The 205,821-nt window shown below is 63.0% G+C and carries 170 protein-coding genes and 13 pseudogenes (1 of these 183 only partly in view); 76 read left to right on the top strand and 107 right to left on the bottom strand.

Annotation, left to right across the window (positions count from 1 at the left end):
• Nucleotides 1–728 precede the first annotated feature (728 nt).
• The 5 genes and pseudogenes from K307_RS50675 (at nucleotide 729) to K307_RS24110 (ending at nucleotide 6,060) form a co-directional block, all read left to right on the top strand.
• On the top strand, nucleotides 729–806 hold the full coding sequence (locus tag K307_RS50675; protein ID WP_329955924.1) for a biotin/lipoyl-binding protein: 78 nt from the start codon (nucleotides 729–731) through the stop codon (nucleotides 804–806).
• A gap of 52 nt (nucleotides 807–858) precedes the next feature.
• Nucleotides 859–1,182 (top strand): annotated as a pseudogene (locus tag K307_RS49785) (efflux RND transporter periplasmic adaptor subunit); the annotation flags it as partial.
• 8 nt (nucleotides 1,183–1,190) lie between these two features.
• Nucleotides 1,191–1,616, top strand: coding sequence for an efflux RND transporter periplasmic adaptor subunit (locus K307_RS49780; RefSeq protein WP_230626085.1), 426 nt, complete (start codon nucleotides 1,191–1,193; stop codon nucleotides 1,614–1,616).
• Entirely contained in the window at nucleotides 1,613–4,666 is a 3,054-nt protein-coding gene (locus tag K307_RS24115; protein WP_042883319.1) for an efflux RND transporter permease subunit, read from the top strand. Before K307_RS49780 ends, K307_RS24115 begins: the two co-directional genes overlap by 4 nt.
• 29 nt (nucleotides 4,667–4,695) lie before the next feature.
• Nucleotides 4,696–6,060 carry a TolC family outer membrane protein gene (locus K307_RS24110; protein WP_230626058.1) on the top strand — a complete coding sequence of 455 codons (1,365 nt, stop codon included), beginning with the start codon at nucleotides 4,696–4,698 and terminating at the stop codon, nucleotides 6,058–6,060.
• A 189-nt stretch (nucleotides 6,061–6,249) separates the two neighbouring features.
• Here the strand turns inward: K307_RS24110 and K307_RS24105 are convergent, their stop codons facing one another.
• The 7 genes and pseudogenes from K307_RS24105 to K307_RS24075 form a co-directional block, all read right to left on the bottom strand.
• Nucleotides 6,250–7,269 carry a hypothetical protein gene (locus tag K307_RS24105; protein WP_042883315.1) on the bottom strand — a complete coding sequence of 340 codons (1,020 nt, stop codon included), beginning with the start codon at nucleotides 7,267–7,269 and terminating at the stop codon, nucleotides 6,250–6,252.
• Nucleotides 7,270–7,310: 41 nt separating this feature from the next.
• Nucleotides 7,311–7,565 (bottom strand): hypothetical protein, encoded by a 255-nt coding sequence (locus K307_RS24100; protein ID WP_042883313.1) that lies wholly within the window; start codon nucleotides 7,563–7,565, stop codon nucleotides 7,311–7,313.
• A gap of 32 nt (nucleotides 7,566–7,597) precedes the next feature.
• Nucleotides 7,598–8,380: an enoyl-ACP reductase FabI gene (gene fabI / locus K307_RS24095; RefSeq protein ID WP_042883311.1), complete on the bottom strand. Its 783-nt coding sequence runs from the start codon at nucleotides 8,378–8,380 to the stop codon at nucleotides 7,598–7,600.
• The gene (locus tag K307_RS24090) at nucleotides 8,377–9,042 is read right to left on the bottom strand and encodes a 3-oxoacid CoA-transferase subunit B (protein WP_042883309.1); all 666 of its coding nucleotides are present in this window, start codon (nucleotides 9,040–9,042) and stop codon (nucleotides 8,377–8,379) included. Before K307_RS24090 ends, fabI begins: the two co-directional genes overlap by 4 nt.
• Before the next feature lie 29 nt (nucleotides 9,043–9,071).
• On the bottom strand, nucleotides 9,072–9,719 hold the full coding sequence (locus K307_RS24085) for a 3-oxoacid CoA-transferase subunit A (RefSeq protein ID WP_042883306.1): 648 nt from the start codon (nucleotides 9,717–9,719) through the stop codon (nucleotides 9,072–9,074).
• Nucleotides 9,716–10,015 (bottom strand): annotated as a pseudogene (locus K307_RS24080) (acetate kinase); the annotation flags it as partial. The pseudogene K307_RS24080 and the gene K307_RS24085, both read right to left, overlap by 4 nt.
• 147 nt (nucleotides 10,016–10,162) lie before the next feature.
• A complete protein-coding gene (locus tag K307_RS24075; RefSeq protein WP_042877276.1) occupies nucleotides 10,163–12,448 on the bottom strand; it encodes a DUF3141 domain-containing protein in 2,286 nt (761 codons plus the stop codon).
• A gap of 184 nt (nucleotides 12,449–12,632) precedes the next feature.
• Between K307_RS24075 and K307_RS24070 the strand changes: the two genes are divergently transcribed.
• Entirely contained in the window at nucleotides 12,633–12,845 is a 213-nt protein-coding gene (locus K307_RS24070; protein ID WP_051975157.1) for an IS110 family transposase, read from the top strand.
• 301 nt (nucleotides 12,846–13,146) lie between these two features.
• Nucleotides 13,147–13,923, top strand: a complete 777-nt coding sequence (locus tag K307_RS48025) for a DUF4239 domain-containing protein (RefSeq protein WP_155301267.1) — start codon at nucleotides 13,147–13,149, stop codon at nucleotides 13,921–13,923.
• Between the two features lie 1,014 nt (nucleotides 13,924–14,937).
• On the opposite strand, the gene K307_RS24060 is transcribed toward K307_RS48025, so the two are convergent.
• The 3 genes and pseudogenes from K307_RS24060 to K307_RS24050 all read right to left on the bottom strand — a co-directional run bounded on the left by K307_RS24060 (nucleotide 14,938) and on the right by K307_RS24050 (nucleotide 18,278).
• Nucleotides 14,938–16,566, bottom strand: a complete 1,629-nt coding sequence (locus tag K307_RS24060) for an EAL domain-containing protein (protein ID WP_196251615.1) — start codon at nucleotides 16,564–16,566, stop codon at nucleotides 14,938–14,940.
• A 567-nt stretch (nucleotides 16,567–17,133) separates the two neighbouring features.
• Nucleotides 17,134–17,289: pseudogene (locus K307_RS48015) on the bottom strand (IS481 family transposase); the annotation flags it as partial.
• A 23-nt stretch (nucleotides 17,290–17,312) separates the two neighbouring features.
• Entirely contained in the window at nucleotides 17,313–18,278 is a 966-nt protein-coding gene (locus K307_RS24050; protein ID WP_080745209.1) for a Bug family tripartite tricarboxylate transporter substrate binding protein, read from the bottom strand.
• Nucleotides 18,279–18,929: 651 nt separating this feature from the next.
• Here K307_RS24050 and K307_RS24045 point away from each other — a divergent pair.
• The 4 genes and pseudogenes from K307_RS24045 to K307_RS24030 all read left to right on the top strand — a co-directional run bounded on the left by K307_RS24045 (nucleotide 18,930) and on the right by K307_RS24030 (nucleotide 23,922).
• A complete protein-coding gene (locus K307_RS24045) occupies nucleotides 18,930–20,024 on the top strand; it encodes a porin (RefSeq protein ID WP_042883301.1) in 1,095 nt (364 codons plus the stop codon).
• Between the two features lie 331 nt (nucleotides 20,025–20,355).
• Nucleotides 20,356–21,612 carry a CaiB/BaiF CoA transferase family protein gene (locus K307_RS24040; RefSeq protein WP_080745208.1) on the top strand — a complete coding sequence of 419 codons (1,257 nt, stop codon included), beginning with the start codon at nucleotides 20,356–20,358 and terminating at the stop codon, nucleotides 21,610–21,612.
• A 51-nt stretch (nucleotides 21,613–21,663) separates the two neighbouring features.
• Nucleotides 21,664–22,452: an SDR family NAD(P)-dependent oxidoreductase gene (locus tag K307_RS24035; RefSeq protein ID WP_042883297.1), complete on the top strand. Its 789-nt coding sequence runs from the start codon at nucleotides 21,664–21,666 to the stop codon at nucleotides 22,450–22,452.
• 445 nt (nucleotides 22,453–22,897) lie between these two features.
• Nucleotides 22,898–23,922 (top strand): annotated as a pseudogene (locus K307_RS24030) (IS110 family transposase).
• 368 nt (nucleotides 23,923–24,290) lie between these two features.
• On the opposite strand, the gene K307_RS24025 reads toward K307_RS24030, so the two are convergent.
• The 8 genes from K307_RS24025 to K307_RS23990 form a co-directional block, all read right to left on the bottom strand.
• Nucleotides 24,291–25,172, bottom strand: coding sequence for an alpha/beta fold hydrolase (locus K307_RS24025; protein WP_230626054.1), 882 nt, complete (start codon nucleotides 25,170–25,172; stop codon nucleotides 24,291–24,293).
• 182 nt (nucleotides 25,173–25,354) lie between these two features.
• Nucleotides 25,355–25,825 carry a MaoC/PaaZ C-terminal domain-containing protein gene (locus tag K307_RS24020; RefSeq protein WP_042883293.1) on the bottom strand — a complete coding sequence of 157 codons (471 nt, stop codon included), beginning with the start codon at nucleotides 25,823–25,825 and terminating at the stop codon, nucleotides 25,355–25,357.
• Nucleotides 25,826–25,858: 33 nt separating this feature from the next.
• A complete protein-coding gene (locus K307_RS24015) occupies nucleotides 25,859–27,037 on the bottom strand; it encodes a thiolase C-terminal domain-containing protein (RefSeq protein WP_051975154.1) in 1,179 nt (392 codons plus the stop codon).
• Between the two features lies 1 nt (nucleotide 27,038).
• Nucleotides 27,039–27,458: a Zn-ribbon domain-containing OB-fold protein gene (locus K307_RS24010; RefSeq protein WP_042883292.1), complete on the bottom strand. Its 420-nt coding sequence runs from the start codon at nucleotides 27,456–27,458 to the stop codon at nucleotides 27,039–27,041.
• Between the two features lie 23 nt (nucleotides 27,459–27,481).
• The gene (locus tag K307_RS24005; RefSeq protein ID WP_042883290.1) at nucleotides 27,482–27,958 is read right to left on the bottom strand and encodes a MaoC family dehydratase; all 477 of its coding nucleotides are present in this window, start codon (nucleotides 27,956–27,958) and stop codon (nucleotides 27,482–27,484) included.
• A gap of 14 nt (nucleotides 27,959–27,972) precedes the next feature.
• Entirely contained in the window at nucleotides 27,973–29,163 is a 1,191-nt protein-coding gene (locus tag K307_RS24000; protein ID WP_051975153.1) for an acyl-CoA dehydrogenase family protein, read from the bottom strand.
• Between the two features lie 457 nt (nucleotides 29,164–29,620).
• On the bottom strand, nucleotides 29,621–30,979 hold the full coding sequence (locus K307_RS23995; RefSeq protein WP_042883289.1) for an MmgE/PrpD family protein: 1,359 nt from the start codon (nucleotides 30,977–30,979) through the stop codon (nucleotides 29,621–29,623).
• A gap of 2 nt (nucleotides 30,980–30,981) precedes the next feature.
• Nucleotides 30,982–32,364 carry an MmgE/PrpD family protein gene (locus K307_RS23990; RefSeq protein WP_042883287.1) on the bottom strand — a complete coding sequence of 461 codons (1,383 nt, stop codon included), beginning with the start codon at nucleotides 32,362–32,364 and terminating at the stop codon, nucleotides 30,982–30,984.
• A gap of 225 nt (nucleotides 32,365–32,589) precedes the next feature.
• Here K307_RS23990 and K307_RS23985 point away from each other — a divergent pair, with 225 nt between their 5' ends.
• Complete coding sequence (locus K307_RS23985; RefSeq protein WP_042883285.1) at nucleotides 32,590–33,948, top strand: MmgE/PrpD family protein; 1,359 nt, start codon at nucleotides 32,590–32,592, stop codon at nucleotides 33,946–33,948.
• A 171-nt stretch (nucleotides 33,949–34,119) separates the two neighbouring features.
• On the opposite strand, the gene K307_RS23980 is transcribed toward K307_RS23985, so the two are convergent.
• The 4 genes from K307_RS23980 to K307_RS23965 form a co-directional block, all read right to left on the bottom strand.
• Nucleotides 34,120–35,799 (bottom strand): sigma-54 interaction domain-containing protein, encoded by a 1,680-nt coding sequence (locus K307_RS23980; protein ID WP_042883283.1) that lies wholly within the window; start codon nucleotides 35,797–35,799, stop codon nucleotides 34,120–34,122.
• 43 nt (nucleotides 35,800–35,842) lie between these two features.
• Nucleotides 35,843–36,823: a Bug family tripartite tricarboxylate transporter substrate binding protein gene (locus tag K307_RS23975; RefSeq protein ID WP_042883282.1), complete on the bottom strand. Its 981-nt coding sequence runs from the start codon at nucleotides 36,821–36,823 to the stop codon at nucleotides 35,843–35,845.
• Between the two features lie 108 nt (nucleotides 36,824–36,931).
• A complete protein-coding gene (locus K307_RS23970) occupies nucleotides 36,932–37,633 on the bottom strand; it encodes a hypothetical protein (protein ID WP_042883279.1) in 702 nt (233 codons plus the stop codon).
• Nucleotides 37,634–37,691: 58 nt separating this feature from the next.
• The gene (locus K307_RS23965) at nucleotides 37,692–38,654 is read right to left on the bottom strand and encodes a Bug family tripartite tricarboxylate transporter substrate binding protein (RefSeq protein ID WP_042883278.1); all 963 of its coding nucleotides are present in this window, start codon (nucleotides 38,652–38,654) and stop codon (nucleotides 37,692–37,694) included.
• Between the two features lie 386 nt (nucleotides 38,655–39,040).
• On the opposite strand from K307_RS23965, the gene K307_RS23960 reads away from it, so the two are divergent.
• The gene (locus K307_RS23960; protein ID WP_051975152.1) at nucleotides 39,041–40,021 is read left to right on the top strand and encodes a LysR substrate-binding domain-containing protein; all 981 of its coding nucleotides are present in this window, start codon (nucleotides 39,041–39,043) and stop codon (nucleotides 40,019–40,021) included.
• 17 nt (nucleotides 40,022–40,038) lie between these two features.
• Here the strand turns inward: K307_RS23960 and K307_RS23955 are convergent, their stop codons facing one another.
• Nucleotides 40,039–40,446, bottom strand: coding sequence for a LysR substrate-binding domain-containing protein (locus K307_RS23955; protein ID WP_196251614.1), 408 nt, complete (start codon nucleotides 40,444–40,446; stop codon nucleotides 40,039–40,041).
• 693 nt (nucleotides 40,447–41,139) lie between these two features.
• Between K307_RS23955 and K307_RS23950 the strand changes: the two are divergent.
• From K307_RS23950 to K307_RS23905, 10 genes and pseudogenes are all read left to right on the top strand, one after another.
• Nucleotides 41,140–42,139, top strand: a pseudogene (locus K307_RS23950) (NAD(P)(+) transhydrogenase (Re/Si-specific) subunit beta); the annotation flags it as partial.
• Nucleotides 42,140–42,831: 692 nt separating this feature from the next.
• On the top strand, nucleotides 42,832–44,031 hold the full coding sequence (locus tag K307_RS23945; RefSeq protein ID WP_230626050.1) for a CaiB/BaiF CoA transferase family protein: 1,200 nt from the start codon (nucleotides 42,832–42,834) through the stop codon (nucleotides 44,029–44,031).
• A gap of 12 nt (nucleotides 44,032–44,043) precedes the next feature.
• Nucleotides 44,044–44,823: an enoyl-CoA hydratase-related protein gene (locus tag K307_RS23940; RefSeq protein ID WP_042883275.1), complete on the top strand. Its 780-nt coding sequence runs from the start codon at nucleotides 44,044–44,046 to the stop codon at nucleotides 44,821–44,823.
• 16 nt (nucleotides 44,824–44,839) lie between these two features.
• Entirely contained in the window at nucleotides 44,840–46,522 is a 1,683-nt protein-coding gene (locus K307_RS23935) for a class I adenylate-forming enzyme family protein (RefSeq protein ID WP_042883429.1), read from the top strand.
• 2 nt (nucleotides 46,523–46,524) lie between these two features.
• A complete protein-coding gene (locus K307_RS23930; protein WP_042883274.1) occupies nucleotides 46,525–47,295 on the top strand; it encodes an enoyl-CoA hydratase/isomerase family protein in 771 nt (256 codons plus the stop codon).
• Nucleotides 47,288–48,034: an SDR family NAD(P)-dependent oxidoreductase gene (locus K307_RS23925; protein WP_042883272.1), complete on the top strand. Its 747-nt coding sequence runs from the start codon at nucleotides 47,288–47,290 to the stop codon at nucleotides 48,032–48,034. The genes K307_RS23930 and K307_RS23925 overlap by 8 nt, the downstream gene beginning before the upstream one ends.
• Nucleotides 48,035–48,048: 14 nt before the next feature.
• Nucleotides 48,049–49,215, top strand: a complete 1,167-nt coding sequence (locus K307_RS23920; protein WP_042883271.1) for an acyl-CoA dehydrogenase family protein — start codon at nucleotides 48,049–48,051, stop codon at nucleotides 49,213–49,215.
• 9 nt (nucleotides 49,216–49,224) lie between these two features.
• Complete coding sequence (locus K307_RS23915; RefSeq protein ID WP_042883270.1) at nucleotides 49,225–50,100, top strand: 3-hydroxyacyl-CoA dehydrogenase family protein; 876 nt, start codon at nucleotides 49,225–49,227, stop codon at nucleotides 50,098–50,100.
• 1 nt (nucleotide 50,101) lies between these two features.
• Entirely contained in the window at nucleotides 50,102–50,758 is a 657-nt protein-coding gene (locus K307_RS23910) for a 3-hydroxyacyl-CoA dehydrogenase family protein (protein WP_042883268.1), read from the top strand.
• Between the two features lie 134 nt (nucleotides 50,759–50,892).
• Nucleotides 50,893–52,431: a 3-hydroxyacyl-CoA dehydrogenase gene (locus tag K307_RS23905; protein ID WP_042883266.1), complete on the top strand. Its 1,539-nt coding sequence runs from the start codon at nucleotides 50,893–50,895 to the stop codon at nucleotides 52,429–52,431.
• A 67-nt stretch (nucleotides 52,432–52,498) separates the two neighbouring features.
• Here the strand turns inward: K307_RS23905 and K307_RS23900 are convergent, their stop codons facing one another.
• Nucleotides 52,499–53,413: a LysR substrate-binding domain-containing protein gene (locus K307_RS23900; protein WP_230626048.1), complete on the bottom strand. Its 915-nt coding sequence runs from the start codon at nucleotides 53,411–53,413 to the stop codon at nucleotides 52,499–52,501.
• Between the two features lie 407 nt (nucleotides 53,414–53,820).
• Entirely contained in the window at nucleotides 53,821–54,903 is a 1,083-nt protein-coding gene (locus tag K307_RS23895) for a transposase (RefSeq protein ID WP_042883261.1), read from the bottom strand.
• Nucleotides 54,904–55,642: 739 nt separating this feature from the next.
• On the opposite strand from K307_RS23895, the pseudogene K307_RS23890 reads away from it, so the two are divergent.
• Nucleotides 55,643–56,649, top strand: a pseudogene (locus K307_RS23890) (tyrosine-type recombinase/integrase); the annotation flags it as partial.
• 646 nt (nucleotides 56,650–57,295) lie between these two features.
• Here K307_RS23890 and K307_RS46515 read toward each other — a convergent pair.
• The 5 genes from K307_RS46515 to K307_RS23860 all read right to left on the bottom strand — a co-directional run bounded on the left by K307_RS46515 (nucleotide 57,296) and on the right by K307_RS23860 (nucleotide 65,029).
• Nucleotides 57,296–58,900 carry a carboxylesterase/lipase family protein gene (locus K307_RS46515; RefSeq protein ID WP_230626081.1) on the bottom strand — a complete coding sequence of 535 codons (1,605 nt, stop codon included), beginning with the start codon at nucleotides 58,898–58,900 and terminating at the stop codon, nucleotides 57,296–57,298.
• Between the two features lie 435 nt (nucleotides 58,901–59,335).
• Nucleotides 59,336–60,685, bottom strand: a complete 1,350-nt coding sequence (locus K307_RS23880; protein WP_042883259.1) for an MmgE/PrpD family protein — start codon at nucleotides 60,683–60,685, stop codon at nucleotides 59,336–59,338.
• Nucleotides 60,686–60,693: 8 nt separating this feature from the next.
• Entirely contained in the window at nucleotides 60,694–61,674 is a 981-nt protein-coding gene (locus tag K307_RS23875) for a Bug family tripartite tricarboxylate transporter substrate binding protein (RefSeq protein ID WP_042883258.1), read from the bottom strand.
• 1,307 nt (nucleotides 61,675–62,981) lie between these two features.
• Nucleotides 62,982–63,659: an HpcH/HpaI aldolase/citrate lyase family protein gene (locus tag K307_RS23865; protein WP_051975148.1), complete on the bottom strand. Its 678-nt coding sequence runs from the start codon at nucleotides 63,657–63,659 to the stop codon at nucleotides 62,982–62,984.
• Nucleotides 63,660–63,763: 104 nt separating this feature from the next.
• Nucleotides 63,764–65,029 carry an IS256 family transposase gene (locus tag K307_RS23860; RefSeq protein WP_042883256.1) on the bottom strand — a complete coding sequence of 422 codons (1,266 nt, stop codon included), beginning with the start codon at nucleotides 65,027–65,029 and terminating at the stop codon, nucleotides 63,764–63,766.
• On the opposite strand from K307_RS23860, the gene K307_RS51165 reads away from it, so the two are divergent.
• Entirely contained in the window at nucleotides 64,938–65,777 is an 840-nt protein-coding gene (locus K307_RS51165; RefSeq protein WP_080745201.1) for an IclR family transcriptional regulator domain-containing protein, read from the top strand. The genes K307_RS23860 and K307_RS51165 overlap by 92 nt on opposite strands.
• A 66-nt stretch (nucleotides 65,778–65,843) precedes the next feature.
• On the opposite strand, the gene K307_RS23850 is transcribed toward K307_RS51165, so the two are convergent.
• The 5 genes from K307_RS23850 to K307_RS23830 all read right to left on the bottom strand — a co-directional run bounded on the left by K307_RS23850 (nucleotide 65,844) and on the right by K307_RS23830 (nucleotide 72,039).
• On the bottom strand, nucleotides 65,844–66,365 hold the full coding sequence (locus tag K307_RS23850) for a hypothetical protein (RefSeq protein ID WP_042883254.1): 522 nt from the start codon (nucleotides 66,363–66,365) through the stop codon (nucleotides 65,844–65,846).
• 12 nt (nucleotides 66,366–66,377) lie between these two features.
• Nucleotides 66,378–66,965, bottom strand: coding sequence for a carboxymuconolactone decarboxylase family protein (locus K307_RS23845; RefSeq protein ID WP_051975147.1), 588 nt, complete (start codon nucleotides 66,963–66,965; stop codon nucleotides 66,378–66,380).
• Between the two features lie 99 nt (nucleotides 66,966–67,064).
• Nucleotides 67,065–68,123: a porin gene (locus K307_RS23840; protein ID WP_042883252.1), complete on the bottom strand. Its 1,059-nt coding sequence runs from the start codon at nucleotides 68,121–68,123 to the stop codon at nucleotides 67,065–67,067.
• Between the two features lie 531 nt (nucleotides 68,124–68,654).
• Complete coding sequence (locus K307_RS23835; RefSeq protein WP_042883251.1) at nucleotides 68,655–71,039, bottom strand: xanthine dehydrogenase family protein molybdopterin-binding subunit; 2,385 nt, start codon at nucleotides 71,037–71,039, stop codon at nucleotides 68,655–68,657.
• A 202-nt stretch (nucleotides 71,040–71,241) separates the two neighbouring features.
• On the bottom strand, nucleotides 71,242–72,039 hold the full coding sequence (locus tag K307_RS23830; RefSeq protein ID WP_042883250.1) for an alpha/beta fold hydrolase: 798 nt from the start codon (nucleotides 72,037–72,039) through the stop codon (nucleotides 71,242–71,244).
• A 141-nt stretch (nucleotides 72,040–72,180) separates the two neighbouring features.
• Between K307_RS23830 and K307_RS23825 the strand changes: the two genes are divergently transcribed.
• Nucleotides 72,181–72,798, top strand: a complete 618-nt coding sequence (locus tag K307_RS23825; RefSeq protein WP_042883248.1) for a MarR family winged helix-turn-helix transcriptional regulator — start codon at nucleotides 72,181–72,183, stop codon at nucleotides 72,796–72,798.
• 28 nt (nucleotides 72,799–72,826) lie between these two features.
• Here the strand turns inward: K307_RS23825 and leuD are convergent, their stop codons facing one another.
• From leuD to K307_RS23800, 5 genes are all read right to left on the bottom strand, one after another.
• Nucleotides 72,827–73,456: a 3-isopropylmalate dehydratase small subunit gene (gene leuD, locus K307_RS23820; RefSeq protein ID WP_042883426.1), complete on the bottom strand. Its 630-nt coding sequence runs from the start codon at nucleotides 73,454–73,456 to the stop codon at nucleotides 72,827–72,829.
• 2 nt (nucleotides 73,457–73,458) lie between these two features.
• On the bottom strand, nucleotides 73,459–74,901 hold the full coding sequence (gene leuC / locus K307_RS23815) for a 3-isopropylmalate dehydratase large subunit (RefSeq protein WP_155301264.1): 1,443 nt from the start codon (nucleotides 74,899–74,901) through the stop codon (nucleotides 73,459–73,461).
• Between the two features lie 87 nt (nucleotides 74,902–74,988).
• A complete protein-coding gene (locus K307_RS23810) occupies nucleotides 74,989–75,888 on the bottom strand; it encodes an isocitrate lyase/PEP mutase family protein (protein WP_080745199.1) in 900 nt (299 codons plus the stop codon).
• 123 nt (nucleotides 75,889–76,011) lie between these two features.
• Nucleotides 76,012–77,034, bottom strand: coding sequence for a hypothetical protein (locus K307_RS23805; protein ID WP_042883247.1), 1,023 nt, complete (start codon nucleotides 77,032–77,034; stop codon nucleotides 76,012–76,014).
• A gap of 52 nt (nucleotides 77,035–77,086) precedes the next feature.
• Nucleotides 77,087–77,731: an isochorismatase family protein gene (locus K307_RS23800; protein ID WP_042883245.1), complete on the bottom strand. Its 645-nt coding sequence runs from the start codon at nucleotides 77,729–77,731 to the stop codon at nucleotides 77,087–77,089.
• Nucleotides 77,732–77,942: 211 nt separating this feature from the next.
• Between K307_RS23800 and K307_RS23795 the strand changes: the two genes are divergently transcribed.
• The 9 genes from K307_RS23795 (at nucleotide 77,943) to K307_RS23755 (ending at nucleotide 86,405) form a co-directional block, all read left to right on the top strand.
• Nucleotides 77,943–79,124 (top strand): FAD-dependent oxidoreductase, encoded by a 1,182-nt coding sequence (locus K307_RS23795; RefSeq protein WP_042883244.1) that lies wholly within the window; start codon nucleotides 77,943–77,945, stop codon nucleotides 79,122–79,124.
• A gap of 28 nt (nucleotides 79,125–79,152) precedes the next feature.
• Nucleotides 79,153–80,028, top strand: a complete 876-nt coding sequence (locus K307_RS23790) for an FAD binding domain-containing protein (protein WP_042883242.1) — start codon at nucleotides 79,153–79,155, stop codon at nucleotides 80,026–80,028.
• On the top strand, nucleotides 80,018–80,500 hold the full coding sequence (locus tag K307_RS23785; RefSeq protein ID WP_042883241.1) for a (2Fe-2S)-binding protein: 483 nt from the start codon (nucleotides 80,018–80,020) through the stop codon (nucleotides 80,498–80,500). Before K307_RS23790 ends, K307_RS23785 begins: the two co-directional genes overlap by 11 nt.
• A 33-nt stretch (nucleotides 80,501–80,533) precedes the next feature.
• The gene (locus K307_RS23780; protein WP_042883239.1) at nucleotides 80,534–81,097 is read left to right on the top strand and encodes a CoxG family protein; all 564 of its coding nucleotides are present in this window, start codon (nucleotides 80,534–80,536) and stop codon (nucleotides 81,095–81,097) included.
• A 15-nt stretch (nucleotides 81,098–81,112) separates the two neighbouring features.
• Complete coding sequence (locus K307_RS23775; protein ID WP_051975146.1) at nucleotides 81,113–82,072, top strand: 3-hydroxyacyl-CoA dehydrogenase; 960 nt, start codon at nucleotides 81,113–81,115, stop codon at nucleotides 82,070–82,072.
• 124 nt (nucleotides 82,073–82,196) lie between these two features.
• Nucleotides 82,197–83,225 (top strand): XdhC family protein, encoded by a 1,029-nt coding sequence (locus K307_RS23770; protein WP_042883237.1) that lies wholly within the window; start codon nucleotides 82,197–82,199, stop codon nucleotides 83,223–83,225.
• 134 nt (nucleotides 83,226–83,359) lie between these two features.
• Nucleotides 83,360–84,958 (top strand): MFS transporter, encoded by a 1,599-nt coding sequence (locus tag K307_RS23765; protein WP_042883234.1) that lies wholly within the window; start codon nucleotides 83,360–83,362, stop codon nucleotides 84,956–84,958.
• A gap of 18 nt (nucleotides 84,959–84,976) precedes the next feature.
• Nucleotides 84,977–85,438 carry a MarR family winged helix-turn-helix transcriptional regulator gene (locus tag K307_RS23760; RefSeq protein WP_042883232.1) on the top strand — a complete coding sequence of 154 codons (462 nt, stop codon included), beginning with the start codon at nucleotides 84,977–84,979 and terminating at the stop codon, nucleotides 85,436–85,438.
• A gap of 97 nt (nucleotides 85,439–85,535) precedes the next feature.
• Nucleotides 85,536–86,405, top strand: coding sequence for a 3-hydroxybutyryl-CoA dehydrogenase (locus tag K307_RS23755; protein ID WP_268989223.1), 870 nt, complete (start codon nucleotides 85,536–85,538; stop codon nucleotides 86,403–86,405).
• Nucleotides 86,406–86,545: 140 nt separating this feature from the next.
• On the opposite strand, the pseudogene K307_RS23750 reads toward K307_RS23755, so the two are convergent.
• From K307_RS23750 to K307_RS23740, 3 genes and pseudogenes are all read right to left on the bottom strand, one after another.
• Nucleotides 86,546–89,971, bottom strand: a pseudogene (locus K307_RS23750) (adenylate/guanylate cyclase domain-containing protein).
• Nucleotides 89,972–90,055: 84 nt separating this feature from the next.
• A complete protein-coding gene (locus tag K307_RS23745; RefSeq protein ID WP_230626046.1) occupies nucleotides 90,056–90,766 on the bottom strand; it encodes a hypothetical protein in 711 nt (236 codons plus the stop codon).
• Nucleotides 90,767–91,103: 337 nt separating this feature from the next.
• Nucleotides 91,104–92,081, bottom strand: coding sequence for a Bug family tripartite tricarboxylate transporter substrate binding protein (locus K307_RS23740; protein ID WP_042883226.1), 978 nt, complete (start codon nucleotides 92,079–92,081; stop codon nucleotides 91,104–91,106).
• 424 nt (nucleotides 92,082–92,505) lie between these two features.
• On the opposite strand from K307_RS23740, the gene K307_RS23735 reads away from it, so the two are divergent.
• A complete protein-coding gene (locus K307_RS23735; RefSeq protein ID WP_042883224.1) occupies nucleotides 92,506–93,480 on the top strand; it encodes a Bug family tripartite tricarboxylate transporter substrate binding protein in 975 nt (324 codons plus the stop codon).
• A gap of 188 nt (nucleotides 93,481–93,668) precedes the next feature.
• On the opposite strand, the gene K307_RS23730 is transcribed toward K307_RS23735, so the two are convergent.
• Entirely contained in the window at nucleotides 93,669–94,592 is a 924-nt protein-coding gene (locus tag K307_RS23730) for a LysR substrate-binding domain-containing protein (protein ID WP_042883222.1), read from the bottom strand.
• A gap of 114 nt (nucleotides 94,593–94,706) precedes the next feature.
• Here K307_RS23730 and K307_RS23725 point away from each other — a divergent pair, with 114 nt between their 5' ends.
• Nucleotides 94,707–95,813 (top strand): TauD/TfdA family dioxygenase, encoded by a 1,107-nt coding sequence (locus K307_RS23725; protein ID WP_042883220.1) that lies wholly within the window; start codon nucleotides 94,707–94,709, stop codon nucleotides 95,811–95,813.
• 61 nt (nucleotides 95,814–95,874) lie between these two features.
• A complete protein-coding gene (locus K307_RS23720) occupies nucleotides 95,875–96,849 on the top strand; it encodes a tripartite tricarboxylate transporter substrate binding protein (RefSeq protein ID WP_042883218.1) in 975 nt (324 codons plus the stop codon).
• 61 nt (nucleotides 96,850–96,910) lie between these two features.
• Here K307_RS23720 and K307_RS23715 read toward each other — a convergent pair whose 3' ends face one another.
• From K307_RS23715 to K307_RS23670, 10 genes are all read right to left on the bottom strand, one after another.
• Nucleotides 96,911–97,198 carry a hypothetical protein gene (locus K307_RS23715; RefSeq protein ID WP_042883216.1) on the bottom strand — a complete coding sequence of 96 codons (288 nt, stop codon included), beginning with the start codon at nucleotides 97,196–97,198 and terminating at the stop codon, nucleotides 96,911–96,913.
• A gap of 437 nt (nucleotides 97,199–97,635) precedes the next feature.
• Entirely contained in the window at nucleotides 97,636–99,843 is a 2,208-nt protein-coding gene (locus tag K307_RS23710) for a xanthine dehydrogenase family protein molybdopterin-binding subunit (protein ID WP_042883421.1), read from the bottom strand.
• Between the two features lie 15 nt (nucleotides 99,844–99,858).
• Nucleotides 99,859–100,317, bottom strand: coding sequence for a (2Fe-2S)-binding protein (locus tag K307_RS23705; RefSeq protein ID WP_042883214.1), 459 nt, complete (start codon nucleotides 100,315–100,317; stop codon nucleotides 99,859–99,861).
• A 66-nt stretch (nucleotides 100,318–100,383) separates the two neighbouring features.
• Nucleotides 100,384–100,695: a c-type cytochrome gene (locus K307_RS23700; protein WP_042883213.1), complete on the bottom strand. Its 312-nt coding sequence runs from the start codon at nucleotides 100,693–100,695 to the stop codon at nucleotides 100,384–100,386.
• 33 nt (nucleotides 100,696–100,728) lie between these two features.
• Nucleotides 100,729–101,205: a cupin domain-containing protein gene (locus K307_RS23695; protein ID WP_042883420.1), complete on the bottom strand. Its 477-nt coding sequence runs from the start codon at nucleotides 101,203–101,205 to the stop codon at nucleotides 100,729–100,731.
• Nucleotides 101,206–101,233: 28 nt separating this feature from the next.
• Nucleotides 101,234–101,659, bottom strand: a complete 426-nt coding sequence (locus tag K307_RS23690) for a carboxymuconolactone decarboxylase family protein (protein WP_042883211.1) — start codon at nucleotides 101,657–101,659, stop codon at nucleotides 101,234–101,236.
• A gap of 87 nt (nucleotides 101,660–101,746) precedes the next feature.
• Nucleotides 101,747–102,844, bottom strand: coding sequence for an alpha/beta hydrolase (locus tag K307_RS23685; RefSeq protein WP_042883209.1), 1,098 nt, complete (start codon nucleotides 102,842–102,844; stop codon nucleotides 101,747–101,749).
• 73 nt (nucleotides 102,845–102,917) lie between these two features.
• Nucleotides 102,918–103,874, bottom strand: coding sequence for an alpha/beta hydrolase (locus K307_RS23680; RefSeq protein WP_419187170.1), 957 nt, complete (start codon nucleotides 103,872–103,874; stop codon nucleotides 102,918–102,920).
• Nucleotides 103,875–104,200: 326 nt separating this feature from the next.
• The gene (locus tag K307_RS23675) at nucleotides 104,201–105,271 is read right to left on the bottom strand and encodes an SMP-30/gluconolactonase/LRE family protein (RefSeq protein WP_080745198.1); all 1,071 of its coding nucleotides are present in this window, start codon (nucleotides 105,269–105,271) and stop codon (nucleotides 104,201–104,203) included.
• Between the two features lie 349 nt (nucleotides 105,272–105,620).
• A complete protein-coding gene (locus K307_RS23670) occupies nucleotides 105,621–106,517 on the bottom strand; it encodes a LysR family transcriptional regulator (RefSeq protein WP_042883208.1) in 897 nt (298 codons plus the stop codon).
• 131 nt (nucleotides 106,518–106,648) lie between these two features.
• On the opposite strand from K307_RS23670, the gene K307_RS23665 reads away from it, so the two are divergent.
• From K307_RS23665 to K307_RS23655, 3 genes and pseudogenes are all read left to right on the top strand, one after another.
• Complete coding sequence (locus K307_RS23665) at nucleotides 106,649–108,124, top strand: MFS transporter (RefSeq protein WP_051975143.1); 1,476 nt, start codon at nucleotides 106,649–106,651, stop codon at nucleotides 108,122–108,124.
• Between the two features lie 26 nt (nucleotides 108,125–108,150).
• Nucleotides 108,151–109,146 carry an aldo/keto reductase gene (locus K307_RS23660; protein ID WP_042883207.1) on the top strand — a complete coding sequence of 332 codons (996 nt, stop codon included), beginning with the start codon at nucleotides 108,151–108,153 and terminating at the stop codon, nucleotides 109,144–109,146.
• 194 nt (nucleotides 109,147–109,340) lie between these two features.
• Nucleotides 109,341–110,172: pseudogene (locus K307_RS23655) on the top strand (SDR family oxidoreductase).
• A gap of 742 nt (nucleotides 110,173–110,914) precedes the next feature.
• On the opposite strand, the gene K307_RS23650 reads toward K307_RS23655, so the two are convergent.
• The 6 genes from K307_RS23650 to K307_RS23625 all read right to left on the bottom strand — a co-directional run bounded on the left by K307_RS23650 (nucleotide 110,915) and on the right by K307_RS23625 (nucleotide 116,847).
• Nucleotides 110,915–111,736 carry an IclR family transcriptional regulator gene (locus K307_RS23650; protein WP_080745196.1) on the bottom strand — a complete coding sequence of 274 codons (822 nt, stop codon included), beginning with the start codon at nucleotides 111,734–111,736 and terminating at the stop codon, nucleotides 110,915–110,917.
• A gap of 206 nt (nucleotides 111,737–111,942) precedes the next feature.
• Nucleotides 111,943–112,512 carry a DUF2889 domain-containing protein gene (locus tag K307_RS23645; protein WP_042883204.1) on the bottom strand — a complete coding sequence of 190 codons (570 nt, stop codon included), beginning with the start codon at nucleotides 112,510–112,512 and terminating at the stop codon, nucleotides 111,943–111,945.
• A gap of 13 nt (nucleotides 112,513–112,525) precedes the next feature.
• Nucleotides 112,526–113,317 (bottom strand): crotonase/enoyl-CoA hydratase family protein, encoded by a 792-nt coding sequence (locus K307_RS23640; RefSeq protein WP_042883203.1) that lies wholly within the window; start codon nucleotides 113,315–113,317, stop codon nucleotides 112,526–112,528.
• A gap of 9 nt (nucleotides 113,318–113,326) precedes the next feature.
• Entirely contained in the window at nucleotides 113,327–114,367 is a 1,041-nt protein-coding gene (locus tag K307_RS23635; RefSeq protein ID WP_042883202.1) for an NAD(P)-dependent alcohol dehydrogenase, read from the bottom strand.
• Nucleotides 114,368–114,370: 3 nt separating this feature from the next.
• A complete protein-coding gene (locus tag K307_RS23630) occupies nucleotides 114,371–115,390 on the bottom strand; it encodes a Bug family tripartite tricarboxylate transporter substrate binding protein (protein WP_155301263.1) in 1,020 nt (339 codons plus the stop codon).
• Nucleotides 115,387–116,847 (bottom strand): aldehyde dehydrogenase family protein, encoded by a 1,461-nt coding sequence (locus K307_RS23625; RefSeq protein WP_230626044.1) that lies wholly within the window; start codon nucleotides 116,845–116,847, stop codon nucleotides 115,387–115,389. Before K307_RS23625 ends, K307_RS23630 begins: the two co-directional genes overlap by 4 nt.
• 645 nt (nucleotides 116,848–117,492) lie before the next feature.
• Between K307_RS23625 and K307_RS23620 the strand changes: the two genes are divergently transcribed.
• From K307_RS23620 to K307_RS23600, 6 genes are all read left to right on the top strand, one after another.
• The gene (locus K307_RS23620) at nucleotides 117,493–118,479 is read left to right on the top strand and encodes a Bug family tripartite tricarboxylate transporter substrate binding protein (protein ID WP_051975141.1); all 987 of its coding nucleotides are present in this window, start codon (nucleotides 117,493–117,495) and stop codon (nucleotides 118,477–118,479) included.
• Nucleotides 118,476–119,231 (top strand): SDR family NAD(P)-dependent oxidoreductase, encoded by a 756-nt coding sequence (locus K307_RS23615; RefSeq protein ID WP_051975140.1) that lies wholly within the window; start codon nucleotides 118,476–118,478, stop codon nucleotides 119,229–119,231. The genes K307_RS23620 and K307_RS23615 overlap by 4 nt, the downstream gene beginning before the upstream one ends.
• The gene (locus K307_RS51160; protein WP_155301262.1) at nucleotides 119,209–119,430 is read left to right on the top strand and encodes a glutathione S-transferase N-terminal domain-containing protein; all 222 of its coding nucleotides are present in this window, start codon (nucleotides 119,209–119,211) and stop codon (nucleotides 119,428–119,430) included. Before K307_RS23615 ends, K307_RS51160 begins: the two co-directional genes overlap by 23 nt.
• Before the next feature lie 100 nt (nucleotides 119,431–119,530).
• Nucleotides 119,531–119,863, top strand: a complete 333-nt coding sequence (locus K307_RS48005) for a hypothetical protein (RefSeq protein WP_155301261.1) — start codon at nucleotides 119,531–119,533, stop codon at nucleotides 119,861–119,863.
• Nucleotides 119,864–119,922: 59 nt separating this feature from the next.
• Entirely contained in the window at nucleotides 119,923–121,299 is a 1,377-nt protein-coding gene (locus tag K307_RS44555) for an MmgE/PrpD family protein (protein WP_080745195.1), read from the top strand.
• Nucleotides 121,296–122,273, top strand: coding sequence for a Bug family tripartite tricarboxylate transporter substrate binding protein (locus K307_RS23600; protein WP_051975137.1), 978 nt, complete (start codon nucleotides 121,296–121,298; stop codon nucleotides 122,271–122,273). Before K307_RS44555 ends, K307_RS23600 begins: the two co-directional genes overlap by 4 nt.
• Here the strand turns inward: K307_RS23600 and K307_RS51155 are convergent.
• The 7 genes from K307_RS51155 to K307_RS44885 form a co-directional block, all read right to left on the bottom strand.
• Nucleotides 122,245–122,820 carry a 2,3-bisphosphoglycerate-dependent phosphoglycerate mutase gene (locus K307_RS51155; RefSeq protein WP_419187174.1) on the bottom strand — a complete coding sequence of 192 codons (576 nt, stop codon included), beginning with the start codon at nucleotides 122,818–122,820 and terminating at the stop codon, nucleotides 122,245–122,247. The two genes, K307_RS23600 and K307_RS51155, sit on opposite strands and share 29 nt — an antisense overlap.
• Nucleotides 122,821–122,947: 127 nt before the next feature.
• Complete coding sequence (locus K307_RS23595) at nucleotides 122,948–123,352, bottom strand: cupin domain-containing protein (RefSeq protein WP_042883199.1); 405 nt, start codon at nucleotides 123,350–123,352, stop codon at nucleotides 122,948–122,950.
• Nucleotides 123,353–123,549: 197 nt separating this feature from the next.
• On the bottom strand, nucleotides 123,550–123,927 hold the full coding sequence (locus K307_RS23590; protein ID WP_042883197.1) for a carboxymuconolactone decarboxylase family protein: 378 nt from the start codon (nucleotides 123,925–123,927) through the stop codon (nucleotides 123,550–123,552).
• 112 nt (nucleotides 123,928–124,039) lie between these two features.
• Entirely contained in the window at nucleotides 124,040–124,966 is a 927-nt protein-coding gene (locus tag K307_RS23585) for an NAD(P)-dependent oxidoreductase (protein ID WP_042883195.1), read from the bottom strand.
• 13 nt (nucleotides 124,967–124,979) lie between these two features.
• On the bottom strand, nucleotides 124,980–125,825 hold the full coding sequence (locus K307_RS23580; protein ID WP_042883193.1) for an SDR family NAD(P)-dependent oxidoreductase: 846 nt from the start codon (nucleotides 125,823–125,825) through the stop codon (nucleotides 124,980–124,982).
• A gap of 113 nt (nucleotides 125,826–125,938) precedes the next feature.
• Nucleotides 125,939–126,856, bottom strand: coding sequence for a Bug family tripartite tricarboxylate transporter substrate binding protein (locus K307_RS23575; protein WP_196251612.1), 918 nt, complete (start codon nucleotides 126,854–126,856; stop codon nucleotides 125,939–125,941).
• A gap of 217 nt (nucleotides 126,857–127,073) precedes the next feature.
• Complete coding sequence (locus K307_RS44885; protein WP_080745193.1) at nucleotides 127,074–128,147, bottom strand: amidohydrolase family protein; 1,074 nt, start codon at nucleotides 128,145–128,147, stop codon at nucleotides 127,074–127,076.
• A gap of 498 nt (nucleotides 128,148–128,645) precedes the next feature.
• Between K307_RS44885 and K307_RS23565 the strand changes: the two genes are divergently transcribed.
• The 5 genes from K307_RS23565 to K307_RS23545 are packed head-to-tail and all read left to right on the top strand — an operon-like array spanning nucleotide 128,646 to nucleotide 133,330.
• Nucleotides 128,646–129,920 carry an ABC transporter substrate-binding protein gene (locus K307_RS23565; RefSeq protein ID WP_080745192.1) on the top strand — a complete coding sequence of 425 codons (1,275 nt, stop codon included), beginning with the start codon at nucleotides 128,646–128,648 and terminating at the stop codon, nucleotides 129,918–129,920.
• Between the two features lie 11 nt (nucleotides 129,921–129,931).
• Nucleotides 129,932–130,693: an ABC transporter ATP-binding protein gene (locus tag K307_RS23560; RefSeq protein WP_155301271.1), complete on the top strand. Its 762-nt coding sequence runs from the start codon at nucleotides 129,932–129,934 to the stop codon at nucleotides 130,691–130,693.
• The gene (locus K307_RS23555) at nucleotides 130,690–131,403 is read left to right on the top strand and encodes an ABC transporter ATP-binding protein (protein WP_080745191.1); all 714 of its coding nucleotides are present in this window, start codon (nucleotides 130,690–130,692) and stop codon (nucleotides 131,401–131,403) included. Before K307_RS23560 ends, K307_RS23555 begins: the two co-directional genes overlap by 4 nt.
• A gap of 15 nt (nucleotides 131,404–131,418) precedes the next feature.
• A complete protein-coding gene (locus K307_RS23550; RefSeq protein WP_042883189.1) occupies nucleotides 131,419–132,300 on the top strand; it encodes a branched-chain amino acid ABC transporter permease in 882 nt (293 codons plus the stop codon).
• Between the two features lie 25 nt (nucleotides 132,301–132,325).
• On the top strand, nucleotides 132,326–133,330 hold the full coding sequence (locus K307_RS23545; RefSeq protein WP_063771715.1) for a branched-chain amino acid ABC transporter permease: 1,005 nt from the start codon (nucleotides 132,326–132,328) through the stop codon (nucleotides 133,328–133,330).
• Nucleotides 133,331–133,798: 468 nt separating this feature from the next.
• Here the strand turns inward: K307_RS23545 and K307_RS23540 are convergent, their stop codons facing one another.
• Nucleotides 133,799–134,965, bottom strand: a complete 1,167-nt coding sequence (locus K307_RS23540; RefSeq protein WP_042883188.1) for a porin — start codon at nucleotides 134,963–134,965, stop codon at nucleotides 133,799–133,801.
• A gap of 394 nt (nucleotides 134,966–135,359) precedes the next feature.
• Between K307_RS23540 and K307_RS23535 the strand changes: the two genes are divergently transcribed.
• The 8 genes and pseudogenes from K307_RS23535 to K307_RS49770 all read left to right on the top strand — a co-directional run.
• Nucleotides 135,360–136,121 carry an IclR family transcriptional regulator gene (locus K307_RS23535; RefSeq protein ID WP_051975163.1) on the top strand — a complete coding sequence of 254 codons (762 nt, stop codon included), beginning with the start codon at nucleotides 135,360–135,362 and terminating at the stop codon, nucleotides 136,119–136,121.
• Nucleotides 136,122–136,315: 194 nt separating this feature from the next.
• Complete coding sequence (locus K307_RS23530) at nucleotides 136,316–138,100, top strand: acyl-CoA dehydrogenase (RefSeq protein WP_042883187.1); 1,785 nt, start codon at nucleotides 136,316–136,318, stop codon at nucleotides 138,098–138,100.
• Between the two features lie 391 nt (nucleotides 138,101–138,491).
• Complete coding sequence (locus K307_RS23525; protein WP_042883185.1) at nucleotides 138,492–139,658, top strand: FAS1-like dehydratase domain-containing protein; 1,167 nt, start codon at nucleotides 138,492–138,494, stop codon at nucleotides 139,656–139,658.
• Entirely contained in the window at nucleotides 139,658–140,905 is a 1,248-nt protein-coding gene (locus K307_RS23520) for a CaiB/BaiF CoA transferase family protein (RefSeq protein ID WP_051975133.1), read from the top strand. The genes K307_RS23525 and K307_RS23520 overlap by 1 nt, the downstream gene beginning before the upstream one ends.
• Nucleotides 140,906–140,922: 17 nt before the next feature.
• Nucleotides 140,923–142,518, top strand: a complete 1,596-nt coding sequence (locus K307_RS23515) for a class I adenylate-forming enzyme family protein (RefSeq protein WP_042883184.1) — start codon at nucleotides 140,923–140,925, stop codon at nucleotides 142,516–142,518.
• Between the two features lie 23 nt (nucleotides 142,519–142,541).
• The gene (locus K307_RS23510; RefSeq protein ID WP_042883182.1) at nucleotides 142,542–143,705 is read left to right on the top strand and encodes an iron-containing alcohol dehydrogenase family protein; all 1,164 of its coding nucleotides are present in this window, start codon (nucleotides 142,542–142,544) and stop codon (nucleotides 143,703–143,705) included.
• A 76-nt stretch (nucleotides 143,706–143,781) separates the two neighbouring features.
• Nucleotides 143,782–144,765 carry a Bug family tripartite tricarboxylate transporter substrate binding protein gene (locus K307_RS23505; protein ID WP_080745190.1) on the top strand — a complete coding sequence of 328 codons (984 nt, stop codon included), beginning with the start codon at nucleotides 143,782–143,784 and terminating at the stop codon, nucleotides 144,763–144,765.
• An 863-nt stretch (nucleotides 144,766–145,628) separates the two neighbouring features.
• Nucleotides 145,629–145,742, top strand: a pseudogene (locus tag K307_RS49770) (integrase); the annotation flags it as partial.
• Between the two features lie 113 nt (nucleotides 145,743–145,855).
• Here the strand turns inward: K307_RS49770 and K307_RS49765 are convergent.
• The 5 genes and pseudogenes from K307_RS49765 to K307_RS49760 form a co-directional block, all read right to left on the bottom strand.
• Nucleotides 145,856–146,104, bottom strand: a pseudogene (locus tag K307_RS49765) (transposase); the annotation flags it as partial.
• Nucleotides 146,043–146,591 (bottom strand): transposase family protein, encoded by a 549-nt coding sequence (locus K307_RS46495; RefSeq protein ID WP_230626072.1) that lies wholly within the window; start codon nucleotides 146,589–146,591, stop codon nucleotides 146,043–146,045. The gene K307_RS46495 and the pseudogene K307_RS49765, both read right to left, overlap by 62 nt.
• 337 nt (nucleotides 146,592–146,928) lie before the next feature.
• Nucleotides 146,929–148,254: a patatin-like phospholipase family protein gene (locus tag K307_RS23495; protein ID WP_230626040.1), complete on the bottom strand. Its 1,326-nt coding sequence runs from the start codon at nucleotides 148,252–148,254 to the stop codon at nucleotides 146,929–146,931.
• 235 nt (nucleotides 148,255–148,489) lie between these two features.
• Nucleotides 148,490–149,168: pseudogene (locus K307_RS23490) on the bottom strand (transposase); the annotation flags it as partial.
• 66 nt (nucleotides 149,169–149,234) lie between these two features.
• Nucleotides 149,235–149,546 (bottom strand): annotated as a pseudogene (locus K307_RS49760) (DUF3141 domain-containing protein); the annotation flags it as partial.
• Here K307_RS49760 and K307_RS23480 point away from each other — a divergent pair.
• The 6 genes from K307_RS23480 (at nucleotide 149,526) to K307_RS49745 (ending at nucleotide 157,885) form a co-directional block, all read left to right on the top strand.
• A complete protein-coding gene (locus tag K307_RS23480; protein ID WP_230626070.1) occupies nucleotides 149,526–150,887 on the top strand; it encodes a DUF2252 domain-containing protein in 1,362 nt (453 codons plus the stop codon). The pseudogene K307_RS49760 and the gene K307_RS23480 sit on opposite strands and share 21 nt — an antisense overlap.
• A 635-nt stretch (nucleotides 150,888–151,522) precedes the next feature.
• Nucleotides 151,523–151,945 (top strand): DoxX family protein, encoded by a 423-nt coding sequence (locus K307_RS23475; RefSeq protein WP_051975130.1) that lies wholly within the window; start codon nucleotides 151,523–151,525, stop codon nucleotides 151,943–151,945.
• Between the two features lie 656 nt (nucleotides 151,946–152,601).
• Nucleotides 152,602–155,403: an MGH1-like glycoside hydrolase domain-containing protein gene (locus tag K307_RS23470; protein ID WP_230626038.1), complete on the top strand. Its 2,802-nt coding sequence runs from the start codon at nucleotides 152,602–152,604 to the stop codon at nucleotides 155,401–155,403.
• A gap of 467 nt (nucleotides 155,404–155,870) precedes the next feature.
• Nucleotides 155,871–156,350 (top strand): SDR family oxidoreductase, encoded by a 480-nt coding sequence (locus K307_RS23465; protein WP_051975129.1) that lies wholly within the window; start codon nucleotides 155,871–155,873, stop codon nucleotides 156,348–156,350.
• Nucleotides 156,351–156,519: 169 nt separating this feature from the next.
• Nucleotides 156,520–157,128 (top strand): alpha-amylase family glycosyl hydrolase, encoded by a 609-nt coding sequence (locus K307_RS49750; protein ID WP_063771714.1) that lies wholly within the window; start codon nucleotides 156,520–156,522, stop codon nucleotides 157,126–157,128.
• A complete protein-coding gene (locus K307_RS49745) occupies nucleotides 157,121–157,885 on the top strand; it encodes an alpha-amylase (RefSeq protein WP_230626037.1) in 765 nt (254 codons plus the stop codon). The genes K307_RS49750 and K307_RS49745 overlap by 8 nt, the downstream gene beginning before the upstream one ends.
• Nucleotides 157,886–158,000: 115 nt before the next feature.
• Here the strand turns inward: K307_RS49745 and K307_RS23455 are convergent, their stop codons facing one another.
• Nucleotides 158,001–159,077 (bottom strand): MBL fold metallo-hydrolase, encoded by a 1,077-nt coding sequence (locus tag K307_RS23455; RefSeq protein WP_042883178.1) that lies wholly within the window; start codon nucleotides 159,075–159,077, stop codon nucleotides 158,001–158,003.
• A gap of 134 nt (nucleotides 159,078–159,211) precedes the next feature.
• Nucleotides 159,212–159,655 (bottom strand): universal stress protein, encoded by a 444-nt coding sequence (locus K307_RS23450; protein WP_042883176.1) that lies wholly within the window; start codon nucleotides 159,653–159,655, stop codon nucleotides 159,212–159,214.
• Nucleotides 159,656–160,653: 998 nt separating this feature from the next.
• Between K307_RS23450 and K307_RS49740 the strand changes: the two genes are divergently transcribed.
• Together K307_RS49740 and K307_RS48590 are read left to right on the top strand one after the other, a co-directional pair.
• Entirely contained in the window at nucleotides 160,654–161,160 is a 507-nt protein-coding gene (locus K307_RS49740) for a hypothetical protein (RefSeq protein ID WP_230626036.1), read from the top strand.
• A gap of 259 nt (nucleotides 161,161–161,419) precedes the next feature.
• Complete coding sequence (locus K307_RS48590) at nucleotides 161,420–161,605, top strand: hypothetical protein (protein WP_196251611.1); 186 nt, start codon at nucleotides 161,420–161,422, stop codon at nucleotides 161,603–161,605.
• A 473-nt stretch (nucleotides 161,606–162,078) separates the two neighbouring features.
• On the opposite strand, the pseudogene K307_RS51150 reads toward K307_RS48590, so the two are convergent.
• Nucleotides 162,079–162,213: pseudogene (locus tag K307_RS51150) on the bottom strand (H-NS family nucleoid-associated regulatory protein); the annotation flags it as partial.
• Between the two features lie 110 nt (nucleotides 162,214–162,323).
• Between K307_RS51150 and K307_RS49730 the strand changes: the two are divergent.
• Nucleotides 162,324–163,130 (top strand): ISL3 family transposase, encoded by an 807-nt coding sequence (locus K307_RS49730; RefSeq protein ID WP_080745215.1) that lies wholly within the window; start codon nucleotides 162,324–162,326, stop codon nucleotides 163,128–163,130.
• On the top strand, nucleotides 163,127–163,966 hold the full coding sequence (locus tag K307_RS49725; protein ID WP_042883173.1) for a transposase: 840 nt from the start codon (nucleotides 163,127–163,129) through the stop codon (nucleotides 163,964–163,966). Before K307_RS49730 ends, K307_RS49725 begins: the two co-directional genes overlap by 4 nt.
• A gap of 224 nt (nucleotides 163,967–164,190) precedes the next feature.
• Here K307_RS49725 and K307_RS50410 read toward each other — a convergent pair whose 3' ends face one another.
• The gene (locus K307_RS50410) at nucleotides 164,191–164,316 is read right to left on the bottom strand and encodes a hypothetical protein (protein WP_268989222.1); all 126 of its coding nucleotides are present in this window, start codon (nucleotides 164,314–164,316) and stop codon (nucleotides 164,191–164,193) included.
• Nucleotides 164,317–164,655: 339 nt separating this feature from the next.
• On the opposite strand from K307_RS50410, the gene K307_RS23425 reads away from it, so the two are divergent.
• Nucleotides 164,656–166,035, top strand: coding sequence for a DUF1329 domain-containing protein (locus K307_RS23425; RefSeq protein ID WP_042883172.1), 1,380 nt, complete (start codon nucleotides 164,656–164,658; stop codon nucleotides 166,033–166,035).
• A gap of 130 nt (nucleotides 166,036–166,165) precedes the next feature.
• Nucleotides 166,166–167,374 carry an anaerobic sulfatase maturase gene (locus K307_RS23420; RefSeq protein WP_230626034.1) on the top strand — a complete coding sequence of 403 codons (1,209 nt, stop codon included), beginning with the start codon at nucleotides 166,166–166,168 and terminating at the stop codon, nucleotides 167,372–167,374.
• 113 nt (nucleotides 167,375–167,487) lie between these two features.
• Here K307_RS23420 and K307_RS23415 read toward each other — a convergent pair whose 3' ends face one another.
• From K307_RS23415 to K307_RS23405, 3 genes are all read right to left on the bottom strand, one after another.
• On the bottom strand, nucleotides 167,488–168,729 hold the full coding sequence (locus K307_RS23415; protein ID WP_042883170.1) for a DUF1254 domain-containing protein: 1,242 nt from the start codon (nucleotides 168,727–168,729) through the stop codon (nucleotides 167,488–167,490).
• A 272-nt stretch (nucleotides 168,730–169,001) separates the two neighbouring features.
• Complete coding sequence (locus tag K307_RS23410; RefSeq protein ID WP_042883169.1) at nucleotides 169,002–170,504, bottom strand: DUF1254 domain-containing protein; 1,503 nt, start codon at nucleotides 170,502–170,504, stop codon at nucleotides 169,002–169,004.
• 147 nt (nucleotides 170,505–170,651) lie between these two features.
• Nucleotides 170,652–171,845 (bottom strand): helix-turn-helix transcriptional regulator, encoded by a 1,194-nt coding sequence (locus K307_RS23405; RefSeq protein ID WP_042883167.1) that lies wholly within the window; start codon nucleotides 171,843–171,845, stop codon nucleotides 170,652–170,654.
• A gap of 212 nt (nucleotides 171,846–172,057) precedes the next feature.
• Between K307_RS23405 and K307_RS23400 the strand changes: the two genes are divergently transcribed.
• Nucleotides 172,058–174,448: an arylsulfatase gene (locus K307_RS23400; protein ID WP_042883165.1), complete on the top strand. Its 2,391-nt coding sequence runs from the start codon at nucleotides 172,058–172,060 to the stop codon at nucleotides 174,446–174,448.
• A gap of 202 nt (nucleotides 174,449–174,650) precedes the next feature.
• Here the strand turns inward: K307_RS23400 and K307_RS23395 are convergent, their stop codons facing one another.
• The 22 genes from K307_RS23395 to K307_RS23290 all read right to left on the bottom strand — a co-directional run bounded on the left by K307_RS23395 (nucleotide 174,651) and on the right by K307_RS23290 (nucleotide 198,643).
• On the bottom strand, nucleotides 174,651–175,442 hold the full coding sequence (locus tag K307_RS23395) for an SDR family oxidoreductase (protein ID WP_042883164.1): 792 nt from the start codon (nucleotides 175,440–175,442) through the stop codon (nucleotides 174,651–174,653).
• Between the two features lie 2 nt (nucleotides 175,443–175,444).
• On the bottom strand, nucleotides 175,445–176,530 hold the full coding sequence (locus K307_RS23390; RefSeq protein WP_042883162.1) for a Rieske 2Fe-2S domain-containing protein: 1,086 nt from the start codon (nucleotides 176,528–176,530) through the stop codon (nucleotides 175,445–175,447).
• Between the two features lie 71 nt (nucleotides 176,531–176,601).
• On the bottom strand, nucleotides 176,602–177,843 hold the full coding sequence (locus K307_RS23385; RefSeq protein ID WP_042883160.1) for an NADH:flavin oxidoreductase: 1,242 nt from the start codon (nucleotides 177,841–177,843) through the stop codon (nucleotides 176,602–176,604).
• A gap of 28 nt (nucleotides 177,844–177,871) precedes the next feature.
• Complete coding sequence (locus K307_RS23380; RefSeq protein WP_042883158.1) at nucleotides 177,872–180,313, bottom strand: efflux RND transporter permease subunit; 2,442 nt, start codon at nucleotides 180,311–180,313, stop codon at nucleotides 177,872–177,874.
• 30 nt (nucleotides 180,314–180,343) lie between these two features.
• On the bottom strand, nucleotides 180,344–181,306 hold the full coding sequence (locus K307_RS23375; protein WP_042883156.1) for a WD40/YVTN/BNR-like repeat-containing protein: 963 nt from the start codon (nucleotides 181,304–181,306) through the stop codon (nucleotides 180,344–180,346).
• Nucleotides 181,307–181,550: 244 nt separating this feature from the next.
• Nucleotides 181,551–182,756, bottom strand: a complete 1,206-nt coding sequence (locus K307_RS23370; RefSeq protein ID WP_042883154.1) for an acetyl-CoA C-acyltransferase — start codon at nucleotides 182,754–182,756, stop codon at nucleotides 181,551–181,553.
• Nucleotides 182,757–182,769: 13 nt separating this feature from the next.
• Nucleotides 182,770–183,225 carry a MaoC family dehydratase gene (locus K307_RS23365; RefSeq protein WP_042883152.1) on the bottom strand — a complete coding sequence of 152 codons (456 nt, stop codon included), beginning with the start codon at nucleotides 183,223–183,225 and terminating at the stop codon, nucleotides 182,770–182,772.
• 242 nt (nucleotides 183,226–183,467) lie between these two features.
• Nucleotides 183,468–184,271 (bottom strand): SDR family oxidoreductase, encoded by an 804-nt coding sequence (locus K307_RS23360; protein ID WP_042883150.1) that lies wholly within the window; start codon nucleotides 184,269–184,271, stop codon nucleotides 183,468–183,470.
• Entirely contained in the window at nucleotides 184,268–185,479 is a 1,212-nt protein-coding gene (locus tag K307_RS23355) for an acyl-CoA dehydrogenase family protein (RefSeq protein ID WP_042883148.1), read from the bottom strand. Before K307_RS23355 ends, K307_RS23360 begins: the two co-directional genes overlap by 4 nt.
• Nucleotides 185,476–186,630 (bottom strand): acyl-CoA dehydrogenase family protein, encoded by a 1,155-nt coding sequence (locus tag K307_RS23350; RefSeq protein ID WP_042883147.1) that lies wholly within the window; start codon nucleotides 186,628–186,630, stop codon nucleotides 185,476–185,478. Before K307_RS23350 ends, K307_RS23355 begins: the two co-directional genes overlap by 4 nt.
• Nucleotides 186,631–186,641: 11 nt before the next feature.
• Nucleotides 186,642–187,526: an SDR family oxidoreductase gene (locus K307_RS23345; RefSeq protein WP_042883145.1), complete on the bottom strand. Its 885-nt coding sequence runs from the start codon at nucleotides 187,524–187,526 to the stop codon at nucleotides 186,642–186,644.
• Nucleotides 187,527–187,536: 10 nt separating this feature from the next.
• A complete protein-coding gene (locus K307_RS23340; protein WP_042883143.1) occupies nucleotides 187,537–188,688 on the bottom strand; it encodes an acetyl-CoA C-acetyltransferase in 1,152 nt (383 codons plus the stop codon).
• 20 nt (nucleotides 188,689–188,708) lie between these two features.
• On the bottom strand, nucleotides 188,709–189,776 hold the full coding sequence (locus K307_RS23335) for an acyl-CoA dehydrogenase family protein (RefSeq protein ID WP_042883141.1): 1,068 nt from the start codon (nucleotides 189,774–189,776) through the stop codon (nucleotides 188,709–188,711).
• Between the two features lie 20 nt (nucleotides 189,777–189,796).
• Complete coding sequence (locus K307_RS23330; RefSeq protein WP_042883139.1) at nucleotides 189,797–190,963, bottom strand: acyl-CoA dehydrogenase family protein; 1,167 nt, start codon at nucleotides 190,961–190,963, stop codon at nucleotides 189,797–189,799.
• Entirely contained in the window at nucleotides 190,953–191,744 is a 792-nt protein-coding gene (locus K307_RS23325; protein ID WP_042883388.1) for an enoyl-CoA hydratase family protein, read from the bottom strand. Before K307_RS23325 ends, K307_RS23330 begins: the two co-directional genes overlap by 11 nt.
• A gap of 34 nt (nucleotides 191,745–191,778) precedes the next feature.
• Entirely contained in the window at nucleotides 191,779–192,861 is a 1,083-nt protein-coding gene (locus tag K307_RS23320) for an NAD(P)H-dependent flavin oxidoreductase (RefSeq protein ID WP_042883137.1), read from the bottom strand.
• Entirely contained in the window at nucleotides 192,858–193,757 is a 900-nt protein-coding gene (locus K307_RS23315) for an enoyl-CoA hydratase (protein ID WP_042883135.1), read from the bottom strand. The genes K307_RS23320 and K307_RS23315 overlap by 4 nt, the downstream gene beginning before the upstream one ends.
• A 7-nt stretch (nucleotides 193,758–193,764) precedes the next feature.
• Complete coding sequence (locus tag K307_RS23310; protein WP_042883134.1) at nucleotides 193,765–194,565, bottom strand: CoA-transferase subunit beta; 801 nt, start codon at nucleotides 194,563–194,565, stop codon at nucleotides 193,765–193,767.
• 23 nt (nucleotides 194,566–194,588) lie between these two features.
• Entirely contained in the window at nucleotides 194,589–195,479 is an 891-nt protein-coding gene (locus K307_RS23305) for a CoA transferase subunit A (protein WP_042883133.1), read from the bottom strand.
• An 8-nt stretch (nucleotides 195,480–195,487) separates the two neighbouring features.
• Entirely contained in the window at nucleotides 195,488–196,384 is an 897-nt protein-coding gene (locus tag K307_RS23300; RefSeq protein ID WP_042883131.1) for a VOC family protein, read from the bottom strand.
• Nucleotides 196,385–196,482: 98 nt separating this feature from the next.
• Nucleotides 196,483–197,199, bottom strand: a complete 717-nt coding sequence (locus K307_RS23295; protein WP_042883129.1) for an EthD domain-containing protein — start codon at nucleotides 197,197–197,199, stop codon at nucleotides 196,483–196,485.
• Between the two features lie 256 nt (nucleotides 197,200–197,455).
• Complete coding sequence (locus K307_RS23290; RefSeq protein WP_042883128.1) at nucleotides 197,456–198,643, bottom strand: helix-turn-helix transcriptional regulator; 1,188 nt, start codon at nucleotides 198,641–198,643, stop codon at nucleotides 197,456–197,458.
• A gap of 277 nt (nucleotides 198,644–198,920) precedes the next feature.
• Here K307_RS23290 and K307_RS23285 point away from each other — a divergent pair, with 277 nt between their 5' ends.
• Together K307_RS23285 and K307_RS23280 are read left to right on the top strand one after the other, a co-directional pair.
• Nucleotides 198,921–199,751 carry an SDR family NAD(P)-dependent oxidoreductase gene (locus tag K307_RS23285; RefSeq protein WP_080745184.1) on the top strand — a complete coding sequence of 277 codons (831 nt, stop codon included), beginning with the start codon at nucleotides 198,921–198,923 and terminating at the stop codon, nucleotides 199,749–199,751.
• A gap of 43 nt (nucleotides 199,752–199,794) precedes the next feature.
• Entirely contained in the window at nucleotides 199,795–200,697 is a 903-nt protein-coding gene (locus K307_RS23280) for an NAD-dependent epimerase/dehydratase family protein (RefSeq protein WP_042883126.1), read from the top strand.
• 39 nt (nucleotides 200,698–200,736) lie between these two features.
• Here the strand turns inward: K307_RS23280 and K307_RS23275 are convergent, their stop codons facing one another.
• Genes K307_RS23275 through K307_RS23265 form a run of 3 tightly spaced genes read right to left on the bottom strand, consistent with a single transcriptional unit; the run spans nucleotide 200,737 to nucleotide 202,802 of the window.
• Nucleotides 200,737–201,495: an SDR family oxidoreductase gene (locus K307_RS23275; protein ID WP_042883125.1), complete on the bottom strand. Its 759-nt coding sequence runs from the start codon at nucleotides 201,493–201,495 to the stop codon at nucleotides 200,737–200,739.
• A gap of 33 nt (nucleotides 201,496–201,528) precedes the next feature.
• On the bottom strand, nucleotides 201,529–202,386 hold the full coding sequence (locus K307_RS23270) for an SDR family NAD(P)-dependent oxidoreductase (protein ID WP_080745183.1): 858 nt from the start codon (nucleotides 202,384–202,386) through the stop codon (nucleotides 201,529–201,531).
• Nucleotides 202,383–202,802 (bottom strand): nuclear transport factor 2 family protein, encoded by a 420-nt coding sequence (locus K307_RS23265; protein ID WP_042883123.1) that lies wholly within the window; start codon nucleotides 202,800–202,802, stop codon nucleotides 202,383–202,385. Before K307_RS23265 ends, K307_RS23270 begins: the two co-directional genes overlap by 4 nt.
• Before the next feature lie 197 nt (nucleotides 202,803–202,999).
• Here K307_RS23265 and K307_RS23260 point away from each other — a divergent pair, with 197 nt between their 5' ends.
• A complete protein-coding gene (locus tag K307_RS23260; protein ID WP_042883121.1) occupies nucleotides 203,000–203,866 on the top strand; it encodes an SDR family NAD(P)-dependent oxidoreductase in 867 nt (288 codons plus the stop codon).
• Between the two features lie 243 nt (nucleotides 203,867–204,109).
• On the opposite strand, the gene K307_RS23255 is transcribed toward K307_RS23260, so the two are convergent.
• Both K307_RS23255 and K307_RS23250 read right to left on the bottom strand, forming a co-directional pair.
• On the bottom strand, nucleotides 204,110–204,556 hold the full coding sequence (locus tag K307_RS23255) for a nuclear transport factor 2 family protein (protein ID WP_042883119.1): 447 nt from the start codon (nucleotides 204,554–204,556) through the stop codon (nucleotides 204,110–204,112).
• 17 nt (nucleotides 204,557–204,573) lie between these two features.
• Nucleotides 204,574–205,821 carry the 3' portion of a FadD3 family acyl-CoA ligase gene (locus K307_RS23250; protein ID WP_042883118.1) on the bottom strand. 384 nt of this gene lie beyond the right edge of the window, so only the last 1,248 of its 1,632 coding nucleotides appear in the window; its start codon lies beyond the right edge, outside the window; it ends in the stop codon at nucleotides 204,574–204,576.

Here is a 205,821-nt window from a genome sequence, read left to right as displayed (position 1 = left end):
CAGCATCAAGCGCATCGCACTGTTCAGCAACAGCGAGCGCATACGCTGCCGCCGCTTTGCCGCAACTCGCGGACGGTGGTCGCGAGTTTCCCGCGGTTCGGTTTCAGCCGCGAATCTCGTCTGCATCCGGGTCATTGATCTGTTCTCTCCTAATGGTCAATGCGTTGACAACGCCGCGCGCGGAGCCTCCCGCGTCTACAGCCTAGGTCCGCCGCATCACTTCGCGCATAGCAATTGTCGTTGCGCACCACATCCATCCGGGTGCGCGCGCTTTCTTCGTCTCATGCGGTCCGGGGCGTCAAAGTAGTCCCGGCAACCCATAAAATAAATTATACGTCATCATGACGCATAGGTCATTATGAGGTATATTTTGGGCTGTCGGGAGGGCGAAAGCCCGAACAGACCTGCCGTCAATGACGCCAGCACGAGTCCGACTGGAGCGGCTCGGTGGCGTGGATCGCTGAAGACTCGCAGGCGAGCGACGGACCTTACTGGGAGGGTAGAAATTGAACGGGAACCTTCGAGCGGCAGCTCTTACTATCATTGCGGCGCACCTGCTGGCCGCGTGTACACCGGGTCCAGAACCCGAACGCAAGGACGTGAGGCCGGTGCGGACAGTGGTCGCCGGACGCACCGCCGGGTCGGTCGGTGCGACCTACTCAGGCGAGATTCGTGCGCGTTACGAAAGTCAGTTGGGCTTCCGCACGGCCGGCAAGATCGTCGCGCGCATGGTGGAAGTCGGGAGCCATGTCAAGCGCGGCCAGCCGTTGTTCCAACTCGATCCACGCAGGAAACGTTGCAGGTAGCCGCAGCGGGTGCGGAGGCTGATGCGGCAAGAGGCCGGGTAGCCAGGCGCGGGTGGACGTTAAGCGTACCGAGCAACTGCTCGCCCAGAACTTTGCCTCGCAAGCCGAGCTGGACCAGCAGCGGCTGGCGCTTAACCAGGCGGAAGCACAACTGCGTTCGGCACTGGCGCGCCAGCAGCTGAATGCCAACATGCGCGGATTTACCACGCTCGTATCCGACCGCGATGGCGTGGTCAGCGCAATCAACGCGGAAGCTGGCCAAGTGGTTGCAGCCGGGCAGACGGTCGCCACCGTCGCGGCTGACGGCGAACGCGAGGTCTCGATCAGTATTCCGGAGTCGCGAGTCGACGAACTACGTAAGGCGCCGACGCTGACGATCACGGTATGGGCGCATCCGGACAGGGCATGGACGGCAAGCTCCGGGAGCTTGCGCCGGACGCGGACAGCGTCACGCGGACGTACTCGGCGCGCATCTCCATTCAGGAGTCGGATCCGGAATTGCTGCGGTTAGGCATGACGGCGTCGGTCATCGCCCCCGACGTGGATGGCACTGGCGTAGTCCGCGTGCCGCTGACCGCCATCGTCGATCATGAACGTGGCCGCCACGTATGGGTGGTCGACCCGAAGACGTCGCGGGTGATCGCGCGTGAAGTCAAGCTGGGCGCCGCGCAGAACGACAGCGTGATCGTGGTTGGGGGACTGGCGGGCGGAGAGACCGTGGTGAGTGCCGGCGTGCACATGCTGCAGGCTGGCCAGCAGGTGAAGGTGGCCGAGGCGGTAACTGTTGCCAAGGCGGGAGGGGTGAAGTGAAAGGTATCAACCTGTCCGAATGGGCGCTGAAGCACCAGCAGATGATCGCGTTCCTGCTGTTGTTGTTGTCCGTGGCCGGCGTGCTGGCCTACAGCAGCCTGGGCCAGAAGGAAGACCCCGAGTTCACGATCAAGACCATGGTTGTGCAGGCGTACTGGCCGGGAAGCTCCGCGCAGCAGATGGCCGACCAGGTCACCGACAAGATCGAGCGCAAGCTGCAAGAGGTCGCGGAGATCGACTATACGTCCACCTATGTGAAGCCGGGCGAAACGCAGGTCAAGGTCAACCTGCGCGAGGACGTACCACCGGGCGCCGTGCCGGATGTGTGGTACCAGGTCCGCAAGAAGATGGGCGACATCCAGCATACCTTGCCACAGGGCACGCAGGGCCCATTCTTCAATGACGAGTTTGGGGACACCTTCGGTAACCTCTATGCCATCACGGGCGACGGCTTCGACTATGACGACCTGAGACGGATTGCGGACGCCGCGCGTAATGAGTTCCTTCGTGTCGGCGACGTCAACAAGGTCGACCTCGTAGGCAAGCAGGAACAGAAGATCTATGTGGAAGTCTCCACCGCCAAGCTCGCCTCGCTGGGGATCGACCCGGCACTGATCGCGTCGACGCTCGCACAAACCAATGCCGTGACATCGGGCGGGACGGTGCAAACCACCGCGGAACAAGTACGGTTGGCTGTCAGTGGCGAGTTTGACTCGGTCGAGAAAATTCGCGCCATCGGCATCCGTGCCGGCCAGCGTACCTTTCGCCTTGGCGATATCGCAGACGTCCGTCGCGGCTTTGTGGAGCCTGCCACCTCGAGGATGCGCTTCAACGGCAACGAGGCGATTGGACTTGCGGTGAGCATGCGCAAGGGCGGTGATGTGATCCGGCTTGGCACAAAGCTTGACGAAGCGGTAAAGCGCGTCGAGTCCAATCTGCCGGTGGGCGTGCAGATCCATGCGGTCAGCGACCAGCCACGTATCGTCGAGCATTCCGTTTTCGAGTTCAAGAAGAGTCTGGCCGAGGCGGTGGTCATTGTGCTCGTTGTGAGCTTCCTCTCGCTGGGCTTGCGGACCGGGCTGGTCGTCGCGCTCAGCATCCCGCTCGTGCTGGCCATGACATTCCTGGCGATGTACGTGATAGGCATCGACTTGCAACGCATCTCGCTGGGCGCGCTGATCATTGCGCTCGGACTGTTGGTGGACGACGCCATCATTGCCGTCGAAATGATGGCGCTGAAACTCGAGCAGGGCTGGGACAAGTTCCGCGCCGCCACATACGCCTACACGGCCACCGCATTCCCGATGCTCACCGGGACGCTGATTACTGCGGCAGGCTTTCTTCCGGTCGGCTTTGCGAAGTCGGGAACGGGCGAATATGTGTACTCCCTGTTCCAGGTGGTGGGCATTTCGCTGGTGTTGTCCTGGATCGTGGCCGTCCTCTTTACACCTTACATCGGCTTCAAGCTGTTGAAGGAGCATGCGCACGCATCGCATGACGAGGATGCGGTCTACCAGCGCGGCTTCTATGTCAAGTTCCGACACTTCATCGACTTCTGCCTGAAGCAGCGCGTGTGGGTGATCGGCATCACGCTCGCTGCGTTCATGGGCTCACTGTTGCTGTTCAAGGCAATACCCCAGCAATTCTTTCCGGCATCTGACCGGCCTGAACTCATTGTGGACCTGTGGATGCCGAAGGCGTCGACCTTCGAGGCGAGTCAGCGCGAGGTCCAGAACCTGGAAGGTCTGCTCAAGGGCGATCCGGACATTGCGGCGGTGACCAGCTTTGTTGGCAACGGTGCGCCGCGATTCTACCTGCCTCTTGATGTGCAGACGCCCAATCTGAATCTGGGCGAGATGCTGGTGATGACCAAGGGCGGTGAGGCGCGGGAGCGGGTAAAGGAAAAGCTCGAGAAGCTGTTCGACGGAAGATTCCCGAATGTGCGGGGCCGCGTCAATCACCTGGAGAACGGTCCGCCTGTCGGTTACCCGGTGCAGTTCCGCGTGTACGGGCAGGACAACGCAAAGGTTCGTGCAATCGGGCAGCAGGTGGCGAACATCATGCGTGAACAGCCGCACGTTCGCCAGGTCAACCAGGATTGGGGTGAACGCATCAAGCGTGTGCAGGTCGACGTCGACCAAGACAAGGCGCGTGCACTGGGTGTCAGCTCAGGCCAGATCAAAGAGGCCCTTGAGGCCTCGCTGTCGGGCACGCCGATCACGCAGTACCGCGAGGAAGACCAGGGCATCGACGTGGTCTCGCGCCTTGTCGCGGCGGAACGCACGGACTTGAACAACCTGAAGGACGCAAAGATCTATGTGCGCGACGGCAAGTTTGTACCGGTTTCGCAAGTAGCCCGACTCACGCTTGACAGCGAGGACAGCGAACTGTGGCGGCGTAACCGTGTACCCACGCTGACGGTTCGCGCCGATATCGCGGGGGCGCAGGCACCCGACGTCACGCGTGCACTGCAGCCGAAGCTCGACGCACTGGAAAAGGATCTTCCGCTCGGCTATGGCATCGAGATTGGCGGCGCTTACGAATCGAGTGCAAAGGCCCAGCGTTCTGTTTTCGCGGTGATGCCTGTGACGATCATCGCGGTGCTCCTGCTGCTGATGATTCAACTGCAGGACATGAGAAAGATGGCGATGGTCCTGCTGACAGCGCCGCTCGGGCTGATCGGGGTCAGCATCATCATGGCTGCGTTCCGGATTCCATTTGGTTTTGTCGCCATGTTGGGCGTGATCGCCCTCGCTGGAATGATCATCCGCAACTCGGTGATCCTGGTCGTGCAGATCGATCAGGACGTGGCCGCGGGTGTCGCATTGTGGACGGCCATCGTCGAGGCCGCGGTGCGACGGCTGCGTCCCATCGTACTGACTGCCCTGGCGGCGATTCTGGCGATGGTGCCGCTTACCCACTCCGTGTTCTGGGGCCCCATGGCGTGGGCAATCATGGGAGGGCTCGCCGTTGCCACGGTACTGACCCTCGTCTTCCTTCCCGCCCTGTATGCGACCTGGTACCGGGCCAAGCGTCCTGCGACCGTCTGATCGCAAATGTGACGATGAGAGTTATTTCGATGAAAAGATTGAGTATGGCCCTGCGGGCCGGGCAGGTGGCTTTGGGCTGCATGCTTTTCCTGAACGCTGGCGAGTCGGGCGCTATCGATCTCGTGGCGGCCTATCAGCAGGCATTGGCGCATGATCCGACGAGCCTCGCTGCAAATGATGCGCTCACGGCGGGGCGGGAGAAGGCAGTGCAGGGCGACGCCTTGCTGCGTCCCCGCGTAAGCCTCCAGGCGACACTGGACCGGATCAACAATCGTTCGTCCGGCAACCCGCCGGCCGACGTCGCGCCGTTGGTATCCAGCGATAGTTCGGGAACTGCGCGGCAGGCCGGCGTGGTGCTGGTTCAGCCGCTGTACGACAGGACCGCGGTAGCCACGAGAAAGCAGTTCCGCGAGCAATCAAACCTGGCGCAGACGCAGTTCGACCAGTCTCGCCAGGATCTGGCGTTGCGGGTGGCCGAGGCATACTTCGGCGTGGTGTTGGGCGAGGAAACGCTCCGTGTGGTGCAGGCCGAGAAGGCGGCCCTGCGGCAGCAACGAAACCGCGCGAAGGCGCGCTTCGACATCGGCCAGGGCAAGATCACCGATCTTCATGAAGCCCAGGCGCGCCTGGATGGGGTGGAGAGTCGCGAAGTCACGGCGCAGTCTGCGCTGGAGCAACGACGCACGCGATTCCTGGAAACGGTCGGCATGCCGCCCGAACAGCTCAGCGGGCTGGCACCCAGTTTCGCGCCGCGGCCGCCGGAACCGGACAATCTGACGGCGTGGCAGGCAAGTGGCGAAGAACAGAGCTACCTCGTCAAGACCAGGCAGTCGGAGCTCGACATTGCCGGCGCGGAGATCGACAAGTACCGCGTCAGCAGTCGCCCGACTGTCGCGCTCGTGGCACGTTATGGCGCACAAGGGCAAACCGGCAACCTGGCTCCCTGGATTGCAGCCAGCAACACCCGAACCGCGACGATCGGCTTGCAACTCAACATTCCGCTGTACGCGGGCGGCGGACTGGATTCGCGCGAGCGGGAATCCGTTGCGAGGAAGAGCCAGGCGGAGCAGGAGGTTGCCGCCGCCCGGCGAGACGTGCGCCTGAAGGTGCAGGACGGATTCCTCTCGGTGAAAACAGGCGTGTCGCGCGTCGCCGCACTCGAGCAGTCATTGACTTCGGCGCGCAGCGCGCTCGCGGCGACGACGCTTGGCCGGGACGTTGGCACCCGCACGGAACCCGACGTGCTGGACGCGCAGCAGCGCGTGTTCGCCGCTGAGCTTGACCTGGTCCAGGCACGCCTGGACTACCTGCTTGGCCGTCTGCGGCTTGCCGCCGCGGCGGGGGAACTGAGCGAGGAAACCTTGCGCTCGCTGAATGCCTGGCTCGCCGCCTGATCGCGAAATCCTATGCTCGGAGATCTGCAGCACTATTGGTGCGGCGCCTTTCTCGCCGCCAACGCGTTCATCGGGCTGAACCTGGTGGGCGCGCTGCTGCTCGGCAACCACGTTTTCCGTAGGAGTCACTGACCACCTGCGAAGGCGAGCTGAGCAGTGGCACGAAGGGGGGCTCGGGCAGGCTCGCCGCTACAGCAAGCGCTCGGCCTCGTCGAGCAGGCTCATGCGCGACAACATCGCTGCACGTGCGAAGCGCACCAGCGCGAACGTACGGACCAGCGGCGGATCGCCGGGAACGCGCGCCGTCAGCAACTCCAGCTCATGCCCGGGCACCGTGCTGGCTTCCGGCAAAAGCACATTCATCAGGCTTAGCCGCCTACGCCGGCTTTCAATGGAGAAGCACGACCTTGCATCCTTGAACACCGCCGCCATGCCTTCCAACTGGCGGTCAAGCGCGCCGGACTTGTCACCAAGTTCGCCCAGTTCCCTGTCGTTCTGTTCGATCTGCTCGCGCAGCCGGGCGCGTTCCCGGTTGTCCACCTGCTCGTCGCCACCCATCACCGAACGCATACCGGTGCTCTGCCGTTCCAGCAGGCGCAGGCGCGCCTTCAGCAGACCATGCTCGCGCTCCAGCACATCGCGCTGCGATGTGTCGGCAGCAATATTGGCAAGGCTCTGAAGGGCCATCTGATCCAGCATCCGCCGGGCGATCTCCTCGCGCAGCGTCGCATCGGTCGAGCCGCAAATCCGGACCTCATGGCCACTGAAGCTGACCGTGGTCTGCGGCACCTCGGCACGCATCAAATCCCCTTCGAGGGCCATGCCCAGTGTGCGGCGCTCCGTCATCGTCATGCCCAGCACGGCGTAGGCTTGGTCCGCGCCCGCCGACGCCTCGAAAAACTCGCGCAGGTCCGATGAGCGGCTGAAGGCGAGCTCCACGTCATGCGCGGTGCCGAAGAAAGCGTGAATATAGGGGTCGGATCCCCACGCCGCCATGCTGGCTTCCCGCGGCACGGGAAGGCCGGCTACGAGGCCCCGTACATAATCGAGCGCCATGCCGATCGCGGGGCCGAGCCGTTGCTCATAGCGCGGCACCAGCCGCAGGCGCGGACTGAGCCCGAGCACGCGCTCCGTCAACGCGGCGATCTCTTGCTCGTCATGCGGGTGCGCGCCGGCCTCACGCCGGCGCAGCCAGTTCAGAATACTCATGCAGCGGCTCCCTTCACCACGCTTCGCCCCGCTCTGCGAGGTCAGCTATAGCGCTCCGCCATGACCAGCGCGCTGAGGTCGTGGCCTTTCCGGAACATATGGTGGATGCGCGGCTGAAGCTTGCGCAAGGCATCCGGATCGAGGGAATGGAAGGTCAGCATCACGGCTGGCCGCGACCCGTCCCCCGGCACATGCTCGATTTCGTCGAACGATGGGAAGCCGTACTTGACCAGGAATGCCTTGATCTCGTCATCGGTGGTGCCGCTGCCGATATTGTCCAGTAGTAGCAAGGACATGATTCACTCTCCTAAGTTGCTGCCGCAGCGCGCTACGCCATGATGTTGACGCCGCCATCCACATACAGCGTTTCTCCCGACAGCCGCCGCGCAAAGGGCGTCGCGAGAAACGCGCAGGTAAAACCGACATCGAGGATGTCGACCAGTTCTCCCACTGGCGCGCGCTGCGCCGCGTCGTTGAGCATCAGGTCGAAGTCCTTCAGTCCGGAGGCGGCGCGGGTCTTGAGCGGTCCCGGCGATATCGCATGCACCCGGATGCCCTTGGAGCCGAGCTCGTAAGCCAGGTAGCGCGAAACGGCCTCCAGGGCGGCTTTCACCGGACCCATGACGTTATAGTTCGGCACCACTCTTTTTGCGCCGTAATAACTCATCGTAAACATCGTGCCACCGTCTGGCATCAGAGGCACCGCCAGCCGCGCCATGCGGATAAAGGAGTGACAGGAAATGTCCATGGCCTTGCCGAAGCCCTCCGCGGAACAATTCAGCAAGCCGCCCTGCAGATCGTCCTTTGGCGCCCAGGCAATCGAATGCACGAGCATATCGAGCTTGCCCCACGTCTTTTCGATTTCCGCGAACACGGCCTCAAGCTCCCCTTCGCGCGACACATCGAGCGGCATGAAGATCGGGGCTTCCAGTTCCTTCGCTAGCGGCTCCACATACTGCCTGGACTTCTCGTTCACATAGGTGATCGCGAGGTCGGCGCCCAGCTCCCGAAAGGCCTTTGCGCAGCCATAGCCGATTGACTGGTCGTTGGCGATCCCGCAGACCAGCGCCTTCTTGCCCGCCAGGATCGGCCACAGTGTTTCCGCTGTCATATTGCTGCTCCATCGAAGGACATCTCCGGCACCCGCGCGGGCACCACAAGCCTGGCCTGTGTCGCCTCTTGTACCTGCTCGACCGACACGCCGGGCGCCGTCTCCATCAACACCGCCTTGCCCGTGGCGAACGAAATCACTGCCAGTTCGGTAACGACAAGGTCCACTGGCCGCAGCCCGGTCAGCGGCAAAGTGCATTGGCTGACCAGCTTGGACTTGCCCTTTGCGCAATGCTGCATGGCTACCACAACGCGCCTGGCGCCAGCCAGCAGGTCCATGGCACCGCCCATTCCCGGCACAAGCTTGCCGGGAATGGTCCAGTTTGCAAGGTGCCCGGCCTCATCGACCTCCAGTGCGCCCAGCACCGTCATGTCGAGGTGATGCCCGCGGATCAGGCCAAAGGACATGGCGCTGTCGAACGTACAGGCCCCGGGCAACGCGGTGACCGGCTGGCCCGCCGCATCGGTCAGGAAGCCTTCGGCCATGCCGGCCTCCGGGATTGGTCCGGTGCCAATCAGGCCGTTCTCGGACTGGAAAAAGATGTGCATGCCTTGCGGCACATAGTTGGCCACCAGCGTGGGGATGCCTACGCCGAGGTTGACCAACATGCCGTCGCGCAGTTCTTGCGCCACGCGCCTGGCTATCACCGTTTGTGCGTCCATGGTTTTTCCTGTTCCTGCGCCTGCCGGCGTCATTGATGCGCGATGAGGTAATCCACCAGGACCGATGGCGTCATCACATGGTCGGGCGAAATCATGCCGACCGGCACGATGTGTGCAGCATCCACGATGACCGTCGCAGCCGCCATGGCGATGACAGGGTTGAAATTGCGCGCGGTCAGCGCATACACCAGATTGCCCTGGTAGTCCGACAGGAATGCCTCCACCAGCGCAAAGTCGGCGCGCAGCGGTGTCTCCAGCAGATACTCGACGCCCTCCACCTCCAGCTTACGCTTGCCTGCCTCGACCAGCGTCCCGACCCCGGTCTGCGTCAGGATGCCGCCCAGCCCGCAACCGGCCGCGCGGATGCGTTCGATCAGGGTCCCCTGCGGCACCAGGTCGACCTCCAGCGCGCCCACGATCATCTGGCGCTGGGTTTCGGGATTGAGGCCGATGTGACTGACGATCGCCTTGCGCAAGACGCCCGCCGCAACCAGCTTGCCTATGCCCCTGCCTGGCAACGCGGTATCGTTGGCGATCAACGTGAGGTCCCGCTTGCCCTGGCGCAAGAGTTCGTTCACCAGCCGCTCCGGCGTGCCGACGCCCATGAAGCCGCCGACCATGACTGTTGCGCCGTCAGGGATCAAGGCGACCGCACCTTCGAGGGAGATGATCTTCATAGCGCCTCCGTTCCGATCACAGACCTGGTGTGCCTTGCGATCATCAGTTCCTCGTTGGTCGGGATGACCCACACCGGCACCTTGCTAGATGGCGCGCTGATTCTCGGCTCGCCCCTGGCGTTTGCCCCGGCATCAAGCGCAATGCCAAGCCGGTCCGCTTGCCGGCAAACCTGCTCGCGAATCGGCGCGGCATGCTCGCCGACGCCAGCGGTAAATACCAGCACATCCAGCCCTTCTGCCGCTGCCGCCAGCGAGCCAAGCTCACGCCCGATCCGATCGCATGGGTGCGCAACAGCGGTCGGCAATGGCGGCAGCGTTGTCGCGAAAGCGATCAGCCGCCCATATTTTTCGCGTTTGTGTTCCATGTCGTGTGCCCTCGATTGGCTAAACTTCCTGGGGCCCGACAGCGATCAACCACCGGGCACGCGCGCTCACACGCGCTGTTACTTGACCTGCTGGCGGGCGTTGGCACGCGGCGCCGAATTCGTCTTCGCTGCCGACTCAAAAATGGTCAGAACGCGCGCCAGATCGGCGCGTTCTTGTTCGTCGAGCGGCAGCGTGGTGCTGAGCTTTTCGATGTCGCGTGCGGCGTTACGGACCTCCGCGGGCGGCGCGCCGGACAGCATGCCGGGTAGTGCATCGATTGCGGCATCGGCGTCAAGGCGCAGCAACGTGGCTTGCTCGCGAACAACCTGCTTGAACGAAAGAATGCCGCGATCGGACAGCGTGCCGAGCATGGCGCGCGCGAGATTGAAGCCGCGTTCATCAGCTTCGCGGTGCGTACGACGCACAAAGAGCAGCGCGCGCGCACTCGCTTCGATGAGGCCGCCCGTTGTCATGCTATGGCGCAACCGTTCGTGTTCTGCGGCGATCGCTGCGTGACGATCGTCGACCTCGCCGGAGTCTTCCGATACGGCAGATCGGCCGTCGTCGCTTTGGGGGGGAAGCCCGGCGAGGGCCTGCAGCCAGGGGGCGCCGTAGATGGCTTCGAAGAGCTGTTCGACCGCCGCGTCACGTATGTCGCGATAGCAATTCAGCGACGCCTCGATCGAGTCCGATACCACGCTTTGCATTTGCCAGAATGGATTATCGGCAGGGGCGGCTTTGCGCGACTCTCGCACGCTTTGCGCAGCCTGGGCGACGCTCGATGCCAGCGGATGGCGGTCCGACCAAGCCTCGTAGGGGATCCGCAGTGGATGAAACTTGCTCGCGAGATCTGCGCTCCACGGCGTTACGCACAGGCGTAGCCACGGTTGCACAAAGCTGCGATAGAGGCCGAGATTGAAATTGGACACATAGGCTGCTGTTGCGAAACGACGGTCGCTTTCCGGGTCTGGCTGCACGATCGCCCGCACATCATCGATGCTGCGCGGCGAGATCGACAGCACGTGATCGCCTTCGACGAGGTCAGCATGCGGCGTTGCTTCGGTCCTCGCCCCCATGTGCGCTTCATACAGGCCGGACGGCAACAGGTCGATGAGATCGATGTTGCTCACGAATTCGCGATGCTCCTTGCGGCCCGTACTGCTCGACACGAAGATGCCGAGATGGCCGATGTTGTCATGGGTTGCGTAGACGATGGTCTGGTCGTGCCCGAACAGGTCGGCGTCGTCGCGATACAGGTCGGTAATCCAGCCGAGCGCCTGGGGTGGCGGCGTGATGTTGTCACCGTATGAGCAGAACACGACAATCGGCGAGCGGATATTGCGCAGGTCGAGACGCACGCCATCCGACATAACGATATCGCCGCGCGCGAGCCGGTTGCCGACGAATAGGTTGTCGACGATGTATTGCATTTCTGCCGCGTTGAGGAACACGTGGCCGCCCCAGTATTTTTCGAAGCCTAAATACCGTGGCGCTTCGGTATCGATATTCGCATACAGGTTGTTGTACTTTTGCCAGAGTGTGTTGGCCGGGTTGAGGTTCTCGAAGTTCTGCACGAGCCACGCGCCGTCGAAGCGGCCGTCGCCGAGATCGCCCGTGAGCGCGGTCAGCCAGGAACCGCCGAGCAAACCTCCGGAATAGCGCATCGGATTCTTGCCGCGCCAGCCTGCCCAATACGAAACGGGCGCGCCCGCGACGATGATCGGCCCGAACAGCTCAGGTCGCATCGCGGCTGTCATCAGTACCTGCCAGCCTGCCTGGCAATTGCCGACTACGGCGGGCTTTCCAGGGCTATCTGGATGCAGTTCGATGACTTTCTCGAGGAACGTCGCTTCGGCATGCATGACATCTTCGACTGTCTGACCGGGTACGGGGTCAGGAAGGAAGCCTACGAAATAGCACGGATGTCCCGCTCGCAACGCAGCGCCGATTTCGCTGTCGCGCTTGAAGCCGCCAATGCCCGGCCCGTGCCCCGCGCGCGGGTCGAACACGATGAACGGACGAAGACGGCCCGCGTCGTGCGCTTCGGTCGCATTGCGATCGGGTTGCAGATCGTCAGGCGAAATGATGCGCACGAGGCCGTAGCTGACCGGTCGCGGCATGGTGCGCCCATCCAGGATCAACTCGGCAGCGAAATCGAGCACATTGGGTGTGCGCTCATGCAAGTGCGCCTGGTATTGGTTGCCGCGCTCGCGCATCACGTCGGCGAACAGCACATTGCGCTGCCACGCGTCGATTGCGTACTCGGCGCCCGCGTTTGGCAACGTCGTTCCCGGCGCAAATGCGTAGGGCAAGGCCGTAGCGGGATCATCTTGCGGATCGGATGACAGGTTCAAGTGATGCATGCCGCATTAACCTCCTCAAAGAGTCCGCGCCAGTGCCTGGCGTCTCGTGGCCGAGTTCGCGGAACGTTTACGACTTGGTCATCACCATACTCCTTGTCATGATGACAATCAAGTCAATATGGGGAGAAATCCGGAGATCTTGAAGGGTTCCGGCGTGCAACCACCTTAGCGGGAGGTGTCCCAAATGAAGCTCACCGCGATCGGCATGGATATTGTCAAGCACATCTTCCAACTGCATGCGGTCAATGCGAACTCTGGCGAGATCGAGCGCAAGCTCAAGCGAGGCCAGGTGACAGAGTTCTTCACAAAGCGGGAGCGCGCACTCGTTGCTATGGAAGCATGCGGCAGTGCTCACCATTGGGCGCGGCAGTTGCAGCCACTCTCGGCCACGAAGTAAAGCTGATCTCTGCGCGATCGGTTCGCCCCGGCGCTCTCCCGCCCTCATACCGTCCGTATCGCATGAATTCCAGATCACAGCGGGACCTTTGTCTTCAAACTCGATTTATGCAACAAGGCCGCTCAGATGTATGATCTTGAACCCGATGCGTGCGTTCTGGAGTGTCAAGAACGGTCACGCACGTCAGGATAGGCGTGGCTTGGCTTGGCTTGGCTTGGCTTGGCTTGGCTTGGCTTGGGAATTCAATCAGTACTTGGATTGTGCGACGAATTAAAGAAAATAACGTTTGTGGACGGTTTTAATGAGTATACTTTGTCGCTGCATTGCAATTGCCATTGCTGCTTTTGCGTGTGCAATTGTCGGGATTTATGTGCATACACTATTCCCTTCCGATATTAATTTATCGGGGGATGTAATCCGATCTGTTTCCGGATTGATTGGCACTCTTTTTGCCATTGTTTTGGGTCTGCTGGTGTCTTCCTCTTATACCACCTTCAATAGCCAACAGGCTGATTTTAATTCGCTCGTAAATGCGGTAGCCAATATCGATCTTTTACTGAAGCAATTCCCTGTAGTGTCTGATAGTCCACGAATTATGTTGCGGCGGATGGCTGCTCGCTTACTGAGAAGATATTGGCCGGATGAGAGTGGAAAGCATGGCGGAGAGGTAAATTATGATCACCTTTCCGAAGATGTTGAGACGGTGCTGGAGATAAATAAGATCTCCGAAGAGTTTGAAAATATTACTCGTGACGATCTGAACTCAATTCGCCAGTTTTCCAGCAATTTTATTGCCATTCAATCCAATATTGTCCGGAGTCTATCGAGTCAGGTACCAACCTTGCTTCTTGATATTGTATTCGGCTGGGCCTGTTTGTTGTTTTTCCTTTATGGCAGCCTCAATGGCGGCAATGTAATTGCAATATTTTTTCTGCTGTTGGGGGCTATCGCCATCACGAGTGCCAATTTTCTCATACTGGAATTAACCCACCCATACCAGGGCATATTCAAGGTCTCCAGTGCTCCACTCGATTTGCTTCTGAAATCCATGATCCAGGAAAAAGATTCGTCAGGCTAAGGATGGTGTCCAAAACCAGGTCAGCGACGCTGAACTGACCATACGAGTGCCGCCAGATGAAATCGAGGAGCCAATTCGATGCCAATTTCGGCATGAACGCGGACGATTTCTCCCCCTGTTTCGGGACTGCTTCCCGATTCCGTCCATCTCGTCAAGAAACACGCGCTTGCGCGTGCGGCGGTTGCTCGGGTCCAAGCGAAGGTCGATTTGCTTCAGGCACCTATTGTCGCTGGAAACTTTCTTTATGCGTACCCGCAGACGCATGACTTTTGGGTCTTCCGCACTTTGTGTGACGAGGGCGCACTGGCGTGGAGGATGTTGTAGCGTGGAACGGCCGTCGTCTCCACCGCCCACCACCGCCATTCTTCTTCTTGTTGACGAACGTGGGCGAGCCCGCCAGCCGTAGAACAAAGGCAAGTTGTCACCGACTCCGAAGCAATGTCGTCAATTCGCGTGACAACGGCAGCGAAACCGAGCGCAACATCAATGAAATCAACGATTTACTTTCAGCGAAGGAAAGCTGTCACCGCGGAAAGATCGCTAACGTGTCAATCCGGCGTGTGTGAAGCGCCTACGCGGCCCCCCAAAGTCCGTGCCGCCGTCCATCTAGCGACCGCGATCGGAGGCTAGAACAAGACACGAGGAAACCTGGCCAACCTCTTGCACTAGCTGTCTTGTGATCGCGGAGTGCAGATATAGTCGGCGCCCTTCGTAGACCAGACCGGGAGGCCATTCTCGCGATGCCTGATCTGGTCGGCCGGCGGCACGGGTTGTTGCGCCGCAGCCTGCGCCCAGGCGGCGACCGCTCGGGATGTGGATGACTTCATGCAGGCGTCTGGACTTCGTGCGACGGTACATCCCATTGCGCAGCGGCAGCCAGCTCAAGCATCTGCCGGGCCGCGGCGCCGGCGCGGCGCATCGGCACCAGCCTGATTCGGCGGCTGCCTGCCATCCTGCTTATCGCCACTGCCACAATTGTTGCTCATGGGTGCTGTACCGGGAACCGAGCCAAGGTCATTTACCTTTGCTGCCAGTCAATGTATACGACGACGAGTTTCCACTGCCCGCGGTGCAACAAAAGCCACTGCCTCCGGTCGACCCGTTGCATTGTTCGACAAAAGACTTGAAATCCTCTGCTCGCATTGGTTTTGCATACCACCATCCCTGACCCCACTCCACACCCCACTCGCGCAAGTAACTGGCCTGGTCGGCGCTTTCCACGCCCTCAGCTACGATTCGCAACCCCAGAGCCTTGGCCATACTAATGATATGAGTCGTCACAGTACCTGTCGCCGCCGCTGTGCCTATCAATTGCACGAAGGACTTGTCTATTTTCAGCACGTCGAGCGGCAATTCCTGCAATGCCAGCAGGCTCGAATAGCCTGTGCCGAAGTCGTCGATCGCTACTACATGCCCACGTTTCCGAGCTTCGGCCACGAACGTGTACGCGGATTCAAGCTCCAGGAAGCTGCCTTCAGTTATCTCGAGCCAGATCTGACCTGCGCGAATATCTCGGTTCTTAACAATATCCGCCAAAGCTTGCAACGTCTTGCCGTCCTTCATGTCATCCGTGCTGAGGTTCACCGAGACATGCATGTCCCGGTTCGTTGCCAGCGTCGCCGCCATCTCATGTGCAACAAGTTCAAGCACCTGCAGAGTAAGACGGCCAATAAAGCCATGCTTTTCGGCCAGCGGAATAAACAAGTTGGGAGGAATCATCCCACTGTCCAAACTATCCCAGCGCATCAGGGCTTCAGCGCCAACACAGCGCCCTGTTGCCAAATCGACCATCGGCTGATAACAAATGAAGAGCTCGCGACGCTCGATCGCCGCCCGCAACTGGCCATGTACGGAGAGCCGTCTTTGCAGGAGCCGGCGCACGAAGTAGACAAACAGGACGGAGCCGATGGCGCCCGGCGGAATCCAATACCATAACAATTGGTAGGCCAGCATCCGTGCATCGGAGCACTGCATGTAGGCAACTATAACGACATCGTCGCTTTTTGCCAGTGCTACTAGGAGGTCTGGACGGTCCGCGGCCGCCGCGCCTTTGACCAAGGCCGACGCCAAAGCTACGTCCATATCCCGTTGGGCAGCAATCAACGCACCCGCCGCGGAAAATACGGCCACTCGTGCCGTACCATTGGCATTCATCGGAAGGAAGCGGCTGGGCGCAATCAACACCGCATGATCTGAGGACGAGATCTGAATCATGCTCATACTCGTAATCCCAGGCGGATTCGCCGCCAGCCGCATACCCATGCCATTTGCCAACTGCAGCTCTGGCGGCAGATGGGATTCGCTACCGCTAACGATTCCCCAGGAGGTACACCTGGAGAAGCCATGCGAAAAGTGGATGATTTGGTCGACCGCGCGTGTACTCAACGTGGCGACTCGCATCAGCCGAATGTGTTCATGCGTACATGGCGCGACGGGACGGAAAGCGAAGTCGGTCAGCGTGTCCGATGCCTGTGCCAGCATCGCTGTCGCATTCCTGAGCCCGCGGTCCGCCAGCTCATCGAGCTTGCGCTGCTCTTGGGCGATCGCCCCCTTGTACGACAGCCGCAAAGCCAGCATCAACGGCAGGATGGCAACGATGATGCCCGCTGCTATGGCACTTGCTACCAGGTGTCTTCGTCGCATGTACGGAATCTCTTGGCGAGAGCGGCCGACAGCGAAATTTTGCTTCCTATTCTCTATTGGCACGCCGCCTGCAAATGCGCATTTTGGCATTTATGCGCGCGTCGCGGTTATACATATTCAGACAATGGCGGGCACGCGACAAAAAAGAACCGGACCTCGGCGGGTATCGAGATCCGGTTACAGCGCAAGCAGGCGCCAAACCAATGTAGCAATGCCGCAACAAGGCTTGGCAGCGCATAGCTATATCGACCCGCGCTTGAGGCCCACCGCCCCCACCCTGTTCGCTCCTCCAACTGCCATGATGCGGCGGCTGACCTGGGCCTCGACACATCGCAGGCGTGCGGGGTGCGCGTGTCCGGCACACCACAGCCTACGGAATTGACATCGTCTGCGCCAGACTTATCGATGCCGTGCCAATGCGCCGAAATCGATCAACTCCGTCAGAACTTATGCCTAATATTCATCATGACGCCGGTCTGGTTCTGTCGCCTGGCATTGGCGTCTGCAGAACGGGGGCACTAGCTGTGAAGCATTGAGCTGCGGCAGCGGCGGCGGCTGCAAAGGCAGATCGCGCGCAGAGCTGTTCGCGCTTTCCTGCTTTTCATCCGGCTGCATAGCAGTGAAGGCGATGGGAGCGTGGTCGTCCACGGCCACAATGAGCATTTCCCAGCCGGCACCGTCCACCGAATCGCGGCGATTGCCGGCCACGCGGCGGCAGGGCCGCTCATACCACACTCCTACTGGCATTACATAGAAATCTTGGCTGTACGGGCAACGCCGCCCCAATGCTGCATATCCTGCTTAACAAGCTGCGTCAGTTCTTCCGGCGTACTGGCTCTGGCCTCGGCGTAATGGTCCGCAAGATACTTTCGGAACTCCGGACTCTCTACTGCCTTGACCAATGCGTCACGAAGCCGTTTCGCCTCAGCGTCGCGAGTCCCCTTTGGCGCGAACGCCGCAAACCACAACACACTTTCAAATCCTGGCAATTCTTCGGCAATAGCGGGGACATCCGGTAGCGAAGGCATGCGCTGCCGTGCCGCTACGCCAATGAATCGCATCTTTCCTGATTGCACCAGAGCTCCAGCTTCGATAGCGGTAACGAAGCTGCACCGGATGTCGCCCTGAAGCAGGCCTGCCGCGGCCAGCGATCCGCCTTGGTAGGGAACGTGCAGCATGTCCAGCTTGCCGCGACGGGAAAACTCGAACCCCGTCAAATGAGCAAGCGAACCGATACCTGATGAGCCGTAGTTAACCCTCCCATCCGGCTGACGCGCCTGCTCCATCAAAGCCTGTAACGTTCTTGGGCCCTTCTCTGCCGATACCGTCAAGACCAATGGCATGAAAGCGATTGTCGTCAAAGGTCGAAGATCCTTCAGCGCATCGTAAGGTGTCTTTCTAATGGACGGGACAAGCGCGTTCGGCCCCTGGTTGCCGAACAAGATGGTATTTCCATCAGGGGACGCCTTTGCTACATAGTCGGTGCCCATCGTTCCGGCCGCGCCTGGCTTGTTCTCTACAATCACAGGCTGCTTCAGGAGTTCACCGAGTGGCTTCTGCAGAAGCCGGGCAACATGGTCGGTCGATCCGCCGGCCGCGTATGGCACGACAAGCTTTAGTGGAGGGCGTTCTCCGGCCTGCGCCTTCGCTTGTGCAAATGTCAGGGCAACCGGCATGGCCAGCAGAATCATGCGGGAAATGGATAGTGGCATCGGATCATTCACCTTTAACGAGAGACAGCACCGTTCTTCGAAAAAAAAGCGATGTGATACTCAGGCCGACGGTACCTGCAATTCACACCAGGTTCTCACCTTTCACATCGCGGCGGTTCTGTTGCCTGCGGTGGCCTCTCGCCAGCGCCCCGCGTACATTGTGCGCCATTGATTCTTGGCGTCTGGACGATCCCTTGTCGAGTCGTCTTTTCTAGCCCGACCTGTAAGTTGCGCTGACCGCCACAGCAATCGGACATGGCTGTATTAGCTGTTTTCTTCACGCACATCCGTCTTTCATGAGTACAGGAAAGACACCGCGTCGACACCACCCCAATGGGCCGCGTTCCCGTATTTCCGACGGAGACAGCGCGCGCGTAGTTGAAACGCACCGTTCCACCCTGCTTTGATCCCCCTCAGGCATGGGGCTTGCTCTTCGTGCCACAGCGCCACAAAAAGACCTCGGCCTATGGAGGCGCCCCAACGCCAAGCGAACAACCGGACGGGTCCCAAACATTCAATGCCGTGGCGCATGCCGAGGAGAACGAGGGGGGGAAGGATCCTTCGATCCTCTGGGCAGAACACATATGCCGCATCAGATCGAGGTGAGGTTCCTCCCCCGACCCAATAAACAACATGGAGACAGGAGAAAGAATGAAGTCGCAATTGAAACTGTTGGCCGCATCCACCGTGGTGATTTGTTCGTCCGCTGCCTATGGTCAAGGCAGTGTTACGCTATACGGGGTGGTAGATGCGGGCATCGAGTACGCCAACCATCAGCCCAACGGTGGTCACGATGTCGTTCGCATGACACCCGGCAATCTCTCTGGCTCACGCTGGGGGCTGCGTGGTGTCGAGGATTTGGGGAGCGGCTTGAAGGGCCTCTTCGTACTCGAAAGCGGATTCGACTCCGATAGTGCGCAATCTGGTCAGGGAGGGCGACTCTTTGGGCGGAGCGCATATGTTGGCCTGCAGGGACGATGGGGGTCATTCCTTCTCGGCAGGCAGATCAATTCTCTATTCGAAATCGCAGGGGATATCGATCCCGTCGGTCTCGCTCCAAGGTACTCGGTGCTTGTGCAGGATGTCGTCTTGGCATCCCGAGCCGATAACACTGTCAAGTATGTTGGAAAGTTTGGCGGCCTTAAGGCCTCGGCGATGTACAGCTTTGGCTCCGATAGCGGGAAGGCCAATGGGAGCGAAGTTCCGGGCAATGCGAAGATAGGGCGCGAATTTGGCGGAAGCCTGGCATATTCGTCCGGAAACTTCAGCATCGCCACGGCGTATGACGAGATTAACACCGGCACCCTCAGCACCACGCCGGACGCGACCGCGCGCCGGGCCGTGCTTGCGGGGACCTATTCCTTCGGAAACACAACGGTCTATGCGGGCTACCGTTGGGCCAAGGCATATGACGGCGCCCTGTTGACGGGAGCACCGGCTCGTCAGGCGACCCAACGCTCCAACCTCTGGTGGGCCGGGGCGCGTTGGCAGGCTGCAACCCCGCTCACGCTTTCCGCGGGGGCTTACTACCAGGACTTTGCAGGTACCAACGCCGATCCCTGGCTGTTCGTGGCGTCGGCTGACTATGCGTTTTCGAAGCGCACCGACGCTTACATGACGATTGGCTATACAAAGAACCATAACGGGTCGTCTCTCGGCCTCGGCTCGGGCGGCGTTGGCTTCGGGACAGTCATTGCCGGTGCGAACCAGTTCGGCACGGTTATCGGCTTGCGTCACAAGTTCTGATCGCGCAACGGCGTGAAGCCGTGATCGCCCCTTGGCAGTCGGCCCCTTGCCGCTGACTGCAAGCGTCTGGGGTCGGGGCAGCTAACTCATCGAGGCCAGTCTGCCCTGGCCCGCGCGACATCCGCGCCATTCAAGCAACGATCGGCTGCTGCCATTCGCGCCTGCGCGCTACGCGGGACGCATTGCGCGAGCCCGATTCCGAGCCTTCCGATTCCCGCCTCTGCGCCCACCGCGGTTAGCACCGCTTACCGCTCCCCCCAAGATTTCCAACTCGACACCGTGCAGTGCAGCCACGAAACTGGCTTTACCCGTTTCTTTCCAGGTTATTGACATGAACGACGATAAAACCACGCCACCGCCGTTAAAAGGCATCAAAGTCATCGAGCTCACTCACCTCATTGCCGGACCGTACTGCGGCCAGCTTCTTGCCGAGGAAGGAGCACAGGTGATCAAGATCGAGCCGCCCAGCGGCGAACTGGCCCGGTCCCGCGCCCCGCTGCGTGAGGATGCCCAGGGTCATACCGTCTCGGCGCATTACGGCGCGCTCAACCGTGGCAAACAAAGCATTGCGCTCGATCTGAAGAACCCCGAAGGCATGAACGTCATGCACGGGCTGCTGGAATCCGCAGACGTGCTCATCACCAACATGCGCGCCGCGGCCCTGGAGCGCCTGGGAATCCATCCGGAAACGCTGCAGAAGCGCTATCCGCGACTCGTGATTGCCTGCATCTCGGGGTTCGGCATGGAGGATGCCGGCGAGTATGCCGACCGGGCCGGACTCGCCCTCGTGGCCGAAGCCATGACGGGCGCCACCGGCCTGACACGCGACCATGCCGGCAATCCCGTATGGTGCGGGTTCGCGCTCGGCGATATCCTCGCCGGCATGACCGCGCACGCGGCGATTCTGCTGGCCCTGCGCAATCAGGAGCGCTACGGCATCGGCCGGATCCTGGACCTGGGCCTGATCGAATGCACGCTTCCTATGGTTTCCGTGGCATTGGCCCGGGTGCAGATTGCCGATGCCTCCCTGTCCGCCTTCGCCGGCTCGAACGACTTTCACGGCGTGCCGTACGGCGCATTTCCCGCGTCGGACGGCTTCATCAACATCGGCGTCAATCGAGACGATTTCTGGCGCCGCCTTTGCGTCGCCATGGGGCGTCCGGAGCTCGGGACCGACGAGCGTTACGCAACCTACGTTGAGCGCGCGAAGCGCCAGGACGAGGTGATTGCCATCACGGAAACCTTCACCCGTGCCCACACGCGCGCGGAGATCACGACGAAGCTGAACGAGGCCGATGTCCCGGTCGCAGGCGTCCTCAGCATGAGCGAAGTGCTCAATGACGCGTATCTGCGGCAACGTGGCGCGCTGCAGGAAGTCGAGGACGGCCTGGGCGGAACCCTTCGACTGCCGGCTGATCCGTCCCGCTTCCGCACCGCGCAGGGTGTACTCAGCCTGCCGCGCCTTGGCGAGCATCGCGTCGCGGTGCTGGAAAAGGAACTCGGCCTCCCCCCCGCCGAGATTGCCCGACTGGAAGCGGCTGGCGCCTTCGGCGCTGCGAAGCCATCGCCTGCGTCCACCGCATCCTGAAGAACGATGCTCGTTGGCACGCACGCATACACAGATCAACAGGCGGTCGATATGAAAGAACAATCGGATAAGCAGCAGCGAAAGGTCGCCATCGTCACAGGAGCGACGGCTGGATTAGGCAAGGCCATCGCACTCAGGCTGGCACAGGAAGGGGTGTTCGTCGCCGCGACCGGCCGCAACCAAGCCGCCGGCGAGGCGCTGGTGGGATCCATCGAATCATCGGGCGGACAGGGCGCCTTCCTTGCGGCCGACATCGAGGACACCGCACAGGCGACTGGCCTCGTCCAACAGGTGATCGAGAGGTTCGGCCAGGTAGACATCCTCGTGGCCAGCGCCGGGGCACCTCCCGACGCACAGGGCGTAATCGGCCAGGTCGAACCGAATGCCATCGCGGACCAGATCGCCAAGACGGTTCGTATCAAGCTGAATCCGGTACACGCGGTCGTGTCGCACATGACCGAACGCAATAGCGGCACGATTCTGTTCGTCACGTCCGAAGGCGGCCGCTTCCCGACGCCCGGCCAGACGACGGTGGCCCTCCACTCCGGCGGGCTCATTATGGCCGCCAAGGTCATGGCCAAGGAGCTTTCGCGCTCCCGTGTGCGCGTCAATACGTTATGCGTCACGCTGGTCGAGCAAACGCCCGTGTACGAACGGTTCGCAGGCGGACAACTGACGCCGATTCGCCAGAAGGTGTTCGACAAGATCGCCTCGCAAGCGCCATTCGGTCTCGCCAAGCCCGATGAGGTTGCATCCGTGGCTGCATTCCTCGTTTCTGATGCATCGAGCCACGTCACCGGGGCGACCCTGAGCGCGACGGGCGGGGCAACGTACTCTTGACGGAGTGGGTCAGGCATCGCGCGCGGCATGCGTGCCGCTCGCGATGTTTCGCTTTGCAGCAGCGAGGCCGCCAGGCCGCGAATGATCGAAACGTCGACGTTGATCGACATGCCCCGCATCTGCACGCAGGAGGTAGCCGTCGCTTCAATCGCCGCACGCGCTGGGCATGACCGGTGCCACCTTTCCCGTCTCTCGACCGGGAACCAAGAATTGTGGAATTGAATGGATGCGTCGAGATCCGGATCCCGTCCTGAAGTCCGCAATGCGCTTAGCGAAGGGTGAGGTCATGACAAAAGATGGAATGAACGCGCCCCGGCCTCGGCGCGGAGCTCGGCAAGCCATGGTGGGGATGTATCACAGGAAGGGACGGGTCCCCCATCGCGAAACGGCATCGATGTGCCAGAGTGGAAGTTCACACAGTCCACACAGGATGGAGGGACCCGAAATGAATACTACGATCTACGGTCTGGACATTGCAAAGACTACTTTCCAACTCTATTGGGTCGAGTCCAACGGCAAGTGTTTCAATCGTCGCTTCAGCCGGCAGAAACTGATTGAGTTCCTCGCCAAGCGTGAGTCTGGACGGGTGGCGCTCGAAGCGTGCGGCAGCGCTCACTGGTGGGCCCGCCAGCTGCGCAGCCTCGGCCACGAACCGGTGCTGCTGCACCCCAACTACGTGCGTCCGTTTGCCCAGACCAACAAGACCGATGCCACCGACGCCAAGGCTATCTGGACCGCGGCGCAGCAGCCCGGCATGCCCGTCGTTGCCCCCAAGACCGAGCCGCAGCAGTCCCTGCTCAGCCTACACGCACTGCGCCAGCTGCGCGTGAAGATGCGCACCATGCTGGTCAATCAGTTGCGCGGCATGTTGTTCGAATTCGGCGTCCACTTCCCCCGCGGACTGCGTACCGGCCTGCAGGAAATCGTGCAACACATGGCCGACATCGAGCAGTCGTGCCGCCCATGCTGTTCGAGTTCGTGCACGAACAATTGCAAAGCATCGAACGGCTCGATGAGGAGATTGCCCGCCTCGACCAGCGTATCAACGCCTGGGGCCGGCAGAACCGGGCTTGCCAGACCATTCTCGCCATCCCGGGTATCGGCATGCACACCGCCACGGCCATGGTTGCCACAATTGGCGACGTCCACACCTTCAAGTCCGGACGGCAACTGGCGGCCTATCTTGGCCTGGTGCCTAAACAAACCGGCACCGGCGGCAAGGTCTGGCTCGGTGGCATCAGCAAACGCGGCGACCCCTACCTGCGCACCTTGCTCATTCACGGCGCTCGGGTCGTGCTGAGCCATCTGCGCAGAAAGAATCAGCCCGGCTGGCCTCTGACGCTCGCGCAGCGACGCCCCATCAACGTCGTGGCCGTCGCCATGGCCAACAAGATGGCACGCACGGTCTGGGCCCTCCTGGCGCATGACCGGGCTTATGACCGCGACTACGTCCCGGTCAGGCCTGCCTGATGGCAGGCCGGGCTGGCAGAGAAGGAAAGCAGGACCGTCCACAGGTTGCGACGGTGAGATGAGCATCATGGCAAGACAGGTCGGCCGCGGGAGCGTAAGCCCAACGAGTCACCGGTGCTACCAAGCACGAACAAAAGATAGGGACGCTCCCGGCGGATATCCATGAGGGCCCGCAGGCTCGCCTGCACCACAAGGCCGGATATAAGTCTGCAACCAGTCCTGCTCGAGCCAGCATGTTCGTCTTAGCTTGCAAACCGGGGCGCGTTCATATAGGTGGCTCCCGAACCATCATCCTTTGAAGCCACACACAAATCCTGTGCGGCTCCGACGCCAGTTACCTCTGGCGCCGTTCACACCTGTTGCAGTGCCTACCTGGCGACCGGCACGACACGCCGCAGGAAGTCGAGCGCCGCACGCCCGAAGACGTCGTTGCGATCGCCCGAAACCATGTGGCCGGCCCCAGCGATGTTCACGAACTCCGCTCCCTGACACAGACGCAGGAAGTCGCGCGCGCCCTCCTCGCTGACGACGTCAGACTGGCCACCGCGAACCAGCAGCGTCGGCAGGCCGAGGCGGCGCGCCGCCTCGATGCGTCGTTCGTCGCCTTCGCGCCCCTTCTCCATGAGCCGGGGATCCCAGTGCCAGTGGTATCTGCCGTCGGCACCCAGGCGGAGGTTCTTTGCCAGGCCGTATGGCACGCCCTGCGCCTGGGCACGCGGCCGATAGGCGTGAATGGCCTCGGCGGCTTCTTCGAGTGTACTGAAGCCTTCCGTCGTGCCGCGCATGAAGGACTTCACCTTCGCCACGCCAGAAGGCTCCGTGCGCGGTGCAATGTCCACGAGAATCAGTGCGCTGGCCTCGATGCGCCCTTCACCGACGCCGATCAGGCTGGTGGCCCCGCCCATCGACGCGCCGACCAGCGCCGGCCGCCTTCCAAATGTCGCGACGAGGTCCCTCAGGTCGCGAATCATGGCATCGCGGGAGTAGTCGCCATCGGCCGCCCAATCGGAGTCACCATGGCCGCGCGCGTCGAACGCCACCGCGTGGTAGCCGGCAGCGCCCAGTCTCTGCCCCGTCGCACGCCACGCATGCCGCGTTTGACCCACCCCGTGAAGCAGGAGTACCAGCGGTCCTCGCGGATCTCCCCATGAATCGCCCGCAAGCTGCAGGCCATCGTCGCCGGTCCATCTGTGCATGGGCACCGGGGTGCCGGGAAGTCGGGTGTAGGGGTTCATTGCTGTGGCGTTCATGGCATTCAACGCCCCGCGGCCCGGGAGGCGTGGAGGATAAGGAGATGTCGTCGGCACGGCGCGCGAGGCATCACGTCGCCGTTCGACCTGAAAACACAGGCCCCGGCGCAGTTCTGCGGGCGGGGCCCGATGTGCCGGCATCCCGCGTGGCGCAGCAGGCCGGCTTGGTAGATTGGAGTGCGTCAGCCCTTCGGGCGACGACGATACAGGAAAGTCGTACGCATCTCCTGCGCGACAGTCCCATCCTGCTTGATGACTTCGCGCTGGACCACAATCACGCCGCGGTCCGGCTTGCTGGTCTCCTTCTTTTCCAGCACGCGGACGCGCGCCCGGATCGTATCGCCATGCTTGACCGGCACCAGCATCCGCCATTGGTCGTTCTGCAGCAACGCGATCAACGTGCCGTCGTTAAGCCCGCTCGCATACTGCAGGCCAGCCATCACGGCGTACACCAGCGGGCCGTGCGCAATGGGTTCTCCGAAGGGGGTGGTCTTGCAGTATTCGAAGTTCGTGTGGACTTCATTGAAGTCGCCCGACAGGCAGGCGAAGTTGACGATGTCCGTCAACGTGATGGTGCGAGCCGAGCTGATGAACTCCTGTCCGATCTCGAAGTCTTCGAAATATTTGCCGCGCGGCGCGGAAGCAATGGTCATGGCAATCCTTTTGGATATGAAGGGATCGAGGCGTCAGCCCCTGTCGTTGGCGAGGATGACGGTGCAGTGCGAGGACAGGATGCCGCCCTCATTGTGGACGAGTGCGACTTCCGCGCCATTCACCTGCCGCTCGCCCAGGCCGCCGCGCAGCTGGCGCACGGCTTCGACGATGCCGAACAGCCCGCCCGCGGCGCCAGCGTGCGCGTGCGACAGCATGCCGCCGTGCGTATTCACCGGCAACTTGCCGCCAATGGCTGCATGCCCCTCCGCAAAGAAGGCTCCGCCCTCGCCACGCTTCACGAAGCCGAGTTCCTCGAGTTCAAGGATCGGCACGATCGTGAAGCAGTCGTACAGCTGGGCGACGTCGATGTCGCCCGGGGCAAGCCCTGCCATTTCGTACGCGATGCGTCCCGATTCGGTGGCGCCGAATTCGGTGAGACTTGGCGCGCACATCAGGTGCTCGTGCGTGTGGTATTCGCCGATGCCCTGCAGATACGCCGGCTTGCACTTGAGGTCGCGAGCGCGCTCTGCGGAGGTGACGATGAAGGCGCCGCCCGCGTCGGAGATGAGGCAGCAGTCGAGCATGCCCAGCGGATCGGCAATGGGCTTCGCCGCCAGGACCTCATCCAGCCCTATCGCCTTCTTCATATGGGCGTTCGGATGCAACAGCGCGTGGTTGCGCGTCTGCACGGCGACGTGTGCGAGTTGCTCCCGGGTCGTGCCGTACTCGTGCATGTGCCGCTGGGCGATCATGGCGTAGTAGCCCGGAATGGACCCGCCGTAGGGTTGCTCGAAGTAGGGATGGCCCACCGCCAGCAACGTGCTGACGGTGGCATCGCGCGACTGGCCCGTCGCGCGGTTCTCGCCGGCACAAACCAGGATCGTCTCGGCCTGGCCGGCCGCGATGGCCTCGGCGGCGTGCTTGAGCATTACCGCCGGGCTTCCCCCGCCAACCACCATCGAGGCATTGAAATGAGGCTTCAGGCCGAGGTACTCGCACAGCACCGAGCCGAGCATGAAGTACGGCTCGGTGAACGAATAGGCCGTCAGCAATCCGTCGATGTCGGAAACCTCGAGCCCGGCATCGTCGAGCGCGCGCCTGGCGGCCTGCGCGTTCAGCCCGAGTCCCGACATATACGGCACGCGGCCGATGTCCGATTCGCCGACGCCGACGATTGCTACCTTGTTCTTCAGGGATGCAGGTTTCTTCATGTCATGCTCCGCGCGTGGCGATGCGCTCGAACTGCGGGATCAGGGCGCCGTCGCCGCGATCCTCGAAGGTGACCGTCACAGGGTCCCCCACCGCGACGCCCAGCGCGTCCTCGCCTAGGATATTGGCCATCATGCGCGGGCCCTCGTCGAGCTCGATCAGCGCGAGCACGTAGGGCACACGCGAGGCAAAGACCGGGTCCGACGCACGGCGGATCACGCTGAAGCTGTGCACGCGTCCGGTACCGCTGGCATCGATCCAGTCGAGGTTGTCGGACCAGCACGACGGGCACAGGTACCGCGGCATGAAGTGGAGCTGACCGCAGGCGTTGCACTTGCGGATCACGAGGCGCCGCTCGCGGGCGGCGTTCCAATAGGTATGCGAGTCGGCGTTGGCGACCGGCTTGGGCAATGCGGCTTGCACGGGTTGTTCTCCTTGTGCTCTTCTCAGTTTGCGGCGGCGGCCGTTTCAACGTAGGCGCGGGTGCGGATCATCCGCGTGGAGTCGTACGCTATGACCACCTCGCCACGTTGGTTCTTCACCTCGTGCGCAGTCGTGACCACGCCCCGGTCTGGCTTGCTCGTCAACCGCTTGGACTTCAGCCGCACGTGAACGCTGATCGTGTCGCCCGCGAATACGGGCTTCAGGAACTTCGGCGTCAGTTCCATCAGGAAGATGCCGCGGCGGCGGGTCAGGCCCGCCTGCAGCACCGCGCCCTCGGCCAGGCACAGCACATGCAGCCCGGGGGCCATGCGCGCGCCATACTCCCTGGACAATTCGACGTAGCTCCGGTCGGTGAAGGTCGGCGTATGGAAGCGGTGGAGGTCGACGAACCCGGCAATGCCGTCCTCGGTGACGGGCACCGCCTCGGATTCGTACCTCCAGTTCTCCGTGTAGTCCTCGAAATAGAGTCCTTCGTCCATCGTCCTCTCCCAGCTCAGTAGGAACGCGGCAGGCCCAGGACGTGCTGGCTGACGTAGTTCAGAACCATGTTCGGCGAGATCGGTGCGATCTGGAACACGCGGGTGTCGCGGAAGCGGCGCTCGATGTGGTACTCGCGCGCCAGCCCGAAACCGCCGTGCGTCTGCATGCAGACGTTGGCCAGTTCCCATGAGGCGTCAGAGGCGAGCATCTTTGCAATGTTGGCGTCGCCGCCGCAGGGCTCGCGGCGGTCGAACTTCTCGGCTGCCTTCCAGCGCAGGGCGTCCGCCGCCTCCAGGTGCGCGTAGCCGAGCGAGATGGGAAACTGAACGCCCTGGTTGGCGCCGATCGGCTTGCCGAACAGCACGCGCTCCTTGGCGTAGTTGACCGCCTTCTCCACGAACCAGCGTCCGTCGCCGATCGCCTCGGATGCGATGATGATGCGCTCGGCATTCAGACCATCGAGCAGGTACTTGAAGCCCTTGCCTTCCTCGCCGATCAGCGAGGTCTCGGGCACGCGCATGTTGTCGTAGAAGACCTCGAAGGTGTGATGGTTGAACATCACGTCAATCTTGCGGCTGGTGTACTGCTTCGGATCGACCTGGCGCTTGTCGACCAGGAAGGCCGAGATGCCCTGGTGCGGCTTGGCGGGGTCCTTCGGCGGGCTGGTGCGCGCGAACACCATGAAGGCGTCGGTGTAGTCGAAGCGCGACGTCCAGAGCTTCTGGCCCTTGATCACCCACTCGTTGCCTTCCCGCCATGCTTTCGTCTGCAGCTTGGCGGTGTCGGTGCCGGCGTTCGGCTCCGTCAGCGAGAAGGACTGCAGGCGCACGCGGCCCGCGCATACCTCCTCGAGGATTTTGCGCTTCTGTTCGTCAGTGCCATGGCGGGCCAGGATGCCCATCATGAACATCTGGCCGTGGATCATGGAACCGACGCCGCCCGAACGGTGCATCTCCTCCACGATGACACATGCTTCGCGCAGGCCGAGCCCCATGCCGCCGTACTGTTCGGGAATCATCACCGTGTGCAGCTTGGCGTCCATCAATGCCTTGATGTAGTCGTGCGGAAATGCCTCTTCCTTGTCGAGCTTGGCGAAGTACTCGTCGCCGAAGTTCCGGGTAACGGCTTGCGTGGCCTGGAGCACGTCATCCAGCGTGACGCCATGGGAAGAGTTCTGTTCGGTGGAAGTCGGGATAGCGGACATGTTGGTTTCCTTGGTTTCACTGCAGCGAGGAATCACGCCGGGTAACGCAATGGCGTTCGTTCGGTGTCTCGTGCTGTGAGGTCAAGTTTCAAATCCGCAGGAAGAAAAGTCGAGTCGCTTTTTTTACCGAGACCGGTAAGTTTCGCTGACCGTCCTTCAATGCGGAAGCACGGCGAGAGCGCGCGTACGGCGAACTGGTGGCGCATGCGGTGCGGAGAGAGGGCACGTTGCGTCCAACCACCTGCATTCGGCTGGACATGGGATTCACCGGGATGATGTTGCGGCATGCCGCGGTATTAAACGGCAGCGGGCGGCGACGCAGACGGCCGCGCACGAGAGGGATCCTGCCTAGGTGCAGGCAGGCGAAGCGGGCGCGGGGCTGCCGGGACGCGACAGGACTTCCCGTCGCGTGCGCTGCCACGCCCGCTGTCACATCAAGAGGCCGCGAAGCGCCCGCCTATGCGCCGGGTGCTGCGCAGAGTGCGTCCACGAGTTGCGAGACGCTGGCGAGACGGTCGACCGACCACAGCATGTCCAACATCCGTCGGGCCGCCGGTCCGTCGCTCCATGCACGGTACAACTCCAAGAATTTCAACTCCAGTTCCGCATCGGCAAGCGGATTGGCGGCGCCTCCTTTGGGGTCGTGCTGCAAATGGCTGTACGTGGAGCCGTCCTTCAGCCGAATCGTGACGCGACTGCGTGAGTGCGCCGGGAAGGCATCGGTGAGCTCGGCGGAGCAGCCGACACGGATCCGCTCCATCAGGCGTCGGGTCTGCGGATCACCAAGCCGCTCGCGCTCGTAGTCGGCGGAAGTCAGTCGGCCATTCAGCAAGGCCACGGCAATCGTATAGGGCAAGCTGTGATCCGCGGTTTCGCGGTTCGTCGGCGCCCAACGCGTCGGATCGCCGCCCATGGCGCGAAAGGCCGCCTCGTAGGTCTCCACCTCGATCGCCTCGATGGCTTCGACAGGCACCTTTTCACGCAGGGCCAGCGCCGCGTCGACTGCCGCCTGGCCGTGATAGCAGACGGGATGGAACTTGAGATGCGTGCCGATGATGAGCGGCATCTCGCCCGCGCCGATTTTCCAGTCGAGCTCGCCCACGATGTCGCGCAGGCCGCCCTTTCCCTCCACAACCGCGGTAGGCCCCGTCACACCTTCGCGGGCCAGCAGCGCGGCAAAAATGCCATTGCGCGCACCGTTCGGACCGGCACAGCTCTTCCAGTCGGACAGGTCTCCGGTACGGACGTTGTAGAGCTGCAAGCTGGAAGAGAGCGCCAGCGATATGGCTTCGCCGGCCTGCGTTTCGCCGAGGCCCAGCAACCGCGCCGCGCCGGCGGCGGCGCCCGCCGCCGCACACGTTGCCTGGTCGAGGGCTCGCGTTGCGAGGGCGGTGCTGTCGCACAGGCTGCAATACACCTCATAGGCGACGATGGTAGCCGTGACGAAGTCCTTGCCGCTCAGATTGAAGAATTCGGCCAGCGCGACGAGACCGCCGATCATGTCGCTTGGATGCCCGTTGCTCCTGCCGAGATGCGTATCGCTGTAGTCCTGGTAGCGCAGCATCGTGCCGTTGGCAAACGCCGCCATCTCGATGGAGGTGCGTTCGCCGCTGCCCCAGATGCGCGCGGTGGGCGTTCCGGCGTAGCGTCCGGCGAACGTCCGGATCGCGGAACAAAATGGCTCCCGATAGGCCGCGGCCGCGCACGCCACGCTATCGATGATGCGGCGGCGGCATTCGTGTATGGCACGCTCAGGCAGTCGATTAAAATCAGCCGCCGCGACATGGCGCGCGATGCGAAGCGTTGTAGCGTCCATCTTCAGCTCAGCACGCGCAGGACGTCGGTCGCATCGTCCAGCGCCTCGAGATGCCGCACCATCTCCTGCGCCTTGCGAATGCCCCCGGCCGAAGGGGGCACCGCGGCAAGTTCGGCGCTGTAACGGAACTTCTCGTAGAGGTACTCCCAGCTCATTGGACATTCCACGTCGCCCGGGACGTTGTCCCCTACGCGCGAGAGCGTGCGGCCGTCGCGCGTGACGATGTCGATGCGCCCCTTGGGAAGCGTCGTCTTCCAGTCGAAGCTGTCATCGAATACCGGAACGACCTTGTGCGCTGCTGCGAGCACCTGCGGATCCGTCAGTGCGTCGCCGAAGAAATCGGATACCTTTACCTGGCCCTTGGTCGCCGCGACAGCCACGCAGAACGGGATGCTGAACTTGGCGTCCACCGGAGTCGCCGGACGGCGGCGGCTTTCGATGGGCTCGCACAGCTGCTTCTGGAAGTCGCCGACACTCACCCGGATCTGTTCGATGTCGTCGATGGCCAGCTTGTGTTTCGTCATCAACGTCAGCGTTGCATGGATGAAGCCGTGCGAGGCGCCGCAGGAAGGCCAGGGCTTGTAGAGAATGGAACCGCCGTCATACTTCTCGCCGAGGTCCTTCACCATGTTCTCCCGGTCATACTCCCCGCGGAAGTAGACATTGAAGAAGCCGGCCTTGCCCTCGAACATGCTCTTGACGCCGCTCACGCCCTTCTCCGCCAGCAGCGCGGCGAGCACTGCACCCTTGGTCGTGAAGCCTGCATACATGCCTCGCAGGTCGCTGCCCACGCCATACGCCAGTTCCATCGTGCCGCAACACTGCATACCCGCAATGCCGAATGCGTCGACGATCTGATCGCGGTTGAGCCTGAGCACGTGGGCGGCGGTCGCAGTCGCCGCATAGACCCCGATCACCGTGGTCAGGTGCCAGTCCTGCCGGTTGGCGACGTTGCGCCGGATGCGCAGGAACATGTCCTGCCCTGCGGCGACTGCCGCAATGAGGTCGCGCCCCGAGACACCGCCTGCTCGCTCCGCCAATGCGAATGCCGCGGGCACGATCGAACTGCTTGGGTGATGGCCTTCCGGCGCGTGATCGTCGAAATCCAGGCAATGCGCCAGCGCGCCGTTATGAAACGCGGCCCACAGCGCCGGGGCACGTCCCCCGAAGCCGAGAAGCGTGCTCTCCTCCACGCCGCCGGCCTCGCGCACCAACGCGTTCACCCCCTTTACCGCCGGCTCTACGCCGGTTGCCGCAATGATCACGCCCAATGTATCGAGAATGCTCTTCTTGGCCCCCTCGATGGCCTCCGTGGGCAAGTTGACATACCGGGTATTCGCGACAAACGTGGCAAAGTCTTGGGACAGGTCGACAGCTTGTGTCATTGGGTGATGTCTCCGTATAGGGGTTTGATTTTTCCTCATTGTCGATGGGCCGTCGCAGGCCTGTCGAGACAGTTATTGTTTGGGCGAGGGTAAGCCGATCTAACCGTCATACCATGGCGGGTAGAGTCGTAAGGACTGCTTACGCTGGCATCGACGAAAAGCGACTGGCTCTCCGCAGTCCCGCCGGCCGATACTTGACGCGTTTGCAACCTTACCTATGCCACCATGGATATCGCCTATCTGCTCGCCTCAAACGCCGTCAGCCGCGAATACGACAAGCTGCGCGACGAAACCATTGATGCCACGGTCGACGGCCTGATCGACAGTCTCGCCTGCGCCCTTGCCGGCCTGCACGCGCCCGGACTGAAGGAGGCACGTGCCGCGGTGGGGCGCTGGGGCACCGGCCACTGCTCGGTCTGGGGCGGCTTCGGCCACGCCAGCGCGCCGTTTGCCGCGTTCCTCAACGCGGTCAGCATGCACGCGTTGGACTACGACGACACGGATGACAAGGTGCCACTGCACGCCAACGGCATGGTGCTGCCCGGCCTGATTGCCGATGTCGAAGAGAGCCGGCCCGATTGCGATGGCCGCGAGTTCCTCACCGCGCTGGCCGTCGGGGTCGACGGCGCGATGCGCATCGGCCGTGCCGGTGGCCCCAAAGGCTCACGCGGTTGGAACTACAGCGTGATCAGCGGGTCGGTGGGCGCGGTGCTCGCCATCGCGCGCCTGCGACGCTGGGATACGGAGACCACCGTCAACGCACTCGGTCACCAGCTTACGCAGACCGCCGGCAGCCTGCAGTCGATCATCGACGGCAGCCTCGCCAAGCGCTTCCAGCCGGCCCAGATGGTGAAGAACGTCGTCATGTCCGCCGCGCTCGCCCAGGCAGGCATCGACGGACCGAGCAACGTGTTCGAAGGCAAGGCCGGATTCGTCAACCTGTACCAGGACGGCAAGTTCGATCTCGACGCCGTCCGCGCAGGCATTGAACGGTGCGACCTGCCGGAGGACCTGAGCCTGAAGCCCTACCCGGCCTGCCGCTTCACGCACGCTCCGATCGACCTGGCCCTGCAACTGCACGCACAGGGCGTGCGCTCCAGCGACGTCAAACAGATCCGGATTCGCGTAAGCGGCCAGGCGGTGAACATGGTGGGACGGAAGTTCGACCATCGCTCAGCCGGAGTCGTCGATGCGCAATTCAGCATCGCCTACACCGTGGCCGTCGGCCTCGAACGCGGCGCGGTACGCATCGGCGACTTCACCGGGGCTGCGATCCGCGACGAGCGCGTGGGTAACTTCGCCGCCGAGCGCATCATGATCGAAGCCGATGCCGCCGTCCCGTTCCTGGGCATGGTGCCGGTAGCGTTCGACGTGGACCTGGCCAATGGCAAGCGGCTCCACATCGAAGCCCATGACGTGTGTGGCAGCCCCGGAAAGCGTATGTCGGCCCAACAACTGCGGGACAAGGTATTGGACTGCCTGGATTTTGGCCGTTCTCCCGTCAACGCTGACGATCTGATCGCGGCCGTTCATGGACTGCGGGATGGCAAGCCCATTGCCTCCGTACTGCAGTTGATCGCCTGAGTTGTCTCTGGATTGCCGGACGGCCGGTGCAACGGCCGTCCGCGAATCCATGTACGAAGCACTGCTCCGCGATCAGGCCGATCCCGCCCCCCGCTGCATGCCCGCATGGGACGCCCGCATGGGAAGCAACGCGCGCCGCGTCGTTGCGGGCGAAAGTTGCCCGGCCGATACCTACCGTGAAACCAGTTCCGCCTTCCCGGCACTCTCTATCATGCTGAGTCGCTTATAGAGATAGGAACGCGAAATGCCAAGCTGCTCCGCGACACGCGACTTGTTTCCGCCCGTGCGCCGCATGGCCTCCATGATCATCTCGGACTCGACCCGCTCGGTAGCTTCGCGGATCTCGTACTTGGCCGACTCGGTTTCGGATCGCTTGCCATTGCTTTGGACGCCGCCGGACGGATGCTCGACACCGTCGAGGCTTCCGAAGTCGCTGATGGAAAGCACGGGGCCATCGCAGAAGATCGCCGCCCTGTCGATCGCATGCTGGAGTTGCCGGATATTGCCCGGCCACGCACGAGACTGCAGGAAGCGGATCGCTGATTCCGAAATGGACTTCTTCGGCGTTCCATGCCGGACCGAGAATGCCTCCAGGAAGCTGTCGGCAAGCTCGGGAATGTCCTCGAGCCGCTCGCGCAGCGGAGGCAGGCGCAAGGTGACGGCACTGATGCGATAAAAGAGATCCAGCCGAAAGCTCGAGCTGGCGATCATGGATTTGAAATCGCGGTTGCTGGCCGAGATGAGCCGGAAATCGGAGTGCCGTGCACGATCGCCACCGACCCGCTCGAACCTGCCGTCCTGAAGCACCCGCAGGAGCTTCACCTGCATGTCGACCGGCATGTCTCCGATCTCGTCCAGGAATAGCGTGCCGCTATCCGCAGCCTCGAACTTGCCTTTTCTTCCCTTGCGATCCGCCCCCGTAAACGCGCCTGGCTCGTAGCCGAACAGCTCGCTCTCGACAAGGTTCGGCGGCATCGCAGCGGCATTGACCAGCACCAATGGCTTGTCGTTACGCGGGCTCAGCATATGGATGGCGTGAGCGACCATCTCCTTTCCGGTCCCGCTCTCTCCTGTGAGCAGAACAGGTACGTCGAGCGGTGCCAGGCGCAGGATATCGTCCTTGAGACGGCGCACGGCGTCGCTGCTGCCGACGATCTGGTCCAGCCCATAGCTGCGGTTCCGGATTCCCGAAAGCTCCCGCCGATAGAAATCCAGTTCCTGCTTCACCTGGGCAAGTTCCACGGTCAACTCGCGGATGGATTCCGGTCCCTTGAACATCACCTGCCCGATTGCCGCGACTACCCGCTTCTTGCGATCGAGAATAGGAAGGCGCGAGACAACACGGGTGACGCCGTTCATCTCCTGCAATTGCGCGACTTGCCCCTTCCCTGTCGCCACGACCTCATGCAGCCTCGTATTCTCGACTACGGCGGTCACATGCTTGCCCAGCGCTTCGCCATGCCGGAGGCCGAAGAAGCGCTCATGGACGGGACTCATGTAGGTGATCCTGCCATCGGCGTCGACGACGACCATGGCCTTGTATGGGTCGGTGATGAAGTGACGGAGGATATCCTCCGCCGAATCGACGCTTGCCAGGAACTCGCTGAATTCGTCCGCTTCCTGCGAATCGAAAATCAGAAAGCAAACGGCATCCCGCGTGGGGATGGCTGCGACCGTCATCGGTCGGTCCAGGTCCGTCAAGGCCGACAATCGCCCGACCGGCATCCGGCCCCGGTTTTGCCAGAGCCGGCATAGTGACTGGGAGATCAGCGAGTCTCGGCCAAGACCGCTGGAAAACGTCGTCGCCCCATGCTCGTCCAGGACGAGAATTCCTTCTGGTTCACGCTTCATTTTCAACCACCATGGCGATCGCTCCACCACCAACCCAGGAACGTCATTCCGGCTGGATATTTGCTTCCTTGATCAGCTTCACGGTCCGCCTTTCTTCCGCAAGCAGAAACGCGTGGAATCCTTCGGGTGTGCGAACTTCGGACACTTCCTGATCCAGTGCGGCGAGGCGGGCCTGCAGCGCCTGATCCGATCGAGCGGCCTCCATGGCCTCCGCCAGCTTGGCTTGTACCGCCTTCGGAATTCCAGCCGGAGCGGCGAGGCCGACAAAGACGCTGTACGAGGCATCGGGATAGCCCAGTTCCTTGAAGGTTGGAACGTTCGGGAACTTCGGCGATCGGCTTTCGGAGGAGATGGCGAGCGCGCGCAGGGATCCCGCCTGGATCGAGCCGTACAGGGAGGTCGGCGTACCCATCATACAGTTCACTCGACCGGAAATGACGTCGGGAACCACGGCAGCGACCCCTTTGTAAGGGATGTGCGTGAGGCGTATGCCTGCGCCTTTTATGAACAGCTCCACTGGCAGATGCGAGGTACTTCCTTGCCCACCGGAGCCAAACGTCACCTCCCCCGGGCTCTTCTTTGCGGCGCCCACGAGATCAGGCAGCGTCTTGAAGGGCGACGCGCCCCCGACAACGAGCAAGGCGGGGGAGCGCGCCATCTCTCCCACTGCAACGAAATCCTTGCCGAAGTCGTACCCGGCCCCTTTGAGCAGTTGAGGCATGGTCACCACTGTATTGGCGAAGGCGAGAAGCGTATAGCCGTCCGCCGCCGACCGCGCGACGTATCGGGCGCCGAGCATCGAGCTGGCGCCGGGCATATTCTCCACGACCACCGGCTGCTTCAGATAGCGTGACATCCTGTCGGCGTACAGGCGGGCCGAGGAGTCCAGCAAGGCTCCGGCCGCGCTGCTGACGATGATGCGGACAGGCTTGGTGGGATATGGCGCCGATTGCGCGCTGGCTACGCAGGCCATGACCGCCAATGAAATCCCGCCGACGGCGTGGACGAACTGACGCCTTTTCATTTCATTTGTCTCCTGCTTCTAGTTGTATGGATCGCATGCTAGTGCACCGTGGTTTGGCGCGTCGAGTTCGATTTTCTTCGCCGCCTGGTAAGAGAAGCTAACCAGAACTTACGCGTGTCCGGCGGAAGAAAGCCTCGCAAGTACCGCGACCGAAATTCCGAACTGGTCATACACCGCATTCTCCAGCCGGCACCGGTCGGTGAATCCGTAGGACGCTGCGGAAGACTGCGTCGCCGAACACAGCAGGTCGAACACGAATCGCGAAAGGCGTTGCGTCCTGACGAGTTGGCGAAGGCTGGAACACTCCTGCAGGAGCTTGCGCGAAAGCCATCGACCGTCGAGCTTGCCGAGGCATGCCGCGGCGGATGAGAGCCCCCAGTCCGATTGCGGCGAAGTGAAGACAGCGAGGGAGATACCCGCCGTCGCAGGCTTCCGCTGCCTAAGGTCGTCCGTCGACGGGCTGGAGGAGACGCGGCCCTGGTCCCGTCCGGGTGCCGGGAATCCGGGCCCGGATTCGGGAACGATTGTCAGCGTGACCTTGGCCTGGCGCAATAAGGTCAACGATACCTCTTCCAGAGCGGGGATGAGGCGAGACTCGCCGTGGCGAACCGCCCTGGTAAAGCCGCGCATTGATACTTCGCACGTCCCGGCTTCGACGACAACCCGGATCGGAAACGGGAGCTGGATGTTCCTGATGCCAATAATCCCGGCATCGAGGCAACTGAGCCTCACCGGCCCGGGGAGACGTTCGATCGACGGATGGCGCGCGCGCCCGGCGCTCGCACGCAGATGACTGGCGGAGATTGGCATGGCAACTGAGGAACGACGCGCGCTTTAGCCAGCAGGAAGGGCCCCGGTCAGCACGGGCTTACTGCCTGAGCAGGCTCACCGATTTCTCCTCTTCGTCCCGAAGGAACGCGTTGAACTGCTGTGGCGTTCTCACATTTGAAACTTCCATGCCCAAGCGTCGCAGCCGCCCGGTGAACGTCGGGTCCTTCTTTGCCGAATCGATGGCATCCGCCAGTGTCTTCCGTACGGCATCGGGGATCGCTGCGGGCGCAAAAATGCCGAAGAACAGGTTATATGTGGCATTCGGGTATCCTAGCTCCCTGAAGGTCGGGACATCGGGAAACGCCGGAGAGCGGGTGCTCGACGTGATCGCGAGCGCGCGCATCTTTCCGCTCTTGATCAACTCTTCCGTCGAGGTTGAAGGCCCCATCAGGAATTCGACTCTGCCTGCCAAGACGTCGGGCACCGCCAGCGAAATCCCCTTGTACGCGATGCCATTAAAGCTGACCCCTGCATCCCGCGCGAACAACTCAGCCGTCATGTGCGACGTCGTCCCACGGCCCGTGTATGCATAGGTAACGGCGCCCGGATTCCGCTTCGCTGCCGCAACAAGTTCGGGGATCGTCTTCGTTTTCGATGATCCGCCGACCACCAGCAGGGAGGGCGACCGTGCAAGCTCCCCAACGCCAGTGAAATCCTTCATCTGATAGCCGGCACTTTTCTCGACGTGAGGAAGCGTCGCGATGGTGTTGGCAGCGACGAGCAGCGTATAGCCGTCGGCTGCCTGTCTTGCGACATAGCGCGAGGCGAGCATCGTACTGGCGCCGGGCATGTTCTCGACCACGAACGGTTGCTTCAGGGTTTTCGAGAAGCTCTCCGCATAGAGCCGCGCCAATATGTCCGTCATCCCGCCGGCCGAGGTCGAGACGATCAGGCGCACCGGCTTGACGGGATACGAGCCGTCCTGCGCGTGCGCGGGGAAGACGGCCGACGCAAACAGGCAGCCGGAAAGGAATTTCAGAAAATGGCGGCGGCTTTTCATGTGTCTCCTCATTGGGTTTCGGGCTGGCGATCATCCCGCCGGCGACTGGATTCGACCTGTGGAGGCCGCCATGGCGGAAGTGTGCTTCCTCCCTGGCGGTCCCGGCAAACGGATGGCCCCGTCCGTGGCGAATGCAACGCGATCAGCGAGAGTTTCGTCCCTGTATGGCCCAGACGTCCAGTTGACTTTAGGCCCTCCTCGGGTAAGTCCTGCTTACCGGCGGCCGCACCTCCGTGGTTAGCTCAGCTTACCTGACATGTGGTAAATGCGACTCGACACCCCGGCACATTGTTGCCACACTGTAAGCAAAGCAACCTCTCTGCCCGGGAAGGAGGCGGCCCGTCAACGGACGGGCACCAAGCGCCCGACAGATACATCCCCGATCCATGGAACTAAGACATCTGCGTTATTTCGTCGCTGCTGCGGAAGAGGAGCATTTCGGTCGTGCCTCGGACCGTCTGTTCGTCACCCGTCCGGCGGTCTCGCAGATCATCGCCGACCTGGAAGATGAACTTGGGGTTGAGCTTTTCGAAAGGCAGCCTCACGGCGTCAAACTGACCGCTGCCGGGCTCGCGATCTTGCCTCGACTGCAGAGCATCATGAGTGATCTCAACCAGGTCATCACGCTGGCGAAGCAAGTTGGCGAAGGCAAGGTCGGGGGGCTGAGCATCGGCTATGGATCGTTGACCCTGTATCACCCTTTGTTTCGGGCCGCGATCAAGCGATATCTCGAATACCATCCTAACGTGGCGCTCAGTCTGGTCGAGATGCCGACTTCCGACCAGGTCAAGGCGGTGCTGGACGGAAAGATCCAGGCTGGCTTCATGCATTTCGGCCCGGATGCCGGACAAACCCGCAAGCAAAGAAGGGGGAGTGTCCAGACGGAAGGCGAGGCGTCGCTCGAGCGATATGTGATTCAGACGGGCGGACTCGGCGTCGTGGTACCCGATGACCACCCACTCGCAAAGAAAAAAGCTGTCTCCTTGAGCCAGCTCGCCGGCGAACGATTCGTCGTCGTTCCGAGGTCCAGCGTCAGTCCGGGCTATGGGCCTTTGTTCGCCTTATGCCAGGAGGCAGGCTTCGAGCCGCAGGTCGTTCAGGAGGTCCACTCCATTGCATCGCAGATGAACCTGATATCTGTCGGGGTCGGAATCGGATTGACCGTGCTGGGCAAGTACTTTAACTATCCGTCCGGCGTGGCCGTCATACGGCTTACGGACGCCAACTACAAGACCAACTTTCAGCTTTGCTGGATGAAGGGGCGTACCGAGCCCGTTCTGCAGCAGTTCATCGACGTCGTCAAGGAGCTTTCCGGTAAGAGTATCGGCAAGCTGGTGACGCCCGAGAACACCGCCGGAAAGCACTGAGCGAGACGTGCCTACGATTACTTCGGCGATAGACCCGCGAGCGTGCGTGTGGCGCTCTCCAGAAACCTCTCGAGCCCCGGCGTAACGAATGTGGGGTTCCATACCAACATGCCCCGCGCGGGCACGGCGGCGCCGGCCAGCGGCACGAGACGCACGCCCGCCATGCGCATGCGCATGCGGCAGAGCGTGCCCGGCACGATCGCCATACCACAGCCCTCCGATACCATCGACACAGTGGTCATCCAGTTGCGCGTGTAGTGCACGATCCTTGGATGGATGCCCGCCTGGCTGAACAGGCCGATCAACGCGTCATGGTTCGCCGGGTTCATCTCGCGCTCGAACATCACAAACGGCTCATCCGCCAGGTTGCGCAAATCAATCACGCTCTCCTCTGCCCTGGGATGCTCAACTGGCAGACAGAGCACCAACTCGTCCTAACGCTCCGCGCCGCTGGCCCTGCATCGCGGGGTTAGGTGCTGCTGCGCGTTCCCGACCCCACGGTCGGGCCGCCATTCACGACGAAGGAAGTGTGATTGTAGTCCGCGCGAACAGATGAACGTCTCCGCGGAATACAACGCGACCGCGCCGTCGATGATCCCCTTCTCTTATCCGTCCCGCAATCCTTTGAACGTTAGGAAAAAGCCCAGACATCGTACGATTCTGCATTGTTGGCACAGCGATTGCAGTACAGGAAGCATAGCTGAACTCAACGTGGTAGAAAGTGAACACTGATAGAACGTCCTTGAGGAGACTGCTCGCAAAATGGGTCGGCGTCGACGCAGATATGCCGGCCCGTGTCACGCGCGTGCGCCCGCCCGGGCATTGCACCGGTTGTGTCAAGGTGGACGTGGTCCGCGCTTCGGGCGACCTGTCGCTGTTCTTCTTCCGTCATGCCAATGGCTCGTGGTGCGTGTTCCCACCATCCACGGCTGGGCATTGACGGCTACCAACCGCGTTCCGCCCCGGCCGATCGCCGGTTCACACCATCTATCCCAATCCCGGGACAAAGTAGACATTGATGCAAATAGGCATCTCGCGTGAGTCGTGGCGAGACGAGACTCGCGTCGCCGCGACACCGGAGACGGTGAAGCGCTACCACGTTTGGACGGTCACGCCGGGCCGCGGTGTTTATCGCGGTGGCCGCGGTGGCAGAATCGGCCGCGTTCGGCATCACGCCGGCGCAACCGGAACTTGCGCACCTGGTCCCCGCTGGGTAACCGCATCGAGCTGTTTATCAGCTGCCTCGTCGGCGCGATCACGTTCTCGGGCTCAGTGATCGCCTTGGGCAAGCTCGCCGGCCGCTAAAAGTTCCGCCTGTTCCAGGGCGCGCCGGTGGTGTTCGCCGGCCAGCACTGGCTGAATCTGCTGCTGGCGGTGGCAATGGTCGGCTTCGGCATCCTCCTCTCCATACGCAAACCTGGACGCCGTTCCTAATCATGCTGGCGATTGCCTTCGTGCTGGGCGTGCTAAATCATCACCCCGATGGTCGACGCCGACACCCCGGTGGTGGTGTCGATGCGGAACTCGTACTCAGGCTGGGCGGCGGCGGGCATCGGCTTCTCGCTGAACAACCCGATGCTGATCATCGCCAGCTCGCTGCTGGGGTCGTCCGGTGCCGTCCTCTCGTACATCATGTGCCGCGCGATAAACCGCTCGCTCTTCAATGTGATCCTGGGCGGCTTCGACGGCGACGCCGCGGCAGCAGGACCGGCCGGCGCGCAGGCCCAGCGCAACGTGAAGTCCGGCTCGGCCTATGATGCCGCGTTCCTGATTGGCAACGCCGAGACTGTCATCTTCTTGCCGGGCTACGGCCTCCCAGTGGCTCGCGCCCAGCATGCGCTCAAGGAACTGACCGAAGCGCTGACCGAAAAGGGCGTGACCGTAAAGTGCGCGATCCACCCGGTGGCGGGCCGCATGCCGGGCCATATGAACGTGCTGCTGGCCGAGGCCGAGGTGCCGTACGACCAGGTCTTCGAGATGGAAGACATCAACAGCGAGTTCGGCCAGGCCGACGTGGTGCTGGTGCTAGGCGCCAACGATGTGGTCAATCCGGCGGCCAAGACCGATCCCAAGTCGCCGATCGCCGGCATGCCGATGCTGGAGGCCTACAAGGCCAAAACTGACGCGACGTCTCCTTCCGGGCCCCCGCCTGGCGACGAGCGCGAAAGCGCGTCCCAGTCCACCGCCTTGAACATGTCCTCGACCACCTTCTTGGCGTCGCCGAACACCATCATGGTCTTGTCCCGATGTCCGCCGGCCTACGCCGGGCTGGACAATGAACTGTTCTACATGGCGAGCGCTTGTTAAACGATGATGGTCTGCGCTGGCGGGAAGTCGATTCCTCGCCACGCCCTCCCTCATGCTCAGTCGCTTATTCAGAAAGGACCGGAACTCCATGGCTCCCCCCCATTCTCATAGCCGCCCGGAGCCGCATGGCCACGAGAATTCACACTGAATTCCATGCGCGCGGGCTACGCAGATGAATGGCATGCGCCACCGTCTCCTTCCGGGTTCTCTTCCCCCCAATACCACTGGCTGCGCCACCATTCTGTGTCTTCGCCGACTACACCAATGGCGTCCCCGCAACTGCGAAAGACAGCGCGACTACAGTCCCATCCCCAGCATTGACACCTGCCATGGCGACTCTGCTCCGCCAGCGTATTGCCGCAACACGCGCTCGCTTCTACGTTTCCAGCCTTTCCGCGCAATCTCGCGAGTTTCGTACTGCGCATTGGCATGCGCTTTGCAGTAGGAAGGCACTTGCGTAGAACCCACTCGAAATGGACACACTAAAGACATTACCCTTCCAGGTGCCCGGCGCCGGCCTCTCTTGCTTACACGGCATTCGCGTACTCGACTTCACGACGTCGGTAGCCGGCCCCTACGGCACCCTCTTGCTGGCAGATCTCGGCGCCGAGGTTATCAAGGTGGAGAAGTGCCAGGGCGGCGACGACACGCGCAGCTGGGGCCCGCCGTTCCTGGATGGCGAGTCGCTGTGGTTCCTGAGCATGAACCGCAACAAGCAGAGCATGACGATCGACCTGACCCGGGCCGAGGGTCGCGGCATCGCCCATCAACTGGTGCGCCAGGCCGATGTCGTCGTGCTCAACACGACCCAGCGCGTGCAGGAAAAGCTCGGGCTGGACTACGCCACGCTCAAGTCGATACACGCGGCGCTGATCCATGTGTCCGTGACCGGCTTCGGCCTGCAGGGCGAGCGTGCGGACCTGCCCTGCTATGACCTGATCGCCGAAGGCTACTCAGGTGTGATGCATCTGACCGGTGAGGCAGGCCGGCCCGCACAGAAGGTCGGCACCCCCGCGGCTGACCTGCTGGCGGGCCAGGATATTGCCATGGCCACGCTCGCCGCGCTGTTCGAGCGGGAACGCACCGGTGCCGGCAAGCAGGTCGACGTGTCGATGGTCGCCACCGCCACGCGCTTCATGGCACCCCGTATCGTCCCGTTCCTCGGGTCCGGCGAGCCGCCGATGCGCTCGGGCGGTACCGACTCCGTCATTGCCATCTATCAGGTGTTCGAGACCGCCGATTTCCCCATCACGCTCGGCCTGGGCAACGACGCGATCTGGCAGCGCTTCTGGGACGCCGTTGAACACCCCGCCTTCGGCAAGCAGGCCGGTTTTGAAACCAATGCGAAGCGTCGCCAGGCACGCGCAACGATCGTCGCCGCCATCGCCGAGATCCTGGCTACCCAGCCGCGTGAACACTGGCTGGCGCTGTTCGCCAGGCACCGGATCCCGGCCGGGCCGATCAACAGCATCGACCAACTGGTTGACGACGCGCCGTTGCGCGACGCCGGAATGTTCTTTGCCGGCCAGGGTGCCGCGGGCCGCGTCCCGCAGGTTGGCCTTGGCATCGCCTTCGACGGCGCCAGCGCCGTCTATCGCACCCCTCCCCCCGCTCTCGGGCAGGACACCGAACGCATTCTCGCGGAACGCCTTGCCATGTCCGCGACGTGTATCGCAGGCCTCATCGACTCAGAAATCGTCTAACCAGGAGACACAATGAGCTACTCGGAAATCCTCTACGAAGAAGACGGCCCCATCGGCACGATCACGCTGAACCGGCCGGAAGACGGCAACATGTTCACGGAGACCATGTGCCACGAGATCCGCGACTGCATCAACGCGATCCGCCGTGAAACCCGTACGCGCGTGATCGTGATCACCGGTGCCGGAGACAAGTTCTTCTGCACCGGCGGCCGCAAGGACGGCATGCAAGACACGACGCTCTATGCCGGGGTGCTGCCGACGCTGGAGATGTACGAGAGCATCGACCGCCTGCAAAAGCCCGTCATTGCTTCGGTCAATGGCTTCGCGGTGGGCGGCGGCAATGTGCTGCAGGTCGTCTGCGATCTGACCATCGCGAAGGAGTCCGCCATCTTCCGCCAGGTAGGCCCGATGGTCGGCAGCTTCGACGCTGGCTACGGCACGTGGTACCTGGAGGACCTGGTCGGAAAGAAGCGCGCCAAGGACATCTGGTACCGCAACCCGAAGATCACCGCTCAGGAGGCGGTCGAGATCGGCCTGATCAACCGTGTCGTCCCCGATGACCAGTTGCGCGCGGCGACCCGGGAGTATGCCCTGGAGGTCGCCGAGCGCGGCGCGTACGCACTGGCCTCGCTGAAGAGCGCCTTCAATGCGCGCCACGGCGGCGTGAGCGGCCTGTCCCGGATGGCGCATGACCTGCTGCTGCGCGGCTACCTCGAATCGGACGAGCACGACGAGTTGGCAGCCGCCTTCGCCGAGCGCCGCAAGCCCGACCCCTCGAAGTTCGGACATTGAAGTACGGGTGACCACCATGCAGAACATCCTGACCCTTCACAACCCGCAGAATGCGAGGGACTACTACCTGTCTGGCATCTGGCGGCAGGAGACGCTGTACACGCTGGCCCGGCGCCATGCGCGCGAGCGTCCCACCTCCTGCGCATTGCGCGATGCCGATGTCAGGCTGACCTGGCGCGAGGTGGTCGACTGGGTCGACTGCGTCGCCGTAGCGCTCCACCGCCAGGGCATGAAGCCCGGCGACCGCGTCGGCATCTGGCTGCCCAACGTCGTGCAGGCGACTATCATTTTCCTGGCGTGCTCGCGCAATGGTTACGTCTGCTGCCCGTCGCTGCACCAGAACTACACCGTCCACGAGATCTGCACGCTGCTGAACCGCATCCAGTGCCGCGCGCTGTTTGCGATGCCGGGCTATGGCGCCGACTCCGACGGCAACTCCATCTTCGCCAGGGTGGCGGATATCCCGACGCTGGCGTGCGTGTTTGCGCTGCCCAATCCGGCTGCCGGCGATGCCGCGCTGCCGGAGGGCGCCCTTCCGTTCCCGGACAGGCAGCCCCCCTCAGCCCTTTCCACGCCGGACCTGAATCCGGACAAGATCGTCTATCTCGCTTTCACGTCAGGCACCACCGGCCTGCCCAAGGGCGTCATGCACAGCGACAACACGCTGCTGGCGAATGGCCGTGCCCTGGTAGAGGACTGGGGCCACACGGCCGACACCACGCTGCTGACGCTCAGCCCGATAAGCCACCACATTGCGACGGTCGCGATGGAGCAGATGCTGGTGGCCGGGCTGGAGATGGTGATGACCAACCTGCGCGCCGGCAAGCACGCGCTCGACTGGATCCTGGAAACGGGCGCGACCTACGTGATGGGCGTACCCACCCATGCGATGGACATCCTGCAGGCGGTACGCGACCGCAACATGACGTCGCTGGGCGAGGTCCGCACCTTCTACATGGCCGGCGCGGCCATCCCTCGCGAAGTCGCGCAGAAGTTCGTCAGCCTGGGCGTGACGCCGCAGAACGTGTATGGCATGACCGAGAACGGGTCGCACAACTACACGGTTCCGACCGACACGCAGGACACCATCGTGTCCACCTGCGGACGCGCATGCCGGGGCTATGAGGTGAAGCTCTGGAAGCAGGACAACATCGACGAAGAAGCCGAGGTCGGCGAAGTCGGCGAGATCGGCGGGCGCGGCGGCCTGCTGATGCTCGGGTACTTCAGCAACCAGGTCGCTACCGAGACTTCGTTCAATATCCATGGCTGGTTCATGAGCGGGGATCTCGGCATCGTCGACGAGAACGGCTGCGTGATGATCGTCGGGCGCAAGAAGGACCTGATCATCCGCGGCGGCCACAACATCCACCCGGCACGGATCGAGGAGCTCGCCATGCGCCATCCCAAGGTGGAGCGCGCCGCGGCCTACCCGGTGCAGGACGAGCGCCTGGGCGAGAAGGTCTGCCTGGCGGTCATCGTGCGCGCCGGGCAGGAACTCCCCCCGAACGACATGCTGGAACACCTGGCTGGCTGCGGCTTGTCCAAATACGACATGCCGGAGTACTTCCTCGGACTCGACAGCTTCCCGCTGACTGCCAGCGGAAAGATCCTCAAACGCGAACTGGTCGAGTTGACCCTGCGCGGACAACTGAAGCCGACGGCGGTCCGGTATCGGGCACGGGCCGTCGCGGGAGCATAACCATGGCGATTGACATCAAGTATGCCGGCCCGTACGCGGTCCTGACCCTGAACCGGCCCGAAGCACTGAACGCGCTGCAGTTCACGATGATCGAGGCCTTGTCATACACCCTCGACCAGGTGGCCGCATCCGACGCGCGCGCGCTCATCGTCACCGGCGCCGGCCCCAAGGCCTTCTGCGCCGGCGCCGACATCAAGGAGCTGATGGACAGGGACCTGATGGCACAGCGCGTCGGCGCCCAACTGGGCCAGCGCACCTTTGCCAAGCTGGGCGCGCTGCGGATTCCGTCCGTGGCGGTGCTGCATGGCTACGCCTTCGGCGGCGGCCTTGAACTGGCCATGGCCTGCACCTTCCGCATCGCCACCGTCAAGGCGCGCATGGGCCTGCCGGAGATCAAGCTTGGCCTGATTCCCGGCTACGGTGGCACCCAGAGGCTGCCGCGCCTGGTGGGCGAAGCGCGCGCCACCGAGCTGGTGATGTCGGGGCGGACGGTCGATGCGATCGAGGCCGAGCGCTGGGGCCTGGTCAACCGTGTCGTGCCGGAAGGCGAGCCGGAGGAACTCGGCAAAGCCTTCATGGCCGATTTCGTCAGCTACAGCCGGTGCGCATCGCTGTTTGCCCGCGAGGCCGTCGCACGCGGCATGGCGACCACGCTGGACGAGGGCCTGGACATCGAAGCCGACCTGTCCACCCTTGCCTACCAGACCGCCGATGCGGCCGAGGGCATGCGCGCATTCCTCCAAAAACGCACGCCGGAGTTCAAAGATGCCTGAGATCAACGGTACGGTCATCGTGACGGGCGGCAGCCGCGGTATCGGCGCATCCATTTCAACCAGCCTTGCCGGCGCCGGCTTGCACGTGGCGTGCCTGTCCCGCTCTGGGGAGCTTCCCGATCTGCTGGACGAAGCAGCGCAAGGCCGGGTGCGCGCCATGCGCTGCGATATCACTGACCCGGACTCGGTCCAGGCTGCATTCGCTGCGGTGCCCGAGATGTTCGGCAAGCCGGTGGTCGGCCTGGTCAATAACGCGGGCATTCATTTGCAAGGCGCGTCCGCAACGTTCCCGATTGCAGACTTCGAGCGGGTGATGACGACCAATGCCACCTCGGTGCTGCTCGCCAGCCAGGCTGCCTACCCCTACCTGTGCGAGAGCGGCTCATCGCTCATCGTCAATATCGGATCGTTTTACGACAAGCTGGGCGTCAAGGGGAACGCCGCCTACTGTGCCTCCAAGGCCGCGCTGGGAGCGATCTCGCGCTGCCTTGCCGTGGAATGGGCCCGCAACGGCATCCGCGTGCTCAATATCGCGCCCGGGTACATCGAGACGGACCTGAATCGCGAAGAGCTGAATGGCGAGGCGCTGCAAGCGTTCCTGAAGAAGCGCATTCCGGCCGGCGGCCCGGGGCAAGCCGCCGACATTGGCCGGCTCGTCGCCATGCTGTTCCAGCTGCCCGGACGCTTCCTGACCGGCGAAACGCTCTATGTCGACGGCGGCCAGGGCATGGCCCTTTGAACAAGGATGCACACATGAACATTCTGGAACGACTGGACGCCCGCCTGCCCCTCTCTGACGAAGAGAGGATGATCCTGGACAGCGTCAAGGATCTCTGTGAAACGCAGATCGCACCGCGCGCCGCCGAGTATGACCGCACCGGCGCCTTCCCGTGGGAGAACGTGCAGGCGATCAACGCGCTGGGACTGAACGCGATGTTCATTCCCGACGCCTATGGCGGCGCGCAACTCTCCTATCTCTGCTACCTCGCTTGCGTGCGGGAGATCTCCAAGGCTTGCGCATCGACCGGCATCGTCTGGGCGACGAATTTCCATGCCATCAAGCCGCTGATCGAATACGGCAGCGAGGAACAGAAGGCCCGTCTGCTGCCGCGAATTGCAGAAGGCGGCCTTGCTTCGCTGGCGATCACCGAGCCGTCGGCCGGCTCCGACGCGACCGGCATGCGAACCAGCTTTACCCCTGACGGCGACGACATCGTCATCAATGGTGGCAAGACCTTTATCACCAACGGCGACGTCGCCGACCAGTATTTGCTGTTCGGCAAGTGGTCGGAGATGAGCGATCCGAAGGCAGCCATTTCGGTGCTGATCCTGGAGAAAGGCACCGAGGGGCTGCGCGTGCTGGGCACCGAGCACAAGATGGGCACACGCGCCTCCAGCACCGCCAGCCTGGCTTTCGACGGCTGCCGCGTGCCGCGCGCCAACCTGATCGGCAATCCCGGGGATGGCCTGCGCATCCTGTTCGGCTCGCTGAACCGCTCGCGGCCCAGCGTCGCGGCGCATGCGCTGGGCATCGCCCGCGCGGCCTTCGAGGATGCCGTCGCGTACATCAACGAACGCCGGCAATCGGGCAAACGGATCCTGGAATTCCAGGGCATCCAGTTCATGCTGGCCGACCTCGCCTCGGAACTGGCGCTGTGCGAATCGTGGCTGTGGCGCGTCGGCGAGATGGTCGACGCGGGCGAGAAGGACTTCGGCGTGGAGGCCTCGATGCTGAAGCAGCGCGCATCGGATGCCGCCATGCGGATCACGACGGATGCGGTCCAGCTTCTGGGTGGCTATGGGTACTGCAACGACTATCGCGTCGAACGTCTGATGCGCGACGCCAAGATCACGCAGATCTGGGAGGGCACGAACCAGGTGCACCGCCAGCTGATCGGACGCAGTTTCTTGAAGAAGTAGGAGACAACGGTGACAACTATCCAAACCGTCGGCGTGGCCGGCGCCGGCACCATGGGGGCGGGGATCGCCATTGTGGCGGCCCGCGCGGGATTTCGGACCATCGTGTTCGATGCCAGGCAAGAAGCGCTTGACCGCGCCAGAGGCCAGACCGAGGCTTTCCTGAAGAAATCGGAGGAGCGCGGCAAGCTGCCGCCCGGCGCCGCCGCCGCCGCCCTGGGCCGGTGGCAAGGCACCCCCGAACTGGCGAGCCTGGCAGAGTGCGACATCGTCATCGAGGCCGTCTTCGAGGATCTCGCGGTCAAGCACCAGTTGTTCCAGGCGCTCGACCCGGTCTGCCCCGAGCACACGATCTTTGCGTCGAACACCTCCACGATCTCCATCACCGAGATCGCCGGCGGCTCCGGCCGGCCGGACCGCTTCGTCGGCATGCACTTCTGCCTGCCGGCGCAACTGATGAAGCTGATCGAGATGTCCCCCGGGCTGGCCACGTCCGACGAGACCTTCCAGCGTGCCTGGGCCTTTGCCGAAGCCATGGGACAGAAGCCGGTGACCACGCAGGACACGCCGGGCTTCATCCTCAACTACTTCCTGATCCCGTTCAACAACGACGCCATCAGGCTGGTCGAGCAAGGCGTGGCCGAGCCCGCCGATATCGACCTGGCGATCAAGACCGCGCTCGGCTATCCGATGGGTCCGCTCGAGCTGCTCGACCTGGTCGGCATGGATACCCAGAAGCTGCTGTGCGAGGCCATGCATGGCCTGACCCATGAGCCGCGCGCCGCCTGCCCACCGCTGGTACGGCGCATGATCGCCGCCAACCGCCTTGGCAAGAAGACCGGCAGAGGTTTTCACGTCTATGGCGATACCAAGATGTTCGGAGCCTGATATGCGATACGAGATCGTACGTGCCGGCGAGAGCCGCTCTTTCCGTGCCCCGCATGCCTTCGTGGAACAATCCACTGCGGATGGCGAGGGCCTGGTCTACCTCGGCGCCAATGCTGGCGCAGCCTATACCAGCGGTACCGGCCATGAGGCCCGGACCTTTGTGGCGATTGAGCTCGATACCGAGTGCCTGGGCGTCCATACGGGCGAGAGCCGCGGCCTGGAAGGGTCGAATGTCGTTGGCTTCGCCCGCTTCCGGCTGGGCAATGCCGATCCCAGCCCGCTGGTCGAACTGGTGCGGCAACCGGGCACGAATCCCACAGCGATCGAGGCTGCCAAGGCGGCATTCCAGGCCAGCGGCCTGGTGGTGGCGGTCTGCAATGACTTTCCCGGCCGCATCGTCGACCGGCTGATCCGGCCCTACTTCAACGCGGCATTGCGGCGCCTGGACGAAAAACTGGCCAGCGCCGCGGACCTGGACAAGACCCTGTGCCTGGGCCTCGGGTATCCGGAAGGCCCGATTTCGCTGCTCGAGCGCACCGGGCTGGCGCAGCACTACGCTGTGACGCAGGCGCTGTACGAGGCGCTGGGCCAGGAACCTTACGCGCCTGCACGCCGCGCCCGCGTCGCTGCCGAACGCGCCAAGGCGGGGACGTCATGACACAACCACTGACTGGGGTGAAGGTGCTGGATTTCAGCACCTTGCTGCCCGGGCCGCGGTGCATTGTGGCCGCCGTACATCGCGCATAACCCGACGCCCCAACAACTTCGCGTCAAGCGAAACCAACCGCCCAAATGAACTCTCTCGCTACATCATCAACTTCTATCGACAACCTGGGCATCGTCGGTACCGGCGCCATGGGCCGCGGCATCGCGCAGATCGCCGCGCAGGCAGGCCTCACCGTCAACCTGTACGACGCCAACCCGCAGGCGGTCGCCGCGGCGCGGCAGTACCTGCAGGATACGCTGGGCAAGCTGGCCGACAAGGGCAAGATCAGCGCCGCCGACGCCGAGGCCACGCTGGCCCGCGTCAAGCCCTGCGGCGCGCTGGAAGACCTGGCCGGCTGCGACATGGTGCTGGAAGCCATCGTCGAGAAGCTGGAGGTCAAGCGCGACCTGATCGCCAAGCTCGAAGCCGTGCTGCGCGAAGACGCCATCATCGCCTCGAACACGTCCTCGCTGTCGATCACCGCGATCGCCGTGGGTTCGAAGCAGCCGGGCCGCATCGCCGGCTATCACTTCTTCAACCCGGTGCCGCTGATGAAGGTGGTCGAGGTCATCGACGGCCTGTCGGGCAACCCGGCGGTGGGCGACGCGCTGATGGCGCTGTCGCGCCACATGGGTCATACGCCGGTGCGCTGCAAGGACATGCCGGGCTTTATCGTCAACCATGCCGGCCGCGGCATGAATATCGAAGGCCTGAAGGTCGCGCAGGAAGGCGTGGCCGAGTTTGCCGACATCGACAACATCATGCGCGAGCAGGCCGGCTTCCGCATGGGGCCGTTCGAGCTGATGGACCTGACTGGGCTGGACGTGTCGCACCCGGTGATGGAATCGATCTACAACCAGTTCTACCAGGAACCGCGCTACCGCCCCTCGCCGATCACCGCGATCCGCTCGGTCGGCGGGCTGGTCGGCCGCAAGGCCGGCGCCGGTTTCTACCGCTACGCCGATGGCCAGAAGCAGGTTCCCGGCGCCGCGGTGGTGCCGTCCGCGCGCCCGTCGAGCGTGTGGGTGAGCCACGCCAGCGAGCGCGGCCATGCCATGGTGACCAGGCTGCTGGGCGCGCTGGGTGTGACCCCGGAAGGTGGCAACAAGCCCTCGGCCGACGCACTGATCATCGTGACGCCGCTGGGCCTGGACGCCACCACCAGTGCGCTGCAACAAGGCCTGGATCCGGCCCGTACCGTCGCCATCGACACGCTGCTGCCGTTCGAGGCCACCAAGCGCCGCACGCTGATGACCACGCCGGCCACCAGCGCCGCCGCGCGTGATGCCGCGCACGGGCTGTTCGCCAGCGACGGCGTGCCGGTCACGGTGATCCGCGACTCGGCCGGCTTTGTCGCACAGCGCGTGCTCTGCTGCATCATCAATATCGCCAGCGATATCGCGCAGCAGCGCATCGCCACGCCGGCCGACATCGACCTGGCGGTCAACCTGGGCCTGGGCTATCCCAAGGGTCCACTGGCGCTGGGCGACGCGGTCGGTCCGCAGCTGGTGCTGGAGACGCTGCGCAACATGGAAGCGCTCACCAGCGACATGCGCTACCGCCCGAGCCCGTGGCTGTGGCGCCGCGCGGCTCTGGGAATGTCGCTGTTGGCCGTGGGTCCGTGACAAGCCACGAACGAAAGCGACGCAGATCGGTGAAAGTAGCGGAGTACAAAGCGGGAGGGATATCCTGCTACGACAGTTCCTTCACCGTCTGCACAAAGCGCTCGAGAACCGGCTCCATGCGCCCTTTGACCCAACTCAACGCGAAGTTGATCGGGTAATTGACGCCCTTAATGCCCAGAACGGACAGGCTTGGCGGAAAAACCAGCCCGGGACCAGTCACGCACAGACCAATTCCGACACCCACCGAAACCAGGTTGAGCAGGCTCGTAATAGAAGTCACTTGCTGCACGATGCGCGGCTCAAACCCGGCCTTTTGACACAAGGCGAACAGCGGCCCATAGCCAAAGCTGACAGTCGACTGGGGCACGACCACCCAGGACTCGTCGGACAGTTCGCGCAATGAGACGGACCGCCGCCCCGCCAGGCGGTGGTCATGCGGCACGACAAGACCGAGCCCCTCCGTCTGGATCTTGAGGCGCTCGAGCACCGCCGCCTCCTGTGCGAGCGCATTGCCCGGCTTGGTCTTTCGCAGCGTCGGCGAACGAGGACGGAAATGCATGAAGCCGGCGTGGATACGGCCCTCGGCTAGCGCCCGCGGCTGCTCCGAGCTAGGAATCTCGAGCAGCGACAGCGTGATGTCGGGGCAGCGATCATGGAATGCCTTCACGGCAGTCCGAAACAGAGGATGCATGAGCGTGAGCGAGCCGTAGCCGATGTTCAGCGCGCCGGACTTCCCCTCACCCACCCGCCTGGCCATTGCAATCGCCTGATCGAGGTCGCTCATCATCGCCTGCAGCGGCGGCAACAGTGCCTTTCCCGCCGCAGTAAGCGTCACGCGATGTGCATGGCGCTCAAACAGGGACGTGCCCAGTTCAATCTCGAGATCGGCAATGATCTGCGAGACGGCGGGGCGGGTGATGTGCAATCGCTCCGACGCGCGGCCGAAGTGCTCTTCCTCGGCCGCCGCAATGAAGTAGCGCAAGTGTCTGAGTTCCATATCAGCGCGCGAGCCTACCACAATCGCCCAAGGACGCGCCTCCGTATCGGGGTAACGTAGACCAAAAGAAAGTTAGAAAGTTGTCACTGATTCCGAAGCAATGACGTCAATTCGCATGACAACGGCATCGCAACCGAAGGTAACATCAATGAAATCAATGATTTAACTCAGCGAAGTAAAGTTGTGTCTTCCGCACTTTGTGTGACGAGGGCGCACTGGCGTGGAGGATGTTGTAGCGTGGAACGGCCGTCGTCTCCACCGCCCACCACCACCATCTTCTGCTTGTTGACGAACGTGGGCGAGCCCGCCAGCCTCGTGCCGGCCGCACGAGCTCACCCGCCTGCGATGGCGATCGGACTAGCGTGTCCAGCAGGACAAGGCAGGCCGGTCGTTCAGTTTGGCTTCAATACCCGCAGCCGTAGAAGCTCGATGTTCGCGCGGCCATACATCTGGCGCTTGAGGAACTTGAGCCGGTTGACGTGACCCTCGGTCTGGCCATTGCTCCATGGCAGCCTGAAGGCCGCCCGCACAGCCGGTAAGTCGGCGCGCAGGCTTTGCGCGAACCTACGCATTTCCGCAGCGTCGCAGCGCGACAGACTCTTCAACCATCGATCGAACTGCCACGGACTTCGCCGGTGCATGAGCCCGAGAAACTCCCGCGCGAGGCTGCGAACCTCGCCCACCACGGGTTCGATCTTGTACAGCGCCTGCACGAAGCGCTCGTGGTCCGCGCTCCTGGGCTCCTCGACGGCGAGCTTCCTCCATCCGACAAGCCATCCGAACACGCGCCGGACCGACGGGCACGGCATCGTGCGCACGGGTGCCTGGAGAAGCGGTACCTTGCCCTGCGGAAAGAGGGGGCGGACCACGCAATTCTGCACGGCGGCGCGACTGCCCGTATAGCCTCGCTGCTTGAGTTCTTGCCAGATCAGTCTCGGACAGCGACAGCCCTGGGCGATTCGTTCCTCGATATAGCTGCGATAGGGATCCAAAGGCGTCGGACCCCGCGCCTTGGGTGCGCGCTCGGGGAAGGCCCCCGCGGTGATGAACTTGCGCACGGTTCGATGGTCGCTTGAGAGCTCGCGCCCGATTCCTTTCATCGTGCCGCCCTGGGCGCGTAGCGCCATCACCCGCTCGTACAGCGCCAGCCGCGTGGCGCGTCGCTGATCGCTCAGGCGCTGCCATGACCGCAGTGAGGTGCCGCTCAGCAACCCCTGCCGGCCCAGGGTCACGCCACCGACCTCGCCTTGCTGCGCGGCTTGGCGCAGTTGCGGCCCGAGTCGGTACAGCAACCTCTCGACGTTGTCGCGCAGGTTGCACAGCAGATGCCATCGATCGGAGACTTGCTTGGCTGCCGGCAGCGCGATGTCGACCGCCTCGGAGTAGGCCCCGGCCCGGTCCCTGGCGACGATCTCGATCGATGGGTGCGCACGCATCCATGCGGCCACCGCAGTTGTTTCCCTGCCGGCGAACACTTCGATCGGCTCACGTCGCTCCAGGTCGACGATGATCGTGCCGTACTGGTGACCCGCGCGATCGCCCAGTCATCGATGCCGACGACCCGCGGTCGTGGTTTGCGCTTGCGCCCAGGAGTTCGTCGCAACTTCCGCAGCACGGTGTCGGCACTGGTGCGCAACCTCAAGGCGTTAGCAAGCCGGGCTGCCGCCTCACCACCGAGGGCGTGGCCCAGCGCGTACAACGCCCGAGCCTGCGATCGCGTTCGACGTTGATGCCGACCGGCCAAGGCGTGGATGTTCTCGGCAAACGTACAACGGGGGCAGCCGGCGTTCGCGCACTTGAAGCGACGCACCTCAACGGCGAGAACGACCCGCTGCTCGAGCATCGGTCGTTCTTCCAGACTGCGCACATAGCTGCCGTGGAGTCGGTTACTCCAACGACGGCAGGCAGTACAATGTGCCGCGCGAACCGTACTGCGGGCTTCGACAGTGATGGTCTCCCGTCGCGCGTCGCTGGAGACGACGCGCTTACCCACACGGGCGAGAATTTGATCGATCCCACCGAGAACTTGGCTCATTGTAACGATCAAATGGGGCCAGATCGGCCCGAGATCAAGCCCTCGACGCAGCCGTCACACAAAGTGCGGAAGACCCACATTTCCTTCGTTTCGAGTGCAAGTAATAGTGTCAATTCGCCCTCCGGGCTTCTATGTACAGCGCGGGTTTCGGCGGGATTCCGGAGTGACAGAATTACTTCGTTCTACGGCTGATCCTGTGGGCGGTGCTGCAGCTCGGCAAGCCGCTGTCTTCACTGACGCACGAGGACCTGCTCGTCTATGAGCGCTTCCTGGCTGACCCGCAGCCGGCCGCGCGCTGGGTACTGGCCGGCAGCAAGAAGCTCGCACGCAGCCATCCGGACTGGCGCCCCTTTGCCGGGCCGCTGTCGCCCGCCAGCGTGCGCCACGCGATGGTGATCCTGAACGCGCTCTTCGCCTGGCTGACCGAGGCCGGCTACCTGGCCGGCAACCCGCTCGCGCTCGCGCGGCGCCGGCGTGCCCCAGCCGGCCGCGCATCACGCGCTATCTGAGCCACGAGCTGTGGGCGACCGTCAAGGAAACCGTCGAGGCGATGCCGGTCGGCACCGTGCGCGAGGGCCTGCATGCGGCGCGCTGCCGCTGGGTGCTGACGGCGCTCTATCTGGGTGGGTTGCGCGCTTCGGAAGTCACGAGCACGCCCTTGGGAGCGTTCTTCTGCCGGCGCGACGCTCAGGGCATCGAGCGCTGGTGGCTGGAGGTGACCGGCAAGGGCAACAAGACCCGGCTGGTACCGGCCACCGATAAACTGATCGCCGAACTGGCGCGCTACCGCCGCGCCCACGGACTGCCGCCTAGCCCGCAGCCTGGGGAAACGCGCCCGCTGGTGCTGCCCATTATCGGCCGTGAGGCGGGTCGCGACAAGGCCCTGTCACGCGGAGCGCTGCATCTGATTCTGAAGGAGGTATTTGCCATGGCGGCTGCGCGCCTGCGCGCGCGCGGGCCCGAGTGGGAGGGTCAGGCTGCGGTGCTGGCCAGCGCCTCGGCCCACTGGCTGCGCCACACGGCAGGCTCGCACATGACCGACCAGCAGGTCGACCTGCGTTTTGTGCGCGACAACTTTGGCCATGCCTCCATCGCCACCACCAGCGGCTACCTGCACAGCGAAGAGGATGCACGGCACGAGGCCACGCAGGAGCGGCATCGCATCGGATGGACCAACAAGACGTGAAATGCGTCCCGGTTGAAGCGCGCCCCTAGCGTTTCCGCGCACCGATCGAGGGGGCCTTCCGAGCCTGACGCTCATCCTGATCGCGGCCCTACTCTTCAAGCTTGGACAGCATGCTGATGGAATCACCGCAATTCCTCGCCGCCTGGTCAATCGGTATCCCTTCCCCTGCCCGGCTTGCTCGAACGCGATCGCCCAGTTGGTGAATGGTGCGAATCGTCGCGCGTTAAGGTGGAGTTGGATCAGGTAGTTGTCGCGACATGGACCCTCCCGGATTATTTCATGATCGTGAAACTATACTCCGCGACGGTATAACTGCTCCGCCGCACCGATCGGACGGCCTCATACAGGCCAGCATTTGCGGTCGAAGTTTGAATACGGCAATTAATTGCATTTTAGAATCAGCCAGTCTTCAGAATGTTGGTCCTATTAATGAGGCTTGTCGGCCAACGACGAGCATATCGTTACGCGGTCTAGCCCGCATGGCGCAGGGCAATAGATGAACACGGTCATCGCTGGCATTCCCATCCAGCCGCTTCGGCATTGCACGAGGTGGAGGGTCGGGCTGGATAGGTGCTTGGGCACAATACAAGGAGGCATCCCGCTGCAGTCCCGTCCTGGCGCATTCGGCGTAAGGCTGGCGAATCTCCTACTCGTACTTAGGGCCACTTGCCGTGGATCTCGGGTAAGGTCCGGATAAAGTACCAAAGCCTTGTTCTGCCCAGAACTTGCATTTGTACCGGGAGAAGAAGTCGAGATCTGCCCGGACATTATGAGAATCAAACCTCATTACCGCCTGCTTATCCGGTTGGTAAGCCGGCCAATTTGGCAATCCTTCCCCGTTAGGATCACCCTTGCGCGCGAAATTCGTCCAGTACCGGATCATCAAGTCAGAAACGGTACGCTGCGCGGTCGTCAGCTCGCTTTGATGGAAGAGATACGACAACTCCATAGTATGAGCTGCAGCGATCAGGTTCCCCGGCGCATTGAATATCGGCGTGGGATAAGGCGCGCTCCTGTCAGCGAACTCGTACGCATACAAGGAAACGTGAGGCGCCGCCAACTGATTGGCCAAGTGGAGATTGCACAGCCCGATGCGGTTGTTGGTGACCATACCAGAATCGCTCAAGGCAGCGCTCAACGCATAGATAGGCGCGGGGTAATCTACCAGCGGATACTGCGCTTCAATCGCCGATACCCGGGAGTCGCCGAAGTAACTACTCAGAATGGCGCGATACTGCTCTGCACGAACTGCCTCACGAGATCCTCCATACTGGAGCGCCAGTTGAAACATAGCCTCGTCGCGGGTCGAACCCTGCATCAATGGGACCCGCGTGAACCTTCCCGATGCTATTGCCTCACGCATAGGAAGTGGAAAGGCTCCTCCCCCCCAGGACGGCTGAGCCGAGGCCGTGTCAGATGTGGCACCTTGCTCCTTGCCAAGGACTATGCTCGTCGGCAGGGCACGCAGACAGGGCAGCGGATTCGGTTGTGTGCACCCAAGCTGTACAGCAATGTCCGCGCCCTTGTCTTCGGACGCCCTCAGAGATGGGTAAAACTGCCATTGGCAAGGGCCACTCTGCGAAATGGCCCGATGAAACAGACCACGCGCCTGAGGCGCTGCCAAGAGAACGCAAACGGCCTGTGCCCCGCCAGATTCTCCGAAGATCGTTACGTTATTGGGATCGCCTCCAAAACTTCTAATATTCTCCCGGATCCAACGGAGCGCCTGCATCTGGTCCAGCAAGGCATAGTTGCCAGAGCCAAGCTGAGGTTCCTCAGCGGTGAGCTCCCTATGGGCGAGGAACGCGAAGATATTCAGGCGATAATTAATGGAAACGAAAACGACAGGTTCCCCGCGTGTCACGAGCCAGTCCGCGTTATACTCGTGAGCGGCCGAAGTACGCTGGCCCCCGCCATGGATAAATACCATGACAGGGAGGCCGCGAGCGAGTCGGCGATGAGGTCTCCATACATTCAAGTAGAGACAATCCTCATTCGTACTAGCCAAGCGGCCGGTCTGAGGGCATGGACTGCCTGGGCCGAACGCGTCGCGCACACCTGACCATGGCGTCGCAGGCCTCGGCGCTCGCCAGCGAAGCTCGCCGACGGGCGGTGACGCATAGGGTATGCCCTTGAATACATCAACAGCGTCATCACCTGAAACCTTGCCGCGGACAGTCCCCGCAGCGGTATGGGCAATGACATATTCGGGGCTGGCTGCGAGAGCAAGCCGCGTGACACCTGCCGTCATAGCACAAATGGCAAGGCAAAGAACGAACGCCGACAGGGCTTGACAGTGGGCGCGTGGATACCAAGACATTCGCTTCCTCGTCTTCGTATAAAGGATTAATTCGTCACGCGCGTTGACCAGCGGAACCATGGCAATCCGCCGTTGGACACGTGTCAGGCGCTCATAGGAAAGCCCCAGACAGCGCGTTAACGTCTTACAGTTCTTCGCGTCACTGACTGAAGCGCGACAAATCCGTCGACATAGCTTTTAGCGCGGACATGGACGATTTCATGGCGGCCAGCAGAGGCGTTCTGGATCAGCACAGGAAGTGCCATCGCTTTGTCCAGCCAGCAACTACTGCGGAGCGTCCTTGCCTACACGGTAGTTGCAGACCTGGGCGCTTGGCACTCGAGCCAGGGCGCGCCAGCGGCGCCCCGCTTCCGCACCAAGCGCCCCTCAACGCGCCCGAAACGCGTCCAGAAATTCGTTGACGTCCTCCACCTCATCCAAACGCTGCGCCACGGCCAGCATTCGGTCCACGTCGCATTCGGGGAGACCTTCGTGCCACTTTTCCGCGAGTTCAGGCCAGGTGGCCCCTCCGCGTTTGCTGTGACCACGTGGATAATCGACACGCGCGGACAGGGAGGCGCCGTCCACGGTAGTGATGGTTACGATGGAGCCGCGCCCATCGGGCTGGTCGCGGTCGAGATCGGGATGACCACGCAATGTGATACGCTCGCGCAGCCGCGCAAACCCCGCATCGGCCAGCACCTCGGGAAACGGCGATTCCCGTAGCTTCAGCCCTCCGCGCACGAGTGCCGCGCTCAGCATGTCTTGCAGACAGATGTTGTGCATATCCCGGTTGTCTACGACTTTCATCGTGTTGGTCGGCATACCGACGTCGACGGCCGCGATCTGCTCGACACGAATGCCGTGCGTGGTCACCATCTTGAGGGCAGCCTCCACGGGCGCATGGATCGGATAGCCTGCGTTCACGAATTTGAAATTGGCACCCATGATGGCGAACTGCTCCCCCAGCCCACGGGTCACTGCCTCCCGCTGCCCCTCAGCGCCCCATGCATGCAGCACGCCATACGGCGCGCCGACGATGTCCTCATGGCCTTCCAGTCCTGCGCGGGCCATCAACGCGCCGCTCACACCCGCCGAAGCAAACTGGCCGTTGCACAACGACTTGCTGATGTGCCGCTTCTCTGCATAGAACGAGGCGAGCGCGTTCGTGCTGAAACTTGTGAGCGCCAGCGCGTGGGCATGGCGGGTGGCGTCGAGCCCGAGCAGTCGGCTGGCCGCAGCGGCACAGCCGAACGCATAAAGGAAAGCGGAATCGAGGCCGAAGCGGTCTTTGACTCCGTAGAGCTTGCCACAGGCCTCGACGATGCGCACACCAACGTCGTACCCGAGCACGACAGCGTTCACCAGTTCTGCACCGGTCGTCCGTTGTTTCTCGGCCATGGCGACGGCAGCGTGGACGATGCTGGCACCGGGATGCCCTCCCACCACATGCGCGCCATCGACCTCCTCGCCATGGCCCGCAGCGCCGTTGGCCAGCGCCGCGTTGGGCGCGGACACGCGTTGGCCTGTCGCGTAGATGCGCGCTTCTGGTGGGCCGCCGGCCTCAGAGGCGTAGCGCGCACCGAGATCGCCAGCGAGGCTGCGCCGCCCAAAGTAGGAACATGCAATCTCGTCGACGATCACCTGCTTGGCACGCTCCCGCACATTCGCGGGAAGGGCGTCGTATGTGGTGGATGCCGCGTAGCGGGTAAGCGTCGTAGTCAGAGTCTCAGTCATTATTCGCCTCAGTCTATCTTGATGTTGGCAGCCTGGATCAGCTTGCCAACCTCGTTCGTGTCGGAGCGCATCATGGAAGCCAGTTGCTCGGGGGTCGACACCAGTGGCTCCACTCCGGCGTCTTCGAACTTCTGCCGGATTTTCGGTGAAGCGAGCATCTTGGAGATTTCGGCGTTGAGCCGGTCCACGATCGGCTTTGGCGTGCCGGCCGGGGCGAACACCGCGTACCACACCTTGTGGTCATAGGCGGGCAATCCGGACTCGGCGAAAGTCGGAACCTGCTGAAGATTCGGGACCCTTTTTGAACCCGTCACAGCCAGCGCCTTGAGCTTACCCGTCTTCACTTGCTGAGCGATCGTCAAGGGCGTCCACAAAGAGACCTGGTACTGGCCGGATATGGCGTCGGTCAGCGCAGGGCCAGCTCCACGGTAAGGGATGTGCACCATGTTCGTTCCGGTCAGCAGTTTGAACTTCTCGAGTCCCAAGTGCGATGTACCGGCATTGCCTGAAGAACCGTAACTGATTTGGCCCGGATGGGACTTGGCATAGGTAATGAGTTCGCGCACCGAGTTGACCGGCATGGACGGATGAACCGCCAGCACGAAATGGGTGAGCCCCACCGTTCCGACGGGCACGAAGTCCTTGGCCGGATCGAAGCTCTGCTTGGCCAACAACGGCATGGTGAGGAAGGCATCTGTTGCGAGCAGCAAGCTGTAGCCGTCCGGAGCGGAACGGGACACTGCGTCCGCCGCCATGGCAGTATTTGCGCCAGGACGGTTTTCCACCACGGCCGGCTGGCCCATGCTTCCCTGCAGCCAGTCCGCAAAAAGTCGGGTGATGGTGTCGGTGCTGCCGCCGGGCGGAACGCCGACCAACACCTTGATGGGCTTGCTGGGATAAGGCCGCTGGCCGCTTTGTGCGGCAGCCAGCATGGTCTGGAAGGCGACCAGGCTGGCGACAAGGATTTTCAGAACGGTGAATCGGAACATGGTTGTCTCCTGCTCTTTAGTTCATATATACGATCGATATATCGCATATACGTATTTGTTGCCACTCTAAGGGGCAGGAATGTCTCTGTCAATATTGTTTTTCGCGAAGCCGCAGCGGTCGCAATTTGCGCACCCGGTATTTGTCCACAGAAGCAACGCGCGTGACGCGCCATAAGTCCTCATAGCGCGTGCTGTGGAGTTCCCAAGGCTAGGTAGACGCGTTGCCCATCACACCTTCCTCGCGTTCGCTTGCACACCCCTACGACACCGAAGTCTCGCCCGACTTCGTCAGCTCGGCGATGGATGGGGTCTTGGATTGAGGTCAGTGCCTCTCAGGCCTGTGCGCTGAAGGCGATGTACTCCGTAGAGGTTCTTCGCCTTACTGCTGGCGAGGTCCGCGTAGACACCAAGAGTCACACTTTTACTTGCAGACTCACCGGGTGTACTCGCCTTCACCTTTTGCAAGCCCATCCCAAACCGGGTAATAGACCACCCTGCAAAGTACTCAGAGTTGAGTAACCGGCGCACCCAATGCGTTTCGCAGCGGAGACAGCGAAATCGAATCGCCAGGTCTGAGTGGGCCTGAAGGCTCCCGTCCAAGCCATCCCTCTCCAGCCACCGATGGGGTGTGTATCGACGCCTATCAAGGTAGGGGTCGCTACAATCCAGACAAGGTTCCCCGTCAATTTTCTGTGGGATGGCATGCCCCTTCAAGCCGGGCCTCTCCGCCTGAGACCTATTCCAGCGACGGACCACAGCCCAAAACAGCGCACTCAGCGCCCGCTCATTGAGTGCCTCGCGGGCATGTCTGTTCAATTGCAGATGAGCCAGCTCAAGCACGCCTAATTCCGCAGCGCATGCGATCCATATCAGCTGGCCTCGACCTTCTTCCGTTGTAATATGACCCTCCACAACCGAAGACAGACGTTTCATGTAGTTCCCGTCTCCGGCTTCAGAAGCCTCCTTCTCGGCCTGCCGACGCGCGACTCTTACTTCCGCTAGCAACGCCGATATGCACTTGGTTGGCTGACTCTTCGTCATAGCTCACATCGAGCGTGCTTCATAAGGGCACACCACACGCTAAAAAAGAGAACCCCCAATTGTTCCGGTGGGGGCGCGAGCTCCTGGCGAGGCACTAGCTTCCCGCAAGTATGGAGACATTGTCCATCAGTCGAGACCTGTGGCGCAAACCGATGGAAGCGTCAAACCCGACTATCCTCCCCTCGCCATTTCCGATCACTCAATTTTCTCAGTCGTTTCCATCGATGCGGCTGAGGATCCGATGCGCTAGTCGCAGGTGCGGCCGATCAAGCATCGCCCCCCCCAAAGCGGACAACACCCGCGTGCCTTGCCTTGTCGAATGCATCGACCACGCCCCGGGCCCAAGCTACTTCTTCTGGTTGTGGCTCGAACACTCTGTTGATGCTGGCGATATGCGATGGATGTGCAGCGGCCTTCGCCGAGAAGCCGTCTCGTTTCGCGAGCAGCGCCTCCGCTTCGATCTGGACGTCGCTGGACAGGTCGGTGCTCACCGCATCAATCGCCTGAACTCCGGCCTGCGCGGCGGCCAACAAGCAAAGCGTTCGCGCTACCGAGAATGGCGGCGTAAACGTTCCGGCACTGACGGCTTGTAGCGCCCCTATATCCGCAGCCAAATCCGCAACACCCCAGATCAGCGCTGTCAGCCGTAGTGGGGGATTGTCATATGATGCCAACCCCAGCACACCGGCTGCTGACTCGGTCGCCATGGCAATTACTTCAGTCTTATGGCGGCCGTCGAAGTACACCTGCTCCAGCGCCTCAAGGAAGTCGCAAAGCCGATACACATCGCCGATTCCCTTACACTTTGGTAGCACGACAGCATCCGGAGCGTGGGGGATTACCGCCTGCAAGTCCCTTAGAATATGCCCTGTATTCAGCGCATTGATTCGAACACAAACAGCGGCGTCTATCTGTTCCCGCCTTGCCTTCAGGAATTTTCCCAACCGCTCTCGAGCCGAGGCTTTTTGCTCATCGGCGACAGGATCCTCGAGATCGAAGACAGAGATAAAGTCAATTGTGGTGTACGGGGGGTGATCGTGGCCGATGGTCAGGCGGCGAGCTTCTGCTGATCCAGCGGATTGTCTTGCGCCGGAGCCCCGTCCTTGAAGGGGATCCCCTTCAGGAGCAGTTCGATGTGTTCGGCACCGTTGATGCGGCGCCATGTTTTCTCGGCTTCCTCGATCAGCTTGAAGGCCAGGCCAAGGAAGGTTGCTCGTGACACACAATTGCGCGTGCGCGTCGTGCGGTGACGCACGGTCGCGAAGGTCGACTCAATCGCGTTCGTCGTGCGGATGTGCTGCCAGTGCTCGGTCGGGAAGTCGTAGAACGTCAGCAGGCTGTCTCGATCTTTGGTGAGCACGCTGGTGGCCTTGGGGTACTTGGCGCCGTAGATCGTCACAAAGCGATCGAAGGCAGCATAGGCATCTGCCCGGGTGGCCGCCATCCAAATCGCCTGCAGGTCTGCCTTGGCGCGGCCGTGCTGGGATTTTGGCAAGGCGTTCAGGACATTGCCCATCTTGTGGAACCAGCAACGCTGGGCGCGCGTGGCCGGAAACACCTCCTCCAGGGCAGCCCAGAATCCCATGGCGCCATCGCCGACCGCCGCCAGCGGGCCAGCCTGCAGGCCGCGGGATTTCAGGTCCAGCAGTACTTCTGCCCACGATGCCTTCGATTCCCGATAGCCGTCACCGATCGCCACGCGCTCCTTCCTGCCGTCGGGCGTAACGCCGATGATCACCAGCAGGCATTGCCCGTCCGAGCCTTCGCTGCGCAGACCCGTGTGGATGCCGTCCACCCACCAATACACATAGCGCGCCGCCGACAGATCACGCTGATTCCAGCTCGCATGCTCGTCTGCCCACTGCGCCTTCAATCGGCTCACCACGTTGGCCGATAGCCCTTTGGCATCCTCGCCCAGCAGCACCGACAGCGCCTCGCTCATGTCGCCTGTCGAGACTCCCTTCAGGTACAGCCAGGGCAGCGCCGCACTCACCCGCGGCGACTTCCTCACATACGGCGGCACGATCGCCGAGTTGAACTTCACGCCGGAATCGGACCGGTCGCGCACCTTGGGCACCTTCACGGCAATCGGTCCAGCGCCCGTCAGCACCTCGCGCTCCGGGAGGTAGCCATTGCGAACCACGGCGCGCTGCCCGCTCAACGTCTTGACGTTACTGAACTGCTCAAGCAGCTCTGCCAGCTCCACTTCAATCGCCTCCTGGATGACCCGCCGGGCCCCGCGCCTGATCAGCTCCTCGAGCCCAAGCCCGATTTCCGATAGACCGACTGCTTCTTTCCCTTTATCCTTGCTCATGGTGGACCTTTCTTGTGCTGGTTTCCGATCTCGACAATCAGATTCTCAGCGGAAAGCTCCACCGCCCTCTACTCCGCGCCTCAAATTCCCCGTCCGTACACCAGTTTCGACTTTAGCTCGTACCCTGGTCAAGGTGGGATACCTGGACTACGACGCAAACGCCGTCGCGTACCGGCTAGGCCTTTGTGTGCTGTCGCTGCAACCAGCTGCATTGGCAGGAACCCGGTTGGCCGAGGACATCGTTCCGCATATGGCGGAGCTGGCCAATCGGTTGGGCACGCGAGTGTTACTCACGGTATATGAGAGCTATGGCCTCACTGTCGTGCAGCGCGCATGCACCAATCCCGACATTCCCGCACCGAGCTATGTAGGCTATCGATATGCGCTTCCGCGACGGGCCATGGGGCGGGCGTACATGGCTTCTTGCAGTGATAACGAGCAGGAAAAGATTGTTGCGCATCTGGCGCATGGCGACGACGGCAAACTGGGCACGTTGCGCAGCGAATTCGACCACGCAATCCAGTCGTACCGCAACCAGGGCTATTGCACCTCTCTTGGGGAGATCAGGCCCAGCAATCACAGCATCAGCGTCATGCTGAACCTTGCGCACCTTGGCCGGCGCATGACCCTTTCCTGCGGCGGTCCTGCGGATCAACTGCCAGAGCGGATCCTGCACCAACGCGTCGCGCCATTGCTCATGCAATGCGCCGCCACCATTGAGCGCGTGTCGGCAGGGTTAGCGCATTGAGACTTGCCTCGGGGGTGCCGCCAGGGCGCGGCGGCACACCCCCGATGAGAGACAAATTGCCCTCTTTCAGATTGGGGATTCCGTCACGTTAACCACCATGCTGAGAAACGACGCGTATCCGCAGACCGCAACAAGCTCCAGGCAGATCTCGGCGCCAAGGCGAGCCGCCAGCTTGTCGTATGTGACACCCTTGACCCGGCCAGATCGCGTCAGCTCCATGCAATATTCGTAGACCATCTCCTCATCCGAAGTCATCCCGTCGGGTCGGTGCCCGTTGCACAAAGCGCTGATAGTCGACGCCGCGAGCCCGGATTCCTGGACGGTATCCAGGTGCAAAAATGAGGCAGCGTCGCTGCCCCGGTGCCGACCAGCGGCCACCAGGACGGCCAGAACTCGCAGACGTTCGGGAACCCGCAGATTGAAGCGAAGGTAGTCCCCCAGCAACTGTGCGCGGTCTGCAACTTCCGGCGAGTAGATGAGTGGCATATAAGGGCCGCTAAGGCCGCCAACCCGTCGCTCGCCGATGGCCGCGGCGACCTCGCGCTGCCTTGGCGTCATTTCGTCTGGTGCTAGCTCTGGAAAACGCATTGGGAGACTCCTTCAATCGTTCGGAACAGGAAAGGCCGGAATGAACCCTTCCAGGAATGCGGGTGTTGCCGGCTTCGCGACGTTAATGACCAATCCTAGCGTCGCGTAGTAACCGCACGTTGCAATCAGGTCGATGATTGCCGCCTTGCCAAACCGCTCCGCAGCTCGATCGAACAAGGCATCGGACACGCGACCCTCTGCGAACAAGGCAGTGCAGAAGTCGTAGACAAGGGCTTCGTCGTCATCCATCGCCGCGGGACGGCGCCTTGCTGCGATCGCCTCGATTGCCTCTTCTGCCAAGCCAAATTCGCGCGCCTCCATGGCATGAACATGAAACTCAAGCTGCGCAGCGACGTGGCGCGCTGTGATCATGATTGCGAGTTCTCGCAGCTTTGGCGGAATGGCCGTATGGAAACGGCAGTACTCGCCAAGCGATTGCAGCCGATCGAGGATGCCGGGTACGTGCACCAGCGGCACGAAGGGCCCCTCGACGCCGCCTTGCGACGAGGCCGATGGCTTGCGGCGGCTGGAAACGGCCTGAAACACGCGCTTCTGCTCGTAGTACATGTCTTCAGGCGCGATGGGGGGATAGCGTGTCATGAGAGTTCTCTCAGGTTATCAAGATTCATTGCGGCAAAGAGCGATCAGTTCATCGCAGAAGTTGATGGATTCATAAACCAATGAGCACGGTCAATGCCATTAGAATTTGTGACGCAGGCCCGCCATCACGCCAAGGCGCGTACTATTGCCAAAAGTGCTTGCGCTGCTGATGAAACCAGGCGAGCCATTCAAGGCCACCCAGGCACCGCGTAGATGCGTGTAGTCAACTTCCAGGTATACGTCTGTACGCTTGCTGAAGTTATAGTCCAGCATCGCTGCCGTTGATAACCGCTTGCCACCCTGGCCAGCATGCTGAAGCCAATCGTAGTTGAACGCGCCCACGAGAGCCAGCGCTCCCGTCAGATTGAATCGGATGCCCGCATAAACCAGGTCATTGCGATAGTCTGCTACATCAAGGCGATTGTTCGTGTAGCCGAGAAAGTACTGCGTGCGTGGTGCTTTATAGGTCCCGCCAATGCTCCAGAACGTTTGCTTGCTGGCCTGAGACGGCGGCACCGCGCCGAAGTAGGCAGTAGAGACGTCATGAGTGACCTGATAAACCCCACCGATCTCCAGCGGCCCGGAGCTGTAGACCAAAGAGCCGGCGGTGGCGTTGTTGCCTGAGAAGTTTCCTGCAACTTCTCCAAACGTGTATGCAGCCGCTACTTGCAGTGGCCCGAAAGACTTGATGTACTTGGCGGTGTTGTCGTAGCGCAGCCCCGTATAGTTGCCCCCCTGGAAGCCGATAATGCCGTGGTTGGGCACTGACATGGCATCGTAGGAACCGATGATCTCACTGGCGAGCGTGTACTGCCGTCCGAACACAATCTTGCCAAAATCGCCGTCCAGGCCGACTACCGCGAAGCGACCGAACAGGCGGCCGCCCTGCAGGCTCGCACCGGTATCCGGCGCAAAGCCCGACTCGAGGATGTACCAGGCCTTGAGGTTGTTGCCGAGGTCCTCGGTGCCGCGAATACCCCAACGGCTACCTGTAATCAGACCGTCCGACATCTGCCACTTGTTATCACCCGCTGCATTCTCGTTGGTGGAAAAACGGATGGTCGTGTCGATCAGGCCGTACAGCGTTACATCGGCCTGCGCGGCAAAAGGAATTCCTGCGGCACTGATGGCGATCAGTGCCGTGACTGTCTTACGCATACTGTTCCCTCTCTCCTGTGGCTAGTTCTGTGTTGCTGGCTCGTTGGATCGCGCTGTAGTTTCAGGAGTCTTCCCTTCCTGATGCGACGAAAAAACTTTAGCTACCGTTCGTATGTATGTCAATACGATATGTAGCTATTTTGTCAGAACGAGGAAGGCCGCACTCACACTGGGCATACGCACTCTTTGTGCGTCACCAAAATTGATCGACGATGCCGAATTTCACCAGGACGGTGCTGACGGGCAACGCATTGTGGGTGGGCCATACAGAACGAGAGAGGCGAAATAGCGCTGAAAAGCGCGGGGCCAGGCCGCGACAGCGAGAATGATCTCGGGATGGCGCTCGGTGAGCTTGCGCGCGACAGCGGGGCCGATGCTATGGCCCACGAGAACCGATGGCCTGGTCTGCGCCAGCAGCAGAGCCAGTGCATTGACAAGTTCCTGGTACGACGGCAGGGGTTCGCAGATCTTCAGACGCCTTCGACGCCTGCAGAAGTATCCATTGCCAACCCTGCCGTATCCGCACCAATCTCAGGAAGCCGTCCCCACTACGCCCATCAGCTTCAGGACATTGCTCGGCGTCAGCGGCATAGTCGTGATCTGAGGCTTGTAGGCCGACAAGGCATCGGTGACCGCAAGGATGAGCGCCGGAACCACGCCAACGGCGCCGCTCTCCCCCGCTCCTTTCATGCCGCCAAGCGTGAACGTCGATGGTGTCTCGATGTGATCGACCACGATCTCTGGCACGTCAAGCATTGTGGGTATGGTGTAATCAAGCAGAGTCGTCGCTACGGGCTGCCCATCCTCACTGTAGCGAGCGCCCTCCATCAGTACGGCCCCAATGCCCTGGACAATTGCTCCCACCACTTGTCCATCGACGATCTGCGGATTCAGTACTCGCCCGCAGTCGTGGACGACGTAGTAGCGCTCCACGGTAACAAGCCCGGTTCCTGGATCCACCGCCACCTGGGCAACATGGCAAGCCATGGAGTACGTGGACGAGGGCGGATCGTAGAATTCCAGCGCGTCCAGGCCAATCGTTTCGCCCTCGGGCATGTCACCCATTCCGATCATGTACGCTGTCTGCGCGATCGTCTCTATCGTGACCGACATGCCGGGCACGCCGTTGACAGAGGCCTTGCCTTGAGAGAGCGAGATATCTTCCGGGCTGACTTCCAGTTGGTATCCTGCGATTCGCTTCATCTTCTCCGCAAGGCGCGTGCATGCCTTGATGACAGCCCCGCCGGCCACCACGGCACCGCGGCTGGCGCCGGCGCCCGTTCCAAATGGGACGTTTGCGGTATCGGAGGATTCCACCGTGACATCCTCGATGTTAAGGCCTAGCGTATCCGCAGCCAGCTGGGCAAATACCGTCGCATGCCCTTGTCCCTGTGAGGCGACACTCAGGTGGACGCTTGCCTTGCCATCCGGTTCGATTTTCACGAGGGCGCCGTCGTAACCCGGCCATCGCGATGCCTGCCCGCGCATGCGAGTGATGGAGGTACCCTGTCCGGTATGGTCGGCCATGCAAGCCAGGCCCATGCCGCGCAATTTTCCGTCCGGGCCTGGCTTTCCGGATTTTTCCTGGCGGAAGGCAATGAACCCTGAGCGTTCGAGCGCCTGTTCCAGGCACTCCACATTGCTTGCCGTATCGTGGGTCACACCGACGGCATTGGTGTATGGAAGGTCTTCCCTGGTAATGAGATTGCGCTTCCTTATTTCGACCGGGTCGATCTTGAGTTGCTCAGCCGCCCTGGTCAGCAGGCTCTCCATCGCAAAGGTGCAAATCGGCGCGGCGACGCCCCGGTACGACGCGGTAGGCGCCGTGTTGGTCACCACGGAGACGGCGTCATAGGCATAGTAAGGAACCTTGTAGGGCCCCATCATGTGATGCCCGGCACCCGCCGCGTCCAGACCCGCAGTTGTCACCCACAATGGGTAAGCTCCGACATTCACGACAGGCCTGTTGCGCACCGCGAGGATCATCCCTTGGTCATCCACGGCTAGTTCGACGCGGAACTGGAAGTCCCGCCCGTGCATCAGCGCGAGATCCTCCTGGCGGTCTTGCACCCACTTGACCGGTCGGCCCAGATGGCGCGAAATCGCTGCGCCGGCGACGACCTCAGGGTGCGTTACCGTCTTGAGTCCAAAGCTTCCGCCGACGTCCGGCGAGATGATCCGCACGTTCTTCTCCGGCAAGCCCAGGGCGTCGGCCACCTCCCATCGCTCCTTGTGTGGCAAGTGTGCGGTCGACCACAAGGTGAGCTTGTTCTGACCCTTGTCGAAGCTGGCCAGAAAGCCGCGTGTCTCCATGGCAACTCCGGACAACCGGGTGCTGGAAAATGTATCGGCGAAGACGTGCGCTGCCCGGGCAAACGCCTCATCGGTCCCAGGGACCGAATACTTCGCCTCGAAAACGACATTGCCGGGAAGATAGTCATACAAGCGCTGCCCGTCTTCACTCAGCGCTTCCGAGATCGACACCACGGTTGGCAACGCTTCGTAGTCGACCTCTATGAGCTCGAGCGCGTCCTCGACCACGTAGGGGTCGGTGGCGACCACCGCCGCGACTGGCTCGCCCACATAGCGCACCCGGTCCAGCGCCATGTTATAGCGCAGCAGCTTCTTGTCCCCCGGTACCGGCGTTGCCATGGGCTGCGTCCAACCGGCGACGTCAGTGCCGGTAATGACTGCGGTGACGCCCCTCAGCGCCTTAGCGCCGTCCGCGTTGATGGAACGGACCATGGCGTGTGCGTAAGAACTGCGCAGGAAGCCAATGTAGAGAAGACCCGATGGCTCGGGCAAGTCATCAATGTACCGCCCCTGGCCGCGCAGAAGACGCTCGTCTTCGCGTCGCGGGACGGCTGTGCCGACGTAGCGGCCTTGAATGCCTGTAGTTGCGGTTGGATCGCTCATATCGTTCACCGATGGTCAATGTTCAGGGCGTCTGGCTACGGCTGGATTGCACGGACGAGGCTGTGGTAGCCGGTGCGCCGGCTTTGCCTTGATGGACCTTGCATGGCGCCGCATCGAGTTTGAAGTATGCTAGCACATAAATATACGCATCGTATGTTTTTTAACTACATTTCGTATATATGTGAACACCAGAAAGTGATGGTCAATCGGCGAGGAAGTGCTGCACCGAGGATACAAAGGCTTCCAGGCGATCCCATGGAATCATATGACCGGCGCCATCGATGCGCTCCTTCTGGCAGTCTCTGAGCGCCCCCGTTATCTCATCTGCATCCTCATCCGACACCGTCCCCCCCTTCTCCGCATACAACAACAGGGTCGTGGTGGCGATGTCCGGCAGGTCGCGATGGATATCCTCTTCGTGAAATGACTTGTGCGACTCGATAATGGCCGTGCGGTCGCACGTCGGCAGCCACTCCATGCGCTGTTCGAGTTGCTCATCGCTCCAGGGCAGGCCAACCTTCATCTCGTCGTAACCCAGTCCACGGCCCACGGCATCAAGAGAATCGAGGTAGAAACTGAGCGGGATCGGATAAGGCCGACGGCCAGGTCCCGAGACAGGCGGATCAGCCAGAATGAGCTTGCCGATCCTCGACGGGTAGCGAGCGGCAAGACGCACTGCAATGCGAGCGCCCATGGAGTGGCCGAGAACTGCCGGTGCCTCCAGCCCTACGGCCCGGATGAAGCCCTCTATGTCCGCGGTATAGTCGTCCAGGCGATAGCCAAGCTCGGCTCCGCCCTGAGACAGCCCGCGGCCGCGGATATCCATGACGTAGACGTCGCAGAAGGCCGCCAATCGTTCGGCTACGAACTCCCATGTCGCAGCCGGACTCGTGATGCCGGGCAACAAGACCAGCGGCGCCTGGCCGCGGCCGAACCTCACGTAGTGCAAGCGTACGCCATTGACCGCCACGTGCCGGCCCTGTCGCATCGTATCTGTCATTTTTGCTCCCCGAGTTCAGTTCGCATATCACGTCGGCGCTCGCTTGCTCGCGTCGCCATGTCAATACGTTTCGTAGCTATATCTGGCATAATGCGACTGTTTGGACCTTCATACTTTCAACATGGCCTTTCTGGTAGCTATATGAAAAAACCCGCCCGCAGCAATATCAAGGCAGCCGATCAGGCGCGACCCAGCTTCGAGCCCGCGACTTCCGTCTCCCATGCGGCGATGCTGGTGGACGGCAATGACGAGAAGTTTCGCCATGTACTGTTCCTCGCAAGGATGTTTGCGGACCGCCTGGTCATGTTTCTCGAGGTCGTCGCTCGCGAGATCGACTTGACCGGCAACCAGTATGTGATCCTGCTGGCGATCGCCCACTCCCAGGGCAAGGGTGGCGCCACGGTGCGGGATATCGCGCACTACGCCCTGATGGCCTCTACCCACGTTACGACGCAAGCCGGCGCCCTCATAAAAAAAGGGCTTGTCGAGAAGCATCCAAACAGCGCCGACGGCCGAAGCGTGCTGTTGCTGCTCACCCGAAAGGGCGAGAAGGCCATGGATTGCATTGCTCCGATCCGCCAGCAGTTCAACGATGCCATGTTCGATGGCGTTTCCCGCCAATCGCTGCTGGCGGCCTCCAAGTTTCTCGAGCAGGTGACGGCAAACAGTGAGCGCGCCCTGCCGCTGCTGCAGAATCCGGAATTGAAAGCCAACGCGGTCAAGCGCACCGGAAAGAATACGAAAGCAGAAGCCAGCTAAACGAAGCCGGCTAGCCTGCGCCAACTGGTCAGGGGGTCGGCACTGTCGCCGCGCCTGGCCAGGCCCATGGTCGACTCAGCCTGTCAGCTGCTTGCCACGCGCGTATCCGTGGCGCATCGGTCAACGTGAGTCCGATCTCGTCAAACCCGTGCAGCATCATCTCCCGCCGCCGTGCGTCGACCGAAAACGGCGTCATCCGGCCATCTGGCGCAGTGATGCCACACGCCTGCAAATCGACGCTCAGCGGCTCGCCCTGAGCGCATTGCGCAGCAAGATCCTGAACCACGCCCATCGGCAGGCGGATTGGCAGCACGCCATTTTGGAAGCAATTTGCGTAGAAGATGTCGCCGAAGCTCGGCGCAATGACACAGCGCAGGCCGGCGCCCTGCAGCGCCCACACGGCATGCTCGCGCGATGAGCCGCAGCCAAAGTTTGGGCCGGCAAGAAGTATCGGCGCGCCGCGGAAAGCAGGCTGGTTCAGTATGAAGGAAGGATCTTCACTGCCATCCGGAAGGTAGCGCAGGACTTCCATGGCATAACGACCCAGTTCCTTCCTCGACAGCATCGTCAGATGCTCGATGCGGATAATGACATCGGTATCGATATTGGCGCGCAGCAGCGGTGCGGCCGGCCCGGTGACGACGGTAAATGGCTGCATGGTCATACGGTGGTGCTCCCGACCTGCGGCTCTTGTGCTGGCACGTGTTTCATGGTTCTCACATCGACAATATGGCCCGCAATCGCCGCTGCCGCCGCCGTTGCAGGGCTGGCCAGATGCGTGCGTGCGTTGGGCCCCTGGCGGCCGATGAAGTTGCGATTGGAGGTGGACACCGAGCGGCGTCCGGGCGGTACCTGCTCGCCGTTGGCGGCAACGCACATGCTGCAGCCGGGTTCTCGCCACTGGAAGCCGGCCGCTTCGAAGACCTCGCGCAGGCCCTCGGCTTCGCCGGCGCGGCGCGTGAGTTCAGACCCTGGCACGACCCAGGCAGTCACGCCAGGCGCGACCCGGCGTCCGCGCACGACATCGGCCGCGGCGCGCAAGTCCGAAAGACGGGAATTGGCACAGGAACCAATGAAAACCCAGTCCACGGGCGTCCCGGCAATCGGCGCATTGGGGGTGAGCCCCATGTACTCCAGCGCCAGCGCATAGGATTTGCGCAAATGCTCGGGTGCGCAGTGTGGATCGGGGATAACGCCGTCGACCGCTATGGACTGGTCGGGACTTAGGCCCCATGTGATCGTAGGCGCAACTTCCGCGACGTCGATGATTTCCTCGCGATCGAAAACCGCATCCTCATCGCTGGCCAACAAGCGCCATTGGGCGGCGGCCACCTCGAACGCCTCGCCTTGCGGAGCAAACGGCCGGCCGCGGAGCCAGGCAATGGTCTTGTCATCTGGCGCCACAATGCCGCAGCGGGCCCCCAGTTCGACGCTCAGATTGCACAAGGTCAACCGCGCTTCAATGTCCAGTTCGCGCACCGCACTACCGGTGTACTCGATGGCATAACCGACGCCCGCTGTGGCGCCGAGCGTCTTGAGGATGTGAAGGGCCAAGTCTTTGGCTGACACGCCGACAGCGAGCGCACCTTCGCAGCAAACGCGCATTCGCTTTGGCTTCTGCTGGCGCAATGTCTGCGTGGCCAGGACATGCGCGACCTCGGATGAGCCGACGCCGAAAGCCAGAGCCCCCAGCCCGCCGTTGGTGCAGGTATGGCTGTCACCGCAGATCACGGTAAGGCCAGGCAGGACGACACCCAGTTCCGGCGCCATGACGTGGACGATCCCCTGTCCAGGCTGGCCGATGTCGAACAGGCGGATCTGGTTTTGCTTAGTGCGGTCGCGCAGTCCGTTGTACAGACGGCTGCCTTCGGCATAAGTGTTGCCAGTGCGTCCCGGCTGGCTCGACACCACATGATCCGGCGTGGCGAAGACGAGTTCCGGATTGCACACTGGCAAGTCACGAGCCTCGAGTTCCGCAAGCGCCGGAGCCCCGTTGAGATCATGGACCAGATGCCGGTCGACATGAAGCAATGCCCATCCCTCGCCCAAATCGCTGACCACATGGGCGTCCCAGATCTTGTCGAACAATGTCCGTCCCATCATGCATGCCCCCACGTGGCTGGGCCTGTCTCAAGGTCAGGTGTTTGCTTCATTGCTATTGCCTCCCTGCCGCCGTATGAAAAGTCGCCACTATTCCTGAGCATGATTGCGGTCGAAATCAGCGACCCAGTCAAAGCCCATCAGCGCTGAGAACTTCTGGAACTCGTAGAGGGGCGTATCAAGCCCAACGGTGGACCCGTCCTCCCGGATCTTCCGGAACACGCTGCCCATGGCCGCTCCGGCCGCCAGGAAAGCGGTCGCGGGGAAAATGGCCAGCCCGTAGCCCAGGGATTGCAGCTCATCGCGACTCAGGACCGGCGTGCGCCCGCCTTCCACCATGTTGGCCACCAAAGGCACGTCGAAGCTGCGACCGATGCGCTCCATCTCTTCGACCGACTCCGGGCTTTCAATGAACAGCAGGTCGGCGCCGGCCTTTGCGTAGAGTTCGCCGCGGCGCAGCGCCTCGTCAAGGCCGAGTGTGGTACGCGCATCAGTGCGCGCGATGATGAGGAAGTTCGGATCGTCCCGTGTCTCGACCGCAACACGAATCTTGTCAGCCATGGCTTCTGCCAGGATCACCCGTCGACCAAGCATATGGCCGCATTTCTTCGGAAACTCCTGGTCTTCCAACTGGATCGCGCTGGCGCCCCCGGCTTCATAGCCGCGTACCGTGTGCATGACGTTGAGCAAGCCACCGTAACCGGTATCCGCGTCGCAAATCATGGGCGTGTCGGTCACGCTGACAAACTGCTGTACGCGATTGACCATGTCGGTGTAGCTGGCAAGTCCCGCGTCCGGCAAGCCGAGATAGGAGGCGACCGTGCCGTAGCCGGTCATGTACAGCGCCTCGAAGCCGATACTGTCGGCCAGCTTTGCCGACACCATCTCGAAAACGCCGGGAGCCGATAGCACACGCTTGTCGCGCAGGCGGGCGGCCAGTCTGGCGCGGCGATCAGCGACGCGCGATTGGAATCGTGTTCCTTCTTTCATGCAATAGCCTCTATGAGCATGGAGTGTGTCGCCATCATCGCCCGGCTTACAACGCACCGGGCAATGAGGTCCAACGCATGACCGCAACGGACGAGCACCGGTACGCGGTGCCGCCCATGCGATTCAGATTGCCGGCCCAACCACCTCGCCGTCGCGCACCACCGTGTAGCCATCCAGGGTCAGTGTGCAGCCCAGCATCGGCATGTCGAAATGCGCGATGGTGTGCCGGCTCCCGCCCGCCTCCGTGTTCGGGCCCGTGGAGAACTGCACGTTCCCCGCGAACGATCGCGGATCCGTGCCGACGCTTGCAGGCTCCTTCTTCAAGGCTTCCCAATCCGCCCGTGGATCTACCCCCCAACCGATATGTGACACGGCATAAGCTTCCGGATCGTTGAACGACGCCATCTGCTCGCGAAGCCGCACAGCCTCTTCCTCGCCATCGATGCTGCGAATGTAACCTTCGCGAATGGTGAGCGTGATGGGGGATTCGAGGTACCGATTGAGGGGCCATACAAAGTCCCCCCGGTTCAGCACCACTCGCCCGTTTGTCGAGCCCTCGTCCGGCCACGTATAGAGGAAGGCGGAGGGCCAATGGTCCCAGCGTCCCGGGGTATCCGTGTAACCGTATTGGGTGATTACCGGGTATTGGCCCAGCTTCATCTCCACGTCGGTTCCCGCCGACGAGGTGATGCGCAGCGTCCGGGCGCCCTTGAGCACCTCCTCGCTTGCCTCGATCTGGCGTCGCAGTGCGTCCGTCGGCGGCCGGCTTGCAAGGATCTCCGGCGGTTCGACCACAAGTAGCATGCGCGTGCCGGCATTCAGGATTTCGACTTGCTCCGGAGAATGCAGAAGCAGCAGCAGGTCAACCACGAAATCGGCCTGCTTCAACGTCTCCAGGGCCAGCTTCTGTCCCGTGACCGGCGTAAGCCCGACGTACGAACCTTCCGCGGCGCCAGGTTTTACTCTCGGCGCAGCCATATGCATCCGGAATCCCTGGGCGCCCAGATTGGTGATGGCCTGCATGGCGGCATCTGCCATCGCAGCCGGAGTGCGCTCACCCGACAAAACGATGGCCGTCTCAGATTCATCCAACTTACAGCGCCGAAACTCCTCCTGAAACAGCGCGACCAGCTTTTCTTGCTGCATATCAGAACTCTCCTGGTAGGTTACGAATGCAATAGATGCGTGCCCATGATGATCAGAGGGCCGAGACTTGCTTCAGGTATGCCATTGCCTCTTCCTCGCCAATGACGTCTGCGTACTTGGCGTTCATGTCGTACAGATTGGCTTCCTGGATATCTGGATGTCGGTCTCCCACCGCTTCACGCACGACCATGGGCCGGAATCCATGTGAGATCGCGTCTACGCAGGTCGCGCGTACGCAACCGCTGGTCGAGACCCCGGCAATCAGCACCGTATCCACGCCCAACGTCGTCAACGCCGGCGCAAGCGCCGTACCGAAGAAACCGCTTGCATACCGCTTCCAGATGACGATATCGGAGGGTTCGGCTTCCAGTCCCGGAGGCAGGTCTCCCAGCGGATTTCCGGGCTCGAACGAGAGCAGCGAGTGTCGGATCTTCTCGAAGAAGACCCCGCCGCCGACACCATCCTTCTGCACTTCGAGGCGAGTGAGCACCACCGGAATGCCGGCGCGATGCGCCGCTGCCTTCAGCCGGATAGACACCGCAAGGCTTGGCTCGAACAACGGGTGGTATAGCGGCGAACTTTCCACGAAGTACGCCTGTACCAGGTCGATCAGCAAGAGCGCTGGCTTCTTGCCGAATCCCAGCCTTGTGTTGAAGCCGGTGTTGGCATAGTTCGTGTCCAAAGCAAATTTATCCATGTCTGGCTCCGTGTCCTCAGTGACGTGTGGTGCTGCCGTAGACGTATTTAACTACATTCCGTAGCAAAAATCTATACGCTTCGTACATTTCGGTGCTAGCATATGAACACGGCGATGCAATGGTGACGGCCACCCGGGACCGGCCCACTGCATGTCTTCTTCGCAGGCAGATACGCCCGCAAAATCACATATGGCGTGGCAAGGAGATGCAATGACGCAGCAACAGAGAATTGCGGTAATCGGAGGGGGGATGGGCGGCCTCACGGCTGGAGTCCTTCTGCAGCGCGCAGGTTTCGAGGCGACCGTGTACGAGCAGGCAAAGCAGCTCGCCCGTATCGGCGCGGGGATCAATATCTACCCGAACGGCATGCATGTGCTACGCGCCACCGGGGTAGTTGATCACCTGCTTGCCATCGGACAAACGCCCGCGACATGGTTCAGCCGGGTCTGGGATACCGGCGAATTGCTGTACTCCCAACCGGAGGCGGCGTGGCACAAGAAGTATGGTGAGCCTCACATCATCCTCCACCGCGGTGATCTGCAGCGGTCGCTCGCCAGCCAGTTGCGGCCGGACTCGATCCAGTTCGACAAGCACCTGGTCGGCATCGAGGAAGTCGGCGATGCCCTAAAGGCGACCTTTGCTGACGGAAGCAGCGTGGAAGCTGACGTCATTATCGGCGCCGACGGCGTCAATTCACGGGTCCGTGAGCTGCTGCTGGGACCACAGCCTCCCAAGTACTCGGGCTTTGTCGCCTATCGCTCTGTCTTCCCGGCATCTCGACTTAGCCGCCCACTGGACTCGGACGGCTGCAAGTTCTGGTCGGATGACCGGCACTGGGCTAACGAAGACAGGCACATGATCATCTACTACACCACCAAGGCCAAGGATGAGGTGTATTTCGTCACCGGCTCGCCAGATCCCAACTGGGAAGGGACCACGCCTGTCGATGTCACGATTCAGGAAGTCAAGGATCACTACGCCGGCTTCCACGACGAAGTACAGCGTGTCATCGACGCCTCCGTCCGGATCAGCAAGTGGCCCCTGTTGACACGCGATCCCCTGCCGCTCTGGAGTTCGGGCCGCATTGTGCTGCTTGGCGACGCCTGCCACCCCATGAAGCCACATATGGGCCAGGGAGCCGGCATGGCGTTCGAAGATGCCGCTGTACTGGCCCGCTGCCTGCAGGAGAAGCGCGATGACCTCGAAGGTGCCCTGAAGCTCTACGAGGCGAATCGCCAGGGAAGAGCTTCAAAGGTGCAACGGATCTCGAACGCCAATACCTTCCTCAAGTACGAGGAGGATCCGACGTGGTGCTTCGGATACAACGCCATGACCGTGCCACTGCAACCGGCCGGCGAGGCTGCGAAGCCGCCGCAGACAGAATGCGCCTGAGCATGACTACAACCAGGCAGGAGCCAGTATGAAGCCGCCGAGCTTTATCTACGTTTCCCCCAGAACAGTCCAGGAGGTCATCGGGCTGCTGTCGCAGCACGGCGCGGAAGCGCGTGTTCTCGCCGGCGGGCAGAGCCTGGTGCCGATCATGAACCTGCGGATCATGCGGCCCGCCGTGCTGATAGACCTGAACCAATGCCAGGGGCTCGACTACATCGAACACCGTGCGGGCCATGTTGCCATCGGCGCGATGACCCGCCAGATCGATGCCATGAAGTCTCCGGTAGTGCGTCAGCATTGCCCGCTCGTCTCGCAGGCATTGGCGTGGACGGGGCCGGTCGCCGTGCGATGCCGAGCCACCGTCGGTGGCACGCTCGCCCATGCCGACCGGGTTGCCGAGCTGCCTGCAGTCGCAGTCGCACTGGACGCCATCATGCTGATTGACGGCGTGAACGGGCCGCGCGAAGTCGCTGCCTCCGAGTTTTTCCTTGGGGACTTGACGACCGCAATCGAGCCCGGCGAGTTCCTGCGCGAGGCTCGCTTTCCGGTCTGCGTCCCAGGCTCGTTTTCCAGCTTTTTTGAGGTAAGCGTCAGGCAGGAGGGGGTCGCGGTCGTGGGCCTTGCCGTGCACCTGGCCAAGCAAGGCGCTAAGGTCCAGAAGGCTGCGCTTGCCGCGATGGGGGTCGATGCTGCGCCTGTACGTCTGCGCCGTGCCGAAGCCCAACTCACGACTCACGGACTCGGCGACGCTGCGATCGAAATGATCGCAGGCATCGCTGCCGAAGAGATTGATCCCATGTCTGATCTTTACGCCAGCGACGCTTATCGCAAGCATGCGATCGGGGCAATGCTGAAGAAAGCTCTGCTAAGCGCCGTCAAGGAGGGAAATCCAAATGAGCGATGAAGTCACCCGTATCGAATTCTCGATCAATGGCGCGCGAATGGGCGCGGACGCCGAACCTCGCATGCTGCTGGCGGATTTCATCCGGCATCGCCTGCGCCTGACCGGGACCCACGTAGGCTGCGCGCATGGTGCATGCGGTGCCTGCACCGTGATGGTCAACGGGCGGCCGGCACGAAGCTGCCTGATGTTCGCCGTCCAGGCGCAAGGGGCAGAACTGAAAACGGTGGAAGGCCTGTCTTCGGAAGAAGAGCTTTCGCCCCTGCAGCAGGAATTCAGGAACCACCATGCCCTCCAATGCGGATTCTGCACGCCGGGGATGCTGATCTCTGCGCAGGCATTGCTTGACGAAAACCCGCAGCCCACCGAGGAGGAAATCCGCAAGGCGCTGGCGGGAAACCTGTGCCGTTGCACCGGCTACAACAACATAGTCCGTGCAGTCCAGGCCGCTGCCAAACGCCTGAACTCCGACTGACATTGCCCCCCAGCGCTATAACGAGAGACAGCCATGAAGATGAACGAAGAGAAGGAATTGCCCGTGGCGCAGGATATCGCCTGGCAAGCCCTCAACGATATCGCCCTGTTGCAAACGTGCATTCCGGGGTGCGAATCCATTCAACAGAAGGACGACGGTAGCTTTGAGGTACTCATTACCGCTGCCGTCGGGCCGATCAAAGCGAAGTTCAAAGGCCACATGCGCATGAAGGACATCGCCGCCCCTACCTCGTACACGCTGGAATTCAGTGGTCAGGGCGGTGCGGTCGGCTATGGGCGCGGCGAAGCCGGTGTGGCCTTGTCCCCGCTGGCATCCGGCAAGACGCTCCTGCGCTATACCGCAACCGCAAGTGTTGGCGGCAAGCTCGCACAGGTCGGCTCCAGGTTGATCGACATGGCGGCGCAGAAGATGGCTGGCGATTTTTTCGGAGCCTTCCTGGCAGAACTGAACAAGCGCTATGCAGCCGCTCCTCAGCCGGCCCCGGCCGCCGTATCGGGCCAGCGTTACGCGGGCCCCGGGCTGTTTGCCAGTTTTGTGACGTGGCTCGGCCGAATGTTTGGCAGGCGCGCAGCCTGATCTCGGAGCACGCCAATGAAGTCTGCGGTAGATGTCCTGCGCGGTGGCGCGGTGGCCATCGTGGGAACGGGTCTTGTGGGGATGGGTTGGGCAGTCGTGTTCGCACGCGCGGGCGCGACGGTCCACTTGTATGATGCGAATCCGCAGATAATCGAGGCTGCGCCGGCCCGCATACTGCGCCAGCTTGAGGATCTTGACAGCTATGGCTTGCTGAGTGAGTCCGCGGCAGTCGTGATGTCACGCATCAAGTCTTGCGCGTCGCTGTCGCTGTCCCTGGAAGGCGCCACTTACGTGCAGGAATCGATTCTGGAACGGGTCGATCATAAGCGCGAGTTGATGGAGCAATTGCAGGCTTGCGACGACGGGCGTCGGATCATTGGAAGCTCCACCTCCGGGATCCCTGCGTCGCAGTTCGCGAACAACCTGGCGCTGACACCCCGGGTCATCATTGTGCATCCGGTGAATCCCCCTTCGCTGGTGCCGCTCGTCGAACTCGTCCCCTCCCCTGGGACTTCAACCCGCACCCTTGATTTTGCCAGCGAACTGATGGCTGCCGTGGGCCAGACCGCGATCACGGTCAACCGGGAGATCGAAGGCTTTGTCTTGAACCGACTGCAAGCCGTGCTGTTGAGAGAGGCCTGGGCATTGGTCGAAGATGGCATCGTGTCGGCTGAGGATGTCGACAAGACGGTTCGCGACGGTCTGGGGTGGCGGTGGTCCTTTATGGGACCGTTTGAGACGATCGACCTGAACGCAGTCGGTGGCGTTGCCGATTATGCAGCACGCCTCGGCCCCCTTTACCAGCGCATCGCCGCTTCGCGCGCGCACGATGCGCCATGGGGCACTGAGATCATCGCCCGGGTCGACGAACAGATGCGGGCAAAGCTGCCGCTGCAAGGGTTGGTGCAGCGGTGCCAGTGGAGAGATCGGCAATTGATGGCGTTTGCGCGATATCGCCGGGCAGAACGTGAATGAGCACCGCGATCACAACGGAGCAAGGCCTTTTCCTGACAACGTCATCCGTCGCGGTAGCGATCGGCAGCCAGCAAGGCGACGTCGCCTGTTTCTTTGTCAATCTAATTGCAGCGCAGAGATCATCATGGACAGCGTGGATCTTGAAGTCCTGAGAAGCAGCGTGCGCTGGATGACCGAAGGTCATCGCACGTTGCTGGTCACGGTAGTCAGGACCTGGGGCTCCTCACCCAGGCCCGAAGGCGCGATGCTGGCGGTTCGCGACGACGGACTGGTCGTGGGATCGGTATCGGGCGGCTGCATTGAGGACGACATCATCGACCGGGTCCGGCGCGAAGGCATTGCCAACGTGAAGCCGGAAGCCATCAAGTATGGGGTGAGCGCAGAAGAGGCCCATCGCTTTGGCCTGCCTTGCGGCGGCACTATTGAACTGGTGAAGGAGCCCCTCAGTTCCAGGAGCCGCATCGGCGAGCTGCTTGAGGCCGTAGAAAGCGGAAAACTCGTGGCGCGAACGCTTGATATGGCGAGCGGCCATGCCCGGCTCAGCGCTGCGCAATCCACGGACGGCCTGAGCTTCGACGGCAGGACGCTGCTCACCATTCATGGACCACGCTACCGCATGCTCGTGATTGGAGCCGGACAGCTGTCAAAGTACCTGGCCCAGATTGCCGTTGGCCTGGGCTTCCAGGTTACCATTTGCGATCCGCGCGAAGAGTACACCGAAACCTGGGACATTCCGGGCGTCACCATGGTGCGAACCATGCCGGATGACACGGTGACAGAGATGCAGCTCGACGACCGCAGCGCAGTGATCGCTGTCACGCACGATCCGAAGCTCGATGACCTGGCACTGATGGAAGCGCTGCGCACGCGCGCCTTCTATGTCGGTGCCCTGGGGTCGCGACGCAACAATGACGCGCGTCGCGCACGACTGCGGGAGTTCGACCTGAGCGATCAGCAGCTGGCCCGCCTGCAAGGCCCGGCAGGCATCTATATAGGAAGCCGGACGCCGCCTGAGATCGCCCTCTCGATTCTGGCGCAGGTCATCGCCGCCAAGAACCACGTCTGCCTGCCGCAACTAATGCACGTTGCAGACGCGAAAACTGCGCGTGACATTGCCGCCAGCACCGGCGATACCTGTACGCGAACTATCTGATGGCGCGCACCAGGGTCGATCGGCATCCTGGAATCCGCATTTCGGTCGTAAATACGAACATAAGATCTTATATAGGAAATCGTGATCGCATGTAGTACACTCATTGACAGCACAATGATTGACGCGACAACAAAATGCCCCATCAGCCTCACAACCCATACAAGACCGGCCAAGTGCTGCCTTTTCGCGAGTCCTTGCTCGCAGTGCTGGGTCTCGCTGTTGTCGTGACGCTGGTGGCCCTGGATCAAACTGTGGTGGGCACCGCGCTCCCTACGGTCGTGGCCGAGCTAAAGGGCTTTCACTATTACGCATGGGTGGCGACGGCGTATTTGCTGGCGTCCGTCATTACCGTCCCTATCTTTGGAAGGTTGGGCGACTATTACGGGCGCAAACCGTTCGTATTGGCGTCGATCGTCGTGATCATTGTCGCGTCAGCGTTATGCGGCATAGCAACTAACATGCCTTTCCTGGTCGCTGCCCGCTGCTTGCAGGGTGTCGGGGGCGGTATGCTGGTTGGGACTGCGTTTGCCTGCGTTCCGGAATTATTCCCGGATGCCCATGTGCGCCTGCGCTGGCAAGTCATCATGACCACTGCGTTCGGTATTGCCAACGCTGTAGGGCCCTCCCTGGGCGGCCTGATTACGGAGTGGTACGGCTGGCGCGCCATCTTTTATGTGAACCTGCCAGTCGGTCTGCTCGGACTGTTCCTTTCCTGGCGCTACCTGCCACACTTGCGCCCTCTATCGCATGACGACGGGATTAGCATTGACTGGTTGGGCGCCGGCCTGATAGGGCTCGGCCTGGGCAGCCTGCAACTCTGCGTCCAGCTCCTGCCCGATCGCGGCGTTGGGCTGCTGACTTCGAGTCTGCTCGCGACCTCGGTGTTGGCCTGTGCAAGCCTGCTGTGGTGGGAGCGGCGTGCCGCGAACCCGATCTTGCCGCTCGACATGTTCCGCAATCCGAATCTGGGCCCACTGTTTCTGATTTCGACCGTAGCAGGCTTCGTCATGTTCTCCCTGTTGGTGTATACGCCCCTGCTGTTCCAGGGCGGATTCGGCCATTCGCCGAAGGAGGCGGGACTGCTGATCACTCCCTTGGTGGTATGCGTGACTACTGGCAGCATTCTGAACGGCCGCCTCATTACACGGATTCCTCGTCCCAACTACATGCTTTATGCTGGTTTTGCAATGCAGGCAATGGCTTGCCTTGGCCTGACGCAATCCACGCGCGGAACGTCTGATCATGTGCTGATGGCAATCATGCTTGTTGGCGGCTTTGGCTTGGGGTTCATTTTGCCCAATCTGACCGTGTTTGCGCAGCAGACCGCGGGGCCTGAGAACCTGGGCATTGCCACGGCTATGCTCCAGTCTTTGCGCATGGTGGGCGGCATGGTCGGCACCGCCCTTGTCGGCACGCTGGTGAACCGTAGCTATATGAACCGTGTCAGTGCTGTGCTCGCGGAGGCGGATGCAAGCAACTGGTTGCCGCGGATGTCCAATCCTCAGATCCTGGTCGACAAGACAGCGCAAGAAGCTTTGCTGACCCAACTGCATCAGGCCGGGCACGACGGCGCTTTGCTGCTCGAGCACGTCCGCGTGTCACTTGTGGATGCTATTCATATTGCTTTGATGGTGGTCCTGGTGTTTGCAGTGGCTGGTATCTGGCGAGCTACCCGCGTTCCCCCCGTGAAGCTCATTCGGACCATTGAATCGACGGCCACTGTCGCCGATTGAGCCAGGCGGGAGAATCGAATGGAACTCGAGCAAGAGAGCGTGGCGCTGCTGCGGCAGTTCGCGCGTACTTACCGCGCCTATGCGGCGGCTTTCGAACAGCGCATCGGGCATCCGCTGCCGCGTTGGCGCGTCCTTCACGGGTTGTACATCAATGCGGCGCCGATCGGGCAGAAGACGCTCGCGGAGCAGGTCGACATGGATCCCGGCGCACTGACACGCCAGCTGAAAGCCTTGCAGGAGCTTGGCTGGGTGACAAGAGAAACGTCCGAACAAGACAACAGAATCACCAATGTCATCCTGTCTGCGCAAGGGCGTGATGTCGTAGAGCAAGGCTTACCGCAGCGATCGAGTTTTCTGCAGGAGGTACTCGAGAAGGTTTCCGATACCACCATGCGCAACTTCTCCAAGGGCCTCGGGCAGCTTGAAGCCGGCATTGCGCTTGCCGCCGAACGCTCGCGGGCCGCCGCGGACGCGGCCTGAGTCGATGCTGCGGCGGCGGGCCGTGGCCTTGCTGCCGATGCAAGCAGCGACCCTGGTCTGACTGGAGCCCACACAGTATTCGGATACACAAACAACTTTGAGGAGTAGAGAGATGGCAATCAAAACCGTGGGCATCGTCGGTGCCGGCACCATGGGTAATGGCATCGTCCAGGCCTGCGCAGTCGTCGGCCTGAACGTGGTGATGGTCGATATCAGCGACGCCGCCGTGCAGAAGGGCCTGGCCACCGTGGCGGGCAGCCTGGACCGGTTGATCAAGAAAGAGAAGCTGACCGAGGCCCAGAAGGCCGACGCGCTGGCGCGCATCCAGGGCAGCACCACGTATCACGACATGAAGGCCGCCGACATCGTGATCGAGGCCGCCACCGAGAACTACGACCTGAAGGTCAAGATCCTCAAGCAGATCGACGGTATCGTCGGCGAGAACGTGATCATCGCGTCCAACACCTCGTCGATCTCGATCACCAAGCTGGCCGCGGTGACCTCGCGCGCCGACCGCTTTATCGGCATGCACTTCTTCAACCCGGTACCGGTGATGGCGCTGGTGGAACTGATCCGCGGCCTGCAGACCAGCGACGCCACGCATGCTGCGGTGGAAGCGCTGTCGAAGCAGCTCGGCAAGTGCCCGATCACGGTCAAGAGCAGCCCGGGCTTCGTGGTCAACCGCATCCTGTGCCCGATGATCAACGAGGCCTTCTGCGTGCTGGGCGAAGGCTTGGCCTCGCCGGAAGAGATCGACGAAGGCATGAAGCTGGGCTGCAACCACCCGATCGGTCCGCTGGCACTAGCCGACATGATCGGCCTGGACACCATGCTGGCCGTGATGGAAGTGCTGTACAGCGAATTTGCCGATCCGAAGTACCGCCCGGCCATGCTGCTGCGTGAAATGGTGGCCGCCGGCTACCTGGGCCGCAAGACCGGCCGCGGCGTGTACGGCTACAACCAGTAACGCAATGCACGGCGCGCCGTAGGCAACTCGCAACGGGCGCTGCAGCCGGCCGCTGACAAAGCGGCTGGCACTGCTACACATCCTTGAGCGTCATCCGTACCTCCAGCCGATGACGGCAACTCACAGAGGTAGCATCTGAATCAGGACAGGTCCGCCAGCAGCGTATTTGCCTGAAGCCAGTCGACGGTATCGAATCCTTCCGTGAAGCTGCCGAGAATTCCCGTCAGCACCTCCCGCGCTGCGGCAAACTTGCCCTGGCGCTGCCAGAGTTGAGCCAGGCTCAGCGCAATCTGCAGTTCCACTGACCTCGCTCCTTGGACACGGGCAATGGAAATCGCCGTTTGAAAACATGCCTCCGCCTCTTGGGCACAGGACGAGGCCTCCTTCCCAGCCGCCAATCGCAGCATCAGTTCCCCTTTGAGCCGAATCAGCGTTGGTTCATGGAACCGCTCGCCGGTCTTGCTTGCCAGAGCCAGCGCATCGTTCAGCACGAGCAGTCCCGCTTCGGCTTGTCCCGCTTTTCCACAGGCGTCAGCCAGCAGCGCCAGCAGCGTCGGGCGCCCCAGCGCCGCCCCGGTCGCTTCGTGGGCGATGAGGCCTTCTCGTATTTGTGCGATTCCCTCCTCGTGACTACCCTCCTCGGCCAGGGCCCAGCCTTGCAGGATGACTCCCCAGGCCTGGTACAGCGGATACCCCCGTTCGTCCGAAAGCGTGACTGCAGCTTCGGCAAGCTCCCGGGTCCGATGCGTCTCACGTCGGTACTGATGGAGCTGGGCCGCAAAGGCCAGCCCCAGGGCAAGGGCCAGCGGGTCCGCGGCACTCCGGGCCAACTCGAGAGCTTCCTGGCTACGCACGCTGGACTGATCTGGAAAGCCCAGGTACCAGAGAATCCAGCTCAAAGCGCTACGCGTATGAACCGCGGGATTCCGCGCAATCCCGCGGCGCGTAGCGCAGAAGGCCACCGTAATGCGGCTCGTCGGGACGGTGCAGCGCCAGCGCCTTCTCCTCGTGGGTACGTGCCTGGCCGATTTCGCCGAGACGGAACACAGTGGCGCCGAGAACACGGTGTGCCTCGGCCAGCTGTTCGGGCTCCTGTGTCTCCTGGCCCAGGCGTAGCAGGCGCTCTGCCAAGGTTTCCGCTTCCCGGTATTGCGCACGCAATTGATAGAACGACCATAACCCCAGCAGCGCCGAGAAGAACTGCGGTGTTTCCGCGCCCTGCTCGCACAAGGCCAGCGCACGCGTGTAGGTCGCTTCCACCTCGGGGGCACCGTAACTCCGCACCGCCATCCAGGCTGGCCCCAGGGTCAGCAACAGCATGAGTTCCTCGCGCGTGCGTTCGGGGCTTTCCGGAAGTAGCCTGAGCAGCTCAAGGGCTGCACTGAAATGGCGTATCGCTTCGGCCTGTGCTGAACGCCGCAAGGCCTGCTGGCCGGCGCACTGGAGGTACTCGACGGCCTTCCGGATATTGCCGCTGCGGCTGTAATGATGCGCCAACTCGCTGCAATGATCCTTCAACTGGGCGGAAAACAACGCTTCAATGGCCTGTGCCGTGCGTTCATGCAGTTCACTGCGCTGTGTCACCAGGAGGGTGTTGGCGGCCACCTCCTGGGTAAGTGCATGCTTGAAGGCATACTCCACCTCTGGGAATGCTGGCCGCTCATGAACGTAATCTCCCGCCTCCAACTCAGCCAGCAGCGCGCGCAGCTTGTCTTCGGGGAGCACGGTGACCTGCTGGACCAGGCTTAAGGAGAACTCTTTGCCGATAATAGCCAGCGTCTGCAGCAGCTCCCTCTGTGCGGCGGGGAGCCGGTCGATACGGGCGGCCAGAACTGCTTGCACGGTCGTCGGAATATGAAGGGCCGCAGGGCCCTTTTCGATGCGGTAGCTTCCGGCCCGGCCGAGTACGATGTTCTCCTCGACCAGCGTCTGGACGACTTCCTCCATGAAGAAGGGATTACCCTCTGTCTTTGCCAGGATGAGCGACTTCAGAGAAACGAGCGAGGCATCATCTCCAAGTAACGCGGTCAAAAGGCCCTGCGCGTCGGCCTGGTCAAGCGGCTCCAGCCGCAATTGGGTGTAGTTGCGCTTGCGGCCCCAGTCGAGCGAGTACTCCGGGCGGTAATTCACGAGCATAAGGATTCTCGCGCCCGGTATGTGCTCGACCAGCGTATGCAGGAACGCCTCAGTCTCGCTGTCCAGCCATTGCAGGTCCTCGAACAGCAGTTGTAGAGGCCGGTCAGCGCTCTCCCGCACAAGCAACTGCACAATCGCCTCGAAGGTGCGCTGGCGCCGAATGGCGGGGTCCATGCTGGAAAACGGCGAGCCAGGTTCGCTGATGCTGAGTAGATAAAGCAAATATGGGAGACACTGGTCCAGCGCGCGATCGAGGGTCAGCAGCCTGCCTGTGACCTTCTCACGGCACAGCCGCTCGTCATCCTGCGTGGTGAGTTGAAAGTAGTTCCTCAGCAAGTCGATCAGGGGCAGATACGGAAAGGCCTTGCCATGTGACACTGAAAAGGTTTCCAGAACCATGCAGCTTTGCCTGGAGCATTCCTTGAACTCGTGGAACAGACGCGATTTTCCAACGCCAGCCTCGCCCACCACCCCAACGATCTGTCCGTGCCCCGCCTTGGCTCGCTCCAACGCCTGGTGCAAGCACTCCATTTCCGCCTGACGGCCGACAAACCTTGCCAGACCGCGGTGCGCAGCCACCTGCAAGCGCGTGCGCAAAGGTCCCAGTCCGAGCACCTCATACACTGCAAGCGAATCGCGGACGCCCTTTACATGCGCGGTCCCCAGACTTTTGAACTCGAAATAGCCCGCGCTCAGCTTGTGAGTCCCGATTCGCTGACGAGAATGGACGATGGTGCAGCCACGCCTTCCATCCGGGCCGCGATGTGAATAGTGTGTCCCACCGGGTCATAATCGGTGCGCAAGTCATCCTTTCTAATGGAGCGCACCACGACTTCCCCGGTGTGTACACCAACCCGGATCTGCAGCGAAATAGCGCGCTCCAGACGGACCTGGGCGCTATGTCGACGCATCGTTCCCTGCATCCACAGTGCAGCATACAATGCGCGCAGCGGATGGTCCTCGTGGGCAATTGGCGCACCGAATAGCGCAAGAATACCGTCCCCCAGGGATTTGGCGACGTACCCTTCGTAGTGGTGTACGGCCTCCATCATGAGCGCCACAACCGGGTCGATCAGCGCGCGTGCGTCCTCAGGGTCCATGTCCTGAATCAGCGCAGTCGAGCCCGCCATATCTGCAAACAACGCAGTGATGGTCTTGCGTTCGCCAGCCGGATGCCCTCTTGCCTCCATCGCTGCCTGCTCGGCGAGGATGCGCTCGGCGAGATGGGGTGGGGTGTAAAGAAGCGGGCCGGGCGTACTGCCGAGGTCGATGCGGCTCTCAGTGAAGGGCGCGCCACATGAGCCACAGAATTTCGCTGCAGGGCCTGAAGCGCCGCCGCAACGCAGACACATCTGCACGAGGCTGGCACCGCACTCCTCGCAGAAATTGGCTAACGCCGGGTTCTCGTACCCGCAACTTACGCAGCGCATTTGGCCCTCTGGCTAGCTCTCTGCCCCGACTCATTAGAGGCGCAATCACCTGCGTTGGCAAGACATTGCCGAATGCAGTCGCGCTCATCTCGGCCAGGGCGAGGCCTGTGAAGTTTGCTCCAGCGGATCGGCAGCCGTCGTGTCGATGCGCTGCATCTTGTCGCCCTCGGTGATGTCCTGACGCATCACCACACCAGCTGCCGGGCAGTACCAGTCGGTGACTTGCAGGCGCGCAGCTTCGGACAGGACTTGCTCGCCTGCGATAATCATCGGACCGATCGACGTCACGCGTACATACTGGATCGGCACGCATTCCGAAGGGCCTAGCGCTGTCTGAATCAGCTGGCGCTTTCCGACCCGGCGCGAGGCTACCGCGACGGTCGCATGTGGGGCAACGAGTTTACCCACTTCAGTGGCCGAGTCACGGGCATAGATGGTGAAGGAAACGCTGGCTTCGACCGAGCCACCATCAAGGACGTCACCCTCGTGCAGCGCCAACCCGCGGTATTGGTAATCCAGCAGGCCAAGGCCATCAATGGTAGTCGTGCCATACAGGCGCGTGTAACGTGCCCATGCGTTGACCGTGGCACTACCCGTGATACCAGGCGGCGCACCGTTTGCAGCCGGTCGCAAGAGCACGCGCTGTTGCTGCTCCGTGATAACAGGCGGGCCCATCAGCGCCGCTAATGCCGTCTTGGAGTGAATCTCGATGTCCGTCTGGCATCCCGACGCTGTAGGCAAGGGAGCCAACTGCGTGGATCGGCGTGACATGGGCATATCGCCATCGGCTTCCATCTGCAGTCGCATTCCTCGCGGGAACCAGACTGAGCTACAGACGTTTGCATCCCTCGCCGCCTCAGGCTGGTCGCCGGCGGCGGCCACGGCTACCGTGGCCACGCTGGCAAGAAGGCAGACGATAAGCCGGACATGGCGGCACTGCCGGGGGACGGCGCGACGCATTATTGAGCGCCAATCACGGCCTGCTGCAGAAACAGACAGGGCAGCCTGTCTTGAGACCCACACGTAACGCGAGGCACGCTCGGACGGCATTGCGACTCCAAGACATCGATATCCGGTGAGGAGCAGCAATATTGGCGTAACTCCTGTGGCGTAGCAATATCCCTTGCCGGACCTAGTCCGTCGTAATGGCCATTTCTTTGATGATCTTTCCGAAGCGCTCAGTATCGGTTGCGTTCATCCTGCCAAGCACCTCCGGTACCCCCCCGATCGGCGACGCGCCCTGGGCGGCCATCCGCGCAATCACATCGGGCATTTTGAGGATTTCATTTAAGTGCATGTTTAACTTCTTTACCACTTCCACGGGCATGCCCTTGGGCCCGAAGAGGCCATACCACGAGTTTAGATCGACGCCTTTGTAGCCCATCTCGTTAAGTGTCGGAACGTCGGGCGCCAGTGGGGATCGTCCTCGACTGGTGACTGCCAAAGGCACTAATTTCCCGCTGGCCACATAAGGCCGGATCGTGCTGAGCGAACCGTAAGCAAACGGAATATGACCTCCCAGCACATCGGCAACCGCCGGTGCTACGCCCTTGTAGGGGACGTGAACGAGATTCAACCCGGTTTCCTTGTTCACTACCTCGCCGATGATGTGGAGTATGGAGCCTGGTCCCGCGCTACCGTACTCCAACTTCTTGCTCTTGGCTGCCACCACCACGTCTTTGAACGTCTTGAAGCCGCTGTTCGATCCGGTCACCAGGAACACCGGCGTATTACCCACAGCGACAATCGGGGTAAAGTCGTGCACCGGATCGTAGCCGGAGCTCGCCCCACCCTTCACTACCAGGTTGGCAAAGGAAATGCTTCCCGGCGCGAACAAAAGTGTGTACCCGGCAGCGGGCGCCTTTGCCACATAGCTGGTTCCGATGACGCCGGCAGCGCCGACACGATTCTCGACGAGCACGGGCTGGCCGATCCGGACTGACAGCTTCTCCGCCAGGACACGAGCTATCAGATCGGTACCCGCACCTGCGGAGAACGGCACCACGATCGATATGGGCTTGCTGGGATAGGTTTCGGCCTGGGCCACGCTGGAGAAACATGCGGCGACAGCGGACGCCGCAAGTACAAACATACGATGGATGCGGTTCATGAACTTGCCTTCCAAGTGGTTAGAGCAAAAAGTGGCGGAAGCATGTGGCAACTATAGGTACCTGCCGCTGGCTGTCTCGCGTGTGCCACCGCGCCTTGCCGACGCTAACGCCGACATTAGCTACGTTACGTACCTATGTCAATACGTTTCGTATCTATCTTGGTGAAGACCCGGACATTGATCATTCTTGCATTTTTAGGAGGGATGCTGCGCTGTAGCCGGCACGATTCGTGTGCATTCCTGGGCCATTCCAGTGCGTGCGCGAGAAACCAAGAGCATAGGTACAAATCGTATTGACATAGATACGATATGTAGTTAATACTCGGTTCACGTAGTGACTCAGGGACGGGGCTGAGATGCCCCGTTTTTGATGTCTTCAAAACCTCCGGCGGCGCTTACTGTTCAACCCACTTAAGACCAAATCATGACTGGCATCCACCGCGCACTTCTGCTTGCTGCCTCTGTAGCCACCGCGTGTTTCAGCGGCTCCACTTTTGCGCAACGCTATCCCGGCAAAACCATCTCGATCGTGGTCGCCTATCCGGCGGGCGGGGATACGGACATGCTGGCGCGCGTCTTTGCCGAGAAGTTGTCAACAAGACTTGGACAGTCTGTAGTGGTCGAGAATCGACCTGGCGCGACCGGGGTCATCGGTAGCAGCTATGTGGCCAAAGCTGCCCCGGACGGGTACACGCTGCTCCTGACGCCAGGGAGTATTTCTTTTGCTCAACTGGTACTCAAGACCGGACCGAACAGTGGGTACGATGCATTGAACGGCTTCACCCCGATCGTGCAGGTCGGGAGCGTGCCACTTTTTCTCGTGGCGGGTTCTGGTTCCGGATTCAAGAGTTTCAAGGATGTGGTCTCGGCAGCCAAGAGTCGAACGGTCAGTTTTGCCACCGCGGGAACCGGCTCGATCCACCACATTCTCGGTGAGGTGGTAAACAAGGCAACCGGTGTGCATCTCGAGCACGTTCCATACAAGGGCGTTGCCCCCGCGATCAACGACGTACTCGGTGGGCATATTCCGATGACCTACATTTCTCTCGGCACGGTGAAGCCTTATCTTGAGAGTGGCAAGCTCGTGCCCCTGGCCGTTATGGATCGGGAGCGTACACCTCTCGCCCCTAACATTCCGACCTTGCAGGAGTCCGGGTACAAAGTCGAGATGAACACGTGGTACGGCCTCTTCGGACCGAAAGGCATGTCACCTGCGGTTGTGAAGACATTGAATGAACACATGAACGAGATCCTGAAGATGCCCGAGGTGCTCGCGCGCATGAGCACACTAGGTGCAGTACCTATCGGGGGATCTCCCGAAACGCTCGCCAAAGCGAACGCTGCGGATTATGAGAGGTTCGGCCGGATTATCAAGGATCTGCACATTCAAGCTGACTGACCTGTCGCCACAACGGCTTACTCCGGCAATGCTAAAAAAGGCATCGGCACAGCCGGCCCGCATGAACAAAACCGTGGTGCGCTACCCGAGTCCGGTCTTGAGCTAATTCAAAAAAATAGCGCAATGCCTGGCATTGATGTCACAGCCCAGGAAGCTTCCTGAGCTGTGAACATTTCCACGCAGTGCGGTCACTCCAGGCAAACCGAGCCGCTCAGTCCTGAAATCGACATCGCAGCCTGCCAGAAAGCCCGAACCAGCGTCCGGTCGTTCTTCACCGTGCGCGCTAAAGCCAAGGGATACAGAAGCGGTTTGCCAGCTTCGCAGACGACGTCGATGAACACAACGTTCGTCACACGCAGGCGCCGCATCGGACGCGGGACCAGTGCCACGCATCCGCCCGCCCCAACAAGGGCGAGGTTGGCCAGAAAGGTCTTCGAGTCCCCGGGGAGCACCCGCGGATACACCTTCGACTCCTGAAACGCCCTGAGCACTGCAGCGGAGTACCCGGGACTCGACGTGAAAGGATAGAGCGACAGGAACTGATCCTCGGCCAATTCCGATAGCCTGACACGCTTGCGGGCACTCAGCGGATGCGTCTTGCATACCGCTACGCAAAATCTTTCCTGCTTCAGGTCTGCAATGACCAGTTGAGCGCTCTCATGCGCCGATGGCACGATGATCGCTACATCCAGCACACCCGCTTGCAAAGCCAGAATTTCGTTCTGGGTCGAGTCGGTTTGAACGAGCAGTCTCGCGTTCGGAAACTGCACGCGCAGCCGTTGAAGCACGGTTGGCAGCAACTCAAGCGCGGCGCTCTCGACGGACGCAATTCTCAGCACATCGGCTGAGCCATCCATGGCTGACTTAGCCGCCTCCACCGCGCACTGCGCTTGCCCCAGGAGATGTCGTACCTCGTGAAGGAAGGCCGTACCAGCTGGGGTGAGACGGACCATGGTGCGGGACCGTTCAATCAATGACACACCCAGGCTGCTTTCGAGCCGCTGGATGGACGCGCTAAGGGGAGGCTGCGTCATGTGGAGGCGCTCCGCCGCTCGGCGGAAATTTAGCTCTTCTGCGACCACCACGAACTGCCGGAGCTGTCTCAAATCCATGCGGAATCCATCGCGTGAGTGGTATCAGCAAGTCGTCTCAATAGTATTGGACATACCTACGCTTCGAATCTAAAAATGCTTCTGTGATGACAGCCAAGGAATGGCAATCTTACTATGACCACACTGGACGAAACGAATACTCCTGCGATCGAACCGATTGGCGGGCCGGCAGCCTGGCACGGACAAACCATGGATTGGAAATCAGACGGACTTCATGTCCTCAATGATCAGGATATCCAGGAAATCGACCTCGCTCTCCGACATCTGAAGTCTCTTGGGAAAGTCGACCTTCCTGACATTACAAGGGTGTCCTTTCCGCTGCGAGCTGCCGCGCAGACCCTGGATGGCATCCGGGCCAAGCTCGAACAGGGGCGTGGCTTTGCATTGCTGCGCGGACTGCCGCGCGCGCAATACTCCACGGACGACATGGCCCGGATCTTCTTCGGCATTGGCGCCTATCTGGGACGGCCGATGCCCCAGTCGTATCACGGTGAGATGCTCGGGCATGTCATGGACGTCTCGGACGTCGAGGACGTACCGCGCGCGTATCACGCCGGAGGGCACATGGGTATGCACACCGACTCGTGCGACGTGATTGGCCTCATGTGCCTGCGCTCGGCTGTATCAGGCGGGGCCAGCCGTATTGTCAGCGCCGTTGCCCTGCACGACGAACTGCTTACGAAGCATCCGGATGTGCTTCGCACCCTGTACCGCGGCTTCTTCTATCGCCGCAAGGATCTGGACGGGAAGTTTGGATCCGGGCGCCTGCTCAGCGAAGCACGAGTGCCGGTGTTCACATGCAGCAGCGACGCCGCGACGCCGCTCGCATGCTACTTCCTGCCAGGCTATGCGAAAAGCGCTGCTGCGCGTGGCGATGCCGAGCTTACGCCGCAAGAGCGTGATGCCATTGCCTGCATCGAACGTATTGCCGAATCACCGGAGTTTTATCTCGACATGAACTTCGCTGAAGGCGACATACAGTTCCTGAACAACCGGCTGGTCCTGCATGGGCGCACCGACTACGAAGATTCGAAGGAAATCCAGCAGCGGCGGCATTTGCTGCGCCTTTGGCTCCATGTTCCTCACTGGCCGGTGTTGCCAAAGAACCAGATCTTCCATACGGCCGAAGACCACGCCTTGTGGCTGCAACGACGTTCAGCGCTGATGGAGCTACCGTCCACGTACCTTGCGACCATGCAAAACCTGGTTCGCGCACGTTAGTCCCCCCGGACTGGCGGTGGCTTCAGCGTCCCCTCTACCCAAGTCTCAAAGAGCTCATATCATGACATTGCTTACGCGCAGATCCCTGCTGATCCTCTCGGCGGGTCTTGCCGCCGCCGCCGCAGTGCGCGCCGAATGGCTTCCCAACAAACGGATTGAGATCATCGTCCCGTTTGCGCCCGGAGGAGTGGTCGACGTCCTTGCCCGGGTCTTGACTGAGCCGATGAGCCGTGAACTCGGCCAACCGGTCATAGTGAAGAACGTGGTTGGCGCCGGTGGAAACATCGCATATGGCCAACTGGCAAGAGCGAAGGCTGACGGCTACACCGTAGGCTTGATCGGGTCTGGACTCAACCTCAATTCGCTGCTCCGACCCGGTTCCGGCTTCGATACGCCTAACATCCTCAGGCCACTGGGCTATCTTGGGTCCCAAGCCTTTGCGCTGCTCGTCAATACTGCCCGATTCGATGTGAGAACCGTCCGTGAGGCGATCGATAGGATTCGCAAGGAGCCAGGCAAGCTGGCCTATGCGTCCGGCGGAATCGGTGCGTCCTCACATGTTCTGATGGAATACCTGAAAAGCACGCAGGACCTGAAAGTCCTGCATGTTCCCTACAACGGCCAGGCGCCTGCCATCACTGCCACTTTGGCTGGTGATGTCGATATGACCCTGCAGCCCGTCACCGGTTCGGAAGATCTCATTCGGGCAGGCAAGCTTCGCCCGCTGGCATGCACCGGTACAGCTCGCATGAAGTTGTTTCCCAACGTCCCGACTTTCTCCGAGGCCAGCATCCATGGCATGGAGGCAAGCGGATGGCTGGGGCTGGCCGCCCCGGCCAGTGTGCCGGAGCCGTTGGCGCGTCGCCTGATTGATGCATGGGCCAGGTCCGTGGCGCGTCCGGAAGTGCAACAGGCTCTGGACGCTAAATCGGTGGATACCCTGACCATGAATGATCGCGAGTTCGCCAGGATGGTGGCTGACGACAGGCAACGCTGGAAGCGGGTTATCGAGATCGCGAAAGTCAGCGTCGAGTAGAGCTTGCGATGCACTGATCCTTCCATCCGCATCGCTGCGAGGGAAGGCCGGCGTCCGCAACTTAGTGGCGGGCGCCGTCGGTAAATGCATCAAATTTGGAAGCGCGAAGACCGTCGGTGTATGTATTGAACTTCCCGCGCGCGCCATCGGCATTTGGGTTGAACCGGGCGCGGGCGCCATCGGCGTAGGGATCGAACTTGCCGCGTGCGCCGTCAGCGTAAGGGTTGAACGTGCTCTTGGCTCCGTCGCGATGCAGATCAAAGCCAGCAGCGTAAGTCAGGCCGGAAACAAGAGCGGAACCAATAGCGATCGCAGCAGCCAGGCTCATAGCAAAGTGGTTGAATTTCATGATCGTTTCCAATATTTTCCGCGGCAACCGCGGGGTCATCCAGTGAATACCGATTCGGCGCCATCCACAGCCTGCGCAGTCGCTGCAGAGGGGCGTCTCGGCCTGGATCAAATATTAGGGTAACCACCAACTATGGATAAAGGGGCCCAGATCGCATGCGCCTATAGGCTGGGGTAATGAATGGCGCTGTCGATAAGATTGGGAGCCCCGCATGCATCTTGTACGGACGCATAAGCAGCTTATTCATCACGTCAAGGGGACGAAGCGTGCCTCACTCGCCTCAGGGAGTGATGGGCACGAGCGTATCGAGGCCGTCTTGCGGGGGACGCGGCGAAGTTAGCCGCAGGCAGGCGGATGCCTACGACAGCGATGGAAAGCGTTGGTGTACTGAAGTTACGGGCTTGCAAGGCGCGAGCGCTCGCGCAAGCCCGCCCCTGTCAAGCCTTGAGCTGATCCGCTGCAATCGGCAACTTCCTTACCCGTTTGCCCGTGGCGGCCGCCAGTGCATTGGCGACAGCTGGCGCCAATGGCGGCACCGGCGGCTCGCCAATCCCCGTAGGATTGGCATTGGAAGCCACGATATGCACCTCCACCGCAGGCATCTCGTTGATGCGCAGGGGCACATAGTCGTGGAAATTCGACTGATCGACCTTACCGTCCGTCAGCGTAATAGCACCATGCATGGCGGCCGACAGCGCAAAACCCACGCTACCCTCCACCTGGGCCTTCACCACATCCGGATTAACAGCAATGCCGCAGTCAACGGCGCACACAACCCGATCCACACGATAGCTGCCGTCCTGCTTGACGGTTACCTCCGCAACTTCCGCGACGACGGAGTTGAAGGCTTCATGCAATGCGATGCCACGACCACGACGCTCGCCCGAGGCCCCGGCCCGCAACGGCTGGCCCCATCCCGCCTGCTCCGCAGCAAGCCTTAGTACCTTGGCATGACGCGGATGCTTCTCCAGCATTGCCAGCCGCCAGGCCACCGGATCCTGCCCGGCCGCGTGCGCCAGTTCATCGATAAAGCATTCAGTCGAAAAGGCGTTGTGCGTGGAACCCACGGACCGCCACCACTGCACCGGAACGCCGATATCGGTAGGGGTATGCAGATCTACCATGAAGTTGGGGACCTCATAGGGAAGATTCGTCGCCCCTTCAACCGACGTCGCATCAATGCCGTTCTTTACCGCCCCACTGAATGGCGCCGGTGCACCGGTAACCAGCGACTGTCCCACGAGCCGATGGTGCCAGCCTACCAGCTTCCCCTGGCGGTCGAGGGCCGCGCGCAGGCGATGGTGAAAGATCGGCCGGTAATATCCCGCATGTATGTCGTCTTCACGGAACCACACCAGCTTGACCGGTGCGCGCCCGTTGATAGCCTTGACGATATTTCCCGCCTCGAGGACATAGTCTGAATCCTTCGCGGCGCGACGGCCGAAGCTGCCGCCGGCGTACAGCGTGTTGATGCGGACTTGGTCCGAGGGGATGCCAAACAGCTCGGCCAGCAGTCGCTGGTCCTGCGTCTGCATTTGCGCGCCATTCCAGACATCGCATCCGTCCTTGCCTAACCGGATTACGCAGTTCAGCGGCTCCATGGGAGCGTGCGCAAGATACGGAAAATCGTAATCCGCCTCAAAAATCCGGGCGTTGCCACCCAATGCCGCTTCGATATCACCTTGCTTGCGTGCCACGGTTCCAGGCTTCTTGGCCATCTCGCGATATTTCTCAAGAATCTGGCCTGATCCCAGCTTGAACGCCTTGCTGTCATCCCACTCGACCACCAGCGCGTCACGTCCCTTCTTTGCACTCCAGGTGTCGCGAGCCACCACCGCCACGCCGCTGGGGATCTGAACAACGTCGACGACACCCTTCACGGCTTTCGCCTTGGCAGCATCGAAGGACTTCACCCTGGCGCCGAACAAGGGCGGATGTGCGACTGCCGCTGTCAGCATGCCGGGCAAGTGGATATCCTGGGTGAAGACGGCCGTGCCATTGGTCTTGCTTGCACCGTCCTTGCGCGGAATGCGCGAGCCGATCAGCTTGTAGCTGGCCGCGTCCTTGAGCTTCACCTCGGCTGGCACCGGCTGTTCCGAGGCGGCTCGTGCCAGTTCGCCGAACGTCGCCTGCCGGCGCGACCCGCTGTGCGTCACCACGCCGTTGGATACCTGGATCTCGGATGCGCTAACGCCCCATTTCCGGGCCGCTGCTGCCACGAGCATTGCGCGCCCGGTGGCGCCGGCGCGCCGTAGCTGGTCCCAGGAGTTGGCGATGGCCCGGCTTCCGCCTGTACCCTGAAACGGACCCCAGGCGAGATTATTGTACCGCTTCGCATCGGCCGGAGCGCTCTCCACCCGCACGTGTGTCCAGTTGGCATCGAGCTCCTCGGCCACAATCGTGGCGAGGCCCGTGTAGCTGCCCTGCCCCATCTCAAGATGCTTGGCGATGACAGTCACACTGCCATCTTCCCCGATGCGAAGGAAGGCATTGGGTTCGAACACCGGTCCGGCCGCAAGCGCACCCGGCTGACCAGTTGCTGTCGCAGTGCGCGCGAGCGTGGTCGGCAGGTAAATCGCAAGCGTCAATCCGCCCATGCCGCGCAGGAAATGGCGGCGGCTCTCGTTCTCAATATGCGTCGTCATCATGACAGCTTGCCCTCAACCCAATGACCGTGCTGCTTCGTGAATCGCCGCGCGGATGCGGACGTAGGTGGCACAGCGGCACACGTTGCCGCCCATTGCTGCGTCGATATCCGCGTCGGTCGGCTTCCGATTGCCTTGCAACAGTGCCACGGCGCTCATGATCTGCCCCGACTGGCAATAGCCGCATTGCACCACATCGAGTTTTTGCCAGGCTTGTTGAACTGCCTTTCCAACGTTGCCGCTGCCTGCACCTTCGATCGTCGTGACCTTCTTGCCCGATGCCATCGACACCGGCGTCACACAGGAACGAATGGCTTGGCCGTCGAGATGCACCGTACACGCGCCACACAGCGCCATACCGCAGCCGAACTTGGTGCCGGTCATTTTCAGCGTGTCACGCAGCACCCACAAAAGCGGCGTGTCGGGCTCGGCATCGGCGGTTTGGGGCCGGCCATTGACATTGAGTTTTATCATTTTCCTGCTCCGGGGCGTTTCCCAATTTGAATCTGGCCATATCCGGCCAATGACACGACACTGCGCCTACTTTAGCGAGAGTACCCACTGGGCAAGCTGCCTGGCTTCGTCGGCATTGACCTGTGGATTGGGCGGCATCGGAATCGCGCCCCACGTGCCAACCCCGCCTTTCCTGATCTTCTCAGCCAGCATCGCAGGCGCATCGTTCTGGTTCGCGTACCTGCCAGCAACGTCATTAAAGGAGGGACCGGCCAGCTTCTGGCCGATGGCGTGGCAGGCCATGCAGTTCTTCTGTTGGGCCAGTTCTGGACTCGCTTTGGCAGGCAATGCGGCGAGCATGGTTGTGGCCAGAACAAGAGCGGAAAACGGTCGGTTCATGACTTCCCTTTAGATGTTCCTGATATTCCGTGCTCAGCGGGAGCCTGGATACTGATCGTCTGTAACCTGTTCCATCCAGTCGACAGACTTCCCATCACGTGCTTCCGAAACGGCAATATGGGTCATGCCGGTTGTCGGCGTTGCGCCGTGCCAGTGCTTGACACCGGGTGGAATCCAAACCACGTCACCGGGCCTTATCTCCTGGATCACGCCTCCCCAATGCTGCACCATCCCCGCGCCGGCCGTGACGATCAACGTCTGGCCAAGCGGATGCGTATGCCAGGCCGTACGCGCGCCGGGTTCGAAGGTCACGCTGGCACCGCCGATGCGAGACGGCGCACTGCCTTGGAACCTGGAATCGACACGCACGTGCCCGGTGAAGTTACTGGTGGAACCAGTCGCAGAGGGCTGCGACCCGACACGCGTGACGGTTACCCCCTGTTCAGCCTGAGCTGAGGCGACAGAAGTGAACACGAGAGAAGCTCCCATGATTGCTGCACGTTTCTTCATTTCCTTGACGGTCACCGCTTACTCCGGCTCATTTGCCCTGGAAGACTTCTTTGGCTACGGCAATCGCCGTCACTGAGTTGGGCCAGCCTGAATAGAAGGCCAGATGCGTGATGGTCTCGATCAACTCTTCCTGGGTCACGCCGTTCTGGCGCGCCAGTATGAGATGGGAGCGCAGCTGGTCCGGCCGGTTCATTGCGATTAGTGCGCTGACGGTGACCAGGCTGCGGTCGCGCTTCGAGAGCTGCGGCCGCTCCCATACATCTCCGTACAACACGTTGTCCGTGAGCTCGGCCATCTTGGGCGCTATGCCACCCATCAGCTGCTGGGCACGCGACGGCTGTTTGTTCCCGGCAGCGGCCGCAGCCGGCGGCACGCTCTGGGCGTGTCCGGCGGACATGCTTGCTGCCGCCAGCAGGCCCGCAAGGACGTTAAGGGTTCCGACCCGTTGCTTCAATTTCCATCTCCTTTAGCTACCGGGGGCGCGGCCCGACCTTCTGCCAGGGCTGCTCCATCACCGTGATGACCCGCGACGCATGAACCTTCACGCTGCGAGATATTTTCCGAAGTACTGTGTCAGCCTTGCCACCGCCGGCGTCACGAACTGCGGCTTGTCATACATGTCGATATGCGTGGCGCCGTCGACCACGAATAGCTCCTTCGGTTCGCGGGCCTTCTCGTAAACCTGCCGGCTCCAGAAGAGCGTATCGGCCTTGGAGCCCGCAATGACCAGTACTGGCCGGGGCGAAATCGTCTCGAGCTGGTCGAACGGGAAGAACGCCATTTGCAGCGGAAGACTGGAGTACGCATACCGGTTCGGCGAGTTGGGATGCGCAGCCCGAGCGGTTCTGTAGTATTCGTAGCCTTCCCGATAAAGCGCCGGTGTACTCGCCGTGAACTGGTCGGGCGTATCCGGGACCACCGGCACCAACCGTACCGGCTCGCCGCGCGCCTCGCGGGAGCGTTGTTCGTTGGCATCCTTCAGCCGCTTGATCCGTTCCTCGTAGGAAAGGGTGCCCATGGCCTCCCTGCGTGCTTCGCCAAGATTGAAGGTGCTGACGGCAGCAACTGCCTTGACCCGCAGCTCCGTCTGCGCGGAGCACAACGCGTACCCGCCTCCTGCGCAGATGCCCAGGGAGCCGATGCGCGCGGCATCGACCTGGGGGTGGCTCACCAGAAAGTCGATCGCGCAACTGATGTCGTCCACACGCTGGGCCGGCACTTCCATCAGACGAGGCTCTCCGCCGCTCTCTCCCTGATACGATGCATCGTAAGCCAGCGTAATGAAGCCTTGTTCGGCCAGGCGGTGCGCGTAGAGGCCGGCGGTCTGCTCCTTGACGCCACCGAACGGGTGGGTCACGACAATCGCCGCATACTTCTTGCGAGCATCGAAATTGGCCGGCTTGAATAGGTTGGCAATGATCTTTGTCCCCGTATTCCGGGCGGGGTAAGCCACACGTTCGATCGTCACGCCCTTCCTGTCACGGTAGCCGATCACGGCGGGTTCGCGGACCGTGCCGGACTGCACTGGTGCCGAGTTGGGCATTGCCATTGCTGAACCTCCTGTTACCACGCCTGCTATCGTCGCCATGGACATACCGAGGAACTGGCGCCTGTTCTCCGTGAACTTCTCATCTTTCATATGACTCCTGCACAATCAGGCAGCGCTGCGGCGCAGCGATGCCACGCGAAACAGGCGCTGCCAGGGTTCCTGCCTACTGCAGGCCCTTCTCCACGATGAACTTCGACACCTGGTCGGCAATCTGCACGTTGTTCAGGTCCGAGAACGGAAAATGGGTATTGCCCTTGATTCCGATCTCCGGCAGATGCACCACGGTGACATCGCCACCATGCCGGTTAACAGTGTCGCGCCATAGCCTCGCCATGGCGAGGCGCACCCGCCAGCTGTCCTGGGCCGGCAGCGTGGTGGGCCGGTCGGGAATGTTGTCGCCGTAGTAGATGATGATCGGCAGCCTGGTCAGCTTCAGGAAATCGGCCTTTGGTATCGGCACGCCCTGCAGCGTGTCAAAGGCACTGACCATCGGCGGCGGGACTTCGCCCTCCGGAAAGACAAAGTTGCTGCCCGGCTCGAAGGCAACGATAGCCTTGACGTTTGGATTCCTGATTACAGTGACCCAGCCGGGCCCACCGCCCTGCGAATGGGTGAAGAGAATGCCTGGACCAATCTTGTCAAACAGTGCCGATACCCCGGCAGACACCACAGTCATGTCGAATGGCCCGATATTCGGTGTCATCGAGCGGAAGTACTGGTTGAGTGTTTCCGGATCCCGCGCGAACTGCACGCCGTCAAAATACTTCGGCCACACGCCAACCCGGAACTGGTTGAACCACATCTGCTCGTCGCCGGCAGGCTTGATAGTGGCCTCAACCATGCTGCGCCCCGCATCCCCTCGGCGGGGCTGATCCAAAAGGTAGGTGGCAAACCCGCGGCGCAGGAAGATATTCTGGAATCCTTCGCGACCGTCCGGCGTGGACTCCCAGCTCTTCGAGAATTGGCCCGCGCCATGCCACATGACGATCGGAAGCCGGTGAGGCTTCACGGGGACTTGATAGAACGCGTAGGCATGATCTCCGTGATACGTCTGCCCTTGCGACGCAAGCGGCTTCAGGGGATCAAACGTTCCGGGCTCGGTCTTGACCGTGCCGCCCACCGCAAAGCTGCCTTGGGCCTGGATAACGAGCGGCGCAGGCTTGCCAGGCTCTTCAGCCATCGAAGTACCAGGTGCCAGGATGCACGCCGATACCAGCAGCAGTGCAATGAAATATCGCCAGGACTTCATGATCATTTGGCAGCTTCTCACCTTGTTAGGTCCAGTCTGAATGCTAGCGACATCCCCGGCGCTTGATTAGACCTTCAGATTCAATAGGCCTTATCCGGGGGACTTATTAAAGATGCGCAAGGGTTGCCACGCGACGGCGGGCTGGCACGTGCCTTGTCCGCTCGCGCAACGCGCCGGAAAGTGCATCCCGGGTATCGCTACTGATGCGAATAGAGCGTGGTGCCTTTCGCCAGGCCCTGCGCTTTGAAAATCATCGTGCCACCCGCCCCGCCTTCGTCGCGCGAAACAATGACCATGTCAGATAAGCCGGGTACAAAGGCCAGGCTCGTAACTCGCAGGAAACGACCGCTTTCGCGCCCTGGCAGCAGGATCTGGCCGACTGGCGTACCGTTGGCATTGAACACAAGGATTCGCCCCTGGAGGGTCATGGCGACGTAGACGTTGCCGTCCACGTCCGTGCGCATGGAATCGGGAGCCCGGCCAATAAAGTGATAAGGCACGAAGGCTCGCGCGACTTTGCCCTGGCCACCGAGATCGCCGCGATGCAAGCGTCCTGCACTGAACTCGGTCGCCCAGACTGACTTTCCGTCAGGACTGAGCGCGACGCCATTGGCCATCGCCATGTTCGGAAGTACCGGCGTGATCTCTTTATAGTCCGGCGACACATAGAACAACCCGCCCGTCGGCCTGGCCACTGTTCCGCGGAAATCGGTGAAATAGATTCCCCCTTTGTCATCAAAAACCAGGTCGTCCGGGACGTACCCGGCACTGGCAGGAACGATGGTCTGGGGATTCCCGCCATCCGGGTTGATGGCGACGATGCTGCCCACCGACAGGTTGCCCACCCCCGCAAGAAATAGCCGGCCATCCTTGTGAACTGCACTACCGGCCGGTGCGAGGGATTTATCCGTGTACACCGTCGATAGCTGACCGTCCGGCGTCAATCGCAGCACGCGGCCACTATAGACGTCGAGGAAGTACAGATTACCCTGGCGATCGAAGGAAGGCCCTTCAACGGCGAAAGGCACATCCGAGACCTTGACGAAGGGTTCGGCCATCGCCGTCGGCAACGCTCGCTCGGCAAGGGGAATTGGCGCCATGTCGCGCACCCCGTCGACATAGGAGAGCGCATTCCCCCGACCTTTGACCACAAGCGTATCGGTTGCACACGCGCCCAGCGCCAGCACACAACCGATCAACAGGTGGCTCGCACAGCGGCGCGATAACAATCGGTCGAAATGGATCGCGACGAGCGCCTTCCCATACATGCGAGTCTCCCGGCTACCGCTTTGCGATTGTTCTTAGATGGCACGGGAAGCGTCACATTTGGGATATCCCTCGGCGCCAATCGTCCGGCCAAACGCAATCGTAGTGTCTGCGCGGCGGATTGATTAGGCCGGCAGTCGTGATAGCTTCTATAACGCAGGCAAATAAAAGGCCCGGCCTATGCCATCGCGTGCGGCCATGCCATGCGCGGCCGCACAGTCCATCACGAGGCCGATCCGGACTCGCGGGACATGCTTGAATGCTTCGTAAGGCGCAGGCGGTCAGGAAGACGTTGCGGCGGGATGGCTGGGCCTGAGGCGACCCTAGACTCTTGACTGAAAGAGTGCTGTGTCAGCCCCGATGGCGTAACGTATCGACCAGCAGTGAAAAGGCTGTCGAGGTTTGCCGGCGACTCGGATAATAAAGGTGATAGCCGGGGAATGCCGGACACCAGTCCTCGAGTACGCGAATTAAACGCCCCTGCGCAATCTCAGCAGTAACCTGGTCCTCCGGAAGATAGGCAAGACCGAGCCCGGCCAATGCCGAAGTCAGGCGCAACGCGAGATTATTGAAGACCAGCTGCCCTTCAACTCTGACTTTCAGCTCGTGTCCGTCTTTTTTGAACTCCCAGGCGAATAATCCTCCGTAGGTCGGAAGGCGCATGCTGATGCAATTGTGACTCGTCAGTTCGCCCGGGGTCTGCAGACGCGGGTGTGCATCGAAGTATGCCGGAGACCCGACGACCGCCATGCGCACGTCCGGGCCGATGCGCACGGCGATCATGTCTTTCGCGACCTGTTCACCAAGCCGGATACCAGCATCGAAGCGCTCGGAAACAATATCCGTCAGACCATAGTCGACCATGATCTCGACATTGATATCCGGATGTCGCGGAAGGAAAGTCGCCAGTGCGGGCTGGAGTATCGAGATGGCCGGATGCTCTCCCGCAGTAATGCGGATGTTGCCGGCTGGCTTGTCACGAAGCGCGCTCAACGCAGCAAGCTCCAGTTCGATCTCCTCGAACCTGGGCTCCAGCGTTCGTAGCAGCCGCTCGCCAGCTTCCGTGGGCGAAACACTGCGTGTGGTACGGGTCAATAACCGGATGCCGAGGCGCGCTTCGAGGCTGCGGATGGTTTGGCTGAGCGAGGGTTGCGAAACACCGAGCTGGGCTGCCGCGCGGGTGAAGCTGCGCTCTTTTGCGACTTTGGCGAAAACTGCGAGATCGTTGAAGTTTTCCAATGCGCTCATAAGCCACCGTTATAGGTTCATGCCGATTCTAACCTCTAATCATCTGCGAATGTACCCGCTACATTAGGCCGGTCGCGGGTAAATCCCGCCCAGGCAAGCATTGGGTAGTGGCAATGAGAAGTGTTCAGGACATGGAGTTGAACGAGAATGGATCGGGACCGGTAGCGCAGGTCCGTGCACAAACTTGCACTTCGGAAGCAACAAGAAAGGCACTTGGCAGTCGGCCAGCCATCCTTGCGATCATCCTGATCAGCTATGTGATGATCGTGCTCGATATCTCGATTGTCATCACGGGGCTGCCCAAGATCCATCGGGATCTCGGTTTCACGGATGCTGGTCTGTCCTGGGTGTCCAGCGCCTATACGCTCACCTTCGGCGGCTTCTTGCTGCTGGGTGCACGGGCTGGTGACATTCTCGGCCGGCGCAAGATGTTCGTCACAGGGTTGCTGATCTTTACCGTGGCCTCACTCGCCATCGGGCTTGCCCAATCGGCCGAGTGGCTCATTGCCGCACGCGCCATTCAGGGTGTCGGTGCTGCCACGCTGGCGCCGTCGACGCTCGCCCTGCTGCAGACCAACTTTCCCGCCGGCCCGGAACGTACGCGCGCTCTCGCCTACTATGCCGCGGCGGCCGGGGTCTCGGCCAGCGTCGGCCTGGTTGTCGGCGGGCTGCTTGCCGACTGGCTTTCGTGGCGCGTGGGCTTCTTCATCAACCTGCCCGTTGGCGCAGGGCTCATCCTCGCCGCACGGCGATACATCGCCGAGTCCGAACAGCGCTCAGGCCGCTTCGACATGATCGGTGCGCTGACATCAACCGTTGCGATGAGCACGCTGGTCTTCGGCATTGTCCACGCCGCAACCGCCGGCTGGGACGACATGGTCACGATGGAATCGCTCGCGGCGGGGCTCGGCTTGCTAACCCTGTTCGTGCTCGCCGAGCGGCGCGCGAAGCAGCCGATCATGCCTTTGCGCTTGTTCGCCAGCCGCGAAAGGGCCGGCGCCTACGCCGCCCGTATCCTCTTCCTCGGCGCCAATGTCGGCTTCTTTTTCTTTTCGACCCAGCTCATGCAGGCGGTCAGGGGCATGAGCCCCACGCAGACAGGCATGGCTTTTCTTCCTGCGATGATCGTCAATTTCGTGACCGCCATGACGGTCCCGAGACTGGCGCGCCGCCTCGGCAATCCGCTTGTACTGGCACTCAGCATCGGCCTCAGCCTGACCGGCATGGTCTGGCTCAGCCGCGTAACAGCCGACACAACGTACCTGGCCGGCCTTGCCCTGCCGATGATGCTGATTGGCGTTGGTCAGGGCGGTGCGCTGGGCCCGCTCACCACGGCGGGCATTGCGGGCGTGGCGCCGGAGGACGCCGGTGCCGCGTCGGGCCTGGTCAATGCCGCGCATCAACTGGGCAGCTCCCTCGGCCTCGGCATCCTTGTTGCCGTATCGGCAATCCACTCGGAAGGCCTGAGCGGAGTGCTTCTGCTGACCCACAGGGTCCAGAACGCGATGCTGGGCGCAGCGGCAATGCTGGCGCTGGCCCTCGTGCTTGTACTCTCGATGATCGTACCCGGGGCCGGATCGCCCCGCCACGCCCGAGGGACACGCTGAAACCAACGCATCTGAAGGAGTTAGATATGGAAACGCGCAAACTTGGAAACGGCGGCCTGGAAGTGTCGGCCCTAGGACTTGGCTGCATGGGCATGAGTGCCAACTACGGGCCAGCCGCGGACGAGCAGGAGATGATTCGCCTGATCCACGCAGCAATCGATCGCGGCGTCACAATGTTTGATACGGCCGAAGCCTACGGTCCGTTTACGAACGAGGAGTTGCTCGGCAAAGCCCTGGCGCCTTTCAGAAGCCAGGTGGTGATTGCCACCAAGTTCGGGTTCGACATCGACCCTGCAACGGGACAGCGAGGCAGCGGCCTGAACAGCCGCCCGGACCATATCAAGGCGGCCGTCGAAGCATCGCTGAAGCGACTGAAAACCAACGTCATCGACTTGCTCTACCAGCATCGCGTCGACCCCGCCGTACCGATTGAAGATGTGGCGGGTACTGTCCGTGACTTGATCGCAGAAGGCAAGGTGCGGAATTTCGGCCTCTCCGAGCCGGGCGTGCAGACCATCCGCCTCGCGCACGCGGTCCAGCCGGTGACCGCCGTGCAGAGCGAATACTCTCTCTGGTACCGTGGACCGGAAGCGGAGATCCTGCCGACGCTCGAAGAACTCGGCATTGGCTTTGTCCCGTTCAGCCCGCTCGGGGCCGGGTTTCTGACGGGCAAGATCGACGCCTCAACGAAATTCGACAGTACCGATTTTCGCAACAGCGTCCCGCGTTTTGCGCCTGAAGCCCTGGAGGCGAACATGGCGCTGGTCGAACTGCTCCGCGCCATGGCAGCGCGCAAGCAGGCAACGCCCGCCCAGATTGCTATTGCGTGGCTTCTCGCGCAGAAGCCGTGGATTGTTCCCATCCCCGGTACTACCAAGCTGCACCGGCTCGAAGAGAACCTCGGTTCGGCAAGTATCGCGCTGACGGAGCAGGACCTGCAGGATATCGAGGCCGTCGCCTCGAAGATCGTTCCACAAGGGGCGCGGCTGCCCGAAGGCGCCTTGGCCATGACCGGACGCTAGGTGATCGGAGTGGGAACCAGCAGGAGGACCGTGGACGCGACTGAGGCAACGCTGCGTTTCGACGCCAGCGGAACACAATGGGAGATCGTGGCCGAGCGCCATTGACTGGCCAGGCCTTGCATAACGACGAAGCGAGGAGGATTCTCGCGCCTTCGCTCGATGTGCTGACCAGCTACTCATTCAGGAGAATGAGAATGACTAAGGAAGTAGTAGTCGTGATCGGTGCCGGCGGTATCGGCCTCGCGATCGCCCGCCGCCAAGGCTTTGGCAAAACCGTCCTGCTTGCAGACTACAACGAGGAAACACTGAATGCCGCAGCAGAAAGTATGCGGAATGCCAGCTACTCCGTCGAAACGCACCCTGTCAATGTAGCGTCACGCGAATCGGTTCAGGCGCTCGCCGCCGCCGCCGCGCTTGGCAGGGGTGGTCCAGGTCATTAACACCGCCGGCCTTTCCCCGAACATGGCGCCGGTCGCCCGTGTTCTGGAGGTCGACCTCTATGGCTCTGCGGTCGTGTTCGACGACTTCGAAAAGGTCATCGCGCCGGGCGGCGCCGGTTTGATCATCTCCAGCATGGCCGGACACATGATGCCGGCGCTCTCACCGGAACAGGACCACGCGTTGGCCTACACACCCACGGAGCAGCTATTGGATCTGCCCTTCCTTAAGGCGGATCCGGTGCCCAACACTCTCGTCGCCTACATGATCGCCAAGCGTGCAAACCACCTTCGGGTTCAGGCATCAGCGATCACCTGGGGCGCGCGCGGCGCACGCGTCAACTCGATCAGCCCCGGCATCATCGTGACGCCGCTGGCGCTGCATGAACTGAATTCCGAAATCGGCAACATTTATCGGACGATGGTTGCAGCTTCGCCCGCTAACCGGATGGCTCCGCCCAACGAAATTTCTATCGCCGCATCTTTCCTGCTCGGCCCCGATGCGGGCTTCATTACCGGTAGTGACTTGCTGATCGACGGTGGAGTGATCGCCGCAATGCGGGCAGGCAAGCTGCCTACACCAGGTTAGTGAGGCACTGGTGGCGTCTTTGCCCGATCGCTGGGCGCGTAACGTGGGCTCTCGGATGCCCTTCAAGCACCCGCGATGTAGAGCACTATGGATATCGAGTGCCCATTGGTAGAGAGCACCCGCCACTGGCGCGCACTCGTGCGGGACCCGCCCGATCTTTCCCAACACGTCGCTGCATTTATCGGAGAGAGTGACATTCCATTCTGGAAGTCATCGGAGATAGTTATGCGCAACGTTCCAAGCGACGTCATCGTCGTCATCGGCCCAGGGTCGCGTTCGACTATTTCTGTTGCCGGAACTGCCGGTATCAAGAACCACGCGCTCAATAAGGTTCCCAGGCCGAAGACTGCAATTGCACTCGCCATCGGCCAGGGGTGCCGTTTGCAAAGACTCCGACCAGTGCCGCCCCCAGGACGCCGGTCCCGTACCGTGTCGCTCCGATTAGCGACGAGGTCGCGCCAGCGCGCTCAGGAAAACATCCAAGCGCGCCAGCGATGGCATTTGCAACGATGAAGCCGGTTGCCGATACAAAAAGGAAGAGCGGAATGACCAGCGCCGGCAGCCCACCCCAGTCGGCGCGGGTATCCAGGGCCAGGATGACACTGGCTAGCCCCGCGCCGGCAGCACCGGCCCGAATGACGCCATTCAACAGATCGGGAAGCGAACTGCTGCCGGAAACTGACACCTGGGCAGGTTATTTAAAACAGGCGCAATCACCGGCCGGGCAGTGGATAAAAAGTGCTTAGATCGGCTCTCGCGGATTCGTGGAACGCGCAGCCCAGCCATTCACATGCTTGAGCAGCAACTTGGAAAGTTTGTCGAGGCGCGGCTCCACCTCGGTCGTCGTGCCAACCAGCGTGATGGATGCCACGGCCTCGCCCGAGCGGCTGCGCACTGTCGTCGCCAAACCGAAGCGCGTTCCGGTCTGGCTCATGTTGGTCGCGATCCCGGTCTTGTTGATCTTGTCGAGTTCGGCAAGGAACTTGTCGACCAATTCGGTTTCTTCCCGGGTCCGCCGGCGCAGATGGGACTCGCGCTCAAACTGTGGCCGGGCGGCGAGCAGTGCCTTGCCGCCTGCCGTGGACAACAGCGTGCGCCGGATGTTCGACCGCGCCTCGAAACCGGCGGCCTGGTCGCTGCCCGCTTCGGCCACATAGATCAGGTGATCACCAGCCTGTACCCCGAGAAAAACCGCCAGCTTGGTCGCCTCATGCAAGGCGACGAGATCCGCATGCGTGACCAGACCGGCCCGGATATGGCCGCTGGCCAGGGTCAGGCCGTAGACAGCCGGGCCGAGGTAAAAGCGGTGCTTGTCCTCGTACAGCCACCCTTTCGCCAGCAGCCCCTGGATAAAACCGTGAACGGAACTCTTTGCTGCTCCCAGCGCCCGGACCAGTTCGGCGAAGGTCATGCCAGGGTGGTACACCACTTCCTCAAGGATCTGCGTCACGCGATCCACGGTGCGGTGGTTCTGCGGGTCCGTTTTTGACCGTGCGGGGGACCTCCCCTCCTCGGGCTCCGCGTCTGCTTGCAAAGTCCGCTCTGCCTGTTTCTTGATAGACATCGGCTTCTGATAACGTCAAGGTATGTGAATACCCGGAGTTTACCGCAGGCAGCGGGCGCCAAGCGTAAATGGCACGGTGGTCCTGAAACGGCACGCGCCGGCCGTCTGCCGATCGCGCAGACCGGCCGGGTGTTCCGAGCCCGTGGAGCGCACGCCTGGCGCCATGTCACATGCCGCCATGGCGTGCGCGTCAAACCGGTTGCTGTCTATAGCTTGCGATCCCGTGCTGACCCCGGCCGATGAAACTCGGGCCACTGGTATCGCACCAGTTCCCGTTCGGCGCCATAGGCGTAGCAACTATCGATCTTGACGGGCCTGCCAGTACTATCCAGGCGCTCGGACCGGTTTCTGTTGACCGCGCTCAGCGATTGGTGGGCAACCGTCGCCAGCGGCAAAAGAAGTTCCATCAGATGTGTGCAGCTCGTAGCGCCCCTTAGGCGGCTGCGCACTTCCTTGCCCCAACCACTGGTCATCCGCAGACCCTTGAGCGACTGAAGGGCACGCCCGCCCTCCGGACACTGCGTATAGGGCGCTGCTTCGGTGAATGTCCCAATGTCGCGTACACACAGATCTTCGTCGAAGACGATGCGCACGCCCATATCATGCACCGGCTCGCCGGCCGGCACCTGCTTCCCGCCACGCCACGGGACAAAGTCATACGGCTTGCGATCCGTGACGCGCCCCTCCACCTCATACAGCCCGTCACTGCGCCGCCAGCCCTGCATCTCGATACGACGGAAATGCAGCGCCTCGCGCTCCACTGGCGTGTTGGTCATGTCACTGTCCTTCTCAGTTGAATTTCGGCGCGCGTTTCTCCAGGAAGGCATCCACGGCTTCGCGATGGTCTTCCGTCTTGTGGCAGACCGCCTGAAACACGGCCGAAAGCTCCAGCACCGAATCCAGCCGGCCATGGATCGCCTCGCGCATCAGACGCTTGGTCAGGCGCACGCCATGGGAGGCGTGCTGCGTGATACGCGCTGCCAGCTCCCGCGCCGCCGCCAGCAACTCTTCATGAGGCACCACACGGGAGACGAGGTTCCATTCCAAAGCCTGGCGTGCATCGAGCATGTCGCCTGTGAAGGCGAGTTCCGCCGCGCGCGACATGCCGACGATACGCGGCAGCAGCCATGCCCCGCCGTCGCCCGGAATGATGCCGAGCTTGATAAAGCTTTCGGCAAACTTTGCCTTCTCGGATGCGACCCGGATATCGCACATGCAGGCCAGGTCCAGGCCGGCCCCGATCGCATGGCCGTTCACCGCGGCGATGACCGGCACCTCAAGATTGAACAACGCCAGGGTCAAGCGCTGGATGCCGCGCCGATAGTCCTGGCGAATCGCCATCTCGCTCACCTCCGGCGACGACTGGCGTTTCATCTCCTGGATGTTGCCGCCGGCGCAGAACGAAGGCCCGTTGCCGGTCAGGATCACGCATCGCACACTCTGGTCGTCGTGAATCCGGTCGATGGCAGCCAGGAATTCGGGAACGGCGGTATTGCCGGTCAGCGGGTTGCGCTGCTCGGGCTGGTTCATCGTCAGCGTGACGACGGGGCCGTCCTGTTCATAGAGCAGAAAATCTGTCATGGTGGTCTCTTACAAGGTGCTGTTGTCGATGACGAAGCGGAACCGCACATCGCCGGCCAGCAGCCGGCGATAAGCGTCGTCAATAGAATCGGCGCTTACCACTTCCACCTGCGCGGCGATGTCATGGTCCGCACAGAAGTCGAGCATCTCCTGCGTCTGCGCCAGCCCGCCACTGCGCGTTCCAGCGATCGACCTGCGATTGGCAAGCAGCGATGCCGCCGAGAGGCTGAGCGGCTTGTCTGTCACCGCCAGGTTGACATAGGTGCCGTCTCGCGCCAGCAGGCCGAGATAGGCATCGAGGTCCACGTTGGCGGGAACGGTCGAAATGATCAGGTCGAGTGAGTTCGCCAGCGCCACAAAGGTCTGGGGGTCGTTAGCCAGGCGATACTCGTCCGCGCCGAAGCGCAAAGCGTCTTCGCGCTTGGCTGGCGAAAGGTCCAGGACCGTGGTATGCGCGCCCATGGCACGGGCCATCTGCACGCCGACGTGCCCCAGCCCCCCGAAGCCGACGATCGCCACGCGCTTGCCTGGCCCGGCCTGCCAGTGCCGCAGCGGCGAATACATAGTGATGCCGGCGCAAAGCAAGGGCGCTGCCCTGTCAAGAGGAATGCGATCCGGAATGCGTACGACAAACGCTTCGTCCACCACCACCTTCTCGCTGTAGCCCCCATAGGTGGGCTCGCCGTCGCGGCCCATCGAGTTATAGGCCAGGGTCCGGCCGCCGCTGCAATACTGTTCGAGGCCGGCTCTGCAGTTCTCGCACTCCCGGCAGGCGTCGACCATATTGCCGACGCCGACGCGGTCACCAACCTTGAACCGGCTCACCGCATCGCCGACGGCCGAGACAATGCCAGCCATTTCATGGCCGGGCACGATCGGATACATCGTCTTGCCGCGCAGGCTGCGCGCGTGCTCGACATCCGAGTGGCAGATGCCCGCGTAGGCGATATCGATCACGACATCGCGCGGCCCCGGATCGCGACGACGAATCGTGGTCGCGATGAAGGGTTCGGCGGGGCCGCAGGTACAACGTGCTTTGACATTCAACATGGCTTACTCGGGCTGGATGTTGGCTTCGCGCGCGAGCCGTACATATTTCTTTGCCTCCGTGTCCATGTAGGCCTTCAGTTCATCCGGCCTCAGGATCAGCGGCACCATCCCCTGGCGCGCCAACTGCTCGGTTACATCGGGGCGCTTCTGGGCCTGGATGACGGCAGCGCTGATGCGCTCCACCAGCGCGCGCGACATTCCGGCCGGTCCGACGAAGGCGTTCCAGGACGGGAAATCGAAGCCCGGCAGGGTTTCGGAAATCGCCGGCCAGTCTGGCGTCGCCGGGTTGCGCTTGAGCGACGTCACCGCCAGTGCACGCAGCTGTCCGCCTTTCACCTGGGCGAGGGCGTTGCCAGGGTCGGTTAGCGTGGCGTCTAGCACGCCACCAATGACATCGCTGATCGTGGCCGGCGTGCCCTTGTATGGGATGGCCATCAGCTGGATGCCGCCCAGCTTGTTCATCGATGCGATCTGCAGCTGGACAATGGTGGTCGAGGCACCCACACTGACCTTGCCGGGCCGCTGCTTGGCATAGGCGATGAAGTCCGCAAAGGTGCGAATTGGCGAGTCCGCCTTCACCATGAGGACATGGTTGGTCAAGGTTGCGCCACCGATCGGTGTCAGGTTGCGCAGTGGCTCGTACGGTAGGTTCTTCACGAATGCCACGTTGCTGGCCAGCGGCGAAAGCGAACCGCACATGAGCGTCATGCCGTCCGGCGCCGCGCGCATGATATCCATGGTGGCGATGACGCCGTTAGCGCCGGGCTTGTTGTCCACCACGATGGCCTGGCCCAGGGTCTGCGCCACGTGCGTCGTGAGGATGCGCGCCGCATAGTCGTTCGAAGTGCCTGCGGGCAACGGGACGATCATCCGGATTGGCCGGCCGCCCTGTGCCAGGACATTGCCGACGGGGAGGGCTAGCGTAAGCCCGATTGCACTAAGAAAGGTTCGCCGTTTCACGGCCGGTCTCCTTGTATCTTTTGCTTCTAACGGCTGGCTGTCGCTCAGCCGTGGTGCGCTCAACCGATCACCGACTTGTATTCCGTGAACTCCTCAATGCCGATACGACCCCATTCACGCCCCACACCGGAAAGCTTAAAGCCGCCGTGTGTGCCACGCTTGTCAAGGGGCGCGCCATTGATGCGGACACGGCCAACGCGCAGTTTCGCGGCAATGGCGCGCGCACGCTCGGGATCACCTGACCAGACGCCGGCGGCAAGGCCGTAGACCGAGTCGTTGGCAATGCGGACGGCACTCTCCTCATCGTCAAACGGAATAATCATCACCACCGGCCCGAAGATCTCCTCTCGCGCAAGCCGGCTGGTGTTATCACCGCAGAAGAGCGTTGGCTTGACGTAGTAGCCACGTTCCAGCCCCTCAGGCGCCTCGTGGCCACCTGTCAGCAATCGCAAACCCTCATCAAGACCGGCGCGGATGTAGCCCCGCACGCGCACGCGAGCCGCCGCCGTGGAGACCGGTCCCAGCGTCGTGGCAGGATCGAAAGGGTCGCCGAGAATATAGGCCTGCGCTCTTTGCACTGCCAGCTCCTCGGCCTCTTGCAGGCGCTCGCGCGGCACCAGCATGCGTGTGAGTCCGCCGCATACCTGTCCGGTGTTGCGCATGGCATCTTCGATGCCGTCGACCACGGCCCGCCGGAAATCCGCATCGGCAAGAATGATGTTGGGCGACTTCCCGCCCAGTTCGAGGTGCATGCGCTTGATCGATGCTGCGCCGACCTCCATCACCCTGCGCCCGGCACGAACCGAACCCGTCAGCGAAACCATGTCCACCAGCGGGTGCGACGCAATCGCTTCGCCGACTTCCGGGCCGGTGCCGCAGACCAGGTTGAAAGCGCCGGCAGGAAGGCCGGCTTCAGCACACAAATCTGCGAACATGAATGCCGTGAGCGGCGCGACCTCGGACGGCTTGAGAACCACCGTGCAACCGGCCGCGATTGCCGCCCCTGCCTTCGAAATGACCGAGCGCAGCGGCGCATTCCAGGCCGTGATCGCGCCGACCACGCCGGAGGGCTCGCGTCGCAGCGTGGTATTGCCGAGCTGCTCGGTCCAGGCGATCTCGCGCAGCGATTCAGCGATGATGTCAAGTTCTTCCACCGCCCCAACCGTTTGCGTCCGGATCGCTGCACTGATCGGGTAGCCTAGTTCCGTCACGATGGTGCGCGTGATTTCATCGGCACGCGCTTCGGTCAAGCGAGCGAGCCGACTGAAGATCTCGATTCGCCGCTCCACCGTTGAGCAGGACCAATCCGGAAACGCGCTTGCGGCCGCCTGTACCGCCTGATCGACATCTTCCGCCGTGCCGCGCGGCACTTCTGCGACGATTTCCTCGGTAGCCGGATTGACCACCGTAAGCACGTCCGTGGACGTCGACGGTACCCATGCCCCATTGATAAAGATTGCCTTGTGTTGAATCATTTGATCACCATGCCTCTTCCATGATTTGCGGCGGTTCGCCAGCATCGCTCACCGGCCGGGGGTCGCCCGCAGGAACCAGCCCTCAGTAACGTCGCTCGCAAATACAATTGATCATAATTACGAACGATTGGTCATAAATACGAATACATCGTAGACAGCAGGACGGGGGCTGTCAATGCCCGATCGCGCTGCCGCGCTGCAGAAGCCCGTATAACAGCCGATGTCCGTCGACCAACCAAGGGCAAACCCTTGTCCGAACCGAAAGCGATGGCCCCGTAATCCGGGAATCTGGAATCCCGCAAGCCATCCGCTGATCACTGTGGGTCTTGAGCTCACCACAATCGCGCGCTTCGACAATTCCGCGCTGGGGCACTCGCTGGTAAAAGCGGGATACCTGCCGCTGTCGCCTATAGCCTATGCGGACAATCCGGTCGTCATTGCACATCTCTCCAGCCGCGGCAACGAACCGTTGATCCACCTTCGCCGATGCCCCGCACGGGGTGTGGCCCGACGCCCAGTTCATTCCCACACCGGCCCCAGCGGTAATCCCAAGTCACTCTACAGTGCGCCCCAGGCAGTCCCCTTCGGCGGGTTTTCACCCATGGCCAGTACCTTGACACCTCCTATCGGGAGGTTTCTGTTCGCATATACGAGAACACGTTCGTTACCGCGAACAAAGGAGGCGAAGAGATGGTCGGCTCACTTCGCCGCTTGTTGGCGGCAATCGCCATACTCATCCCACCGCTTTTGGCGCAGGCGCAGTATCCCGAACGTCCAATCAAGTTGATCCTGCCTTTCCCCGCAGGAAGCGCGACGGATGGCGCCGCGCGGTATATTGCCCAGGATGTAGGAAAGGCTCTTGGACAGCCGCTGGTGGTCGAGAATCACGCAGGTGCCGATGGAATCATCGCCGCGCAGCTTGCCAAGCGCGCTGCGCCGGACGGATATACGCTGTTCGTCAGCACGAACTCCGCTCATGGGAGCAATCCTGCGCTTTATAGCAACCTCCCCTATGATCCCGTGGCGGATTTCGTCCCGGTGGCGGGGCTGATCCGCATTCCTATCACCCTGGTGGTCAGAAAGGACTTGCCGGCCGACGACGTCGCTGGCTTCGTCAAGCTGGCGCGCCAGCGTCCATCCTCAAAATCCCTCAGCTACGGCAGCGGCAACACCTCAAACCGCGTTGCAGCCGAACTGTTTAAGGCGACCGCCAAGATTGACATGGTCAATGTTCAGTATCGCGGTACGCCACAGGCGTTGAATGATCTGCTCGGTGGTCAGATCGATGTGATGTTCGTCGATCCCTATTCGGCAATGGGATTCATCAATGCCAGGCAAGTCAAGGTCCTTGCCGTGCTCGATACGGTTCGTCACCCGCTGCTGCCCGACGTCCCAACGATGAGCGAGGCCGGCTATAAAGACACCCAGGTTGTCACGTGGGCAGCAGCATTTGCCCCGGCGAAGACGAGCCAAGACATCGTCGACCGGCTGAATCTGGCCTTCAACAAGAGTCTGGCCAAGGCGCAGACGCGCACGGCCTTAAGCAGGATGGCCATGACGCCGATGATGATGAGCGAGCGAACTTCGCGCATTCGTTGCCTCAGAGCTAAGTCGCTGGCAAAAACTTGTCGAACTGGCCAGCATCCCAAAAAAGTAATGCGAGACAAAGACGAATGATCGACAAATCAACACAGCAACAATTGCCTCGGACTCCAGGTCGCTTACAGGGCCGTCGCATCCTGATTACCGGCGCGGGATCCGGTATCGGGCGTGCCACCGCACAGCTATTCGCAGCGGAGGGCGCTGCGCTGACATTGCTGGACCGAGACAAACATGGGCTGTCCGAAACCGCCAGCGCCCTGGGGGCCAATGCCTTTGCCGCGGACGCAACGGACGAGACGTCGGTTGCCGATGCCGTCGAGCAAGGCGCCGCGGCCATGGGAGGTATCGACGGCATCGTCAATGCGGCGGGCGTGATGTTGCGGGGTTCCGTCATGGAAGTCGGTGTCGCCGAGTGGAGGCGTGTGCTAGAGATCAATCTCACAGGCACCTACATCGTCGTACGTTGCTGCCTGCCTTGGCTGCAAAGGGCAAGCGATGCGACGATCGTCAATCTTGGATCTGGGCAGTCCTTACTACCCAACTCGCCGGACCGTACTGCCTACTCTGCCTCCAAGGGTGGCGTTCTCAATCTTACGCGCGCACTCGCCGCTGAACTCGCTCCGGGTATTAGAGCAAACACAGTCTGCCCAGGTCTCGTCGACACACCGATGGCTGAAGGCGTGCAGGGCAATTTCGGAAATTACGCCCTCCGACGCCTCGCGCAGCCTAACGAGATTGCCCAAGCCATCCTGTTTCTGACCAGTTCCGAATCGTCTTACGTCACCGGTTCCGCCTTGGCTGTAGATGGCGGACGATCGTTCCACTAAGGGCGCACTGATGTCCTCCCCAGAACAATTCGTATTGCGCTCATCCCTGACGTCTCCGTTCGTGCGCAAAGTACGCATCGCGGCAGAGGTACTCGGCCTAACCGACCGCATTACCATGGTTCCCACGGACGCCGCCGATCCGAGCGATGCACTTAGGCAGCAAAACTCCCTCGGCAAGTATCCATGCCTGCTTCGCTGACGGAACGGCAATTTACGACAGTAGCGTTATCCTTGAATTCTTGCAAGAAGTGGCGGGGAATGATCGGTTACTCCCCGCAACGGGTCCTGAGCGGATATCGATGCTGACCCGCACGCGACTGGCCGACGGCATTATCGACGCGGGCGCCCTTATCATCTACGAAGATCGCTACCATGCGCCCGCTGCACAGTCAGAGAAATGGCTGAACTACCAGCGGGAGAAGATCTTACGCGCCCTTGCTGCGTTCGAATCCGCGCAGCCGGACCCGCACAAGACTGACGCGGTATCGATCGGCCTAGCTTGCGCGCTTGGGTTTCTTGATAGACGTCAGCCGGTGCACTGGAGGCCTCAGTTCACTGGACTTGCCACTTGGCTAGCCGCTTTCGCCGAATTCGAGCCCGCGTTCAACTTGACTCAGCCGCCGAAGCCCTAGTTGTCCGGAGATAGCACTCGACCTGCCATCCCTGCTCCAAGTACCCTTCAAGCAAACTCATGCCCGAACTAGGTTACACCGCTGAACTTGCGAGATTCATCCATAGTTCCCGTTGGCACGATCTCCCGACGCCCGTCCAGCATGAAGCGGTGCGCGCTCTCGTCAACTGGGTGTGCTGCACGTACGCTGGCGCGTCTCATCCGACAGTACAAAGCGCGCTCGCCACGCTGAAAGGACTGTCATCCGCTAGTACGTGTACCGTCATCGGCTGCGACCGCAAACTCGATCCCCTTGGCGCTGCGTTGGTCAACGGATTGAGTGCGAGCGCGCATGCGTTTGACGACGCGCACCTACAGACGGTGGCGCATCCTGGCGCGCCTACCATTGCCGCCCTGCTTGCGCACGCCGAACAATATGCTGTATCCGGACCGGATTTCCTTCATGCGCTAGTCCTCTCGTATGAGGTGCAATGTCGCTTGAGCTGCGCCCTTGCAGCGCCTCCAGCCCACTGCAACCTCGGTTGGTATATGACGGGCGTAACAGGCGCCGTTGGCGTTGCCGCCGGCGTGGGCAAGCTGATGGGCCTATCGGAACAGCAGCTGGCCTGGGCGATGGGGCTCGGAGCCGTACAAGCGTCAGGGTTGCGCGTATCCCATGGCACCATGGCGTGCGCATTCATCCCTGGTGACGCAGGTCGAAACGGCCTGCTTGCGGCTCGGTTGGCAGCCAACGGGTTCACGTGTCACGAGAACGCATTGACAGCAAATCATGGCTTGTTGCCCGTCCTGGGTGATCCGGCAAACCCAGAGGTGCTCACGGACCGACTCGGGGAACACTGGGAAACCATGAACGTTTCCCTGAAGCCGTTTCCTTCGGGCTGCCTCACCCATGCGGTCATCGATGCGTGTCTCGCGCTTGTTCGCCAGTACCAATTTCGGAGCGATGAGATCGTGCAAATCGACCTTCACGTTCACCGTCTCGCGCTCGAGCTCACGGGCCGCCCGGAACCGCAGCACAGCTTTGACGCCCAAGCCAGCATCCAGCACTGGGCAGCCGCCGTGCTTCACAACCGGCGCGCAAGCCTCTATGAAGCAAGTGATGACAGTGTTCACAATCCGTCGGTGGTCTCGTTACGCCAGCGCGTCCAGGTCGCGGTTGCCGATGCCTTGGAATCCGACGAGGCACGCCTTTACGTGAGCTTGCGCGACGGCAGGCGCCTTGAGGCAAGCGCCATGCCATGCATTGGCTCTCCACGCCGGCCGATGAGCGATGCGGACTTGCAGGCGAAGTTCCTCGATCTGACCATCCCAGTCTTGGGGCCGGCCCGCGCCTCACTGCTGTCCGACTACTGCTGGGATATGCCCTCTGCCGCCGACGTTGGCCGCGCCGCGCCCGGGTTTTGGGGACCTACAGTAACAAACAGGGAAATCACGTGAAAAACCTGCTAGCTCGCATTCTCATGGGAACAGGGCTGATGTGCGCACTCGCGGCTCCAATTGCGCGCGCAGACGAATACCCTTCCCGGCCCATCCGCTTGGTTGTACCTTATGCTGCGGGCGGGGCCGGTGACGTGATCGCGCGCCTTGTTGCGGAGCATGTCAGCAAGCGCCTCGGGCAGCCTATTATTGCCGACAATCGTCCGGGCGCTGCTACCGTTCTCGCCGCCAGCCAGGTGGCACGGTCAGCGCCGGACGGCTACACATTGCTGTTCGGCACTCTGGCCCATTCCCTGAATGCCACGCTTCAAACAAAGTTGCCATTCGACCCGGTCAACGACTTTGAATTTATTGGCAAAGTCGGTCAAGTCAGTTTTCTCTTGGTTACCAAGCCACGGCTGCCGGTCAATGATCTGCGCGGGCTGGTCGCGCTCATGCAGAAGCAGCCTGGAAAGCTGACTTTCGGCTCGGCTGGTGTGGGCTCGCCGATGCATCTCGGCGGCGAACTTCTCAAGCATCTGTCCAACACAGACGCCGTACACGTGCCATATAAGGGTGAGAGCGCCGCGCTGACCGACTTGCTGGGTGGGCAGTTGGACTTCATGCTCTGTACCACCACTACCTGCGCTTCCCGCGTCAAAGACGGCACGCTCAAAGCGCTTGCGGTGACGTCGCCTCAGCGCTCGCCCGTAGCTCCAAGCATTCCGACCACTGCTGAGGCAGGCATACCGGGCTTCCAGGTCTACACGTGGGTATTCTTGGCATCGCCAAAAGGCACTCCAAGCACCGTTGTCGATCGACTGCAGCGTGCATTGAATGAAGTCCTCGCAAATCCGCAGTTCAAGCAACGTGCTCTGGCTATTGGCTTCGAGACGAATCCTCACACTTCTCCCGCGGCGCTGAAGTCGATGGTTCAATCGGAGATCTTGAAGTGGCGCCCGATCATCAAGGCATCGGGAATGGAAAGCAACTGAGTGAAGGGCGGCATCGCCGCCCTTTATTACCCACGAACCGACGCGTCTGCCTGCTGGACTTCTGTCGCGACATCAGCGCAGGGTGAATGCGATCGCGCCAGCAGCCGAGGACACGCTGCTGCGTATCCATAAGGCTCTCGCCACGAGGGATCCTCACCTGACTGCCTGCCACCGAGAGATACTCGTCGAAAGTGAGTTGCGGCGGACGCGCCCTAAACGACCTTCTCCAGGCTTGCACGCACTCAGCACCGTACAGCGAAGCGGCCTCCGCCTTGCTCATGCCCTGCAATCGACCGTAATGGCGCTCATTCAATCGCCAGTCGGATACCGTCGGGAGTGGATCGATTAACTCTGCCATGCAATGGTCGAGCGTCTGAATTGCGCGTTGCAGCGAACTAGTGAATGCGATATCCCATCTCGTTTGAGTATCGCGAAGCAGGCGTCCTGCATGGCGCGCCTGCTCAATCCCGCGCTCCGCCAAACCCACATCCTCCCAGCCACCGAAACGCTGCCCCTCATTTGCGACGGAACTGCCGTGCCGAAGCATCACGAAGTTGACTTTACCCTGCATACCAAACAAGCGCTTTAGGAGTGAGACCGCGAATTATGAAAAACCGTGCTGTTTCTCGATATGGACGTTTGCGTGCGGCCAAGAAGCGGCGTAGGACCTAGGATTATCTTGTGGGTGCTTGATACTCCACCTCACTGACCTTATCCATCCAGGTAACGGTGCTTCCATCGAGTTGCTCCTGGATGGCAATATGCGTCATAGCCGTGGTGGGTCCCGCACCGTGCCAATGTCTTACATTGGGTGGGATCCAGACGACGTCACCGGCCCTGATCACCTCGATCGTGCCGCCCGCAACCTGCACCCGACCACAGCCCGCCGTCACGACCAAGGTCTGGCCAAGAGGATGCGCGTGCCATGCGGTATGAGCGCCCGGTTCGAAGGTCACGCTGGCGCCCGCCACCCGCGCAGGTTTGGGGGCGGTGAACAATGGATCCACTCGCGCGATACCGGTGAAATTCTCCTGCTGCGCATAACGGGACGGCTGGGATCCACATCGCTTGATTTCCATCTTCCTTCTCCTTGCGAAATTGCGCCTTGGCCTCGGTTCGCAGCCGCTTCATGTCCAGAGATGGGTTCTGTATCAGAAGCCGGAATACCGACCTGACAGACTCTGCTGCCAGACATAGCGCCGAACAAACGGACCGTGCAGCTACGAACCGGGCGGCCCTCGTTCACTCCATAGCGATAAACGTGAATCGAAGCCGATCAGTCCAACAGCTTGCGAGCGCGAAGAACTTCTTCGGCAACCCGGAAAGCGTCAATTGCCGCAGGCAGGCCGCAATAGACCGCTGCCTGCAGAAGGATCTCCCGCAACTCTTCAACCGTGCAGCCGTTGGTCAGTGCCCCCTCCAAGTGGCTGCGCAACTGCGCAGGACGATTCAGCGCGGTCAACATCGCGACATTCAGAATGCTGCGAAGCTTTCGATCAATGCCGTCCCGCGACCAAACCCGTCCAAAGCACACTTCTTCGGCGTACTCCTGAATGACAGCGTTGAAATCGTTGCGGGTCTTGTCCTTTGCCGCCAGGAACTCCGCGCCCATCAGTTCAACGATCACCTTACGACCAATTTCCTTCGCATCCATATTCGCCTCGATTTGCCATCAGAAAGTCATGGAGCGCACGCTGGCCACTCCGCGACAATGCCCAAGCGCGACCGACGGTGCACCGGTCGCGGCCCTTCCCATATACGTCCGTTTATCCCTGCGCAAGTGTCCTCTTGACGTCCTCGGCGGCAGCCTTGATCGTCACGCCAGCACGCTCGTTTTGAAGCATCATCGGTGAGCGGGAGTCGAGTTCTCCCCAGCCACGCTCAAGCGCGGCGGTGTAATCCTCGAAGGCAGCATCCGCATGTTTCATCGGCACATCGAACTCACGCGCGAGATCCTGCGCCAGCTTGAAGTCCTTATAGGCGAGGCGCAGCGCGAAATGCGGCGGATCGTACGAGGATTGCAGGTATTGCTCGGCCACCAGGTCCAGCGTGCGCGAGCGTCCAATCGCCCCCTGACGAACCGCATTCCACAGCTCCAGCGGGTCGAGACCGGCCTTGACACCCAAGCTCATGCCCTCAGCGATTGTCATGCGCATCACGAGGCTGATCAGGTTATGGACGAGTTTGGCGGTACTACCCGCACCAACGGCGCCAACATAGATCACGCGGTCGCCAATCGCATCGAGAACCGGCTTGTAAGCATCGAACAGTTCCCTGTCTCCCCCTATATAGATCGCTAGCTTGCCGGAGCGCGTCCCACTGGGGCCACCACTAACCGGTGCATCTAACATCCCGATGCCCTTCTCCCGAAACTGCTCGCTGACATCCCGCACCATCGTGGGCGAGTTCGTCGTGAGGTCGAACCAGACGCTGCCGGGACGCATCGCCCCGAGCAGTCCACCTTCGCCCACCCCGATCGCCTGCATTTCCTTTGGCCCTGGCAAAGACGTAAACACGACGTCCACAGCTTGCCCGAGTTCCGCCACGGTGGCTGCCCACGTGGCGCCCACTTCCAGTAGCGGCTGCGCGCTCTCCTTGCGCAGGTCGTGCACAACGAGGTCGTGGCCTGCCTTGCGCAAGTTAGCCGCCATTCCGGTCCCCATAGTCCCGAGTCCGATAAAGCCAATCTTCATGGTTTGTCTCCTTCTATTTCCGGGTGAATGCATCTGTTGACGTCGCAGGCTTTGGCACCAGACTCATCAGAGCCTGGCTGAGACCGCCGTCGACGAGAATGTCTTGTCCGTTGATATAGGCGGCCCTTTCACTGCCAAGGAAGGCGATCACACTCGCCAGTTCCGTCGGCTCGGCAATCCGGCCTGAAGGCACCAGCCGCGATCGCCCGGCTGCAACGGTGTCGTCGATATAGGCGGCCTCTGTCGCGGGTGTGCGTACCAGACCAGGCGACACGGAGTTACACCGGATTCCGTGGCGCGCCAGTTCCAAGGCGAGCATGCGGGACAGCATCAGCAAGCCAGCCTTCCCCACGCTATAAGCACCGCTTTCGGGCAGGGGCAGGTGTCCGCAGATCGACGCGACATTGACAATGCTTCCGCCTGCACCTGCGGATATCATTTGGGCACCAAAGGCGCGGATGCACAGGAGCGCCCCCGTGAGGTTGACGTCGAGCATCCGATTCCATTGCGCCAAGTCGGCATGCATCAACGGACCAGCGTAGCCGACAAGGGCTGCGCTGTTGACCAGTATCCGGGACGATCCGAGTTCGTGCTGGATTCGCTGCGCGGCCGCAGCAATCGCGTCTTCGCTTGTGACGTCGGCCTGGACGCTCATCGCACGCCCGCCGGCGCAAGCGATTGCATCGGCGACCGCGTCGGCTGCCCTGCCGTCTCGATCTAAGACTGCGACGAGCGCGCCGCATCTCGCCAATTCCAAGGCGGTAGCGGCGCCAATTCCGCTCCCGCCGCCAGTGACAACGCATACGCTGCCAGCGAGACCGAGCCATGCGGCGCGCCCGTCGTGTTCATCGTTTTCCATGTAAGTTCTTTGTTTCCGTCATTGCACTAGGGGCAGCGGAAGACTATTTCCAAGTAGCCAAGGCGAATCATTTGCCGCCCCGCCGAAGAATCGGCTGTTCCGCCGCGGCGCACTCAAACCTTTATGCCCGCATTTCTAACTCTGTCTTTCCAGGTCGAAACGTCCTTGCGGATCGTTGCGGCAAATTCTTCTCTGGTACCGGAAATGACGCGGAATCCGGCGCCCTCGAACTTCTGCTTGGCGACCTGAGTACTTCGTGCCTTTTCAATTTCTGAAGTAAGGCGCTCGACGATTTCACGTGGCGTTCCGGCTGGCGCAACCAGGCCCATCCAAACCAGGAACTGCATGTCCGGATAGCCGACTTCGTTGAACGTGGGTACCCCAGGGTAGGTATTGAGGCGGGACGGCCCGTTCATCGCCAATGCCCGAAGCTTGCCGCCGTGAACGTGAGGAACCAGGACCGCCGAGGGCGCTATAAACATCGCGTGCACCTCACCTGCGATCATTGCGGACAGCAAGTCGCTATAGGTGCGAAAGTGAACCGTCTCAAACGGCACCTTCGCAGCCTGGCCGAACATAACGCCCGCAATGTGTCCAGACGTCCCTGGTCCGAGCGTTCCAAGAAAGGCGGGCTTACTCTGGCGCCGACCCCACGCAACGAACTCAGAGACAGAATTGGCAGGGACGCTGGTGCCGCGCACGAAAATCAAATCGGTACTGACCAGCAACGCGAGTGGCTCGAAGTCCTTTACGGGGTCGTACGGAGTCTCCTTGAGCGTAGGCGGCACCATCGCTATCGACGCCAGCGAAACCAGTCCGATGGTGTAACCATCCGGGGATGCTCGGGCGATCTGCTGAGTGCCAATGACGCCCGCGGCGCCCGGCTTGTTATCGACGATGACAGATTGTTTCAACTGTGTGCCCAGCATCTCCGCGATCGTACGAGATACATAATCCGTGCTCGATCCAGCGGAAAACGGTAGCACCAGACGAATGGGACGCGACGGATAGTGGGCTTCGGCGGCGCTCACGCTACCGCTCAGCGAGAGCACGCCCATAGCTTTAAGTACTTGCCTTCTGTTCATTTTCAATAAGAAACTGCAAGTCATAGTGACAAGGAAGCCACCGATCAGGCCCGGTCAGGCGTCAGTGGCAGGTACTGCCAGCGGAAAAGGACATAAGGCGCTATCTCCGCAACGGCAGGCCCTCACGAGGCCGTCGCACTCAGCGGGATGCCGCAATCTGACATCAGCGCGGCAGGTCCAATCGGTACACCTTGGAAGCAGTGCCATAGAACATGGCAGCGCGCTCATCGGCGGACATCGCTAGGGTGGCAAGTTTGAAAGCGTTCCATAGCTCCGTGTAACCGCAAGACTGCTTGTCAACCGGAAAGTTGCTCTCAAACATGCATCGATCGGGGCCGAATGAATCGATGCAGACATCAATCAGCGGTTGCCAAGCTTGTGCCAAATCGGTTGAGCTGGCAGGTCTCGCCCCGTGCTCAAAGCCGAAGCCGAAGACTGGCATTCCCATCCCGCCGACTTTCACATAGACATTAGGCCGCCGAGCCAACTCCTGAAGGTCCGTCTGCCATCTTGAAACCACCTCGTTACGCTTTGCCCTGAACTCACCTACACCAATCAACCCACCGACATGGTCGAGCACGAAAGTGATTCCAGGAAACTGGTCAACCACTTCAAGAACCTCCTGCAACTGATTCTGGTACACCCAAACATCAAAGCTGAGTCCATAGCGCTCCAGTTGCGCAAGGCCAGTGCGGAATGCGTTGTCTTGCAGCAAGTGTTTCGTGGGCATTTCCTTGATGAAGCGCCCAACCAGACCGTCGTCGCGCGCAGTCATATGCCGCACACCCCTGAGCCTGCCTTGTGCTGCGGCGAGATGAGCTTCCAGGACTTCTGTGACCTCGCGCCCCGACGACAAATCGGCGTGTGCGACGATGCCGGCAGCTATCTGGCATGCACCGTCCGCTGTATGTACCGGCGTGGCCGCCTGCTCGACAATCATCTCGACTTCACCTACAGGCCGAAGGGGTTCACTACCAGTCTTTTTCCAACCCGATCGATAGGCCTCCACATAGACGGTGCCGACAATACGATGGCCACTCGAAAGATCCTGATCGAGATCGATGCGTCTGTAGTAGTGCCTATCTGTCACCTCGCCATACAAGTGGTGATGCGCGTCGACAATCGGCAGATCAGGCTCCAGCGCAGTCTCGCTCGGACTTCCCTCAAACCATCGCTGAAGGTCCGCGGTACTGCGCGGCATGCTGCCCTGATACGTTGTTAGGTCTTCTTCACTCACAGTCCCCTCCTTTCGGATTCCGGCTGGCAACGCGATGGGCGAAAGCTACGCGCGACGCGTCAACCAGTGCTGACGGCTTGCTCCCAACCAAGTAAGCAACTTTTCCTTGGTTCGTAAATACGATCATATGTTCGTATATGAGTTTTCTAGCGTAGAGGCGCGCTCCGCGCCATGTCAAGAAGCTTTGCTTGTCAGCGCTGAAATCGGAGGGTTATCCCTAGGGAAAGCTTGCGCGTGACTGCGCTCGCCCAGGTTGCGTCGCACCGGGTTTTCCCCCAACGCACTGGCATCTTATTGACAGTCAACGAGCTATGACTTTAACTTCCGCAGACGTTATACCGAACTCATGTTCCGTATTACGAACTAGAAAGGGCGACACCCGCGCGCGCACCCACGGCACACCTTGGATGGCCACACGTTCAGGCGAGCGCGCCCCGTTTCCAGGGTCATGGCGGTCACGCGGATAAGAGAAAACGTATCAAAGGAGACATTGCAACCATGCGTTCCCTGCACTCACGTGCCGCCAAGCGGCGATTGACTGCTGTTCCCCGCCCGCTCTTCAGTCCACGCCTTTCTGCCTGGCATGCGGCAGTAACGCTGTTCCTTGCGACGAGTGCATCACTGGCCTGGTCACAGCCCAGCAACGCCTTCAAGATCGGCATTCTTAATGACGCCTCCGGCCCGTACACTGACCTGTCAGGCCCAGGTTCAGTCGTCGCTGCAAAGATGGCAATCAGCGACTTTGGCGGGAAGGTTCTCGGTCGACCGATTGAACTTCTGGAAGGCGACCATCTGAACAAGTCCGATACCGCGCTGACGATTGCGCGGCAATGGTATGACAGCGGCGCGCGCGCAATCTTCGACATCGGCGTCGCCCCGGTGGCCATTGCGATGCAGGATCTTGCCAAGCAAAAGAATCGCATTGCGATCTTTACCAGTTCAGGGAGTTCCGATCTCACTGGCAAGTATTGCTCGCCAAACGGGATCCAATGGGTCTACAACACTTATCCTCAGGTACGCGCCTCGACCCGCGGCGTGCTCGATTCCGGCGGAAAGAATTGGTACTTCATTACCGTCGACTACACCTACGGCAAGAGCGTGCAAAGCGATGCCACTAAGATGCTGCAAGCGGATGGAGGGCGAGTCATTGGCGCCACCACTCATGCCTTGGCCGCCTCGGACTTTTCGTCGCAGCTATTGCAGGCGCAGGCTTCCGGCGCACAGGTCATCGGGCTCGCCACCACCAGCGTCCAGACCTCCGGGATGATCAAGCAAGCTGACGAGTTTGGTCTGCGGGCAAAAGGGCGGAGGTTGGCTCCGCTAAGTCTCCAGCTCTATGACGTCAAGGCACTGGGCTTAAAGGCCGCGCAGGACCTGCTCGTGGGCGAAGCCTACTACTGGGACCAGACCGACGACACCCGCAAATTCGCCATGCGTTTCAAAGAACACCTTGGCAAGAACCGGATGCCGAACATGAGCCAGGCGGGAACGTACGGTGCGGTGCTCCATTACCTCAAGGCAGTCGCCGCCGCGGGAACCGACGACACCGCGGCTGTCCTCGCCAAAATGAAGAGCATGCCGATCAATGATTTCATGACCAAGAATGGGTCGATTCGTGAAGACGGCCAGGTCATGCGCGACTTCTACATCTTCCGCGTTAAGAAGCCCGCCGAATCGAAGGGCGAATGGGATCTGTACGCGCCCGTCGCTACCCTGCCCCGCGACATCGCGCAACGACCGGCGGACAAGAACGTCTGCAACCTCGTGAAATGACCGGCACCGCCATGAGCGATACAGACTTTGTGATCGAGGCGCGTGGCTTGTCGCGGAAGTTCGCCGACTTCATGGCCGTCAGCAATGTCGACCTGAAGGTCAAACGTGGGCATATCCATGCCCTGATCGGCCCCAATGGGGCCGGCAAGACTACCTGCTTTAACCTGCTGACCAAATCGATCGAACCTACCGCCGGGCGCATTCTTTATAATCGGCGGGACATCACCGGCATGACGCCGGCGCAAGTCGCCCAGCTTGGCATGGTCCGCAGCTTCCAGATATCGGCTGTGTTCCCGACGCTGAGCGTGCTCGACAACATCCGCGTAGCACTGCAGCGTGCCTCTGGCACTTCCTTCCGCTTCTGGCGTTCGGACCAGTCACTCGATGTTTTGAATGTGCGAGCCTATGCGCTGCTGCAGGATGTTGGCCTGACAGACAAGGCGGTTGCCATTGCGGGCGATCTTTCGTACGGCCGCAAGCGCGCGCTCGAGATTGCGACGACGCTCGCGCTCGAGCCAGAATTCCTGCTCCTCGATGAGCCGACTGCAGGCATGGGACTAGAGGATGTAGCCGCCACCGCCGCCCTTATCCGCCGCGTGGCGCGTACACGAACCGTGCTGATGGTGGAACATAACCTGGGCGTGGTGGCCGAGCTCGCCGACCGCATCACCGTACTGGCCGGTGGCAAGGTACTGGTGGAGGGCAGCTATGCCGAGATCTCCGGGGATGCCCGTGTCCAGGAGGCCTATATCGGCAGGAGGGCAAAAGCGTGACTTCTTTCTCCAGCGCCCCCATCGAGATCCGCGATCTGCACGGATACTACGGTCCCTCACATGTATTGCATGGGGTCACTCTGACGGTGCCCGCGGGCCAAGTGGTAACAATGCTTGGCCGCAACGGCGCCGGCAAGACCACAACCATGCGGGCAATCATGGGACTGCTGCAACGGCGCAGTGGCTCCATACAAGTAAATGCGACCGAAACCATCGGATTGAAGCCGGAGTGCATTGCCCCGCTTGGTATCGCCTACTGCCCCGAAGAGCGCGGCATCTTCCCGTCGCTGAGCGTGTGCGAGAACCTGTTGCTGCCGCCCGTGTTGCAACAGGGCGGACTCAGCACCAGCGAGGTACTGAACTTCTTCCCCAGGCTTGCGGAGCGCGCGCGCAGCCCCGGGACAACTTTATCAGGCGGGGAACAGCAAATGCTGGCCATCGCACGAATCCTGCGCACCGGCTGCCGCACGCTGTTGTTCGACGAGCCGACCGAGGGTCTGGCGCCGGTCATCGTGGAACACATCGGCACCGTCATGCGCGAGCTCAAGCAGCGCGGCTACACCATCCTGCTGGTCGAGCAGAACCTTGATTTCGCCATGACACTGGCCGACCACCATTACGTGGTCGAACACGGGCGGGTGGTGGACCAGTTGAGCAATGAGGAATTGTGCGCGAAGCCCGACCGGCTACAGGCTTACCTGGGCGTGTAGACAAAGGAACATGACATGACGGAACTATTTGGAATACCCTTGCAGGCCCTGCTGAGCCAGCTCGTACTAGGCCTCATCAATGGCGCCTTCTATGCGCTGATGAGCCTGGGACTGACAGTCATCTTCGGAATGCTGCGCGTCATCAATTTCACGCACGGCGCGCAATTTGCGCTGGGAGCATTCGGCGCCTGGATACTGCTTTCGTGGCTGGGCGTCCCATACTGGGCAGCCCTATTGCTGGTGCCGCTGATGATCGGCCTTGCCTCGATGGCTTTCGAGCGCACGCTGCTGCGACGGCTATACAGTATGGACCACCTCTATCAGCTGCTCCTGACCTACGGGCTGGCCCTGATCATCGAAGGGCTCCTGTCGGTTGCATACGGCTCCTCCGGCATGCCTTATGACAATCCCCTGCCGGGCGGCATCGACCTGGGATTCATGTTCCTGCCTTACTACCGCGCATGGGTCCTCAGTACCTCGCTGGTGCTTTGCCTGGGCACCTGGTACGCGATCGAGCGAACCAGCCTGGGCGCACGCTTGCGTGCAGCAACGGACAATCGCGAGCTGGTACGTGCCTTTGGTATCAACGTTCCCCGGCTCATGACGCTCACATACGGTATCGGTGTGGCGCTGGCAGCCATAGCCGGCGTGCTGGCCGCGCCGATGGATCAGGTCAGGCCGGCGATGGGATCCGGCCTTGTCATCACGGTGTTTGCCGTCGTAGTAATCGGCGGAATGGGGTCCATCCTGGGCTCGGTGGTCACAGGCTTTACGCTCGGCCTTTTGGAAAGCCTGACCAAAGTCTACTTTCCGTCGCTGTCGAGCGTGGTGATCTTCATGATCATGGTCGCCGTGATCCTGCTCAAGCCGAACGGCCTGTTCGGCCGACAGTCTTGACCGCCTTAAATTCCGAAGGTTATCCATGCCGCGACTCTTTACCTCCAAGACGGCGTTCGCTGGCCTCTTCCTGCTGCTGGCACTCGCACCGCTCACGCTCTACCCTGTCTTCCTGACCAAGCTGCTGTGCTTCGCACTGTTTGCCGTCGCCTTCAACCTGCTGTTCGGCCAGACCGGCCTGCTGTCGTTCGGCCACGCGCTGTTCTTCGGCGGTGCCGCCTATGTCACGGGCTACGCACTGAAGGTCTGGTTGCTGCCCACCGAAGTGGCGATCCTCCTCGGCGTGGGATTTGCGGCGGTCGCCGGCCTTGTGGTTGGCGCCCTGTCCATTCAGCGCCAGGGCCTCTACTTCTCCATGATCACGCTAGCCCTTGCACAGATGTTCTACTACGCATGCGTCGCCGCGCCGATGACAGGCGGCGATGACGGGTTGTCCAGCATACCGCGCGGCCGCGTGCTCGGCTGGTTCGACCTGGCGGATGACAAGAACCTCTACTACTTTGTGCTGATCGTATTCGCGTTGGCTTTCATGCTGGTCTACCGCATCACGCACTCACCATACGGCCAGGTGTTACGTGCGATCCGCGACAACGAGGCGCGTGCGGTATCGCTGGGCTATGCGGTCAGGCGCTACAAGCTGCTCGCCTTCGTGCAATCCGCGGCCCTCGCCGGCCTCGCCGGATCGCTTAAGGTGCTCGTGTTTCAGGTGGCAACGCTGGTAGACGTCAACTGGTCCACCTCGGGCGATGTCATTCTCATGTCCCTGGTAGGTGGGATCAACACTGCCCTGGGGCCGCTGGCAGGTGCCGGTATCGTGCTGTCCCTGCAGACGCACTTGCAGGGCTATGCCCAGTGGATGCCGGTCATTCAGGGCACCGTCTTCGTTCTGGTGGTAACGCTGCTGCCGCGCGGGATTGTCGGGGAGTTTGCCGGCCGGCTCGCCCGGCGGAACCGCACTGATGTGGCCGCGCCGGCAACGCCTGCCCACGCCGATGGCGTCAGCAACGCACGAGACAGCTCCGCAACCTAAAGGCGGGTTCGCCGCCGGCCACGGGCGCGTGCGCGGCATCACTGATTCCGGACAACGACAGCCGGCGACGCCGTCGGGACCCTTATCGATCGCCCGCCTGGGCCGTGGAAGTAAGGGGCTCCGGCAAGTCATCGCCCAGCCCGAGCACTTCGGGAGGGATCGCAAGTTCCCCGCCGACAATCCGTCGTGCCGCGACACCTTCCTCTGCAATGCCTTCAGGGTCTGCACCGGGACTTCTCGGCCAGTGAGCGACGAGACCGCTCCATTGCGCCGCTGCCACGCCTACCCGCTGCCTGGACTGGCTCAGCGTGTCAAGGCGCCGCCCGCTCTGACCCCGCGGGACAGCTAGCCCTCACCGTGATCTGCCTCTGTCCCTGGCGGTGGTAAAGAAAGAAGGCGCGACATGCAAGAGTCGCGCCTTCTTCGTCCGGCCTGATTGTCGCCAAGCCGGTGCCGTTACCGCGGGTGTCAGAACCGGTGACGAATGCCGATAGCCGTCCCGAACTGGTTGTTACGCCCCTGCGCCAGGAAGTAACCGGAGGCGAATCCAGTCGGCGAGGCATCGAAGTTCAGCCCGGAGTTCTTCACGTACGCCATCGTCAGGTACACATCGGTGCGCTTCGAGAATGAATAATCGGCGAGGAAGCTTACCTGCCATGGGTTCGCCGGATTTGTTGCCGCCGTCGCGGTTCCAACGCGCAGAACCTTGAGATTGTCGTAGTAGTAGCCAAGCTTGAGCACAAGCGCAGATGTCACATCGTAATTCGCCCCCACCCAGTACAGGTCATCGCGGAGGAAGGTATTACCGGTCGAACTTACGGTGTCTGCCCACCGGTACCCGGCGACCAGTTTGGCTGCTCCGATCTTATAACTGACCGCTGCCCCCGCTTTCTTCGCGCGCCCGGGATTGCCAACCGTCACGGCAGGATTCCACTGGTCGTAGGTTGCGGTTACGCCAAACGGACCTGACGCATAGATCAGGGTTGCGCCATATGCTGTGTTATCCCGGAAGTTCCCGGGCGATTCGCCACTGCCGCCACCGGCCAGGGGCACGACGCCAAGGGTACCCTGTCCCGCGCCGAAGCTATAGTGAGCATATGTACTCAACGGCCCAAACGTGCCCGAATATTTGATGGTGTTGTCTTGCCGGAAGGATCCCAACAGGTAGGTCGAGGGCTCGTACAGCGGAGCATAGCCCAGCGGCGTGAAGTTCGAGAAAGCATCGTAGATCGCTGCATACTGTCGCCCGAATGACAACGTGCCATAAGTCCCATGCTGCAGGCCTACCGCCGCTTGGCGACCGAACAGCCGCCCGCCCTGGGACGACTTGCCGTCGTCCGCGCTAAAGCCGCTTTCGAGCGTGAATACCGCATTCAATCCGTTCCCCAGAGATTCGGTACCGCGCATCCCCCAACGGGAACCGGACAGGCCACCGCCGCTAACCATCGCGAATCGATTGCCGCCTGGCCGCTGCGTGATTTCCCCTGTCGATGTATTAATCGTGGGCGCACCGCTCGCCACGTGAGTGGCGAACTCGATCGGTGTATCGACAACACCATACAGCGTTACGCTCTGCGCATTCGCAGCGCCCGAAGCCGCGCTGAGCGCCGCCAACACTACGCTAACCTTCTTCATGCTTCTTGTCTCCTCCTGGTCTGCTTAAAACTTAACGAGCTTTCGCCTCGTCCCTACGGCCCTACTAGCTTCTCCACACCAACCACCTGCCGCGCTTCACCAAGCGCATGCCTCAGGTAGCGCTCCGTTCCTTTTTACGAACTCGTGATCGTATGTGCGAACCATAGATCAGAGATGCCTCCAAGTCAATCGAGTTATCCCGCATGGACCTTCATTAAAACGAGCGACATTTGGGCCCACGGCCGCGTACCAGACAGTCAGCGTTGCAGGAAAGACTTGACACGCCGCTCCAGCACGCTACAGTTCGCCGATATGTCCTTGTGTTCTTATATCCGAACTAAATTGCAGCGATGGCCTTTCGATGGGCTGCCGCTCGGTCCGGATGGGAAGCCCCATGCATGACTTGAAAACGACGCGCGTCCCGCATCCCCATCGAACCGTGGATCGCGTCACGCGCATCCTCGAGGAAGTTCTCTACAACCCGGGCCTGGCACTGGCCGATCTGGTTCGCGTCATGGATGCGCCCAAGAGTTCGGTGCACGGCTTCTTGCGTGGTCTCTTGGCAAAGGGGTGGCTGTACGAGGAGCAGCACCGCTTTTACCTTGGTCCTGCGGTCTATGGATTAACCCTGGCAAGCGGTAATGTGCGCGCCGGCCTGGTGACGCAAAGCGACCTGCTTGCCCTGCACGAGCAGGCGGGCGCGGCAGTGTTTCTCGGGGTGCACGCCGGAGACGACCTTATCTATGTGGCGGATGCTGGAAGCGACCACATCGTAGGGTTCGAGGCCAGGACCAGCATTCGCCGCAGGCTGCTGGTCACGGCGGGCGGGAAGGCATTGCTGGCCACCCGCTCAGACGCGGAGCTCGATGCATATCTGCGTCGTCGCCAACTAGAGGAAAGACCTCTGGTTGAGGCATTTCTTTCAGAGCGCGACGATATCCGGAAGAAGCGAATCGCCATCAACATCCGCGAAAGCGGCTCCCGCTTCGCCATCGCAACGACCATCCCAAACCGGGATGGTCAGCCCGCGGCCGCGCTTACGATTGTGGGCCGCTCACGCGAGATGCAGCCGCGCCAGCGGGAGCTTGAGGCATTGTTGATCGATTGTGTCGACGCCTGGGCAAGCCGTACCGGCGTGGCGCGAGAAGCAATCTGAAACGCCGCACGGTTCCAGCCAGCCAGTCAGACCTCACCCCCCCAGCGTTATAGCGGCAACGGCACTGTCGCTCAAAAAACACCCGACGATGTCCATGACCTCTCCCGGGTTCATCGCAGCTCCAGCCTGACCTAGTTCCGAGCGCGCCAGACCCCGAATACGAATAGCTTTTCAAATACCTACAGGAGAAACCGATGACTTACCGCGCGCCGCTGAAGGAGATGCTGTTCGCGCTCAACGAGCTAGCGGGCCTCGCAAACATTTGCCAGCTTTCAGCCTACGAGGAAGCCACACCGGACGTGGCGCAAGCCGTGCTTGAAGAAGCCGCCAAGTTCAATGAGCGGATCGTCGCACCGCTTGATCGTGCCGGCGACCTGGACCCCAGCAGCTGGAAGGACGGCGTGGTCACCACCACGCCTGGCTTCAGGGAAGCCTTCCGACAGTTCGGCGAAGGCGGTTGGCAGGGCGTGCTGCACCCGCAGGATTACGGCGGCCAGGGCCTGCCCAAGCTGATTGCCACCGCCTGCAACGAGATGCTGCACAGTGCCAACCTTTCTTTCGCGCTGTGTCCCATGCTGACCGACGGCGCCATCGAGGCGCTGCTGACTGCCGGCTCAAATGAGCAGAAGGCTACCTTCCTGCCGAAGCTGATCTCGGGCGAATGGACCGGCACCATGAACCTGACCGAGCCGCAGGCCGGCTCCGACCTGGCCGCGGTGCGCACCCGCGCCGAGCCTCAGGGCGACGGTACCTTCAAGCTGTTCGGCACCAAGATCTTCATCACCTACGGCGAGCACGACATGGCGAAGAACATCGTCCATCTCGTGCTGGCGCGCACGCCCACTGCGCCTGAGGGCGTCAAGGGCATCTCGCTGTTCATCGTGCCGAAGTTCATGGTCAACGCGGACGGCAGCCCGGGCGAGCGCAACGACGTGCACTGCGTGTCGATCGAGCACAAGCTGGGCATCAAGGCCAGCCCGACCGCGGTGCTGCAGTTCGGCGACCATGGCGGCGCCATTGGCACGCTGGTCGGCGAAGAGAACCGCGGCCTCGAGTACATGTTCATCATGATGAACTCGGCGCGCTTCTCGGTCGGCATGCAGGGCGTGGCGGTGTCCGAGCGCGCCTACCAGCAGGCCGTGGCCTATGCGCGCGAACGCGTGCAGAGCCGCCCGGTCGATGGCTCGGCGCGCGAGGCGGTCACCATCATTCACCACCCCGACGTCAAGCGCATGCTGATGACGATGCGCGCGCTGACCGAGGGCGCACGCGCCGTTGCCTACGTGGCCACGGCCGCCAGCGACGCGGCGCACCAGCATCCCGACGAGGCCGTGCGCCAGCAGAACCAGGCCTTCTATGAATTCCTGGTGCCGGTGGTGAAGGGCTGGAGCACCGAGCTGTCGATCGATGTCACCAGCCTGGGCGTGCAGGTGCACGGCGGCATGGGCTTTATCGAGGAAACCGGCGCGGCGCAGCACTATCGCGACGCCCGCATCCTGCCGATCTACGAAGGCACCACCACGATCCAGGCCAACGACCTGGTCGGCCGCAAGACCGTGCGCGACGGCGGCGCCGTGGCGCGCGCGATCTGCGCGCAGATCGCCGAGACCGAGGCCGCGCTGGGCAAGCACAGCTGCGCCGGGTTCACCGCGGTGCAGGCACAGCTGGCCAAGGGCCGCGCGGCGCTGGAAGACGTGGTGGCGTTTGTCGTGGCCAATGCCAAGTTGGACCCGAACGCCGTGTTTGCCGGCAGCGTGCCTTACCTGAAGCTGTGGGGCATCGTGTTTTCTGGCTGGCAGTTTGGCCGTGCCATGCTGGCGGCCGATGCGAAGCGTGCCGAGGATCCAAACTTCTACGCTGCCAAGATCGCCACTGCGCATTTCTTTGCGCAGCACATCCTGTCACAGGTATCGGCGTTGCGTACCGCGATTGTCGGTGGCTCAACCCTGATGCTCGCCCTCCCGGAAGATCTGTACTGATCATTGCTCCGGCGGGACTTTGGCGGCCCTTGAGCCGCTTCTTTTTTCTTCAGGAACGGCCCGCGCTTCGCGACAAAGAAACGGTGTCGTCCGGCAGATGTCGTGACGCCTTGGGGTAAAGCGGGACACATGCTCGCTGACTGGATTCCTGCGCAGCGGCCTCAGCTAATCGACCCCGTGCCAGCCTTGTAAAGTGATTCTTGTGTCACTTTATTTGGATCGTATATCCGCTGAAGGTATCGTAAATGCGAACGATGTTAAGCGAAAGTACCGCTAGCGCCATCGCTTTCCCATCGGCTCCGCGAAAACCCTAATGCCGAAATTTCTCCAAGCCTCGTACTCTATCGTATATACGATCTGACGTTCGTAATTAGGAACCAAAGGAGCAGACATGACTGATACAGCCAACATTACTAAGGAACTTGCCAAGGGCAAGTTCACCGACAAGATGCTTGACGACATGCGGGCTCTGATCGGCACCCAGCTGCGTACCGAGGCCTGCCTGAATAACGAGTACGCGACGCGGCTGGCGATCCTGCGCTTCTGCGAGGGCATTGGCGACGACAATCCGCTGTGGACGGACGCCGAATACGCGGCCAAGTCGCCGCTCGGCACACTGGTCGCGCCGCCCAGCTTCATCTTTGCCTGCCTCGGCTCGGTTCAGGTCGGCTGGCCTGGCCTCGGCGGTTTCCACTGCGAGACCAAGCTTACGTTCGACCGATACATCCGCGTGGGCGACAAAATCACCGCCAAGGTGACGTTCGACGGCTTTGACGGCCCCACTGACGACAGCAACTTCGGCGGCCGACGCATCAAGGACTATTTGCGCCAGGAGTATCGCAATCAAGACGACGAGTTGGTGGCCACCTTCATCTGCTCGCGCATGCGCTTCGAGCGCGGCGAGATGCAAAAGCGCGCGGCGACCCGCACCATCACCGTGCCTCACCCCTGGACCGAAGCGGAGATCGCCGCCATCGAAGAGCAGATCCTGGCCGAGAATCCCCGCGGCGCAACGCCGCGCTATTGGGATGATGTGCAGGCAGGCGACGAGATCGATGTCATCACCAAGGGGCCGCTCGGGCTGACCGACTTCATCGCTTTTATCGCCGCCGGCGCCGCGCCGATTCCCCGGGTTTCGGCCCATGGGGTCGCGCTCAGGCGCTATCGCAAGCATCCGAAGTGGGCGTTCCGGGACCCGAAGACGCATGCGCTGGAGCCTGTCTACTCGGTTCACTACAACGACTACGCGGCGCAACTGCAGGGCGCGCAGATTGCATATGACGTCGGCATCCAGCGCACCAGCTGGCAGACCCACTCGCTGACCCACTGGATGGGCGACGCAGGCTTCCTGAAGGCTTCCACCTCGCAGTACCGCGCGCACGTGTACCTCGGCGATGTGGTCCGCCTCGGCGGCCGCGTGGAGGCCAAAGAGATCGACGCCGATGGCCAGCACGTCGTGCGGCTGACGACCTGGGCCTACAACCAGCGCGAGCAGAACGTGATGCCTGGCACTGCCGTGATCGTGCTGCCGGTTCGCGGCGCCGCGGAAAAGGCCTGATGGGCATGCGCCACAACAACCTGAACACGGAACAGAAGGCAACCATGGAAACGCAACAGCAAACAGAAGCATTGCCGCTCACGGGCGTGCGTGTACTCGACCTTGGTCACGTATTTCAAGGGCCGTACGCCACCTTTCTGATGGCAATGGCGGGGGCCGAAGTGATCAAGATCGAGCCGCCCCATGGGGATATGTCACGCAATCGCGGGCGTGACGGCGACTATCCGTTCCGCGCCCTCAACGGCTGCAAGCGGGGGATCGTTCTGAACCTGAAGACCGAGCGCGGCCGCGAGCTGCTGCTGGAACTTGCCCGTTCCGCGGACGTGCTGGTGGAGAACTTTGCACCGGGCGTGATGCCGCGGCTGGGACTGGGCGCCGACGTGCTGCAAGAGGTCAACCCACGGCTGATCTACGCCTCAGCTTCCGGCTTCGGCCGTACCGGCCCCTATGCCGACAAGCTCGCCCTCGACCTGACGATCCAGGCGATGAGCGGGATGATGAGTACAACCGGCGAAAAGGGCGGACGGCCACTGAAGGCAGGCGTCCCGGTGGCGGACTTCATGTCCGGCGCTACCCTCTACGGCGCTATTGTCACGGCGCTGTTCGAGCGCGAGCGCACCGGACGCGGCCGGGCGCTGGAAGTATCGATGCTGGAATCGCTGTTCGCCACGCTACTGCCGTCCGCAGGACATGTCTACGCGAGCAACAAGGTGCCGCAACGCACCGGAAACCGCCACGTCGCCGACTCCTACGTGCCCTTCGACACCTTCGAGGCCTCGGACGGCTGGGTGGCCATCGTGGCCGCCACCGACGAGCACTGGCTGAACCTGACGGAAGCCATGGACCGCCCAGATCTGCGCGACGACCCGCACCTGCGCAAGCTGGCTGGCCGTATCGAACGTATTGACGAGCTCACCGAGGAGATCGCCAAGTGGGCGGGCGAGCATACCCGCGACCAGGTCACGGAACTCCTGCAGAAGCACCATGTACCGTCAGCGCCGCTGCGCTACGTCAACGAGGTGCTGGCCGACCCCCACCTGCGCGCACGCGGCTTCCTGACCGACCACGAGACCGGGAACGGCACGGTCGCGCTGCCCAACAGCCCCATTCGCTACCAGGGCTCGGAGCTGCGGCCGCTAAGCGCGCCGCCGACGCTGGGGCAGCATACGGACGATGTGCTGGCTGAACTGTGCGGTCTGGATGCAGACCAGCTTGCGCAACTGCGGCGCGACGGCGTGACCGTCTGATCGAGGAGCAGTGCACCATGGCAAGATCGAAGCAATGGGGCGACCGTATCGCCGAGGAGGTGATTGGCGGCATCCCCTACCGCATGTACACGGAGCGTCCGCGCCGGGTCGAAGAACTGATTCCCTTCGCCGGCCGCTGGGGCCAGCGCCCACACGTGATCCAGGGCGAGCGCGCCCTCTCCTTTGACCAACTGCAACATGCGATCGCGACCAAGGCGCAGGAGTTGCGCGCGCTGGGCGTCCAGCGCGGTGACCGCGTCTTCCTGTTGGGCTGGAACAGCCCGGAATGGGTCGCCAATTTCTGGGCAATCCTGCAAGCCGGTGCGGTGCCGGTACTGGCCAACGCATGGTGGAGCGCTGCCGAAGTCTCGGCAGGCCTGGACATGCTGAAGCCTGTCCTGACCCTGGCCGACCCGCACGCTGAAGCCAAGCTTCCTACCGGGTTGCATACCGGTACGTGGGCAATCACCATTCCCAACGAGGCCCCACCGGCGAAACCGTCCCAAATGGAGGATGACGGGGACGAATCCGAAACCGCCCTCATTATCTTCACCTCTGGGACCTCAGGCCAACCGAAGGCGGTCATCCTGTCGCACCGGGCATTGTTGGCCCGACTGCAGATGACGCTACACGTCACGCGCAAGCTGCCCCACCAACTGGACGAGGCTGCACACGACGTGACGCTGATCACGGGCCCGCTGTTTCACGTTGGCGGGATGCAAACCCTGCTGCGCGCCGTCATCGTCGGCGACACGCTTGTCTTGCCGCAGGGCCGGTACGACCCGGGCCAGGTCCTTGAGCTGATCGAGCGGCACAAGGTCAAGCGCTGGAACGCGGTGCCGACCATGGTATCCCGCCTGCTCGACCATCCCGACGTACCGACGCGGGATGTGAGCAGCCTGAAATCCATCAGCATCGGCGGCGCGCCTGTGCACAAGGAGTTGATGGAACGCATCCGGCTGGGACTGCCCAGCGTCAGCCCGCGGATTCCGACCGGATATGGGCTAACCGAGAACGGCGGCCAGGCCACTGCGGCGGCCGGCTCGGAGGACGTGGCGCTCCTGGGGTCGACCGGCCGACCCCTGCCCTGCGTCGAAATCCGGTTCCTTTCGCACCCGGATCTGCCGGATGGCGAGATCCTGTTGCGCTCCCCCACCCAGATGTCGGGCTACTTCGGGCTGGACGAATCCCCGATCGATCCGGACGGCTGGCTGCACACCGGCGACCTCGGCCGCCTCGACGAAAAGGGAAACCTCTGGATCACCGGCCGCTGCAAGGACATGATCATCCGCGGCGGCGAGAACATCGCGCCGGCGGCTGTAGAGCGCGGGCTGATGACGATCCCGGGCGTTATCGAAGCTGTTGTGTTCGGCATACCGCATGCAGACCTCGGCGAAGAAGTGATGGCGGTCGTGGTGGTCGAAGGCGACCTCACGGCCCAGCAACTGCAGGAGCAGTTGCGCGGCAAAGTGGCCTCCTTCGCCATGCCGAGCCGCTGGCGTGTGCAAAAGGAGCCGCTGGTGACAAACCAGACCGGCAAGGTGGACAAGACTGCAATCAGCGCACATGCGCGTGCCGAGATCGCGCAAGAGCGTGCAAAAGCCGGGGCATAAGATTCGGCGGAGAGATAGAAGCTATGCAATCGTTCCAACACATCACACCACCGCTGCGCCTGTTCTGTGGCCAGGACAGCCTTAAATCGCTCGGACGCGAACTTGAACGGCTGGGCAGCCGCCGCGCGGTCGTATTTTGCGGCCCCTGGGCCGAGGGGCCGCTGCTCGACGCAGTGCGCGCCGGAATGGGCGAGCGCTGTGCAGGCGTGTACACCGGGGTCCTTGCACACAGCCCGCTCGCCTCCGTGGAAGAGGCCGCCCAGGAGCTGAAACGCCTGAACGCTGACGCCGTCATCGCACTGGGCGGCGGCTCGTCGATCGTGACCGCACGGGCAGCCAGCATCCTGCTGGCCGAAGATGGCGATCCGCGCAGCCTCTGCACGACACGCGACAGTAACGGGCAACTGCGCAGTCCCAAGCTGCAGGCACCCAAGCTGCCGCAGCTGATCGTGCCAACGACGCCGACCACGGCCATGGTCAAGGCCGGCAGCGCAATCTTCGATCCGGCCACCGGCGCGCGCCTGGCGCTGTTCGATCCGAAAACGCGAGCCCATGCCATCTTCATTCATCCGGAAATGATCCAGTCATCGCCACGCGGGCTCGCGCTCAGCGCGAGCGTGAACACGTTCTCGATGGCCATCGAGGGACTGACGTCGCGCTCCGGAGATCCATTCTCGGATGCCCAGCTAATGCACGTATTGCGGCTACTGGCGCAGCACCTGCCTGGTCTGGAGGCGGCCGATCATCCCGACGCGCGCGCGCAGTTGCTGCACGCGGCAGTGATGTGTGGCCAGGGCACGGATCACACCGGCGCCGGAATCACCACCGTGTTGGGCCACGCGATCGGAGCACGCCATCATCTGGATAACGGTATCGCGAATGCCATCGTGCTCCCGCACGTGCTCAGGTTCAACGGCATCGCCGGTGAGGCTGGCCTGCACAAAGTGGCGACGGCACTGGGAGTCGCACAATCGGACGGCGAATCCTTGGTGAACGTGGTCGTCGAAGCCGTCGAGTTGCTGTTCAGACGCCTGGGCATTCCGAGCCAATTGCGCGAAGTCGGCATCCCGCGGGAAACCTTGACCGACATTGCCGCGAATGCCATCGGCGACTGGTTTCTGGGCGGCAATCCGCGTCCTGTCCGCGGCGAATCGGAACTGCTGCGGGTCCTCGAAGAGGCTTGGTAAGTTCGGAGCCGACATGAGCGGCGGCAAGCAATCGTAAGCCCGCCGCTCCCAGTGAATACAAATAAGTGCTCGGCTAATGACCAGCACCGAGTGGAGAGAGACCGTTGTGAAGAGAAGAACCTTTCTTGAGTGGCTAGGCCTGACTCTGGCCCTGCCCGCCGCAGGAACATTGGCTCAGGGGCGCAACATCCGCGTGGTAGTGCCATTGCCGGCCGGAAGTTCCAATGACCACGTGACACGGGTGCTGACCGAGCAAATGACCCGCATCCTGGGCCAGACCTTCGTCGTCGACAACAAAGCCGGCGGGAATGGCGTCATCGGCACGATGGACGTGGTGCGTGCCGCGCCGGATGGACTGACGCTGCTGCTTGCCTCGAATTCGCCCTTAGCAGCCAATATGGCATTTGTGAAAAATATGCCATATGACCCGCGGCGCGATCTTACCCCGATCGCGGGCGCGAGCCTGACCAACCATGTGCTGATGGTCAAGGCCGATTCGCCTATACGCACCCTCGCGGACTTCATCGCTTACGCGAAACGACGTCCGGGCAAGGTGAGCGTCGGCTATTCCACCACGTCGGTCCAGTTGCAGATCGCAACGCTAAACAAGCTGGCCGGCATCGAATTGCTCGCGGTGCCGTACAAGGGCTCGCCTGCGTCCATCACGGATGTTGTGGGTGGCGCGCTCGATGCCACCCTTACCGATCCCGGAAATGCCATGGCCCAGGTGAAAGGCGGTCATTTGCGAGCCCTTGGGGTCAGCTCCCTGAAGAGAAACCCGGTCACCCCCGACTGGCCTGCGATCTCTGAAACCCTGCCCGGCTTCGATTTTCCATCGTGGAACGCCCTGTTAGGCCCGGCCGGCATGCCGCGCGAAGAGGTAAACCGCCTGAGTGCCGCGATCAGCCAGGCGCAAAAGCAAAGGGAAGTCGCGCAACGGCTCGCCACCCAAGGCGCGGTGCCGTTGATCATGGGTCCTGACGAACTCAAGAAGTACATGGAAACTGAGACAGCACGATGGATTCGGCAGGCACGTGAAGCCCACATCCAGCCCGGATGAGTGGACGGGGGCGCATGCCTCGCCCGCGCCCCGGCATTCCCGCAAATAGTCCTGGTGGAGGATTCATTAATTCTGCGGTTTGGTTCCGCTAATTTGGCGAGCATGGCATACACCTTTTTTCCTGGCCGGCGGTGCCACTTGTCAATTAATCCGCCCAACGCGACGCGCTGGGATTGCTGACTACGCGCAATGCGGACGCAGGGACAACCTCTTGATGGAAACCATGAACCTCACAACGGATCCTCTGTTGGTCCTTCAAGCAGTATGGAAGTGAGGTGAGTTTCTCTTTGTGAACATATCGAGGTAGGCTGAGATGGACAGGAAGAGAACTGCGCTGCGCCGCGCGGTCGATAAATGGCTCGGTGTCAATTCAACGACACCAACAAGGATCACTCGGGTACGCAAGCCGGGCCAGTATTTCGGATGCGTGCAACTCGATATAAGTCGCACCTCGGGAGATCTTTCGTTGCTGTTCTTCCGTCATGCTGACGGCTCGTGGCGAGTGTTTCCGCCCAATGAGCTGGAGTTACGGTGACTGCCTCTCGCAAAGCGTGACGTCAACCCCTGTGGAACCGACTATTTGCTGCCAGTCCCATTTTCACTGCAACAATTACGCCCTTCCTTCGCGCTCTCATCACTGTCCCGCTAGCACCGGGCATTGGCAGGCATAGCTCCCGGCGCCATTGACGAATGAGTTCGTCACGACCATTAGTTTGCGCCAGCGGCGCGGCGGGTCGACGATGAGCTTCAGCAAGCAGCGTCAGCACCGTTTGTCGCCTACTCACGTAGTATTCGATCGCTTCGAGCGGGGTCACGTTGTTCAATCCAGTATGTGGCCTACCGTTGTACGTCGTAATCGCATACTCAACCACGAAGACCTGCTCGTTTATGAACGCTTCCTGGCCGACCCGCAGCCGGCCGCGCGCTGGGTACTGGCCGGCAGCAAGAAGCTCGCACGCAACCACCCCGACTGGCGTAGAACAAAGGAAAGTTGGGTCTTCCGCACTTTGTGTGACGAGGGCGCACTGGCGTGGAGGACTTGCTGCGCGGCTTGGGGCAGTTGCGGCCCGAGTCGGTACAGCAACCTCTCGACGTTGTCGCGCAGGTTGCACAGCAGATGCCAGCGATCGGAGACTTGCTTGGCTGCCGGCAGCGCGATGTCGACGGCCTCGGAGTAGCCCCCGGCCCGGTCCCTGGCGACGATCTCGATCGATGGGTGCGCACGCATCCACGCGGCCACCGCAGTTGTTTCCCTGCCGGCGAACACTTCGATCGGCTCACGTCGCTCCAGGTCGACGATGATCGTTCCGTACTGGTGACCGCGCGATCGCCCAGTCATCGATGCCGACGACCCGCGGTCGTGGTTTGCGCTTGCGCCCAGGAGCTCTTCGCAACTCCCGCAGCACGGTGTCGGCATTGGTGCGCAAGCCCAAGGCGTTAGCAAGCCGAGCTGCCGCCTCACCACCGAGGGCGTGGCCCAGCGCGTGCAACGCCCGAGCCTGCGATCGCGTTCGACGTTGATGCCGACCGGCCAAGGCGTGGATGTTCTCGGCAAACGTACGACGGGGGCAGCCGGCGTTCGCGCACTTGAAGCGACGCACCTCAACGGCGAGAACGACCCGCTGCTCGAGCATCGGTCGTTCTTCCAGACTGCGCACATAGCTGCCGTGGAGTCGGTTACTCCAACGACGGCAGGCAGGACAATGTGCCGCACGAACCGTACTGCGGGCTTCGACAGTGATGGTCTCCCCTCGCGCGTCGCTGGAGACGACGCGCTTACCCACACGGGCGAGAATACGATCGATCCCAACGAGAACTTGGCTCATGGTAACGATCAACGTGGGGCTAGATCGGCCCGAGATCAAGCCCTCGACGCGGCCGTCACACAAAGTGCGGAAGAGCCACGAAATTGTCACAACTTCGCCAATAAATTTCTCATCCATTGAAAGGCCAAGGTAAAGGAAAAAATCTCTTCCTCAAGGCTGCCAGGTATCCGCCACCATTGTTCGCTCCCGAATGCGAATTCAGGCATTCGGACATCCATCACGCCGTCTCCGGCTCGGCCTACTCAGACAGCGATTCGGAGACGAGCCATGGCCAGATTGTATTGACTGGCTCGAAGGTACCCACCATCCACCACCGGTGCGAGGAGACTGCCGGTCCTTACTCCTTCTCGATGAGCGCCTCAATCCGCCCGGAGCCGACTGCCCTTGCTCGCTCCGGCTCGGCTACGATCCTGGCGCCGACGTCCTCCAGCAGCCGCTGGAAGTCGGGCGACACCATGATGATCTTCCCGGCGGCGGCACGCAGCCGGTCGACGGCATCGGCCGGCAGGGCGAACGACGTGGGCAGTTCGTTCAGATAATCCTGTTCCGCCTTGTCTGCCAACTGGGCGAACGACACGTCGATGGCATAGATTGTCACGTCCGGTGTGCGTAGCGCGCTAGCTACCGTTGCATCCTTGTTCGCGGAAAACGCGGAGGACTGGCGGACTCGGCGCATGGATTGCCAGTGCGACTGGGTGTCCTTCAACAACTCGGTCGCTTCGTAGGAATAATGATCAATCGGAACGCCCGAGGCTTTCAACAGTATCTCCAGCGTGCCGGGCGGGGATTCCGACTTGTCCCATGACGTCCTGGGGGTGGAAAGTGAATTGACGACAAAGACGACAATCCTGCGCGCATGATCTAGCGGCGAAGGCTGACCGATCAAATGCAGCGTTTCCATGATCTCCAGAGAATCCAGCACGCTGCGCATGCCAAGGTTGTCTGATACGCCCCCGTCCACGATATGGATGTAGGGCCGATTAATGCTGTCCCCGAATTCGGCCGCCTCTCCCAGATGACGGGTCGCACGCGCGGCCGGCCGGGGCCGGTCGCTGGCATCGATAAACGGCTTGATCCAAGCGGGTGCTGCGTTGCCGCAGGTGCCACCGTAGTTGTTGAGGGTAACCGGCGTTAACACCACCGGCACTGCCGACGACGCGGCCGCGGCACGAGAAAGTCGGACCGCGTTCAGGTCTGAGCAGAGCACGTCGAACATGGTCTGCGTAAAGGGCAGGCGGGCACCCGTGGAAATGTCGGTGGCCGAGGCGACGATGAAGGGGCCGTCCCTACGATTGAGGTCGCCGAACGTTGCGCCATGGAACAGGATCTCGTCGTACAAATCCGCCGCCAGCTCCGAGCGGCCCCAGCCGCTCGACCACAGCGATGGCCAGTAGGACGGATTGAGCGTGCGGTAGATAATCTCTCCCTGAACATCGCGCTTGAGGAAGCGCTGTTCGTAATCGTCGAATAGCTTGTCGCCGTAGAGGCCATAGGCGAGCGCCGTGAAACTCCCGCCCGACACGCCGGTGATAACGTCGATATGATCGAGCAGGCGGGATTTTTTGCCTGTCGGCCCGACGGCTTCGGTATTGTGCAGGAACTCGAGGACGCCGTATGAGAATGCGGCAGCGCGTGTTCCCCCCCCCGAGAAGGCCAGGATCACCAGGGTCTCGTTGCCCGCCAAATACTGCGGGCGCGTGGTAAATCGATAACCGGAATTCGGGTCGGCGTGGCCGGCTGGCGCAGCCGCCGAGCAGGAGCAACAACGCAAGTATCAAAAATGCTGACGTCGGCAATCGGGTCATGGGTCCTCCCGGGGCAGTTTGTACAAATTTTACTTCCTCGCGTCAGTGTGCAAACCTGGCCAGAAGATCGGCTGCTACTAGTTATCTGATCGACCGGCTCTGGCCGCTGTCGTAGGGCTGGGGCACGAGTCCTACGCACGCGCCGAGCTGGCGGCGGTTGCCGAACTGCCGCCAGAACAGTTCGAGCATAAGACGCGATGCCCCAATGTCACCCACTCCCCTAAGGCGCTTGAGCCAGGTGATTCGCTCACGTACCGGGCAGGCGGTCCTGCAGCGTACGCTCGAGATCCGCAAGTTGCTGCTCGGCGAGTTCCAGTCGATGCGATTCACGCGGTAACCGTTCGCACAGCTCGTCTGGCAACGGCGCGCCGTCGTGGCAGGTCAGTTCGCCGCAAGCGAGCCGCTTGGCGAACGCACGGTGATCGACTTCGTCCCAACAGCCGACGGTAACAAGCAGTTTGCGCATGCGGTCGCGGTGTTGCATGACTTCTTTCTGCAGTTGTCCGCGATCGCGAATCAGATAACGCGACGCTTCATCCTGCAGAGAGGGCGCATGCACCATGTGCATACGGTCGCGCTCGCCATGTAGCCACGCACGTAGATTGGTGACGAGATTGATCACATCGAGGCGGTCCGTCTTCGCACGCCGCTTGTGGCGCTCCACCGGGATGCTCGCGGCACCGACCATATAACAGTCGATGCCGCGCGAGCGCAGCGACCGAAGGATCCAGAATCCGTCCTGTCCAGCTTCATAACTCACGACCACACGCACATCGAAGGCCGCGACGGCCCGGCCGCCCTGGCAGTTGCCGACAATGGCCGGCTTGGGCCTGTTCGGATGCAGTGCCCGCACCTTGCGCACGAAGCGTTGTTCGGCTTTGCAGACGTCCACCAGGGTCTGACCAGGTTCTGGGTCGCGGAAGAAGATGACGAAGTAGACCGGGTGGCCGGCGCACAGCGCCACGCCCACCTGCGAGTCGTCCTTGAAGCCGCCATTGCCGGGGCCATGGCCGGCACGCGGATCGCAGCGGCGCGTAATTCACCGGCCGCTCGAACTGGTGGCCGTCGAGAACGAACTCGTTTCGAAGTGCAGAACTGGCTTCAGGCCTTCTGCGGCGTGCTCGACAAAATGGCTTCCGCGCTGGCGCAGCGTGCCCCAGAAGAGAATGGCGCGCTGCGCGGCGTCGCGGCACCGCTGACCGGATCGCTACCAGCCAGCGCGCCTGAAGCGGTCTCGCCGCCCTCTCCGTCCCCGCCCGCCGCCTGTACGCGGCGGTCCAGCGCTTCCTGCGCGTTCCTGAGGCGTTTCTGGAGCACCAGGCCGGTCTTGATGCCAACCTCCCGCGTTCGTATGAAGTGCTTACTTAGATCCATGGCCACGCTCTGCAACACGACTTCGAGCAGCCGGCCATTCTTTGGGGGATTTGCCACGCCAGAGCGGAATGTGATCTTCGATATCAATGATCTCGATGAGACGCTTCCGGCCCCTTTTGAATGGAATCTCAAACGACTTGCTCCCAGCGTGGCCATTGCCGCCGAGCATCTGGCCTTGCCGAGGAGCGATACAGCCCGCGTCGTCACCGATCTTGTACGTGAATATCGTGAGCGGATGGTCAATTACGGCTGGATGCGGGCGCTGGACGTCTGGTATGACCGGATCGACCTGCAGAAGTATGAGGACCGCAGCGCCGATCCCCATATTGTTGCCGCGGCGCGCAAGCGGCTCACAGAGCGAATCGAGGCAGAAAGACGCAAGACGGCACCTGACCATTTGTATCCGAAGATGGTTTCCGAAGAGGGTGAGAAACCACGGATCAAGGATGAACTCCCGCTGATCTTTCATCCGACCGAGGAAATGGCGCCCGGCCTTACGTCGGGCTACGCCGAAGCCATTGCCTCATATCGGGACAGCCTTGCCGAGCATACCCGGGTACTGTTCGACCGATTCCACTTCTTTGACATGGCCATCAAGGTGGTCGGTGTCGGGAGTGTTGGCACGATGTGCGGCGTAGGCCTGTTCCTTGCCGCGGATAACGATCCGCTGTTCCTGCAGGTAAAGGAAGCCCGTGCTTCTGTCTTGGAACCTTACGCAGGAAAGAGCTTGCATTCCAATCACGGCCAGCGCGTCATCATTGGCCAGCACCTCATGCAGGCTGCCAGCGACGTCTTCCTCGGGTGGACCCGGGGCAAAAACGGACGCCACTTCTATATACGGCAGTTGCGCGACATGAAGCTGTCGCCGGTCATCGAGGACTGGGATACCGGCATGCTCAGGCAATACGGCCGGATGTGCGCACACGCCCTCGCCCGAGCGCATGCCCGTTCCGGCGATGCCGCTATGATCGCTGGTTACATGGGGTCAGGACAAACCTTTGACGACGCGATCTGCGAGTTCGCGACCGAGTACTGCTCTCAAAATCGGAACGACTATCGAGCATTCCTGGCCGCCATTCGCGAAGGACGCATCGAGGCGCGAATGGAGCAAGAGTAAGACCGTACTCCCCTGCTGCGCAACAGCACCCAGGAGGAACCGGCAGGATGTATACGGCATCAAGCTTGCGATGCATCAATGGGCCAATGCGCATACGACCTACGCTTCGGAACAGGCGGAGTTATTTTGCGCGCCTTGTCCGCCAAGGCAGGAGGATTGCCATGACCGCAATGTTGCAGCCTGGAAACGAGGAAAGCCCCCGGGTTTCCGGTAGCCATCATCGATCACTTGCCATGCACGCCAGCAAGGTTATGCGTACGGCTGCCGCTGCGTTGGTTCTTGCTACCGCACCGCTGCTCCACGCACAGACTCTCGCGGCGCATCCAAAGCCGCCGGAAATCCACCGATCCTCTGGCGTCCGGTATGTCTCGGGCGGGATCGGGAGCGAAGCCGTGCGGCAAATGCAGGGTATCTCCGGTCATTCAATGTGCGGCTCAGCGAGCTGACCCTGAGATGCTGCGTGACTCAGGTGAAACAGCAGGGCGATCAATCCGTTCGGAGTGGAACGGGCCGGCGACGCTATGCCATCGGCTCGTCTTCGGCCGTAATCCACTGCTCATGATCGGCGCCTTGATAGTCAACCATTTGGCTGATAAGCAACGCCTGCTAGCGTTGTTTGATTCTGGAGAATTATCATGGTCATGACCACTATGTCTCTCGCGCCCACGATCGTTTCACGAACGTACACTGTCGGTCGCGCCCTTCTCGGCTCTCTTTTTTTATTTTCCGGTCTCCTGAAAATTGGCAGCTTCTCGGCCTACTCTGCGTGGATTGCCAGCGCTGAACTGCCGACCCCGGATTTGCTGCTGGTGCTAACCATCGTGATTGAAATTGGTGGTGGACTGACCTTGATCTCGGGCTGGAACGCGCGGTTGGGCGCGCTGCTTCTTGCATTGTTCCTGGTGCCCACGACCATCATTTTCCACGGATTCTGGCGCGCCGATCCCGCAGACTTCCTGAATCAGCTTAATCACATTCTGAAGAATGTCTCAATCCTGGGCGGCATGCTGGTTATATTCGCCATTGAATCGTCACGTATGCAAGCAAGAGCCGCATAGCCGCTAGGGATGGTGTTCAGAACTCGCAAAGTCCAGATGCGCTCAGACGAGGCCTTGCCAGCCACAATGAGCGCACGAAACAAGCTGACCCTGACTTGGTCACCCTGGGCTATGACGATATCGAGATGTCCAAGGCGTCTGCTGGGGCCGGTCGAAGCGAACAATGGGATCCTGATGTTCGGCGCGTTGACCCGGTGATGACGGCTGGGGGACGGACGTGATCAAGCACACCATGGCCTGGCTGCAGCGGGGCGAACGGCCGTAGGTCAGGAAGGCAGAAGCCGGGCTTACGAGAGCTTTGTGGTGCCAGAGAGTCGTGGTGGTTCCATTGAGTTTTCAGCAGGCGGTCAACCTTTTACAAAGATGATCCCGGCGCCTAAGCTTTTTTACGTGCGCACGTACCGTTTCCCCCGGGCCATCATGGCCACTCCAAGCCATGCGAAGATGTCGAATGCAAATCGCGAATGGCGGAAAGTTCGACCAGGCGATTCTCGTCTTGCAAGGTGGCGGCCCACTGGGCGCCGACCAGGCAGGTATCTACGCAGGTTTCGCGGAAGCCGGCTTGATGCCTGACTGGATTGCACGTGTATCGTGCTCACGCCCGTCCCCATTCCGATCCAGCTGCCCGGCTTCGCCGGCCAGAAGGAGAGCACGCCATGAGCAATGACGCAGAGAAGGACCGGCTCGATGAAGCGCAGGCGGGCCGCGCGGCCTGGAAAAAATGGGGCCCCTACCTCAGCGAGCGGCAATGGGGGACGGTGCGCGAGGACTACAGCGACAACGGCGACGCCTGGAACTACTTCACCCATGACCAGGCCCGCTCGCGCGCCTACCGGTGGGGCGAGGACGGCCTCGGCGGTATCAGCGACGACCACCAGGTATTGTGCTTCGCCCTAGCCCTGTGGAACGGGCGCGATCCGATCCTGAAGGAGCGCGCCTTCGGCCTGGCCAACGGCGAGGGCAATCATGGCGAGGACGTGAAAGAGTACTACTTCTATCTCGATTCCACGCCGACGCACTCGTACATGAAGTATTTGTACAAGTATCCGCAGACCGCCTATCCATACAATGACCTCGTCCAGACCAACCGCGGCCGCGGCAAGCATGAGGCCGAGTACGAGTTGCTGGACACCGGCGTGTTTGACGGCAACCGGTATTTTGACGTCTTTGTCGAATACGCTAAGGCGGCGCCTGAAGACGTGCTGGTGCGAATCAGTGTCTTCAACCGCGGCCCGGACGCGGCGCCGCTGCACGTGTTGCCGACCCTGTGGTTCCGCAATACGTGGTCGCAGCCGGGGGGCGGATCGAAGCCGCTCCTCGAACGCGTCGATTCCCCCGGGCAAGCGGCGGTCCGCGCCCGTCACAGCGACCCGTTGTTTCTGGAATCGCTGGGCGAGTATTACCTCTACTGCGACGCCGACGTGCCGCTGCTCTTCACCGAGAATGAAACCAACAACACCCGGCTGTTCGGCACGGGCAACGCGTCGCCCTACGCGAAGGACGGTATCCACAACTTCATCGTGCACGGCGATGCCGCGGCGGTGAACCCCGCGCAGCAGGGAACCAAGGCGGCGCCCCAGTATCAGCTCAACCTCGGCGGTGGGGAGTCGCAAGTCGTGCGGTTACGGTTGACGACCCGGGCGCCGGGCGCGGCATCCGCGCCCTTCAATGATTTCGACGCCGTGTTCGCCGCCAGGCTGGAGGAGGCCGATGCCTTCTACGCGTCGATGACACCGCTCGCGATTCGCGACAACCCAGACCGGGTGAGCGTCATGCGCCAGGCGCTGGCCGGCATGCTCTGGACCAAGCAGTACTTCTACTATGACCTCGGCGTCTGGCTCGACGAGCACGGCGCGGGTGGCCGGTTGCCGAAACTGGAGCGCAGGCGGGTACGCAACAGCGAATGGGCGCACATGTTCAACGACGACATCATCTCGATGCCGGACAAATGGGAGTATCCCTGGTACGCCGCGTGGGACCTGGCGTTTCACATGATTCCGCTGAGCATGGTCGACCCCGACTTCGCCAAGCAACAGCTCGACCTGATGCTGCGCAACGACTATCTGCACCCCAATGGCCAGCTCCCCGCTTACGAGTGGAACTTCGGCGATGTCAATCCGCCCGTGCATGCCTGGGCGACGATGCAGCTCTACGTCCTCGACAAGGAGCGTCACGGTGGCAGGGGCGACATCGAGTTCCTCAAGTACGCCTTCTCCAAACTGCTGGTCAACTTCACCTGGTGGGTCAACCGCAAGGACCGCACGGGTGCCAATGTCTTCGAGGGCGGCTTTCTCGGGCTCGACAATATCGGCGTGTTCGACCGCTCGTCGCCGCTGCCCACGGGCGGTTACCTGGACCAGGCCGACGGTACCGCGTGGATGGTGTTCTTCAGCCAGCAGATGCTGCGCATCGCGGTTGAGCTTGCGTTGCAGGAGCCGCTCTACGAGGAGTTCGTCGAGAAATTCTTCCAGCACACGGTGTTCATTGCCGGCGCGCTGGACAGCGTCGGCGAGCGGAAAGACGAAATGTGGGATGAAGAGGATGGCTTCTTCTACGATGTGCTGCGTTTCCCGGACGGCAGCGCCACGCGCCTCAAGGTCCGCTCCATCGTCGGGCTGCTGCCACTGGCCGCGGTGGCGGTGTTCGAAGAAGATATCCTCGCCAGGCTGCCGAAGTTCCGCGAGCGTGCCAGGCTGTTCCTGGGGCGCCACCCCGAGCTCGCCGCCAACATGCATCTGCCCCAGCGGCCCGGCATAGCCAACCGGCGCATGCTGTCAATCGTTGGCGAGCAGAAGCTGCGTCGTATTCTGGCGCGCATGCTGGACGAAGATGAGTTCTTCGGCCCGCATGGCATCCGCGCGCTGTCGCGCTTCCACCTCGAGCACCCTTACGTCTTTCGCCACGCGGGCCAGGAGTATCGCGTGGCCTACGTGCCGGGCGATTCCGACAGTGGCATGTTCGGCGGCAATTCCAACTGGCGCGGGCCGGTGTGGATGCCGATCAATTACCTGCTCTACACCTCGCTGATACGCCTGTATGCCTATTTCGGCGAGGACTTCAAGGTCGAGTGTCCGACCGGGTCTGGCCAGATGATGACGCTGCTCGAAGTGGCGCAGGAATTGGGCGAGCGCCTGAGCCGGATCTTCCTGCGCGACGGCGACGGCCGCAGGCCCATATATGGCGCGGCGCACAAGTTCCGCGACGACCCGCACTGGCGCGACCTGGTGCTGTTCTACGAGTATTTCCACGGCGACACCGGCGCCGGGATCGGCGCCAGCCACCAGACCGGCTGGACCGGCTGCGTCGCGCGCATCATCCAGGCGAATGCCATGCTGTCCAAGGACTTGCTGCTCACGCCGGGCGCGGAGGTGGCGACCTTGCGTGCGCTGAGAGCCGCGCACAGGGGCCCGGAGTCTACAACCCACGGCCATCCTGTCAATCCCGAGAGAGCCACCTAGGCGACCCCGGTCAATCAGGCCGCGAAGGGCGACGAAACCTGCGGAGCCAACGTTGCCGCGCTTACCCGGCAACCGAATGAAGAAGTACACCATGGAGAGTTACTACGCCAACAGAAACCTGCCCCAGCCGGCGATCCCAGCGCTGAAGCCTCTGGACTTGCCAAAAGGCCAGACCGCGCGATTGACGGGTGCCAATTCCGGGATCGGCCCCGCCATCGCTGTCGCGCTCGGCAGGGCTGGCGCCAACGTGATAGTCCTACGTGGCCAACCCTGCGGACGCCGAACTGGTGGCCGAAGAGATTCATGGCGGCGGGCAGAGCGCGATCAAAACACTGACCGACTAGCCGATGAGGCGCAAGTGCAAGCCGTGTTGCTGCGGCGGAGCAAGAGTTTGGCACCGTCGACATCCTCGTCAGCACTGACGGCATGGAGCGCAACGCGCCGTTCCACGAGATGAGCGTGGCCCAATGGACGCGGTGATCAGCGTCAACCTGCCCGGCACCTTTCTGCGCGCGCGCGAGGCCGTGCGCGAGTTCCACCGCCGCGGCGTGCGCCCGGGAACTTCAGTAGCGACCGGCAAAATCATCTTCACAAGTTCGGTGCACGAGCTGATTCCGTGGGCTGGCCACGTCAATTTCGCAGCCTCCAAGGACGGGCTGATGCCGCTGATGAAGAGCCTGGCGCAGGAGCTCGCCAAGAAGCGCATCCGTGTGAATTCCATAGCGCCGGGCGGGATCCGAACGCCGATGAACGCTGTGGCATGGTCTACGCCCGAGGACTATGCCGGACTGATGAAGCTCGTGCCGTACAAGCGCATCGGCGAGAGCGAGGAGATCGGCCGTGCCGCGGGCTGGCTAGCGTCGGACTTCACCGACTACTTTTTCGGCACGACGCTTTTCATCGAGGGCGGGATGACGCTGTATCCTTGGTTCCAAAGAGGGGATTGACGACTGTGCTGACACGTCGCTATCCAGCGCTTTACCAGCTCAACACCCGGGTCCGGATGACCGAGTTGTCGCTGTCGCTCGGCCATGCAGCCACGCTGGATGACATCACCGACGCCGAACTGGACCGTCTGGTGGAGATGGGTTTCGACTGGCTCTGGTTGCTGAGCGTTTGGCAGACGGGGCCTGCCGCGCAGCGCATCTCGCGCAGCAGTGGTGGCGGCATGAGTTCGAGCAAACGCTGCCCGACCTGCGCGAGGCGGATATCGCCGGCTCCGGCTTTGCGATCACGCGTTACTCCGTGCACCGCGACCTCGGCGGCGACGAAGCGCTGGCGCGCCTGCGCACGCGCGCGCGACAGCGCGGGCTGCGCCTGATGCTTGATTTCGTGCCGAACCACATGGCCCCGGATCACGCGTGGACCGACGAGCACCCGGACTATTTCGTCCATGGCAGCGAGGAGGATCTGGAGCGTTCGCCCCGCAACTATTGCCGCGTGGCAATGAAGAACGGACCGCTGCTGCTTGCCTACGGCAGGGCCCATATTTCGACGGCTGGCCCGACACGCTTGCAGCTCAACTACGGCAATCCGCAATTGCAGCAAGCGATGATTGGCGAACTGGAGCGCATCGCCGACCAGTGCGACGGCGTGCGCTGCGGCATGGCCATGCTGGTATTGCCCGAGGTGTTCGAGCGCACTTGGGCATCCGGCCCGACCTGTTCTGGCCGAAGGCGACGGGGCGGTGCGGCGCCGGCATCCCGGCTTCCTGTTCATGGCTGAGGTCTACTGGGATATGGAATGGACGCTGCAGCAGCAGGGCTTCGACTACACCTATGACAAGCGCTTGTACGACCGCTTGCGCGAACAGCGCGCCCGCCCCGTGCGCGAGCACCTGGGCGCGGACATGGCCTATCAGGACAAGCTGGCGCGCTTTCTGGAGAATCACGACGAGCCCCGCGCCGCATCAACCTTTGCACCCGAAGTCCATGCGGCTGCCGCGGTGCTGACCTTCCTCTCGCCGGGCTTGCGCTTCTTCCACCAGGGACAGTTCGCGGGCCGCCGCACGCGTATCTCGCCGCATCTGGTCCGCGCCCCGGAGGAAGCGGTGGACGGAGCGCTCGCGCAGTTCTATGACCGGCTGCTTGCCGTGTTGCGCCAACCGCTGGTTCGCGATGGAAACTGGTCTTTACTGCAATGCGTTCCGGTCTGGGCCGACAACACCACGTCGGACAATTTCATTGCGTTCCGTTGGGTACGGGCTCCTCACGAGTGGATGTTCGTGGCCGTGAACTACTCGCCGCAGCAAAGCCAATGCTTCATGCGAACTCCCTTCACGGAACTGGGGGAGGGGACCGTACGGCTCCAGGACCTGCTTAGCCCGGCTGTCTATGATCGACCGGGCGAAGACCTGCGCGCCCGTGGTCTTTTTCTGGACATGCCACCCTGGGGCTATCATGTTTTTGACGTGCAAGGGAGCCACGCCTCGATGCACGAACAGGCCGCTCCTTGCTCGAAGCCTACAAGAATCTGCGATTGATGAACTGGGAACCGTTTCCTTTCGCCTATACAGCGCTTCCCGTGCCTCAGCGGATTTGTGCGATAGCTTCGAGGACGGCGCCGCCTCGAGGGTAACGCATGGCCCGGCACGCCGCTTACTTCATGCGGTACCATGCGACGCCATCTGCGTCGAGTTCCATCTCGGCTTCGTCGCGATGCAGCAGGTAATTGAGATGGGCCACACTCTCGCCGGTTGCCACCTCCAGCAGATGGGGCTCGGATCGGATGGGGCGCGAAAACAACAGCGAAAAAACATCAACCGTCCGCCTGGGTCGGCCCAGCGCGCGCCGCAGGCGATCGAGTGCGTCGTGCTGACTGCGCTCCAGATAGTCGAGCCGCGCATGGAGACCGCGGAACGGTTCATTGTGACCGGGGAGTACCAGAACGTCGTCGGGTATCTCCCGCCGAAGTTTGTCGAGCGAGGCCAGCCATTCGCTCGTCGGGTCGGCATCTGGCTCCGTCGGGATGACCGAAACATTGGATGAGATACCGGGCAGTACCTGGTCGCCCGAGATCAGCAACTTCAGTTCCGGGCAATGGAAGCAGGCGTGCTCCGGCGAGTGTCCGGTGCCAACAACAACGCGCCATGTGCGATCGCCGATGCGCATTTCCTCGCCGTCGCACACGCGCCGGTAACTGTCCGGCAGTGCATAGACGTACTTGCCGAAGCCGCCAAAGTATGCTCGGTAGACTTCGATCGCAGCGTCGTCCCAGCCGGCCCTTCGATAGAAACTCACAAATTCCTCTGGCGCTTCACGGCCGATGTCGGCCACCACGAGGCGGCACGCGAGGTATTCCATCCGGGTCATCCAGAGCCGGCAGCAGAACTTGCGCGCGAGCCACCCCGCCAAGCCTATGTGATCCGAATGCATGTGCGTGACGAACACCCGTGTCAGCCCGCCCTGCGCCAGCGCGCCGCCGTTTGCAAAGAGCCTGCGCCATGCCTGCGTGGTGTCGTCGGTCTGCAGTCCGGAGTCGAAAGTAGTCCACCCATTACCGTCGCGCACAGCCCAGAGATTGACGTGATTCATGAGGCTGAACGGCATCGGCATTCGCATCCACAGTACTCCGGGCGCTATCTCGCACGCCGATCCCGGCATCGGCGCCTCGCCGCACGGGTAGTCCAGAATCGGCTTTCTCCTGAGGGGAGTGGTCGGGGTGTCGTCGTTCATTTCATCTCGCCCGGCTTGGCCCCGTCGCTGTCGAGCCTATCGAGCAATGCGACGAGCGTAGGGCTCATCAGAAGCCATTGTGAGGCCCGCTACAATAGATCAGGCCACCAAGACCGTTCCAAGCTTCACCCATCTTAGCCACGAACCAGCAGTACCGGGAGCCTCGTATGGCGGACCAATCCTTCGGCGACGCTGCCCAGCAGTAGTCGTCGCGTGCCATGGCGACCATGCGTGCCGATCACCAGCAGCTCCGCGCCGCCTTCTTGTGCGGCTTGCTCAACAACAGTGGAGATGTCCCCTATCGCCGCCGGCTCGTCTATCAGGCGAGCCACACAAGGAATCCGTTGTGCTTCCACGCGGTCGCACGCTGCCTTCAGCAATGCCTTCCCATTGTCTCTGAGCGCCCTGCGGAGTTCGTCCGGGTCGATAAAGAGCGGATCGCATCTCAGGTAGTCGTTATCGATAACGTGGACAACAGCTATCTCGCTGCCGCACGCCTTCGCTATCTGAACAGCTTCGGCGAGCGCCAAATCAGCATTCCTGCTGCCATCGACCGCAACCATGATCTTGCTGTACATTACACTTCCCCTGCCTCCCAATTCATTTCGGCTTGCCTCTGCGGAAACCGCGATCGGGCTATGTTGGCCAACTCATGCCAGATAGTAGAAGGCGGCAATTAAGCAGCACTCCGGCCATCACCCCACCCAGAGCCAGCGTAGCGACGACCGTCGGACGCGACTGTAGCCGGCTTCCCAGCCCACCGAATGCAAAACTAAGAATGATAAGTGTCAACACGTTGATCCGACCAGGCAGGCGTGCGACGTCGAGTGCAGCATAATACGCGTCGCACCGGGAGGCGCCTCCCTAGAAGAAGGCAAGCTCTTGGTATGCACACTAGGTCAGTTGTCACTCCACAGCATGATCTACATCAAGGAGCATTCGACTGTTGCCCCCCAGATCCTTTCCCTGGTTCGGGAATCATCTGCAATGCCGGCGGATCCGCGGCGTGCCGGAATACCAGTTCACCACCGGAGAGCGACAGGAAGTACTAACGATTGGATTTTGGATGCTACGCAAAGCAAGCGTACGTTCGCAGTCCACTATTCACTTCGCGAGTTTTCTGCCGTGACCGGCACGACGATCAATCGCCACCACCGGGCGACTACGCGACGCCGCAACGCGTGATACAGCGCAAAGTTCGCATCCATCGCCCCTGTCGCTACCTTGACAATGCGCGCTTGTGGCCCGCGCGTACGCGGGGCGCTGGACGGTTCGACCCTTCTTCCTATACAAGTTTATGCTGAGGGTGGATGGTGACCAAGAACGATGCCCGGATTAGAGTCGGCGGTGAATCCATTACGCAGTCGCCTCGTCGCGGAGAATAAGCTTGTGAATTATCGGAGAGCGCGGCTGGGGCCACCTCCCGTGCATCGATCTTCGAGGCGTAGAGCCTCCCCTCTTGTACGGTCTTGTGTTTTTGTCAGCGTGATCTATTGTGAATTGGCATCTTGTGTCGGCAAGCAGCCGGGGCTGGCGTAGCTGAAGACACGATTGAGCACCCAAGAGAGGGAACATCATGCTTCGCGGACTATTCATACTCCTTTGCCTCTGCCTTGGAACATGGTCCACAGCACAGACCAAGGGAGAACCTGAAAAAAGCATCGAGCAAGGCCCCCTGGAGAACCGGGTTAAGACCCTCGCGTCCATACAGCCGGGGCTCGGAACTGTGATGCATGAGATGGGTTACCGTTTTACTAATATCTATTGGGCAGCCAATGGTGGCAATTGGGGCTTGGCCCAATACCAGCTCAAGGAACTGCTTGAAGCTCAGGAAGTGGGAGAAATAACCAGACCGCAGCACGCACCGATGCTAAAGGCCAATGAGAAAACCTACCTCGCACCGCTGGCGCAAGCCATTGAAAAGCAAGACATCAACCAATTTAATCACCGTTTCTCGGCGGCGGTGAACGGTTGTAACGCGTGTCATACCGCATTGGGCTACGGCTTCATTCTGTTTAAGGTACCAAAGCTGCCGAAGCAGGAGTTTCTTGACTTTTCCCTCAAGACCGACCCCAAGCGCTGACGTTCGCTCAGCGTCAGCGCGGTTGCCGCCACGGAAAATTGCATAGCGCCCTCCCGGGGTTCGCAGTACCGCCGGCCACGAATGGTGATCTGGTGCAGATGTTCGTCCGTCCAGCCCATGACCGCCCTGGATGACATCGTGTAGCTGCCCGAGGGCAATGTGCCCGGGAATGAGCACGCGTCGCCAAACCGGCGGGCTCAAGCCGCGCAGCATAATTCGGAGTTGAAGGACGGAGGTCGCCGGGCGAGGATCGGAAGCCATGCGGGCCAACCAACTTGCTGTATGGCATGCCGACACATCAATTTCGCTCGGCGATCGCGTTCACCATCCCCGCGAGGATGTCGCGTACGCGCGACTCGTTGAGCGAGATTCCGGCATGCAGGTTGTGGTTAACCGGCTCCTGCAAGAGCGTCGTGTGATTGCCATTGTGGGCGAAGCGCTGTAGACCGCCTTAATGAGCGAGGGAGATGTTATGAGTTCGCGCGCGCCTCTGGAGGCGGCCGCAGCCATGCACCTTGTGTACGATCGAAATCACCTCTCGACTGAGGAGCGACACGCAATGCCGCGCGCGGCTCAGCTGCTGACACAAGAGGATTGGGCAGCCATTACCGCCGCCGTTCCAGCGAGCCCCGATCCGCTCTTCGGGGAGAATGTAGAAGAGCGTTTCGCGAAGCACACAAGCAAATCTGTGAGGAGAGACTGTCCAGCCAGGACTAGGCACATTGGCATGCGCCGCCTGACTGAGCACCGCGATCTGGATGGCTTCGGCGTAGGCACCCCGACAGGGATTGGGGGCTTGGTATAGCTCGACAAGTACCCCGCTGCTATGTACGCCGACTTTTTTTCCGCTGCTGATGGTCGCGGCTGGATTCCTGCTTATCCACGCTCAGACCGGATCTTTAGTAATCATTCTTTGGCCTACTCAACCCGGAAGAGCTCCACACGCTGTCCGGCATTGACCGCTTGCTGCAGCCACGCCGGCAGTTCCCCGTGCCCGTCCCAGCTCTGCCCCTCGGCGTTGCGGTAGCAGACGGGGCGCTGGATCGGCGGCGCCGCAAAGCCCCAGCCGTAGAACAAAGGAAAGTTGGGTCTTCCGCACTTTGTGTGACGGCCGCGTCGAGGGCTTGATCTCGGGCCGATCTAGCCCCACGTTGATCGTTACCATGAGCCAAGTTCTCGTTGGGATCGATCGTATTCTCGCCCGTGTGGGTAAGCGCGTCGTCTCCAGCGACGCGCGAGGGGAGACCATCACTGTCGAAGCCCGCAGTACGGTTCGTGCGGCACATTGTCCTGCCTGCCGTCGTTGGAGTAACCGACTCCACGGCAGCTATGTGCGCAGTCTGGAAGAACGACCGATGCTCGAGCAGCGGGTCGTTCTCGCCGTTGAGGTGCGTCGCTTCAAGTGCGCGAACGCCGGCTGCCCCCGTCGTACGTTTGCCGAGAACATCCACGCCTTGGCCGGTCGGCATCAACGTCGAACGCGATCGCAGGCTCGGGCGTTGCACGCGCTGGGCCACGCCCTCGGTGGTGAGGCGGCAGCCCGGCTTGCTAACGCCTTGGGCTTGCGCACCAGTGCCGACACGGTGCTGCGGGAGTTGCGAAGAGCTCCTGGGCGCAAGCGCAAACCACGACCGCGGGTCGTCGGCATCGATGACTGGGCGATCGCGCGCGGTCACCAGTACGGAACGATCATCGTCGACCTGGAACGACGTGAGCCGATCGAAGTGTTCGCCGGCAGGGAAACAACTGCGGTGGCCGCATGGATGCGTGCGCACCCATCGATCGAGATCGTCGCCAGGGACCGGGCCGGGGCCTACTCCGGGGCGGTCGATATCGCGCTGCCGGCAGCCAAGCAAGTCTCCGATCGCTGGCATCTGCTGTGCAACCTGCGCGACAACGTCGAGAGGCTGCTGTACCGACTCGGGCCGCAACTGCGCCAAGCCGCGCAGCAATCGAGGTCGGTGGCGTGACCCTGGGCCGGCAGGGGGTGCTGAGCCGCACCTCACTGCGGTCATGGCAGCGCCTGAGCGATCAGCGACGCGCCACGCGGCTGGCGCTGTACGAGCGGGTGATGGCGCTACGCGCCCAGGGCGGCACGATGAAAGGAATCGGGCGCGAGCTCTCAAGCGACCATCGAACCGTGCGCAAGTTCATCACCGCGGGGGCCTTCCCCGAGCGCGCACCCAAGGCGCGGGGTCCGACGCCTTTGGATCCCTATCGCAGCTATATCGAGGAACGAATCGCCCAGGGCTGTCGCTGTCCGAGACTGATCTGGCAAGAACTCAAGCAGCGAGGCTATACGGGCAGTCGCGCCGCCGTGCAGAATTGCGTGGTCCGCCCCCTCTTTCCGCAGGGCAAGGTACCGCTTCTCCAGGCACCCGTGCGCACGATGCCGTGCCCGTCGGTCCGGCGCGTGTTCGGATGGCTTGTCGGATGGAGGAAGCTCGCCGTCGAGGAGCCCAGGAGCGCGGACCACGAGCGCTTCGTGCAGGCGCTGTACAAGATCGAACCCGTGGTGGGCGAGGTTCGCAGCCTCGCGCGGGAGTTTCTCGGGCTCATGCACCGGCGAAGTCCGTGGCAGTTCGATCGATGGTTGAAGAGTCTGTCGCGCTGCGACGCTGCGGAAATGCGTAGGTTCGCGCAAAGCCTGCGCGCCGACTTACCGGCTGTGCGGGCGGCCTTCAGGCTGCCATGGAGCAATGGCCAGACCGAGGGTCACGTCAACCGGCTCAAGTTCCTCAAGCGCCAGATGTATGGCCGCGCGAACATCGAGCTTCTACGGCTGCGGGTATTGAAGCCAAACTGAACGACCGGCCTGCCTTGTCCTGCTGGACACGCTAGTCCGATCGCCATCGCAGGCGGGTGAGCTCGTGCGGCCGGCACGAGGCTGGCGGGCTCGCCCACGTTCGTCAACAAGCAGAAGAATGGTGGTGGTGGGCGGTGGAGACGACGGCCGTTCCACGCTACAACATCCTCCACGCCAGTGCGCCCTCCTCACACAAAGTGCGGAAGACCCAGAATTACTTCGTTCTACGCCCAGCGCACGATGGTCGGACCCAGGTTGGCCCACACCGCCAGCCCGACTGTGCGCTGGCCGATCTGCTCGCAGGCCTCCGGCAACACCGCGCCCGCCAGCCGCGCATCCCCTCCAATCATGATCCTGGCCGTCCACTGGTCGGCTCGAAGATAACTGCGTCCCGACCTTCAAGCACTTCAAAGAGCTGCAGCCTGGGACTTTGCTCACCTGCGAGCCGCCGACCGCACGGCGCGCCGCGCTAGGGAAATCCACTAGTCCGTTCCAACGATTCCCCGGCGGCGCGCCATCACTACGCTGTCACCACCGGCACACGCGAATGCCTGGTCTGTCCCAACGATGGCCACCGCGTCGGGGGCACCCCGAATGCCGACCGGCGGATCGCCACCGGATGACGCAGGAGACCTTCGTCCTGACACAGCCATCGCCGGCCATTCCCCGTTAAAAGGAGCGAGACTTCAATGAAATCCAGTACACAACGACTGATACGCGGTGGCCTGCTGGTCACCAGCATGGCGCTGGCCGCGGCATCGTGGGCGAAGGTCACCCCGGAAGAACTCAAGCAGCTTGACAGCACCCTCACGCCGATGGGCGCCGAGCGCGCCGCCAGCAAGGACGGCGATGTCCCCGCATGGACCGGTAAATGGCTGGGCACGCCGTCCCACGTCAAATATCAGCGCGGCGAACGATACCCGGACCCGTATGCCGACGAAAAGCCGCTGTTCGTCATCACCGCGCAGAATATGGCGCAGTATGCCGAGCGCCTGAGCGACGGCCAGAAGGCGCTGTTCAAGAAGTACCCCGACACCTTCAAGATGCCGGTGTACCCCAGCCATCGCGACTTCCGCTACGAGGACGCGGTCTACAAGGACATCCGCACCCAAGCCTCCACCGTCACCATGACGAGCGATGCCAACGGGCTGAAGAACGCGAGTCCGCAGGTGCCCTTCCCGATCCCCAAGACCGCGATGGAACTGCTGTGGAACCAGCGCTTCTCGTCGGCCGTGGGTACCGAAAAGGCCCAGTATGACCAGGCCGTGGTCTACCCGAACGGCTCGATCGCATGGGGACGCGTGTCCTACAGCATCCTCTCGCCGCGCAATAACGGCAAGTTCGATCCGAACAACGCGCTCAATGACCGCTCCTTCTTCCGCACCGCCATCGACCTGCCGCTGCGCGACCGCGGCCAGGTGATCGTGGGCTATGCCGTGTGGGACCAGGAAGGCTCGGACACCAACCGCACCTGGATCTACAACCCGGGCACGCGGCGCGTACGCCAGGCGCCGGAGTTCGGCTTCGACCAGCCCCAGGGCTCGGGCGGCTTCCGCACGGTGGATGACGACCGCCTCTTCAACGGCTCCGGCGAGCGCTACAACTGGAAGATCGTCGGCAAGAAGGAGATCTATGTCCCGTACCACAACTACAAGCTGCTGAGCGCGTCGGTCAAGTACAAGGACCTGCTGACCAACGGCCACGCCAATCCGGAAGTCATGCGCTATGAGCTGCATCGGGTCTGGATCCTGGAAGCAACGCTCAAGCCTGGCTTCCGCCACCAGTATGCGAAGCGCGTGCTGTATCTCGATGAAGACACCTGGCAGGCCCGCGCCGCCGACAACTACGATGGCCGCGGCCAGTTGTGGCGCGCCAATCTGCAGGCCTCGGTCTACGCTTACGATGCGCGCCGCTATCATCCGACCGTGGCGTTCTACCATGACCTGGTTTCCGGCGCTTACCTGGCGGACCGCCTGACCAACGAAGGCCCGATGATCTCGCTGAACAACAGCCCCGAATTCAACGAGGCGTACTTCTCTCCGGACGCCGCGCGCGGGTCGGGTACCTGATCGCATCGTGATATCCGGCCGGGCGAGCCTTCGCCCGGCCAGTCCCTCCTCTCGCCCATGCCGCAAGGCAACGGCTCCCTCCCGCTGTTCCCCCAACGCCACCGCCCGCCAGCCGGCTGGCCTTCCGCCGATGCAACCCATCACCTCCAGCACGCCGCCGCCCCGGCCGTTCCATGCGATGGCCAAGCCCAGTGGATCCGACTGCAACCTGGACTGCACCTATTGCTTCTACCTCGAAAAGGAATCCCTGTACCCCGGCGAACGCAAGCGCCGGATGCAGGACAATGTACTGACCGCGTATGTCCGCAACTACATCGAATCGCATCCGGCCGGGTCGGAAGTCGTCTTCACCTGGCAGGGCGGCGAACCCACATTGCCTGGCCTGGATTTCTATCGCCGCGCGGTCGCGCAGCAGCGTTTCCGTGCCGGACGGACCATCAGCTACAGCTTCCAGACCAACGGCCTGCTGCTGGACGATGCCTGGTGCGGGTTCTTCGCCGAGCACGACTTCCTGATCGGCCTGTCGCTGGACGGCCCAGCCGATATCCATGACACGTATCGGGTCTCCGCAGGCGGCCAGCCGACTCACGCGCTGGTGATGCGTGCGCTCGGGAAACTCCAGGCGCATCGCGTCCGCTATAACGTGCTGGCGTGCGTCAACCGCCGCGGCGCAGCCGAGCCACTGCGGGTCTACGAGTTCATGCGGACCCACGGCATCAGCCATATCCAGTTCATTCCCGTGGTCGAACGCCTGTCCGGCGCGGCGGACAGGGCCATTGGCCTGACGCTGCACGGCCCGGGTGGCAAAGTGTTGGCGCCGGCATTGCCAGGTGCAACGGGCAGCGTGACCGGATGGTCCGTGTTGCCTGCCGACTATGGCGACCTCCTCAACGCCATCTTCGACGCCTGGGTACGCCGGGATGTGGGCGAGATCCACGTGATGAACTTCGAGTGGGCGCTGGCGAACTACATGGGGGAGCCAGGCGCGGCCTGCCATCACCAGCCGACCTGTGGCCGCGCCGTGGTGGTCGAGCATAACGGCGACGTCTATGCCTGCGACCACTACGTCTATCCGGCGTATCGGCTGGGCAATCTGTCCACATCGTCACTGGCGAAAATGGTCGAGTCACCGGCACAGCATGCGTTCGGCCAGGACAAGCTCCAATCGCTGCCCCGGCAGTGCCGCGAATGCAAGATGCTCAAGGGTTGCTGGGGCGGCTGCCCGAAGCACCGCTTCACCGCGACGCAGGATTGTGAGCCTGGATTGATTTATCTTTGCGAAGGCTATTACCGATTCTTCGGTCACGTGGCGCCATACCTGGCGCCATGTCCGACCTGATCCGCGGTGGCAGGCCTGCCAGCGACATCACCCGGGCCGTCGTCCTGCGTGCAGGGACCGCACGGTAGTCACGCCGCCCTCGCCCGTTCACCGGACGAGGGCGGCCATCGCTGCTAGCGCAGGTCGATCGAGATGTTGTCGATGCGCCCCCCGCTGAAGGCATAGCCAGGCAGCGCATCCGCGGGATACAACCCTGCCGCGGGAGAGCTGCATAGGCGTCCTGAGGTATGCGTTGGCCGGCGCGGCGGCTTGTCTTTGCCGGCCTGCATTGTTCCCCTGACGACGCGCGGCCCGAAGTACACATCGACAGAACCGTCGGCGTTCTGCTTCAGGTCCTTGAGCGAAGACAGCGACGGACGGCGCTGGTCGGCCTGCACGAAGCTGAAGGTGTCGGCGTCATAGGCCGACACCGACCAGTATTCCTGGACGGGCACATTGGCCGGCACGTGCAGGCGATAGGTTCCCGAACCCTCCAGGAAGCGCCCGCCGCCGTCGCGATACGTGGTCGCGTAGATTGCCCCCTTCCCCACCAGCGGCTTGTAGCCGGGCGCGAGGAACTTGTGCATGCCGAAGCCGAAACGGAACAGCGCCGCGCGTTCGTCGATCTCCGTGCGCGTGCCGAGTTCCTGCGTGTAGTGCGACATGCCCGTCGCCGCGCGCCACTGCGTGCCCTTGAACATCTGGGCGCGCGTTTTACGCGGATTGAACTCAAGGTTCGCGACCATCAGGCGCCCGGTGCGCGCGGCGCGCTCGAGGATGGCGGACAGGCGCGCATCCGGCGCAAACGGCTCGCCCGGTTCGATGCCCAGCGTGGCCAGCATGCCGAGCATCACGCGGTCGCGCTCTTCGCCAGGCTCTTCGCCCACGCGCTGCGCCAGCAGCCTGAAGAAATCCAGGCCATGGGGCGTGAGGCCATCGTAGTCGTCCATCCCCATGCGCCGCATGCGCAGCGCGGGTGGCGCCGCGTGCGCCGCGTACGGGTACAGGTTGGCCCGCGCGAGCCGCGCCACGGTGCCTTCGACCGGCTCACCCGGCTTGCGCACGGCGCGCAGGAACACCATGCCATTATTGGTCGCCGAACGGCGCACGGTATATCCGCTATCCGGGAGTTCGCCACGGTAGCCGGGCGGCACCAGCAGGTACCTGCCGCCGTTGCCGGCATCCGGCCCGACCCGCCCCACGTCCTCCAGCGGGCGCTGCCACGCATCCAGGATCACGCCGTACTGGTTCCCGGCCGGAATTTCGACCACCAGCGGGCCGCTGTCCCGCAGGTTGAAATAGCTGAACGAATAGACGACATCGTCGTTGCCCGTCTGCAGCCCGCTGGTTGACCTGCTCGAGCTGGTCGAACACAAACGGCTCCATCGGCCGGATGCCGATGCGGCGTGCGCCCTCGGCCATGGCACCGAGCCCGACCAGCGGCTGAGCCCAGATATAAGCCTGCACGGCGCGCTGGTAGTCGAGCTCGTCATAGAGACGTTTCGCCATATCGCCATCCGGATAGTGCGAAGCCGCAAAGGCCAATGCCGTGTCCGCCGTGTCGCCGGCAGCAGTGGCAAAGCCAGCCGCACCGGCTAGAAAGGCTGCTGCCAACCGCGCTGATGCTTCCCACCTCATTGCCGGCTCCTCATTGCTGCCGCACCAACTGCGGCATGGCGTAGGTCCCGTCGACCAGCGGCGCGGTCGGGCCATAGAAGCGTGCCGCCAGCCGGAACGGGCCTTGTGCAGGCACCGGCAGCCAGTTTCGCGCCTGCTCCGGGTCGGACGGCTTGTCGTGCTGGAAATACAGGGTGAGCTTGCCGTCCTTCACCGCGAACTGGCCCGCCGCGACCTGGTAGCTCGTCACGCTGTAGCGGTCGATCGGGTTGTCGACAAAGTAGCCGCTGTCGTCGTAGACCGGCAGCTCCCAGAACTCGGTGACGGGCGGCAGGTTCTTCATGTCCAGCGTCATCGTGTAGCGATGGGCACTGTCCAGCGGCTTGCCCTGCGCGTCCGTCATGGCATAGGCAATCGTGTGCGACTGGAACGGCACGGGGCTGCCCCAGGCAATGTCCGCGGCGCCGGCCCTGACCTTGTAGTCGTTGCTGCTATAGAAGAGGCTGCTCTGCAGCCTCCAGCCGTTCATGTCGATCTGCGCGGCGCTGAATGCCGCGCGTGCCTCGGCGCGCGCGGCGTCGAAGCCCTTCTGCACGGCGCTGCGCTGTGCGGGCGTGAGCCGTTCCGGATCGAATTTCACGCCCTTGCGCAAGCCCAGCGGCGCCAGCGCGAGCAAGGTGTCGCGCTCGGTCACCGAGTCCTTGCGCTGGGTCAGGGTTTCGTCGTTGATCACCAGGCTGGCGAGCTGCAGGTAGTCGGTGGCCGTCATCGCGTTGGCCACGTCGGGAATCTGCGCCATGCGCGCAAAGGTGCGGTAGCTGGCGGACTGCTTCGGCACCTCGGCCAGCGCCACCGGCTTGCCGCCGTTGCGTTGCCAGCGGTCCAGGGGCTCGACGCTGACGCCGTCCATCAGGCGATGTGCGGCCCCGAAGTCGGCGGCGTCGCGCGTGGTCACCGCCACGCGCAGCGTGATGGCAAACGCGTCAGAAGGCGCGCGCACGACTTCCGTGCCGCGAAAGCCTTTGGGCAAGGCGCCTTTCCAGTTCGGCCCGACGATCAGGTAGCGCTGCGGCGCGTTGCCGGTGAACTGGCTGCCCACCATGAAGAACCAGTCGGCGTACTGGTCCAGCGCCTGGATGCTCCAGTAGCGGCCATCTTCGACCTTGGGCGAGGTAACCGCCACCGGCTGGCGCGACAGGTCGAAGAAACCGCCGGAATACAGCGTGGAGGCGTTCGGCGTGGTCGCGAAGCGCTCTTTCGCGGTGAAGAGCTCCCGGTTCTGCGCCAGGCGGTTGATGCCGCGGTAAGCCGGCATCTCCTGCGCCTGCGTGAAGACGTAGCGCAGCTCATAGAACCCTGTCTGCTGCAGGCCCCAGAAGTACGCCCGCCGGGTCAGCGTCTCGATCTGCGCCGGCGTCAGCCGAGCATCGACCCCGGCGGGGGGCAGCGGCGCCGGCGCCGGCTGGGCGTGGACCTGCAGGCAGGCCAGGGCAAGGACGGCGGCGCGGGCGGGCCGCAGCCAGTTGGCATGCATTGGCGTGCTCCTTGTGGTGAAGAAAGCGGCACGCTCCGCCGCTATGCACGCCAGTGTCCCGGCAACGCCGGATGCCGGCATCGTCCGGCTGGGTAACCGCCATCTACTCCAAATATGGGTGGCGCCGCGATGGGGCGCGTGCTCTGCTCAGCTGAGCGACACGACACTGTTGAGCAGCGTGCGCACCAGCTCGGCCTGCCGCGTGACGCCCGCCTTCTGGAAGATCGAGCGCAGATGGGCGCGCACCGTATTGGTCTTGACCTTGAGCGATTGCGCCGCGTCCTCCAGCGAAGCGCCGTTGGCCATCAGCAGCGCCAGCGATGCTTCCGTCGGCGTGAAGTCGAACAGTTGGCGCAACACCTCGACCGAGGTCTGCGCGCTGCAGGCGGGGTCGCGGATGACCACCACGCAAGCGGGGCACCATTTGTTCTCTTCCGACCATTCCCGCATGGGGATGGCGCGGATCAGCACCTCCAGCCGGCCCGTGTGCGAAGGCCTGGCCACTGACATCGCTTCCACCATGGGCGCGGAGGCACCGTCATCCTGCGCGAACGAGATCGAATTGATCGAGCGCTGCACCAGCTCACGGAAGCGGCTGCGATCTCGTGTGTCCGCGAACTCGAACTTGCCGCCGCGCAGGCGGATGCCGTCATTCTCGCCCAGCACCGTACGGGCGGCCGCATTGGCCTTGAGCACCAGGCCCTGGTCGTCCAGCACCACCATGCCGATCAGCATGCGGTCCACCGCGTGTTCATAGAGGCCACGTTCGGACTCGGCCACGTCGATGCGGGAATACAGGTCGACGGCGCGCTTGATATGCGGCAGCAGCGCCAGGCAGATGGCTTCGTCCTTCTCCGAGAAGTCTCCGGCGTCATGGCCCCGGCACAGGCGAAAACGGCACACCACGCCGTCGGCCGTCTGGATATCCGCGCCGAGGATATAGCGAATATCCAGGCCCTTGAGCAGTTCCTGGTAGATGGCGCTGCGGCACCAGGCCTCGGTGCCGACGAACTTGTCCACCGTGGTCACGGTGCCTGGCGGGATGTCGACAAACGGGTCCAGCGAATGGTAGTAGCTGTTGTACGTGACGCCCTGGCGCGCGTAGGTGTCGCGCGGCGGCATGTTGAACATCGAGGCGGGACGATCCAACGTGGGCGGCCGCAGGATCAGGGTCGCGGCACAGGCGTTGAGCAGGACACGCACGGACTCGAGCGCGCTGGACCACGGCGCTTCCTCCAGCGGCCCGCGATAGATGGCGTCGAGCAGCTCGCCATACTGCGGGACCGTGAAGCCCGCCAATGCATAGATTGAAGGCTCGACCAAATGCCCGGTTGTCGCCATCAACGTATTCCTCTCGTGTCCAGGTGAAAATTTGCCGGCCGGATTGTTCCACGGCATCCGGGGTTGGCGCTATTGGCGTTCACCCGAAGGCATGCCGGCGCGCCGGCGCATCGTCCGTGTGGGCAGGGGGCTTCTACTCCATTCCGAGGTGGTGCACAGGCGCCGGCTCCGCCTATCGTCTCCGGCAGAAAACTTGCCTGGAGATCACCTCAATGCGTCCTGCAGCCCCTTCCCGGCTGAAGGCAGGCGCCCTTGCCTGCCTTGCCCTGCTTCACTCCACCGTGACCGTATCCGCACACGGCAGCGGTATGCCCGACACCAGCGGCCTGGCCCTGCCGCTTCCTGAGATCAAAACGACCCCGGGCGTCATCGCCCAGACTTTCAAGGATTCCACCCCACCCACGCGCCAGTGGCACAAGGCCCCGGCCGGCGCACCGAACGTGGTGGTGGTGCTGCTCGACGATGTCGGCTTCGGTGCCGCCGGCACCTTCGGCGGCCTGATCCCGACGCCGACGCTGGACGCCCTCGCCAGCCGCGGCCTGCGCTACAACCGCTTCCACACGACGGCCATGTGCTCGCCCACGCGCGCCGCGCTGCTGACGGGGCGCAATCCACACGCGGTCGGCTGGGGCGTGGTTAGCGAACTGAGCACGCCGTACGACGGCTACGTCGGCATCATCCCGAAAAGCGCCGCCAGCGTCGCCGAAATCCTGCGCCAGCACGGCTACGCCACCTCGGCCTGGGGCAAGTGGCACAACACCGCGGTGTGGGAATCGTCCTTCAACGGCCCGTTCGACCACTGGCCCACCGGCCAGGGCTTCGAGCGCTTCTACGGCTTCCTCGGCGGCGAGACCGACCAGTACGAGCCGGCGCTGGTCGACAACACCGCACCGGCGCGCCGGCCCGACAAGCCGGGCTACCACCTGACCGATGACCTGGCCGATCACGCCATCGCCTGGATGCAGCAGCAGAAGTCGGTCGCGCCGGACAAGCCCTTCTTCGTGTATTTCGCGCCCGGCGGCACGCATGCGCCGCTGCAGGTGCCCAGGCCATGGATCGATCGCTTCCAGGGCCGGTTCGACCAGGGCTGGGACAAGATGCGCGAGCAGATTTTTGCGCGGCAGAAAGCGCAAGGGGTGGTGCCTGCCGATGCCGTGCTAACGCCGAGGCCGAATGAACTGCCCGCCTGGGACAGCCTTTCCGCCGACAAAAAGAAGGTCGCGGCCCGATTGATGGAAACGTATGCCGGCTTCCTGGCTCATACCGATGCCCAGGTCGGACGGCTGGCCGCTTCCCTGGAGCGCATGGGCCAGTTCGACAACACACTGTTCCTCTACATCGTCGGCGACAACGGCGCCAGCGCCGAAGGGGGCCTGTATGGCCACTTCCACGAGATCGACAGCTTCAACGGCGTTGCCGAAGACAGCGCAACGAATGCCGGCCGCCTGGACCAGATCGGCGGGCCGGCGTCGCTGCCGCACTACGCCTCGCCGTGGGCGTGGGCGATGGATACCCCGTTCCAGTGGATGAAGCAGGTCGCCTCCCACCTCGGCGGCACGCGCAACCCCATGGTCGTCAGCTGGCCGGCGCGGATCCGCGCGCCGGGCGGGCTACGCTCGCAGTTCAGCTACGTCAGCGACCTGATGCCGACCATCCTGGAGGCGGCGCGGATTGCCGTGCCGACGCAGGTCAACGGTATCGCCCAGCAAGCCGTGGACGGACAGAGCCTGCTCTACACCTTCAACGCTCCCGACGCACCGGGGCGCCGCCGCACGCAGTATTTCGAAATGGTCGGCAATCGCGCGATCTACCACGACGGCTGGATGGCATCGACCCGGCCGGCGCACATGCCATGGAACCTCATGGCCCGCAGCGCCAGCGCGCTCGGCACCGAGCAGTGGGAGCTCTATCACCTCGACAAGGACTTCTCGCAGGCCCGCGACGTTGCCGCGCAGCACCCCGGCAAGCTGCGGGAGCTGCAGCAGTTGTTTTGGCGTGAAGCGGGTGCGAACAAGGTCCTGCCGCTCGACGACCGCTTCCTTGAGCGTTTGTCGCTGACCAACGATGCCGCACAGGCGCAACAGCGCCCCAGCCTGACCGCGGGCCGCAGCCGCTTTGTCTATTACGCGGGCGCCGTCGGCATCAATGAAGCCAGCGCGCCGAACCTGAAGAACCGCTCGTACGTGATCGCCGCCAAAGTCCGTGCGCCGGAGCGCGGCGCCCAGGGGGTACTCGCCGCACAAGGCGGCTCAGGTTCCGGCTGGTCGCTGTATGTGAACGAGCACGGGCAGCCCGTCTACACCTATGTGTTCGCAGGCAAGCGTACGACGCTCACCAGCGAAGCACGCCTGCCGGCCGGGGAATCGGAGGTACGCCTGGACTTTGCCTACGACGGCAACGGCCGTGGCAAAGGTGGCATGGCAACGCTGCTGGTCAACGGCCGGACCGCCGGCCAGGCCCGCATCGAACGCACGGTGCCGGCGCTGTTCTCGATCAGCGAGCCGTTCGATGTTGGCACTGACAGCCAGTCGCCTGTGGGCGAATATCCGCGGGACTATGGCTTTACTGGCGCGATCGACAATATCGCGTTTGATGTGCGGTAAGGCACGGAGGCCGTTCGCGTTAGCCGAGACCCCTCGCACGCACCCCTCTCGCGCCCGCGGGAGAGGGGTGGGGGTGAGGGCAGGAGCGTCCACGAAGTGAAGCCTTAACGTGCTTGCCAAACGCCTGCCCTCTCCCCCGGCCCCTCTCCCGCAAGCGGGAGAGGGGAGCAAACCGGCGGCATTGGCAAACGCTGCCGCCGCTTCAGAACGTCAGCGGCCGCTGCACGGCATCCAGGCCGCCGTCGATAAACACCACATTGCCGTGCATATAAGCCGCCTGCGGCCCGCACAAGAAGGCAATCAGCGCAGCCACCTCCTCAGGCTGGGCACGGCGCCCCAGAGGCGGCAGGAAGTCCCGGATAGCATCGCCATAGCGCGGATCCTCCAGGCCCGCCCGCAGCAGCGGCGTCTCCACCGCGCCCGGCGCCACCACGTTAAGGCGCACACTGGCCTGGCCCCAAGCCGCGGCACGTTGCCGCGCGGCCGCCGTCACCGCATGCTTGGAGCTGGCATAGGCGATATAGCCAGCCTGGTCCCGGGTAGCTTGCGCCGCCGCGGCGGCCTCGACCATCGCACGCACGGCGGCCTCATCGCCGGCGAGGTAGGCATCCCGCAGCGGGCTGCCCTCCCAGGACTGGAGCGTGGCCGAGTTGGACGACACCACCACGGCGCACGGATCCGAGCCCTGGCGCAGCGCCTCGAACAAGCCGTCCAGCAGCGCCACCGCGCCGAAGTAGTTGACCGACGCCACCAGCGTGGCGGGATCGACATGCGGGCCCAGGCCGGCGCAGCAGACCAGCTGGTCGATGCGGCCGCCCGAGCGCGACAGTACGGCGTCAATGGCAGCAGCGCGGCCCTGCGGAGTGGACAGGTCGGCAAGGATGTCCGCGTCGCGCAGGTCGATGCCGATGACCCGGCAGCCGTCGGCGAGCATGCGCTGGCGCACGGCTGCGCCCATGCCGGAGGCGGCGCCGGTAATGACTACGGTTTTCATGGTCAGCCCTCGAATACATGCCGCAGCGCCGGCGGTTCGATATTGCCTGGGTTCAGCTCGAACACGCGCCGCGCCACGCTGGTCGGACGCACCTGCTCCACGTCGGTGTAGAACTGCTGGTACCAGTCGCGCATCTGGTAGATCGGCCCGTCGCCTTCGCACAGCAGCGGGTTGTCGATGCGGATCTTGCTGTCCCAGATCACCACGTCCTCATAGAAGGCCTGGCGCGCCTGCTCCACGTAGGCTTGCGCCATGGCGCGGTTCTGCTCCTCGGACAGCCCCGGGATCTTCCTCACCAGCACGCCGTAGCGCAGCACGAAGCTGTTCAGGTCGATCGGCACATGGCAGTTGAGCAGGATCGAGTGGATCTGCTGGCCGCCCATCTGGCCGGTCATGTCCGTGATGTGGTACGCCGGCCCGAAGTACGTGGACAACGCTGTCAGGCGCGCATCGCCTGACAGCCGCGCACTGCGCCCGATCATCAGCTGCGTGGCCTTGTGGTCTTCGAACAGATTGGCAAAGTAGTCCACCGGCGCGCCATGGACCACGCCGAAATGCGCCATGTCCGAGATGTTGTCGACCAGTTCGCGGCAGTTGGTGCGGATCACCATCTCGTCCATGGCCCACTCCGACCACTCCGGCGAGGAGCAGGCGTCGATGCGCGGGATCGCCACCTCCGGCGGCGCCGGGCGGCCCTCGGAGTCGTGCCAGATGAACAGCAGCCGGTTCTGCTCGCAGGTCTCCCAGGCGCCGACACGCGCCTTGGGCGGCACCCGTTTGCAGTAGGGGATGGACTTGCAGCCGCCGTCGCCGCCCCACTGCCAGCCGTGGAACGGGCATACCAGGTTGTCGCCCTGCACGGTGCCGGTGCTGAGGTCCGCCCCCATGTGCGGGCAGTAGCCGTCGATCACCCGAATGGCGCCGGTCGAGTCGGCAAACGCCGCCAGGCGCCGGCCGAAGATGTCCAGTGTGTGCGGCTTGCCGTCGCGGTAGGCATCGGCCAGGCCGAGGCAGTGCCAGCCGCGCGCGTAGCGGGCCTCGGGCGGGCGTGATTCGATCTTGTAGCCGCTGATGCCGGTTTGGCTCATGGTGTCTCCTTGAAATCCCGTGGGAACTTCAAGATAAGAGCGTCCGGCCGGCGCCTCATCGTCCCATCGGACTACTGCAAGGCAACCATGCGGGTGAGCGCCGGGTCATTGCCGGGGCCATGCACGCAGCTGACGCCGGCCGGGTCGTAGATCCTGGCCACGCAGCCATTGCAGCTGTCGCAGGCCGAGCGCATCACCGCGCCGCTGCGCCAGTTGGCGACCAGTGCGGGATCATGGATCAGCGCGCGCGCCAGCGCGACGCAGTCAAAGCCCTCTTCCATCAACTGCGCCACGTTGTCGAGCGACTTGACGCCGCCGACGTACGCCAGCGGCATGCGCACCGCCTGCCGCACCACGCGCGACGCCTCGAGGAAATACAGCTCGCGGAAGGCCAGGTCGCGCGGCGTGCGCTTCTCCAGCATGGTGATGCCGAAGCGCGCCAGCGCAGTCGGCGCGGCGGCCTTCATCTGCGCCGTCGGCATCGGGCTGCCGAACAGCGCCCACGGGCTTTCCACGTTGCGCCCACCGCTGAGCGTCAGCAGGTCGGCGCCTTCCGCCTCCAGGATGCGCGCGGTCACGGCGGAATCCGGCGGCTGGTTGCCGCCCGGCACGCCATCGCTGACGCTCAGCTTGCAGCACACCGCCATGTCGGCGCCGACCGCATCCTTCACCTGCCGCAACACCGCGGCCGGAAAGCGTGTCCGGTTCTCCACGCTGCCGCCGAACGCGTCGCGCCGCCGGTTGCTCAACGGCGACAGGAACTGGTTGAGCAGGTAGCCGTGCCCCATGTGGATCTCGACCGCGTCGAATCCGGCTTCGCGCGCCAGCCGCGCCGCCGCAACAAACTGGCCGGCAACGCGCGCCATGTCCGCCTCGCGCATGGCGCGCTGGAAATACACGCCGTGCATCATGCCGAAGGCATTGAGCCCGGACGATGCACTGCCCGGCGCGCGGCTGCCGCCGTGGCGCATGGTGGTGAACGACCCCGCATGGGTGATCTGCAGGCAGGCCGCCGCGCCTTCGCGGTGCACGGCGTCGGTCAGCACGCGCAGGTGCGGCACCTGCTCCGGGCGCATGCTGAGCTGGTGCGAAAAGGTCAGTCCGTCTTCGGCCACGGCGGCATACGCCACCGTGGTCATGCCCACGCCGCCCGCGGCGAGATCCCGGTGATGCCTGACCAGCGCCTGGGTCGGCAGTCCATGTGGCGTCATGCCCTCGTTCGCGCCCGCCTTGACAATGCGGTTACACAGCGTGAGCGGGCCGATGCGCAATGGCATGAATGCCGCTGCGGCGGATGACTGGCTATCGTGCATGTTGTTTCTCCGGATTCACCTGCTTGGCTCAGACCGCGTCCGATTTCAGTGCGTGTGCCGACGGCGCCGTCTCGCCGCTGGTTGCGGCCCCGCTGGTTCCGGCGGCAACGCGCGCACGCTCCTCGTCCTCCACCCCCAGCCACGCGGCCAGCGCCGGCAGCAGCGACACCGCGCCGAACAGGTTCACCAGGAACATGAAGGCCAGCAGGATCCCCATGTCGGCCTGGAACTTGAGCGCGGCAAAGGCCCAGGTGCCCACGCCGATGCACATCGTCAGCGCCGTGAACAGCGCTGCCGAGCCGCGCTGGCGCATTGCCTCGGCAAAGGCCTGCGGCAACGCCTGCCCTTCCTCGCGGATCTGGTGCTGGATGCGCTCGTACAGGTAGATGCCGTAGTCGACGCCGACGCCCACGCCCAGCGTGATGACCGGCAGCGTCGACACCTTCAGCCCGATGCCGAGGCGCGCCATCAGCGCATTGCACAGCACCGACACCAGCGACAGCGGCACAATGATGCACAGCACCGCGCGCCACGAGCGGAACGTCAGCAGGCACAGCAGCGTGATCGCGCCGAAGATCGCCAGCAGCATCGCCACTTCGGCCTCCTCCACGGCCTCGTTGGTGGCCGCCATCACGCCGATATTGCCGCCGGCCAGGCGGAAGGCCACGTTGGGCGTCTTGTCGCCGGCGGTAAAGCGGCGGATCTCGCGGATGATATGGGCGATGGTAGCGCCCTCGTGGTTGGCGGTGTAGATCTGCACCTGGATCGCCTGGCAGTTGGACGTATTCATGCCGTTGTCGGGATCGTAGGCCTTGGCGCCCTGGCTCAGCCCCTGGCTGCTGCGCGGCAGTGCCTCCCAGCGCGGGTTGCCCTCGTTGTTGGCGCCGATCACCACCTTGGCCAGCGACGATACGCTGACCACCGACTGTACGCCGGACACGCCGCGCATATGCATCTCGAAGCGTTCCACCGCGCTCATCACCGGGTAGTGCAGGCAACCGTCGTCGAAGCCGGTCGGCTCCACCACCACGGTCAGCGCATCCGAGCCGATGTTGTACTGGCTCACGATGCTGGCGCTGTCGCGGTTGTAGCGCGAGTCCGCGCGCAGCTCCGGCGCGCCGCTGCCGACATCGCCGATCTTCAGGCCGCGCGACTCAATGGCGCCGCCCGCCAGCAACGCCAGCGCGGCGATAAACACCCCGAGTGCCGGCGCCGGACGCGCGAGTGCGCCGAACTTCTGCCACAGCCCGACATTGCCCTGCGCGCGCCGCGCCTGCGAGCGCGCCAGCGCCGACGGTTCCAGCCGCGTGTACGACAGCAGGATCGGCAGGAACACCTTGTTGGTCACGATCATCAGCAGCACGCCCAGGCAGGCCGTGATGCCGAGCTCGCGCACGATGTCGATCTCGATGCGCATGATCACCATGAAGCCCAGCGCATTGGTCAGCAGCGCCACCGTGCCGGGGATGAACAGCTTGCGGAAGGCTGCCCCGGCGCTGTCCAGTGCATTGTGCCCCTGCACCACTTCCTGCTTCCAGGCATTGGTCATCTGCACCGCATGCGAGACCCCGATCGAGAAGATAAGGAACGGCACCAGGATCGACATCGGGTCGATGCCATAGCCCAGCAGCGGCAGCAGGCCCAGCAGCCAGCCCACCGGCAGCAGCGCCACCACCAGCGCCAGCAGTGAAATGCGCAGCGAGCGCGTGTACAGCCACAGCAGCAGTGCGGTCACGGCGAAGGCCAGCGCGAAGAAGCCCATCACGCCGGCGATCCCCGCTTCGACATCCCCCACCAGCTTGGCGAAGCCGACGATATTGACTTCAACGTCCTGGCCGCTGAACTGCGCGCGGATCTTTTCCAGCTGGCGCGCGACCGAACCGTAGTCGATGGCCTTGCCGGTGGCCGGATCGGTCTCGCGCAGTTCCGCGCGGATCAGCGCGGACTTCAGGTCATTGCTGACCAGCCGGCCGATCTGGCCCGAGCGCGCGACATTGCGCCGCACCTTGTCGAGCTCGGCCGGCGTGCCCGAGAAACGCCCCGGCACCACCACGTCGCCGCGGAAGCCGGCCTCGGTCACCTCGGTGTAGCGCACGTTGGGGGTGAACAGCGAGAACACACGCGACCGGTCCACGCCGGGGATGAAGAACACTTCATCGGTGGCGTGGCGCAGCTTGTCCATAAAGGCGGCGTTATAGATGTCGCCGTCGCCCTTCCAGCGCATGCTCAACAGCACGGTATTGGCACCGGAGAAGGTGCTCGCGTATTTAGTGAACACCTGCATGTACGGGTGCTGCAGCGGGATCATCTTGTTGAAGCCGGGATCGAGCCGCAGGCGCGTGGCCGAGAAGCCCAGCGCCACGGTCACGGCCAGGCACAGCAACAGCAGCAGGCGGCGCCGGCGCATCAGCACGCTGGCGCAGGCATCGACGAAGCGGCCCAGGCGGCCGGAGGATTGGGGGCGGTTCATGATCGTTCTCGCGTTCGGTCAGGCGGGGGTTCAGCGGTTGGCGGGGAGCGTCGCGCCGGCAAGGCCGCCACTGCCGCCCAACGCCAGCGTGTCCTTGCCGGCGGGCACGAGCGCGGCCAACGTCTGCGGGCTGCCGGCTGGCAACGCCGCGAAATGGCGCCCGCCATCGGCGGACATCACCAGCGTGCCGCCCTGCCCGGCCAGCACGATGCGGCCATCGGGCAGATCGGCGCCGCCGAAGAATGACGTCCTGAGACCAGTTTCCGCGGCGTGCCAGGTAGTGCCGAAGTCCTCGCTACGCAGCGCGTTGCCGCGCATGCCAAAGGCCAGCCAGGCGCCGTCGCGCAGCGGCAGCACACCATACAGCGAGCCTTCATAAGGGGTCTTGACCGGCTCCCAGCGACTGCCGCCATCGGTCGAGCGCAGCACCAGGCCGGCTTCGCCGACCAGCATCAGGCGTCCCTGCCCGTCGCCGGCGATGCCGTTCAGGTGGCGGTCTTGCATGGCCTTGTCGCCGGCCTCTTCCCAGTGCCTGCCCTGGTCGCGCGAGACCAGGAAACGGCCGAAGCTGCCCACGGCGAACCACGGCCCGCTGCCCTGCGCCCAGGCGCCCATCAAGGGGTCGGACGATTGCGTGTCGAAGGCAACCTGCTGCCAGTGCGCGCCGCCGTCTTCGGTGCGCAGGATCAGGCCGCTGTGGCCCACCGCGATGCCAAGGCGGCTGTCGGCAAAGGCCACCTGTGTCAGCGTGGCGCCTTGCGGCTTGTCCACCGCGGCCGGGCGCCAGTGGCGGCCCTGGTCATCGCTGAACAGGATCTTGCCGCGCTCGCCCACCGCCACCAGGCGCTCGCCGGCGCGGGCGATGCCATTGACCTGCAGGCCATCAGGGCGCAGCGCAGTGGCCGGGAACGGCGGCAGCGGGCGCGGGGCGAAAGCCCATACCGCGGTGGCCAGCACGGCCAGCGACATGGCGATGCCGATCAGTCGTTTCATATGTCTCCTCGTATGGAGTGATGGCAGGCGGCCTCGTGGCGGGCCGTCCGCCGTTTGGCGACGCGTCTGCGGATAACCGCCGGTTTGCTCCCCTCTCCCATTTATGGGAGAGGGGCGGGGGAGAGGGCAGGAGTCTCCACGAAGTGAGGCGTCGCGATGCTTGCCAGGCGCCGGCCCTCTCCCCCGCCCCTCTCCCGCAAGCGGGAGAGGGGAGAAAACAGTTCGTTGCCGAAAGCCGCTCGTCTTACGGCAGTACGTCAAACAGCGCAGCAGCACCCATACCGCCACCAATGCACATCGTCACCACCGCCTGCTGCACACCACGGCGGCGGCCTTCGATCAACGCATGCGCAGTCATGCGCGCACCCGACATGCCGAACGGATGGCCGATCGAGATCGCGCCGCCGTTGACGTTCAGCCGCGCATCCGGGATGCCGAGCTGCTGCTGGCAGTACAGCACCTGGCAGGCAAAGGCCTCGTTCAGCTCCCACAGGCCCACGTCCGCCACCGTCATGCCATGGCGCGCGAGCAGCTTCGGCACCGCGAACACGGGCCCGATGCCCATCTCGTCCGGCGCGCAGCCCGCCACAGCCATGCCGCGGTAGCGGCCCAGCGGGCGCAGGCCACGGCGGCGCGCCTCGTCGGCGCTCATCAGCAGCACCGCGGCGGCGCCGTCCGACAGTTGCGAGGCATTGCCGGCCGTGATGTGCTCGCCGTCGGCCACCGCCTGCCCGCCGCTCCAGACGGGCTTGAGCGCCGCCAGGCTGCCGGCCGTGGTATCCGGCCGGTTGCATTCGTCCTGCGCCAGCCGTACGGTCTCGTGGCCGGTCATCGCGCCGGCCTTGTCGAACAGCGCGCGGCGCGTTTCCAGCGGCACGATCTCGTCGTCGAAGGCGCCGCGCCGCTGCGCTTCGGCGGTGCGCTGCTGGCTGCGCCAGGCGTAGGCATCCTGCTCGGCGCGGCTGATGCCGTAGCGGCGCGCCACCACCTCGGCGGTCTCGATCATCGCCATGTAGGCGGCCGGCTGCCGCGCCAGCACCGCTTCGGACTGCGCGCGGTAGCTGTTCTTGTGCTTGTTCTGCGTCAGCGAGATCGATTCCGCACCGCCGGCCACGATGATGTCGGCCTCGCCGCACTGGATCGCACGCGCGCCCGCCGCGATCGTCATCAGGCCCGAGCCGCACATCCGGTCCATGGTCATGCCCGGCACACTGTCCGGCAGACCGGCTGCCACCGCGCACAGGCGGCCCAGGTTGTAGCCCTGGGTGCCCTGCTGCGCGGCCGCGCCGATCAGCACGTCGTCCACTTCGGCCGGGTCCACGCCCGCGCGCTCGACCACCGCGCGCACCACGTGGCCGCCCAGTGCCGGGGCTTCGGTATCGTTGAAGGCGCCGCGGAAGGCCTTGCCGATGGGTGTGCGCGCGACGGCGACAATAACTGCTTCATTCATCTCGGTTCCTGTTTCAGAAGTAGTAGCGGCTGATCGTCTCGGCCACGCAGGCGGGCTTGCCCTCGCCTTCGATCTCCACCGTCATGCGCACCACCGACTGCACGCCACCCGGCAGCGTCTCGGCCCGCACCAGTTCGCCCACGCCGCGCACGCGCGCGCCCACGCGCACCGGCGCCGGGAAGCGCACCTTGTCGCAGCCGTAGTTGACGCCCCACTTCATGCCTTCGACGGTGACCAGCTCCGGCAGGAACTGGTTGACCAGTGCCAGCGTCAGGTAGCCATGGGCGATGCAGGCGCCGTAGGGGCCCTGCGCAGCGCGCTCGGGATCCACGTGCAGCCACTGGTGGTCGCAGGTGGCATGGGCGAACTGGTTGACCTGGTCCTGGGTGATGCGGGTCCAGCGGCTTTCGCCGAGGTGTTGACCTACGGCGGCGTGGATGTCTTCGGCAGAACGGAAGATTCTTGGCATTGCTGTTTCCTGTGTTCTTCAACTTGTCGGCCTGACTTGCCGACAAGCCCCCCAATCCCGCTGGTTTGCTCTTCTCTCCCGACGGGAGAGGGGCCGGGGGTGAGGGCAGGCGCTGGCATACCGACGCCCTTCACTTCGTTGACGCTCCGGCCCTCTCCCCCACCCCTCTCACACTGCGCGGGAGAGGGGTGCGTATGCGAGGGGCGGTGGTTAGGGGCCAACGCTTTGGCATACCGCCGGCTTCAAGCCCGCTGGCTGCTCACCGGCAACACCTCCCCTGTCATGTACGACGCATAATCACTAGCCAAAAACACCATCACATTCGCCACCTCCCACACCTCCGCCGCACGCCCGAAGGCTTCGCGCTCGCTGAGCTGGCGCAGCAGGTCGGCCGGCGCGGACTTCTTCAGGAAGTCGTGCAGCGCGATGCTGGGGGCCACCGCATTGATGCGCACGCCGAACTCGGCGGCCTCCATCGCGCTGCAGCGCGTCAGCGCCATCACGCCGGCCTTGGCCGCGGCGTAGTGCGACTGCTCCTTCTGCGCACGCCAGCCGAGCACCGAGGCGTTGTTGACGATGGCGCCGCGCCGGCGCGCCTGCATGTGCGGCAACATCGCGCGTGTCATGCGGAAGGTGCCGGTGAGGGAAATATCGATCACCCGCGACCACTCGGCATCGTCCATATCAACTAGGCGGCGCGAGCCGCCCAGGCCGGCGTTGTTGATCAGCACGTCGGTTCCGCCAAGTGCTTCTTCGGCGGCGGCGACCAGTGCACGCACCTGCGCTTCGTCGGACACATCGCAGAGATGGCCGTGAATGGCCGGCAGGCCGGTTTCCGCGCGCAGGCGTTCGACCGCTTCGGCCAGCCTCTTTTCGTGGACGTCGGAAATCATCAGCGCGCGGCAGCCCTCTTCCGCGCAGCGCCGTGCGGCGGCAAAGCCGATGCCGGCGCCCGCCGCGGCGGTGATGAGGACGCTCCTGCCGGCAAGCAGTTGGTGGCCCGGCACATAGGCCGGCGCTGCGGGGAATTCGGTGTTCAGGGTCATGACTGTCCTCTGGCCTCGCGCGGCATGCCAAGGCCGCGCGAGGCGATGATGTTGAGCTGGATTTCGTTGGTACCGGCGTAGATCGTGTCGGCGCGCGAGAACAGCGCCATCTGTTGCAGCCGCGTGCGGCGCGTGTCGCCGGCGTCCAGCACGTTGGCCAGCGGGCCCAGCACGTCCAGCGCCAGCTGGCCAAGGTCGCGATGCCAGTTGGACCAGTAGTACTTGTAGATCAGCGCCTCGCGCTGCAGCGCCATGTCGACATCCTCGCCGTCCTGGCCGGCCTGTGCCGCGCCCGCCAGCATGCGCAGCGCGTTGGCGCGCATCACCCGCAGCCCCGCCCAGGCGCGCGCGATGCGCTGGCGCACCAGCGCGTCGCGGCTGCTGCCGTTGTCGCGCGCGGCCTTCGCCACCCATTCCAGCTCGTGCGTGAACTGCATCTGCTGGCCCAGCGTGGAGATGCCGCGCTCGAAGCCCAGCAGCGCCATGGCGATGCGCCAGCCGTCGCCAGGTTCGCCCAGCACGTCTGCGGCCGCGGCACGTGCGCCGTCAAAGAACACCTCATTGAATTCCGCGCCACCGCCCATCTGCCGGATCGGGCGAATCTCGATGCCGGGCTGGTCCAGCGGCAGCATCAGGAAGATCAGGCCCTTGCTGCCGCGCGAGCCGGGTTCGCAGCGCGCCAGCACGAAGATCCAGTCGGAATCGTGCGCGAGCGAGGTCCATACCTTCTGGCCGCTGACCAGCCAGTCGCCGCTGGCGGCATCGCACACCGCGCGCGTGCGCACATTGGCCAGGTCCGAGCCCGCGCCAGGCTCCGAGTACCCCTGGCACCAGAACGTGGTGCCGTTGCGGATGCCCGGCAGCAGGCGTGCCTTCTGGTCCTCGGTGCCAAACGCGATCAGGGTCGGGCCGATCAGCCCTTCGCCGATATGGCCCATGCGGCCCGGGCCGCCGGCGCGCGCATATTCCTCGTGGAAGATCACCTGGTGCATCACCGGCAGTTCGCGCCCCCCATGCGCACGCGGCCAGCCCAGGCCGGTCCAGTCGCCTTCGGCCAGGCGCCGTTCCCACGCCTTGCGCAGCTCGGGAAAGGCGTCTTCGTCGCCGGGGCCGCCGCGGTGCTTCAGGCAGGCGAATTCGCCGGCCAGGTTGGCGGCCATCCATTGGGCCACCTCGGCGCGGAATGGCGACTCTTCATGCGCTGTCATGCTGTCCTCCAGCTGTGCGGGCCATTTGCGGCGATGTAGGCAAGCGCCGCGCCGGCACCACCCAGCCAGTGGCTGGCGGCCTGCGCGCGCTTGAAATAGAGCTGGGGGTCGTATTCCCAGGTGAAGCCGACCCCGCCGTGCAACTGGATGGCCTCCTGTGCGCAGAAGCGCAGGGCATCGTCGGCCGCGACGGAGGCGGCGGCGACTTCGAGACGGGCGTCGGCCATATCGGTCGACTCCCACGCCCGCGCCGCGCCATACACCGCCGAGCGCGCCGCCTCGACCAGCACCATCATCTGCGCGCAGCGGTGCTTGACCGCCTGAAACGAGGCGATGGCGCGCCCGAACTGGATGCGCTCCGACGCATAGGCAACGGTCAGGTCCAGGCATTGCTGGGCCGCGCCAAGCTGCTCCGCGGCCAGCATCAGCTTGCCGTGCCACCAGGCGTGGGCCAGGCCCAGCGCCGCGGCGTCCCCCCGTGCCAGGCAGGCACTTGCGGAAACGGGCAGCCCGTCCAGCCGCAGCGAGGCAAGCGGCCGGGTGCGGTCCAGCGTATCGAGCGGCGCCAGCCTGATTCGCTCATCGTCAGCCAGCGCGACAGGCTCCAGCAGGAACAGCGCGGGCGCACCGTCATCGAGCCTCGCCGGCACCAGCAGCCAGTCGGCGCCGAAGGCATCGGGCACCTGGGCGGCGCCGCCGCGCAGCACGAAGCCGTCCGCGCTTGCGTGCGCAGTGATCGCTACCCCGTCGTAGTGCCAGCCGCCATCGTCAGGCAGCACCGCGGCGCCACGGCACTCGCCAACGGCCAGCCGCTCCAGCCACTGCGCGCTGCCGCGCTCGCCAAGGCTGGCATGCAGCCACGGGGCGACCAAGCAGGCGCTGGACCAGAACGGCACGCAGGCCACGCGCTGGCCCAGCTGCTCCTGCAGCAGCACGAGCCCGGTAGCGCCCAGGCCCACACCGCCCACGGCTTCCGGCAATGCGATGCCGCACCAGCCGAGCTCACCGGCGATCGCGCGCCACAGCGCGTCATCGTGGGCCGGACCCGCCTCGGTCACGCGCCGCACCGCCGCCGAATCGCTGTGCGTGGCGAGGTAGTCGCGCGCGCTGTCGCGGATCATCTGGTGTTCGACGGAAAAGGAGAAATCCATGGCCGTCGCGCTCAGCTGCCGTAGACCGGCTGGGGCGGCTGCACCTGCGCCAGCAGTCCGGCCACCGCCGCGCCCAGTTCCGCCGGCTGCCAGCGCGCGCCCTTGTCGGCCTTGGGCCCGGTGCGCCAGCCGTCGGCCACGGACACCATGCCGCCGGCCGCCTCGAACATGCGCCCGTTGACCTGCGCGGACTCCGCGCTGCCCAGCCAGACCACCAGCGGCGCAACGTTGGCCGGGTCGAAATAGTCGAAGCCGTCTTCCGGTGCCTTCATCATGTCGGCGAACACCTGCTCGGTCATGCCGGTGCGCGCGGCCGGCGCCAGCGCGTTGGCTGTGATGCCGTAGCGGCCCAGCTCGGCGGCCTGCACCAGCGTCAGCGCGGCAATGCCGGCCTTGGCGGCGGCGTAGTTGGACTGCCCGACCGAACCCTGCAGGCCCGCGCCGGAGCTGGTGTTGATGATGCGCGCGTCGACCTGTCGGCCCGCCTTGGCGGCGTCGCGCCACCGCTTGGCCAGCAGGTTGGCTAGGCAGAAATGGCCGCGCACGTGCACGCGCATGACGTCGTCCCAGTCCGCCTCGGTCAGGCTGACGAACATGCGGTCGCGGCAGATGCCGGCGTTGTTGACCAGCACATGCACTTCGCCGAAGGCCTCGACCGCCGCATCGACGATGCGCTGCGCGGTGGCCAGCTGCGTGATGTCGTCATCGTTGGCCAGCGCCGCGTTTGCATTCGCGCCGGCGGCGCGGATCTCCCCGCAGACCGCCTCGGCCGCCTCGCGCCGGATGTCGTTGACGACCACGTTGGCGCCCTCGGCGCCGAAGGCCAGCGCATAGGCGCGGCCAAGCCCGCCGCCGGCGCCGGTGATGATGACGGTGCGTCCGTCGCAGATTCCCATGGCGGTCTCCTTACAACCTTTCAATGATGGTGACGTTGGCCAGGCCGCCGCCTTCGCACATGGTCTGCAGGCCGTAGCGGCCGCCGGTGCGTTCCAGTTCGTGTAGCAGCGTGGTCATCAGGCGCGCGCCGGTGGCGCCCAGCGGGTGGCCCAGTGCGATGGCGCCGCCGTTGGGGTTGGTGCGCTCGGGCGCGTAGCCGGTCTCGGCCAGCCACGCCATCGCCACCGAGGCGAAGGCTTCATTGATTTCGACCACGTCGATATCGGCCAGGCGCAGGCCGCTGCGTTCGAGCGCACGCTTCGTTGCGGGGATCGGCGCGGTCAGCATCCACAGCGGGTCATCGCCCATCACGCTCATATGCGCGATGCGCGCACGCGGCTTGAGCTGGTAGCGCTTGAGCGCGTCTTCCGAAACGATCAGCAGTGCAGCCGCGGCATCGGCGGTCTGGCTGGACACCGCCGCGGTCAGCGAACTGCCCGGCATCAGCGGCTCCAGCGCCGCCATCCTGGCCAGCGTGGTATCGGGGCGCGGCGTTTCGTCATGCTTCACGCCTTCGCACGGCACGATCTCGCGGGCGAAGCGGCCGCCCTCGATTGCCGCGGCGGCGCGCAGGTGGCTTTCCAGCGCATAGGCTTCCATGGCCTCGCGCGACAGGTTCCAGTGCCCGGCAATGCGCTGCGCGGCGTGGAACTGCGACACCGGCGCATCGCCGAAGCGCGCATGCCAGCCCTTGCTGCCCGAGAACGGGTCGGCAAACCCCAGCGCCTGGCCGGCCAGCATGGCCGACGAGATCGGGATCTGGGTCATGGTCTGCACGCCGCCGGCGATCACCACGTCCTGCGTGCCGCTCATCACCGCCTGCGCGGCAAAGTGGACGGCCTGCTGCGACGAGCCGCACTGCCGGTCCACGGTCACGCCCGGCACCGTCAGCGGCAGGCCGGCGGCCAGCCACGCGCTGCGCGCGATATTGCCGGCCAACGGGCCGATGGTGTCGACGCAGCCGAACACCACGTCGTCATAGTCCTCGGCGGGGATGCCGTTGCGGCGCACCAGTTCGGCCAGCACGAAGCCGCCCAGGTCGGCGCCGTGCATGTGCGACAGTCCGCCCTTGCGGCGCCCGGTGGGCGTGCGCAGGGCATCAACGATATAGGCGTCTTTCATTGTCATGGCTCTCTTTGGATTCAGGCGAAGGTCGCTCCGGCGCCGATGTCATGCTCGCCGTCCAGGATGTGCGCGCCCATGCGCGCCTTGTGGAAGGCCCGGTCGCCCCAGCTTCCCGCCAGGGCCCAGGCGCGCTTGGTGAAGATCTGCAGGTCCAGCTCCCAGGTGTAGCCCATCGCGCCATGCACCTGGATCGCCTGCCGCGCCGCGGTCCAGGCGCAGCGCGCGGCCGCGACGCGGGCATGCGAGACGTGCAGCCCCAGGTGCGGCAAGCCATGCGCCAGCACGGCGGCGGCGCGCAGCAGCACCGGCTTGGCGAACTCGAGCTGGATCGCCACGTCGGCCAGCAGGTGCTTGACCGCCTGGTAGGCGCCGATGGCCTTGCCGAACTGTTTGCGCTGCGCGCTGTAGTCGATCGCCAGGTCCAGCATGCGCTGCGTCAGGCCAAGCTGCTGCGCGGCCACGCCGAGCGCGCCGCGGTTCAGCGCCAGGTCCCACAGGTCACTGCCGGCGGGGATCAGTTCGGTACTCGCAGCCGGCGTCCACGCCAGCTCGAATAACCGCCGCGAAGGATCGAGGCCGGTGCGCGCCGTCAGCGCGGCCTGGTCCGGCCGCAGCACGTGCACCGCGCCTTCGTGCGCGCACAGGATGGCGTCGGCGACATGGGCGTCGGCCACCAGCCGCTCCTGCGGATGCGCCACCGCCACGCGGGCATCGCCGCTGGCAATGCGCTCCAGCAGGGCAGCGCAGCGCTCGCGCGCCGATGCGTGCGGCGCGACGGCCAGCGCATCGCGCAGCAGCCCCGCCGCCACCAGCGCGGTGTCGAGCAGCGGCTCGGGTAGCGCGAAATAGCCGCACGCCTGCGCCAGCGGCGCCCACTCGACCTCGCCCAGCCCCAGGCCGCCCTGCTCCTGCGGCACCATCACCGCGGTCAGCCCCTGGTCGGCCAGCTGGCACCACAGCGCGTCGGAGCGGCCGGTCTCGGTGGCCCACAGCTCGCGCGTCAGCTCGGGCGTCATCTCGGTCATCAGGAAGCGCCGGATCGCCTCGGCAAACTGTTCCTGCTCTTCGGTCAATGCGAAATCCATCGTGTTTCCCCCGGGTGCCGTCATGCGCGCGGCATGCCGAGCAGGCGCTCGGCGACGATATTGCGCTGGATCTCGTTGGTGCCGGCGTAGATCGGCCCCGCCTGCGAGAACAGGAAGCCGTCCAGCCAGTGGCCGAGCGAGCCCGGCGGCTGGCCGGCGGGCGCGACCTCTGCGGCCTGGCCGAGGATGGCCAGCGCGGTATCGTGCATATGGATATCCAGCTCGGACCAGAACACCTTGTTCGTGCTCGACTCCGCGCCGATATGCCCGCCCCGCACCAGCCGGCTCGCGGTGGCGTAGGTGGAGAGCGTGTAGGCCTCGGCGTCCATCCATGCGCGCAGCACCGCCTCGCGCAGCGACGGGTCGCAGTCCGTCGCCTCGCGGTTGGCCTGGTACAGCCTGACCAGTGCGCGGGCGGTCTCCTGGAAGCGCGCCGGCGAACGCAGCATCAGGCCGCGCTCGAAGCCGGCGGTGGCCATGGCCACCTGCCAGCCGGCGCCTTCGGCCGCCAGCCGGTTTTCCACCGGCACGCGCACGTCGTCGAAGAAGATCTCGGCAAAGCCGGTCTGGCCGTTGAGCTGGCGGATCGGGCGCACGGTGATGCCGGGCGTGTCGAGCGGCACCAGCACGAAGGTCAGCCCGTGGTGGCGCGTCGAGGCCGGGTCGGTGCGGAACAGCCCGAACAGCCAGTCCGCCCACACCGCCCGCGTCGACCAGATCTTCTGGCCGTTGATCACATAGTCATCGCCGTCGCGGAGCGCGCTGCAGCGGATCGCTGCCATGTCGGAGCCGGCATTCGGCTCGGACCAGCCCTGCGCCCAGATATGCTCGCCCGAGGCCATGCGCGGCAGGAAGCGCGCCTTCTGCGCCTCGGTGCCGAATTCCATCAGCGTCGGCCCGAGCAGGAAGATGCCGTTCTGGTTGACGCGCATCGGCGCGCCGGCACGCCAGTACTCTTCCTCGAAGATCAGCCACTCGATCAGGTCGCAGCCGCGCCCGCCCAGTTCGGCCGGCCATGTGACCATGCTCCAGCGGCCCTGGTTGAGCGTGGCTTCCCAGGCGCGGTGCTGGGCAAAGCCTTCTTCGGTGTCGAAGCTGGCCAGCGGCGTGCGCGGCACGTGCGCGGACATCCAGTCGCGCACCTCGGCGCGGAAGGCGCGCTGGGCGTCGGTGTACTCAAGCTGCATCGCGCTCCCCCTGCGCAAAGCGGGCTTCGCGGCCTTCGACGAAGGCGGCGCGCGCCTCGCCGGAATCCGCGCTCATATAGGCCTGCAGCGTGAAGCCCTGCTCCCAGCGGTACTTGTCCTCGAGGTTGCCGTCTTCCACGCCGTTGAGCGCCTCCTTGGCCAGCTGCAGCATGGCCGGGCTCTTGGCGGCGATCTGGCGGGCCAGCGCCATGGCGGCGTCGCGCAGTTCGGTGCGCGGCACCACGCGCTCGACCGCGCCAAGGCGGTACGCCTCGGTGGCATCGATCATGTCGCCGGTGAAATACATTGCCCTGACCTTCTGCACGCCGAACATGCGCTGCAGATGGGCGCCGCCGCCCATGGCGCCGCGGTCGATCTCGGGCACGCCAAAGCGTGCGCAATCGGCTGCGACGATGATGTCGGCGGCGCCGCAGATGCCGATGCCGCCGCCCAGCACGAAGCCGTGCACGGCCACGATGACCGGCTTGGGGCTGCGGTGCACGGCGCGGAAGGAAGCGTAGTTGCCGGCATTGACGTCGACGATGCGCTGCGGGTGCGCGGCCAGTTCCTTGATATCGACGCCCGCGCAGAAGCCGCGGCCTTCGCCTCGCAGCACGATCACGCGCACGGCGGGATCGGTGCCGAGGCGGTCGATGGTGGCGGCAAGTGCCTGCCAGCCGGCGTTGTCGAGCGCGTTGACGGGCGGGTGGTCGATCACCAGTTCGGCGATGCCGTCGGCGGTGTCAATGCGGAATGGCCCGGTCTTGTGGTTCGTTTGCATGGTTTCCTCTGTCTGTGGGTCAGGCCGCAGCGGGTCAAGCCGCTGCAGCCAGTCCGGTGCCAGCCAGCGCCGCAAGCCGTGCCTGCGCCTGCGCGGCAATGCCGGCCACGATCTGCTCGCACGATTCGATGGCGTCGATCGCCGCGGCAGCCTGGCCGCTGGGCAGCACGCCTTCATCCGGGCAGCCCTCCACCATCGCGCGCCGGATCAGCACCGGCGCGTTGGCGGCCATCAGGGTCTGGGCGGCGCTGTAGTCCTGCTCGCGCATCGCGCGCCAGGCGGTCGGCAGCATCTGCGCACTGCGCATGCCGGTACGTGCCTGCCATTTGCGGGCGGCCGACAGCGCCAGCCAGGTGCGCCGCCACGGACCGGCTTTCTCCAGATCAAGCAGCAACGCGTTGTCGATCATCCGCTGCGGCAGCCCGTCGATGGCCAGCGATACGCGGATATGCGCCGGGTCGCGCACCTTGACGTAGCGCTCCAGCGTCTGCGCCGGCACGGGCGATTCGGCCGACATCAGGAAGCGCGTGCCCATGGCCACGCCGGCCGCGCCGTAGGCCAGTGCCGCGGCAAGTCCGCGGCCGTCGAAGAAGCCGCCCGCCGCCACCACCGGCACGTTGACGCTGTCCAGCACCTGCGGCAGCAGCAGCGTCGTCGGCGTGCCGCCGGTATGGCCCCCGCCCTCGCCGCCCTGTACAGTGACCACGTCGGCGCCCAGTTCCACGGCCTTGGCCGCATGTTTGGCCGCGCCGACCGTCGGCATGCAGACCACGCCCGCCGCCTTGAGCCGGCCGACCATCTTCGCGTCCGGGCCGCGCCCGTAGCTGACCGCGCGCAACCGGTGGCGGATCGCCATCTCGATGACCTCGTCCGCGTTGGGCTGGAACATGTGGAAGTTGATGCCGAAGGGCCGCTCGCTGAGCGACTTGACGCGCAGGATCTCGCGCTCGACCTCGCCGGGCGGAATGGTTGCGCCGGCCAGGAAGCCGAACGCCCCGGCGTTGCCGCTGGCCGCGACCAGCCTGGCGTCCGCCACCCAGCCCATCGCCGTCTGCACGATGGGGTAGCGGCAGCCGAGCAGGTCGCACAGCACGGTGTGCAGGCTCGCGTTGCTCATGCCTGGTCCTCGCTGCCGGTGCGTTGCGACGCTGCCATGGCGCGCGCGTCGTAGCCGCCGAGCTTGTCGCCGCTGACCAGTTCGTTGTGCGCATGGGCGAAGTGGTGCCAGGCAAATACGGCATCCATCGCCGTGCGCTTGCCCTGCAGGTCTTCCACATGGTTGACCGCCTGCTTGGTCAGCGTCAGGCCCAGCCGCGGCATCTGCGCGACTTTGGCGGCCATGCCGTAGACGGTGTCTTCCAGCGCGTCGCGCGCCACCACGCGGTTGACCATGCCCATGCGCTCGGCGCGGTCCGCGCCCATGCGCTCGCCCAGGAACAGGAATTCCTTGGCGATGCGCGGGTGCAGCTCATAGGCATGCGCGAAGTACTCCACGCCCGGGATGCCCATGCGTACCACCGGATCGGCAAAGAAGGCATCGTCCGAGGCCACGATCAGGTCGCACACCCAGGCCAGCATCAGCCCGCCGGCAATGCAGGCGCCGTGCACCATCGCGATGGTGGGCTTGGGCAGTTCGCGCCAGCGCCGGCACATGCCCAGGTAGACCTCCTGCTCGCGCGCATAGAGGAACTCGCCGCCGGGCTTGTTGACGTGGTCATACCAGAGCGAGGCGCGCTCGAACGATTCGTTGATGTCGCGTCCCGGCGTGCCGATGTCGTGTCCGGCGGAGAAATGCTTGCCGGCGCCGCGCAGCACGATCACCTTGACCGCATCGTCCGCGGCGGCGCGCCGGTAGGCCTCGTCCAGCGCATACGTCATCCTGGAGTTCTGCGCATTGTGGTACTGCGGCCGGTTCATGGTCACGGTGGCGATGCCGTCCGCGACCTGGTAGAGCACCTCGTCATTGGGGCCCAGGCCCACGGCTTGGATAGCTTCGATGGCTGGCGATGTCATGTCGGTCTCACGCGCGTCCGGAAGGATTGCCGCGCACGATCGCGGCGCGCAGGTTGTGCGGATCGAGCTGGGCGATCAGCCGCAGTTCTTCCGGCGTCGGTGGCGCCGTCTGCGGCAAGGCTTCGCCGGGGGAGTTCGCCAGTGCAAAGCCGGTGGCCGCCTGCGCCTGGTCGAAGCTCACGCCCTGGTGCAGCGAGCGCACGCGGATGGCATGGCCAGGCCCGCCGAAATCCATCACGCACAGGTCAGTGACGATCACGCGCAGGTCGACGAAGCTGCGCATGCCTTCGATCCGGCGCGCCGGGTTGTAGCCGGCGCTGCAGACCATGTCGACTTCACCGCCGACGAACGCGCGCGTGCTGTGGGCCGGCACGAAGAAGGAATTGGCGTGGTGGATGCTGTTGCCCGGGAAGCCGCGCGCGCCCAGCAGCTGGGTCTTCGGCTGCGCATGCGTGCCGCCCAGGCAGGAGATATTGGCCTGCCCGAAGCGGTCGATCTGCGTCGGCATCACCAGCGCGTGGCGCCGCCCGCCCCACAGGCAGTCGAACACGCGCGAATAGCCCATCCAGCCGCTGGCACGGACCTTGTAACCAGGCTCGCGCGGGCCCAGCGGCACCGGCGTTTCCACCAGGTAGGCCTCGCCGTCGGTCAGCAGCAGGCCGGGGTTGTGTGCAAGCCGCGCCAGGCCAGCGGCGATGCGCGGGCCGGTGCCGATGCCGGTGGCCAGCACCTCGCCGTCGTCGCACCAGGCGCGGGCGGCGGCGGCGATCATCAGCTCGGCGCGGGTGAATTCATAAGTGGCGCTCACGGTCGCTCCTTGGGTTGGCGGGTTCAAAGTACCGGCAGCGGCAGGTCTTGCACGTGGCCGAGGCCGCCGGTGCGCTCCAGGTACGCCGCCTCGGTCGCAGCCATCACTTCTTCGCGCCAGGCGCGGAAGCCGTCGTCGGCCTCGGCGCTGGCGCAGTACGCCTTCAGCGCGGGCAAGTCCCAGCCATAGGCCGGTGCGCAGGAAGTGGGATGGGCCCCGCCGGGCGCGTGCACCACGCCCGTCACCAGCGAGCGCTCGAAGGCGTTGTTGCGCGCGCGCGCCAGGTCTTCTTCATCGAGGCGAGGGTGCAGCGTTTCGCAGCTCACGTAGCAGCGGCGCGCGGCGCGTGCGAACCATTCATCGAAGAACGGATCGGGACCGTCGATGCGGGTGTTGCCCAGCACATCGCTCTCGTTCACGTGCAGCAGCGCGGCGTCGAGCTCGATGGCCGGCATCGCCACCAGCACTTCGGCGTCGGCATAGGGCGAGCGCACCGTCTTCAGTTGCGGGTTCTTGTCCAGCACGTCGGTGCCCAGCGCGGCGCGCGTCGGCAGGAACGGCAGCCGCGCCGCTGCAGCACGCAGGCCAAGCTGCAGCATGCCTTCGTCCAGTTCCGTCACCTCCAGCAGGCCACGCTCGCGCGCCTGGCGAAAATAGGGCTCGAGCGGGATCACGTCGAGCGAAACGAAGCCGAACACCAGCCGGCGCACCTTGCCGGCCGCGCACAGCATGCCCACCTCGGGGCCGCCGTAGGCGACCACGGTCAGGTCTTTCAGCGGCGAGCGCAGGACCTCGCGCACCAGCGCCATCGGCTTGCGGCGCGGGCCCCAGCCGCCGATGCCGATGGTCATGCCATCTGCGAGCTGGCCGACCACGTCGGCCGCGCGCATGGTCTTGTCGATTGTCTTGGTCATAGCGGTGTTTAGCGGTGTCCGATGCTGAAGTCGTGTCCCCACAGGCTGACGCGCGTGGCTTCGTAGGCAGCGTGGTGGCTCCAGTCCACCACCAGGCCGCCGTGGCCGTACTCGAGGTCGAAGCCGCCGGGGGTCTTCATGTAGAAGGAAGTCATGCGGTCATTGCAGTGCTGGCCCAGCGTGGCCGAGAGCTTCACGCCGTGCTGCTGCACGCGGTCGAGCGCGCGGCCCACCTCGGCCATGTCCGGCACCTCGGCCATCACGTGAATGCAGCCGGCTTCGGACGGCATCTCGAAGATCGCCAGGCTGTGGTGACGGCCGTTGCCGCAATGCAGGAAGTGGATGCGCTTTTCCGGCTCGGCGGGATCGCTGGTGAAGCGCACGCGGAAGATGTCGGACAGGCCGAAACCCATCACCTCGCAAAGGAAGGCATAGGTCTCGTCAAAAGCGGGAGCGGGCAGCACGGCATGGCCCGCCCCCATCGGGTCCGTGACAAAGCGCGGCACGCCCACCGGCGAGACAAAGCGCAGGAAATCCGAACGCATGCCCCAGCAGATCTCATGGCCGTTGCCCGACGGATCGGCAAACCAGGCCATGGCCTGCACGCGGCGCTGCACCAGTTCGGCGAGGCTGGCATGCACGACCTCCACGCTGGCCTGGCGCAGCGTAGCCAGCGCATGGCGGTAAGCCGGCTCGTCGGCCAGCTCCCAGCCGGATGCGAGATAGCGGTCGCGTGCGCCCGGCACGACCAGGTAGCGGTAGTCGCGCTCATCCATCTTCACGTACAGCGCACCGCCGGGCGCGCCGGAACAGGCCATGCCCAGCACCTGTTCCGCGTAATGACGCCACTGCCCGGGATCGGTCGCTTCGACCACGATGTAGCCAAGCGCACGGATATCCAACATGCCGGTCTCCTCTTTCGTTGCCACTGCTGGCTGATGGGACCTATTCTTCCGTGCGCTGCACCCCGGCACATCGTCCAGTGGGACTAGCCGATCCTGCTTCAGGCCGTTGCGGCGCGAACGATGTACTGGCTGGTGGGCACCACGTCGATCTTGTCGAAGTCGATAAAGCGCTGGCAGCTTTCCATCATGGCCTGCAGGTTGCGGCGGAACTTGTCCTCGTCGCCGACGGCGTCGAAGAACGCCTGCGGGTCGGTCATCGCCGCATCGGGGAAGCACTCTTCGACGATGGCGTCGCAGGGCGGCGCGGCGTAGGTGAGCGGACGCACCACCACGTTCTGCACGTAGAGGAAGTTGTCCTGGGTGTCGATTGCCACCAGCGTGTGGTGGTTGTGCCAGGTGTCCAGCCATGCCTGCGGCGTGAGCCGGGGCGGCCGCGTCAGGAAGGCCAGCTGCGCGAAGCCGGGTGTCCGTTGGCCCGGCGCGGCCGGGAAACGCGTATTGCGGATCGGCTGGGACTCCGTGACGAGGTATCCCGCCATGCGGCCGGCAACTACCTCGACTGCCTGGTCGAACGGCTGGCGCAGGCGGTCGACGGCGCTGTCCATCCAGACCGAGACCACTGCCTCCATTTGCGGCCGGGTGTTGACCTGGCGCAGCCCCGCGGCAGGCAGCACCGCGTCGTCCGCCACGTTAACCTGCAGGCCGCGCGCGCCCAGCGCCAACAGCTTGTCCGCAAGCGTCGTGCGCAGCCGGCGCGCGAATTCCTGCGGCTCGGTCCGCGCATCGCGCCAGACGATATAGATGACTTTCTCCATGCTCCACGCTCCCTGGTACAGGTGCCGGCCGGGGCCGGACAGGTTGGTGCGGGCACGGAACCGGGCCGGGCGTGGAGAGCGAGCATCGCTGCGCCCGCCTGCCCTGCCGTCCGTATGCCGCGTCCGCTTGTCGGGGGCATGCTAAGGGCGCGGATGGCGGGGCTCATCCTCCAATCGGACTAGGGGAATGGGTCAGCGGGTCGCAAGGGAGCACGCGCGGGGTGAAGCACGCGTGGGGTGGATGACACCATGCAGCTCATCCGAGCGTCACTACGCTGCTCAGCAGCATGCGCACCAGCGTGGCCTGGCGCGTGACACCGGTCTTGGAGAAGATCGAGCGCAGGTGCGCCCGTGCCGTGTTCTTGCTGATGCCCAGGTGCTCGGCCGCTTCGTCGAGCGTCATGCCGTCGGCAAGCACCAGCGCCAGCGCGGTTTCGGAGGGCGTGAGATCGAACAGCTTGCGCACCACCTCGTGCGAGGCGCGCGACTTGCGCTCGGGATCGCGGATGAAGACCGCGCAGGCCGGGCGATGCCGGTGGTCTTCCGACCATTCGCTGAGCGGAATGGTGCGGATCAGCACGCCGAGCTTGCCGCGCCCCGACGGGCGGGTGATCGACATGGCTTCGGCCACCGCCGGCGCGCTGCCATGGTGGCCCAGCTGCGCGCGGCGCAGCAGGTACTGGAACTTGCGGCTTTCCTGGGCGTAGGCAATCTCGAAGGTGCCGCCATTGAGGCGGATGCCGTCGTTCTCCGCCAGGATCTCGTCGGCTTCAGCATTCTTCTTGAGGATCGTACCGGCGGCGTCGAGGATCACCATGCCCACCAGCATGCGGTCGATCGCGCCCGCATAGAGGCTGCGCTCCGATTCGACCACATCCAGCCTGGAATGCAGCCGGACCGCGCGCTTCAGGTGCGGCAGGATGGTGCCGCAGGTGGCCTTGTCCACCTCGGAGAAATCCCGCGCATCGTCCTGGCGGCAGATGCGCAGCCGGCACTCGACACCGTCCTCGGTGCGGATGTCCGCGCCCAGCAGGTAGCGGATGCCCAGCGGCTGCAGAAACTGCCGGTAGATCTCGCTGCGGCACCAGTTGCCGGCACCCAGTGCTTCGTCGACCGTGACCGCCCGGTCGGTGGGCAGGTTGATAAAGGGATCGATCGCGTAGTAGTAGCTGTTGTACGACGCCTCCGCTTCCAGCGACGTGCCGTGCTCGGAGGCGTGCACCGCCAGGCCGCTGCGGTCGCTCGCGGGCGAGCGCAGGATGAAGCTCACGTAGCCGGCGCCCAGTTGCTTGCGCAGCATTTCGAGCGCGCGGCCCCAGGGCACCGCTTCCATCGGCCCTTCGTAGATCGCGCTCAGCAAGGCGCTGAACTGCGCGACGCTCAGCCCGGACTGCGCCAATAACGGCGACGCCATTTCCTGCGCCTCAACGGTCGCCATCAACATTCTCTGTCTCCTGATTCCACACCATGCGTGTGCTTCCCGGCGCTCTGCGGCACCTGGGGCAGCGCAGATTATAGGGACGCTGCCCGCCGATGTCCGGCGCGTTGCGTTCGTGGTTTGCCCTAGTTTGCGCCGCTTAGGGCCCCGCGGCCTACTCGCCACTACTCGCAGACGCCGTCCTTGGTGTTTTCCCTGACCTGCAATCGGACGATGCCCGGCATGCCTGCCGCCGATACAAATGCTCGCATTCCCGCAGTGCAACCGAAGGAGAGCAACTCTGATGGACTTTAGCGACAAGACCGTGCTGGTCACCGGCGGCGGCGCCGGCATCGGGCTCGCCACCGCGCAAGCCTTCCTGGAACAGGGCGCGCGCGTGGCGATCATCGAGATCGACGCGCAGCGTGCCGACAACGCGCGGGCGCTGCTGGACAAGCCCGGCGCCGAGGTGCTGGTCATGCAGGGCGACGCGGCCGACGCCGGCACCGTGCGCGAAACGGCCGCGGAGATCGAACGGCGTTTCGGCGCGCTCGACGTACTGGTCAACAACGTGGGGGATTTCCTGCGTATTGCCAAGCCGTTCGAGCACTACGGCGACAACGAGATCGCCAGCCTCTACACCGCCAACCTCGGCCACGTATTCACGGTCACCCGCGCCATGCTGCCGCTGCTCCGGCGCAGCGCGGGCGGCAGCATCATCAGCGTGTCGTCGATCGAGGGCTTCCGCGGCATTCCGTACTGCAGCGTCTACAGCGCCTTCAAGGCTGCCATCACCGGCTTCACGCAGAGCCTGGCGCTGGAGCTGGCACCGGAAGGCATCCGCGTCAACCTGATCGCACCCGAAACCACCGAAACGCCGCAAGTGCCGGTGTCGCAGATGGTCGCCGCGGAACACCAGCACCATATCCCGCACTGGATTCCGCTGGGACGCTTCGGCACGCCACTGGACATTGCCGAGGGCATCCTGTTCCTTGCCAGCCCGCGCGCTGCCTGGATCACCGGCACGGCACTGCACGTCAATGGCGGCGCACTTGCCGCCGCCGGCTGGTATCGCGACCCGAAGGGCGCCTGGACCAACATGCCGGTCATCGGCGGCAACGGCATGAACCTCTGATGGCCGCGCACTGCAGCCACACCACCACACCAAGGAGACAAGCATGAAGATACTGATCGTCGGCGGCACCGGCACGATCGGGGGCCACGCGGCCTTGCACCTGCGCAGCCGCGGCCAAGACGTCATCATCGCGGGCCGCAACCGCCCCGCGCCCGGCACCCCGCTGGGCGAGCTGGAATTCCTGCGCTGCGACTACATCGCCAACGATATGCCGGCCGCGCAGCTCGGTGCATTCGACGCGCTGGTATTCGCCGCCGGCAACGATGTGCGCCACCTGCCGCCGGGCGGCGACGAAGCGGCGCACTGGGAACGCGCCAATATCGAAGGCGTGCCGCGCTTTTTCCGCGCCGCGCGCGATGCCGGCATCCGGCTCGCCGTCCACGTTGGCAGCTTCTACCCGCAGGCGATGCCGCGGCTCGCCGACGAGAACGCGTACATCCGCTCGCGCAAGCTGGCCGACGAAGGCGTGCGTGCGCTGGCCACGGACACCTTCCGCGTGTGCGGCGTGAATGCGCCCTTTGTCGTGGGAACGGTGCCGGGCCTGACGGTGCCGATGTTCAAGGCCTATACCGATTACGCCAGAGGCGGCTTCGCGCCGATGCCGGATTTCGCGCCGCCCGGCGGCGTCAATTTCATCTCGACCACTTCGCTGTCGGAAGCGATCGATGGCGCGCTGTTGCGCGGCGAGAATGGCAAGGCCTACCTGGTGGGCGACGAGAACCTGTCCTTCCAGGATTACTTCGGCGCGTTCTTCCGCGATGCGGGCCGGCCGGTGCCGCCTGTCGTCGACCAGGAGCACCCGCTGCTGCCAGACTCGGCGATCTGCTTTGGCCGCGGCAACACGCTCTACTATGAGCCGGATGCGGCCGAGAGCGCCCTGCTCGGCTATCGCCGCAATGACATCCTGCGCACGGTCAGCGAGATCGTCACGCAGTACAGCTGCTAGTCACCGGCGGCCGGCGCAAACCGGCCGCCGTCCCGGGCCTTACAGCGATGAGATTAGCTGCGCGTTATCGATGCGCAATTCCGCCCCGTTGATAAACCGCGATGCGTCGGAAGCCAGGAACAGGACCAGGTTGGCAACTTCCTCCGGCTGGCACATGCGCGCCATCGGATCAGTGCCGATGCCAAGCGCAGCAGGATCCAGGTCCGGCACCAGCGCCTGCGTCATCGGCGTCCAGACGCCATCAGGGTGGATCGAGTTGCAGCGGATCCGGTAGCCGTTGCGCTTGCAGTGCACGGCCACGCTGCGCGTCAGCGCGGTGACGGCACCTTTCGCGCCGCTGTATGCGCACATCATCGGCAGGCCCCCGAGCGCCGCCACGGACGACATCACCACGATGGAGCCGCCGGCCGGATTGCCCTTCATCGCCTGCACGCCGAACTTGCAGCCGAGGAAATAGCCGTCGGCATTGACGCGCATGACCTGCCGCCAGGTGTCGAGCGACGTTTCCTCGATCGATCCGAGCGGACAGATGGCCGCATTATTGACCAGTACATCGAGCCGGCCGAAGCGGTCCTGCGCGGCGGCCATGGCCGCGCGCCAGTCCTCCTCGCGGGCAATGTCGTGGCGCACGAACAGTGCCGCGTCGCCGATCTCGCGCGCCAGCGCCTGCCCGGCCTCCTCGTTGACATCGCTGAGGATGACGCGCGCGCCTTCGGCCGCCAGCAGCAGCGCGTCGGCGCGCCCTACCCCGCTGGCCGCCCCGGTCACCAGCGCGACCTTGTCTTCAACTTGATTCATCGTTTTGCTCCTTGGGTCGTCAATCCGTCTAGGTCAGCCGGCGTCGGGAATCCTGCCGGCCAGCACCGCGCGCAGCGCGGCTTCGCCATACACGGCAGCCACGGTTTCATCGAGGATGGGATTGCCGCGCAGCTCGCTGCCGCCATCGACGGCGAAGCTCTGCCCGGTCACCCAGCTCGATTCCGGCCCGGCCAGGTAGCGCACCGCACTGGCGATGTCGTCCGGTTCGCCGGCGCGGCCCAGCGGCATCTGCGCGACGAACTTGTCCAGCATCGCCGGGTTGTCGAACATCGGGCCGGTCGCGCCGGAGCGTGTGAGACCCGGCCGCACCGCATTGACGCGGATGCCGCATCCCGCGAGCTCCTCGGCGGCAGCGCGCACAAACGCTTCCAGACCCGCCTTGGCCGCGCAGTACGCCGACAGCCAGCGGCAGGTCATGCGCGCCGCGTTCGACGAGATGCAGACGATGGCCCCGCCCTGGGACGCCATCAGCGGTGACGCGTGGCGCACCGCCAGGAACGCGCTGGCGATGTTCAGCTCCAGCTCCGCCATCAGCGATGTGGCGTCATGCATCAGCAGCGGACGGAAGCCGCCGCCTCCGACCGTCGCCACGACGATATCGAGCCGCTGGTTCAGTTCCCACGTCTGCTGCAGTGCGGCCTGGACATGGTCAGCACTGCAGGCATCGCCGACATGGATTTCAATCGTGGCGCCGGGAACCTCCACACACATGCTGCGCCGTGCCGTTTCCAGCGCTTCGCGCCGCCGCCCCATCAGGACCACCGCTGCACCATCGCGCAGCAGCGCCAGCGCACTGGCTGCACCAATGCCCCCTGCGCCGCCGGTGACGAGCGCTGTCTTGCCTTCGAGTACGCGATTCGTCGTCATCATGCGCCTCGCAACGGCAGGTCCTGCGTCCAGTCCACCACCAGTTCGCGCGCTGCAATGCGCCACTGGCCGCGCCATTGCACAAAGCGATCCTGGTAGCGGATGCCCCAGTCCAGCTTGCGTGGCACGTTGTCCTGTTCATAGAGGTGACTGGCAATGCAATAGGTCTCGCCGGCCGCGGTTTCGCCATCGACTTCAACCAGCTGCTGGTGCACGTGATGTTGCGTGGCGCTGTACTGGCCGAGCGATGCCATGCCGTCAACGATGGCCTGCGCTCCGTTCATGCGGAAGCCCGGCCCGCACAGCCGCGCGTCCGGCGTGAACAGATCCGCCAGCTTGGGGAAATCGCGCCGGTCCACCGCCTGCGCATAGCGGCAGGTCAGGGCGTGGATGGCTTGCTTGTGTTCCAGTTCGGACATGGCCAGGCTCACTCCTTGGTTGAGATGGCGACTATCGTCGGCCCTGCCGCGCCGGCGGCCATCGTCCGCGTGGAGTAGCCGGACAGGGCGCCGTTTAGTCCAAACGAAGGATGTACCGATCGTGTGCGCCCCCCAAGCTTCGAGGGGCGTGGGCGGCCCCGACCGGGGCCTGCGCAACACACACACAGGAGGCAGATATGAAGCAGGCGGAACAGGCCATCGTCGCGGTCGTCACGGGTGGCTCGCGCGGTGCCGGCAAGGGCATTGCGCTCGCACTCGGCGCGGCAGGCGCCACGGTGTACGTGACCGGGCGCACGGTGCAGGAAGGCAGCGCGCCGCTGCCCGGCACCATCCACGCCACGGCGCGCGAGATCGATGCGCTGGGCGGGCGCGGCATCGCGGTGGCGTGCGACCATGGCGATGACGCGCAGGTGGCGCGGCTGTTCGAGCGCGTGCGGGAAGAGTCAGGACGCATCGATATCCTCGTCAACAACGCGACCTTCCTGCACGACGAGCTGATCATGCCGGGCCCGTTCTGGCAGAAGCCGCTGGAGATGGCAGGCATTCTCGACGTCGGCCTGCGATCGGGGTACGTGGCCAGCTGGCACGCCGCGCCGATAATGGCGGCGCAGGGGCGCGGGCTGATCGTGTTCACCTCGTCATTCGGCGCCAACTGCTATATGCACGGGCCGGCCTATGGCGCGCAGAAAGCCGGCCTCGACAAGTTCGCGCACGACATGGCGGTCGACCTGCGGCCCCACGGCGTCGCGGCGGTGTCGTTGTGGATGGGGCCGCTGCGCACGGCGCGCACGCAGCGCGTGTGGGAACAGCATCCCGACAAGTACGCGTCGTTCGCGCCGGTGGCGGAGACGCCGGAGTTCACGGGCAAGGTCATTGATGCGCTGTACCGCGACCCCAGGCTGCTGGAGAAATCCGGCCAGGTGCTGATCTGCGCCGAGGCGGCGCTGGCCTATGGCATTGTCGATGCGGAGGGTCTGCAGCCGCCGTCGTACCGGCAGGTGCTGGGCGGGCCGCCGCCGGTGCATCCGGCGATCGTTGAATAGCGATTGGGGTGAGACGCCGTTCGAACTACCACAGGCCGGTCCCCTCTCCCGCTTGCGGGAGAGGGTTAGGGTGAGGGCAGGACGTCGCGGACCAACACGCCATATCGCGAGGCACGCGCCTGCCCTCTCCCCCCTCTCCCGCAAGCGGGAGAGGGGTGCTTGCTGCTGGCGTGGTCGCAATCTCGTAAGCAAGCGGCAACGCAGGACGACGCTGTTCGAACTACCACAGGCCGGTCCCCTCTCCTACTCGCCCTGCGACAACAATCCAGTCTTGAATACCGTCGACCGGATCATCCACGCACCATCAATCCGCACATACTCGTCCGCATAGCGCCCCGTCAGGAACGAGCGCGAACCACTGGCATCATCCAGCGCCAGGTAAGCCAGATCCCAGCTACCCCGCGCCGTATCCTCATCCAGCACGCAGATATCCCCCTGCCCCGCAAAATGCATCTCCCGCAGCGTCGGCCGGCACGCCAGCTCCGCAAAGCACTGCACCAGCAGCTCACGCCCGGCAAAGCTGCCGATACGGTCATAGTGGATATGCGCGTTGTCGGGCACGAAGCACGCGCGCATCCCGTCAGGGTCCTTGTCGTCGCACGCACGCAGGTAACGCAGCTTGAGCGCGCGGATCGCATCGGCGGCTTCCAGCCGCGCGAGGCGGTCGGCAATGGTAGCGATATCGGTCATGGTGGTTCCTCGTTGGATCAAGCTTCGCGCAACTGGTACTTCAGCACCTTGCCGGCCGCGCTGACCGGCAGCGACGGCACGAACACGACCTCGCGCGGCACCTTGTAGTTGGCCATCTGCCGACGCGCCCACGCAATCAGGGTTTCGGCCTCCAGCCGGGCGCCGTGGCGCAGCACCACATAGGCGCGGCCGACCTCGCCGAGCCGTTCATGCGGCATGCCCACCACCGCCACCTGGGCCACCGCCGCATGTGCCGTCAGCAGCTTCTCTACTTCCGCCGGGTAGCAGTTGAAGCCACCCACGATAAACATGTCCTTGATGCGATCGGTGATGCGCAGGTAGCCGCGCGCATCGAGCGTGCCGACATCGCCGGTGTGCAGCCAGCCGTCGCCGTCGACGGCTTCTGCCGAGGCTTCGGGCAGGCCGAAGTAGCCCTGCATCACGTTGTAGCCGCGCACCAATACCTCGCCCGGCTCGCCGGTGGCCACGGGCTGCCCCTGCTCGTCGACGCAGCGGATCTCGATGCCTGGCATGGGGCGGCCCGAGGTGCCGGCGACCGTCCCGGCATCGTCGCCGGAGCAGGTCAGCGTGGCAAAGCCGCACGACTCGGTCAGGCCATAGCCGGTGATGACAGTGTCGAATCCCAGCTCGTCGCGCATGCGCTGGATCAGCACGGGCGCGATCGCCGACGCGCCGGTCACCGCGATGCGCAGCGAAGACAGGTCGAACTCGCGCAGGCGCGGCGCGTTGAGCAGTGTCTGGTAGAGCGTCGGCGGTCCGGGCAGCACGGTGATGCGTTCGTTCTCCACGCGTGTCATCACGGCCTCGGCGTCGAACACCAGATGGGGCAGCACTGTAGCCCCGCGCGACAGCGCCGCGAGCCAGCCGGCCTTGTAGCCGAAGGTATGGAAGAAGGGATTGACGATCAGGTAGCGATCACCGGCGCGCACGCCCGTGATCGCGGCCCAGCCGTCGATGGCGCGCAGGTTCTGCGCGTGGGCGGTCATCACGCCCTTGGGACGCCCGGTGGTGCCCGAGGTGAACATGATGTCCATCAGCGTGTCGCCGCGCACGCCGGCCTCGCGCTGCGCGAATGCCGCCATGTCCACCTGCTGCGCCAGCTCGAGGAAGGCTTCCCATGCCAGCTCCCCCTCGCCCAGTTCCCTGCCCTGCCCCGGCCGCAGGATCACCAGCCGCTCCAGCGTGGCGGGGCGGTGCGGCGCGAGCATCTGCGGATAGCTTTCGCCGAGGAAGTCATCGACGCA

Source organism: Cupriavidus necator A5-1 (assembly GCF_000744095.1).
GTDB classification, from domain to species: Bacteria; Pseudomonadota; Gammaproteobacteria; order Burkholderiales; family Burkholderiaceae; genus Cupriavidus; species Cupriavidus necator_A.
This window is presented reverse-complemented; position numbering and strand designations above follow the sequence as displayed.

Bases quoted from the DNA above. Each gene is read 5' to 3' on its own strand.
- K307_RS50675 (WP_329955924.1), top strand. From the start codon at position 729: ATGGTGGAAGTCGGGAGCCATGTCAAGCGCGGCCAGCCGTTGTTCCAA.
- K307_RS49780 (WP_230626085.1), top strand. From the start codon at position 1,191: ATGGGCGCATCCGGACAGGGCATGGACGGCAAGCTCCGGGAGCTTGCG.
- K307_RS24110 (WP_230626058.1), top strand. From the start codon at position 4,696: ATGAAAAGATTGAGTATGGCCCTGCGGGCCGGGCAGGTGGCTTTGGGC.
- K307_RS24105 (WP_042883315.1), bottom strand. From the start codon at position 7,269: ATGAGTATTCTGAACTGGCTGCGCCGGCGTGAGGCCGGCGCGCACCCG.
- K307_RS24100 (WP_042883313.1), bottom strand. From the start codon at position 7,565: ATGTCCTTGCTACTACTGGACAATATCGGCAGCGGCACCACCGATGAC.
- fabI (WP_042883311.1), bottom strand. From the start codon at position 8,380: ATGACAGCGGAAACACTGTGGCCGATCCTGGCGGGCAAGAAGGCGCTG.
- K307_RS24090 (WP_042883309.1), bottom strand. From the start codon at position 9,042: ATGGACGCACAAACGGTGATAGCCAGGCGCGTGGCGCAAGAACTGCGC.
- K307_RS24085 (WP_042883306.1), bottom strand. From the start codon at position 9,719: ATGAAGATCATCTCCCTCGAAGGTGCGGTCGCCTTGATCCCTGACGGC.
- K307_RS24075 (WP_042877276.1), bottom strand. From the start codon at position 12,448: ATGCATCACTTGAACCTGTCATCCGATCCGCAAGATGATCCCGCTACG.
- K307_RS24070 (WP_051975157.1), top strand. From the start codon at position 12,633: ATGAAGCTCACCGCGATCGGCATGGATATTGTCAAGCACATCTTCCAA.
- K307_RS48025 (WP_155301267.1), top strand. From the start codon at position 13,147: ATGAGTATACTTTGTCGCTGCATTGCAATTGCCATTGCTGCTTTTGCG.
- K307_RS24060 (WP_196251615.1), bottom strand. From the start codon at position 16,566: ATGCGACGAAGACACCTGGTAGCAAGTGCCATAGCAGCGGGCATCATC.
- K307_RS24050 (WP_080745209.1), bottom strand. From the start codon at position 18,278: ATGCCACTATCCATTTCCCGCATGATTCTGCTGGCCATGCCGGTTGCC.
- K307_RS24045 (WP_042883301.1), top strand. From the start codon at position 18,930: ATGAAGTCGCAATTGAAACTGTTGGCCGCATCCACCGTGGTGATTTGT.
- K307_RS24040 (WP_080745208.1), top strand. From the start codon at position 20,356: ATGAACGACGATAAAACCACGCCACCGCCGTTAAAAGGCATCAAAGTC.
- K307_RS24035 (WP_042883297.1), top strand. From the start codon at position 21,664: ATGAAAGAACAATCGGATAAGCAGCAGCGAAAGGTCGCCATCGTCACA.
- K307_RS24025 (WP_230626054.1), bottom strand. From the start codon at position 25,172: ATGAACGCCACAGCAATGAACCCCTACACCCGACTTCCCGGCACCCCG.
- K307_RS24020 (WP_042883293.1), bottom strand. From the start codon at position 25,825: ATGACCATTGCTTCCGCGCCGCGCGGCAAATATTTCGAAGACTTCGAG.
- K307_RS24015 (WP_051975154.1), bottom strand. From the start codon at position 27,037: ATGAAGAAACCTGCATCCCTGAAGAACAAGGTAGCAATCGTCGGCGTC.
- K307_RS24005 (WP_042883290.1), bottom strand. From the start codon at position 27,958: ATGGACGAAGGACTCTATTTCGAGGACTACACGGAGAACTGGAGGTAC.
- K307_RS24000 (WP_051975153.1), bottom strand. From the start codon at position 29,163: ATGTCCGCTATCCCGACTTCCACCGAACAGAACTCTTCCCATGGCGTC.
- K307_RS23995 (WP_042883289.1), bottom strand. From the start codon at position 30,979: ATGGACGCTACAACGCTTCGCATCGCGCGCCATGTCGCGGCGGCTGAT.
- K307_RS23990 (WP_042883287.1), bottom strand. From the start codon at position 32,364: ATGACACAAGCTGTCGACCTGTCCCAAGACTTTGCCACGTTTGTCGCG.
- K307_RS23985 (WP_042883285.1), top strand. From the start codon at position 32,590: ATGGATATCGCCTATCTGCTCGCCTCAAACGCCGTCAGCCGCGAATAC.
- K307_RS23980 (WP_042883283.1), bottom strand. From the start codon at position 35,799: ATGAAGCGTGAACCAGAAGGAATTCTCGTCCTGGACGAGCATGGGGCG.
- K307_RS23975 (WP_042883282.1), bottom strand. From the start codon at position 36,823: ATGAAAAGGCGTCAGTTCGTCCACGCCGTCGGCGGGATTTCATTGGCG.
- K307_RS23970 (WP_042883279.1), bottom strand. From the start codon at position 37,633: ATGCCAATCTCCGCCAGTCATCTGCGTGCGAGCGCCGGGCGCGCGCGC.
- K307_RS23965 (WP_042883278.1), bottom strand. From the start codon at position 38,654: ATGAAAAGCCGCCGCCATTTTCTGAAATTCCTTTCCGGCTGCCTGTTT.
- K307_RS23960 (WP_051975152.1), top strand. From the start codon at position 39,041: ATGGAACTAAGACATCTGCGTTATTTCGTCGCTGCTGCGGAAGAGGAG.
- K307_RS23940 (WP_042883275.1), top strand. From the start codon at position 44,044: ATGAGCTACTCGGAAATCCTCTACGAAGAAGACGGCCCCATCGGCACG.
- K307_RS23935 (WP_042883429.1), top strand. From the start codon at position 44,840: ATGCAGAACATCCTGACCCTTCACAACCCGCAGAATGCGAGGGACTAC.
- K307_RS23930 (WP_042883274.1), top strand. From the start codon at position 46,525: ATGGCGATTGACATCAAGTATGCCGGCCCGTACGCGGTCCTGACCCTG.
- K307_RS23925 (WP_042883272.1), top strand. From the start codon at position 47,288: ATGCCTGAGATCAACGGTACGGTCATCGTGACGGGCGGCAGCCGCGGT.
- K307_RS23920 (WP_042883271.1), top strand. From the start codon at position 48,049: ATGAACATTCTGGAACGACTGGACGCCCGCCTGCCCCTCTCTGACGAA.
- K307_RS23910 (WP_042883268.1), top strand. From the start codon at position 50,102: ATGCGATACGAGATCGTACGTGCCGGCGAGAGCCGCTCTTTCCGTGCC.
- K307_RS23905 (WP_042883266.1), top strand. From the start codon at position 50,893: ATGAACTCTCTCGCTACATCATCAACTTCTATCGACAACCTGGGCATC.
- K307_RS46515 (WP_230626081.1), bottom strand. From the start codon at position 58,900: ATGACGGCAGGTGTCACGCGGCTTGCTCTCGCAGCCAGCCCCGAATAT.
- K307_RS23880 (WP_042883259.1), bottom strand. From the start codon at position 60,685: ATGACTGAGACTCTGACTACGACGCTTACCCGCTACGCGGCATCCACC.
- K307_RS23875 (WP_042883258.1), bottom strand. From the start codon at position 61,674: ATGTTCCGATTCACCGTTCTGAAAATCCTTGTCGCCAGCCTGGTCGCC.
- K307_RS51165 (WP_080745201.1), top strand. From the start codon at position 64,938: ATGACCCGCCGGGCCCCGCGCCTGATCAGCTCCTCGAGCCCAAGCCCG.
- K307_RS23860 (WP_042883256.1), bottom strand. From the start codon at position 65,029: ATGAGCAAGGATAAAGGGAAAGAAGCAGTCGGTCTATCGGAAATCGGG.
- K307_RS23850 (WP_042883254.1), bottom strand. From the start codon at position 66,365: ATGCGTTTTCCAGAGCTAGCACCAGACGAAATGACGCCAAGGCAGCGC.
- K307_RS23845 (WP_051975147.1), bottom strand. From the start codon at position 66,965: ATGACACGCTATCCCCCCATCGCGCCTGAAGACATGTACTACGAGCAG.
- K307_RS23840 (WP_042883252.1), bottom strand. From the start codon at position 68,123: ATGCGTAAGACAGTCACGGCACTGATCGCCATCAGTGCCGCAGGAATT.
- K307_RS23835 (WP_042883251.1), bottom strand. From the start codon at position 71,039: ATGAGCGATCCAACCGCAACTACAGGCATTCAAGGCCGCTACGTCGGC.
- K307_RS23830 (WP_042883250.1), bottom strand. From the start codon at position 72,039: ATGACAGATACGATGCGACAGGGCCGGCACGTGGCGGTCAATGGCGTA.
- K307_RS23825 (WP_042883248.1), top strand. From the start codon at position 72,181: ATGAAAAAACCCGCCCGCAGCAATATCAAGGCAGCCGATCAGGCGCGA.
- leuD (WP_042883426.1), bottom strand. From the start codon at position 73,456: ATGCAGCCATTTACCGTCGTCACCGGGCCGGCCGCACCGCTGCTGCGC.
- leuC (WP_155301264.1), bottom strand. From the start codon at position 74,901: ATGATGGGACGGACATTGTTCGACAAGATCTGGGACGCCCATGTGGTC.
- K307_RS23810 (WP_080745199.1), bottom strand. From the start codon at position 75,888: ATGAAAGAAGGAACACGATTCCAATCGCGCGTCGCTGATCGCCGCGCC.
- K307_RS23805 (WP_042883247.1), bottom strand. From the start codon at position 77,034: ATGCAGCAAGAAAAGCTGGTCGCGCTGTTTCAGGAGGAGTTTCGGCGC.
- K307_RS23800 (WP_042883245.1), bottom strand. From the start codon at position 77,731: ATGGATAAATTTGCTTTGGACACGAACTATGCCAACACCGGCTTCAAC.
- K307_RS23795 (WP_042883244.1), top strand. From the start codon at position 77,943: ATGACGCAGCAACAGAGAATTGCGGTAATCGGAGGGGGGATGGGCGGC.
- K307_RS23790 (WP_042883242.1), top strand. From the start codon at position 79,153: ATGAAGCCGCCGAGCTTTATCTACGTTTCCCCCAGAACAGTCCAGGAG.
- K307_RS23785 (WP_042883241.1), top strand. From the start codon at position 80,018: ATGAGCGATGAAGTCACCCGTATCGAATTCTCGATCAATGGCGCGCGA.
- K307_RS23780 (WP_042883239.1), top strand. From the start codon at position 80,534: ATGAAGATGAACGAAGAGAAGGAATTGCCCGTGGCGCAGGATATCGCC.
- K307_RS23775 (WP_051975146.1), top strand. From the start codon at position 81,113: ATGAAGTCTGCGGTAGATGTCCTGCGCGGTGGCGCGGTGGCCATCGTG.
- K307_RS23770 (WP_042883237.1), top strand. From the start codon at position 82,197: ATGGACAGCGTGGATCTTGAAGTCCTGAGAAGCAGCGTGCGCTGGATG.
- K307_RS23765 (WP_042883234.1), top strand. From the start codon at position 83,360: ATGCCCCATCAGCCTCACAACCCATACAAGACCGGCCAAGTGCTGCCT.
- K307_RS23760 (WP_042883232.1), top strand. From the start codon at position 84,977: ATGGAACTCGAGCAAGAGAGCGTGGCGCTGCTGCGGCAGTTCGCGCGT.
- K307_RS23745 (WP_230626046.1), bottom strand. From the start codon at position 90,766: ATGGAAGCCGATGGCGATATGCCCATGTCACGCCGATCCACGCAGTTG.
- K307_RS23740 (WP_042883226.1), bottom strand. From the start codon at position 92,081: ATGAACCGCATCCATCGTATGTTTGTACTTGCGGCGTCCGCTGTCGCC.
- K307_RS23735 (WP_042883224.1), top strand. From the start codon at position 92,506: ATGACTGGCATCCACCGCGCACTTCTGCTTGCTGCCTCTGTAGCCACC.
- K307_RS23730 (WP_042883222.1), bottom strand. From the start codon at position 94,592: ATGGATTTGAGACAGCTCCGGCAGTTCGTGGTGGTCGCAGAAGAGCTA.
- K307_RS23725 (WP_042883220.1), top strand. From the start codon at position 94,707: ATGACCACACTGGACGAAACGAATACTCCTGCGATCGAACCGATTGGC.
- K307_RS23720 (WP_042883218.1), top strand. From the start codon at position 95,875: ATGACATTGCTTACGCGCAGATCCCTGCTGATCCTCTCGGCGGGTCTT.
- K307_RS23715 (WP_042883216.1), bottom strand. From the start codon at position 97,198: ATGAAATTCAACCACTTTGCTATGAGCCTGGCTGCTGCGATCGCTATT.
- K307_RS23710 (WP_042883421.1), bottom strand. From the start codon at position 99,843: ATGACGACGCATATTGAGAACGAGAGCCGCCGCCATTTCCTGCGCGGC.
- K307_RS23705 (WP_042883214.1), bottom strand. From the start codon at position 100,317: ATGATAAAACTCAATGTCAATGGCCGGCCCCAAACCGCCGATGCCGAG.
- K307_RS23700 (WP_042883213.1), bottom strand. From the start codon at position 100,695: ATGAACCGACCGTTTTCCGCTCTTGTTCTGGCCACAACCATGCTCGCC.
- K307_RS23695 (WP_042883420.1), bottom strand. From the start codon at position 101,205: ATGAAGAAACGTGCAGCAATCATGGGAGCTTCTCTCGTGTTCACTTCT.
- K307_RS23685 (WP_042883209.1), bottom strand. From the start codon at position 102,844: ATGAAAGATGAGAAGTTCACGGAGAACAGGCGCCAGTTCCTCGGTATG.
- K307_RS23675 (WP_080745198.1), bottom strand. From the start codon at position 105,271: ATGTATGGGAAGGCGCTCGTCGCGATCCATTTCGACCGATTGTTATCG.
- K307_RS23670 (WP_042883208.1), bottom strand. From the start codon at position 106,517: ATGAGCGCATTGGAAAACTTCAACGATCTCGCAGTTTTCGCCAAAGTC.
- K307_RS23665 (WP_051975143.1), top strand. From the start codon at position 106,649: ATGGAGTTGAACGAGAATGGATCGGGACCGGTAGCGCAGGTCCGTGCA.
- K307_RS23660 (WP_042883207.1), top strand. From the start codon at position 108,151: ATGGAAACGCGCAAACTTGGAAACGGCGGCCTGGAAGTGTCGGCCCTA.
- K307_RS23650 (WP_080745196.1), bottom strand. From the start codon at position 111,736: ATGTCTATCAAGAAACAGGCAGAGCGGACTTTGCAAGCAGACGCGGAG.
- K307_RS23645 (WP_042883204.1), bottom strand. From the start codon at position 112,512: ATGACCAACACGCCAGTGGAGCGCGAGGCGCTGCATTTCCGTCGTATC.
- K307_RS23640 (WP_042883203.1), bottom strand. From the start codon at position 113,317: ATGACAGATTTTCTGCTCTATGAACAGGACGGCCCCGTCGTCACGCTG.
- K307_RS23635 (WP_042883202.1), bottom strand. From the start codon at position 114,367: ATGTTGAATGTCAAAGCACGTTGTACCTGCGGCCCCGCCGAACCCTTC.
- K307_RS23625 (WP_230626044.1), bottom strand. From the start codon at position 116,847: ATGCTGGCGAACCGCCGCAAATCATGGAAGAGGCATGGTGATCAAATG.
- K307_RS23620 (WP_051975141.1), top strand. From the start codon at position 117,493: ATGGTCGGCTCACTTCGCCGCTTGTTGGCGGCAATCGCCATACTCATC.
- K307_RS23615 (WP_051975140.1), top strand. From the start codon at position 118,476: ATGATCGACAAATCAACACAGCAACAATTGCCTCGGACTCCAGGTCGC.
- K307_RS51160 (WP_155301262.1), top strand. From the start codon at position 119,209: ATGGCGGACGATCGTTCCACTAAGGGCGCACTGATGTCCTCCCCAGAA.
- K307_RS48005 (WP_155301261.1), top strand. From the start codon at position 119,531: ATGCTGACCCGCACGCGACTGGCCGACGGCATTATCGACGCGGGCGCC.
- K307_RS44555 (WP_080745195.1), top strand. From the start codon at position 119,923: ATGCCCGAACTAGGTTACACCGCTGAACTTGCGAGATTCATCCATAGT.
- K307_RS51155 (WP_419187174.1), bottom strand. From the start codon at position 122,820: ATGCTTCGGCACGGCAGTTCCGTCGCAAATGAGGGGCAGCGTTTCGGT.
- K307_RS23595 (WP_042883199.1), bottom strand. From the start codon at position 123,352: ATGGAAATCAAGCGATGTGGATCCCAGCCGTCCCGTTATGCGCAGCAG.
- K307_RS23590 (WP_042883197.1), bottom strand. From the start codon at position 123,927: ATGGATGCGAAGGAAATTGGTCGTAAGGTGATCGTTGAACTGATGGGC.
- K307_RS23585 (WP_042883195.1), bottom strand. From the start codon at position 124,966: ATGAAGATTGGCTTTATCGGACTCGGGACTATGGGGACCGGAATGGCG.
- K307_RS23580 (WP_042883193.1), bottom strand. From the start codon at position 125,825: ATGGAAAACGATGAACACGACGGGCGCGCCGCATGGCTCGGTCTCGCT.
- K307_RS23565 (WP_080745192.1), top strand. From the start codon at position 128,646: ATGCGTTCCCTGCACTCACGTGCCGCCAAGCGGCGATTGACTGCTGTT.
- K307_RS23560 (WP_155301271.1), top strand. From the start codon at position 129,932: ATGAGCGATACAGACTTTGTGATCGAGGCGCGTGGCTTGTCGCGGAAG.
- K307_RS23550 (WP_042883189.1), top strand. From the start codon at position 131,419: ATGACGGAACTATTTGGAATACCCTTGCAGGCCCTGCTGAGCCAGCTC.
- K307_RS23545 (WP_063771715.1), top strand. From the start codon at position 132,326: ATGCCGCGACTCTTTACCTCCAAGACGGCGTTCGCTGGCCTCTTCCTG.
- K307_RS23540 (WP_042883188.1), bottom strand. From the start codon at position 134,965: ATGAAGAAGGTTAGCGTAGTGTTGGCGGCGCTCAGCGCGGCTTCGGGC.
- K307_RS23535 (WP_051975163.1), top strand. From the start codon at position 135,360: ATGCATGACTTGAAAACGACGCGCGTCCCGCATCCCCATCGAACCGTG.
- K307_RS23530 (WP_042883187.1), top strand. From the start codon at position 136,316: ATGACTTACCGCGCGCCGCTGAAGGAGATGCTGTTCGCGCTCAACGAG.
- K307_RS23525 (WP_042883185.1), top strand. From the start codon at position 138,492: ATGACTGATACAGCCAACATTACTAAGGAACTTGCCAAGGGCAAGTTC.
- K307_RS23520 (WP_051975133.1), top strand. From the start codon at position 139,658: ATGGGCATGCGCCACAACAACCTGAACACGGAACAGAAGGCAACCATG.
- K307_RS23515 (WP_042883184.1), top strand. From the start codon at position 140,923: ATGGCAAGATCGAAGCAATGGGGCGACCGTATCGCCGAGGAGGTGATT.
- K307_RS23510 (WP_042883182.1), top strand. From the start codon at position 142,542: ATGCAATCGTTCCAACACATCACACCACCGCTGCGCCTGTTCTGTGGC.
- K307_RS23505 (WP_080745190.1), top strand. From the start codon at position 143,782: ATGACCAGCACCGAGTGGAGAGAGACCGTTGTGAAGAGAAGAACCTTT.
- K307_RS46495 (WP_230626072.1), bottom strand. From the start codon at position 146,591: ATGAGCCAAGTTCTCGTTGGGATCGATCGTATTCTCGCCCGTGTGGGT.
- K307_RS23480 (WP_230626070.1), top strand. From the start codon at position 149,526: ATGGCTTCCGCGCTGGCGCAGCGTGCCCCAGAAGAGAATGGCGCGCTG.
- K307_RS23475 (WP_051975130.1), top strand. From the start codon at position 151,523: ATGGTCATGACCACTATGTCTCTCGCGCCCACGATCGTTTCACGAACG.
- K307_RS23470 (WP_230626038.1), top strand. From the start codon at position 152,602: ATGAGCAATGACGCAGAGAAGGACCGGCTCGATGAAGCGCAGGCGGGC.
- K307_RS23465 (WP_051975129.1), top strand. From the start codon at position 155,871: ATGGACGCGGTGATCAGCGTCAACCTGCCCGGCACCTTTCTGCGCGCG.
- K307_RS49745 (WP_230626037.1), top strand. From the start codon at position 157,121: ATGGCTGAGGTCTACTGGGATATGGAATGGACGCTGCAGCAGCAGGGC.
- K307_RS23455 (WP_042883178.1), bottom strand. From the start codon at position 159,077: ATGAACGACGACACCCCGACCACTCCCCTCAGGAGAAAGCCGATTCTG.
- K307_RS23450 (WP_042883176.1), bottom strand. From the start codon at position 159,655: ATGTACAGCAAGATCATGGTTGCGGTCGATGGCAGCAGGAATGCTGAT.
- K307_RS49740 (WP_230626036.1), top strand. From the start codon at position 160,654: ATGCTTCGCGGACTATTCATACTCCTTTGCCTCTGCCTTGGAACATGG.
- K307_RS48590 (WP_196251611.1), top strand. From the start codon at position 161,420: ATGCGGGCCAACCAACTTGCTGTATGGCATGCCGACACATCAATTTCG.
- K307_RS49730 (WP_080745215.1), top strand. From the start codon at position 162,324: ATGAGCCAAGTTCTCGTTGGGATCGATCGTATTCTCGCCCGTGTGGGT.
- K307_RS50410 (WP_268989222.1), bottom strand. From the start codon at position 164,316: ATGATTGGAGGGGATGCGCGGCTGGCGGGCGCGGTGTTGCCGGAGGCC.
- K307_RS23425 (WP_042883172.1), top strand. From the start codon at position 164,656: ATGAAATCCAGTACACAACGACTGATACGCGGTGGCCTGCTGGTCACC.
- K307_RS23420 (WP_230626034.1), top strand. From the start codon at position 166,166: ATGCAACCCATCACCTCCAGCACGCCGCCGCCCCGGCCGTTCCATGCG.
- K307_RS23410 (WP_042883169.1), bottom strand. From the start codon at position 170,504: ATGCATGCCAACTGGCTGCGGCCCGCCCGCGCCGCCGTCCTTGCCCTG.
- K307_RS23405 (WP_042883167.1), bottom strand. From the start codon at position 171,845: ATGGCGACAACCGGGCATTTGGTCGAGCCTTCAATCTATGCATTGGCG.
- K307_RS23400 (WP_042883165.1), top strand. From the start codon at position 172,058: ATGCGTCCTGCAGCCCCTTCCCGGCTGAAGGCAGGCGCCCTTGCCTGC.
- K307_RS23395 (WP_042883164.1), bottom strand. From the start codon at position 175,442: ATGAAAACCGTAGTCATTACCGGCGCCGCCTCCGGCATGGGCGCAGCC.
- K307_RS23390 (WP_042883162.1), bottom strand. From the start codon at position 176,530: ATGAGCCAAACCGGCATCAGCGGCTACAAGATCGAATCACGCCCGCCC.
- K307_RS23385 (WP_042883160.1), bottom strand. From the start codon at position 177,843: ATGCACGATAGCCAGTCATCCGCCGCAGCGGCATTCATGCCATTGCGC.
- K307_RS23380 (WP_042883158.1), bottom strand. From the start codon at position 180,313: ATGAACCGCCCCCAATCCTCCGGCCGCCTGGGCCGCTTCGTCGATGCC.
- K307_RS23375 (WP_042883156.1), bottom strand. From the start codon at position 181,306: ATGAAACGACTGATCGGCATCGCCATGTCGCTGGCCGTGCTGGCCACC.
- K307_RS23370 (WP_042883154.1), bottom strand. From the start codon at position 182,756: ATGAATGAAGCAGTTATTGTCGCCGTCGCGCGCACACCCATCGGCAAG.
- K307_RS23365 (WP_042883152.1), bottom strand. From the start codon at position 183,225: ATGCCAAGAATCTTCCGTTCTGCCGAAGACATCCACGCCGCCGTAGGT.
- K307_RS23360 (WP_042883150.1), bottom strand. From the start codon at position 184,271: ATGACCCTGAACACCGAATTCCCCGCAGCGCCGGCCTATGTGCCGGGC.
- K307_RS23355 (WP_042883148.1), bottom strand. From the start codon at position 185,479: ATGACAGCGCATGAAGAGTCGCCATTCCGCGCCGAGGTGGCCCAATGG.
- K307_RS23350 (WP_042883147.1), bottom strand. From the start codon at position 186,630: ATGGATTTCTCCTTTTCCGTCGAACACCAGATGATCCGCGACAGCGCG.
- K307_RS23345 (WP_042883145.1), bottom strand. From the start codon at position 187,526: ATGGGAATCTGCGACGGACGCACCGTCATCATCACCGGCGCCGGCGGC.
- K307_RS23340 (WP_042883143.1), bottom strand. From the start codon at position 188,688: ATGAAAGACGCCTATATCGTTGATGCCCTGCGCACGCCCACCGGGCGC.
- K307_RS23335 (WP_042883141.1), bottom strand. From the start codon at position 189,776: ATGGATTTCGCATTGACCGAAGAGCAGGAACAGTTTGCCGAGGCGATC.
- K307_RS23330 (WP_042883139.1), bottom strand. From the start codon at position 190,963: ATGCAGCTTGAGTACACCGACGCCCAGCGCGCCTTCCGCGCCGAGGTG.
- K307_RS23325 (WP_042883388.1), bottom strand. From the start codon at position 191,744: ATGCAAACGAACCACAAGACCGGGCCATTCCGCATTGACACCGCCGAC.
- K307_RS23320 (WP_042883137.1), bottom strand. From the start codon at position 192,861: ATGAGCAACGCGAGCCTGCACACCGTGCTGTGCGACCTGCTCGGCTGC.
- K307_RS23315 (WP_042883135.1), bottom strand. From the start codon at position 193,757: ATGACATCGCCAGCCATCGAAGCTATCCAAGCCGTGGGCCTGGGCCCC.
- K307_RS23305 (WP_042883133.1), bottom strand. From the start codon at position 195,479: ATGACCAAGACAATCGACAAGACCATGCGCGCGGCCGACGTGGTCGGC.
- K307_RS23300 (WP_042883131.1), bottom strand. From the start codon at position 196,384: ATGTTGGATATCCGTGCGCTTGGCTACATCGTGGTCGAAGCGACCGAT.
- K307_RS23295 (WP_042883129.1), bottom strand. From the start codon at position 197,199: ATGGAGAAAGTCATCTATATCGTCTGGCGCGATGCGCGGACCGAGCCG.
- K307_RS23290 (WP_042883128.1), bottom strand. From the start codon at position 198,643: ATGTTGATGGCGACCGTTGAGGCGCAGGAAATGGCGTCGCCGTTATTG.
- K307_RS23285 (WP_080745184.1), top strand. From the start codon at position 198,921: ATGGACTTTAGCGACAAGACCGTGCTGGTCACCGGCGGCGGCGCCGGC.
- K307_RS23280 (WP_042883126.1), top strand. From the start codon at position 199,795: ATGAAGATACTGATCGTCGGCGGCACCGGCACGATCGGGGGCCACGCG.
- K307_RS23275 (WP_042883125.1), bottom strand. From the start codon at position 201,495: ATGAATCAAGTTGAAGACAAGGTCGCGCTGGTGACCGGGGCGGCCAGC.
- K307_RS23270 (WP_080745183.1), bottom strand. From the start codon at position 202,386: ATGATGACGACGAATCGCGTACTCGAAGGCAAGACAGCGCTCGTCACC.
- K307_RS23265 (WP_042883123.1), bottom strand. From the start codon at position 202,802: ATGTCCGAACTGGAACACAAGCAAGCCATCCACGCCCTGACCTGCCGC.
- K307_RS23260 (WP_042883121.1), top strand. From the start codon at position 203,000: ATGAAGCAGGCGGAACAGGCCATCGTCGCGGTCGTCACGGGTGGCTCG.
- K307_RS23255 (WP_042883119.1), bottom strand. From the start codon at position 204,556: ATGACCGATATCGCTACCATTGCCGACCGCCTCGCGCGGCTGGAAGCC.